This is a genomic window from Hyphomicrobium sp. CS1BSMeth3 (genome assembly GCF_900117415.1).
GTDB lineage: Bacteria > Pseudomonadota > Alphaproteobacteria > Rhizobiales > Hyphomicrobiaceae.
Map to the genome: position 1 here is coordinate 1,523,836 of NZ_FPEI01000006.1, position 229,065 is coordinate 1,752,900.

201 protein-coding genes, 2 tRNA genes and 1 pseudogene (2 of these 204 cut by a window edge) are annotated in these 229,065 nt (G+C 65.5%); 111 read left to right on the top strand and 93 right to left on the bottom strand.

Annotation, left to right across the window (positions count from 1 at the left end; translation table 11 throughout):
- On the top strand, positions 1-638 hold the 3' portion of the coding sequence (locus CS1BSM3_RS22195; protein WP_072391046.1) for a 2-methylaconitate cis-trans isomerase PrpF family protein. The gene continues 532 nt to the left of window position 1, outside the view; only the last 638 of its 1,170 coding nucleotides appear in the window; the start codon falls outside the window, past its left edge; its stop codon occupies positions 636-638.
- 12 nt (positions 639-650) lie between these two features.
- Here the strand turns inward: CS1BSM3_RS22195 and CS1BSM3_RS22200 are convergent, their stop codons facing one another.
- Positions 651-1,310: a hypothetical protein gene (locus CS1BSM3_RS22200; protein WP_072391049.1), complete on the bottom strand. Its 660-nt coding sequence runs from the start codon at positions 1,308-1,310 to the stop codon at positions 651-653.
- A 269-nt stretch (positions 1,311-1,579) separates the two neighbouring features.
- Between CS1BSM3_RS22200 and CS1BSM3_RS22205 the strand changes: the two genes are divergently transcribed.
- From CS1BSM3_RS22205 to CS1BSM3_RS22220, 4 genes are all read left to right on the top strand, one after another.
- On the top strand, positions 1,580-2,014 hold the full coding sequence (locus tag CS1BSM3_RS22205) for an Hsp20 family protein (RefSeq protein WP_072391052.1): 435 nt from the start codon (positions 1,580-1,582) through the stop codon (positions 2,012-2,014).
- Between the two features lie 135 nt (positions 2,015-2,149).
- On the top strand, positions 2,150-2,443 hold the full coding sequence (locus CS1BSM3_RS22210; RefSeq protein WP_244540588.1) for a BQ00720 family protein: 294 nt from the start codon (positions 2,150-2,152) through the stop codon (positions 2,441-2,443).
- Between the two features lie 164 nt (positions 2,444-2,607).
- Positions 2,608-3,864: an aconitase X gene (locus CS1BSM3_RS22215; RefSeq protein WP_072391055.1), complete on the top strand. Its 1,257-nt coding sequence runs from the start codon at positions 2,608-2,610 to the stop codon at positions 3,862-3,864.
- A complete protein-coding gene (locus tag CS1BSM3_RS22220) occupies positions 3,861-4,274 on the top strand; it encodes an aconitase X swivel domain-containing protein (RefSeq protein ID WP_072391058.1) in 414 nt (137 codons plus the stop codon). The genes CS1BSM3_RS22215 and CS1BSM3_RS22220 overlap by 4 nt, the downstream gene beginning before the upstream one ends.
- Positions 4,275-4,315: 41 nt before the next feature.
- On the opposite strand, the gene CS1BSM3_RS22225 is transcribed toward CS1BSM3_RS22220, so the two are convergent.
- Entirely contained in the window at positions 4,316-4,735 is a 420-nt protein-coding gene (locus CS1BSM3_RS22225; RefSeq protein WP_072391061.1) for a cupin domain-containing protein, read from the bottom strand.
- A 186-nt stretch (positions 4,736-4,921) separates the two neighbouring features.
- Between CS1BSM3_RS22225 and CS1BSM3_RS22230 the strand changes: the two genes are divergently transcribed.
- Both CS1BSM3_RS22230 and CS1BSM3_RS22235 read left to right on the top strand, forming a co-directional pair.
- Positions 4,922-5,884: a helix-turn-helix transcriptional regulator gene (locus tag CS1BSM3_RS22230; RefSeq protein ID WP_083528811.1), complete on the top strand. Its 963-nt coding sequence runs from the start codon at positions 4,922-4,924 to the stop codon at positions 5,882-5,884.
- Positions 5,885-6,038: 154 nt separating this feature from the next.
- Positions 6,039-6,593 carry an acyloxyacyl hydrolase gene (locus CS1BSM3_RS22235; protein WP_072391067.1) on the top strand — a complete coding sequence of 185 codons (555 nt, stop codon included), beginning with the start codon at positions 6,039-6,041 and terminating at the stop codon, positions 6,591-6,593.
- A 14-nt stretch (positions 6,594-6,607) separates the two neighbouring features.
- Here the strand turns inward: CS1BSM3_RS22235 and CS1BSM3_RS22240 are convergent, their stop codons facing one another.
- Together CS1BSM3_RS22240 and CS1BSM3_RS22245 are read right to left on the bottom strand one after the other, a co-directional pair.
- The gene (locus CS1BSM3_RS22240; protein ID WP_072391070.1) at positions 6,608-6,826 is read right to left on the bottom strand and encodes a hypothetical protein; all 219 of its coding nucleotides are present in this window, start codon (positions 6,824-6,826) and stop codon (positions 6,608-6,610) included.
- 108 nt (positions 6,827-6,934) lie between these two features.
- Positions 6,935-7,705: an AraC family transcriptional regulator gene (locus tag CS1BSM3_RS22245; RefSeq protein ID WP_072391073.1), complete on the bottom strand. Its 771-nt coding sequence runs from the start codon at positions 7,703-7,705 to the stop codon at positions 6,935-6,937.
- A 101-nt stretch (positions 7,706-7,806) separates the two neighbouring features.
- Between CS1BSM3_RS22245 and CS1BSM3_RS22250 the strand changes: the two genes are divergently transcribed.
- Both CS1BSM3_RS22250 and CS1BSM3_RS22255 read left to right on the top strand, forming a co-directional pair.
- Positions 7,807-8,577, top strand: coding sequence for a class I SAM-dependent methyltransferase (locus tag CS1BSM3_RS22250; RefSeq protein ID WP_072391075.1), 771 nt, complete (start codon positions 7,807-7,809; stop codon positions 8,575-8,577).
- A 139-nt stretch (positions 8,578-8,716) separates the two neighbouring features.
- Positions 8,717-9,967, top strand: a complete 1,251-nt coding sequence (locus CS1BSM3_RS22255; RefSeq protein WP_072391078.1) for an MFS transporter — start codon at positions 8,717-8,719, stop codon at positions 9,965-9,967.
- 499 nt (positions 9,968-10,466) lie between these two features.
- Here the strand turns inward: CS1BSM3_RS22255 and CS1BSM3_RS22260 are convergent, their stop codons facing one another.
- Entirely contained in the window at positions 10,467-11,102 is a 636-nt protein-coding gene (locus tag CS1BSM3_RS22260) for an alpha/beta family hydrolase (RefSeq protein ID WP_072391081.1), read from the bottom strand.
- Positions 11,103-11,226: 124 nt separating this feature from the next.
- Between CS1BSM3_RS22260 and CS1BSM3_RS22265 the strand changes: the two genes are divergently transcribed.
- From CS1BSM3_RS22265 to CS1BSM3_RS22275, 3 genes are all read left to right on the top strand, one after another.
- A complete protein-coding gene (locus tag CS1BSM3_RS22265) occupies positions 11,227-12,837 on the top strand; it encodes an ABC transporter substrate-binding protein (protein WP_072394312.1) in 1,611 nt (536 codons plus the stop codon).
- A 409-nt stretch (positions 12,838-13,246) separates the two neighbouring features.
- Entirely contained in the window at positions 13,247-14,215 is a 969-nt protein-coding gene (trxB, locus tag CS1BSM3_RS22270; protein WP_072391084.1) for a thioredoxin-disulfide reductase, read from the top strand.
- Positions 14,216-14,239: 24 nt separating this feature from the next.
- Positions 14,240-15,142 (top strand): LysR family transcriptional regulator, encoded by a 903-nt coding sequence (locus CS1BSM3_RS22275; RefSeq protein ID WP_348532913.1) that lies wholly within the window; start codon positions 14,240-14,242, stop codon positions 15,140-15,142.
- A gap of 327 nt (positions 15,143-15,469) precedes the next feature.
- Here the strand turns inward: CS1BSM3_RS22275 and CS1BSM3_RS22280 are convergent, their stop codons facing one another.
- From CS1BSM3_RS22280 to CS1BSM3_RS22305, 6 genes are all read right to left on the bottom strand, one after another.
- Positions 15,470-17,119, bottom strand: a complete 1,650-nt coding sequence (locus CS1BSM3_RS22280; RefSeq protein ID WP_072391090.1) for an ABC transporter ATP-binding protein — start codon at positions 17,117-17,119, stop codon at positions 15,470-15,472.
- Positions 17,116-18,285, bottom strand: coding sequence for an ABC transporter permease (locus CS1BSM3_RS22285; RefSeq protein WP_072394316.1), 1,170 nt, complete (start codon positions 18,283-18,285; stop codon positions 17,116-17,118). Before CS1BSM3_RS22285 ends, CS1BSM3_RS22280 begins: the two co-directional genes overlap by 4 nt.
- A 28-nt stretch (positions 18,286-18,313) precedes the next feature.
- Positions 18,314-19,429: a microcin C ABC transporter permease YejB gene (locus CS1BSM3_RS22290; protein WP_072391093.1), complete on the bottom strand. Its 1,116-nt coding sequence runs from the start codon at positions 19,427-19,429 to the stop codon at positions 18,314-18,316.
- Between the two features lie 31 nt (positions 19,430-19,460).
- Positions 19,461-21,296 carry an extracellular solute-binding protein gene (locus tag CS1BSM3_RS22295; protein ID WP_244540589.1) on the bottom strand — a complete coding sequence of 612 codons (1,836 nt, stop codon included), beginning with the start codon at positions 21,294-21,296 and terminating at the stop codon, positions 19,461-19,463.
- A gap of 51 nt (positions 21,297-21,347) precedes the next feature.
- A complete protein-coding gene (locus CS1BSM3_RS22300) occupies positions 21,348-23,249 on the bottom strand; it encodes an extracellular solute-binding protein (protein ID WP_072391096.1) in 1,902 nt (633 codons plus the stop codon).
- A gap of 192 nt (positions 23,250-23,441) precedes the next feature.
- On the bottom strand, positions 23,442-23,990 hold the full coding sequence (locus tag CS1BSM3_RS22305) for a c-type cytochrome (protein ID WP_072391099.1): 549 nt from the start codon (positions 23,988-23,990) through the stop codon (positions 23,442-23,444).
- 339 nt (positions 23,991-24,329) lie between these two features.
- Between CS1BSM3_RS22305 and CS1BSM3_RS22310 the strand changes: the two genes are divergently transcribed.
- The 3 genes from CS1BSM3_RS22310 to CS1BSM3_RS22320 are packed head-to-tail and all read left to right on the top strand — an operon-like array spanning position 24,330 to position 26,533.
- On the top strand, positions 24,330-25,067 hold the full coding sequence (locus CS1BSM3_RS22310; protein ID WP_072391102.1) for a 3-deoxy-manno-octulosonate cytidylyltransferase: 738 nt from the start codon (positions 24,330-24,332) through the stop codon (positions 25,065-25,067).
- A 39-nt stretch (positions 25,068-25,106) separates the two neighbouring features.
- The gene (locus CS1BSM3_RS22315; RefSeq protein ID WP_083528815.1) at positions 25,107-26,054 is read left to right on the top strand and encodes a prephenate dehydratase; all 948 of its coding nucleotides are present in this window, start codon (positions 25,107-25,109) and stop codon (positions 26,052-26,054) included.
- A gap of 23 nt (positions 26,055-26,077) precedes the next feature.
- A complete protein-coding gene (locus tag CS1BSM3_RS22320) occupies positions 26,078-26,533 on the top strand; it encodes a hypothetical protein (RefSeq protein WP_072391105.1) in 456 nt (151 codons plus the stop codon).
- Positions 26,534-26,641: 108 nt separating this feature from the next.
- Here the strand turns inward: CS1BSM3_RS22320 and CS1BSM3_RS22325 are convergent, their stop codons facing one another.
- The 4 genes from CS1BSM3_RS22325 to fabI are packed head-to-tail and all read right to left on the bottom strand — an operon-like array spanning position 26,642 to position 30,308.
- Positions 26,642-27,529 carry a C40 family peptidase gene (locus CS1BSM3_RS22325; RefSeq protein WP_072391108.1) on the bottom strand — a complete coding sequence of 296 codons (888 nt, stop codon included), beginning with the start codon at positions 27,527-27,529 and terminating at the stop codon, positions 26,642-26,644.
- 10 nt (positions 27,530-27,539) lie between these two features.
- A complete protein-coding gene (locus CS1BSM3_RS22330) occupies positions 27,540-28,964 on the bottom strand; it encodes a leucyl aminopeptidase family protein (RefSeq protein WP_348532914.1) in 1,425 nt (474 codons plus the stop codon).
- Positions 28,965-28,981: 17 nt separating this feature from the next.
- Positions 28,982-29,425 carry an alternative ribosome rescue aminoacyl-tRNA hydrolase ArfB gene (gene arfB, locus CS1BSM3_RS22335; protein WP_174263752.1) on the bottom strand — a complete coding sequence of 148 codons (444 nt, stop codon included), beginning with the start codon at positions 29,423-29,425 and terminating at the stop codon, positions 28,982-28,984.
- A gap of 34 nt (positions 29,426-29,459) precedes the next feature.
- Positions 29,460-30,308, bottom strand: a complete 849-nt coding sequence (fabI, locus tag CS1BSM3_RS22340) for an enoyl-ACP reductase FabI (protein ID WP_072391110.1) — start codon at positions 30,306-30,308, stop codon at positions 29,460-29,462.
- 254 nt (positions 30,309-30,562) lie between these two features.
- Between fabI and gstA the strand changes: the two genes are divergently transcribed.
- From gstA to CS1BSM3_RS22405, 13 genes are all read left to right on the top strand, one after another.
- Positions 30,563-31,168 (top strand): glutathione transferase GstA, encoded by a 606-nt coding sequence (gstA, locus tag CS1BSM3_RS22345; protein ID WP_072391113.1) that lies wholly within the window; start codon positions 30,563-30,565, stop codon positions 31,166-31,168.
- Between the two features lie 388 nt (positions 31,169-31,556).
- The gene (locus CS1BSM3_RS22350) at positions 31,557-32,891 is read left to right on the top strand and encodes a glycosyl transferase family protein (RefSeq protein ID WP_072391116.1); all 1,335 of its coding nucleotides are present in this window, start codon (positions 31,557-31,559) and stop codon (positions 32,889-32,891) included.
- 20 nt (positions 32,892-32,911) lie between these two features.
- Positions 32,912-34,036, top strand: coding sequence for a non-hydrolyzing UDP-N-acetylglucosamine 2-epimerase (gene wecB, locus CS1BSM3_RS22355; RefSeq protein WP_072391119.1), 1,125 nt, complete (start codon positions 32,912-32,914; stop codon positions 34,034-34,036).
- 25 nt (positions 34,037-34,061) lie between these two features.
- Positions 34,062-35,177 carry an HlyD family secretion protein gene (locus tag CS1BSM3_RS22360; RefSeq protein WP_072391122.1) on the top strand — a complete coding sequence of 372 codons (1,116 nt, stop codon included), beginning with the start codon at positions 34,062-34,064 and terminating at the stop codon, positions 35,175-35,177.
- 548 nt (positions 35,178-35,725) lie between these two features.
- Entirely contained in the window at positions 35,726-36,757 is a 1,032-nt protein-coding gene (locus CS1BSM3_RS22365) for a sulfate ABC transporter substrate-binding protein (protein ID WP_072391125.1), read from the top strand.
- A gap of 26 nt (positions 36,758-36,783) precedes the next feature.
- Positions 36,784-37,350: an RBBP9/YdeN family alpha/beta hydrolase gene (locus CS1BSM3_RS22370; protein WP_072391128.1), complete on the top strand. Its 567-nt coding sequence runs from the start codon at positions 36,784-36,786 to the stop codon at positions 37,348-37,350.
- A 141-nt stretch (positions 37,351-37,491) separates the two neighbouring features.
- Complete coding sequence (locus CS1BSM3_RS22375; RefSeq protein WP_072391131.1) at positions 37,492-38,502, top strand: sulfate ABC transporter substrate-binding protein; 1,011 nt, start codon at positions 37,492-37,494, stop codon at positions 38,500-38,502.
- On the top strand, positions 38,502-39,338 hold the full coding sequence (cysT, locus tag CS1BSM3_RS22380; protein ID WP_072391134.1) for a sulfate ABC transporter permease subunit CysT: 837 nt from the start codon (positions 38,502-38,504) through the stop codon (positions 39,336-39,338). Before CS1BSM3_RS22375 ends, cysT begins: the two co-directional genes overlap by 1 nt.
- A complete protein-coding gene (gene cysW, locus CS1BSM3_RS22385; protein ID WP_072391137.1) occupies positions 39,338-40,240 on the top strand; it encodes a sulfate ABC transporter permease subunit CysW in 903 nt (300 codons plus the stop codon). Before cysT ends, cysW begins: the two co-directional genes overlap by 1 nt.
- Complete coding sequence (locus CS1BSM3_RS22390; RefSeq protein ID WP_072391140.1) at positions 40,237-41,325, top strand: sulfate/molybdate ABC transporter ATP-binding protein; 1,089 nt, start codon at positions 40,237-40,239, stop codon at positions 41,323-41,325. Before cysW ends, CS1BSM3_RS22390 begins: the two co-directional genes overlap by 4 nt.
- Positions 41,326-41,574: 249 nt before the next feature.
- Positions 41,575-42,831, top strand: coding sequence for an MdtA/MuxA family multidrug efflux RND transporter periplasmic adaptor subunit (locus tag CS1BSM3_RS22395; protein ID WP_072394332.1), 1,257 nt, complete (start codon positions 41,575-41,577; stop codon positions 42,829-42,831).
- A 30-nt stretch (positions 42,832-42,861) separates the two neighbouring features.
- Complete coding sequence (locus CS1BSM3_RS22400) at positions 42,862-45,981, top strand: multidrug efflux RND transporter permease subunit (RefSeq protein ID WP_072391143.1); 3,120 nt, start codon at positions 42,862-42,864, stop codon at positions 45,979-45,981.
- Positions 45,978-49,259, top strand: coding sequence for an efflux RND transporter permease subunit (locus tag CS1BSM3_RS22405; RefSeq protein WP_072391146.1), 3,282 nt, complete (start codon positions 45,978-45,980; stop codon positions 49,257-49,259). Before CS1BSM3_RS22400 ends, CS1BSM3_RS22405 begins: the two co-directional genes overlap by 4 nt.
- Here the strand turns inward: CS1BSM3_RS22405 and CS1BSM3_RS22410 are convergent.
- The gene (locus tag CS1BSM3_RS22410) at positions 49,231-50,739 is read right to left on the bottom strand and encodes an efflux transporter outer membrane subunit (RefSeq protein ID WP_280174768.1); all 1,509 of its coding nucleotides are present in this window, start codon (positions 50,737-50,739) and stop codon (positions 49,231-49,233) included. The genes CS1BSM3_RS22405 and CS1BSM3_RS22410 overlap by 29 nt on opposite strands.
- 756 nt (positions 50,740-51,495) lie before the next feature.
- On the opposite strand from CS1BSM3_RS22410, the gene CS1BSM3_RS22415 reads away from it, so the two are divergent.
- The 5 genes from CS1BSM3_RS22415 to CS1BSM3_RS22435 all read left to right on the top strand — a co-directional run bounded on the left by CS1BSM3_RS22415 (position 51,496) and on the right by CS1BSM3_RS22435 (position 57,140).
- Complete coding sequence (locus CS1BSM3_RS22415) at positions 51,496-51,801, top strand: hypothetical protein (RefSeq protein ID WP_143149319.1); 306 nt, start codon at positions 51,496-51,498, stop codon at positions 51,799-51,801.
- 326 nt (positions 51,802-52,127) lie between these two features.
- The gene (locus tag CS1BSM3_RS22420) at positions 52,128-53,369 is read left to right on the top strand and encodes an imelysin family protein (RefSeq protein ID WP_244540645.1); all 1,242 of its coding nucleotides are present in this window, start codon (positions 52,128-52,130) and stop codon (positions 53,367-53,369) included.
- A 7-nt stretch (positions 53,370-53,376) separates the two neighbouring features.
- Entirely contained in the window at positions 53,377-54,900 is a 1,524-nt protein-coding gene (locus tag CS1BSM3_RS22425) for a di-heme oxidoreductase family protein (protein ID WP_072391151.1), read from the top strand.
- 10 nt (positions 54,901-54,910) lie between these two features.
- Entirely contained in the window at positions 54,911-56,029 is a 1,119-nt protein-coding gene (locus CS1BSM3_RS22430) for an imelysin family protein (RefSeq protein WP_072391154.1), read from the top strand.
- On the top strand, positions 56,019-57,140 hold the full coding sequence (locus CS1BSM3_RS22435) for a DUF1513 domain-containing protein (RefSeq protein ID WP_072391156.1): 1,122 nt from the start codon (positions 56,019-56,021) through the stop codon (positions 57,138-57,140). Before CS1BSM3_RS22430 ends, CS1BSM3_RS22435 begins: the two co-directional genes overlap by 11 nt.
- Positions 57,141-57,152: 12 nt before the next feature.
- Here CS1BSM3_RS22435 and CS1BSM3_RS22440 read toward each other — a convergent pair whose 3' ends face one another.
- The 4 genes from CS1BSM3_RS22440 to CS1BSM3_RS22455 all read right to left on the bottom strand — a co-directional run bounded on the left by CS1BSM3_RS22440 (position 57,153) and on the right by CS1BSM3_RS22455 (position 60,002).
- Positions 57,153-57,533, bottom strand: coding sequence for a VOC family protein (locus CS1BSM3_RS22440; RefSeq protein WP_072391159.1), 381 nt, complete (start codon positions 57,531-57,533; stop codon positions 57,153-57,155).
- An 88-nt stretch (positions 57,534-57,621) separates the two neighbouring features.
- Positions 57,622-59,217: a copper resistance CopC/CopD family protein gene (locus CS1BSM3_RS22445; protein WP_072391162.1), complete on the bottom strand. Its 1,596-nt coding sequence runs from the start codon at positions 59,215-59,217 to the stop codon at positions 57,622-57,624.
- A 74-nt stretch (positions 59,218-59,291) separates the two neighbouring features.
- A complete protein-coding gene (locus CS1BSM3_RS22450) occupies positions 59,292-59,840 on the bottom strand; it encodes a copper chaperone PCu(A)C (RefSeq protein WP_072391165.1) in 549 nt (182 codons plus the stop codon).
- An 86-nt stretch (positions 59,841-59,926) separates the two neighbouring features.
- Positions 59,927-60,002 (bottom strand) — tRNA-Lys (locus CS1BSM3_RS22455).
- Between the two features lie 259 nt (positions 60,003-60,261).
- Between CS1BSM3_RS22455 and CS1BSM3_RS22460 the strand changes: the two genes are divergently transcribed.
- Positions 60,262-60,753, top strand: a complete 492-nt coding sequence (locus CS1BSM3_RS22460; RefSeq protein ID WP_072391168.1) for a hypothetical protein — start codon at positions 60,262-60,264, stop codon at positions 60,751-60,753.
- A 21-nt stretch (positions 60,754-60,774) separates the two neighbouring features.
- On the opposite strand, the gene ilvN is transcribed toward CS1BSM3_RS22460, so the two are convergent.
- The 6 genes from ilvN to ruvX all read right to left on the bottom strand — a co-directional run bounded on the left by ilvN (position 60,775) and on the right by ruvX (position 66,378).
- The gene (ilvN, locus tag CS1BSM3_RS22465) at positions 60,775-61,323 is read right to left on the bottom strand and encodes an acetolactate synthase small subunit (RefSeq protein ID WP_072391170.1); all 549 of its coding nucleotides are present in this window, start codon (positions 61,321-61,323) and stop codon (positions 60,775-60,777) included.
- Between the two features lie 20 nt (positions 61,324-61,343).
- Positions 61,344-62,108 carry a glutathione S-transferase gene (locus CS1BSM3_RS22470; RefSeq protein WP_072391173.1) on the bottom strand — a complete coding sequence of 255 codons (765 nt, stop codon included), beginning with the start codon at positions 62,106-62,108 and terminating at the stop codon, positions 61,344-61,346.
- A 10-nt stretch (positions 62,109-62,118) separates the two neighbouring features.
- Positions 62,119-62,997: a transglutaminase domain-containing protein gene (locus CS1BSM3_RS22475; protein WP_072391176.1), complete on the bottom strand. Its 879-nt coding sequence runs from the start codon at positions 62,995-62,997 to the stop codon at positions 62,119-62,121.
- A gap of 60 nt (positions 62,998-63,057) precedes the next feature.
- The gene (locus tag CS1BSM3_RS22480) at positions 63,058-64,833 is read right to left on the bottom strand and encodes an acetolactate synthase 3 large subunit (RefSeq protein WP_072391179.1); all 1,776 of its coding nucleotides are present in this window, start codon (positions 64,831-64,833) and stop codon (positions 63,058-63,060) included.
- 169 nt (positions 64,834-65,002) lie between these two features.
- Positions 65,003-65,878: a tRNA (adenosine(37)-N6)-dimethylallyltransferase MiaA gene (gene miaA, locus CS1BSM3_RS22485; RefSeq protein ID WP_072391182.1), complete on the bottom strand. Its 876-nt coding sequence runs from the start codon at positions 65,876-65,878 to the stop codon at positions 65,003-65,005.
- A gap of 5 nt (positions 65,879-65,883) precedes the next feature.
- On the bottom strand, positions 65,884-66,378 hold the full coding sequence (ruvX, locus tag CS1BSM3_RS22490; protein WP_072391185.1) for a Holliday junction resolvase RuvX: 495 nt from the start codon (positions 66,376-66,378) through the stop codon (positions 65,884-65,886).
- Positions 66,379-66,590: 212 nt separating this feature from the next.
- Between ruvX and CS1BSM3_RS22495 the strand changes: the two genes are divergently transcribed.
- Both CS1BSM3_RS22495 and CS1BSM3_RS22500 read left to right on the top strand, forming a co-directional pair.
- Entirely contained in the window at positions 66,591-67,283 is a 693-nt protein-coding gene (locus CS1BSM3_RS22495) for a metal-dependent hydrolase (protein ID WP_072391188.1), read from the top strand.
- 85 nt (positions 67,284-67,368) lie between these two features.
- Positions 67,369-69,720 carry a fused MFS/spermidine synthase gene (locus tag CS1BSM3_RS22500; RefSeq protein WP_072391193.1) on the top strand — a complete coding sequence of 784 codons (2,352 nt, stop codon included), beginning with the start codon at positions 67,369-67,371 and terminating at the stop codon, positions 69,718-69,720.
- A 27-nt stretch (positions 69,721-69,747) separates the two neighbouring features.
- On the opposite strand, the gene pdxH is transcribed toward CS1BSM3_RS22500, so the two are convergent.
- The gene (pdxH, locus tag CS1BSM3_RS22505; RefSeq protein WP_072391196.1) at positions 69,748-70,395 is read right to left on the bottom strand and encodes a pyridoxamine 5'-phosphate oxidase; all 648 of its coding nucleotides are present in this window, start codon (positions 70,393-70,395) and stop codon (positions 69,748-69,750) included.
- 154 nt (positions 70,396-70,549) lie between these two features.
- Here pdxH and CS1BSM3_RS22510 point away from each other — a divergent pair, with 154 nt between their 5' ends.
- The 4 genes from CS1BSM3_RS22510 to CS1BSM3_RS22525 all read left to right on the top strand — a co-directional run bounded on the left by CS1BSM3_RS22510 (position 70,550) and on the right by CS1BSM3_RS22525 (position 75,011).
- Positions 70,550-71,029, top strand: a complete 480-nt coding sequence (locus tag CS1BSM3_RS22510; RefSeq protein WP_072391199.1) for a hypothetical protein — start codon at positions 70,550-70,552, stop codon at positions 71,027-71,029.
- 207 nt (positions 71,030-71,236) lie between these two features.
- Positions 71,237-72,136, top strand: a complete 900-nt coding sequence (locus CS1BSM3_RS22515; RefSeq protein WP_072391202.1) for a DMT family transporter — start codon at positions 71,237-71,239, stop codon at positions 72,134-72,136.
- Between the two features lie 209 nt (positions 72,137-72,345).
- Positions 72,346-73,686, top strand: a complete 1,341-nt coding sequence (locus CS1BSM3_RS22520; RefSeq protein ID WP_083528817.1) for a glucosaminidase domain-containing protein — start codon at positions 72,346-72,348, stop codon at positions 73,684-73,686.
- Between the two features lie 122 nt (positions 73,687-73,808).
- Positions 73,809-75,011, top strand: coding sequence for a glucosaminidase domain-containing protein (locus CS1BSM3_RS22525; protein WP_072391205.1), 1,203 nt, complete (start codon positions 73,809-73,811; stop codon positions 75,009-75,011).
- Positions 75,012-75,076: 65 nt separating this feature from the next.
- On the opposite strand, the gene CS1BSM3_RS22530 is transcribed toward CS1BSM3_RS22525, so the two are convergent.
- The 15 genes from CS1BSM3_RS22530 to CS1BSM3_RS22600 form a co-directional block, all read right to left on the bottom strand.
- Positions 75,077-76,327, bottom strand: coding sequence for an SPOR domain-containing protein (locus CS1BSM3_RS22530; RefSeq protein WP_072391207.1), 1,251 nt, complete (start codon positions 76,325-76,327; stop codon positions 75,077-75,079).
- A gap of 130 nt (positions 76,328-76,457) precedes the next feature.
- Positions 76,458-78,278, bottom strand: coding sequence for a glutamine--fructose-6-phosphate transaminase (isomerizing) (gene glmS / locus CS1BSM3_RS22535; protein ID WP_072391210.1), 1,821 nt, complete (start codon positions 78,276-78,278; stop codon positions 76,458-76,460).
- 300 nt (positions 78,279-78,578) lie between these two features.
- Positions 78,579-78,953: a nuclear transport factor 2 family protein gene (locus CS1BSM3_RS22540; protein WP_072391213.1), complete on the bottom strand. Its 375-nt coding sequence runs from the start codon at positions 78,951-78,953 to the stop codon at positions 78,579-78,581.
- A 27-nt stretch (positions 78,954-78,980) separates the two neighbouring features.
- The gene (locus CS1BSM3_RS22545; protein ID WP_072391215.1) at positions 78,981-79,871 is read right to left on the bottom strand and encodes an ABC transporter substrate-binding protein; all 891 of its coding nucleotides are present in this window, start codon (positions 79,869-79,871) and stop codon (positions 78,981-78,983) included.
- Positions 79,872-79,912: 41 nt separating this feature from the next.
- The gene (locus CS1BSM3_RS22550; RefSeq protein WP_072391218.1) at positions 79,913-80,620 is read right to left on the bottom strand and encodes a glutathione binding-like protein; all 708 of its coding nucleotides are present in this window, start codon (positions 80,618-80,620) and stop codon (positions 79,913-79,915) included.
- Positions 80,621-80,780: 160 nt separating this feature from the next.
- Positions 80,781-81,854 (bottom strand): dipeptidase, encoded by a 1,074-nt coding sequence (locus CS1BSM3_RS22555; protein ID WP_072391221.1) that lies wholly within the window; start codon positions 81,852-81,854, stop codon positions 80,781-80,783.
- A gap of 68 nt (positions 81,855-81,922) precedes the next feature.
- Positions 81,923-83,206, bottom strand: coding sequence for a hypothetical protein (locus tag CS1BSM3_RS22560; RefSeq protein ID WP_072391224.1), 1,284 nt, complete (start codon positions 83,204-83,206; stop codon positions 81,923-81,925).
- 128 nt (positions 83,207-83,334) lie between these two features.
- Complete coding sequence (locus CS1BSM3_RS22565) at positions 83,335-84,096, bottom strand: carboxymuconolactone decarboxylase family protein (protein WP_072391227.1); 762 nt, start codon at positions 84,094-84,096, stop codon at positions 83,335-83,337.
- A gap of 35 nt (positions 84,097-84,131) precedes the next feature.
- Complete coding sequence (locus CS1BSM3_RS22570; protein ID WP_072391230.1) at positions 84,132-84,479, bottom strand: hypothetical protein; 348 nt, start codon at positions 84,477-84,479, stop codon at positions 84,132-84,134.
- Positions 84,480-84,587: 108 nt separating this feature from the next.
- Positions 84,588-85,394: an alpha/beta hydrolase gene (locus CS1BSM3_RS22575; protein ID WP_072391233.1), complete on the bottom strand. Its 807-nt coding sequence runs from the start codon at positions 85,392-85,394 to the stop codon at positions 84,588-84,590.
- 13 nt (positions 85,395-85,407) lie between these two features.
- Entirely contained in the window at positions 85,408-86,223 is an 816-nt protein-coding gene (locus tag CS1BSM3_RS22580) for an enoyl-CoA hydratase/isomerase family protein (RefSeq protein WP_072391236.1), read from the bottom strand.
- A 95-nt stretch (positions 86,224-86,318) separates the two neighbouring features.
- Positions 86,319-87,203, bottom strand: a complete 885-nt coding sequence (locus CS1BSM3_RS22585) for a class I SAM-dependent methyltransferase (protein ID WP_174263753.1) — start codon at positions 87,201-87,203, stop codon at positions 86,319-86,321.
- A 127-nt stretch (positions 87,204-87,330) separates the two neighbouring features.
- Positions 87,331-88,611 carry a CaiB/BaiF CoA transferase family protein gene (locus CS1BSM3_RS22590; protein ID WP_210188820.1) on the bottom strand — a complete coding sequence of 427 codons (1,281 nt, stop codon included), beginning with the start codon at positions 88,609-88,611 and terminating at the stop codon, positions 87,331-87,333.
- Entirely contained in the window at positions 88,580-90,124 is a 1,545-nt protein-coding gene (gene trpE, locus CS1BSM3_RS22595; protein ID WP_072391242.1) for an anthranilate synthase component I, read from the bottom strand. Before trpE ends, CS1BSM3_RS22590 begins: the two co-directional genes overlap by 32 nt.
- A gap of 148 nt (positions 90,125-90,272) precedes the next feature.
- Positions 90,273-90,644 carry a hypothetical protein gene (locus CS1BSM3_RS22600; protein ID WP_072391245.1) on the bottom strand — a complete coding sequence of 124 codons (372 nt, stop codon included), beginning with the start codon at positions 90,642-90,644 and terminating at the stop codon, positions 90,273-90,275.
- A gap of 152 nt (positions 90,645-90,796) precedes the next feature.
- Here CS1BSM3_RS22600 and xth point away from each other — a divergent pair, with 152 nt between their 5' ends.
- Positions 90,797-91,579 (top strand): exodeoxyribonuclease III, encoded by a 783-nt coding sequence (xth, locus tag CS1BSM3_RS22605; protein ID WP_072391248.1) that lies wholly within the window; start codon positions 90,797-90,799, stop codon positions 91,577-91,579.
- A gap of 23 nt (positions 91,580-91,602) precedes the next feature.
- Here the strand turns inward: xth and CS1BSM3_RS28370 are convergent, their stop codons facing one another.
- Positions 91,603-92,646, bottom strand: a complete 1,044-nt coding sequence (locus CS1BSM3_RS28370) for a tetratricopeptide repeat protein (RefSeq protein WP_174263754.1) — start codon at positions 92,644-92,646, stop codon at positions 91,603-91,605.
- A gap of 326 nt (positions 92,647-92,972) precedes the next feature.
- Between CS1BSM3_RS28370 and CS1BSM3_RS22615 the strand changes: the two genes are divergently transcribed.
- The 7 genes from CS1BSM3_RS22615 to CS1BSM3_RS22645 all read left to right on the top strand — a co-directional run bounded on the left by CS1BSM3_RS22615 (position 92,973) and on the right by CS1BSM3_RS22645 (position 99,042).
- Entirely contained in the window at positions 92,973-93,299 is a 327-nt protein-coding gene (locus tag CS1BSM3_RS22615; RefSeq protein ID WP_072391254.1) for a YnfA family protein, read from the top strand.
- A gap of 186 nt (positions 93,300-93,485) precedes the next feature.
- On the top strand, positions 93,486-94,265 hold the full coding sequence (locus CS1BSM3_RS22620) for an amino acid ABC transporter ATP-binding protein (protein ID WP_072391257.1): 780 nt from the start codon (positions 93,486-93,488) through the stop codon (positions 94,263-94,265).
- A gap of 96 nt (positions 94,266-94,361) precedes the next feature.
- Positions 94,362-95,381 carry an amino acid ABC transporter substrate-binding protein gene (locus tag CS1BSM3_RS22625; protein WP_072391260.1) on the top strand — a complete coding sequence of 340 codons (1,020 nt, stop codon included), beginning with the start codon at positions 94,362-94,364 and terminating at the stop codon, positions 95,379-95,381.
- Positions 95,382-95,470: 89 nt separating this feature from the next.
- Complete coding sequence (locus tag CS1BSM3_RS22630) at positions 95,471-96,676, top strand: amino acid ABC transporter permease (RefSeq protein WP_072391263.1); 1,206 nt, start codon at positions 95,471-95,473, stop codon at positions 96,674-96,676.
- Positions 96,677-96,688: 12 nt separating this feature from the next.
- The gene (locus CS1BSM3_RS22635) at positions 96,689-97,792 is read left to right on the top strand and encodes an amino acid ABC transporter permease (protein WP_072391266.1); all 1,104 of its coding nucleotides are present in this window, start codon (positions 96,689-96,691) and stop codon (positions 97,790-97,792) included.
- A 22-nt stretch (positions 97,793-97,814) separates the two neighbouring features.
- On the top strand, positions 97,815-98,159 hold the full coding sequence (locus CS1BSM3_RS22640) for a YunG family protein (protein WP_072391269.1): 345 nt from the start codon (positions 97,815-97,817) through the stop codon (positions 98,157-98,159).
- Positions 98,160-98,319: 160 nt separating this feature from the next.
- The gene (locus CS1BSM3_RS22645) at positions 98,320-99,042 is read left to right on the top strand and encodes a sulfite exporter TauE/SafE family protein (protein WP_072391272.1); all 723 of its coding nucleotides are present in this window, start codon (positions 98,320-98,322) and stop codon (positions 99,040-99,042) included.
- A gap of 163 nt (positions 99,043-99,205) precedes the next feature.
- Here CS1BSM3_RS22645 and CS1BSM3_RS22650 read toward each other — a convergent pair whose 3' ends face one another.
- Complete coding sequence (locus CS1BSM3_RS22650) at positions 99,206-99,916, bottom strand: phosphatidylserine decarboxylase (protein ID WP_280174769.1); 711 nt, start codon at positions 99,914-99,916, stop codon at positions 99,206-99,208.
- A 261-nt stretch (positions 99,917-100,177) separates the two neighbouring features.
- Between CS1BSM3_RS22650 and CS1BSM3_RS22655 the strand changes: the two genes are divergently transcribed.
- From CS1BSM3_RS22655 to CS1BSM3_RS22670, 4 genes are all read left to right on the top strand, one after another.
- Complete coding sequence (locus tag CS1BSM3_RS22655) at positions 100,178-100,759, top strand: SH3 domain-containing protein (protein ID WP_244540590.1); 582 nt, start codon at positions 100,178-100,180, stop codon at positions 100,757-100,759.
- Between the two features lie 90 nt (positions 100,760-100,849).
- Positions 100,850-101,605 (top strand): SDR family oxidoreductase, encoded by a 756-nt coding sequence (locus CS1BSM3_RS22660; RefSeq protein WP_072391277.1) that lies wholly within the window; start codon positions 100,850-100,852, stop codon positions 101,603-101,605.
- A gap of 122 nt (positions 101,606-101,727) precedes the next feature.
- Positions 101,728-102,039 (top strand): hypothetical protein, encoded by a 312-nt coding sequence (locus CS1BSM3_RS22665; RefSeq protein ID WP_072391279.1) that lies wholly within the window; start codon positions 101,728-101,730, stop codon positions 102,037-102,039.
- Positions 102,040-102,139: 100 nt separating this feature from the next.
- Positions 102,140-103,021: an S-methyl-5'-thioadenosine phosphorylase gene (locus tag CS1BSM3_RS22670; RefSeq protein WP_072391281.1), complete on the top strand. Its 882-nt coding sequence runs from the start codon at positions 102,140-102,142 to the stop codon at positions 103,019-103,021.
- 53 nt (positions 103,022-103,074) lie between these two features.
- On the opposite strand, the gene CS1BSM3_RS22675 is transcribed toward CS1BSM3_RS22670, so the two are convergent.
- The 7 genes from CS1BSM3_RS22675 to CS1BSM3_RS22705 all read right to left on the bottom strand — a co-directional run bounded on the left by CS1BSM3_RS22675 (position 103,075) and on the right by CS1BSM3_RS22705 (position 108,790).
- Positions 103,075-103,320, bottom strand: a complete 246-nt coding sequence (locus tag CS1BSM3_RS22675) for an EF-hand domain-containing protein (RefSeq protein ID WP_143149320.1) — start codon at positions 103,318-103,320, stop codon at positions 103,075-103,077.
- A 404-nt stretch (positions 103,321-103,724) separates the two neighbouring features.
- Positions 103,725-104,012 carry an EF-hand domain-containing protein gene (locus tag CS1BSM3_RS22680; protein ID WP_072391284.1) on the bottom strand — a complete coding sequence of 96 codons (288 nt, stop codon included), beginning with the start codon at positions 104,010-104,012 and terminating at the stop codon, positions 103,725-103,727.
- A 124-nt stretch (positions 104,013-104,136) separates the two neighbouring features.
- Positions 104,137-104,517, bottom strand: a complete 381-nt coding sequence (locus CS1BSM3_RS22685; RefSeq protein WP_072394349.1) for a hypothetical protein — start codon at positions 104,515-104,517, stop codon at positions 104,137-104,139.
- 154 nt (positions 104,518-104,671) lie between these two features.
- A tRNA-Met gene (locus tag CS1BSM3_RS22690) sits at positions 104,672-104,748 on the bottom strand.
- Between the two features lie 158 nt (positions 104,749-104,906).
- A complete protein-coding gene (locus CS1BSM3_RS22695) occupies positions 104,907-105,587 on the bottom strand; it encodes a class I SAM-dependent methyltransferase (protein ID WP_244540591.1) in 681 nt (226 codons plus the stop codon).
- An 89-nt stretch (positions 105,588-105,676) separates the two neighbouring features.
- The gene (gene mnmA / locus CS1BSM3_RS22700; protein ID WP_083528822.1) at positions 105,677-106,915 is read right to left on the bottom strand and encodes a tRNA 2-thiouridine(34) synthase MnmA; all 1,239 of its coding nucleotides are present in this window, start codon (positions 106,913-106,915) and stop codon (positions 105,677-105,679) included.
- 180 nt (positions 106,916-107,095) lie between these two features.
- Complete coding sequence (locus CS1BSM3_RS22705) at positions 107,096-108,790, bottom strand: FAD-binding protein (protein ID WP_072391286.1); 1,695 nt, start codon at positions 108,788-108,790, stop codon at positions 107,096-107,098.
- A gap of 96 nt (positions 108,791-108,886) precedes the next feature.
- On the opposite strand from CS1BSM3_RS22705, the gene CS1BSM3_RS22710 reads away from it, so the two are divergent.
- A complete protein-coding gene (locus tag CS1BSM3_RS22710; RefSeq protein ID WP_072391288.1) occupies positions 108,887-109,831 on the top strand; it encodes a tyrosine recombinase XerC in 945 nt (314 codons plus the stop codon).
- A gap of 4 nt (positions 109,832-109,835) precedes the next feature.
- On the opposite strand, the gene CS1BSM3_RS22715 is transcribed toward CS1BSM3_RS22710, so the two are convergent.
- Positions 109,836-111,104, bottom strand: coding sequence for a CaiB/BaiF CoA transferase family protein (locus CS1BSM3_RS22715; protein ID WP_072391290.1), 1,269 nt, complete (start codon positions 111,102-111,104; stop codon positions 109,836-109,838).
- A 385-nt stretch (positions 111,105-111,489) separates the two neighbouring features.
- On the opposite strand from CS1BSM3_RS22715, the gene CS1BSM3_RS22720 reads away from it, so the two are divergent.
- From CS1BSM3_RS22720 to CS1BSM3_RS22735, 4 genes are read left to right on the top strand one after another with little or no spacing between them, the layout of a single operon-like run.
- On the top strand, positions 111,490-112,242 hold the full coding sequence (locus CS1BSM3_RS22720) for an electron transfer flavoprotein subunit beta/FixA family protein (protein WP_072391292.1): 753 nt from the start codon (positions 111,490-111,492) through the stop codon (positions 112,240-112,242).
- A complete protein-coding gene (locus CS1BSM3_RS22725) occupies positions 112,242-113,186 on the top strand; it encodes an electron transfer flavoprotein subunit alpha/FixB family protein (RefSeq protein ID WP_072391294.1) in 945 nt (314 codons plus the stop codon). Before CS1BSM3_RS22720 ends, CS1BSM3_RS22725 begins: the two co-directional genes overlap by 1 nt.
- 25 nt (positions 113,187-113,211) lie before the next feature.
- A complete protein-coding gene (locus CS1BSM3_RS22730; protein WP_072391296.1) occupies positions 113,212-114,135 on the top strand; it encodes a 3-hydroxybutyryl-CoA dehydrogenase in 924 nt (307 codons plus the stop codon).
- 43 nt (positions 114,136-114,178) lie between these two features.
- Positions 114,179-114,637, top strand: a complete 459-nt coding sequence (locus CS1BSM3_RS22735; RefSeq protein WP_072391299.1) for a GNAT family N-acetyltransferase — start codon at positions 114,179-114,181, stop codon at positions 114,635-114,637.
- Positions 114,638-114,653: 16 nt separating this feature from the next.
- On the opposite strand, the gene CS1BSM3_RS22740 is transcribed toward CS1BSM3_RS22735, so the two are convergent.
- Complete coding sequence (locus tag CS1BSM3_RS22740) at positions 114,654-115,448, bottom strand: class I SAM-dependent methyltransferase (RefSeq protein ID WP_072391302.1); 795 nt, start codon at positions 115,446-115,448, stop codon at positions 114,654-114,656.
- Between the two features lie 77 nt (positions 115,449-115,525).
- Positions 115,526-116,164, bottom strand: a complete 639-nt coding sequence (locus CS1BSM3_RS22745) for a VOC family protein (RefSeq protein ID WP_072391305.1) — start codon at positions 116,162-116,164, stop codon at positions 115,526-115,528.
- A gap of 241 nt (positions 116,165-116,405) precedes the next feature.
- Between CS1BSM3_RS22745 and rplU the strand changes: the two are divergent.
- From rplU to hisF, 6 genes and pseudogenes are all read left to right on the top strand, one after another.
- Positions 116,406-116,720 (top strand): annotated as a pseudogene (gene rplU / locus CS1BSM3_RS22750) (50S ribosomal protein L21); the annotation flags it as partial.
- A 72-nt stretch (positions 116,721-116,792) separates the two neighbouring features.
- A complete protein-coding gene (rpmA, locus tag CS1BSM3_RS22755; protein WP_072391312.1) occupies positions 116,793-117,065 on the top strand; it encodes a 50S ribosomal protein L27 in 273 nt (90 codons plus the stop codon).
- A 38-nt stretch (positions 117,066-117,103) separates the two neighbouring features.
- A complete protein-coding gene (locus CS1BSM3_RS22760) occupies positions 117,104-117,697 on the top strand; it encodes a GNAT family N-acetyltransferase (protein ID WP_072391315.1) in 594 nt (197 codons plus the stop codon).
- A 408-nt stretch (positions 117,698-118,105) separates the two neighbouring features.
- Entirely contained in the window at positions 118,106-118,852 is a 747-nt protein-coding gene (locus CS1BSM3_RS22765) for a Maf-like protein (RefSeq protein WP_072391318.1), read from the top strand.
- Positions 118,849-119,079: a DNA gyrase inhibitor YacG gene (gene yacG / locus CS1BSM3_RS22770; RefSeq protein ID WP_072391321.1), complete on the top strand. Its 231-nt coding sequence runs from the start codon at positions 118,849-118,851 to the stop codon at positions 119,077-119,079. The genes CS1BSM3_RS22765 and yacG overlap by 4 nt, the downstream gene beginning before the upstream one ends.
- Positions 119,080-119,162: 83 nt before the next feature.
- The gene (gene hisF / locus CS1BSM3_RS22775) at positions 119,163-119,939 is read left to right on the top strand and encodes an imidazole glycerol phosphate synthase subunit HisF (RefSeq protein WP_072391323.1); all 777 of its coding nucleotides are present in this window, start codon (positions 119,163-119,165) and stop codon (positions 119,937-119,939) included.
- A 120-nt stretch (positions 119,940-120,059) separates the two neighbouring features.
- Here hisF and CS1BSM3_RS22780 read toward each other — a convergent pair whose 3' ends face one another.
- Positions 120,060-121,142: a methyltransferase gene (locus tag CS1BSM3_RS22780; protein ID WP_083528823.1), complete on the bottom strand. Its 1,083-nt coding sequence runs from the start codon at positions 121,140-121,142 to the stop codon at positions 120,060-120,062.
- Positions 121,142-121,912, bottom strand: a complete 771-nt coding sequence (gene nth / locus CS1BSM3_RS22785) for an endonuclease III (RefSeq protein ID WP_072391329.1) — start codon at positions 121,910-121,912, stop codon at positions 121,142-121,144. Before nth ends, CS1BSM3_RS22780 begins: the two co-directional genes overlap by 1 nt.
- A gap of 51 nt (positions 121,913-121,963) precedes the next feature.
- On the opposite strand from nth, the gene CS1BSM3_RS22790 reads away from it, so the two are divergent.
- The 3 genes from CS1BSM3_RS22790 (at position 121,964) to CS1BSM3_RS22800 (ending at position 124,542) form a co-directional block, all read left to right on the top strand.
- Complete coding sequence (locus tag CS1BSM3_RS22790) at positions 121,964-122,452, top strand: DUF2244 domain-containing protein (RefSeq protein ID WP_072391332.1); 489 nt, start codon at positions 121,964-121,966, stop codon at positions 122,450-122,452.
- An 18-nt stretch (positions 122,453-122,470) separates the two neighbouring features.
- Positions 122,471-122,854 (top strand): VOC family protein, encoded by a 384-nt coding sequence (locus CS1BSM3_RS22795; protein WP_072391335.1) that lies wholly within the window; start codon positions 122,471-122,473, stop codon positions 122,852-122,854.
- A 155-nt stretch (positions 122,855-123,009) separates the two neighbouring features.
- Positions 123,010-124,542, top strand: a complete 1,533-nt coding sequence (locus tag CS1BSM3_RS22800; protein ID WP_072391338.1) for a helicase HerA-like domain-containing protein — start codon at positions 123,010-123,012, stop codon at positions 124,540-124,542.
- Between the two features lie 920 nt (positions 124,543-125,462).
- On the opposite strand, the gene CS1BSM3_RS22810 is transcribed toward CS1BSM3_RS22800, so the two are convergent.
- The gene (locus CS1BSM3_RS22810) at positions 125,463-126,542 is read right to left on the bottom strand and encodes an AAA family ATPase (protein WP_072391344.1); all 1,080 of its coding nucleotides are present in this window, start codon (positions 126,540-126,542) and stop codon (positions 125,463-125,465) included.
- 604 nt (positions 126,543-127,146) lie between these two features.
- On the opposite strand from CS1BSM3_RS22810, the gene rpmI reads away from it, so the two are divergent.
- The 5 genes from rpmI (at position 127,147) to CS1BSM3_RS22835 (ending at position 133,256) form a co-directional block, all read left to right on the top strand.
- Positions 127,147-127,347 (top strand): 50S ribosomal protein L35, encoded by a 201-nt coding sequence (rpmI, locus tag CS1BSM3_RS22815; RefSeq protein ID WP_072391347.1) that lies wholly within the window; start codon positions 127,147-127,149, stop codon positions 127,345-127,347.
- 85 nt (positions 127,348-127,432) lie between these two features.
- Positions 127,433-127,798, top strand: coding sequence for a 50S ribosomal protein L20 (rplT, locus tag CS1BSM3_RS22820; protein ID WP_072391350.1), 366 nt, complete (start codon positions 127,433-127,435; stop codon positions 127,796-127,798).
- A 28-nt stretch (positions 127,799-127,826) separates the two neighbouring features.
- Complete coding sequence (pheS, locus tag CS1BSM3_RS22825) at positions 127,827-128,909, top strand: phenylalanine--tRNA ligase subunit alpha (RefSeq protein WP_072391353.1); 1,083 nt, start codon at positions 127,827-127,829, stop codon at positions 128,907-128,909.
- Between the two features lie 740 nt (positions 128,910-129,649).
- Positions 129,650-131,128: a Do family serine endopeptidase gene (locus tag CS1BSM3_RS22830; RefSeq protein ID WP_072394356.1), complete on the top strand. Its 1,479-nt coding sequence runs from the start codon at positions 129,650-129,652 to the stop codon at positions 131,126-131,128.
- A 64-nt stretch (positions 131,129-131,192) separates the two neighbouring features.
- Entirely contained in the window at positions 131,193-133,256 is a 2,064-nt protein-coding gene (locus CS1BSM3_RS22835) for a PhoX family protein (protein WP_348532915.1), read from the top strand.
- A gap of 194 nt (positions 133,257-133,450) precedes the next feature.
- Here CS1BSM3_RS22835 and CS1BSM3_RS22840 read toward each other — a convergent pair whose 3' ends face one another.
- The gene (locus tag CS1BSM3_RS22840) at positions 133,451-134,980 is read right to left on the bottom strand and encodes a DHA2 family efflux MFS transporter permease subunit (RefSeq protein WP_072391356.1); all 1,530 of its coding nucleotides are present in this window, start codon (positions 134,978-134,980) and stop codon (positions 133,451-133,453) included.
- Between the two features lie 219 nt (positions 134,981-135,199).
- Here CS1BSM3_RS22840 and CS1BSM3_RS22845 point away from each other — a divergent pair, with 219 nt between their 5' ends.
- A complete protein-coding gene (locus tag CS1BSM3_RS22845; RefSeq protein ID WP_210188822.1) occupies positions 135,200-136,174 on the top strand; it encodes a 2-hydroxyacid dehydrogenase in 975 nt (324 codons plus the stop codon).
- A gap of 6 nt (positions 136,175-136,180) precedes the next feature.
- On the opposite strand, the gene CS1BSM3_RS22850 is transcribed toward CS1BSM3_RS22845, so the two are convergent.
- Complete coding sequence (locus CS1BSM3_RS22850) at positions 136,181-136,447, bottom strand: hypothetical protein (protein ID WP_072391359.1); 267 nt, start codon at positions 136,445-136,447, stop codon at positions 136,181-136,183.
- 602 nt (positions 136,448-137,049) lie between these two features.
- On the opposite strand from CS1BSM3_RS22850, the gene gltB reads away from it, so the two are divergent.
- From gltB to CS1BSM3_RS22890, 8 genes are read left to right on the top strand one after another with little or no spacing between them, the layout of a single operon-like run.
- Positions 137,050-141,810 (top strand): glutamate synthase large subunit, encoded by a 4,761-nt coding sequence (gene gltB / locus CS1BSM3_RS22855; protein WP_174263755.1) that lies wholly within the window; start codon positions 137,050-137,052, stop codon positions 141,808-141,810.
- A gap of 5 nt (positions 141,811-141,815) precedes the next feature.
- Entirely contained in the window at positions 141,816-142,397 is a 582-nt protein-coding gene (locus tag CS1BSM3_RS22860; protein ID WP_072391362.1) for a glutathione S-transferase family protein, read from the top strand.
- 39 nt (positions 142,398-142,436) lie between these two features.
- A complete protein-coding gene (locus CS1BSM3_RS22865; protein WP_072391364.1) occupies positions 142,437-143,882 on the top strand; it encodes a glutamate synthase subunit beta in 1,446 nt (481 codons plus the stop codon).
- An 11-nt stretch (positions 143,883-143,893) separates the two neighbouring features.
- A complete protein-coding gene (locus CS1BSM3_RS22870; RefSeq protein WP_072391367.1) occupies positions 143,894-144,403 on the top strand; it encodes a prolyl-tRNA synthetase associated domain-containing protein in 510 nt (169 codons plus the stop codon).
- A gap of 36 nt (positions 144,404-144,439) precedes the next feature.
- Complete coding sequence (gene trxA / locus CS1BSM3_RS22875; RefSeq protein ID WP_072391369.1) at positions 144,440-145,351, top strand: thioredoxin; 912 nt, start codon at positions 144,440-144,442, stop codon at positions 145,349-145,351.
- A gap of 48 nt (positions 145,352-145,399) precedes the next feature.
- A complete protein-coding gene (locus CS1BSM3_RS22880; protein WP_072391371.1) occupies positions 145,400-146,083 on the top strand; it encodes an LON peptidase substrate-binding domain-containing protein in 684 nt (227 codons plus the stop codon).
- A 22-nt stretch (positions 146,084-146,105) separates the two neighbouring features.
- Positions 146,106-146,312 (top strand): Trm112 family protein, encoded by a 207-nt coding sequence (locus tag CS1BSM3_RS22885; RefSeq protein ID WP_072391374.1) that lies wholly within the window; start codon positions 146,106-146,108, stop codon positions 146,310-146,312.
- A gap of 31 nt (positions 146,313-146,343) precedes the next feature.
- Entirely contained in the window at positions 146,344-147,834 is a 1,491-nt protein-coding gene (locus CS1BSM3_RS22890) for an aldehyde dehydrogenase family protein (protein WP_072394365.1), read from the top strand.
- Positions 147,835-148,245: 411 nt separating this feature from the next.
- Here the strand turns inward: CS1BSM3_RS22890 and CS1BSM3_RS22895 are convergent, their stop codons facing one another.
- Both CS1BSM3_RS22895 and CS1BSM3_RS22900 read right to left on the bottom strand, forming a co-directional pair.
- Complete coding sequence (locus CS1BSM3_RS22895; RefSeq protein ID WP_072391377.1) at positions 148,246-149,004, bottom strand: SDR family NAD(P)-dependent oxidoreductase; 759 nt, start codon at positions 149,002-149,004, stop codon at positions 148,246-148,248.
- A gap of 409 nt (positions 149,005-149,413) precedes the next feature.
- Entirely contained in the window at positions 149,414-149,692 is a 279-nt protein-coding gene (locus tag CS1BSM3_RS22900; protein WP_072391380.1) for a DUF1467 family protein, read from the bottom strand.
- A gap of 169 nt (positions 149,693-149,861) precedes the next feature.
- On the opposite strand from CS1BSM3_RS22900, the gene CS1BSM3_RS22905 reads away from it, so the two are divergent.
- A complete protein-coding gene (locus CS1BSM3_RS22905; RefSeq protein WP_083528826.1) occupies positions 149,862-150,257 on the top strand; it encodes a YbbN family protein in 396 nt (131 codons plus the stop codon).
- Positions 150,258-150,356: 99 nt separating this feature from the next.
- On the opposite strand, the gene CS1BSM3_RS22910 is transcribed toward CS1BSM3_RS22905, so the two are convergent.
- Positions 150,357-151,772 (bottom strand): TadE/TadG family type IV pilus assembly protein, encoded by a 1,416-nt coding sequence (locus CS1BSM3_RS22910; protein ID WP_072391383.1) that lies wholly within the window; start codon positions 151,770-151,772, stop codon positions 150,357-150,359.
- Between the two features lie 244 nt (positions 151,773-152,016).
- Positions 152,017-153,576: a pilus assembly protein gene (locus CS1BSM3_RS22915; protein WP_072391386.1), complete on the bottom strand. Its 1,560-nt coding sequence runs from the start codon at positions 153,574-153,576 to the stop codon at positions 152,017-152,019.
- Between the two features lie 280 nt (positions 153,577-153,856).
- Here CS1BSM3_RS22915 and CS1BSM3_RS28375 point away from each other — a divergent pair, with 280 nt between their 5' ends.
- The 3 genes from CS1BSM3_RS28375 (at position 153,857) to CS1BSM3_RS22930 (ending at position 156,126) form a co-directional block, all read left to right on the top strand.
- Positions 153,857-155,209 (top strand): tetratricopeptide repeat protein, encoded by a 1,353-nt coding sequence (locus CS1BSM3_RS28375; protein ID WP_072391389.1) that lies wholly within the window; start codon positions 153,857-153,859, stop codon positions 155,207-155,209.
- Positions 155,210-155,284: 75 nt separating this feature from the next.
- Positions 155,285-155,635, top strand: a complete 351-nt coding sequence (locus tag CS1BSM3_RS22925; RefSeq protein ID WP_072391392.1) for a DUF6152 family protein — start codon at positions 155,285-155,287, stop codon at positions 155,633-155,635.
- Positions 155,635-156,126 (top strand): DUF6644 family protein, encoded by a 492-nt coding sequence (locus CS1BSM3_RS22930; RefSeq protein WP_072391395.1) that lies wholly within the window; start codon positions 155,635-155,637, stop codon positions 156,124-156,126. The genes CS1BSM3_RS22925 and CS1BSM3_RS22930 overlap by 1 nt, the downstream gene beginning before the upstream one ends.
- Positions 156,127-156,145: 19 nt before the next feature.
- On the opposite strand, the gene CS1BSM3_RS22935 is transcribed toward CS1BSM3_RS22930, so the two are convergent.
- The 12 genes from CS1BSM3_RS22935 to CS1BSM3_RS27815 form a co-directional block, all read right to left on the bottom strand.
- The gene (locus CS1BSM3_RS22935) at positions 156,146-156,613 is read right to left on the bottom strand and encodes a GatB/YqeY domain-containing protein (protein WP_072394371.1); all 468 of its coding nucleotides are present in this window, start codon (positions 156,611-156,613) and stop codon (positions 156,146-156,148) included.
- Positions 156,614-156,772: 159 nt separating this feature from the next.
- The gene (locus CS1BSM3_RS22940) at positions 156,773-158,773 is read right to left on the bottom strand and encodes a DEAD/DEAH box helicase (RefSeq protein WP_083528983.1); all 2,001 of its coding nucleotides are present in this window, start codon (positions 158,771-158,773) and stop codon (positions 156,773-156,775) included.
- 294 nt (positions 158,774-159,067) lie between these two features.
- Entirely contained in the window at positions 159,068-159,937 is an 870-nt protein-coding gene (locus CS1BSM3_RS22945) for a TIGR01459 family HAD-type hydrolase (RefSeq protein WP_083528827.1), read from the bottom strand.
- Between the two features lie 292 nt (positions 159,938-160,229).
- A complete protein-coding gene (locus tag CS1BSM3_RS22950) occupies positions 160,230-162,053 on the bottom strand; it encodes an EAL domain-containing protein (RefSeq protein WP_072391401.1) in 1,824 nt (607 codons plus the stop codon).
- 113 nt (positions 162,054-162,166) lie between these two features.
- Entirely contained in the window at positions 162,167-164,008 is a 1,842-nt protein-coding gene (locus CS1BSM3_RS22955) for an ABC-F family ATP-binding cassette domain-containing protein (protein ID WP_072391404.1), read from the bottom strand.
- A 42-nt stretch (positions 164,009-164,050) separates the two neighbouring features.
- Entirely contained in the window at positions 164,051-164,635 is a 585-nt protein-coding gene (locus CS1BSM3_RS22960; RefSeq protein ID WP_072391407.1) for a hypothetical protein, read from the bottom strand.
- Positions 164,636-164,818: 183 nt separating this feature from the next.
- Positions 164,819-165,370, bottom strand: coding sequence for a ribosome maturation factor RimM (gene rimM / locus CS1BSM3_RS22965; RefSeq protein WP_072391410.1), 552 nt, complete (start codon positions 165,368-165,370; stop codon positions 164,819-164,821).
- Between the two features lie 18 nt (positions 165,371-165,388).
- Positions 165,389-165,760 carry a 30S ribosomal protein S16 gene (gene rpsP, locus CS1BSM3_RS22970; protein WP_072391412.1) on the bottom strand — a complete coding sequence of 124 codons (372 nt, stop codon included), beginning with the start codon at positions 165,758-165,760 and terminating at the stop codon, positions 165,389-165,391.
- Positions 165,761-165,812: 52 nt separating this feature from the next.
- Positions 165,813-166,319: a GNAT family N-acetyltransferase gene (locus CS1BSM3_RS22975; protein WP_072391415.1), complete on the bottom strand. Its 507-nt coding sequence runs from the start codon at positions 166,317-166,319 to the stop codon at positions 165,813-165,815.
- A 3-nt stretch (positions 166,320-166,322) separates the two neighbouring features.
- A complete protein-coding gene (ffh, locus tag CS1BSM3_RS22980; protein WP_072391418.1) occupies positions 166,323-167,906 on the bottom strand; it encodes a signal recognition particle protein in 1,584 nt (527 codons plus the stop codon).
- Between the two features lie 77 nt (positions 167,907-167,983).
- Positions 167,984-168,628 (bottom strand): glutathione S-transferase family protein, encoded by a 645-nt coding sequence (locus tag CS1BSM3_RS22985; protein ID WP_072391421.1) that lies wholly within the window; start codon positions 168,626-168,628, stop codon positions 167,984-167,986.
- Between the two features lie 347 nt (positions 168,629-168,975).
- On the bottom strand, positions 168,976-169,986 hold the full coding sequence (locus tag CS1BSM3_RS27815) for an alpha/beta hydrolase (protein WP_174263756.1): 1,011 nt from the start codon (positions 169,984-169,986) through the stop codon (positions 168,976-168,978).
- 893 nt (positions 169,987-170,879) lie between these two features.
- On the opposite strand from CS1BSM3_RS27815, the gene CS1BSM3_RS22995 reads away from it, so the two are divergent.
- Both CS1BSM3_RS22995 and CS1BSM3_RS23000 read left to right on the top strand, forming a co-directional pair.
- Positions 170,880-176,144, top strand: a complete 5,265-nt coding sequence (locus CS1BSM3_RS22995; protein WP_072391424.1) for an alpha-2-macroglobulin family protein — start codon at positions 170,880-170,882, stop codon at positions 176,142-176,144.
- A 150-nt stretch (positions 176,145-176,294) separates the two neighbouring features.
- Positions 176,295-176,891, top strand: a complete 597-nt coding sequence (locus CS1BSM3_RS23000) for a hypothetical protein (protein WP_072391427.1) — start codon at positions 176,295-176,297, stop codon at positions 176,889-176,891.
- Between the two features lie 105 nt (positions 176,892-176,996).
- On the opposite strand, the gene CS1BSM3_RS23005 is transcribed toward CS1BSM3_RS23000, so the two are convergent.
- Positions 176,997-178,697, bottom strand: coding sequence for a flavin-containing monooxygenase (locus CS1BSM3_RS23005; protein ID WP_280174770.1), 1,701 nt, complete (start codon positions 178,695-178,697; stop codon positions 176,997-176,999).
- A 293-nt stretch (positions 178,698-178,990) separates the two neighbouring features.
- On the opposite strand from CS1BSM3_RS23005, the gene CS1BSM3_RS23010 reads away from it, so the two are divergent.
- Entirely contained in the window at positions 178,991-179,467 is a 477-nt protein-coding gene (locus tag CS1BSM3_RS23010; protein ID WP_174263757.1) for a YbjN domain-containing protein, read from the top strand.
- A 74-nt stretch (positions 179,468-179,541) separates the two neighbouring features.
- On the opposite strand, the gene CS1BSM3_RS23015 is transcribed toward CS1BSM3_RS23010, so the two are convergent.
- A complete protein-coding gene (locus CS1BSM3_RS23015; protein ID WP_072391433.1) occupies positions 179,542-180,402 on the bottom strand; it encodes a MaoC/PaaZ C-terminal domain-containing protein in 861 nt (286 codons plus the stop codon).
- A gap of 105 nt (positions 180,403-180,507) precedes the next feature.
- Between CS1BSM3_RS23015 and CS1BSM3_RS23020 the strand changes: the two genes are divergently transcribed.
- Together CS1BSM3_RS23020 and CS1BSM3_RS23025 are read left to right on the top strand one after the other, a co-directional pair.
- Positions 180,508-182,175 (top strand): bifunctional aminoglycoside phosphotransferase/ATP-binding protein, encoded by a 1,668-nt coding sequence (locus CS1BSM3_RS23020; RefSeq protein WP_083528829.1) that lies wholly within the window; start codon positions 180,508-180,510, stop codon positions 182,173-182,175.
- On the top strand, positions 182,172-184,868 hold the full coding sequence (locus tag CS1BSM3_RS23025) for a bifunctional acetate--CoA ligase family protein/GNAT family N-acetyltransferase (protein WP_072391436.1): 2,697 nt from the start codon (positions 182,172-182,174) through the stop codon (positions 184,866-184,868). The genes CS1BSM3_RS23020 and CS1BSM3_RS23025 overlap by 4 nt, the downstream gene beginning before the upstream one ends.
- Positions 184,869-185,222: 354 nt before the next feature.
- On the opposite strand, the gene CS1BSM3_RS23030 is transcribed toward CS1BSM3_RS23025, so the two are convergent.
- Both CS1BSM3_RS23030 and CS1BSM3_RS23035 read right to left on the bottom strand, forming a co-directional pair.
- Positions 185,223-185,708, bottom strand: a complete 486-nt coding sequence (locus CS1BSM3_RS23030; protein ID WP_072391439.1) for a MaoC family dehydratase — start codon at positions 185,706-185,708, stop codon at positions 185,223-185,225.
- Between the two features lie 3 nt (positions 185,709-185,711).
- Positions 185,712-186,887 carry a CaiB/BaiF CoA transferase family protein gene (locus tag CS1BSM3_RS23035; RefSeq protein WP_072391442.1) on the bottom strand — a complete coding sequence of 392 codons (1,176 nt, stop codon included), beginning with the start codon at positions 186,885-186,887 and terminating at the stop codon, positions 185,712-185,714.
- Positions 186,888-187,079: 192 nt separating this feature from the next.
- On the opposite strand from CS1BSM3_RS23035, the gene CS1BSM3_RS23040 reads away from it, so the two are divergent.
- The 7 genes from CS1BSM3_RS23040 to CS1BSM3_RS23070 all read left to right on the top strand — a co-directional run bounded on the left by CS1BSM3_RS23040 (position 187,080) and on the right by CS1BSM3_RS23070 (position 194,524).
- Positions 187,080-187,973, top strand: a complete 894-nt coding sequence (locus CS1BSM3_RS23040; protein ID WP_072391445.1) for a DMT family transporter — start codon at positions 187,080-187,082, stop codon at positions 187,971-187,973.
- Between the two features lie 244 nt (positions 187,974-188,217).
- Positions 188,218-190,932, top strand: a complete 2,715-nt coding sequence (gyrA, locus tag CS1BSM3_RS23045; RefSeq protein ID WP_083528985.1) for a DNA gyrase subunit A — start codon at positions 188,218-188,220, stop codon at positions 190,930-190,932.
- A gap of 32 nt (positions 190,933-190,964) precedes the next feature.
- A complete protein-coding gene (locus CS1BSM3_RS23050; protein ID WP_083528830.1) occupies positions 190,965-191,726 on the top strand; it encodes an HpcH/HpaI aldolase family protein in 762 nt (253 codons plus the stop codon).
- Between the two features lie 85 nt (positions 191,727-191,811).
- Positions 191,812-192,744, top strand: a complete 933-nt coding sequence (locus CS1BSM3_RS23055) for a 3-hydroxyacyl-CoA dehydrogenase (RefSeq protein WP_072391451.1) — start codon at positions 191,812-191,814, stop codon at positions 192,742-192,744.
- A gap of 34 nt (positions 192,745-192,778) precedes the next feature.
- Positions 192,779-193,513 carry a tetratricopeptide repeat protein gene (locus tag CS1BSM3_RS23060; protein WP_072391454.1) on the top strand — a complete coding sequence of 245 codons (735 nt, stop codon included), beginning with the start codon at positions 192,779-192,781 and terminating at the stop codon, positions 193,511-193,513.
- Between the two features lie 175 nt (positions 193,514-193,688).
- Positions 193,689-194,036 carry an ArsR/SmtB family transcription factor gene (locus CS1BSM3_RS23065; RefSeq protein ID WP_072391457.1) on the top strand — a complete coding sequence of 116 codons (348 nt, stop codon included), beginning with the start codon at positions 193,689-193,691 and terminating at the stop codon, positions 194,034-194,036.
- Positions 194,033-194,524 carry an SRPBCC domain-containing protein gene (locus CS1BSM3_RS23070; protein WP_072391460.1) on the top strand — a complete coding sequence of 164 codons (492 nt, stop codon included), beginning with the start codon at positions 194,033-194,035 and terminating at the stop codon, positions 194,522-194,524. Before CS1BSM3_RS23065 ends, CS1BSM3_RS23070 begins: the two co-directional genes overlap by 4 nt.
- Before the next feature lie 24 nt (positions 194,525-194,548).
- Here the strand turns inward: CS1BSM3_RS23070 and CS1BSM3_RS23075 are convergent, their stop codons facing one another.
- The 5 genes from CS1BSM3_RS23075 to CS1BSM3_RS23095 are packed head-to-tail and all read right to left on the bottom strand — an operon-like array spanning position 194,549 to position 197,755.
- Positions 194,549-195,253, bottom strand: a complete 705-nt coding sequence (locus CS1BSM3_RS23075) for an aquaporin (protein WP_072391471.1) — start codon at positions 195,251-195,253, stop codon at positions 194,549-194,551.
- Between the two features lie 5 nt (positions 195,254-195,258).
- The gene (locus CS1BSM3_RS23080; RefSeq protein ID WP_072391474.1) at positions 195,259-195,780 is read right to left on the bottom strand and encodes an arsenate reductase ArsC; all 522 of its coding nucleotides are present in this window, start codon (positions 195,778-195,780) and stop codon (positions 195,259-195,261) included.
- Complete coding sequence (locus tag CS1BSM3_RS23085) at positions 195,777-196,133, bottom strand: ArsR/SmtB family transcription factor (RefSeq protein WP_072391477.1); 357 nt, start codon at positions 196,131-196,133, stop codon at positions 195,777-195,779. The genes CS1BSM3_RS23080 and CS1BSM3_RS23085 overlap by 4 nt, the downstream gene beginning before the upstream one ends.
- Positions 196,134-196,175: 42 nt before the next feature.
- Positions 196,176-197,027: an MBL fold metallo-hydrolase gene (locus CS1BSM3_RS23090; protein WP_072391480.1), complete on the bottom strand. Its 852-nt coding sequence runs from the start codon at positions 197,025-197,027 to the stop codon at positions 196,176-196,178.
- A 56-nt stretch (positions 197,028-197,083) separates the two neighbouring features.
- On the bottom strand, positions 197,084-197,755 hold the full coding sequence (locus CS1BSM3_RS23095) for an HAD family hydrolase (RefSeq protein WP_072391483.1): 672 nt from the start codon (positions 197,753-197,755) through the stop codon (positions 197,084-197,086).
- Positions 197,756-197,989: 234 nt separating this feature from the next.
- Here CS1BSM3_RS23095 and fabD point away from each other — a divergent pair, with 234 nt between their 5' ends.
- The 11 genes from fabD (at position 197,990) to trxA (CS1BSM3_RS23150) (ending at position 214,156) form a co-directional block, all read left to right on the top strand.
- On the top strand, positions 197,990-198,937 hold the full coding sequence (fabD, locus tag CS1BSM3_RS23100; RefSeq protein ID WP_072391486.1) for an ACP S-malonyltransferase: 948 nt from the start codon (positions 197,990-197,992) through the stop codon (positions 198,935-198,937).
- 11 nt (positions 198,938-198,948) lie between these two features.
- Positions 198,949-199,695, top strand: a complete 747-nt coding sequence (gene fabG / locus CS1BSM3_RS23105) for a 3-oxoacyl-[acyl-carrier-protein] reductase (RefSeq protein ID WP_072391489.1) — start codon at positions 198,949-198,951, stop codon at positions 199,693-199,695.
- Positions 199,696-199,960: 265 nt separating this feature from the next.
- Positions 199,961-200,206, top strand: coding sequence for an acyl carrier protein (locus CS1BSM3_RS23110; RefSeq protein ID WP_072391492.1), 246 nt, complete (start codon positions 199,961-199,963; stop codon positions 200,204-200,206).
- Positions 200,207-200,403: 197 nt separating this feature from the next.
- Complete coding sequence (fabF, locus tag CS1BSM3_RS23115) at positions 200,404-201,669, top strand: beta-ketoacyl-ACP synthase II (protein ID WP_072391495.1); 1,266 nt, start codon at positions 200,404-200,406, stop codon at positions 201,667-201,669.
- Between the two features lie 245 nt (positions 201,670-201,914).
- A complete protein-coding gene (gene mltG / locus CS1BSM3_RS23120; RefSeq protein WP_072391497.1) occupies positions 201,915-203,210 on the top strand; it encodes an endolytic transglycosylase MltG in 1,296 nt (431 codons plus the stop codon).
- A gap of 251 nt (positions 203,211-203,461) precedes the next feature.
- Complete coding sequence (locus CS1BSM3_RS23125; protein WP_174263758.1) at positions 203,462-204,382, top strand: MBL fold metallo-hydrolase; 921 nt, start codon at positions 203,462-203,464, stop codon at positions 204,380-204,382.
- Positions 204,383-204,459: 77 nt separating this feature from the next.
- Positions 204,460-206,220 (top strand): DUF262 domain-containing protein, encoded by a 1,761-nt coding sequence (locus CS1BSM3_RS23130; protein WP_072391500.1) that lies wholly within the window; start codon positions 204,460-204,462, stop codon positions 206,218-206,220.
- A 67-nt stretch (positions 206,221-206,287) separates the two neighbouring features.
- A complete protein-coding gene (locus CS1BSM3_RS23135) occupies positions 206,288-207,013 on the top strand; it encodes a nucleotidyltransferase family protein (protein ID WP_072391503.1) in 726 nt (241 codons plus the stop codon).
- Positions 207,003-210,167 carry a double-strand break repair protein AddB gene (gene addB / locus CS1BSM3_RS23140; RefSeq protein ID WP_072391506.1) on the top strand — a complete coding sequence of 1,055 codons (3,165 nt, stop codon included), beginning with the start codon at positions 207,003-207,005 and terminating at the stop codon, positions 210,165-210,167. Before CS1BSM3_RS23135 ends, addB begins: the two co-directional genes overlap by 11 nt.
- On the top strand, positions 210,164-213,724 hold the full coding sequence (gene addA / locus CS1BSM3_RS23145; protein WP_072391509.1) for a double-strand break repair helicase AddA: 3,561 nt from the start codon (positions 210,164-210,166) through the stop codon (positions 213,722-213,724). Before addB ends, addA begins: the two co-directional genes overlap by 4 nt.
- Positions 213,725-213,835: 111 nt before the next feature.
- A complete protein-coding gene (gene trxA, locus CS1BSM3_RS23150; protein WP_072391512.1) occupies positions 213,836-214,156 on the top strand; it encodes a thioredoxin in 321 nt (106 codons plus the stop codon).
- A 99-nt stretch (positions 214,157-214,255) separates the two neighbouring features.
- On the opposite strand, the gene CS1BSM3_RS23155 is transcribed toward trxA (CS1BSM3_RS23150), so the two are convergent.
- From CS1BSM3_RS23155 to CS1BSM3_RS23170, 4 genes are all read right to left on the bottom strand, one after another.
- Positions 214,256-215,071, bottom strand: coding sequence for a DUF1194 domain-containing protein (locus tag CS1BSM3_RS23155; protein WP_174263759.1), 816 nt, complete (start codon positions 215,069-215,071; stop codon positions 214,256-214,258).
- 132 nt (positions 215,072-215,203) lie between these two features.
- Complete coding sequence (locus CS1BSM3_RS23160) at positions 215,204-215,737, bottom strand: AraC family transcriptional regulator (protein WP_174263760.1); 534 nt, start codon at positions 215,735-215,737, stop codon at positions 215,204-215,206.
- A gap of 104 nt (positions 215,738-215,841) precedes the next feature.
- Positions 215,842-216,669: a nitroreductase family protein gene (locus CS1BSM3_RS23165; protein WP_072391521.1), complete on the bottom strand. Its 828-nt coding sequence runs from the start codon at positions 216,667-216,669 to the stop codon at positions 215,842-215,844.
- A 4-nt stretch (positions 216,670-216,673) separates the two neighbouring features.
- Positions 216,674-217,573, bottom strand: coding sequence for a uracil-DNA glycosylase (locus CS1BSM3_RS23170; protein WP_244540592.1), 900 nt, complete (start codon positions 217,571-217,573; stop codon positions 216,674-216,676).
- Positions 217,574-217,721: 148 nt separating this feature from the next.
- Between CS1BSM3_RS23170 and CS1BSM3_RS23175 the strand changes: the two genes are divergently transcribed.
- Positions 217,722-219,404, top strand: coding sequence for an electron transfer flavoprotein-ubiquinone oxidoreductase (locus CS1BSM3_RS23175; RefSeq protein WP_072391527.1), 1,683 nt, complete (start codon positions 217,722-217,724; stop codon positions 219,402-219,404).
- Positions 219,405-219,732: 328 nt separating this feature from the next.
- Here the strand turns inward: CS1BSM3_RS23175 and CS1BSM3_RS23180 are convergent, their stop codons facing one another.
- The 3 genes from CS1BSM3_RS23180 to bcsS all read right to left on the bottom strand — a co-directional run bounded on the left by CS1BSM3_RS23180 (position 219,733) and on the right by bcsS (position 222,363).
- On the bottom strand, positions 219,733-221,010 hold the full coding sequence (locus CS1BSM3_RS23180; protein ID WP_143149323.1) for a hypothetical protein: 1,278 nt from the start codon (positions 221,008-221,010) through the stop codon (positions 219,733-219,735).
- A gap of 136 nt (positions 221,011-221,146) precedes the next feature.
- Complete coding sequence (locus tag CS1BSM3_RS23185) at positions 221,147-221,452, bottom strand: FtsB family cell division protein (RefSeq protein ID WP_174263761.1); 306 nt, start codon at positions 221,450-221,452, stop codon at positions 221,147-221,149.
- A gap of 143 nt (positions 221,453-221,595) precedes the next feature.
- Complete coding sequence (bcsS, locus tag CS1BSM3_RS23190) at positions 221,596-222,363, bottom strand: cellulose biosynthesis protein BcsS (protein ID WP_072391536.1); 768 nt, start codon at positions 222,361-222,363, stop codon at positions 221,596-221,598.
- Positions 222,364-222,629: 266 nt separating this feature from the next.
- Between bcsS and trmB the strand changes: the two genes are divergently transcribed.
- Positions 222,630-223,334, top strand: coding sequence for a tRNA (guanosine(46)-N7)-methyltransferase TrmB (gene trmB / locus CS1BSM3_RS23195; RefSeq protein WP_072391539.1), 705 nt, complete (start codon positions 222,630-222,632; stop codon positions 223,332-223,334).
- A 380-nt stretch (positions 223,335-223,714) separates the two neighbouring features.
- On the opposite strand, the gene CS1BSM3_RS23200 is transcribed toward trmB, so the two are convergent.
- On the bottom strand, positions 223,715-225,250 hold the full coding sequence (locus CS1BSM3_RS23200; RefSeq protein WP_072391541.1) for a leucyl aminopeptidase: 1,536 nt from the start codon (positions 225,248-225,250) through the stop codon (positions 223,715-223,717).
- A 263-nt stretch (positions 225,251-225,513) separates the two neighbouring features.
- Here CS1BSM3_RS23200 and recQ point away from each other — a divergent pair, with 263 nt between their 5' ends.
- Complete coding sequence (gene recQ, locus CS1BSM3_RS23205; RefSeq protein WP_083528834.1) at positions 225,514-227,403, top strand: DNA helicase RecQ; 1,890 nt, start codon at positions 225,514-225,516, stop codon at positions 227,401-227,403.
- 107 nt (positions 227,404-227,510) lie between these two features.
- Complete coding sequence (locus CS1BSM3_RS23210; protein WP_072391544.1) at positions 227,511-228,104, top strand: DedA family protein; 594 nt, start codon at positions 227,511-227,513, stop codon at positions 228,102-228,104.
- 89 nt (positions 228,105-228,193) lie between these two features.
- Here CS1BSM3_RS23210 and CS1BSM3_RS23215 read toward each other — a convergent pair whose 3' ends face one another.
- On the bottom strand, positions 228,194-229,065 hold the 3' portion of the coding sequence (locus tag CS1BSM3_RS23215; RefSeq protein WP_072391547.1) for a TRAP transporter large permease. It continues 442 nt past the right edge of the window; the window shows 872 of its 1,314 coding nt (coding positions 443-1,314); its start codon lies beyond the right edge, outside the window — the gene reads right to left on this strand; it ends in the stop codon at positions 228,194-228,196.

The window sequence follows — 229,065 nt, forward strand, 5'->3', positions numbered from 1 at the left end:
AGCTGCTCCCGACGGGACGTCCCGTGGATGAGCTGAACGTTCCGGGTCTCGGGCCTATTGCAGCGAGCCTCGTCGATGCGGCCAATCCCTGTGTGTTCGTTGCCGCCGAGTCGCTCGGCTGCTCTGGGATGGAGATGCCCGAGGCCATCGATCGCAACAAGGAGCTGCTGGCCAAGCTCGAGGGTATACGCCGCGCAGCGTCCGTCGCCATGGGCATCGCGCGTGACCTCGACGAAGCCGCGCGCATCAAGAGCGTACCCAAGGTGGCCATGGTCACGCCCCCGCGCGAGGCGACCACGCTCGCGGGCGTGAAGCTCGGGCCTGCTGACATGGACATCACCGTGCGCATGATCTCGGTCGGCCAGCCGCACCGCGCCGTGGCCCTGACCTGCGCGCTCTGTCTTTCGGTCGCGGCGCGGCTCAAAGGCACGATCCCGGCGATCTGCGCCAAGGGCCTTGCGGCGGACGCCTCGGCGATCCGGATCGGACAGCCCTCGGGCATCACGCACGTCGATGCGAAGGTCACGCCGGCGGGCGCGGACGGCACGCCGGCTCATGCAGACTATGCCGCGGTCTACCGCACGGCACGGCGGCTCTTCGAGGGGCGCGTGCTCGTGCGCGGCGCTGCCGTGGTGTGAGGAAGGCCGGGCCTACTTGGCCCACTCGTCCTTCACCTCGTCGCACTTCGGGCCGATGAAGTCGTTGATGTCCTCGACCACTGTCGACTGCAGGACATTGAAGGTGTTGTCGGTCGCCGTCGCGGTCCACATGGCGCCCTTGACCAGCGTCGGCGCCTCGATAGCACCCCAGTTCAGCGCCGCCTTCGTCGCCTTGCCGTTCGCGAAGGTCACCTTCGGCGCAAAGGCGAAGCTGATCTTTGCCGGCCCGTCCTTCTCGCGCTCGATCTCGCAGTTCACCTGATGCTTGTCGAGCTCTGTGACATAGCTCGCCTCGGTCATGGCCTTGATGAGGTCGCCGCGCTTCAGCTTGATGTCGGCAACGCACTTCACCCGACCCCATGGCCAGGAAACCTTGGCCCGCTCGATCATCTTCTGGAGCTGCTCCTTGCGCCACGTCTTGAGGACGCTGCAGGAGATGTCGCCGCCCTCGGCCTTCTTCATGTGGAAGGCGGCGCAGATGGCAACCTTGCAGGCCTTGCGGCCCTCGCGCTCGGCGATCTCTTCGGGCGTCAGTTCCTCGAGCGCCGGCTTCCCTGCCTGCTGGGCGATCGCCGGTGCACCCATGGCCCCCACGCCGCCGACGCCGATCACCAGCGCCAGCCACACCGATCCGAGCTGAGACTTCCGCATTTTGTTATATCTCCGATATGCAGCACCCGCCTCCCCCGAGGCAGCCGGGGCGCATTTCTGGCCCCCGGCCAAGACTTTCTCATGGCAATGGATGACTGCTTGCGCGGCCGAATGGCCACACTCCGCGTTGCTTGAAGTCTGCGGCTATGATCCCATATGAGTGGAGCACGCCCAGGCGCCCGGGTGAACGGGGCCGAAGCGGAAGCCGGGCGCCTGACGGGCCGGCAACCGAGATGGGCGAGCGAGGTCGCTTCAAGAGAGGGGCTGCAATGCCACGGATGTCGCTGCTATCGAGCCCGCTGCTGCTCGGCTTCGACGAGATCGAGCGCCTGGTCGACCGGGTCGCGAAAGGCGGGGCCGACGGCTATCCCCCCTATAATATCGAACGAATTCCGAAGGATGAGGCCTCAGCCGAGACGCTGAGGATCACACTCGCGGTCGCCGGCTTCACCCGCGACCAGCTCGAGATCACGCTTGAGGACAACCAACTCACCATCCGCGGCAAGCAGGACGACGACAAGACGCGCGCGTACCTGCACCGTGGCATCGCGGCCCGCCAGTTCCAGCGCACGTTCGTGCTCGCGGAAGGCATCGAGGTCCGCAATGCCGACCTCAATAACGGGCTCCTGGCGATAGATCTTGTTCGCCACACGCCCGAGCGGCTAATTCGCCGCATCGAGATTGGACGGAAAACGTCCGGGTGAGTCGTTTCAGTTACAGATCATCCAGCCGAATCGTCGGAACATTCGGCTGCATGAGCGGACTGGCCCTGTCGGGACCTCCCGCAGGCGTCGGTCATGGAGGCCAGCCTGCGCCTCCGATACGTTAGGAGTACCGACATGGAACGTAGCAGCAAAAGCGGTCCCCGGCGCCGGTCGTCGAAGAAGATGACCGCACCGATCATGAGCGAAATCGATCTCGCCCGCCTTGGCGATGGCGTCGTGGCCTACATCCGCACGATGACCTCGGAAGAGGCCAAGGAGCGCTTCCCCTCGATCGACAATCTACCGCGCGGCCTGACGCTCTATGCCCTGCACGCGGCGGACGGTACGCCAATCGCGCTCACCGACACCCGGCAGGCCGCCATGAGCCACGCGCTCGGCGATGATTTGGAGATCGCGACGGTGCACTGAGCGCCGCCTGCGACCAGCTCGACTGAATTTCGGAACGGCGGAGCGGCAACGCTCCGCCGTTCTGCATATCCGCCTCCCGGACGCGCAGCGATTTCGAGACTTGTCGTCTCGCCCATCGGGCCGCATTGTCCGCCAGGATATAAACTCCGGGACGGAAATGCCGCATGAAGCTCGATGACCACCAGAAGGCCATGCTGGCCGGCGCCGAAGGGCGCGCACGCCAGTACGCCATGGAGCAGATCCTCAAGGTCGGCCGCTTTTTCGATGCCGAGGACTGTGTTCCTATTTCGCAGGTCCACCTGATGGCGGACCCCGAGGCGCTCGGCCCCTCGGGCGTCGATTTCCTCGAAAGCCTCGCCAAGCTGCCGCTCGCCGAGCGCCGCGTGCGCGTGCCGGCGATCACGGACCCGCGCGGCGTCGACTTCAATGCCTACAAGCGCCTCGGCCAGACGGAGACCATGGCCGATCTCGAGCGCCGCGCGACGGCCGCCTTCGAGGCGCTCGGCTTCATGATGACCAACACCTGCATCAACTATCAGTCGGTCATCCCGCCCGTGCTCGGCGAGCACATTGCCTTCGGCGACACCGGCTCGTCGATCTATGCCAACAGCGTGCTCGGCGCGCGCACGAACTTCGAGGGCGGCCCCTCCGCACTCGCCGCCGCGCTCACGGGCTACACGCCGCGCTACGGCTATCATCTCGACCGCCACCGCCGCGGCCACACGCATTTCGAGGTAACCACACGTCCCAAGGATCTTGCGGAGTGGGGCGCGCTCGGCGGCCTCGTCGGCCGCGCCATGCGCTCGTACTGGGAAGTGCCCGTGCTGAGCGGCATCAGCGGTCCCGTGACCTCCGACGAGATCAAGCAGTTCGGCGCCGCGCTCGCGAGCTTCGGCTCGACGCCGCTTTTTCATATGATCGGCATCACGCCCGAGGCACCGGATCTCAAGGCTGTGTTCGACGGCCCGGTCCCCAAAGCGACACCGCTCGGGCGCGCCGAGATCGATCGCCTCATGGCCTCCTACCGGCCGAAGGATGACAAGCTCGATGTGGTCGTGTTTGCCGCGCCCCAGCTCTCGCTCTTCGAAATGCGCACGCTTGCCGATCATCTCGACGGCCGCACGATCAACAAGGACGTGACGCTGATCGCGACCACCTCGCCGGACATCAAGGCCGCCGCCGACCGCATGGGGATCACCGCCTCCATCGAAGGCGCCGGTGGCATGGTCCTCTCGGGCGTCTGCTTCTATCAGATGTATGCGCGTGACATCGGCGAGGCCAATGGCTGGAAGCGGCTCATGTCGAACTCGGCAAAGCTCGTGAACATCCTCGGCGGCTATGGCTACGAGCCCATTCTCGACAGCATGTCCGCCTGTGTCGAAAGCGCCGTCGCCGGCCGCATTGTCGGAGCCTCCTCATGAGCACCACGACCCGCATCTACAAAGGTCACCCCGGCCCCGGCGTGAAGGTCTCGGGCGAAGCGCTCGTTGCGTCGGACAACTTCTCCGCCCGCTACGATCTCGATCTCGTCAAAGGCATTGTCTCGCGCCCCGCGCACAAGCTCGCGGGCCAGAGCTATGTCGGCAAGATCCTGATCCTCAACATCGCCAAGGGCGGCGTCGCCTCGGCCTGGATGCTGCGCGACATGGTCCAGAGCGGGCGTACGCCCAGGGCCCTGATCCTCAACTTCGCCAATCCCATCATGGCGCAGGGCGCAGCCTTCGCCGATCTCCCGCTCATCGACCGCTTCGACGTGGACATCACGCACGCCATCAAGAGCGGCGAGATGGTCATCGTCGATCCGCAAGCGGGGACGTTGACGGTCGGATAGCCTGCCGAGGCATCGGGTCGAGGCTCTGCTCGCGCCCCTGCTCACTTGGCGGGGGACGCGATCGGCTGCCCTTTTTCGACAACGTATGTGGCGAGCACCTTGGCACCTTCCGGGCCGGTCTTTGCATCGTGAACGGTGCGCGGGGGCACCTTGTAAGACTCACCGGCCTTGAGCATCCGCGGCGCCTCGCCGTCGATCAGCAGCTCGAAACCACCCTCGATCAGGTAGCCCGACTCCGGTCCGGGATGCGTATGACGCCCTATCGAGACGTTCGGCGCGATCTCGGCGATGCCGATCACGGTCTCATAGGCGGTGCCAGGTACGTCGAAGCGCTGCAGAGGAATGCGCTTGATGCCCTGCGTTTGGTTGGCGGCGGCCGGCAGACTTTGCTGCGCCGCAACCGGGTTCGTCCAGGCCAGCACTGAAAGTGCCGCGCAAATCGCGAACGTCGATCTAAGCATGATGCCCTCTCCTGCGACGGATGACGGCCAATTGTTCGCAGCTCCGTCCCGCTCCGTCTTGGACTCGGACGAAATCCCGCTATGCTTTGGGCGAACTGATCATTCGTGCGCGCGCCCCGCGATGGACAGCGCATCATCTCTGACGACGCAGTTTTCACGTCTCCGTACGATGGTTCGGGAGGGACGATGATGGACGGGGATGAACGCGACTACGCGTCTTTCCACTTCTCGACGCGTGAGCTTCCACATTCGAAGCGGCTGCCTGCGTTGCGCGATCTCTTCGATCAGTCGATCCGTCTCGACCTCGAGGCCGAGCCGGGCCATGCAGTTGAAATGGAAATGCACGTGGCGCCAGGTCTGCGCCGAGCCAAGATGCTGTCCTCTCTAACAGCGCGCGTGACGCGCCCGGCGCAAAGACTTGCCGATGGCGAGGACACGGTCTGCCTGATGATGAAGACCGGCGGGCATATGGCCCTCACGCAGGGCCGGCGAGAAGGTGTGCCTGAGATTGGTGATGGCGTGCTCCTTGTATATCGCGAGCCGGCGCTGCTGCAGTTCGTGGACACAACCTACGTCTCCATTCGCGTGCCGTTCAGCGCGATCGCACCGCTCGCGAACGTCGAATCGGCTGCCGCGCAATGCATTCGCGGAAATACGGAGGCGCTATCACTCTTGCGGTCCTACGTCGCGAACCTGCCCGAACGCATTGCCGATCCGCAGCTCGGCCGGCTCTCGGCAGCACACATCTACGACCTGATCGCCCTGGCCATCGGCACAACGGCTGAGGGTGGAGAGATCGCCAGCCGGCGGGGCGTTCGTGCCGCGCGGCTCGAAGCCATCAAGGCCGATCTGATCGGAAACGCCACGCTCAATCTCGATCAGCTTGCTGCGCGTCAGGGCATTTCGCCACGCTATGTCCAGATGCTGTTCGAGGAGGCCGGGACCACCTTTTCGGATTTTGTGCTTGAACGACGGCTCGAGGCGGCCCGCCGGATGCTGACAAGTCCGCGCTATTCGACTTGGTCGATCACCACCATCGCGCTCGAGGCGGGGTTTGGCGATCTTTCGCACTTCAACCGGCGCTTCAAGCAGCGTTACCGGATGACCCCAAGCGACATGCGAAGAGAGAGCGAAGCAGGACAGTCCTGAGCCCGGCTTCACCGGCCGACAGCAACTTGCAAGCCTCATTAAAAATGCAACAGGACGCCGGTCATTCAGGGCAAATCTTCGAAATCGCCGCTGAAACGCCACCGCCCCGGTGGTAAAAGTGATTCATTCAGAACCTCGAGAGCGCGGACGCCGCATGTCGCATCGGATTGTATTGCGCCTGCTCGCCTGCCTCGCCCTCGTGGGCGTGGGGCCCGGCGCGGTTCACGCCGAAGGGCTCGTCCGCGAGATCAGGGGCGGCGTCCTCGCACATGACGTCTCCAATCTGTGGAGCGGGTTCCGCACCGAGAACGACGCTGTCGCAATCAACATCGAGGCGCTCCTATCGCCCTCGTTCCGGCTGTTGGGTGGCACGATCAGGCCGGCCATCGGCGCCTCCATCGCCACCGAAGGCGGCACCAGCAACGCCTATCTCGATGCGCGATGGGAATTCGAGACGCCGACCGGAATATTCTTCTCGCTCGGCCTCGGAGGCACCGTTCACAACGGCGAGACGAAGCTGCTCGCCCCCAATCAGACTGATAAGGCGTTGGGCTCGCGCGTGCTGTTCCACATACCGGTGGAAATCGGCTACCGCTTCGACAGTCACAACAGCCTGTCGATCTATTTCGAGCATATGTCGAACGCGGGCACGCGGGACGAGAATGAAGGCCTCGACCGCCTGGGCGCCCGCTACGGCTACCGGTTCTGATCCGGCGATCGGTTTCAGCGTTCCTTTCGCCAGAACCCAAGCAGGAAGACGTCGCGTTCACGTCGGTTGGAGCCGGCCTGCTTCTGCACATCCTCCAGGTCGGCGCCGTAGCGCCTCATGAGCCGCACGCAAATGGCCCTGGCGATTGCGCCGAACGCGATGACGGACCCGAAGTAGATCACCGCGACCGTGAGAGCCCATAGAGGGTCGCCAGGCGGGGTTTTGGGCAACATGGAGTGCCTCCTGTCGCAACCGGACCATACCACGGGCTTTCCCTTGATGCTCTACATACTCAAGCCGCGCAGCGGACAGTCTCACACGTCGACTTTGGCCCGTGCGGATCAGCCGCTCGTATATCGGCTTGGGGGGACGCCGACGATGCGTCGGAACATGCTGGTGAAGGCGGCGGGGCTGCGATAGCCGAGATCCATCGCAACCGTCGTGACCGATGCTCCTAGAGCGAGCTGATCGATCGCCCGGAGCACGGTCGCCCTTCTTTGCCAGTCCAACAGGCTCAAGCCCGTCTCGGACCTGAACAGCCGCGTGAAGCTTCGCCGGCTCAGGGCGAGCTCGGAGGCCCACGCATCGAGCGACGCGCCGCCGGACGGCTCCTCCAGGAAGCGCGCGCATCTGGCGCCGAGTAATGGGTGTTTCGGAAAGGGTACCGTCAACGCTTGACGCTTGGCGATACGCAGCTCGTGCAGGATCAACGTAGCGACGGCTTCGCCGCGGCTCCCCGTGTCATAGTTGACCGGCAGATCGATGGCGGCGACGAGAAGTTGGCGTAGCAGCTCGGACACGTCGAGGATGCAGCACGAGGACGGCAGACCGCAATCAATCTGCGGATCCAGATAGGCGCTCCGTGTGTGCACCTCTCCGATCATGCGGAATCCATGGCTGACGCCCGCCGGAATCCATAGGGCTTGCTGCGGCGGAACCACCCATGCGCCGTGGTCGGTGATGACGGCCATCGTTCCGGTCACGGCATGCAGCAACTGCGATCGACGGTGCGTATGCTGCGGGTGCTCGTGACCAGACGCAAATGTATTGCCGACAGCCAGCAGCGGCCGAGCAACGCTTTCGTAGTCCTCAGCTCTGGCATGCCTAACCATGGCCCGCTCGCGATTGAGTTCGACCCGCCGGCGACAGACGGCTTCCCGCCCTCACGATAACAGTATCCGCACGTGCCGATCCACAGGTCGAGAGGGGCGGGATGACGGATCATCTGCAGCGGACACGAGAGGAGTTTGCAAGACAGGCAGATAGCTTTGCCTCATCTGCCGCCATCTCCGATGCGGCACAGGTCGCACGCTTGGTCGCGGCAGTGGGTGACCTCGCGGGCGGGCGCGTCCTCGACGTCGCGTGCGGCCCCGGCATCGTGGCACGAGCGCTCGCCGAAAAGGCGCGCGAGGTCGTCGCGTTCGATTTGACGCCGCAGATGATCGAGAAGGCGCGTGAGCGTTGCGCCAAGGCGGGGTTGTCGAATGTCGTCTTCGTGGAAGGCTCAGCCGCGCAATTGCCATTCACAGACGGCGCATTCGATGCCGTTGTGACCCGGCTCTCGTTTCACCATTTCATCGCCCCCGAGCGCGTGCTTGCCGAAATGATCCGGGTTCTACGCCCAGGAGGGGTATTGACCGTTGCCGATGTCGTCAGCTCCGAAAATCGCCCCAAGGCAGAGCTGCAAAATGCAATCGAGACCTTGCGCGATCCATCGCACGTTCGGATGTTGCCGGCCTCGGAATTGCTCGCGCTCTTTTCCCGCGATGACCTGGCGATCGAACTGCAGCAGACGTGGGACAAGGCGAGAGAGTTCGAGGAGTGGCTCGGCATTGTTGCTGCCCCCGAACGTGCGGCGCCTTTGCGGGTCATGGTGCGGGCGCTGGCTTTGGCTGGGCAGGACGCCGGGATCGGGTTGCGCATCGAGGATGGCGCGATCCGCCTGTTCCACCGCTGGCAACTTGTTTCTTGCAGAAAGCGCTGACCTTGCCAGTCGTCCGATCTTGCTCCTGTGCGGAAATTAGAAGGGTCCCACATCCCGCAGTCGGGACCGGAGTGACCTCTTATCCGCCTATTGCTACACTCCCCCCAACCACAACAAGCATAGCGCCGGGAGGCGCCCCATGACGCGCGCGCGCATTCATTTCCTCTTCCTGAATATCGGCCACTTCCTCGACCACCTGTTCACGCTGATTTTCGCGACGGTGGCAGCGCTCGCGCTGACACGGGAATGGGGCATGAGCTATGCCGAGCTCGTCCCCTACGCGACGCCCGGGTTCGTCGCCTTCGGTCTGTTCTCACTTCCCGCGGGCTGGCTCTCGGATCGCTGGAGCCGCTACGGCATGATGTCCGTCTTTTTCGTCGGCATCGGCCTCGCCTCGATCTTCACGGCCTTTGCGCACACGCCCTTCCAGATCATGCTGCTCCTCTTCTTCGTCGGCGTGCTGGCGGCGATCTACCATCCCGTCGGCCTCGCCATGGTCGTCGAAAGCGCCAAGGCCTCGGGCACCGGCCAGGCCATTGCCATCAACGGCGTGTGGGGCAACCTCGGCGTCGGCAGCGCGGCCCTCATCACCGGCTTCCTCATCGACAATGGTGGCTGGCGGGCAGCCTTCATCCTGCCGGGCGTGCTTTCCATGGCGATCGGCGTCGCCTACTTCCTCTTCTCGCGTCCCGACATGGCAGCCGAACAAGCCGAGAAGGCCGCCAAGCGTGCTGCTGCGAGCGCCAACGGCGCCAAGCCGGCCGCGAGCAGCGCAGGTGCGACTGACCTGCACCTTCGGCAGATCCTGCTGCGCCTCACCATCGTGATCTTCGTCGTGAGCGCGATCTCCAGCATCGTCTTCCAGTCGACCACCTTCGCGCTGCCCAAAGTGATGGACGAGCGCATGGGCGGCATCGCCGGTTCCGCGACCGTGGTGGGGTGGCTCGCCTTCGTCGTCTTCGCCGTGGCCTCCATGGCGCAGCTCGTCGTGGGACGCCTGCTCGACACACTTGGGCCGCGCACGGTCTTCATGGGCGTCGCCGCGATGCAGATTGTCTTCTTCAGTGTCATGCCGGGCCTCACGGACTGGACGGCCCTCGCGGTGGCGCTCGGCTTCATGCTCGGCGCCTTCGGACAGATCCCGATCAACGACTACATGATCGGCCGCATGGCGCGCTCGGAGATGCGCGGGTCGATCTATGGCGCGCGCTATGTCGTCTCGTTCGTGGCGCTTGCGGCGGCACTGCCGCTCATCGCCTGGGTGCACGGCACCTGGGGCTTCGACATGCTCTTTCGCATTCTCGCGATCGCGGCCGCCGTCATCTTCCTCTTCGTCTCGATGATCCCGCGGAAGCTCCCCGTCCCGGACGAGGTGCCGGTGAAAGCTTGATTTTTTGTCGGCCGCGGGCTGCTGGGAAGAGGTGCTGCCGCCTTCTTTCGTAGTGCTATGCCCGCGGCGGCCATAGCGACAGCGGTCATCTGGGGCGGCGGGCTGCTGGGAAGGGGTGCTGTGGTTTCCTGGTACGGCCTACCGGCCGGCGCGCAGTCGCGCGCTCATGACTGTTGTGCGCCGGTGCTCATTAATTGCGTCCCCTCGCCAGCGAGCGGACAGCGCTCGCGTGTGACGCCGTTCTTCCCCCTCTCCCCATTGTCTTCAATGGGGAGAGGGTCGGGGTGAGGGGCGGCGGCATACGCCGACGTTAGTAAGTGCCGCCGCCCCTCATCCTAACCTTCTCCCCGTCAGAACGGGGAGAAGGGACATGGCGGCGCCAGCGGCGAACTCCAAATTCATAAAAGACGGGGGTTCGGGGGTGTCCCCCGATTGGGGGGTGGGGCCAAGGCCCCACTCGCGCTGAAAGCGCGAACCGCCACGCACGCGACGTCGCGACCTACAGCGCCTTGAGGAACGCCGCGATGGCATCGGCGGCGGCTTCGAGATTGCCGCGCCGGGTTGTACCTGAGCCGCCGCGCGGGCCGAGGTCGTGATCGCCGTCGTGCGCCCAGTGAATGCGGATGGCGGGCGGGAGCGTGAGCGCCTCGACCTCCGCGCGCGTCCCGAAGGGATCGCGTTCGCCCTGGATGATCAGCGTCGGGCACGTGAGTGTTTCGAGGTGCGCAACACGCAGGCGCTCCGGCGTATTCGGCGGGTGAAAGGGATAGCCGAGGCAGACAAGGCCAGCGACCTCGCCCGTTTTGTGCAAATTTTCCGCAACGTGGCTCGCGACGCGACCGCCCATCGACTTGCCGCCGATCGCGAGCTTGCCCGAAGCACCCGCGGCCGCTGCTCGCGCAGCCACTGTCATCTCGCCGTCGAGCGTCTCTGCTTTAGGAGGAGGTCTGCGTTTTCCACCCTTGCGCCGCGCGGCCATGTAGGCGAACTCGAAGCGCGCGACGCGGATCCCTCGCATGGCCAGCATATCACTGATGAGCGTCATGAACGGGCTGTCCATGGGCGCGCCCGCGCCGTGGGCGAGCAGCAGCGTCGCGTCAGCGTCGTCCGGGCCTGTCCAGAGAAGCTCTGTCATCGGCACCCGTCATCCAAAAATTGCCGCAGTGATGGCGCTTCTGCCACGTGCACACAGCGCCGGTCACCAATTCGCCGGCGCCTCATTGACCCACGCGCGCCTGAGCGTCAAGATCGCGTGTGGCATGAAGCTGGGCTGCGGGATGGGCGCGATCGGCCGAACTGGAATTGCAGGCTGGATTTTGATTATCCTGGCCGGCGTGATGCTGTGCCTCGCTCCTGCTCGTGCCTCGCCCGAGGAGAAGCGCCGCCTCGTTCTCGGGACGGCCACGACCTATGGCACGTTCGACCCCCACGTGGTCGACGATCCCGGACAGAATATAATTCGCCTCAATTTCTACGACAGCCTGCTGCGCTGGGTCGGCTCCCCGCCGCACCTCCAGCTCTGGCTCGCTGCCCGCCACGAGATGTCGCCGGACGGGCAGATCCACACCTTCCATCTGCGCGACGACGCGAAATTCCATGATGGCAGTCCGGTCCGCGCGGCCGATGTCGCCTACTCCATGGAGCGACTGCTGGCGCTGAAGCAGGGTCCCTACGCGCTCTTCGCCGGCGTGATCGCGCCGGGTGGCACGCGGGCCGTCGGCGAGAGCACGGTGGTGTTCAATCTCACGCAGCCCATGCAGGGTTTCGCGACACTGCTTCCCGAGCTTGCGATCGTCAATCGCGCGCTCGTCGCCGCAAACGAGAAGAACAACGACTGGGGCCAGGAATGGCTGCAGCGCAACAGCGCCGGCTCGGGCTCGTACATTCCCTTCCGGCGTGACCGCGAAGGGGCCTTCATCGCCTCGCGCAATCTCGAGCACTTCATCCCCGACTGGGGCCCCAACGCCATCGACGAGTTCGAGGTCTATCCGGTTGCCGATGCGGCCGAGCGAATCGCCGCCCTGCTGAGGGGCGACCTCGGCGGCATTCTCGGACACCTGGCCATCGACCAGCTCACGAACCTGCGCAATACGCCGGGCTTCCAGGTCGTCGAGCAGCCGACGCTGCGCCTCGTACGCGGCGTCATTCACAACCGCCGTCCGCCGGGCAACAACATCGACTTCCGCCGCGTCCTGTCGCACGCCTTCGACTACGACGGACTGGTTCAGGGCCTCCTCGCCGGGACCATGGCCCGGAACGGCTCGCCGCTCCCCGATCTCATCTGGGGCGGGCCCAGCACGACGCGCGGCTATCGCTTCGATCTGGTGCGCGCGCGCGAGTACCTCGAGCGTGTGCCAGGTCCGCTCCCGGAGATCACCATCGGCGCCGTGGCCGGGCAGGTTCACGCCGAGATGGCGGCCGCCACCCTGAAGCAGGGCCTCGATCAGCTCGGGGTGAAGTCCCGCGTCGTCGCCGAGCCTGCAGAAGCCATCTTCGCGCGCTCGCACGACGAAAAGCAGATGTACGACGTGCTGTTCATGGCCGAGACGCGCCTGCCGCCCGATCCCGATCCGTGGATCGGCGCCCGTTTCGGCTGCAAGGCGATCGGGCGCACGAACTACAGCGGCTACTGCAATGAGGCGGTCGACGCCCTCGTCGCCGAGGCGCGCCGCACCACGGATCAAGGTGCCCGCTGGCGCAACTACAAGGCCGCTGCGACCCTGATCGAAGCCGACGCCGCTGAGCTCTGGATCGGCACGGCCGTGCGGTCCGGCGTCTTCAAAAGCGGCCTCTCCGGCCTGCTGTTCAGCCCTCTCAACGAAGGCCTGGACCTGCGCTGGACGTCCATGGACCGCCGCGTCGCGCAGTAGTAGGCCTCCCGGCCGGCCCTCGCTCCCGCCCCTGCCTTCAGGCTGCCGCATCAAGCCTTAAAGTTGTAACGCCAGCCGCTTCACGCGCTAGTGCCCCGATTCCGAAGTCCGCTCGACCTCGATGCTGGCATCCCGAGCGCACTCCGGAAGCAAAAGGGGCGCTAGAAACATAGACTTGCCCGTGTGATCCAGATCAAGAAATGCGCTTCGCACTGTGCCGCGAGATCTCGCGAATTTCTCGATCGCCACATTAGCCTTCGGCTAGGCTCGCCGATTTTTGACCACGCCGACTGGAATCCGGTTCGGAAGCTCCCCTGCCACACTTGAAGGGCTTGCCAACCTAGGCCATATGCGTTTAACGCATAGCTGAAAGACAACACGAAACTTGGAAGCGCCAGAAAGTGAGCCCATGACCAGCCCGCGCCACGCCAAAGTGATCATTCTCGGCTCAGGCCCGGCCGGCTACACGGCCGCAATCTATGCCGCACGAGCAATGCTCAAACCGCTGATCATCCAGGGCAATCAGCCCGGCGGGCAGCTCACCATCACGACCGATGTCGAGAATTATCCCGGGTTCGCCAAGGTCATCCAGGGCCCCTGGCTCATGGAGGAGATGCGGGCCCAGGCCGAGCACGTCGGCACCGAGGTGGTCATGGACCATGTGGTCAAGGTCACACTCTCGAAGCGCCCCTTCCTGCTCGAATGCGATTCGGGCGACAGCTACACCTGCGACGCGCTCATCATCTGCACAGGCGCCCAGGCGCGCTGGCTCGGGATGCCGAGCGAGGAGGCCTTCCAGGGCCATGGTGTCTCGGCCTGCGCCACCTGCGATGGCTTCTTCTATCGCGACAAGGAGGTGATCGTCGTCGGCGGTGGCAATACCGCGGTCGAGGAAGCGATCTTCCTCACGAACTTCGCGAAGAAGGTCACTGTCGTGCATCGCCGCGACAGCTTCCGCGCCGAGCGCATCCTCCAGGATCGCCTGTTCAAGAACCCCAAGATCGAAGTCCTCTGGGACACCGCGCTCGATGAGATCACCGGCGACACCGATCCGGTGAAGAGCGTCACCGGCGTGCGCCTGCGCAATGTGCGGACGGGCGCCCTCGTGAGCCGGCCCGTCGACGGCGTGTTCATCGCCATCGGCCACGCGCCGGCCACCGAACTCTTTGTCGGACAGCTACCCATGACCAAGGGCGGCTATCTAATCACGAAGCCAGATTCGACCGCCACCGACATCCCCGGCGTCTTTGCCGCCGGTGACGTCAAGGACGAGGTCTATCGCCAGGCGGTCACGGCCGCCGGCATGGGCTGCATGGCGGCACTCGAAGCCGAGCGGTTCCTCGCCCATGCGGGCGAGCACCTCGAAGCTGCTCAATAAACAATAGACGGAGGAAACGGTCGCGTGCCGGGGCATATGGACTGGGACAAGTTGCGCATTTTCCATTCGGCGGCCGAAGCTGGGAGCTTTACCCATGCCGGCGAGAGCCTGCGGATGAGCCAGTCGGCGGTCAGCCGGCAGGTCTCCGCGCTCGAGAAAGAGCTTGGCGTCTCGCTCTTTCATCGCCACGCGCGCGGCCTCGTGCTCACCGAGCAGGGCGAGATGCTCTTCCGCACCGCCAGCGAGGTGATGAACAAGCTGCAGACCGCCGAGTCGCTTCTCTCCGACTCGACGACGAAGCCGGCGGGTGACCTCCGCGTCACCGCGACGGTCGGCCTCGGCTCGGTCTGGATCACCCAGCGCCTGCGCGAGTTCCTCGAGCTCTATCCCGACATCCGCGTCGAGCTCATCCTCAACGACGAGCCGGTCGATCTCTCCATGCGCGTCGCGGACGTCGCCATCTGGGCGCGCGAGCCGGCGCAGGGCGACCTCATCCGCCGGCCGCTCTTCACGATGCAGACGCACTGCTACGCATCGAGCCAGTACATCCGCAAGTTCGGGACGCCGCAGAGCATTGCCGATCTCGACCGCCACCGGATCGTGTCGTTCGTCGGCAATCCGGCGCCGCATCTCTCACACATCAACATGCTCGAATCGCTCGGGCGCGAGGGCCGGGCCCCGCGAATCCCGGTGATGCGCGCGAGTGCCATACTGGCCCTGAAGTACGCAATCCGCTCTGGCATCGGCATTGGGATGATCCCGGATTACCTCACCCAGGAAGAAACGGACCTCGTGCCCGTCCTGCCGGACCTCGAGCTTCCGAAGCTGCCTGTGTACTTCGTCTACCCGGAAGAGCTGAAGACGGCGAAAAAGGTTCAGGTTTTCAGGGACTTCATGGTCGCGAAGGGTCGGCAGTGGAAGTACTGACCGGGAGGTCGTTCCGCACGCGGCGCTAGACATGCGCTTTCTGCATGGGCACCTGCTCCCGCACCGGATTGAACTGAAGTCCGATACCTCACATATACCTCTTTAGCTGTGACGGACAGCTACTGAAGGCAGTTCCCTCCCTTTGACGCCTTCAACCGTGTTGCTTAGGCGATACGGATCAAACTTCAGCCGGGCCTCGTGCCCGGCTTTTCTTTTATCAACGCTTCTTCAGTGACTTGACGCCCCGGCCCCGGTTTGAGCCGATCACGTATCGTCAGGTTAAGCACACCACGACCATTGCGCGTATGCATCGCCCCGACAGCGCGCTCAGGTTGCCAGCACTTCCTCGTGCGTGACCTCGAGATTGAGTGCCGCGGCCAGCAGGGCCTGCGTGTAGGACTCGCGGGGGCGCTCGAAGATCTCGGCGGTCCGCCCCTCCTCCACCACGACCCCATTTCGCAGCACGATCACGTAGTTGCTCAGCGCTCTGACGACACGCAGGTCGTGGCTGATGAAGAGGTACGAGAGGTCGCGTTTGCGCTGCAGGTCGCGCAGGAGGTCGACGATCTGGGCCTGCACGCTCATGTCGAGCGCGCTGGTCGGTTCGTCGAGCATCACGAAGCGCGGCTCCAGCACCATGGCGCGCGCGATGGCGATGCGCTGGCGCTGGCCGCCCGAGAACTCGTGCGGATATCGATCCTGCGCAGAAGGGTCGATACCGACCTCGGCCAGGGCCTGACTGACGCGCGCGCGGCGCTGATCGAAGGTCAATCCGGCGGCCTGGATGTGCAGCCCCTCCTCGACGATCTGGCTCACCGAGAGGCGCGGCGAGAGCGAGCCATAGGGGTCCTGGAAAACGATCTGCATCTCATGGCGCAGCGGGCGCATCTGCTTTGCGCCGAGCCCGTCGATCCGCTTGCCCATGTACACGACCGGGCCCTGCGAGCTGATCAGACGGAGGATCGCGAGCCCAAGCGACGTCTTGCCCGAGCCGGACTCGCCGACCACGCCGATCGTCTCGCCTGCCCGGAGCTTCAGCGAGACCCCGTCGACGGCGCGCACGTGGTCGACCGTGCGTCTCATCAGCCCGCGCTTGACCGGGAACCAGACCTTGAGATTGTCCGTCTCGACGACCACCGGTCCATGCGGATTGCCGGGCGGCGGCTCTCCCTTGGGCTCGGCGGCAAGCAGGTGGCGCGTGTAAGCGTGCTGCGGCGCCTCGAAGATCTGGCGGACGGTGCCGCGCTCGACGATCGCCCCCGCATTCATCACATACACGCGGTCCGCCATCTTCCGCACGATGCCGAGATCGTGCGTGATGAGCAGCATGGCCATGCCGAGCTCGCGCTGCAGCCGCTTGAGCAGCGCGAGGATCTGGGCCTGGATGGTGACATCGAGCGCCGTCGTCGGCTCGTCCGCGATCAGGAGATCCGGCTCGTTGGCAAGTGCCATGGCAATCATGACACGCTGGCGCTGGCCGCCCGAGAGCTGATGCGGGTAGGCGCCGAGACGCTTCTCCGCATCGCGGATGCCGACCTTGCGCAGGAGGTCGAGCGTGCGTGTCCTGGCCTCGGCTTCGCTCAGTCCCATGTGCAGGCGCAGAATCTCGCCAACCTGCTGCTCGATGGTGTGCAGCGGATTGAGCGAGGTCATCGGCTCCTGGAAAATGATCGAGATGCGGCCGCCGCGGATATGGCGCATGACCGGACCCGGAACCTTCAGCAGATCCTTGCCTTCGAAAAAGATCTCGCCTGTCGGGTGGTGCGCCGCCGGATAGGGCAGCAGGCGCATGATGGAAAGCGCGGAGACGCTCTTGCCCGATCCGGACTCGCCGACGAGCGCCACCGTCTCGCCCTTGCAGATCGTGAAGTCGATGCCGCGCACGGCAGCATGGCGCTTCTCGCCCGAGCGGAACTCGACCGAGAGATTGCGCACGGTGACGAGCGTCTGGGAGTGGACTTTGGCCTGCGCGCTCATTTGAAGGTCTTCCTCGGATCGAGCGCGTCGCGGACGGCCTCGCCGACGAAGATCAGCAGCGAAAGCGTGATCGCGATCGAGAAGAACCCGGCGAGCCCGAGCCACGGCGCCTGCAGATTGGCCTTGCCCTGAGAAAGGAGCTCCCCGAGCGAGGGCGAGCCCGGCGGCAGCCCGAGGCCGAGGAAGTCGAGCGCGGTGAGGGCCGTGATGGAGCCCGAAAGCTTGAAGGGCAGGAAGGTCAGCGTCGCCACCATCGCGTTCGGCAGCAGGTGCTTGAACATGATCTTGGCGTTCGAGAGACCGAGCGCGCGGGCCGCTGTGATGTACTCGAAATTGCGCCCGCGCAGGAACTCGGCGCGCACCACGCCGACGAGATAGACCCAGTGGAACAGCAGCAGGATGAAGAGCAGCGTCCAGAAGCCCGGCACGAGCACCGCAGAGATGATGATCAGCACATAGAGCGACGGGATCGACGACCACACCTCGAGAACGCGCTGGAAGACGAGATCCGTGCGCCCGCCGAAGTATCCCTGCACAGCACCCGCCGTCACGCCGATCGCCGCCGAGAGGATCGTGAGGATCAAGCCGAAGAGCACGGATATTCGGAAGCCGTAGATGACGCGCGCGACGACATCGCGCCCCTGGTCGTCCGTGCCGAGCCAGTTGCGGTTGCCGATGGCCTGGAAACGCGCCATCTGCGCGGCATCGGCCTCGCAGAACTCCGCGCTCGATGCCCATGGCGGCGGCGCCGGATAGCCGAGACACCGGCCCTCGGGGCCTTTGACGCGCGGGAAGTCCTTGTTGATCGAGTTGTAGGAGTAGCGGATCGGCGGCCAGAGGATCCAGCCGTTGCTCTGGATCTCATCGAGAATGACCGGATCCTTGTAATCGGTCACGGCCAGGAAGCCGCCGAACTTCTCCTCTGGATAGTCGATGAGAAATGGGAGGAGGATCTCGCCCTTGTAGCGCACGAGGATCGGACGATCGTTTGCGATGACCTCCGCAAACAGGCTGACGATGAAGAGGCTGAGAAAAACCCAGAGACTCCAGTAGCCGCGCCGATTGGCCTTGAAATTGCGCCAGCGCCGCTCGTTTATCGGGGAGAGACGGAGCCAGGGCGCGCGCGGCTCGGCATCGGCCCGCTCCACGACGGCCGGGCGTTCGATCGTATCATCGCGCCGTGCGTCCAAGGTCTCAGACCTCCCGCGATTCGAAGTCGATGCGCGGATCGACGAGCGTATAGACGAAATCCGATATGAGGTTCACGACCAGCCCCAGCAGCGAGAAGATGAAGAGCGTGGCGAACACCACCGGGTAGTCGCGATTGATGATCGACTCGAAGCTAAGGAGCCCGAGACCGTCGAGCGAGAAGATCGTCTCGATCAGCAGCGCGCCGCTGAAGAACGCGCCGATGAACGCCCCCGGGAAGCCGGCAATGATCAGCAGCATGGCGTTGCGGAAGACGTGACCGTAGAGCACCTGGCCCTCGGCAAGGCCCTTGGCGCGCGCCGTCATGACGTACTGCTTGCGGATCTCGTCGAGGAACGAGTTCTTGGTCAGGAACGCCATCGTCGTGAAAGCGCCGAGCGCCAGCGCAATCAGCGGCAGCGTCAGGTGCCAGAAATAGTCGACGATCTTGCCCCAGAGCGAGAAATGCACCCAGTTGTCGGACGTGAGGCCGCGCGAGGGAAACCACTGCACGAACGAGCCACCGGCAAAGAGGATCAGCAGCAGCACGGCAATCAGGAAGCCGGGGATGGCATAGCCGACGACGAGGAGGCCGGATGTCCAGGTGTCGAAGGGCTCCCCATCATGCACGGCCTTGCGAATGCCGAGCGGAATGGAAATGAGGTAGGTGAGCAGCATCATCCAGACGCCGAGCGAAACCGAGACGGGGAGCTTCTCCTTGATGAGCTGCAGCACGCTGATATCGCGGAAGTAGCTCTTGCCGAAATCGAACGTCAGATAGTTCTTCATCATCAGGAAGAAGCGCTCGTGCGCCGGCTTGTCGAAGCCGAACTGCTTCTCGAGCTGCTTGATGAACTCGGGATCGAGCCCCTGCGCGCCGCGATAGCGCGAGGAGCTTGCATCGGCGCCGCCGGCCTGCTGCGAGGCTCCTCCGGCCCCCATGCCGTCGCCGCCACCGCCGCCAATGCGAGAAGTTGCGGCGCTATCCGTGCCCGTGAGCTGCGCAATCACACGCTCCACGGGGCCGCCTGGAGCGAACTGGATGATCGTGAAGCTGATCAGCATGATCCCGAACAAGGTCGGGATCATCAGCAGAATGCGCTTCAGAAGATAGGCGCCCATGGGATCCGTACGCTTCCGCGAGTTCTAGCTGTCAGTTCGACTTCAGCTTCGCAGCTTTCTCGGCGTCATACCACCAGGTATCCGGCGCGCCGCGGCCAAACTTGGGCTTCTTCTCCGGGTAGGAGAACTTGTCCCAGTAGGCAATGTTGTGCGCAGCCTTGTACCACTGCGGCACCCAGTAGTGCCCGGCGCGCAGCACGCGGTCGATAGCGCGCGTCGCCGTGACCAGCTCCTCCCGGCTCTTCGCCGCGACGACCTTGTCGATCAAGGCATCGATCACCGGGTCCTTGATGCCGGCGAGATTCACGCTGCCCTCGACGTTCGCATTCTCGCTGCCCCAGTAGTTGCGCATCTCGATGCCCGGTGTCAGGCGCATGACGAAGCGCGAAGTGACGACATCGAAGTCGAAGGCCTTCACGCGACGCTGGTACTGCGCACTGTCGACGCGTCGGATGGTGGCGCCGACACCGATCGCCTGGAGGTTCTTGATGTAAGGCGCGATCACGCGCTCGAACGTATCCTCGAAGATCAGAAACTCGATCTGCAGCGGCTCACCATTCGGGCAGACGCGGATGCGATCCTTCATCTTGCAGCCCGCTTCGTCGAGGAGCCGCGCCGCCTCGCGCAACAGCCGGCGGTCCGATCCCGAGCCGTCCGAGACCGGCGAGTTGTAAGGCTCCTCGAACACGGCAGTGGGCAGCTTGTCCTTGAAGGGCTCGAGTAGCGCCAGCTCTGCAGGCGAAGGCTTGCCCACGGCCTTCATGTCCGAATTCTCGAAGTAGCTGTTCGTCCGCAGATACAGCCCATAAAACATGTTCTTGTTGGTGAATTCGAAGTCGAAGGCATAGTCGAGCGCCCTGCGCACGCGCGGGTCAGCGAACTTCGCGCGCCGCGTATTGAAGAAGAAGCCCTGTGCGCCGGAAGGGTTCTCGTCCGGAAGCGTCAGCTTCTTCATGCGGCCGTCCCGCATGGCCGGGACCTCGTAGCCCGTCGACCAGTCACGTGCGGTGAACTCCTCTCGGAAATCGTAGGTTCCGGCTTTGAAGCCTTCGAGCGCGGCCGTGCGATCGCGATAGTATTCGAAGCGAAGCTCGTCGAAGTTGTTCGCGCCGCGATTGACCGGAAGGTCCTTGCCCCAATAGTCGTCGCGACGCTTGTAGGTGATCTGGGCGCCGGGCCGGAAGTCGCTGATGAGATAGGGACCGGATCCGACGGGCGGCTCGAGCGTCGTCTGGTCGAACTCCTGCTTCGAGTAGTAGGCCTTCGAGAGCACGGGGAGGCCGGCGACCGTCGTCGGCAGATCGCGTTTGAGATCGCCCGTGAAGGTGAAGCGCACCGTATGCGAATCCAGCGCCTCGGCCTTGGTCACGTCGCGCATCATGATGCGGTAGCTCGGATGGCCCTTCGATTTCAGAATGTCGAAGGAGAAGACGACGTCTTCCGCCGTGACGGGCGAGCCATCGGAGAACTTTGCTTCGGGCCTCAGGCGGAACGTCACGGAATTGCCGTCCTTGGCAACTGCCACCTCCTTCGCGATAAGGCCGTACATGGCGTCCGGCTCGTCGCCTGAACGCTCCATCAGCGTATCGAAGAGCGCGCTCAGACCCGTTGCAGGGTCGCCCTTCAGGATGAAGGGATTGAAGCTGTCGAAGGAATTGAGGGGGCCGCCATAAGTCGAGAAGCGGCCACTCTTCGGTGCATCCGGATTGACGTAGTCGAAGTGTTTGAAGTCGGCTGGATACTTGAGGTCACCGAACGTGGAGAGCCCATGGCGGAACTCCTCGGCCGCGAGCCGCGACGGGCCGCCGAGCACGGCGAGCGCGGCAATGGCGGCGGCGAAGCACCTGAGATAGAGCCAACGCGTCATCAAATTCATCCTCTCATGATCCGGTCTTCGGCCGAAATATCATTGCGTCCGCTATCGTCGCCGTGCATCCGAGAGCCGGGCGGCGGCAGCCTGATCATGCCACCACACCTGCAGGAAGCGCGAGGTGGCCTGAACGTGGGTCGGCATCTTCGCCGGGCCGCCGAACATGTCCCACATGGCCACGCGTTCCTTTGGAACATACCACTGCGGAACGAGGTAATGGTTCCAAAGCAGAACCCGATCAAGTGCGCGTGATGCGGCCACGAGCTCCGCGCGATCCGTGGCAAAAATCAACTTCTCGATAAGCTGATCGACCGCGGTATTCTTGATCCCGATCAAGTTGCGACTGCCTTCGCTGTCGGCTGCCGCGGAACCCCAGTAGTCGCGCTGCTCGTTGCCCGGCGTCACCGACTGGCGGAAGCTCGCGACCACCATGTCGAAGTCGAACGTGTTGAGGCGCCGGCGATACTGGGCGCTGTCGACGATGCGGATCGACGTCTTGATGCCGAGCCGGCCGAGCGCCACCCCATAGGGCTGAATGATGCGCTCGAACTCGGGCGATACGATCAGGAACTCGACTGTGAAGGCCTCGCCCGCGGCATTGCGCAACTCGCCGTTCTGCTGCTTCCAGCCGGCGGCCGCGAGCAGCTTCGCCGCCTCCGCCATGTGGCGGCGCGCATCCTCGGGCCCGCGATTGAAGGGGTTCGCATAAGGTGTGGTGAACACCTCCTTCGGCACCTGCTCACGTACGCTTTCGAGCAATTCGAGCTCGCGCCCCGTCGGCAGGCCCTTGGCTTTCAGCTCGGAATTCTCGAAGTAGCTGCCGACCCGCGTGTACTGGTCGAAGAGGATGTTCTTGCTCGCCCACTCGAAGTCGAAAGCGAGATTGAAGGCGCGGCGCACGCGCGGATCCTTGAACTGCGGCCGGCGGATATTGAAGGCGAAGCCCTGCATGGGCGTGACGAGATCGTTCTGCCACTCCTCGCGCTTGACGAGGCCGCGGCGCAGCGCGTCGAAATCGTAGGCCGTGGCCCAGGATTTCGCGCTCGACTCGGACCAGAAATCGAGCTGCCCGGCCTTGAAGGCCTCAAAGGCGGGAACGGCATCGCGGAAATATTCGAAGCGCACCTCGTCGAAATTCCATTGGCCACGCGACACGGGCAGATCCCGTGCCCACCAGTCGGCGACGCGCTCATACGTGATGGATCGGCCGATGTCGGCCTGCTTGATGCGGTAAGGACCCGAGCCAAGCGGGATCTCCGTCGTGCCGCGGGCGATATCGCGCGGCTCCCCGTTCGCGTCCTTTCCTTCCCAGTAGTGCCGCGCGAGGACGGGCAGGCTGCCGACGATCACCGGCAGCTCGCGATTGCCTGTCACGGCGAACTCGAATGTCACCATCCGCTCGCCGGAAACCACGGCGCGCGTCACATCCTTGAAGTAGATCTGATAGCGCGGGCTCGATTTCTTGAGCGCCTCGAGGGAAAAGACGACGTCGTCGGGCGTGATCGGGCGGCCATCATGGAAGCGCGCCTCGGGTCTGATGCCGAAAGTCGCCGAGCTGAAGTCGGGCGCATGGGCGACCCATTCCGCAATGAGGCCGTACTCGGTCGCCGGCTCGTCGAGGCTCTCTGCCATCAGCGAGTCGTGGATCACATTGGACCAAACGGCCGCGAGGCCCTTCTGGGCGTACGGATTGAGCGAATCATACGTGCCGGTCGCGCGCATCCGCACGCGCCCGCCCTTCGGCGCATTGGGATCGACCCAGTCGAAATGCTTGAAGTCCGGCCCGTAGCGCACCGAGCCGAGGAGCGAGATGGCGTGCTCGCGAGGTGCGTTCGGATCGCAGAGCCCGGCTGATGGCAGCGCGACAATGCTCGCGGCTACAGCGAGCGCAGCGACGACAGCGCCGCCGACGCGGTCCCTCCGGGCCTCGTTCACCAGTATCCGCCCCATGCATCAGGCCTCATTGTACGCGCCGCGAGCGGACGGACACGCCGAGCCCGCCCAGCTTACACCGGACGGGCTATAGATGAGAAACCCGGGGCCTTCTGCCAAGTTAATATTCGTCCATCCACAACCGCAGCGCGCATCGGACGCCGGTATTGACGGCGTGCGCGCAAGATGATGGAGCGAGACCCGAGCAGCCTACTTCGGCAGCGCAGCCGGTGAATCCGACAGCGTGCGCAGATAGGCGAGCAGGTCGGCGAGCTCGGCGTTATCGCTTACGCCAGGGAACGCCATGCGGTTGTTGGGAATAGCCTGCCGCGGGTTGTGCAGGTAGGCCGCGAGATGGGCCCAATCCCACTTGCCGCCCTTGTCCTTGAGGGCCGGCGAGTAGTTGAAGCCCTCGTGCTTGCCAACGTCACGATCGACGACGCCGTAGAGGTTCGGACCCGTGCGGTTCGGCCCGCCCTTCTCGACCGTATGGCAGGAGACGCACTTCTTGAACGCATCCTTGCCGCCGTCGACGCTCGCCTTCGCCAGGAGAGGCTCGACTTCCTTCGCAAAGTCGAACACGGCCACGGCTGGCGCCGATGCGCCCGCCGGCCCGCCCTTCGGCATGGGCAGCGTGTAGCCCGCCTTCTCGACATGGCGCGGCTTGTCGACGATCTCGAGTAAGGTCCTGCCCCCAAAGATGAGCAGCAGCGCCGCCAGCGCGGCACCGGCAATTTTATTCAGCTCGAAAGCATTCATCTGAGTTGCGCTGCCCCATCATTCCCGGCCCGGCGGCCGGGGTCCGGCTCCCCCTAGTGCCCCGTTTTCGAAGTTCGCCGGACCTAGCCGCGAGCGCTGAGAGCGAACTTCGGAAGCAAAGGGGCACTAAGACCACAATCTTGCTAGTCTGATTCAGATCGATAAATTCGCACGATACCGCCCCGCGAGCGCAGGCGAATTTCTCGATCGTCACACTAGAACGGGCGCCAATATAGGCGTTCCCCCGATGCTTGCAACCTGAACGGCATCTGTTCTACGAGGAGAAGGCGAGACCAATTGTCACCCGCTTTCGGGCGACCACAACAGAGGCCAAGGCGCATGGGCGGCGCGCTGATCGTCATTCCATCCCGCATGGCCTCGACCAGGCTCCTCGGCAAGCCCCTCGCCGATATCCATGGCGTGCCCATGATCGTGCACGTATGGCGGCGCGCTATGGAGGCCGATCTTGGCCGCGTCGTCGTCGCTACGGACAGCGACGAGATCGCCGCCGCAATCCGTGCGGCCGGCGGCGAGGCACAGATGACGCGGCCCGACCACCAGAATGGAACGGACCGCATTTTCGAGGCCATCCAGAGCCTCGATCCCGCGCGCGAATTCCGCTCTATCGTCAATGTGCAGGGCGACCTGCCAACCATCGAGCCGCGCCTCATCCGCACCTGCCTCGATGTGCTCACGGCCGAGCCGGCGGCCGACATCGCTACCATCGCCTGCGAGATTGTGGTCGCGGAGGAGCGCACGAACCCCAACGTGGTCAAAGCCGTCGGCACCCCGATCGGGCCCAACCGCCTGCGGGCACTCTATTTTACGCGCGCGACGGCGCCGAGCGGAGAGGGGGCCCTCTACCACCACATCGGCATGTACGCCTATACCCGGGACGCACTGGAGCGGTTCGTCGCGCTCCCCCCGGCCCCGCTCGAACAACGTGAGCGTCTAGAACAGCTTAGGGCGCTCGAGGCGGGCATGCGCATTGACGTGGGCCTCGTTGACACCGTCCCCCTCGGTGTCGATACTCCGGCCGACCTCGAGCGGGCTCGCCGCCTGCTCGTTCCGGCCTGAACACCTCTTTTCTGGCTCATTCCCAGTCTGGCTCACATCATGTCGCCCAAGAAGTCCTCCACCCCGGCGGGCACGACGGCCCGGCGGTCGGCCCCATCTGATGCCGCCCCGCTCCAACGGATCTCCTATCAGGGCGAGCCCGGCGCCAACTCGCATCTAGCCTGCAACGAAGTATTCCCGGGTCAGGAGCCGCTGCCCTGCCCGACGTTCGAGGACGCGATCGGCGCCGTGAAGTCGGGTGAAGCCCGCTACGCCATGATCCCGATCGAGAACTCGCTCGCGGGGCGCGTCGCGGACATCCACCACCTGCTGCCGCAGTCGGGGCTCTATATTGTCGGCGAGCACTTCCTGCCGATCCGCTTCCAGCTCATGGGCCTCAAGGGCACAAAGCTCAGCGACATCACGGACGTCTACAGCCACGTGCACGCCCTCGGGCAGTGCCGCCGGATCATTCGCGAGCATGGCCTCAAGGCGCATATTGCCGGCGATACGGCCGGTGCCGCCCGTCAGGTCGCGGAATGGGGCGAGCGGTCACGCGCCGCACTCGCCCCCCGCATTGCCGCCGAAATCTACGGTCTTGATATCCTTGCCGAGGACGTCGAGGACGAGAAGCACAACACGACGCGCTTCGTGATCCTCTCGAACGAGCCGGAGGACGCGGAGCCCGGCAATGGCCTGGTGATGACGACTTTCATCTTCAATGTCCGCAACGTGCCGGCGGCGCTCTACAAGGCCATGGGGGGGTTTGCCACGAACGGCGTGAACATGACCAAGCTCGAGTCCTACCAGGTGAACGGCGAGTTCGTGGCGACCATGTTCTACGCCGACATCGAGGGGCACCCGACCGATCGCCCCGTGCGTCTCGCACTCGAGGAGCTTTCGTTCTTCTCGACGGAGCTACGTATTCTCGGCACGTATCCGGCGAGCCCGTACCGCATCGAGATCGCGCGCAAAGCGGCAGCACGCGCCGCCGTCAATCCGGGCTGAGCGGCATGGAGGGGGCGGGGCATATGCTGCCCGATGATGCCTTTCGCGCAAAGCGCGACCGCACGATCGCCGCGCTCCAGCAGTGGCAGCGCGCGCTCGCGGATTGCGCGCGCATCGAGGAAGAGGCGGCGGCGACCTTCTGGCGGCTTGCGGTGTCGCCCTTTGCTGCCGGTGCGTGTCCGTTCGAGGTCATTTTGCACCAGCGCCAGATCTGCGATCTCGCCATCGGCCCGGAGAGCTATGAAGGCCGCTCGAGCGATGAGCTCGACCGCCTGCCGGCCATGGCGGAGGCAATCGCGGCCGGGCGCGTGCTGACGCGCACCAAGTCGAGCGCGGTATCCGGCCTCGTGCTCTCCATCGAGACCGAGGTGCGTCTCGCAGATGGACCGTCGTGGAAGGCGGACCGCTGGCTCGTCTCCGGTATCAAGCCCGGCGCGATGCTCCGCAACGACCGCTGGTACCTACCGTATCGGCGGTAGCGGAGGGTCGGTGCGCTCGATAATCCCCCTCTCCCCATTGTCTTCAATGGGGAGAGGGTTGGGGTGAGGGGCGGGGACTTGCGCGACGTTAGCGTTTGCCGCTACCCCTCACCCTAACCCTCTCCCCGCAAGGGCGGGGAGAGGGGAATTGGGTCGACGCACACCGATGATCTCGCTGCCTGTCGCACGAATGCGCGCGACGGCCTCGGCGAGCGGCTCGACGACGACACGCATGTGATGGGCATTCGCGTGCAGCATGTGCGCAGCGTCGATCATGATGCCCACGTGGCCGCGCCAGAAGACGAGATCGCCGCGCCGCAGCGCATCGGTGTCGACCACGATTGCACTTCCTATCTCAGCCAGCAGCATGTCGCTATCGCGCGGCGCCGCAACGCCCGTCGCCTGCATGGCAACCTGCACGAGCCCCGAGCAATCGATCCCAGCGCGCGTACGCCCGCCCCAGAGATAAGGCGCACCGAGGAACTGCTCGGCGACGGCGACGAAATCCGCAGCGCGCGTGTCGATCGGCACGAGATGCTGCACGGGCACGAACGCCCCGATGGCGAGGGCGGCAAAACCGTTCTCCTCGCGCTCCACTTTGAGGCACGCCCCCATGGGGAGATCGACGAGCGGCGGTGATTTCAGCTCCGGCCGCGCGAGCGCCGGCGCCGCGAGAGCCGCTATGCGATGTGTCGGCACGTTGAGCTCACGCCCGATCGCGGCCGCCGGCGCATAGCCGACATAGCCGTCGCCTTCGCCTTGCAGCCAGGCCCAGCCCTCACGCTCCTCGAAGACGCGCACGCGCTCGCCGAAGATGAGCTGCGTCGTCAGCGCCTCGCTGGCATCCGGCGCGCCGAAAACCGGCGCGATCGCGACACGCACCTGCCCGGGCCAGCCGTCGACGAAGTTGCTCGATGTGACGCGGCCAGCAAGGCGCGCGTCGGCCAGATCCTCGCGAAAGGCATTGCGGCGCGGATCGAGCAGGCCCTGGCCCATGCGCGTGCTCTCAACTCCCGACCATGCGGCGAACAACCTCGAAGACGGCGCGCGCCGCCTGCGGCTCGCCGCCCTTGGGGCCGAGCACGCGCTGCGCGGGGCGCCAGCCGTAGATGTCGAAATGCGCGAACGTGCCCGCCTTCTTCACGAAGCGCTTGAGGAAGATCGCCGCGACGACCGCGCCCGCAAATCCACCCTCGGCGACGTTGTTCATATCGGCGACATTGCTGTCGAGCCAGGTCTCGTAGGGCGTCGTGAGCGGCAGGCGCCAGACCGGATCGGCGACCGCAGATCCCGCAGCAGCGATCACGCTCGCATGACCTTCGTCATCGCAGAAGTAGGGCGGCAGATCAGGGCCGAGGGCGACACGCGCCGCGCCCGTCAACGTCGCGAACGTGAAGAGATGATCGGGCGCCTCCTCGTCGGCGAGCGCCAGCGCATCAGCGAGCACGAGACGGCCCTCGGCATCAGTATTGCCGATCTCGACGGTCGTCCCCGCGCGCGAGCGAATGACGTCGCTCGGCCGGAAGGCGCTTCCCGATATGGCGTTCTCGGCCGCCGGGATCAGCACGCGCAGGCGCACATCGAGACCCGCGCTCATGATCATGTGCGCCAGCGCGAGCGCCGCCGCGGCGCCGCCCATGTCCTTCTTCATGAGCAGCATGCCGCTCGCCGGCTTGATGTCGAGACCGCCAGTGTCGAAGCAGATGCCCTTGCCGACGAGCGTGATCTTCAGCGCGTCGGCGCGGCCCCAGGTGAGGTCGATGAGGCGCGGCGCGCGCCCACTGCCGCGGCCGACCGCATGAATGAGCGGAAAATTCTTCTCGAGAAGATCATCGCCGATCACGGCCTCGACCATACCATCGTGCCGCACAGCAAGCGCGCGCACGGCAAGCTCGAGCTCGGCCGGCCCCATGTCGTTCGGTGGCGTATTGATGAGGTCGCGGCCGAGCCACACGCCCTCGACGGCTGCCATGGCGTGCTTGGCATCTGCCGTCTCCGGCATGACCAGCACCGGCCCCTTGCGCGTGCCGTTCGCCTTGTATCGGCGGAAGGCATAGGCGCCGAGGCCCCAGGCTATGGCCGCCATGGTGGGGTCGCAGGCGGCCGGATCGCCGAGGCGGTAGGTGCCGGATGCCAGCACGGGCGGCAGAGCGCCGAGGTTCGTTGCGGCGGCAACAGCGCGACTGGCGCCGTCCGGTGTCCCGATGCCGAGCACGACGCCCTCGATCGTCCCGCCCGCGCCGGGAAGGAGCACGTGCTTGCGCGCGGCACCATCGAAGCCATTGGCCTCGAGCCAGGCCATATGCTCGGGCGACAGATGTGCGAGCGCCGTCTTCCAGTTGTCCTGAGGCGCCAGCCAGATGGGCACGGCGCCTGCGCCCGCGTCCGTCGCGATCAGCACCTCGTCTGGCCGCCGATCTGAAATCATCATGTGGTCCCCGACTTCCCTCAATCGAACGATACGCGCTTCTGGCGCCCGCGCTTCACCTCGCCCCGCGCCTCCTTCGACTTGAGGCGGCGCTCGCGTGAGGCCTTGGTAGGTTTGGTCTTGATGCGCGGCTTGGGCGGCGTCGCGGCCTCGCGGATGAGCTCAGCCAGGCGCTCACGTGCTTCCGAGCGGTTCATTTCCTGCGTACGGAAGCGGTCGGCGCGGATGACGATGACGCCATCCTTGGTGAGGCGACGCCCCGCGAGCCGCTCCAGACGGCGGCGCACGGGCGGGGCGAGGCTCGGACTGCCGCGCACGTCGAACCTCAGCTCGACGGCGGTCGCGACCTTGTTGACGTTCTGTCCGCCGGGGCCCGAGGCACGGATGAAGCTTTCGCTCAGCTCGGCCTCGGGAATGAGAATACGGGCGTCGACGCGCAAGCCCTCGTGAAGCCCATCGCTCATCGCGCCCTGCCCATAAGCGTGCCGCGGGCTCTGATCAGCCCTCGCCCTTCACGACCGAGATGTCGGGCGCATCCTCGTTCTTCATGCCCTGGATGTGGTAGCCGGAGTCCACATGATGGATCTCTCCGGTGACGGCGCGGCCGAGGTCCGAAAGCAGGTAGAGAGCTGATCCGCCCACTTCCTCGATGGTCACATTGCGCCGCAGTGCCGAGTTGTACTCGTTCCAGCGCAGGATATAGCGGAAGTCGGCGATGCCGGAGGCGGCCAGGGTCTTGATCGGACCGGCGGAGATCGCATTGACGCGAATGCCCTGCTTGCCGAGATCGGCCGCAAGATAGCGCACGCTCGCCTCGAGGGCCGCCTTGGCGACACCCATGACATTATAATGTGGCATGACCTTCTCGGCGCCGTAATATGTCAGGGTGAGCAGCGAGCCACCGTCCGTCATGAGCTTCTCGGCCCGCTGCGCGAGCGCCGTGAAGGAGTAGCAGGAGATGAGCATGGACTGGACGAAGTTGCGCTCGCTCGTGTCGACGTAGCGCCCGTCGAGCTCGTTCTTGTCCGAGAAGGCGATGGCATGGACGAGGAAATCGAGCCGGCCCCACTGCGCTTTGAGCGCCTCGAAGACCGAATCCACGGAGGCGTAGTCGGTCACATCGCAGGGCAGCACGATCTTGGAGCCGAGCTCGGCGGCCAGCGGCTCGACGCGCTTCTTGAGCGCATCTCCTTGATAGGTAAACGCGAGTTCCGCCCCCTCGGCCGCGCAGGCCTTCGAGATCCCCCAGGCGATCGAGCGGCTGTTGGCCAGCCCCATGATGAGGCCCCTCTTGCCGGCCATCAGTCCTGTGGCCGAACGTACCGCCTCGCCACCTGCAGTTGCCATTTCTCCGTCGCCCCCGAAAATGCCGCTTCTACATGGGCCTAGCTAGCAGCCCGATTTACCTGGGCCAAGTTTCGAGTGATCCTACACAAAAGCACGCCCGGGTCCAGTGACCCGCGGTGCGGGTTGCTTATGCGCCTGCTCGAGTGGATCAATTCGCGGTGAGGGCAGTACGTTCCCTCGATGAAGGAGTATGGGTGTGCCTCTATCGGCACCAAACCTCCCTCGTCATGCTACAGACCATCAGGAGACTGCCTGTGAAGCTCTACTACGCCCCCGGTGTATGCTCGCTATCGCCTCACATCGTGCTCGAGGAGGCCGGGCTCCCGCACGAGCTGGTCAAGACCGACATCCGCGCCAAAACCACCGCCAGCGGTAGCGACTACCGTGACGTCAATCCGCTCGGCTACGTGCCGGCGCTGGCCCTCGACGATGGCACGCTCCTCACCGAAGGGCCGGCGATCGTGCAGTACATTGCCGACAAGGTGCCGGAGAAGAAGCTCGCCCCGCCAAATGGAACGCTCGAGCGCTACAAGTTGCAGTCCTGGCTGAACTTCGTCTCCAGCGAGCTGCACAAGGGCTTCTCGCCGCTTTTCAATCCGCAGATGCCGGACGGCGCCAAGGACCTCGCCAAGGAGCGCCTTGCCGCCCGCTTCGCCCATCTCGACAAGCACTTCGCCAAAAACGCCTACCTCATGGGCGACAGCTTCACCTGCCCGGATGCCTACTGCTTCACGGTCTTGCGCTGGACGGTGCCCACGAAGATCGACCTCGCGCCCTATCCGAACCTCCAAGCCTACATGAAGAGGGTCGAGGCGCGCCCCGCCGTCCAGGCCGCCATGAAGGCAGAAGGACTGAGCTGAGCCGCAAGCCCGAGCCAGAAAACCGGGCCGGGCTGCCGCGAGCTTGTCCACATCTAAATCTTCGAGCGAGGCGGCCCGGACGCGATCTGGAGCCGCCTCTCTTGTCCCAAATCGCACTTCTTTGCTCGTCGCCGCCCGCGGGCAGCGTGCCAATCTGGCACGTTTGCCCCGACGCGTCGGCCGGCGCCCTTCACTCGCAGTACCAGGCCGGAAGCGGCGGACGATGCGCACATTAACCACGCGTCTTCCGGACGCCCATTCTGTCGAGCACTTCCACGCGTTGAGGTTAAAGCCCGCGGCGGCTTGACACAGACAGCGCCGCTCGAAGGCACGCGGCACACGCGTTGCGATCCACGCTGCAGTCCCTTCACGCAGCCGGATCGAGCCCGTGTCAGACCTCCTCATCATCCTGCTCTTCGTGGTCAGCCTCCTGATCACCATCTCCTCGCTGGACGATGCGTTCATCGATGCCATGGCTCTCGGCATTGCGCGCTTTCGCCTGCCGCGCCCCCCTGCCGACGAAACTGTGATCCCGCGGACGGCCGTCTTCATTGCCAACTGGCATGAGGAGGACGTGCTCGGCCGGATGGTCGAAGGCAATCTCGCCCGCATCCATCTGCCTCAGGTCTCCCTCTATCTCGGCGTCTATCCGAACGACACGGGCACGCTCCGCGTCGCCGAGGAGATGGCGGCGAAGTATCCCGATCGCGTGCGCGTGATCGTGAACCGCCTGCCTGGCCCGACGTCCAAGGGCCAGATGCTGAACGAGATGTTTGCGCAGGTCTTCGGCGGCGAGGAGGAAGGCCCGGCGCTCGTCATTCTTCACGACAGCGAGGACATCATCGATCCGCGCACCTTCGAGGTCTATGCGGCCTACGCCGGCGATCATGACTTCATCCAGGTGCCGGTCTTCTCGCTCAATCGCGGCCAAGGCGCGATCGTCGCCTCGACCTACATGGACGAGTTCGCCGAGCGCCACACGCGCGAGATGATCGTCCGCGATGCCGTCGGCGCCGCCATTCCCTCGGCCGGCGTCGGCACGGGCCTCACACGCCGGCTCATCAAGCACTTCCTTGCGACGCGCGGCCAGGTGCTCATGTCCGGCACCGTCACCGAGGACTACATCCTCGGCATTGAGGCCAAGCGCGCCGGCTTCAAGTCAGCCTTTGCCGCGGTCTCCGCCAATGCCGACGAAGGTCTCGACTTCGTCGCGACGCGCGAGTTCTTCCCGCGGACGCTTGCGACCTCCATCAAGCAGAAGACACGCTGGGTCTACGGCATCAACTTCGAGGCCCTGCACAAGCTCGGCTGGCACGGCGATCTCTGGGATCACTACTTCTTCATCCGTGACCGCAAGGGCATGGTGACGAATTTCCTGCCGCCGATCTCGCTCATGATCTTCACGCTTCTGGCCTTTGGCGCGATCGACCTCGGCGAACTCTCCGACACCAGCATGACGATCCTCGCGACGTCCATGTGGGCTAACCTCGCCGCCCTCGTGATGCGCTACGTCGTGCGCGTCGCGGCGATCCACCAAGTGTACGGCACCTGCGACTGGGTCGGCGTCGCAGTGCGCTGGCCCGCCGGGCTCTACATCAACATGGTCGCCGTCTTCCGCGCCTGGAAGACCTACCTCGGCGAGTCGGAGCTCGCCACCCGCCCCATCGTCTGGTCGAAGACCACGCACGAGCTGCCTGACGATTTCACCACAGCCACCCGCTGAACCATCCCCGGAAAAGTGCCATGCGTATTCTCGTCGCCTTCGGAACCCGCCCCGAGATCATCAAGCTCGGCCCCGTCTGCAAAGCCCTCGAGCGGGCTGGTGCGGAGCTCGAGGTCTTCTGGTCCGGTCAGCACATCGAGCTCGCAGCCGGCTTGCTCGACCTCTTCAAGATCACCGTCACGCACAACGGCTCGGACATCATGGCGGAGCCCGGTCTCGCCGGGAAGTTCGGGCTGATGACCCATCAGATCGAGCGGCTGCTGCGCGCGAAGCACTACGACTGGATCGTTGTGCAGGGCGATACGGCCACCGCGGCAGCCGCCGCGTCCGCGGGCTTCATGAACCGCGTGCCCGTCGCGCACGTCGAGGCGGGCCTGCGCACGGGCGACATCAACTCGCCGTGGCCCGAGGAGTTCAACCGCCGCGTGATCGGCCTCGCCGCCGCGCTCCATTTTCCCCCAACGCCGCAGGCGCGCGACAACCTGCTCCGCGAAGGCGTCGCTGCGGGCGACATCGACATGGTCGGCAACACCGTCGTCGACGCGCTTCTTTACGCGCGCGCGACCATGCAGGCTGGCTATCAGCCGATCGATCCCGATGTGGCAGCACTTCCGACCGACAAGAAGCTGGTGCTGGCCACACTTCATCGCCGCGAGAACATCGGCGCGCCGCTCCGTCATGTGCTGCGCGCTCTGCGCACACTCGCCAATGATGGCGACAAGCTGATCGTTCTTCCCGTGCACATGAACCCCGCCGTACGCGCGGAAGTCATGAAGATGCTCGGCGATGTGGCAAACGTCCGGCTCGTGAGCCCGCTGCAGTATCCCGATTTCGTCCATCTGCTGAGCCGCGCCTGGACGGTCGTGACGGACTCGGGCGGCGTGCAGGAAGAAGCGCCGACCTTTGGTTTGCAGATTCTTATCACGCGCGAGAGCACCGAGCGGCCCGAGGTCGTCGAAGCCGGATTCGGCACGCTCGTCGGCTCGAGCTACCGCACCATTGTCTCTGGTGTTCGCCGGCTGACGGCAGGCGAGCGCCCGCAATTGCTGAGCGCAGCCAACCCATTCGGAAATGGCGATGCTTCCGAGCGCATCGCGGCACGACTGATGCACACGAACAATCATCATCATGGTCTTGCGGCTTGAGCCTGCCAGGACGGGAGAAAAAATCATGAGCACGGAACTCAAAGCCAGCCGCCTCGTTTGGACCAAGCTGCGCCGGATCCTCATCACGACAGCCATCGTCGGAGGCGTCGGAGGCTCGGCGATCTACGCACTGTCGGGGAGCAGCGTGCTCCTCAATGCGGACGGCCTCGCAACCCGGCGCAATGTCGCCGTGGCCTCGCCCTGGGAGAACGCGCGGGTCAGAGCGGTCTACGTCAACCCGGGTGACTGGGTCGATGCGGGCCAGAAGATCGCCGTCGTGGAGTCGGCGGCCATGTCCCGCTCCCTCGCCGATCTCGCCGCGGAGCAGGCACGCATCAGCAGCCGTCTCGCACAACTTGAAGCGCGCAAGGGGGTCGTGAAGGCGCTGCTGCCCATGGCTGAAGCGAACGCGACGCAGACCGAGGCCTTCCTTGAAGTGCTCCAGAAGGCGAGCGCCAATGGAAACGTCACGAGCAAGCCTCTGCAGGAGATGATGACGGCGCGCGTCCAGGCTGCCGATCGCCTGCTCTCGCTCAAGGCCGAGCAAGGCTCGCTCGAGCATGAGATCAAATCCAATCAGGATGCACTGGGCCAGGTCTCGGGTGCCTTCCAGGATCTCGAGCGCAACTATGGCGGCGGGATTCTCACCGCGCCGGCGAGCGGCTACGTCGGCAGCAGGGTTGCCGCGGTCGGCGAGGTGCTCGGCGGCGGCAAGGATGGCGTCGCCAGCATCTATACGGGCGCGAGCTACGTGCTGGCCTACATCCCTGAGGGCTATCTCTTCGATCTGGAGGAAGGACAGAGGGTCAACGTCAAAGGGCGCGGACAGGTCGTTGCCGGGCGCATCGAGAAGGTGCTCCCCGTGACCGAGGCCCTCCCGCCGGAATTCCAGATGCCGAACAAGGTACGTGGTCGCGGCCAGGCCGTCCGTGTCGCGCTGCCGGCTAGCAACCACTTCGCAGTCGACGAGAAAGTGCACCTGACGAGCTGCTATCTGAACAAGTGCGAGATGGGTCCCTCGCAGATCGTGCGCAAGGCCGTCCCCGACCTGCAGAAACTCGGCGCCAGGCTCGGCGGCTGGATCAAGGGACTGAAGGCCCTCGTGGTCAATCAGTCCGAAGCACCAAGCGCGAACGTATAAAAGGCGGGCGGGCACCGCCGAGCCGGGGGGTGTGCGGGCGGCTTCATTAGAAGCTGCCCGCACACGCATTTTGGGGGCCTCGATCACTGGTCGTTTTGAGCCCAAAGCCGGCACCGGCATTGCTGGTGTGGCCCCCACTCCTCATATGCATCGCAGAAACACTTCGTTTGAAATCGTCTGGTGCTCGATAGATTGGACATGTCGCTGTCCGTGGGATGCGACCGCGGTGATTTGGGCAAGAGACTTGCGCCGCGTCATCAAACGCTAAGGTTTCGCGGCTTTGTCCGCGAACTCCTTTGAAGGAGCTCTGGAATGAAGCAACCCTTTTGTGTGCCCGGCGCACCGGCAGTTGCGGCTCGTAGAAGCGGCTGTTGTCGCTGACGCCGCAGCGAGGATCGCCCCGCGCGGCCTCCTGCTCGAAGTAGCAACCTGTGTTCTGACCAGCAGGCAAATCCACGAGGCGGCACCGCGTCGCCCGGCTTGATCGCGCACGCCTGCTCACGACCGACGCCGCCACCTTTTCGTATCTGAAACTTTGGAGCTCGAAGATGACAACTGTACGCTTGACGCGCCGCGCGCTCGCCTCTGCGGGCGTGGCTGCCGGTATCGCCCTTGCGGCCACCGCCGGCGTAGCCTGGGCGCAGTCCGTGACATTGCTCAATGTGTCGTATGATCCGACGCGCGAGCTCTATCAGGACTTCAATGCCGCCTTCATCAAGCATTGGAAGGCGAAGACCGGCAAGGACGTCGCGATCAAGCAATCGCATGGCGGATCGGGCAAGCAGGGCCGCTCGGTGATCGACGGCCTCCCGGCCGACGTCGTGACCCTGGCGCTCGCCTACGACATCGACGCCATCCACGAAAGGGCAAAGCTCATTCCCGCCGATTGGCAGAAGCGCCTGCCGAACAACTCCTCACCGTATACCTCGACCATCGTGTTCCTTGTGCGCAAGGGCAACCCCAAGGGCATCAAGGACTGGGGCGACCTCGTGAAGGACGGCGTGCAGGTGGTGACGCCCAATCCCAAAACATCGGGCGGTGCGCGCTGGAACTATCTCGCGGCCTGGGCCTACGCGCTGAGGCAGCCCGGCGGCACGGAGGCGTCGGCCAAGGAGTTCGTGACCAAGCTCTTCAAGAACGTGCCCGTCCTCGATCCGGCGGCACGCGGCGCACTCACGACCTTTACCGAGCGCGGGATCGGAGACGTGTTCCTCTCCTGGGAGAACGAGGCCCATCTCGCCACCAAGGAGCTCGGGCCCGACAAGTACGACATCATCGTTCCGGTAAGCTCCATCCTGGCAGAGCCGCCGGTGACCATCGTCGACACGAACGTCGACAAGCAAGGGACCCGCGAAGTCGCCCAGGCCTATCTCGAGTATCTCTACTCGCCCGAAGGGCAGGACATCGCCGGAAAGCACTACTACCGTCCGCGTGATCCCAAGGCGGCCGAGAAGTACAAGGCTCAGCTCTCGCCGGTCCAGCTCTTCACCATCGATGAGGTATTCGGCGGCTGGCAGAAGGCGCAGAAGACGCACTTCAGCGATGGTGGGACCTTCGACCAGATCTACACCAAGCGCTGAGCAAAGGTCCGGCAAGGAGCACGCCTATGGCGACGCCGTTGATCATTCCCGGTCTTCACGGAAGCTGCGCGCAGCACTGGCAGACTTGGCTCGAGCATCGCCTGCCGACGGCCCGCCGCGTGCTTCAAGCCAACTGGGACAAGGCGGACCTCGGCCTGTGGACCGAGGTCCTCGAGAGGACGATCCTGCTGCAGTCCGGTCGCGTACTCCTGATCGCACACAGCTTTGGATGCCTCGTATCGGCGGCGGCTGCGGGCCGGCTGGCGCCGCGGATCGCCGGAGCGCTCCTCGTCGCACCGTGCGATACGCAGAACTTCGGCCTCGATGAACGCCGGATCGATGCCGCGCTGCCGTTTCCAAGCACGCTCGTCGCCAGCCGGAATGATCCCTGGATGAGCTTCTCGCGCGCCGAGATGTGGGCCGAACGATGGGGCAGCCGGATGGTGGACGCCGGTCATAGAGGCCACATCAATGTGGCATCAGGCCATGGTCCATGGCCCGAAGCTTTGCCTCTGATCGCGGAGCTTTCGGGCAATCCGGACGTTCTCGTGCTGAAGCGCCCTGATCGGCCGCCCTTGGATTGCGCCGTGTAATTCCCCGGCCGACCGCGCACCTGAACCCCCGTCGATAGCAGACGGGGGCATATGGATCGCACTTCTTCTTCGTTGTCGGAGAAGGCGCTCCCTTTCCATGCTTCCGCCCATAAGAACCGCACACCATCTGCGAGCCGTACCATGAGCATCAAAAACACACTTTCCTGGCTGGGATTCCTCCTCTCCTTCACCTTCCTGCTGGCGGTTGCTGCCCTCGCGCAGACAGCCATTCTGAACGTCTCCTACGACGTTGCGCGCGAGCTCTATAAGGACGTCAATCCCGCATTCGTGGCCTACGCGAAGGACAAGCTCGGCGAGAACGTCGTCGTCAATCAATCCCATGGCGGGTCGAGCCGTCAGGCGCTGTCCGTGATCGGCGGCCTCGAAGCCGACGTCATCACCATGAACCAGTCGCCCGACATCGACATCCTCGTCGAGCGCGGCGGCCTCGTCGACAAGGACTGGCGCAAGAAGTATCCGCATGACGCGACGCCCTACACGACGACGACCGTCTTCCTCGTACGCAAAGGCAATCCCAAGCAGATCAAGGACTGGAGCGATCTCGTCCGCCCTGGCCTGCAAGTGATCGTGCCGAACCCCAAGACCTCCGGCAATGGCCGCTATACCTACCTCGCCGCCTGGGGCTATGCCCTCATCAACGAGGGAAATGAGGACGCGGCGCGCACATTCGTCACCAGGCTCTTTGCCAATGTGCCCGTGCTGGATGGCGGCGGACGCGGCGCCACCACGACCTTCACGCAGCGCGACGTGGGCGATGCCCTGATCACCTTCGAGAACGAGGCGATCTCCATCCAGAAGGAGCTCGGCGCCGACAAGTTCGATGTCGTCTATCCCTCGCTCAGCATCGATGGCTCGGCACCCGTCGCCGTCGTCGACAAGAACGTCGATAAGAAGGGCACGCGCAAGATCGCCGAAGCCTATCTTCAGTTCCTGTTCTCGACGGACGGCCAGCGCATCATCGCCAGGCACAACTTCCGCCCGCGCGATCCGAGTGTCCTCGCCGAATACGCGGAACGCTTCCCGGCCATCAAGACTTTCTCCGTCGACGAGAAGCTCGGCGGCTGGGCCGAGGCGAACAAGAAGCACTTCGCCGACGGCGCCATCTACGACCAGATCGTGGTGAAGAAGTAATGGCTGCGGCGATCACACGGCGCGTGCTGCCGGGCTTCGGCCTGTCGCTCGGCTTCACGCTCGCGTATCTCTCGCTGATCGTGCTCGTTCCGCTGGCGGCGGTGTTCGTCAAGACGGCGACGCTGTCGTTCAGCGAGTTCTGGGCGATCGTATCGACGCCGCGGGTGGTCGCAACCTACAGGCTGAGCTTCGGTGCCTCGCTTCTGGCGGCAGCCATCAATGTCGTGTTCGGCGTGCTGCTCGCCTGGTCGCTCGTGCGCTACTCGTTTCCGGGGAAGAAGCTGATCGACGCGCTCGTCGATCTCCCCTTTGCCCTTCCGACGGCCGTCGCCGGCATCTCGCTCACCGCGCTCTATGCCAAGAACGGCTGGCTCGGCCAGTATCTCGAACCACTGGGGATCAAGGTTGCCTTTACGCCGCTCGGCGTTCTCGTGGCGCTCGTCTTCATCGGACTTCCCTTCGTCGTGCGCACCGTGCAGCCCGTGCTCGAGGATCTCGACGTCGAGTTCGAGGAAGCAGCGGCCTCGCTCGGCGCAACGCGCTGGCAGACCGTCTACCGTGTGGTGATCCCGACCCTGCTGCCGGCCATCCTGACAGGCTTCGCCCTCGCCTTCGCCCGCGCTGTCGGCGAATACGGCTCCGTCATCTTCATTGCCGGCAACTTGCCGATGGTCTCCGAGATCACGCCGCTCATCATCATCACCAAGCTCGAGCAGTACGACTATGTCGGCGCCACGGCCGTCGCCGCGGTGATGCTCGTCGCCTCGTTCATCCTCTTGCTGCTGATCAACGCCCTGCAGGCGTGGACGCGGCGCAGCGCCCGGAGGATCACCTGATGGCCGGCGTCGCACTCGCCGTTCCAGGACCGCAGCGTGCCCGCGCGCGCTACGAAACCAATCCGGCAATCCGCGAGTCGGGTGCCGTGCGGATACTGATCCTCACGATCTCGCTCCTCTTCTTCGCGACCTTCCTGCTGCTGCCGCTCATTGCCGTGTTCGTCGAAGCCCTGCGGCGCGGCTGGGCCGTCTACGTCGCAGCTCTCGTCGAGCCCGACGCGCTCTCCGCCATCCGGCTCACGCTGCTCACGGCGGCAGTTGCCGTCCCGCTCAATTTGATCTTCGGCCTCGCCGCTGCCTGGGCGATCGCGAAGTTCGAATTTCGCGGCAAGCAGTTCCTTACCACGCTCATCGACCTGCCGTTCTCGGTCTCGCCGGTCATTGCGGGTCTCATCTACGTGCTCGTCTTCGGCGCACAGGGTTGGTTCGGCCCCTGGCTTTCCGAGCACGGCATCAAGATCATCTTCGCTGTTCCAGGCATCATTCTCGCGACCATCTTCGTCACATTCCCCTTCGTCGCGCGCGAGCTGATCCCGCTCATGCAGGCCCAGGGAACGGAGGAGGAAGAGGCGGCGCTTACGCTCGGTGCGAGCGGCTGGCAGATGTTCTGGCGCGTCACGCTGCCGAACATCAAGTGGGCGCTGCTTTACGGCGTCATTCTCTGCAATGCACGCGCCATGGGTGAGTTCGGCGCGGTGTCCGTTGTCTCCGGCCACATTCGCGGCCTGACGAACACGATGCCTCTGCATGTGGAGATTCTTTACAACGAATATCAGTTTGCCGCCGCCTTCGCAGTTGCGTCGCTGCTTGCGCTGCTCGCCCTGGTAACGCTTGCGCTCAAAACCTACATCGAATGGCAGGTGACCCGTCAGACCTCCAGAAGAGAGGGAGAGCACCCTTGAGCATCGCTGTCCGTAACATTCGCAAGAAGTTCGGGACCTTCACGGCCCTGGACGACGTTTCCCTGGATTTTCCGACCGGCGAGCTGATCGCGCTTCTCGGTCCTTCGGGCTGTGGCAAGACCACGTTGCTGCGCATCATCGCGGGCCTCGAGTGGCCTGATGCGGGCCGGGTTCTTCTCGACGGCCAGGACGCTTCTCACCGGCATGTCCGCGAGCGGCAGGTTGGCTTCGTCTTCCAGCACTATGCGCTGTTCAGGCACCTCACCGTCTTCGAGAACGTCGCGTTCGGCCTCCGCGTCAAGCGCCGCGCCGAGCGCCCCTCGGAAGCGGCCATCCGCAAGCGCGTGCACGAGCTCCTGGACCTCGTCCAGCTCGGCTGGCTCGCCGACCGCTATCCCGCTCAGCTCTCCGGCGGCCAGCGCCAGCGCATTGCCCTGGCGCGCGCGCTCGCCGTCGAGCCGAAGGTGCTCCTCCTCGACGAGCCGTTCGGCGCGCTTGATGCCAAAGTCCGCAAGGAGCTGCGGCGCTGGCTGCGCCGACTTCATGAGGAACTGCACATCACGTCGATCTTCGTTACGCACGACCAGGATGAGGCGCTCGAAGTTGCCGATCGCATCGTGCTGATGAACAAGGGACGCGTCGAGCAGGAAGGGGCGACCAACGAGGTTTATGAGCGGCCGGCGACGGCCTTCGCCTACAGTTTCCTCGGTGCGGTCAACCAGCTTCCGGGCTCCGTGCAAGGACAGGGCATCAAGGTCGGCGACGACCTCATCCCGGCGAATACGAACAGCCTCGCCCTCGGCGATGCGGCGATCGCCTTCGCGCGCCCCTACGAGCTGAAGATATCGACGGACAGCACGAGCACGACCGGGCTTGCCGCGCGCGTGAACCGGGTCCTGCTGAACGGCGCAATCGCGCGCATCGAGCTAGTCGGCGAGACGGTACTGAACGGCTCCGGCCGCCCGCCGGAGCTGGAGGTCGAGCTCACGCGGGAGGAGCTGGCCCAGCTCGAGCTTTCCGTCGGCCAGCGCGTCCGGCTCGTGTCACAGAGCCTCAGAGCCTTCCCCTACGCCGCGGGGCAGTGAAGCTGGCACGCCGGCACGATTAAAATTTTAAGCTTCCTTCGCCCCTCTCAGCCCGGCCTGGGACGCTTCTTCCATATGCATTGGGCCTGATCGGGCCCAGTCGGAGCTGCCCGCCCGGGGAGCCCGCGCGGCCTTGCGCGCTCACGCCGCGGGCCAGCATGGCTGTTTCAAGAGCAAGAGGGTGCTGCGTTTATTGATCGTCCCGCGTAAATTGGACAGCAGCGCCCTGGTGTGCTCGAGGAAGCCACGATGGAGCAAATACTTCTCGACCCGAGAAAGCAGCCCGCAACGGAGCCGCCTCCTGCTCCTGTGAAGCGCGCTGCCTGGCCCCGCTATTTGATCGGCCTACTCGTCGTGCTGCTCGCCATTGGCGCCTGGCGCTACTGGACGCTTTCTCCCCAGCAGCAGAGCCGGCCATCCAGCGCGGCAGGTCCTGCAATCACCGTTCGAACGGGCCTCGTGACCCGGGGCGACATGCCGGTCTACCTCAATGCCCTCGGCACCGTGACCTCACTCGCCACGACGACCGTCAAGACCCAGATCAGCGGCAAGATCACCGAGATTGCCTTCAAGGAAGGCCAGATGGTCAAGGCGGGCGATTTCCTGATCCAGATCGATCCCAGTCCCTATCAGACCGCCCTCAATCAGGCCCAAGGCCAGCTCGCCCGCGATCAGGCCCAGCTCGAAGCGTCGCGGGTCGATCTCACGCGCTATGAAGGGCTCATGAAGCAGGACTCGATCGCACGCCAGCAGGTCGACACGCAGCGCGCGCTCGTCAAACAGAACGAAGGGACGGTGCGCGCCGACGAAGCCGCCGTGGCAATGGCGAAGATCAATCTCGACTACGCCCGCATTGTCTCGCCGATCACCGGTCGCGTCGGCTTGCGGCTTGTCGATATCGGGAACTACGTCCAGCCGAGCGACCAGGGGGGCTTGGTCGTCGTGACACAGACGGAACCGATTTCGGTCATCTTCTCCCTTCCGCAGGACACGATCCCCCAGTTCCTGCCCAAGCTTCGCAGCGGCGAGAAGCTGACCGTCGAAGTCTACAGCCGTGATGGCAGCAAAAAGCTCGCGACCGGCGCACTCGATACCGTGGACAATCAGATCGACACCACGACGGGCACGGTGAAGCTTCGCGCCATGTTCGCAAACGAGGACGAGCAGCTCTTTCCCAATCAGTTCGTCAACGTGAAGCTTATCGTCGACACGCTGCGCGACACGACCATCGTGCCTTCGGCTGCCGTGCTGCTCGGCGCGCCCGGCACGTATGCCTATGTGGTGAAGAGCGACAACACCGTGACCGTGCGGCCCATCAAGGTGGGCCCCGGCAATGATTCCCATACCGCCATCTTGTCCGGTTTGGAGCCCGGCGAGCAGGTCGTGATCGACGGTACCGACCGGCTCCGAGAGGGCACGGCGGTCAGGATCGCCGGCGAGGCGAGCGGCGCGAAAGCGAGCGAGAGCGGCGGCAATCAGCCACCGCGTAGCAAGCAGGCAAAGTAGACGCGAGGGCGGGAGGCAAATGCGCACCCAATGAACCCCTCTCGAATTTTCATCTTTCGACCGGTTGCCACCACGCTGCTCATGCTCGCGGTGCTGCTGTCGGGCATGATCGCCTACACGCAGCTCCCGGTATCGGCGCTCCCCCAGGTCGACTATCCCACAATCCAGGTCCAGACCTTCTATCCTGGCGCGAGCCCCGAGGTGATGTCGACGTCCATCACGGCGCCGCTCGAGCGCCAGTTCGGGCAGATGCCGGGCTTGAATCAGATGACGTCATCGAGCTCGGGTGGCGCGTCCGTCATCACCCTGCAGTTCGCTCTCAGCCTCTCACTCGACGTGGCCGAGCAGCAGGTCCAGGCCGCCATCAACGCGGCTTCCAACCTCCTGCCTGCGGATCTGCCGGCGCCGCCCGTCTATGCCAAGGTCAATCCGGCCGATGCAGCCGTGCTGACGCTCGCGCTGACCTCCAAGACGCGGCCGCTGACCAAGATCCAGGATCTCGCCCAGACGACGCTCGCCCAGAAAATCTCCCAGATCGCGGGCGTGGGCCTCGTCACGCTCACGGGAGGCCATCGGCCTTCGGTGCGTGTCCAAGCCGATCTCAGGGCGCTTTCTGCCTACGGCCTGCTGATCGACGACCTCCGCACGGTTCTCGGCAACGTCAACGTCAATGCGCCGAAAGGCAGCTTCGACGGGCCGTCCCGCGCCTTCACGATCAACGCCAACGATCAGATCGACAAGATCGAAACGCTCGCCAATACGATCATCGCGTACCGCAACGGTGCTCCCGTCCGCCTGTCCGATGTCGCAACAGTCGTCGAAGGCCCCGAGAACACTTTTCTCGCCGCCTGGGCCAATGACGTCCCGGCCATCATCATCAACATTCAGCGCCAGCCGGGTGCGAACGTCATCGAGGTCGTCGACCGGATCAAGCAACTGCTGCCGACCCTCGAAGCGGCGCTCCCCGCCGACGTCCAGCTCTCCGTGATCAGCGACCGCACGACGACCATCCGCGCCTCGGTCGCCGATGCGAAATTCGAGTTCGCCCTCGCCGTCGCGCTCGTCGTGATGGTCATATTCCTGTTCCTGCGCAGCGTGCCGGCCACCATCATTCCCAGTCTTTCCGTGCCCCTGTCGATCGTCGGCACGTTCGGCGTCATGTACCTGCTCGGCTTCAGCCTCGACAATCTGTCGATCATGGCGCTGACCATCGCGACCGGCTTCGTCGTCGATGACGCCATTGTCGTGATCGAGAACATCTCACGCTATATCGAGGACGGCGACAGCCCGCTCGAAGCCTCCCTCAAGGGATCCCAACAGATCGGCTTCACGATCATCTCGCTCACCGTTTCGCTGATCGCTGTTCTCATACCGCTGCTGTTCATGGGCGACGTCGTCGGCCGCCTCTTCCACGAGTTCGCGATCACCCTTGCGGTCTCCATTGTCGTATCAGCCATCGTCGCGCTGACGCTCGTCCCCATGATGTGCGCTCGGATCCTCAAGCCAATAGATCGCGAGCACGAACGCGCCTCGCGCGTAACGCAAGCCTTCGATGCCGTTATTCGCGGCTATGGCCGCTCGCTGAATTGGGTGCTCGACCGCCAGGGCCCGACCCTCATCGTCGCCGTCCTGACACTGGCGCTCACCGTCTATCTCTACGTCATCGTGCCCAAGGGCTTCTTCCCCGTGCAGGATACCGGCCTCGTTCAAGGCATTTCCCGCGCCGAGCAGAACATCTCCTATCAGGCAATGGCGGAAAAGCAGCAGGCCTTGGCCGCGATCATCCTCAAGCATCCGGACGTAACGGGCCTCTCGTCCTACATCGGCATCGACGGCTCTAATGCCACGCTCAATCAGGGGCGCTTCCTGATCAGCTTGAGGCCGGTCGACGAGCGGGCGAAATCGGGCGCGCAGATCCTCGAGGATATTCGCACTGCCGCGAGCGCAGTGCCCGGAGTCGAGCTGTTCCTGCAGCCCGTCCAGGATCTGACCATCGATGCAACAACGAGCCCGACGCCCTACCGCTTCGTCCTTCAGAATACGGACTCGAAGCTGCTCGACACGTGGGTTCCGCGCGTGGTCGCACGACTTGCCGATCTACCCGAGATCCGCAACGTATCAAGCGATCTCCTGAGTGACGGCGCCTCGGTCGACATCAACATCGACCGGGATTCCGCGGCGCGCTTCGGCATCACCGCCGCCACGATCGACAATGCGCTCTACGATGCATTCGGCCAGCGCATCGTATCGACCATATTCACGCAATCGAACCAGTACCGCGTCATCCTCGAGACGACGCCGACCCTCCAGAAGAGCCTCGACGCGCTCAACTCGCTCTATCTCCCCTCAGCGACGAGCAGCACGGGGCAAGTACCGCTCTCGGCAATCGCCACCGTCAGCACGCGACGGGCCTCACTGCTGATCAACCATCTGGCCCAGTTTCCAGCCGCGACGATCTCGTTCGACCTTGCGCCGAGGGTCTCGCTCGGCGCGGCAGTGAGTGCCATCCGAGCGGCAGAGCGTGACCTTGCGCTTCCGCGAAGCTTCATCACGCGCTTCCAGGGTACGGCGCTTGCCTTCGAAGGGGCGCTCGGCAACGAGTTGCTTCTCATCCTGGCGGCGATCGTCACGATGTATATCGTGCTCGGCGTGCTCTACGAGAGCTTCGTCCACCCGATCACGATCCTTTCGACCTTGCCATCGGCGGGCGTCGGCGCGCTGATCGCGCTCATCATCTCAGGGACCGAGTTCGACATCATCGCGCTCATCGGCATCATTCTGCTGATCGGCATCGTCAAGAAGAACGCGATCATGATGATCGACTTCGCGCTCAAGGCCGAGCGCGACGACGGTCTCGGTCCGCGCGCCGCGATCCATACGGCGTGCCTCCTGCGCTTCCGTCCGATCCTCATGACCACGATGGCGGCGATGTTTGCAGCCCTGCCGCTGATGCTTGCGGGCGGGTCCGGCGCGGAGCTCCGCCAGCCTCTCGGCATAGCCATCTTCGGCGGCCTCGTCGTCAGCCAGGTCCTGACGCTCTACACGACGCCGGTCATCTATCTCGCCTTCGACCGCCTGGCGCGGAAGATCGACTGGAAGACCGAGCCGGACGAGCGGCCGGCACCCGCGGGAGATCGAGGAGGCTCATGAACCTCTCGACGCCCTTCGTGAGACGGCCCGTGGCCACGACGCTGATCTCGATCGGCATCGCGATCGCGGGCATTCTCGCCTTTCCGAGACTGCCGGTCGCGCCCCTGCCGCAGGTCGATTTTCCGACGATCCTCGTCCAGGCGCAGATGCCCGGCGCAAGCCCCGAGACGATGGCGAGCAGCGTCGCGGGGCCTCTCGAGAACCGCCTCGGCAAGATTGCGGCCGTCTCCGAGATGACCTCGCAGAGCACGCTCGGCAATTCCCGCATCACGCTGCAGTTCAACATCGACCGCGATATCGACGGCGCGGCGCGGGACGTCCAGGCCGCGATCAATGCCGCGCGCGCTGATCTGCCGGCCAGCCTCCGATCGAACCCGACATACCGGAAGGTCAATCCGGCCGACTTTCCGATCATGGTCCTTTCGCTGACCTCCTCGACGCTCACCCAGGGCCAGCTCTACGACTCGGCGGCAAATATCGTTCAGCAGCGTCTTTCCCAGATCCAGGGCATCGGCAATGTGGATCTCGGCGGAAGCGCGCTCCCTGCCGTGCGCATCGAGCTGCAGCCATCCTCGCTCTACAAGTACGGCATCGGCTTCGAGGACGTGCGCGCAGCCGTTGCCGCCGCCAATGCCCGCAGTCCGAAAGGCGTGATCGAGGAGGGAAGCCGGCGCTATCAGATCGAAGCCAACGATCGAGCGAGTACGTCTCACGACTACCGGAACCTGATCATCGCCTATCGCAACAATGCGGCTGTGCGCCTCTCCGACGTCGCGCGCGTGACGGACTCGGTCGAGGACATCCGCAACCTCGGGATCGCTGACGGAAGGCCCGCCGTCATCGTGCTTCTCTACCGACAGCCCAACGCGAACATCATCGAGACCGTCGCCCGTGTGCGCGAAGAGTTGCCGAGTATCCAGGCCTCCTTGCCCGGAGACGTCGATCTCACCCCGATGATCGACCGCACCGCCACCATAAAGGCATCGCTGGCCGAAACCGAGAAGGCGCTCCTCCTCTCGATCCTCCTCGTCGTGCTCGTCGTGCTCGTGTTTCTACGCGAGCCGCGCGCCGCCATGATCCCGGCCACGGTCGTTCCCATCTCGCTGCTCGGCGCCGTCGGCGCGATGTATATCTTCGGCTACAGCCTCGACAATCTCTCGTTCATGGCGCTCATCATCGCCACCGGCTTCGTCGTGGACGATGCCATTGTCGTCGTCGAGAATGTCTCGCGGCACATCGAGAAGGGCGTGCCCCGCCTCGAAGCCGCAATCAAAGGCGCGGGCGAGGTCGGCTTTACGGTCGTCTCGATCAGCTTGTCGCTGATTGCCGTTTTTGTGCCCATACTTTTCATGGGCGGCATTGTCGGACGCATTTTCCGCGAGTTCGCCGTCGTCCTCGCGATCACCATCATGATCTCGCTCGTCATATCTCTCACGACGACGCCCATGATGTGCTCGCGCCTTCTCACCAGCCGCACGGACCGCAAGCCTGGTCGTCTGGCGGCGCTCTCGGATGCGGTATTCGAGAGGATACGCGCCGGCTATGCCCGCACGCTCGACGTCGCGCTGCGCCATCCCGCCCTCGTCATGCTGTCGCTCGCAGCGGTCATCGGGCTCAACGCCTATTTGTACGTTACCATCCCGAAGGGGCTCTTTCCGCTGACCGATACCGGGCGCATCAATGGGACCATCCAGGGCGATCAGTCCATCTCCTTCCAGCTCATGTCCCAGAAGCTCCGCCAGTTTGCCGATATCGTGCAGGCGGATCCCGCAGTCGCCCATGTCGCCGGCTTCACGGGCGGCCGCCAGACCAATGGCGGCTTCATGTTCATCGCCCTGAAGCCGCTCAACGAGCGCCGGGCCTCCGTCGACCAGGTCATTCAGCGCCTGCGCGCGAAGACATCGCAGATTGCGGGCGCCCGCCTCTACCTGCAGGCCGTGCAGGACCTCACGGTCGGCGGTCGCCAGTCAGGCGCGCTGTATCAGTTCACGCTTCAGAGCTGGGATGCACAGGAGTTGCAGACGTGGGCGGCGCGTCTCGTCGATGAGCTGCAGCGCACCAACGAGCTTGCCGATATCAACTCCGATCAGCAGATCGCCGGCCTCTCGCTCAACGTGGCCATCGATCGTCAGACGATTGCACGGTTCGGCATCACGCCGAGCGCGATCGACAATACGCTCTACGATGCGTTCGGCCAGCGCCAAGTCTCCACCATCTACAATCCGCTCAACCAGTATCATGTCGTGATGGAGGTTGCGCCCGAGTACGGCCAGGGGCCGAGCGCTCTCGACAACGTCTATGTCAGCACCCAGCCGTCGGGCGCGTCAGGAACCCAGCAGACCAATGCGCCATTCGGATCGGTCACGGCTCCATTGCCGCCCGGCCAGAGCACCGCGGCAGCGGCTGCAGCCAACGTGGCGCGCAATCAGGCGAGCAATGCCATTGCCAACACCGGACACGGATCCGTGTCGAGCGGCGCTGCAGTGAGCACGAGCCCGGAGGCCATGGTCCCGCTCACGGCGATCACCCGCTACGAGCCGGGCAAGACCGCCCTCTCGATCAATCACCACGGCGTGCTGCCGTCGACGACCATCTCATTCAACCTGAAGCCGGGACAGGCCTTGAGCGATGCCACGGTGATCATGGACCGCGCCATACAGCGCATCGGGATGCCGGCGACGGTTCAGGGTACATTCGCCGGCACGGCTGCGACGTTCGTCCAATCGCTGAAGACGCAGCCGGTGCTCATTCTCTTTGCCCTCATTGCCGTCTACATCGTGCTCGGCATTCTGTACGAAAGCACGATCCATCCTCTCACCATTCTCTCGACATTGCCGTCGGCCGGCGTCGGTGCGGTGACGGCGCTGATGCTCACGGGCACGCAGTTCACGGTCATCGCCCTGATCGGCGTCATGCTCCTGATCGGCATCGTGAAGAAGAACGCCATCCTGATGGTGGATTTCGCCATACAGGCCGAGCGGCAAGGCATGGAGACGCGCGAAGCCATACGACAGGCCTGCCTGCTGCGCCTCCGCCCCATCCTGATGACGACGTTCGCCGCGGCACTTGGCGCGCTGCCGCTCGCGCTGAGCTTCGGCGAGGGCGCGGAGCTGCGCCAGCCACTCGGCATCTCGATCGTCGGCGGCCTCCTCGCCAGCCAACTGCTCACGCTCTACACGACGCCGGTCGTCTACATCTATCTCGACCGCTTCCAGCTCTGGCTCGCGCGCAAGCGGGAGGCGCCGCAGATCAGAGGCACGCCGGCATTTCCGGACTGATATTGCCGCGGATCGCATCGCGAACACTGACGCAGGAGCGCCAGTGACGAAGCCCGTCGTGGGTGGGTAGCAGCTCGACGCTCCATCCGCCGCCGAGTGCCTGGATGAGGCTGACGGTGGCAAGGAAGCGGCTCTGGCGCACGGCGAGCGCCGCCTGCTCGTTGGTGAGCTGCGTGGCTTGGGCCGTCACGACCGTGGTGAACGACACCGTCCCCGCGCGATACTCGTTGAGTGCGATCGTGACGGCTTGCCGCGAGAGCTCTGCGGCATCGTCCTGGACCGTCTGCTGGCGCGCCAGAATTCGCTGGGAGGAGTAACCGTCCTCCACCTGCTGCAGAGCCGTGAGCACGGTCTGACGGTACGTCGCGATCGCCTGGTAGTATGTGGCTTCGGCCGCGGTGAGCTGGGCGCGGCGCAGACCACCATCAAAAACCGTCTCGGTGATGGTTGCTCCCACCTGCCAGACCTCGTTGGCAACAGAGATCGGGAATGCGCGCGAGCCTACCCATCCAAACAATCCGTTGAGCGTGACGTCGGGAAAATACGCGGCGACGGCGACGCCAATCAGCGCGCTCTGCCCCTGAATGCGCCGTTCGGCGGCGGCAATATCCGGTCTGCGCTCGAGCAGGTGAGCGGGAATGTCCGCCGGCACGGACGGAACGGTGCTCGCAAGCTCGCGCTCCGGAATGTCGAGCGCGGACGGCGGCACGCCCATGAGAACGGCGATGGCATGAGCGAACTGAGCGCGCTGCACCCCGACGGCGATGGCCTGCGCCTCGGTCGTCCTCACCTGCGTCTGGGCCGTGAGGACATCCGACCGGCCGACGGTCCCCAGCTTGTATTGATTCTCCGTGATGGTTTGGGTTCGCTTGAAGTTCGTGACCGATCGATCCAGGAGGCGCTTCAGTGAGTCGGCCGCACGCAGATTGAAATAAGCCGTCGCGAGCTGCGCCTGCATCATCAGCTTAATGTTTGCGACGTCGCCGGCGCTCCCCTGTGCGTTCGAGGCATTGCTCTCGATCATGCGCCGGACCTTGCCCCACACGTCGATATCCCAGGTGCCGGTCGTCTCGAGCGTCACGATCGTGCGCGTGACGCCGACACCGGTCGCCGTCGCCTTCGGCCCCTGATGCGAGCGCAGGGGGTTATAGGTGAGCCCTATGACGGGAAAGAGCGCCGCGCGGGCCTCCTTGACGAGCGCGACCGACTGGCGGAACGCCGCCTCCGCTACCGCGACGCTCTGGTTGCTGATCTCGACCTGACGAATGAGACGGTCCAACATGGGATCGCGGTAGATCCGCCACCAATCTCCGCGATCGTAGAGGTCGCGCGGCTTGGCCGGCTTCCAACCGGAAATCTCTTTGTACTTGGGAGGGACCGGCGCGGGTGGCGGAAAGTAGTCGGGACCAACGGCGCAGCCAGGCATTCCGAGCAAGGCCAGAAGTCCGAAGCCCGCGATACCGAAGCGGCAGCAGCGCACAATCCCCGGCTGGCTCGGAAGCGGTCGTTCTCCCGAGCACGCTCCCGAAAGACCTGCGCCGCGCAATTCGATGGTCGCCCCCGGATGGCCGTGGCTTGACGGACGATCAGTCTCACGATCACCGACAGATTCGGCCGATTGGATCAAGGCTTGGCGCCGGCGCTCGATCCGCGGGCTGCAACATCTCCTCCGCCTCGTATCCCGGCGGACACGACATCGGGGTTCTTGACCACTCTCGGAAGCAATGAAGCATCACGGCCGTTCACTCCTGCGAGAGCGTAAAACCGGCGGACGGCGGAATATCAGGGTTTTCGCTAGGCTCTCCTGGGGATAGTTGGTAGGTGCTGCCGGGAGCAACCGGCGAAATTGAACCGCAACCAAATGCGTTGCCGGCTCCGAGGTGCGAACCAGCACCGCGCTTCGTCAGATGCAGCCAACCCTCTGGCCGATCAGCATATCCGCCTCCTCTCGCCGGCATGATGGCCTGAAAGATCCTACGACTTTCGCCGTCCGGAAGAGCGCATGGATCATGTCCGCAGGAGGCCGCCCATTGTTGCCCGAACACGCTCGAGCCTTCGCCACTCGCGCGCAAGTTTGCGGGCGATTGTCATAAATTCTTGAACACTCCCTCGTTTGATTCCCGGCAAGTGCTCGTGGCATTTGGGATGTACCGTCGCCTTGCAGAGCGACAAGCCAAAGCTGACGGAGTTCCACTCGCAGCGCGTGCAGCTCAACAGCGGAAGAGGTCGCTCTGACATGACGGTATCGACGGTACTCCAGCATTCAAAGGTGGCCCTGGCCGTCATCGCTGTGGAAGCGGCTGCATCGGGGCGCACGCGGCGTTCCAACAGTGCCATGCCGCTCGAGGTGGCTCGTGAGCGCCTGCTGGAGGTTCTCAGGAGAGTTGAGGCAGGGCGCTATAAGCCAACGATGCACGATGCGCTGGCGGCATTGGATCTCGCTCAGCGAAAAGGCTCGGCTCTGGGCTTCACCTCGATCGAGCATCGCCTGCTCATGAATGTCGCCGCCGCGACGCTGAGGACGTGCAGCGCGCAGTACTAGGCCAGGCTGCTGAGCACAGGCAATTTCGCGGCGGCTCAACTGCATTCTCCCCAAGGCAAGTCATGATCCGCGCGCAGCATCTGCGCGTCGTGCGCGCCGGCGCCTCGAGCCCAGGGCCGTGGTTGACACTCGCGGCAGGGCCATCGATATTTGTGTACTTGCCTGGTCCAGTATCGACAGCGAGGAGCAGCGGTGGGCCTCGGCTGCCGCACGGATGCATCGCGGCGCGCTCATGATCGGCGTCCGTGCAGCTCGAAAGAATGGAGAGCCTCTTGAAGTCGATGAGCGTTGCCGCGAGGGCTATGATCGCCGCGGTCTGCCTGTGGATGTCGCCCGGAGCATCGACGATGGCAAGTGCCGCGACGGCGCGCGAGGTGATCAACACCTACGCCGACATCGCCCAGGCTGCCTACGAAGACTCTCTGGCATCGGCGCGGAAGCTCAAGGAGAGCATCGGCACGCTCGTCGCCAAACCCAGCACGGAGACGCTGGCGGCGGCCCGCGAAGCCTGGAAAGCAGCGCGCGTGCCCTATATGCAGACGGAGGCCTATCGTTTCGGCAACAAGATCGTCGACGAATGGGAAAGCAAGGTGAATGCGTGGCCGCTCGATGAGGGCCTGATCGACTATGTCGACAAGAGCTACGGCACGGCCTCAGACACCAATCCGCTGTATGCCGCCAATGTGATCGCCAATACCAAGTTGAAGATCGGCGGCCGGATGGTCGACACGAGCCGCATTACGAAGAAGCTGCTTTCCGAGACGCTTCATGAAGCCGAGAAGATCGAGGCCAATGTCGCCACCGGCTATCATGCCATCGAGTTTCTCCTCTGGGGGCAGGACCTCAACGGAACGGGCCCGGGCGCCGGCAATCGGCCTTACACCGACTACGCCAAGGGCAAGGCCTGCACGGGCGGCAACTGCGATCGTCGCGCGCGCTACCTGACCGTCGTCACGGACCTGCTCGTCGACGACCTCGCGTTCATGGCAGCCCAGTGGAAGCCAAAAGGAGCCGCGCGCGTTGCTCTCGAGAAGCCCGACAATGAGGCGTTGACGGCGATCTTCACGGGGCTCGCGAGCCTTTCCTATGGCGAGATGGCGGGCGAGCGCATGAAGCTCGGCCTTCTCCTCAACGATCCCGAGGAGGAGCATGACTGCTTCTCCGACAACACGCACAACTCGCACTACTACGATGTCGTCGGCATCGAGAACGTCTATCTCGGGCGCTACAAGCGCATCGACGGCAGCATGGTCTCCGGGCCGAGCGTGTCCGATCTCGTCAAGGCCAAGTCACCCGAGGTCGACGAGCGCGTGCGCAAGGCGCTCGGCGAGACGATCGCCCGCATGGGCGCACTCAAGCAGCGCGCCGAGACCGTCGAGGCCTACGACCAGATGATCGGCGAGGGAAATGCCGAGGGAAATGCCGTTGTCGAGGCCGCGCTCGGCGCGCTCATCGCCCAGACGAAGGAGTTCGAGCGCGCCATTGCAGCACTCGAGCTGACGTCAGTGAAGATTGAGGGCTCGGACAGTCTCGACGACCCGACCAAGGCGCTCTCGAAGAAGAAATAGTCGGATCATGCCTGCAGAGGACCGGCGCATTTCGAAATCGCCATGGGCGTGCGGCATCGTCGCGGGCCTCGTAGTTTTCGTTGCCGGCGCGGCATTCGGAGAGGGCCGCAAACCGCTTGCTCCCGCGTCCCTCGGCGGCAGCGGCACTGCCATTCTCGAGCCCGGTGAGGAAAATCCGGGCGGCGTGGCGACGACGACGGTCGGCATTACGACCGCCGATGCCTTCTCCCAGCTCTCGGCGAACATGCCCTTCGCGCGCGAGCTCGATTTCAAAATCGGCAACGGCATTTTCCGTCGGAACTGGGTGTCGGCGCCATCGTCGACGAAATCATCCGACGGACTTGGCCCGCTTTACAACGCGCGCGCTTGCCAGGCCTGCCACCTGAAGGACGGGCGCGGGCATCCGCCGCGCGGAACCGAGTTGGAAGATCGATCGATCTCCATACTTCTGCGGCTGTCCGTTCCGCCGGAGACGGAAGCGGATCGCGCCCTCATCGCCTCCGGGCGTGCGAGCGCCATCGGCGAGCCGACGTATGGCGGCCAGCTCCAGGAACTCGGAATTCAAGGCCATGCCGGCGAGGGTCGGATGGTCGTGACCTACGAGGAGATGCCTGTCAGGCTCGCCGATGGCGAGACCGTCAATCTGCGCAAGCCCACCTATCACATCGCCGATCTCGGCTACGGGCCGATGCATCCGCGCACGATGATCTCGCCGCGCCTGACGCCGCAGATGATCGGTCTCGGTCTGCTCGAAGCCATTCCCGAGGCCGATATCCTCGCCCGGGAAGATCCGGATGATAAGGATGGCGACGGCATCTCCGGTCGCGCCAATCGTGTTTGGTCGGTGGAGAATGGCGCGCTGATGCTTGGCCGGTTCGGCTGGAAAGCGGGCCAACCGACCGTGAAGCAGCAGGCCGCCGAGGCGTTCGCGGCCGACATCGGCATCGGCAGCCCGCTCGTGCCTCACGGCTATGGCGACTGCACGCCGGCGCAGAAGCTGTGCCGCGAGGCGCCGCACGGTGGTCGCGGAGCAAAGGGCAGCGGCGAAGAAATCAATGCCAAGCTGCTCGACCTCGTCGCCTTCTATGCCCGCAATCTGGCCGTGCCGGCGCGACGCACACCCGACGCGCCCGACGTGCTTCGCGGCAAGCAGATCTTCCACGACATCGGCTGTGCAAGCTGCCACGTCCCGTCCCACAAGACCGGCGAGCAGTCTCCCGACGAGCATCTGCGCGGACAGACGATCTGGCCTTACACCGATCTCCTTCTGCACGATATGGGCGATGGCCTCGCGGATGGACGGCCCGAGGGCCGGGCGGACGGACGCGAATGGCGCACGGCACCGCTCTGGGGCATCGGCTTGACCGAGATCGTCAATGGCCACACGTTCTTTCTACATGACGGTCGTGCGCGCAATCTGACGGAGGCTATACTCTGGCACGACGGCGAGGCCCGCAAGGCGCGCGATGCGTTCGCCAGTCTGACTGCCGAGGATCGGCGCCGGCTGATTGCCTTCGTCAACTCGCTTTAGGACAGATCCCATGCGCGTGATGGCGATGCTTGCGCTTGTTGGTGTCTCGATCGCGTCCGCGCTGCTCCCCACCACGGCGCGCGCTCAGAGCGCAGCACCGCCAGCGTTCGATCATGCCGGCCTCGCCCGACAGGCACTCGAACGCCATATCCTGCCGGGATACCAACATCTCGCCGCGGCGACGCGGAGCTTCGACGAAGCGGTGATGGCGTACTGTCGCGACACGACAGCCGCCTCCCGCAAGGGCGTCGATGCAGCCTTCGATGCCATGGTGAGCGCATGGGGCCGCGTGGAGCACATCGCATTCGGCCCGATGGCCCAGCATGAGCGTCTCGAGAAGTTCATGTTCTGGCCGGACCGGCGCGGCATTGGTGCGCGGCAGGTTGCCAATGCCCTGAGCAAGCGCGATCCCGATGTGCTGGATGTCGCGCGGCTCGCGACGAAGAGCGTCGCCATGCAGGGCCTGCCGGCGCTCGACACGTTGCTCTTCGCAAAGGATGAGGGCTCCGATCCCGAGGCGCGACGTCATCGTTGCGGCTTCGCCGCGGCCGTTGCCGCCAATCTCGCTCGAATTGCTCAGTCCGTGTCCGAGGAGTGGGCTGATCCCAATGGCTTCTCGAAGATCTGGCTCTTGCCAGGGCCGGACAATCGACAGTATCTGAAGCCCAGTGAAACGACCCTCGCGCTCGCCAAGTCATTCGATCAGGGTCTCGAAAAAGTGCGAGACCAGCGGCTCGCCGGCCCGCTCGCCCTCAACGCGCAGCGTCGAAGGCTGCCCGCACCGCTCTCGAACAGCGGGCGCAGCCTTCTTCTCGTCGTCGCCAACATCGAGGGTCTGCGTGAGCTCTATGCCGAAGGCGGTATCGAGCAGGCCATCATCGCAGCCAATGGCGACGAGCCCAATGCCGGCGGCGCCGCACTGGCCCGGCTCGTCGCCAATGAGCTGGCGACGGCGCACGAAAGCCTGACGCCTCTTGTCGGTGCCCGATCGCCCTTCGACGACAATCGCACTGCACAGCGCATCATCGCGATCGGATTTCCGCTCAAGAACGCGCGCATGACCGCGGCTTCGCTGCTGGCGACAGCGGCCGGCCTGCCCATAGGGTTCAACGCATCAGATGGCGATTGACCGGCGAGAGTTCCTCTTTGCATCGAGCGCCTTCGCCACCTTGGCGATGAGCCCCATCATTGCGCGTGCGGATCCCGCTTCGCTCTATGCCGCCGCGCGCCGCGGTTCGGATGGAGGATATTCCGCGGCCATCTTCTCGCCTGAGGGGAACGACGTGAACTCCGTCGCTCTTCCTGCTCGCGGGCACGACATCGCCGTCTGCCCGGTCACGCGCCGTTGCGTCGTGTTCGCGCGCCGCCCAGGGCACTTCGCCATCGCATTCCGCGCGGACAAGAGCGAGATGCCTCTCACCTTCGAGGCGCCCACGGACCGGCATTTCTACGGGCATGGCGTGTTCTCGCACGACGGCCGGCTGCTCTACACGACCGAGAATGATTTCGAGGCCGGACGCGGCGTCATCGGCATCTACGATGCCACAGACGGCTTCAAGCGGATCGGGGAGTTCGCCTCCCACGGCCTTGGGCCTCATGATATGGCCTTGCTCGGACAAGGGCGCGTTCTCGTCGTCGCCAATGGCGGGCTGAAGGAGCATCCTGATTTCGGTGGCGGGCGACGTGTGCTCAATCTCGAAGCCATCGAGACGTCGCTCGCTTACATCGACGTGACGACCGGCGATCTCCTCGAGCAGCACGCGATCCTGGCCGGCGGCGCGCTCTCGCTTCGCCATCTGGAGGTTGCTCGCGATGATACTGTCGTGCTCGGCGGGCAGATCGTGGATGGCGCGCCGGGAGCGGAAGGTCGCACGCAATCGCTGATCTACCGCCATCGCCGGCAGAAGCCGCTCACGGCCACAGTGCTCCCGGATGAAGCGGCGGCAGCGCTTTCGGGGTATGTCAGCTCGGTGAGCGTCGATCGCGATGGCCTGATCGCGGCCGCGACGTCGTCCAAGGCAGGCGGCGTGGTCATATTCGAAATTGCGACGGGGCGGATCCTCGCGATCAAGAGCCTCGAGGACGTCTCGGGTGTCGCGCGCGGCAAGAGCGGCGGCGACTTCCTCGTCACGAGCGGCATGGGCGCGATCGCGGACCTCACGCCCGTTTCAGGCCCAGCCGAGCTTACGGCCACATCCAACTGGAACTGGGACAATCACGCCGTGCGCATCGGTCGTTGAATCACGCGCGGACTATCCTGACACCTTGCCCGGCAGCGGCTCCATGAGCTCGATGCGGTTCCCGAACGGATCATCGACATAGACGCGCGTGTAGCCTTCCAGAGGCTCCTCGCTTCTCACGGCAAATCCAGCTCTTGCGAGGCGGTCCGACAGATCCTGCAGATCTTCCACAAGGAACGCCGGATGTGCCTTCTTGGCCGGGCGGAATTCGCCCTCCACGCCGAGATGCACCTTGAGAGGCCCCCGTTCGAACCAGCACCCACCGCGCTTCGCCAGGTTTGCGGGCTTGGTCGCTTCGGGTATCCCGAGCACACCCTCGTAAAAAGCACGTGCCTCGTCTTCGCGCCCAGCAGGCATCGCCAATTGAACGTGGTCGAGAGATACGACTGGCATGGAGATCACTCCTTTGCCGGGCCCATCAGGTGAGATGCTCCAACTCTTAGCAGAAGTTCTGCAATGCTTCATGCGCCGGCATCATGCCTCAAGGGCGGATGCTCAGCGCGCTCTTCAGCAGGATCGGCGCACTGCCCTTGACGCGGATATCGAGCTCGACTGACCACGAGCCCGCAATCGGGAGCTCCATACGTTCAATGCGCCACGTCCCATCGCCGCGCTTCAGAGCCGCTTGCTGAATTGCCGCGATGCTGGTCTCGGGCGGGCTGAGCGTGAGCGTGATCGCCTCGGCATCGAGCGGGCCGTATTCACCCGTCATGATCGTGATGATGGCCGAGGTCCGCCCTTTGCGTCCGGGAGAGAGCGTGAGCTCGGTCATGGCCGGCAGCGTGTGAATGTGCACCGATACGGGCTGCGCGGCCGCAATGGAAAGTGCGCGTGGCGGCGGCGTGAAGCGCCATCCGGCGACCACGGCCAGGATCAGCGCGACGCACGCGACCTCGAGGACAACGAAGCGCACCATCTTCAGCCGTGGATGCAGCAGCCCCTGCTCCACCGCAGGTGTCAGCCGCCAGCGGTTCACCGCCGCGAGGCCAAAGAGCGCGGCGACCAGCACAAGCTTTATCGACAGCAGCCATCCGTAGTTCGTTTCGATGAGGGCCTCGGGTGTATCGACCTGGACGACCGTAAGAGCAATGCCGCCTATGACGAGGACGAGCAGGACCCACGGAATACTGCGGGAAAAGCGACCGAGCATTGATTGAGCTTCGGCCGTGCCGCTGCCGAGCGCCGCGGCCAGCGGGACGAGTGCGCCGACCCAGTACGCAACACCGGTCGTGTGCGCGAACACCATCGATCTCATCAGCCACTGCGGCTCGGCGGCGGCGGCGTGACCACTCAGCGAGAGCGACAAGCCCGCGCCCATGAGCGCGATGATCGAAAGCAATCGGGCCATGACTGTCGGCACCACGAGCGCGATCAGAGAGAGTGCCATCGAGAGCGCCGCGACAAGCGCCGTATGCACGAGGGTCGTGCTGGCCCCTGCTTTCCAAAATGCGCCCTCGACAATGCGATGAACGGGAGCGCCCAGCGCGTCGAGACCCTGCAGGCCGATCGACAACAGCCCGCCCGCGATGCCCAGAGCAAGTGCGGCGACGACCACGGGGCGCCCGTCTCTCCGCGCGCTACCGAGCCATACCCATGCAAAGACCCCGCCTATGCCGATGAACAGGCCCAGGTAGAGCGCGATCTTGGCGGCGAGAATGGCCGCTCTCAGAGTCCAATCCGCCGCTGTCTCTATGCTGGGTGGCGTTGCACTCGGTGCTCCGATCGAGAACACGATCGTGCCCGCCATGGGATGCCCATCAGCGGAAACCACGCGCCAGGAAAGAATGTGCGTCCCTGCGGACAGATCGCCGGGCGCCGCAATGTCGAGTGCGCGCTCGCGAACGATCACCTGGTCGAGCGCACTGCGCGTGCCATCGGGCCGTATGAGCGCGACGACGAGCGGCGAAACATTCTCGTTGAAAGACAGCGACAGCTTGGCGGGTGGGCCTGATAGGACAGCCCCCTCTTCCGGTATGGAGGCAATCAGCGCAGCGTGCGCGCGCGCCGGATCGGATGCGCCGACGCACATGGCGAGCACAAGCAGCAGAGTGAGCCATAACTCACGAGCAGCTTGCATTCGCTGCACTCCGGCCCGGTCGGCTCACAATCTCGGTGCGCTGCGCCGCGACCACGCGCGCTCGATGGCACATGTCAGTGCTTGCTGCCGTGAGCCGGACCAGCGCTACTGGTTGCCTCCACCACGAACTCCACCTTCACCTTGCCGCCCCTCTCGAAGGCGAGGACGCCCGAGAACGTGTCGCCGACCTTGAGAGGCCGCTTCAGGTCCATGAACATGAGATGATAGGCGCTCGGCTTGAGGGCGACCGTCGCCCCTGCCGGGATCGGCAATCCCTTCGCCAGTGCACGCATCCTCATGACGCCTTGGGCGTCGACTGCTACCTCGTGGATCTCCGTCTTGCCGGCGACATCCGTGGAGGCTGCCACGAGCCGGTCCGCGACCTTGCCGGTATTCCGGATGGAGACATATCCGGCGCCGACCTTTGCACCTGCCGGTGTCGGTCGCGCCCAGGGATGATCGAGGTGCAGACTTCCCGCCTTGAAGTCATGGGCCTGCGCGGGAAGCATGGCGAGCAAGATCAGCGCTGCAGCCGCGGCGCAAAGGGCACTCGACGCGCGCAGTTTGCCGATCTGGCGGAGGACGACAGAGAAAACGGTAAGCAGCACAATCCGGGATGACATGACCTAGCTCCACAGGCTTGTCCCCCTCGAAGCATGGCTTCGCGGACGGCCTCTTAGCAAGCATAGAGCTAAGTCCTTGATTTTATTGGTGGGCGATGAAGGACTCGAACCTTCGACCCGCTGATTAAGAGTCAGCTGCTCTACCAACTGAGCTAATCGCCCCCAAACCTTGGCACACAGGGACCAGTCCGGCCCCTGCATCACCCGCCGAACGAACAAAACGCGGGACTGCCGTTGAAACAGCCTCGCTTCCGCCGCGATTCCGGCTATGGCTCTAATGCCAAAGAGTGCCGCGTTTTATACGCCGCGCGCCCCCTTGTCCAGCCCGCATCGCGGGGAGCCGAACGCCCGCGGCGCATTGTCGTCCAACGACACGTTTCTTGGCTGGCGATGGGGAGTTGCAGGAGGGAATTGGCCAGGAATGCGCACTCGGATCGTTGCAGCCTGCGCGCTCGCCCTGTTCGTCCTCGCCGGCTGCGCTGCCGCAATGCCGGGGTACGTCCCCGACAAGGGCCGCAACCGCATTGCCGAAGCCGCTGCCAAATCCAAGGGCGAGGCGGGCGTCACGACGGCGACCGACGGCAGCTACGTCCCCTCCGCAGCCGAGCGAGGCTACAACTGCCGCCGCCTGACGGGCATCATGCAGCTCAAGATCCAGCAGGTACGTGACAGCGAGGCCAATCCGTCGGGCGGTCTCATCTCATCGATGATGAGCAAATCCACGCCGCGACATACGGCAACAGGCGCGCCGAGCGCAGCCTACTCGCCGGAGCGCGCCCAGCTCGCCGCGCTCAACAATCTGATGGCCGAGAAGAACTGCGGCCGCTTCGACCTCGACGCGGCACTCAAGCCCGGAAATACGGACACGCCAGAGCCGGTCGGGGCGCCCAAAGGGAAGCCGAAACTGCGCTGAGCGCGACGGCACGCCTGAGCGTCAGAGCCCCTGCGACCCGCGCGCCATGGCCGCAATGCCCGTACGCGAGACCTCGACGAGACCCAGCTCGCGCATGATCGCAATGAACTGCTCGATCTTCGAGGACTTGCCCGTGATCTCGAAGACGAAGTGCTCCGTCGAGGTGTCGACGACGCTCGCGCGGAAGATTTCGGCGAGCCGCAGCGCTTCGATGCGCTTCTCGCCCTTGCCGGCCACCTTGACGAGCGCCAGCTCGCGCTCGATGGGCTGACCACTGGTCGTCAGGTCCGTCACGCTGTGCACGGGCACGAGGCGATCGAGCTGGTTCCTGATCTGCTGCAGCACCATCGGTGTCCCGGTCGTGACGACCGTGAAGCGCGAGAGGCGCCGCTCCTCATCGGTTTCGGAGACGGTGAGGCTTTCGATGTTGTAGCCGCGCCCGGAAAAGAGCGAGGCAATGCGCGCGAGCACGCCCGGTTCGTTGTCGACGAGAATCGAGAAGGTGTGCCGCTCTGTGGCGTCCTTGCGCTCCTCTAGGAAGTAGGCGGAGCCTGTGCCTTTTTCTGACATGGCGGAAGTCCTCAGTGCCCTCAGGCCTTAATGCGTGGGTGATCGGTGTGTCGTGCGCCCTCGTGGAAGGTCTCGACGGCTGTCCAGCCTTCCTCGTAGTGGTCGATGGTCCAGGGCTCCTGCAGGGCCGCGGTCCGCCACTTCACGAATGCGGGGTGCGCGAGGACGGCGTTCATGTAGCGCCGCGTCTCCGACGAGACGGGAACCTGGTAGGTATCGAGGCGCGTGACGACGGGCGCGTACATCGCATCGGCGGCGCAGAAATCGCCGAACAGGAAATCGCCACCTGCGGCGAACCGGCGCCGGCAGTCGGACCACATGCCTTCGAGTCGACGCACGTTGTCGGACACGTCCGAGGAAAGTTCTCTCGGTGCAAAACGCTTGCTGAGATTCATCGGGCACATCTGGCGAAGGGCCTGGAAGCCGGCGTGCATCTCGCTCGCGATGGCGCGCGCATGGGCGCGTGCGGCGGGCACTCGCGGCCAGACGCCCTTGTCCGGGAAACGCTCGTGCAGGAACTCCATGATCGCGAGACTCTCCCAGACCACATGATGGGAGCCACCGCAGGAGCCGGAGACGGCACTTCCGTCCGACGGCATATCCGCGGGCGGTACGATCAGAGCCGGCATCTTTCCTGTCGGCGAGACGTCGAGCATCCGTCCCTTGGAGTCCGGGAAGTACATCGGGATCACCGTTTCCTCGAACGAGATATCGAGGGCGGTCATCAGGATCCACGGCCGCAGCGACCAGGACGAGTAGAGCTTGTTGGCAAGATAGAGGTGCACAGTTTCGTTCCTAGTTTGCCGGGGCGCGCGCCGGTTCCCGCTCAACCGATCGTCTCTGCCAGGGTGGCATGCGAACGCCGTCCGCAATAGGCCGCAACTCGGGCCAATCGACCGAGGTGTCGCTGTCGATGACCAGGTCCGCCAGTCGATCACACGCCGACAGCGTCTCGACACTCAGAGATTTGCCCGCCTCATCCGCATCGCGCCACGTATCCCAGGCCGAAACCTGGCAATTGGCGAGTGCCAGAAGATCGCGATGCAGATTGACGTGGAGAAACCAGAGGCCGCCGGCATCTCCGTGGCCGAACTCCTCGGCATCGGCGACCTGCGAACGCGCGAGCCTCCAGGCCGCTGGAGCCGTCAGAAATGCACCATTCGGCAGCTTCGCGCAGTCGAACCCGATCCCGAGAGAGGCACGCTGCAGCCGGTCGATTTGCGCGTCGGCCATCGCCCATCTGCCCTCGTCGCCCTGCCAATACTCGCAGATCCAGTGATCGGCGTAGCGCCGCCCGGCGAAGTAGGTCGCGAAACCGCATCGGACGCGGGCTGGAATCCCACGGTGCCGCAGCGTGCTGCAGAGCAGCAGCGCAAAATCGCGGCAGGTGCCGAACGGGCGCCGCAACGGCGGGCGCTCCGTCACCAGCGGGCCATCGAAGAGCCGCGCAACCTCCGCCAGCCGCTCCGCGACGGGCTTGGTATCGCGCGGCAACGGCGTCTCCGGCGGAATGCCGTACTTCGCTGCCCACGACGTATGCACAATGAGGCCGGACAGCACATCGCACAGCGCCGGAAGCGCCGCAGGCAGCTCGTCGTAGAGACGAGCAAAGCCCGCGGGATCCGTCAGCGAGTCGTGCCTCGCATAGAATTGAAGTGCATCCGAAGTCATCATGACGTCCGCCGACGGCGTGTGCGCAAACTGGTCGCGAATTGCGGGCCTTCTCCGACCCGCCTACACCAGCACCTTGCCTTCCTTGCCGATGGCCTTGTCGATCTCCTCTGCCGAGACATCCTCACCGAGCAGCATCTGGTTGTGCGCCTTGCCCGAGGGGATCATCGGGAAGCAGTTGGCGAGCGCCGCGACACGGCAGTCGAAGATCACCGGCTTGTCCTTCACGGCCAGCATGGCCTTGATCGCGTCATCGAGGTCCGCGGGATGATCGCAGCGCATGCCGACGCCGCCGTAGGCCTCCGCGAGCTTGACGAAATCGGGGAGCGCCTCGGTGTAGCTCTCCGAGTAGCGGTTGCCGTGCAGGAGCTGCTGCCACTGGCGCACCATGCCCATGTACTGGTTGTTGAGGATGAAGATCTTGACGGGCAGGCGGTACTGCACGGCCGTCGACATCTCCTGGATGTTCATGAGGATCGAGGCATCGCCCGCGACATCGATGACGAGCGACTTCGGATGCGCGATCTGCGCGCCGATCGCAGCCGGCAGGCCATAGCCCATGGTGCCGAGGCCGCCGCTGGTCAGCCACCGGTTCGGCTCGTCGAACTTCAGGAACTGCGCCGCCCACATCTGATGCTGGCCGACCTCGGTCGAGATGTAGGTATCACGGTCCTTGATGTGCGCCTGCAGCCGCTCGAGCGCGTACTGCGGCATGATCACGTCGCTCGATGCCTTGTACTTGAGGCAGTTGACGGCGCGCCACTGGTCGATCTGCTTCCACCAGCCCTTGAGCGCGCTCTTCTCCGGCGACGAGGCGAGGCCGCGCCACGCGCGGATCATGTCCTCGAGCACGTACGCGCAATCGCCGACGATCGGCACATCGACCTTGATGTTCTTGTTGATCGAGGAAGGATCGATGTCGATGTGAACCTTGCGGCTGCCGGGCGAGAAGGCGTCCGTGCGTCCCGTGATGCGGTCGTCGAAGCGGGCGCCGATGTTGATCAGCAGGTCGCAGTCGTGCATGGCCATGTTGGCCTCGTACGTGCCGTGCATCCCGAGCATGCCGAGCCACTGCTTGTCGGAGGCCGGATAGGCGCCGAGGCCCATCAGCGTCGACGTGATGGGGAAGCCCGTCTGGCGGACGAGCTCGCGCAGGAGCTGGCTCGCCTTGGGACCCGAGTTGATGACGCCGCCGCCCGTGTAGAAGATGGGCTTCCTGGCGCTCGCCATCAGCTCCACCGCGCGCTGGATCAACGGCTGGTCGCCCTTGAGCTTGGGGCGGTAGCTCTTGTGTGCGATCGCCGTGTTCGACGGCGTGACGTAGGTGCCCGTCGCGAACTGCACGTCCTTGGGGATGTCGACGACGACCGGACCGGGGCGGCCGCTCTTGGCGATGTAGAAGGCCTCGTGCAGGACGCGCGCGAGGTCATTGACGTCCTTGACCAGCCAGTTGTGCTTGGTGCAGGGGCGCGTGATGCCGATCGTGTCGCACTCCTGGAAGGCGTCGTTGCCGATGAGATGCGTCGGCACCTGCCCCGTGAGGCAGACGACGGGGATCGAATCCATGAGCGCATCGGTCAGACCGGTGACGGCATTGGTCGCACCCGGCCCCGAGGTCACGAGCACGACACCGACCTTGCCGGTCGAGCGGGCATAGCCTTCCGCCGCGTGCACAGCCCCGCCCTCCTGGCGGACCAGCACGTGCTTGACCTTCTCCTGCTGGAAAATCTCGTCGTAGATCGGCAGCACGGCGCCACCGGGATAGCCGAAAACGAACTCGACGCCCTGGTCAGCCAGAACCTTGATCACCATCTCGGCGCCGGTCATCGTGCGTGCCATGGGATACCCCTTTTTCAACAGGAAGGCGCACTGCATCGGGACCGCGCCAGCCAACCGGCCGGCGCGCGCAAGCAGGCACACTTCGGATATGGGCGGTGTTTGATCTCAACCCACGACCGGGTCAAGCAATTTCCACTTATGTGGCGCAGATGGAGCTAAAATAGTCCGATTATTGCAGCGATGTAGATTTCCACGCAATCATATTACGTCGAAGCCAGATCTCCTGCCGTTTCACGTACTGGCGCGTCTCGAGCTTGCCGGCCTCGACTGCGGCATCCAATGTCATTTTCCCACGGAGGTAGGCGAGCAGCGGGCGCAGACCATGGGCCCGGGCGGCCGGAAGCTCCGGGTCGAGGTCGAGCGCCGCGATCGCCCGTGCCTCCTCCAGCGCCCCCGCGGCCATCATGGCGTCGAACCGGGTGTCCACCCGGCGCCGGACCTCCTCCCGGGAACGGCTGACGACATAGCACTCGGCTTCATGCTCGCGGATGAGGGGCGTCCCCGGGCGCCGCTGCCATTCGGCAAGCGACACGCTCGTGCTGTCGATAACCTCGAGCGCGCGCACAATGCGTTGCGTATCCCCCGGATCGAGCCGCACCGCCATCTCGGGATCGCGCACGGCGAGCACCTTGTGCAGCTCGGGAGCTGTGCGAACACCCGCCTCGCGCCGCCAATGGGCGCGGATCTCGGGCGCGACCGACGGGATCGGCGCAAGGCCTTCCAACAGCGCCTTGAAGTAGAGCCCAGTACCTCCGACGATGATCGGCCGGTAGCCGGCCCCCGCGCACCACGCCAGGGCCCCTGCCACGTCATCGAGCCAGCGCCCCACCGAGTAGGCATCGCGCACGCTGACGTGCCCGAAAAGGCGGTGCGGCGCGCGCGCTTCCTCCTCCGGCGTCGGTCGCGCGGTCAGAATGCGCAGCTCACGATAGACCTGCATGGAATCGGCATTGAGGACAGCGCCGCCGTATCGCTCAGCCATTTCGAGCGCCAGCGCTGACTTCCCCGAGGCTGTCGGCCCCGCGATCAGGATCGGTACGGGCATCGCGACTATTCCTCGGGCCGCGCCTTCTCGATGATGCGCATCCGATCCAGCGCCCCTTGAAGAATGAGCGTCGCGGCCATCTTGTCGATGACCTCGGCGCGGCGCTTGCGCGAGGCATCGGCCTCGATCAACAGGCGCTCGGCTTCGGCGGTCGTCAGGCGCTCATCCCACATGAGAATGGGCACACCGGCCAGCGGGCCGATCAGGCGAGCGAACGAGCGCGAGGCCTGCGCGCGAGGCCCCACCGATCCGTCGAGGCCGATCGGCAGACCAATCACGAGACCAGCAACCTTGTGCTCCCGCACGAGCGCGACGAGGCGCTCGGCATCGGCTTTGAACTTGGTGCGCCGGATGGTCTCGAGACCACTCGCGATCGTGCGGGAGAGATCCGAAAGCGCGAGCCCCAGTGTCTTCGTGCCGACGTCGATGCCGATCAGCCGCGCCGCGCGCGGCAGCGTTGCGGCAAAGGCTTCCACATCGAGAATCTCCGCACGCAGCATATCGGCTTTCACGCAAGCGTCAGCGGCGGGGGGTTTATCGCTTGTCATTCGGGCCTTATACCTGCACTTCAACCGGTGCGACAGGCCCTTGGCCATAGCCTCCAGGCCAGTGTCCCGATCGCGAAGTGCTGGCGGACTTCGCAATCACCACACGAGCCGGAACCCGACAAAGCGGCCCCCGATGGACCGCCCTCAAAGGAGTGAATGCCCCAATGAAGATCACCTGGTTCGGACATTCCTGCTTCCGCATCGAAACCGGCGGCAGTGTGCTGTTGATCGACCCGTTCCTGAAGGGCAATCCCACGTTCGAGAAATCCGGCATAGCCTGGGAAAAGGCCGTCGACGGCGTGACCCATGTGGCGATCACGCACGGCCATGACGACCACATCGGCGACGCCGCCGAGATCAGCAAGCGCAATGGCGCGCCGCTCTTCGCCAACTACGAGCTGGCGTTGCATATCGGCTCGAAGGGTGCGGAGAAACTCCAGCCGATGAATACGGGCGGCACCGTCGCCGTCGATGATTTCGAGCTGACGCTCGTCGATGCGCTGCATTCCTCCTCGAGCGGCGGCGTCTATCTCGGCAACCCCAATGGCATTGTCGTCACCGCCAAGGAAGGCAAGACCCTCTACCACATGGGTGATACCGAGATGTTCGGCGGCATGAGCCTGATCGCCGAGTTCCACAAGCCCGACATCGGCATCGTGCCGATCGGCGACCGGTTCACCATGGGTGGCAAGCGCGCCGCCTTCGCCTGCAAGAAATTCTTCTCGTTCAAGACGGTCCTGCCCTGCCACTACGGCACGTTCCCCGGGATGCTCGATCCCGATGCCTCGAAGTTCGTCGAGGCCATGAGCGGACACAACGTCAAGGCCCCGAAGGTCGGCGAGACCGTGACGGCCTGACGAAAGCCATCTATGTGAATCACCAACAAGCGGCGCGGGACGGCCAGGGGGCCGGTCGCGCCGCGAACTTTCGGAGCTGGTGACGATGCAGGACAAGGGTGTCGAGAACAGCGGTTCCGCGATCGCCGATGGGCCGTCGTCGTCACCCGCGCCGAGCTCCGCGGTGCCGGCAGCACTCGCCGGTCCGCCGACACTTTGGCTCTTCACGCTGACGACGTTCGTCTCAGCGCTGCTCCTGTTCTCGATCCAGCCCATGTTTGCGAAGATGGTGCTGCCGGTGCTCGGCGGCTCGCCGTCAGTGTGGGCCGTGGCGCTCTGCTTCTTCCAAGGCGCGCTGCTCGCCGGCTACTGCTACGCCCATCTCGTCATCCGCCTCATTGGCGCGCGCGCGAGCGGCTTCGTCCATCTGGCGGTGTGCCTGCTTGCCTTCGTCGTGCTCCCGATCGGCCTGCCGGCAGGATGGTCGGAGCCACCGACTGGCGAGCCTTACTTCTGGCAGCTCGGCCTCTTCACGGTGGCGGTCGGCTTGCCGTTCTTCGCCGTTGCCGCGAACGCACCGCTGCTGCAGGCCTGGTTCGCCGCTACGGGGCACCCGCACGGCCGCGATCCCTACTTTCTCTATGCCGCGAGCAATCTCGGCAGCCTCATTGCACTGCTGAGCTATCCCGTGCTACTCGAGCCGGCCTTCGGCCTCAAGGCGCTCAGCGGCATTTGGACGATCGGCTTCCTAGTGCTCGTCGCGCTGCTCGCCGTCTCTTATGCGGCCGTTCGACTGGGTAGCGCGCCGCAGGCCGCGACTGCCGCTGAGCCTTCCGCTGCCGATGCCGGGCCGCCGCCCACCTGGTCCGCGCGCCTCTCCTGGGTGGGGCTCGCTCTCGTGCCCTCGGCGCTGCTCACCGCATTCACCACCCATGTCTCGACGGACGTCGCCTCCGCACCGCTGATCTGGGTGCTGCCGCTCTCGCTCTATCTGCTGACGTTCGTCCTCGTGTTCCGCGAGCGCTCGCTCATTCCCATGCCGATCCTGCTCGCGGCACATCTGGCCTCCGTGATTTTCGCGCTGCTCGTGCTTTCGCAGACGGTCAGAGAAGGCTGGTTCCTGACCGCCGGCGCCGGCGTCGCAGTGTTTTTCACCTCGGCTATGGTCGCGCACCGCACGCTCTACGAAGCGCGCCCGAGCGCTGCCTATCTCACTGAGTTCTATCTGTGGATGTCGCTCGGCGGCGTGCTCGGCGGTCTCTTTGCAGCGCTGATTGCGCCGAAGATCTTCTCGGAGATCTTCGAGTATCCGCTGCTGCTCGCCCTCTCCATGGCCTGCCGCCCGCGTGCGCTCTCCCTCTCGCTCAAGGACCGCGACGAGCTACTGGTCATGTGGCTGCTGATCGCCACCGGCATCCTGGCCCTGATCTGGATCCCTTGGATGGGCACGACGTTCGGCATCGACTATGGCACGTACGGCATGACTGCCGTCCTGGTCGCTCTGTTCGCCATCGGCGTGCTGTTGTTCTGGAAATGGCCGCCGCGCCAGCTCGTCATGGCGCTCATGATGTTCGCGGCGATCGCCATGTATCCGTCGGGCGTCAAGCGTGGTGAGGCCGAGCGCAGCTACTTCGGCGTCTATCGGGTCGGCTCGGCGGGCGACTTCAACATCCTCATGCACGGCACAACGCTGCACGGTGCCCAGCGCGTGCGCGATGACAAGGGCGACGAGATCAACGAGCGCCCCGTCCCCGGGACGTACTACTACCCCAAGAGCCCGATGGCGCAGTCCGTGCGCATCATCAGCGAGGCGCTCGCGAAAACAGCACCTGCCGGCTCGGAAGCGCGCGGGCGCTATGGCGTGATCGGCCTGGGCGCGGGCTCGCTCTCCTGTCTCTCCAAACCGGGCGAGCAGTGGCGCTTCTTCGAGATCGATCCGCTGATGGTCTCGATCGCCACGAACCCGGAGAACTTCTCGTTCCTGTCGCGCTGCCAGCCCAATCCTGATGTGCAGCTCGGCGATGCCCGCCTGACCATGGCCAAGGAGCCCGACGGCAGCTTCGACCTCATTATCGTCGATGCCTTCTCGTCCGATGCCGTGCCGGTCCATCTGATGACCGCGGAGGCGCTGAGCCTATTCCTCTCCAAGATCAAGCCGACCGGCGCGTTCGTGCTGCATGTCTCGAACCGCTATCTCGATCTCGACGGTGTCGCCGCCGCGACCCTGCCGCTCGTGAAAGGCGCCAAGGGCGTGATCATCTCCGATGATGCGGCGGACGGCAGCTATGCCCAGACGAGCTCGACAGTCGTGGTCGTGGCCAAGAGCGACGAGGTTCTTGCGCCCTTCCGCGAGCTGGAGACGGTCATCGAGCTGGATCCGCGCGGTCTCAAGCCCTGGACGGACGACTTCTCCGACATCATCGGGCCGTTCCGCTCGAAGCTGAGCCTCAAGTACTGAGCGTCCTCTCCCCGCGGGGGGGCACCCTCACGGATAGAGGCGCTGCTTCTCCCAGGGCTTGCCGGGATCGGCACGGCGGAACACCAGCCGGTCGTGCAGCCGGAAGGGTCGGTCGTGCCAGAACTCGATCTCGAGCGGCACGATGCGGAAGCCCGACCAGTGCGGCGGGCGCGGAATCTCGCCGATCGGATAGCGCGCGGTCGTGGCCGCTACCGCCTTCTCGAGGGCGAAGCGGCTCTCGAGCGGCCGCGACTGGGCACTCGCCCAGGCCCCGAGCCGGCTGCCCCGTGCCCGCGTCGCGTAATAGGCGTCCGCCTCAGCGCCGCTCACGGCCGAGACGAGGCCGCGCACCCGCACCTGCCGCCTGAGGCTCTTCCAGTGGAAGCAAAGGGCCGCCTTGGACGTCGCCGCGAGCTCACGCCCCTTGGCGCTCTCCAGGTTCGTGTAGAAAACAAATCCGCGATGTGTTGCATCAGCGCCATCAACGCCCTTGAGCAGGACCATGCGGACATTGGGGAGGCCCTCGGGGTCGACGGTCGCGAGCGCCATGGCATTCGGATCGTTCGGCTCGCGCCCTTCGGCCTCGCCAAGCCATTGCGCGAACAGCGCAAATGGCTCGTCCGCGGCGGTGAAATCGCCGGCGGCCGCCGGGCTCTCCTTGTTGGTTTCGGACATCGCGCTCAGCCTATCCTGCCCACGACAGCGGGGCGAAATTTCCACAGTGAATGCGGCACGGACATCAACGCCGCCTTAACCAAGACACGTCAAGCTGCCACAGTCTTTCCGTTTGCACGGATCGCTTGCGTAACCTCTAGTCGAGTTCCGTACCATGCGTCCATTCCCAGGCCCGTTGGCCTTCGCGCTGGGGCTATTGTCGAGCGCCCTGCTCGGCAGCTTTCTATTCCTGGCCGCTCCCCTCGTTCACGCGACGGACAAAGCGCCGCCCAAGACGCCCGACGCGGCGACCTGCACCTGCCCCGAGACCGAGAACGCGAAGCCCTGGCCGCGGCCCAAGTTTGCCGACGCCATGCCGGCCGATGCCTTCCCGAGGCTCGATACGGGCGACGAGGTAGCTACCCTCGAAGCCCTGCACCTTGCTCTGAGCGAGCTTGGCGACGGATCCTCCTACGTCTGGCACCGGCGCAATGGCCGCCTCTCCGGCATCATCAGCCCGACGGTCTCCTTCAAGGATGCCGAGGGGCGCGTCTGCCGCCACATCACCATGAGCCTCAGTGCCGGCAAGCACTCGGCCCGCACGGAAGGCATTGCCTGCCGCATGGCCGACAGGTCCTGGCGTCTCGAAGGCTGAGCGCGCTCGGCACATCTGTCTGATCTGCATCTCGTCCCGCTGGCGCCTCAGGCCAGCGCTGCTATTCTCGTCTTCCGTCGGCCCGCTGAGTAGCCAATCACTGACCGGACTGATGCAGCACGCGCATGGCCGCCCGCGCCATAGCGAGAGGCAGGGCTGCGCCTCCTTGAAGCGGGCAGGGGCGGAAAAGAGCAAAGCGAGGCTGGCGTGTCGATCGGGCTGTGGGCGGTTTTCACCGTGGTGGCGGCATTTGGCCAAACGCTGCGCAATGCCATGCAGAAGGAGCTGACGGCGACGCTCGGCACGGTCGGGGCGACGCACGTGCGGTTCCTGTTCGGGCTGCCGTTCGCGCTCGTCTTTCTCGCGTGCGTGCTCGCTGCGACGGGCTATTCCTTCCCGGCGCTCAACAGCCGCATGATGGCCTGGACGATCCTCGGCGCCGGCGCCCAGATCGCGGCGACCGCTATGCTGCTCGCAGCCCTCAAGCAGAAGTCCTTCGTGGTGACGACGGCGCTCATCAAGATCGAGCCCGTGCACGTCGCCCTGTTCGGCCTCATCTTCCTCGGCGATGCCCTGAGCGTGCCGCTCATCGTCGCGATCCTCATTGCGTGCGCCGGCGTGCTGATCATGTCCTGGCCGAAGGATCAGGCTTCGGCCGTTGCCGACGGCGGATGGCAGCCGGCGCTGCTCGGGCTCGCGGCCGGCGCCGTCTTCGGCATCTCGGCCATCGGCTATCGCGGCGGCATCCTCGCCCTCGAGCATCCGAACTTCGTCGTGGCCGCGACAACGACACTCGCAATCGGCCTCATCATGCAGACGGCGGTGCTCACGGCCTATCTCTTCATCTTCGAGCGCGATCGCCTGATGGCCATCTTCCGCGCCTGGCGGCCGTCGGTCTTCGCCGGCTTCATGGGCGCCTTCGCCTCGCAGATGTGGTTCCTGGCCTTTGCCCTCGAGAGTGCTGCGAAAGTTCGCACGCTGGCGCTCGTCGAGATCTTCTTCGCCCAGCTCGTCGCGCGCAGCATGTTCAAACAGGGCCTCGCCTCGCGCGAAGGGCTCGGCATTGCCCTCGTGGTCATCGGCGTCATCATTCTGCTCAACGTCTGACCGGCGGGCGACCGCACTCTGGGAGTGCGCTGCCACATTTCCTCCCCGTACTGCCCCAACTCGTGCCGCAAACCTTGGACAATTTGGCTCTCGTGGTCAGCGTGAACCGGGGGGTAACGCTCCATTAATACTAAGCGCCTAATAAGCTTAACGGGAAACCGTAGGCGCAGTGTCGGGGGTTTGCGTCGCGTAGCCGAGTTGGGTGTAAGATGTTGTCGTTTCGTGCGTCTGTTGGCGTTCTCGCCACACTTTTGCTCCTGCCAGGCACGGGTGTTGCCGCAGAGAGCCTTCCTCCTATCAAGACGTCGTCATCGAACGTCGTGCCGGAGTGCGTCACGCCCGGCCGCCTGATGGCGTTCATCAAGGACCGCAATCCGCAGCTCAGTCCCGAGCTCCAGAAAATCGCGGTCGAGTACATGCGCCACGGCGAGGCCCTCGGCGTGCGCTGGGACTACGCCTTTTTCCAGATGGTCATCGAGACCGGCTATCTCACCTTCGAGCGTGAGAAGGGCCGGCGCGGCGACGTCAGGGCGAAACAGAACAATTTTGCCGGTCTCGGCGCGACGGGACGCGGCGTATCCGGCGAGGCCTTCCCGGATGTCTCGACGGGCGTCCTTGCCCACCTCCAGCACGTGCTGATGTACACCGGAGAGGCCATCGATGCGCCGGTCGCCGAGCGCACGCAGAAGGTCATCGAGTGGAAAGTGCTCGACACCTGGCGCGACGGCATCAAAGGCCCCATGACTTATGCTCATCTCGCGGAGAAGTGGGCGAACAACAAGGCCTACGGGTCGATGATCGCCAAGCACGCCGAGATCTTCGCCGAGCACTTCTGCAATACGCCGGATCCGGCACCCGAGCTTCTCGCCGAAGCCCGTCCGCAGCAGGATAAAGCACCGGCACGCACGGCAGCAGCCCAGACCGAAGAGCCCGCGCCGGCCGCGCAGCGTTCATCGACGCGCCCCGCCGTCTCGGGCCGCGAGCTTGCCCAGCGCGCCATGGAAGAGGCGCACGCCCGCGGCGAGACGCGCCGCAGCAGCCTCGGCGGCGCCGGTCTCGGCGCGCTCGCCACTGAAGGCGAGGCTCCTGCAGCGGCAGCGCCGGCCATCGAGACGGCCTCGCTCGGCGCCGGAGCCCGCGTCAATCCGCAACCGCCGCCGGCCAGCGCCCAGCAGAGCGAGCCGACATCGCCGCTCTCCCCGCTCATCCAGGCGGCATCCACGGTCGGGAGCATGCTCCGGAGCATGACACAGCCGCCGCCGGCACCGCCTGCGCCGCCCGCCGTCGCGCCGGTTGCTCCTGTCGCTCCGGTTGCCAAGACGACGTGCCGCGTGTGGACCGCAAGCTACGGCGGCGCCAAGGCCATCCTGATCAAGGCGCCGACGCCTGAAGGCGTGAGCTACACGGTGCTCGACGTGAACGAGGGTGCCGAGAAGCGCGAGGCCGCCGCCTACATCGCCGCCTATGCCAAGGGCGGTCATATCGAGAGCACTTTCACGAGCCAGATTCAGGCTCTGGAGAAAGCCTTCGAGCTCTGCCCGGAAGGCTGAGGCCAGGGCTGGGGGCCGAGGCGGACGAGAGATAAACGAGGGAGCGGTTGGAGGGGGAGCGGACGTCAGAAGCCGCGCAACCGTCCCGGACCGCACTTCGAAAGACGGGGGATAGTTTCAGAATGCGTGCGCACACACGCGCCTCGGTAGGGCAGCGAGCCCGGCTCGCTTTCCTGATCGGCTTCGCGGCCGCGCTTGCCACTACGGCGAGCCCGAAGGCCGAGGCCCAGACCCTGCCGGAAATCCGCACGCATGAGCGCAACCGCGTGCCGGCGTGCGTGACGCCCGAGCGGCTGATGCAATACCTCGAGCGGCGCAACCAGAGGCTGGCACCCCAGTTCAGGACGATCGCCCGCTACTACAAAGCCCACGGCGACCGCTACCGCGTGCGTTGGGACTATGCCTTCTATCAAATGCTGATCGAGACGAACTTCCTCACGTACCGCGCGCCAGGCGGCAAGTGGGGCGACGTCAAGCCGAGCCAGAACAATTTCGCCGGCATCGGCGCCACCGGCGGCGGCGTGCCCGGCGATCGCTATCCCGATGTGTCGACGGGCGTGCTCGCCCAGGTCCAGCATCTCGTCGCCTACTCGGGCGAGATCGTCGAGAACCCCGTCGCGCGGCGCACGCGCGACGTCCAGCAGAAGGTCGTCGAGCTTTCGCGTGCACTCGGCCGGCCGGTGACATGGCGCGATCTCGCGGGCCGCTGGGCCGTCGATCGCAAGTACGCCGGCACCATTGCCTCGGTTGCCGCGCGCTTCCATGAGCAGTTCTGCGACGGCGCCTCCGACATGCAGATCGCGGCGAACGACCGCGGCCCGACGGCGCGCCAGTCCCCGGCGAGCCGCGCGGCGGCGGCGCCTGCCCAGACATCTCAGAGGGCGCGCGCCCTGCCGAGCGGGCGCGGTATGCCCGCCGATGAAATTCTCGTCGTGAATGATGATGACGAGCCGACACGCGCCTCGAATGTCCGCACCGCGGCCGCGGCGCCTGCGCAGCAAGCCAGACTGCAAGTTGCCCCACCAGCGGCGCAGCCTCGTCCTCTGGTACAGGCACCGTCGCAGGCCGAGCGTCCGCGCGCCTGCAAAGTGTGGACCGCGAGCTATGGCGGCAGTCGCAATGTGCTCATCCAGACCATCGTCGGCGAGGAGCTGCATCTGACGGCGCTCCAGGTCCTCGACGGGCAGGAGGAGGAGCTTGCCCAGAGCTTCATCGAGACGCACGCCCTCGGCGGAACGCGCATCGGCGATGCTTTCCCGAACCGCGAGGCCGCGCTCATCCGCGCATTCGACCTCTGCCCGCAGGCCGCGCGCCTGCAGCGGTAGGGCTAAGCACTCTCACAAAAGAGCGCGCCGCGAGACTTGCACCTAATTTTGCTGGAGGGCGTGCCTCAGTTCGTCAGGACGAGGCAGTCGTAGCCCTTGGGCCGAAGCTGGTCGCAGAGCGCCTTCGGCTCCTTCGTGTCCGCATACGGCCCCAGGCGCACGCGGTAGAACGTGCCCATGCCGCCGAAGGCGGTCTCATCGACCTCGAGCCGCCGGTTGCCGACGGCACCCGGATGATCCTTGCGCACGCGGGCGGCCACCGCATCAGCCTCCTTGCGGCTGCGGACAGTCGCAATCAGGAGAAGGAAGTCGCCGCTTGTCACGGCGCTCGTCGTGATCGGTGAGGTATCCTTGCCGGCTTTCGTCACTGCCGGCTTTTCCGTTGTCTCCCACCGCTGAGGACGGGGGCGCCATTGGGAATTGCCACCGCCGTCACCGGACGGCGCAGACGACGCTGAGGGCATCCCGGTGAAAAGCCCGGAGAAGAATGAGCCGATGCCGCCGCCCGAGGACGTCTGCTTGGCGGGCGCGCTGCCCGATTGCTGCGGAGCGGATGGTGCCGCGCTTACCTGCTGGCGCGGCGGTTCTGCCGGACGCGGACGCTCCTTGGCGTCGACAGTGGTCGTGCTCTGCCAGCTCGAGGTCGCAGGACCCGACGCGGGTGCCGCCTCGGGCGCGCGCGCGACTGGCGTCGGCGCGGGTGCGGGCTCGGCGGCAGGCGCGACCGGCTTGAAGCTTCGCGTGAAGCCTGCCTCCGACAGATTGTCCCCCATGGTGCGTGGGGCTGATGCGGAGCGTGTCCGCACTGCCGTCTCAGGTGGCGCAGAGCTCGCTACAGGCGCGCTCGCCGGCCGCTGCTCAGCCGGGCTGCCATCGTTCGCTGCCGGAGCGGCGACGCCGACCTGACGCGAGACTTCACTGCGCGCATTGAGCGCCGCCGCGCGGTCCTTCTCGTTCAGTCCGTCCTTCAGCCAGACGGCGTTCGTGAGATCCGCGATGGCCTGAGCCGGACGGCCCTTCTTGCGATGGGCAAGGCCGCGCAGATAGAGCGCGCGCGCCATGTGCGTGTTCGAGAGACCACCGCCTGCGAGAACGCCATCGAGCGCCGTCATTGCGGCATCGGCATTGCCGGAATCAAGCGCCTTCGCTGCACCATCGAGCACGCGATCGGTGTCGTTGCTGACCGGCGCGCCCTTGGCTGCGGCCGCCTTCGGCGCCGCGCGCTGCGCTTCGGCACCATCGATCCCCCCGACGGTGCACGGCAATGCTACTGCCAGCGACAGCGCGATCCTTTGCAGGCTCGGGCGCAGGCTCATCACTTCTCCCCCGGGACCTCCTCTAGGTCCGATGATCGCGTAGGTCCGATTCACGCACCTTTTGATCTGTTAAATCAAAATCCCCCCGGCCCGGCAAATGTATGACGCGGCTTTTCCCCGTAGTCCGAGACTATTCCACTGTCACAGACTTGGCGAGATTGCGCGGCTGGTCCACGTCCGTGCCCATGAACGTCGCCGTGTGATAGGCGATGAGTTGCATAGGGAGCGCATAGACCAGCGGCGTAACGAAAGGATGGACGCTGGGCACGCTCAGGTGCGTTGCAACACGGCAGCCGACCTTCTCCGAGCTCGCGTCCGACACCAGCACGATCTGGCCGCCGCGCGCCGCCACCTCCTGCATATTCGAGACGGTCTTCTCGAACAGATCATCGTCCGGCGCCACGACGACGACCGGCACATTCTCGTCGATGAGCGCGATCGGCCCGTGCTTCATCTCGCCGGCGGCATAGCCCTCGGCGTGGATGTAGGAGATCTCCTTGAGCTTGAGCGCGCCTTCCATGGCAATTGGGAAGGCCGTGCCGCGGCCGAGGTAGAGGACGTCACGCGCCTTCGAAAGCCAGTGCGCGAGGTCCTCGTACGGCTGCTCCTCGCGCAGCAGGCCGACCATGTGGCGTGGCACCTCGGTCAATGCCTGGATGAGCTCACGCTCCTTCTCCGGCGTGATCGTTCCCTTGGCGCGGCCGATCGCGAGCGCGAAGCAGGCGAGTGTGGCGAGCTGGCAGGTAAAGGCCTTGGTCGAGGCAACGCCAATCTCGGGGCCGGCGAGCGTCGGCAGCACGGCATGGCTCTCGCGCGCAATGGTCGACGTGCGGACGTTGACCACGGAGAGAATGCGCTGGCCCTGCGCCTTGCAGTAGCGCAGCGTCGCGAGCGTATCCGCCGTCTCGCCCGACTGCGAAATGAAGAGCGCGACGCCGCCTGCGGGCATCGGCGCCTCGCGGTAGCGCATCTCCGAGGCCACATCGATCTCGACGGGCACGCGGGCGTAACGCTCGAGCCAGTACTTCGCGACGAGGCCGGCGAGATAGGCCGTGCCGCAGGCCGAGATCGTCACGCGCGGGACCTGGGCGAGATCGATGCCGAGATCGGGGAATGCGACTTTGCCGGCGACGAGATCGATGTAGTTCGTCAGCGTGTGGGAGATCACTTCGGGCTGCTCATGGATCTCCTTGAGCATGAAGTGCTTGTGGTTGCCCTTGTCGACGAGGAAGCCCGAGGCCGACGAGGTGATGGACTTGCGCTCGACCTTGCGGCCATTGCGATCGCGGAACTCGGCGCCGCCGCGGTGAAGAATGACCCAGTCGCCTTCTTCGAGATACGTGATCCGATCGGTGAAAGGCGCGAGCGCGATGGCGTCCGAGCCGAGGTACATCTCGCCTTCGCCATGGCCGACCGCGAGCGGGCTGCCTTCACGCGCCCCGATCATGAGGTCGTCGTAGCCCGCAAAGATGATGGCGAGCGCAAAGGCACCCTTGAGCTGCCCCAGCGCCTTGCCCGTTGCCGTGACCGGATCGGCGCCGCGGCGCATCTCCGCCGTGATGAGGTGTGCGACGACCTCGGTGTCCGTCTCGGAGCTGAAGGTCACGCCCTCGCGGGCGAGCGTCTCCTTGATCTCGCGGAAGTTCTCGATGATGCCGTTGTGCACGACCGAGACCTTGTCGGTCATGTGCGGATGGGCGTTCTGCTCGTTCGGCGCGCCGTGCGTTGCCCAGCGCGTGTGGCCGATGCCGGCGCGGCCCTTCAGCGGCTGGCGCGACAGGCGCTCGGCGAGGTTGCGCAGCTTGCCCTCGGCCCGCCGGCGATCCAGGTGGCCGTTCTCGACGGTCGCGACGCCAGCGGAGTCATACCCGCGATATTCGAGCCGGCGCAGCGCGTCGACCAGCTCATTTGCAACGGGCTTCTCGCCCAGAATTCCAACGATGCCGCACATACGGTCATATCCCCGCGAATCGGCCGATCCAGTGTTGTAGCTGAGCTACAGGCAAGTCGGCCATCCGTACAATTCACGTTCGGTTACCATGCTTTTCTCGCAAAACCCGGGCCAATTCACGGGCCGCAAGCGAAGCCGGTTGACGCAGGGTTAATGCGTCAACGTTGCCCGCGCGCCGGAAAGGCTGCAGCAATGTCGGGTACTTAGCTTCAGGGGGGTTGATTTAGGGGCGCGCCGGGCCATGGCCGGGGCGGGATCGTGCAGCGAGGTACGACGGCCGGCCCCGCTGCACGATAAGTCCTACTCGCGCACGTCCGTGCGGAAGGTCTTCGAGACGATGCGCCAGCCGCCGTTGAGCTTCAGCAGCGAGAGATAGTCGGTGAAGTAGCGCGGGTGGATGGAGCACTCGAGCTTCACGAAGGCCGTCTCGGGGCCGGACATGTCGATCGAGACAATGCGGTCCGTGCGCTTCAAGCCCTTCGACTGCGCCGAAGGCCGGCTCTTGACCATCTCGAGCCACTTCTCGCGCGGCAGGTCGGAAACACCGCCCTCGTGCATGGAGTAGAGGTGGCTGCCCTCATGGAAGGCCTTGCCGAGCTTTGCCGTGTCGCCCTCATGGAGGCCGTCGAGATAGGTCCAGATTACCTTCTCGATGGCTTCGATCTCTGTCGCCATGGTCCGTTCTCCTAATGCTTGGCCAAATCAGGTCGTTGCCGGCGGCGCGGCGCACACCTGCTCGTAACGGTAGCGCTCCTTGAGCGTACCGAAGTGCTCGAACACGTCGAGCGCCACCTCGAAAGCCGGCCGCGTGATCTCCACGTGCGGCGTCCAGCAACCGAGCTTCTGATAGGAGGCGATGCAGCGCGCGAGCACGTCCTCGTCGATCTTCGGGAAGAAGGGCTTCTCCGCGCGTGCGATCTCGGCGGCCGGCGTCGCCAGCATGTACTTCCGCGTTTTGGCATAGGCACGCGTGAATGCCTTGGCCGTGTCCGTCGCGAGCCACGCGCGCGTCGCGGCAAGACTCGAGAAGGCGACCGGGCCGATCTTGGGCCCAACCTCGGCGACGATGTGGCCGACGCCGTCCGCTTCGAGCTGCTGCGGGAACGGCCCCTGCTGCTGAATGTAACGGCCCTGGCCAGCACGGAAGGCCTTGTCCATGTCGCCCGCGCCGCCCGGCGTGATCGCCTTCACCTTGGCGAAGTCGATGCCGGCCTTGTGGCAGGCATACTTGAACATAGCGAGCGGCTGGCCGCTCCCGAACAGCACGACCTCAGCGCCTTCGAGCTTCTTCCAGTTGAAGCTCGGATCGGGCTCGCGCGCGGTGATGAAGAAACCGTCCATCTCGTTGATCTGCGCGAAATGGACGGCGACGGGCGTCTCGCCCTTGGCGAGCGATGTGAAGGCCTGGCTCGGCGCGGTCTGGATGACCTGAGCCTTGCCTTCCTCGAGCGACTTGATCGCCGACACGCCCGGTGGCGCAACGGACCACGAGGCATCGAGGCCTTCCTCCTTGAGGAAGCCGCCCGACATCGTCGAGATCAGCGGCGAATAGAATGCCGAGAACAGCGTGAACTCGATATGGATTTTTTCCACCTTGCTCGTTTCTCCCAGTTTCGTGTTGTCGTTGTGCGCGCCTACTTGCGCGCACGCTGGCCGAAGAGAATTTTCTGCGCTTCCTTGTCCTGGCCGAGGCTGTAGGTCGGCGACCTCAGATCCGCGCCCGCCGCGACACCCCGCGCCACCGCCGGCCGTGCATTCATGCGATCGAGCCACTTCGCGATGTTCGGAAACTCCGCGATGTCCTGGCCCTGGGTCTCGTAGCGGCGCACCCAGGGAAAGCTCATCATGTCGGCGATCGTGTACTCACCGCAGATGTAGTCGCGACCCTCGAGCTGCTTGTTGAGCACACCATAGAGGCGGTTCACCTCGTCGGTATAGCGATTGATGCCGTAGGGCACCTTCTCGGGCGCGTAATTGCGGAAATGATTGGCCTGCCCAGCCATGGGCCCGAGACCGGCCATCTGCCAGAAGACCCACTCGTCGACGGCAACGCGCTTGCGCTCGTCCGCGGGATAGAACTTTCCGGTCTTGCGGCCGAGATACTGCAGAATTGCGCCGGACTCGAAGACCGAGATGGGCTTTCCGCCGGGTCCATCGGGATCGACGATCGCGGGCATCCGGTTGTTCGGCGCGATCTTCAGGAAATCAGGCTTGAACTGCTCGCCCTTGCCGATGTTGACCGGGATGAGCTTGTAGGCGAGCCCGCACTCCTCCAGCATGATCGTGATCTTGATGCCGTTGGGTGTGGGCCAGAAATAGACGTCGATCGGCGCAGTGCTCATGATCGCGTTTCCCCTTTGATGCTCGAGCCTGGCTCGCGCGAAAAATCGGCAGCCGGCGTCGCCAGCCCTGAACATAGCAAGGGGGAGGTCCCAATGGTCAAGCTACGCGGGCCAATGCGCGATCAGCCCTGCGTGATCCGCACTCTGCCGAAGCGCGTCTTCAGGCCTTTGCGGCTTCCATGGCCTGGCGCAGAACGCGAGCGTAATTGCCGATTGCAATCTTGCGCACGCGCTCGGCCGAGAGCTTGCGCTCGAGATGGCGCACGACGCGGCGCAGATCGCCGTAGCTCGACACGGGCGCATTTCCGAGCGAGTTCATGTCCGTCCCGAAGGCGACGTGATCATCGCCGAGCCAGCCGGCCATCTCGATGATGCGGTCGCCATAGGATTCGACCGTCGCGCCGACGTCCGAGCGCAGCGCCCAGAGCCCGACCACGCCGCCCTTGGCCGCGATCTGCTTGGCCTGGTCCATATCGAGCTGGCGCATCTGCCACATGGAGCGCGCCTTGCCGGCGCTCGCGCCTCTGGCCACGGAGCTGTGCGACCACACGAGCGGCACCTTGGCAACGGCGAGCGCATGATCGACGGCCGCACGCGTGCAGTGGGCGAGATCGACGAGAATGCCGAGCCGATTGCACTCCTCGACGACCTTGCGGCCGAAATCCGTAAGCCCGCCGTGCTTCGGCGCTTCGGTCTGGAAGTCGCCAATCGTGTTGCGCACGAAATGCACGAGCTGAATGTGCCGGACACCGGCGTCGTAGGCGGCCTTGAGCCCGTCGATACCGTCATCGAGGAAGCTCGCGCCCTCGATGGAGAGAACGACGTGCGGCTCGCCCTTGAGCGCCAGATCCAGATCGGCCGGCGTCCTCGCGATCTTGATCTTCTGTTGCTCGGCGTGCTTGCGGGCGCGCGCAAGCTCTTCCGTGAACCACTTCGTAGCGGCTCCCGACTTTGGCGCACCGTGCTGGCGCAGGCCCTGTGCCGTCGGCCGGATCCAGGGCTGGTCACCAACGATCGACCACGACACGAGCGAGGCATTGCCCTCGCCCATGAGCTTGCCGAGCGGACGCACGGACGCCGGCTGGCGGCTGATCGAGAAGAAGAGGTGGGCGTGCATGTCGCCGATCGGGATCGCGCTGCTGTCGCCGGCGCGCAGGCCCACGACGGGTGCTGCTACCGCCGCAGCGGCGCCAAACATGAGCGTGCGACGGTCCACCTGAAAGCGAGCCGGCATGTGCAGATATCCAGTCAAGGTATGAGGCATCGCGGGCGATCACGACAGCGATCGCCTGCGCAGAACCATCACTCGAACATCACCGTTGCCACGTAGTCCATGGTCCGATTGCGGTTGGTCCGCGGCAGCATGGTGTTGATGAGGTAGGAGGTCGGCGAGTAGTTGTCCGGCACCGCCGACCTGAAGGCCGCGCTGGCGACCAATGTTTGTGCGCGCCGCCATCCGCCCGCCGCCGCGTTCCTGTAGTAGTCCTTCAGCGGCATGAAGCGCGGCGCCATGGTCTTGGCGATCGTCTGATGACCGGACGACATCCGTGCCGTGGCCTTCGGATCCTCGACAAAGATCGAGTCCACGAGCGCATCGCGCTTCTCGGCCGGCAGCTTCAGCGCGTCGATGACCATCAGCGGCCCCTCGCCGAGGCCGATCTTGGCCCTGCTCGTGCGGGTCGACATGTAGGTGCCCGTCGCAGGCAGCGGCTCCATGATCGGCGAGACGCAGGACGGGATACGGCTCGTCTTGAAGCTGTCGCCCGTCTTGGCGGGATCGCAGTTCCTGAGCGCGAGCACCGACCACACGAACTCCGAGCAGAACATGCTCGTCTGCCCGGACGGGTTCTGCCCGAGACCGAGGCGCGCCAGGTGTTGCACGAAGTCGAGCGGGCGGCCCGAACGATACTTCGGCGCGTTGTAATCGTCGTTGAAGCTGATCTGCGTCGGATAGATCTTCCGCGCCTGCTGGTTGATGCGCGTCGCCCAGGCCAGGATCGCGGCACGTTGCGCATCCGTCAGACCGCGCGGGCGGATGATGTGGATGTACTTGAGCGTGCGATAGTGCTCGCTGTCGAAGTTGCCGCCGTAGTTCCCGCCGAGATACTCGGCATTCAGTGGAATATCGAGCTGGCGCGCGACACCGTTCTGCACGTAGGCAATGCCGGTGTGGCTGACGCCCATCTGGATGTTCGGGTAGGCGCCACCGCCACCCCACTCGGGCCGGAAGGTGAGAATGATGTCGCCCGTCTGGATGAGACCGCTCTTGGCCATGCGCTGGCCGAAACCTGCCCGCTTTGCCACGATCAGGCGCAGGCCGACGTCACCCTGCGCGCCCTTGGCATCGGGATGCTTGAACTCGACCAGGCGATCGGTCGTGTTGATGCTCTTCGGGAGCGTGAGGCGCGCGCTCGCGGGGACGGCAAGATAGACCGGCATATCGAGCCGGCGCGCCATGTCCTGATTGGTCTTCTCGTTGTACGTGAATTCCGCGGCCCAGAGCGGCGCGGCCGTGATTGCGAGACCGGCCGCGGCCGTGACGGCAGCGGCGCGCAAGAGGAGCGCGGCGAATGGCTTCCCGGACATATTATCCCTCCCTGCGTTAACCCTGCTCCCTCTAGCATCTTTGAGGCAGCGGCCAAACGACGAGGCGCGCGCTTTCCACGTCGCCGCGAACGTGTGGCGCGAAGGGCACGGAATCCGGGTGCGGAGTGCTACTTGAGCGTGTCGCTCAGCAGCGCGAGGCCGTTGAGCGCGCGGGGAAATCCGCTGTAGGGGCCGGTCTGGATGATGGCCTCGACGACCTCTTCCTTCTTGAGGCCGATATTGAGGGCCGAGGCGCCGAACTTCTTGAGCTGACCTTCGAGGCCCAGTGCCGTGAAGGCCGCGATCGCAACGAGCATCCGCTGGCGATGATCGAGGCCCGGCCGGCCCCAGAGCTCGCCATAACCATAGCGGATTGCAGACGGGTAGAGCGCGCCGGTCACCTTGTTGTCCGGCGCGGCATAGCCCTGGCCGGCGCGATCGCCGTGCAGCTTGGCCATGACCTCGCTGCCGCTCTGATCGAGTGCCTCGTTGCTGTCATTGCGCGGCGGCTCCGGCGGGACACGCACGCCACGCGCTGCGAACACCTCGTGTGCGGCGCGGGCCGCGCTCTCCGTCGTGATGAAGCCGCCGTAGAGGCCCGCCTGCATGAAGACTTCGAGGATGGTGCGCGCGGCGAGGCCGAGATCCAGTGCCGACGCCACGTGCTGGCGGAGCTGTGCCGTATGCGGGCCGAGCCCGAGTACGGCGAGCGTGCAGATCATGCGATCGGCGCGGGCGAGGTTCGGCCGGTCCCAGATTCCGCCGAATGCGACCTCGCTGATGAAATCATCGAAGTTCGGCAGCACCTCATGAGCGTCCGTCCGCTGAAGGCCAAGCTCCTTGCGCACTTCGGCGCCGCGGCGGCGCAGCTCACGTCGTCCATCAGGCATCGAACGGACCTCCCTATCGGTCGCAACGGCAGATCTCAGAAATTGACGTTCTGGATTACCCAGCCGCCGCCGGCCGCGATCAGCCCCGCGATGACGATGTACGGCAGCATGGTGATGAGCACGCCCAACAGCGCAACGAAGGCAAGCAGAACTTTCTCTGCGGCGCTCCAGAGAGATATCACCGCCTTGTAGAGCACGTACACGATGGCGACAATGACGAGGGCGAGGACGACAATCTTCCAAGCCGGCAGGCTTTGCCAGTTCGACTGGAGGATCTGAACGATCTGGCCAAACGACCATGTCCAGACGAGCTGAATGAAGCGGAAGATCGCCGCAATACCCTGCTGCAGAAACTGCACGAGCTGATTGATCGCCTGGTTCATGGCTGGTTCCCCCGATCGGCGCCCGTTGCTTTATACGCTCCTGTCGGCAGGAGGGTTGCTGCCGATCTGCCACATCCTGTCGATGCGTGGCGGCAAAGTCACGCCGCCTCAGCGCCTGAGCGCGAGGATCCAGTCCCGGACGACATCGACGGCTCCATATTTGTCGAGGTCGATATGGCGGCCCTCGGGAAAGACGACGATCTTCTTCGGCTCGCGTGCGAGCGCGTACATCCGCTGTCCCATCTCGAGCGGGATCACCTGATCGCGCGTCCCGTGCAGGATGAGCAGCGGCGCGTTGATCGAAGCAATGTGTTTGTCGCTCTCGTAGCGATCCACCATCAGCCAGTTCAATGGCAGGATCGGATAGGCCTTGGCACCAACCTCGACGATCGACGTATAGGGCGCATCGAGAATGACGCCGGCCACGGGAACGGCTGCGGCTGTCTGCACGGCGACGCCCGAGCCGAGCGACTCGCCATAGAGGAAAATGTCCGCCGGCTTGAGGCCCTGCTTGATGAGATAGTCATAAGCGAGGCGCGCATCCGCGATGTTGTGCGTTTCGGTGGGACTGCCCGTGCTGCCGCTGTAGCCGCGATAGGACATCACGAAGATGCCGAAACCGGCATTCTGATAGCGCCCAAAGCGCATGGCGCGGTTCGCGAGCCCACCACCATTGCCGTGGAAATAGAGGATCGTCGGGCGGCCGGCGGGTGCCGGCGCGTACCAGGCAATAACGCGCTCGCCATCGGGCGTCGGGAGCTCGACCTCGCGGAAACCTTCGAGGCCCGTATCCGCGGGCGCAACACGCGACGCATTGGGAAAGTATGTGAATTTGCGCTGCGCCACATAGGCGATGCCGACGATCGCCAGATAGGCGCCCATCACGTAGAGGAGGATCTTGATCACGCTCGACATGCGTCCATCCCGATCAGCGGCCGCGGAAGTGCGCGCGCCGCCGCTCGAGAAATGCGGCGATGCCTTCCTTGCTGTCCTCGCTCGTCGTCGTCAGCACGAATTGGTCGAGATCCATATGGCTTGCAAGATCATCGAGCGCGCCGGAGAGGCGGTTGACCGTCATCTTCGTCATCTTCACGGGAAGTGGTGGCTCGGCAGCCAGACGTCCAGCGAGCGCCATTGCCGCAGTGAGCGCACTCCCATCCTCGGCCAGATGCTCGACGAGGCCCCACTCATAGGCCTGCTCGGCATAAATGCGCTCGGAGGCGAGCATGACCGCCTGCTTGGTGCGCGCCGGTCCCATGAGTTGCAGCATCCGTGGGATCGAGCCCCAGCTCATGTTCAGGCCGAGGTCGACCTCGGGAATGCGGAAGTGCGCGCCGCGCGCTGAAACGCGAAAATCGAGCGAAACGGCGAGCGCCACACCGCCACCAATGCAGAAACCTTCGATGGCGGCGATGGTCACCTGCTCCATCTCGTACCACGCGCGACACATGCGCGGGCCAATGGAGATCGAGCGCCGCAGCGCGCCGAGCCCGTCTTCCGCAACAGCCTTGCGCTCGTTGTCCTTGAGATCGAAGCCCGCCGAGAAGGCCCGCGTATTCCCCGCGAGCACGACGACCGACGTCTCGATGTCATCCTCGAAGGAACGGGCCGCATCGCGAAGCTGCCGCATGGCCTCCGGCGAGAGCGCATTGATGCTGTCGCCGCGGTCGAAGCGCACGAGCGCCACGCGGCCATCCGGCCCGAGACCGCGCTCGATTGTCACGAAGCTGTCAAGATCCGCCATGACGTATTCCCTCTTCGCATCGAGCGAGTACGGGACACGAGACGGCGGCCTCAATCAAGCTGAATTCGGCGCGCGAGGCTTTATCGGATGTCGCCTCAGGCCTCCGGCTTGCGATAGTTGAATACCGTCTCCGGCCATGCGCGGGCGGGGGGGCGGTTCTCGATCAAACCGGCGCCCCGCAGCCAGCGTTTCATGATGTCCTCCGTCGGATAGACCGGGAAGCCAGTGCTCGGATTGGATATGGTTCCGGTCAGGCGCCGTCCGACGCCCATATAGCTCAGGGTGTCGACAATCGTTCGCGTGTAGCCGACGGCAGATCTCAACGATCCTTTGAGCATCGGCTTGGCACAATCGTACGTGAATGCGCCGAGGGTCCCACCGACGATCTGGAGCTCGCCGCCCGGCCTCAGAATGCGTGCCATTTCCCGGATTGCAGCCCGCACATCCGTATATTGGAGCACCGAGACGCACAGAACGAGATCGCACGAATTGGACTCGAGCGGGATTTCCTCGGCCCGTCCCCAGCGCAGGTTCAAGGGCTCGACGCCCTCCCGCTCTGCCAGGATCGCGCTCATCTGATGATAGACGCGGCATGGTTCGACGCCGATGACCGAGCCCGCGGTGCGGCGGATGTCGTAGAGATTGGAACCATAGCCGCAGCCGATCTCCGTCACCGACTTGCCGCTGTAGTAGGCTTGCGAGTGATATGCGATCTGCCCCTCGAGCGGCAGTTTGCGGTTTCTCTGCTGCCAGAATTGATACTCGCGGAGCGAGTCCGCCAGCAGCCGGCCTTCCGGCTTGAAAGTGTGCGTCTCGGGCTTGAGCCATCCGAGACCCACGGCGGCGTCCCTGGCCTCTGAAAGCTCCGGGCCGACCGGGCGTCCGAGCGCCATTCTGAAAGCAAGATCGATGAGCTGTTCGGAGCCCGGCGCCAGCAGCGCCCGACGGGTTGCTGTATATGTCGCGTCGGATAATTGCATTGGATCCCCGTGCCAATATGCATTGAATATCACAGGGACGGTCTTACCTCGCCAATGCGACCACTCAAAAAGAAAGCAAACCGACTGGTTAGCGCGAACGCAGCAAGCGTCGAGCGCCTCTCGGCCTTCAGCGCACGACCTTGAGAATGCCGCGTGCCTCGAGATCGGCAATCTCGGCCTCATCATAGCCGGCCGCGCTCAGCACTTCCGGCCCATCGGCTCCGAGAAAACCCGCATGGCGGCGGAATTCCGTCGGCGTCTCGGAAAAGCCGAGCGGGCTGGCGATCGTGCGCACGGTGCCCTCTGTCGGGTGCTCGCGCATCGTGAAGAAGCCCGTTGCATTGAGATGGGGATCCTCGAGCACGCCGTCGAGATCATTGACCGGCATGGCCGGAATGTCATGGGCATCACAGAAGGCGAGCCATTCGGCGGTCGTGCGGCTCGGCGCAAGATCGTTCACGATCTGCTGGACGACGGGCTGGTGGTTCGCGCGCGCCGCGACCGTCGCAAGGCGGGGATCACTGCGCAGATCCTCGCGGCCGAGGTTCGTGCAGAAGGCATTCCAGTGCTTGTCGGTGACGATGAGCATGCACACGTAACCGTCCTTGGAGCGCGAGGGACGGCGCTGCGGGCTCAGGAGGCGCGCATAGCCGATCTGGCCGCGCGGCGGATCGTACGTCGCATCGTAAAGGTGCTCGGTGAGCCAGAAGGACGTGATGGTCTCCAGCATGGGCACTTCGACGAGCTGCCCCTGCCCCGTGCGCGTGCGATGCACGAGTGCCCCGAGGATGGCCATGGCCAGATGCAGGCCCGTGGTCTTGTCGACAATGAGGCTCGGCATGAAGCGCGGCTCGCCGCCGGACGCACGCGCCGTCAGCATGGCCGCGCCGCTCGCGCCCTGCACGAGATCGTCATAGGCGGGTTTGGCGCCATAGGGCCCCGAGCGCTTGTAGCCGAGGCAGTAGGCATAAACGATCGAGGGATTGGCGGCGCGGATGTCCTCATAGCCGAGGCCGAGCCGCTCGATGGCCTGTGGGCGGTTGTTGTGCACGAAGACATCGGCGTTCGCCGCGAGACGCCTCACGATCTCGACGGCCTCGGGGCGCTTGAGGTCCAGGCAGACGGACTTCTTGTTGCGGTTGGCGGCGAGGAAGATCGGCCCCATGCCCTTGGTCGGCGGCGTGCCCGGATTGCGCATGATGTCGCCTTCGGGCGGCTCGATCTTGATGACATCGGCACCCATGTCGGCGAGGTGCAGCGTCGCGAAGGGGCCGGAGACGACAGCGGTCAGGTCGACGATACGAATGCCATCGAGCGGGCCGGGCATGGAGCGTTTGTCCTCGTGCGTGGGGGATGCGTAGGTCGTCCGGCGCGGCTCAGCGGTTGCCGCGCCGCGCAGCTTCGGCAAAGCGCACGGCCTCGTCGGCGGCGCGGAAGAGCGCACGGGCTTTGTAGACGCATTCCATCTGCTCGGCCTCGGGATTGCTGTCGGCGACGACGCCGGCACCGGCCTGAACATACATGCGCCCGTCCTTGACGATCGCCGTACGCAGCACAATGCATGTGTCCATGTTGCCGTCGGCGGCGAAGTAGCCGACGCAGCCCGCGTACGGGCCGCGCTTCTCCTTCTCCAGCTCGTCGATGATCTCCATGGCGCGCACCTTGGGTGCGCCCGAAAGTGTGCCCGCGGGAAAGCCCGCCATCAGCGCGTCGATGGCATCGTGCCGGGGATCGAGCTCGCCGTGCACGGTCGATGAAAGATGCATGACCTGGCTGTAGCGCTCGACGTCGAAGCTCGACGCGACCGAGACCGAGCCGATCTTCGCGACGCGGCCGACATCATTGCGGCCGAGATCGAGCAGCATGAGGTGCTCGGCGCGCTCCTTGGGATCATTGACGAGCTCGCGCTCCAGCGCCGCATCTGCTTCCGGCGTCGCGCCGCGCGGGCGTGTGCCGGCGAGCGGACGGATGGTGACACGGCCATCGCGCACACGCACGAGGATCTCGGGCGATGAGCCGACGAGCGCGAAATCGCCGAGATCCAGATGAAAGAGGAACGGCGAGGGGTTCGTGCGCCTGAGCGCCCGGTAGAGAGCGAAGGGCGGTAGCGTGAACGGCGCCGAGAAACGCTGCGAGACGACGATCTGGAAGGCGTCGCCAGCGGCGATGTACTCCTTGCAGCGATCGACCATGGCCCTGTACTCGGCCGGCGTCGTGTTCGAAACGGGCTCGGGTGCCTCGAGGGGATCAAAGCCGGCAAGCGCGTGGTGCGGGAGCGGCGCGTCGAGACCAGCGATCACATTGCTGAGGCGTTTGCGCGCGGCCTCGTAGGCCTTGGCCGGATCGATGCCCTTCTCCGGGCGGACGGGCGTGACCAGCGTCATCTCGTCCTTCACGGCATCGAAGATGACCATCACCGTCGGGCGGACCAGAATGGCATCAGGCACACCGAGCCGGTCGGGCGGGACGTTCGGCAGGTGCTCGACGAGCCGCACGTTGTCGTAGCCGACATAGCCGAAAACACCCGCAGCCATGGGCGGAAGCTCCGGCGGCGTATCGATGCGCGAACTCTCGAGCAGCGCGCGAAGCGAGGCGAGCGTCGGCCCCTTCTCCGTTTCGAATGTGGCGGGCGTCTCGCGCGGCGAGCGGTTGATCTCGGCGCGGTCGCCAAAGGCGCGCCAGACGATGTCCGGCTCGAGCCCGATGATCGAGTAGCGCCCGCGCACCTCGCCGCCCTCGACGGACTCGAGCAGGAAGCTCAGCGGCCGGCCATCGGAAAGCTTGAGCATGGCCGAGACCGGCGTCTCGAGATCCGCGACGAGGCGTGCCCAAACGACCTGCGCGCGGCCCTGCCGGTAGGTGGCCGAAAAGGGGTCGAAGGTCGGCGCGACCTCGACGAGAGAGGCAGGGGCGGGCGGCATCTAGGTCTTTCCCCGGTGGTGATGACAGTCGGGGGCAACCTAGTAGGAGAACGATCCCGAGGGAAGCACTAGCACGACCGTCACGGCCGAACGCCGCACTGCAGGCGCTGCATGGGCGTCGACGGCCGGTAAAGCCTTGTTTCGGCGGTCAGAGGTAGGTCGGCGGCGCGAAATGATACCAGCCGAAGATGAGGGCCAGGAGCGCGATCGGCAGCGTGGCACTGCTGATGGCGATCAGGCGCCGGCCAAGCTTGAGGGCGAGCCACGCCCCGGCAATGCCCGCCGTCGGCATGAGCCAGAGCATCACGAACGGATACTCGAAGAGATCCTCGAACGTCGTCCCGCGGCGGACCGGCATCCATGTCGCCCACGCGATCGGCTCGACGATGTAGAGCGAGACCGCAGTCCACGCAAACAGCACGGTCATGGCGATGACCGCGTTCGTCAGCATCAGGCAGGTCATGGCGGCCGATGCCGGGATGGGTGCGCGGGCTTCGTCGCCGTAGTATGAAATCGTCACGTGCGGCCTCGATGTCGTCGAAAACCAGAACGGGCACGTTGCCACCTGGGCAGATCGCCATTCTATCCCTGCACGGTAAATGGAAGGTTACGCCGGCCGAAGGCCCGTTCATCCTTCTGACCGACCTGTCGAGTGGAGGCACCGGAAGAAAAATGCGGATCGCGACCTGGAACATCAACGGCGTCAAGGCGCGCATGGAGGGCCTGCTGACATGGCTCCGCGAGACCGAGCCCGATGTCGTGGTCCTGCAGGAAATCAAGAGCGTGACGGAGGCCTTTCCGGCCGACCGCATTGCCGATGCCGGCTATCAGTGCGTGGTCCACGGCCAGAAGGGCTTCAACGGCGTGGCCTTGCTCTCGCGCCTGCCCATCGAGGACGTCGTCACGGGCCTGCCGGGCGAGCCCGATACGGGACAGGCGCGCTATATCGAAGCCCTCGTGACGGGCGACGCCGGCATCTGCCGTGTTGGCGGCCTTTATCTGCCGAACGGCAATCCGATCGGGACCGAGAAATTCTCCTACAAGCTCGCCTGGATGGCCGCTTTCGAGAGCTATGTGCGCGGGCGCCTTACCCTCGAGGAGCCACTGGTGCTCGCCGGCGACTACAATGTCATTCCGATGCCGGCCGATGCGCGCCGCCCCGAAGCCTGGCGCAACGACGCGCTTTTCCAGCCCGAATCGCGCTCGGCATTCCGCCGCCTCATCGGCCTCGGCCTCATGGATGGCATCCGGGCCTGCCATCCCGGACCCGGCGCCTACACCTTCTGGGACTATCAGGCGGGTGCCTGGCAGAAGGACGACGGCATTCGCATCGACCATCTTCTGCTGTCGCCGCAAGCCGCCGATCGCCTGCGCGCGGCCGGCATCGATCGTTTCACACGCGGCTGGGAAAAGCCTTCCGACCACGTTCCGGCCTGGGTGGAGCTCGCGGCCTGACCTGCCTTTGGCTCGCGCGGCCCTCAGCGGCCGCGTGCGCCCACGTCGCGGACGCCATTGGGGTCTGCGCGCGGCTGAGCGGGGCTCGCGGTCAGCGCACCTTCGGCCGGCATCTGGAGATTGCCCGGACCTCTGAGCTCCTCGAGCAGCGGCACGGGCTTGCCATCGGCGCAGGTGCGCGTCGGAACGAAGCCGATCTCCGCCTGATCCTGGTCCAACTTGCGCGACGCACGGCCTCCAAAGCCGAAGAACTGCCCCCAGCGCTGGACGAGCGGACGCGCCTCGTTGCGGCGAGGCTCATTCATGCCGCAGTAGATGTTCTGATAGATCTCGTCGATCCAAAGGTAGTCGGTCGGTGCCGCACCTTTGGCGGCGAGCTCGGCCAGTGCCAGCGCCCGCGTCTCGTCCTTGGTGACGATCGTCCCGCGCCAATACTGGTCTGCGAGGAAAGCCTGCGCGCCGGCGTGCCCCCCCTGGACCAGGGTGGAAAGGAAGTGCAAGGCGAGCGCCGGATCCTTGCGGCCGCCTTCGCCGCTGATCAACATCTTCGCCAGGACGAACTGCGCGTCGCGATTGCCGAAGAACTTGGCCGCGTGCTCGATATAGCGCAGCGCCATGGCCGGATTGGCCGGCATCTTCAGCTCCGGCACGCCGCGGTTCAGGTACTCGCCGAACGACAGCAGCGCCTTGGAGACATAAGGCGCGCGGGGGTCGTCGTCGGGATCGATATTGGCGTTATTGACGACGATCTGGCGCAGAAGGCGGAAGGCCTCGCCATGATCCGTATGCGCGCCGGCGTTGTCGGAGAGGATGGCGGCAAGCAGATATTGCGCGAGGAACTCGCCGCTGTTGGCCGCGAAGCGCAGCGCCGGAATGGCAAACTCGACGTAGCCGCCGCGATAGGCATTGATGCCCTGCTCGAGTGCGGCATCGGGCGAGACGAACGTCACGCCGGCATCCTTGGCCGCCGTCGGCCCGGCACCCGGGGGGGCCAGGAGGACTGCAAGCGCAAGCGCAGCCGCGCTCGCCCACGCTTTAGCCCGACGAGAGGTCAGCTCTGCCGACAACTTCAACCTTTCCGCCAGCGGGCCTCGACGCAAATGGGCCGTCCCCAACTGGTCCGCATACTTACGCAGCACCCTGCACTGAAGCGTATGCGCGGACGGGCCTTACGACGCGCCGCGTGCGGATACTGCCGGCCAGCTTGGCCCTGACGCCACGCGTTCCTGTTCGGGTTTCAGGGCAATATGATTCCGAGTGGCCGATGGTGACCCTGCAGGGCATTTGTGGCTCTATGGTGGCGTAGGATGGCCATATCGTTGCGCGGACGCCACACTTGGTTAACGATCCGGTAACGATTTGATTCGGGGACATTTTTACAGGTGGGCACCGCATGAGGACACTGGCCATTTATGTCGGCGCGGCGGCGGCCGAGATCGCGGGCTGTTTTGCGCTCTGGGCGGTCGTCCGAAACGGGGCCTCGGCGCTGTGGCTCGCGCCGGGCGTCCTCTCGCTCGTGCTGTTCGGCTGGCTGCTGACCAAGGTCGATGTCGACTTCGCCGGACGCGCCTATGCCGTGTACGGCGGCATCTATATTGCCGCCTCGCTCGTGTGGCTGTGGAGCGTCGAAGGGCGGACGCCGGATCGGTGGGATCTCATCGGCGCAGGCGTGGCGATCGCGGGCGCGCTGATTATTCTATACATGCCCCGCTCTGCCTGAAGCTTCAGTCGTTACTCAGCGCAAAAGCTCCGCTGCCTGAAATATAGGCCGATATGTCATAAGAACTAGCGCCGGCATGAAGTTGCCACCTGCCTATTCTTCCGTCATACTTTCATCACGAACAGACCCCGGGCGGCATTCCGTTCACAGGCTGATCCGGTGCAAACAATGGCGTAGGGAGTGGCCATGGCTGATACCAGCCGGCAACAGCTTCGTCGTGCTCATGGCGCAGCCGGTGCGATCGTTTTGAGCGGCGTACACAAGTGGTATGGTGAGTTTCATGTCCTGCGGGACATCAATCTCACCGTGAAGGATGGCGAGAAGATCGTCATCTGCGGCCCATCGGGCTCCGGCAAATCAACGCTCATCCGCTGCATCAATCGCCTTGAAGAGCACCAGCAAGGCCAGATTGTTGTCGACGGCATCGAGCTCACGAGCGACTTGAGGAACATCGACAAGATCCGTGCCGAGGTCGGCATGGTCTTCCAGTCCTTCAACCTCTTCCCGCATCTCACCGTCCTCGACAATCTCTGCCTCGCGCCCGTCTGGGTGAAGAAAAAATCACGTGCCGAGGCCGAGAAGACGGCGCGCATGTATCTCGAGCGCGTCAAGATCCCGGAGCAGGCCCTCAAGTATCCCGGCCAGCTCTCGGGTGGTCAGCAGCAGCGCGTCGCGATTGCCCGCGCGCTCTGCATGAACCCCAACATCATGCTCTTCGACGAGCCGACCTCGGCCCTCGATCCCGAGATGATCAAGGAAGTGCTCGACGTCATGATCGAGCTCGCGAACTCGGGCATGACCATGATGTGCGTCACGCACGAGATGGCGTTCGCCCGCTCGGTCGCGGATCGCGTGATCTTCATGGATCGCGGCGAGATCGTGGAGATGGCGCCGCCCGGGGAGTTCTTCAGCAATCCGAAGTCGGACCGCACGAAGCACTTCCTCAGCCAGATCCTCAACCACTGATACGGCTCTCCCGGATCGTGTCCGTGCCGACGGCCACCCGGTCCTTTCCGGATTTCGGCAACCCACAGCAGCTACGACGAGGAAAAGGAAAAACAGATGAAGCCAGCGACCAAGCTACTCGCCGCCGCCGCCGCCGTGCTCGTCGGCACTGCGGGCGCCGCCAGCGCCCAGACACTCGACAAGGTCAAGAAGCAGGGGAACCTCTCGTGCGGCGTGAACGTCGGCCTCGCCGGCTTCTCGGCACCCGACGACAAGGGCAACTGGACGGGCCTCGACGCCGACTACTGTCGGGCTGTTGCCGCAGCCGTGCTCGGCGATGCAACGAAGGTGCGCTTCGTGCCGACCACCGCCAAGGAGCGTTTCACGGCGCTGCAGTCGGGCGAGATCGATGTGCTCATCCGCAACACCACCTGGACCCTGGGTCGCGACAGCTCGCTGGGCCTGAGCTTCGTCGGCACCAACTACTATGACGGCCAGGGCATGATGGTGAAGAAGTCGCTCGGCGTGAAAAGCGCGACGGAGCTGAGCGGCGCCACGGTGTGCGTGCAGACCGGCACCACGACCGAGCTCAACCTCGCCGACTACTTCCGTGTGAACAAGCTCGACTACAAACCCGTCGTCTTCGAGAAGGCGGACGAGACGCTCACCGCCTATCAGGCCGGCCGCTGCGACGTCTACACGACGGACGCCTCGGGTCTCTATGCCCAGCGCCTCCAGTTGCAGAACCCCGACGAGCACATCGTGCTCCCAGAGATCATCTCGAAGGAGCCGCTCGGCCCGTCCGTTCGCCAGGGCGACAGCCAGTGGTTCACGATCGTGCGGTGGGTGCACTTCGCGCTGCTCAACGCCGAAGAGGCGGGCATCACCAAGGCCAACGTCGATCAGATGCTGAACTCGACGAACCCCGATATCCGCCGCATCCTCGGCAAGGAGGGTGAGTTCGGCAAGGGCATCGGCCTCGGCAGCGACTGGGCCTACCAGATCATCAAGCAGGTCGGAAACTACGGCGAGATCTTCGACAAGAACGTCGGCGCCGGCTCGCGCATCAACATCGCGCGCGGCCAGAACAACCTCTGGTCCAAGGGTGGTCTGCAGTACGCCCCGCCGATCCGCTGACGCGCGGAATTGAATGAGCTGGTGCGTGCGGCGAACTCCAAAGGTCCGCACGCACCAAGTCTTTCCGATCGGCGAGGAGCTCAGCGGTCATGACGGCAACCACGAACAGGCCGGCGCCTGGACCGATCACGCCACCGGCCAAGCCGAACCTGCTCTACCGGCCGGAGTTCCGCCAAGCCGTCTATCAGGTCCTCCTCGTCGTCTGCCTGCTCTTCGCCTTCTGGACGATCGCCAACAACGTCGCCGACAACCTCGCCCGCCAGAACATCGCCTCGGGCTTCGGCTTCTGGAACCGGACGTCCGGCTTCGACATCTCGCAGTCGCTGATCCCCTACTCCAACCAATCGACCTATGGGCAGGCCTTCTGGGCCGGGCTGCTCAATACCCTGCTGGTCGCCGTAATCGGCATCGTGTTCGCGACCGTGCTCGGCTTCCTCGTCGGCATCGGTCGTCTCTCGTCGAACTGGCTGATCGCGCGGATCTGCGGCGCCTACGTCGAGCTTCTGCGCAATGTGCCGCTGCTGCTGCAGCTCTTCTTCTGGTACTTCGCGGTCCTGAAGAACCTTCCCGGCCCGCGCCAGAGCATCGCACTCCCCTTCGGCGCCTCGCTCAATGTCCGCGGCCTCTATCTTCCCGCACCAGTCCCCGAGCCCGGCTTCGGTGCTGTGCTGACGGCTCTCGGCATCGGCATCGTGCTCTCGATCGCCGTCGCAATTTGGGCACGGCGACGGCAACGCGCGACGGGTGAACGCTTCCCCGTGCTCTGGACCACGCTCGCGCTCGTCCTGCTCCTGCCAGGCGCCGTCTATATCGCGCTCGGCCAGCCCCTGAGCTTCCAGTATCCGGTCCTGCGCGGCTTCAACTTCCAAGGCGGCATCGCGGTGCTGCCCGAGCTGATGGCGCTCCTGGTCGGCCTCTCCACGTACACGGCAAGCTTCATCGCCGAGATCGTGCGCGCGGGCATCGCGGGCGTGCCGCGCGGCCAACGCGAGGCGGCCAACGCGCTCGGCCTCTCGAGCGGCCTCACCATGCGCCTCGTCATTCTCCCGCAGGCGCTGCGCATCATCATCCCGCCGCTGACCAGCCAGTACCTGAACCTGACGAAGAACTCCTCGCTCGCGGTGGCGATCGGCTACCCGGACTTTGTCAGTGTCTTCACCGGCACGGTGCTCAACCAGACCGGCCAGGCCGTCGAGGTGATCCTGCTCACCATGCTCGTCTTCCTGACGATCAGCCTGATCACGTCGGCCTTCATGAACTGGTTCAACAAGCACATCGCGCTCGTCGAGAGATAGGGGAGACGCACCATGACGAGCACAACCGCAGAAATGCGCCCGCCCCGCAGTGAAGTCGGCGTCATCGGCTGGCTGCGCAAGAACCTTTTCTCGAGCCCGACGAACGCGCTCCTCACCGTCATCGGCATCTGGCTCATCTGGACGGTGGTGAGCAATGTCGTCGACTGGGCCTTGCTGCACGCCACCTGGGAAGGCGAGGACGGCAAGGCCTGCTCGCGCGAGGGCGCGGGCGCCTGCTGGCCCTTCATCCAGGCCAAGTTCAGCCAGTTCATGTATGGCCGCTACCCGGAACCACAGCGCTGGCGCGTCGACCTGACGTACGTGCTCGCCGTCATCGGCCTCGTGCCGCTGATGATCCCGCGCTTTCCGGGCAAGCTCGTCAACACGCTCTACATGATCGTGATCTTCCCCATAGCGGCTTTCCTGCTGCTGTCCGGCGGCTACTTCGGTCTTCCCTACATTCCGACCGAGCTCTGGGGCGGGCTTCTGGTGACGCTCGTCGTCGCGAGCGTCGGCATTGCGGGCGCCTTCCCGCTCGGCATCATGCTGGCGCTCGGCCGGCGATCGCGCATGCCGATCGTGCGATGGGTCTCCGTCGGCTTCATCGAGCTCGTCCGCGGCGTGCCGCTCATCACCGTCCTCTTCATGGCCTCGGTGATGCTGCCGCTGTTCCTTCCCGAGGGCATGACCATCGACAAGCTGCTGCGCGCGCTGATCATGGTGGCGCTGTTTGCGGCGGCCTATCTCGCCGAGGTCATTCGCGGCGGCCTGCAGGCCATCCCGCGCGGACAGTTCGAGGCGGCCGATGCGCTCGGCCTCACCTACGCGCAGAAAATGGGCCTCATCGTGCTGCCGCAAGCGCTGAAGCTCGTCATTCCGGGCATCGTCAATACCTTCATCGGCCTCTTCAAGGACACGAGCCTCGTCCTCATCATCGGCATCTTCGATCTGCTCGGCATCGTGCAGCTCAATCAAACCGATTCGAAGTGGTTCTCCCACGCGACGGCCATGACGGGGTACGTCTTCGCCGGCCTTATTTTCTGGATCTTCTGCTTCGGCATGTCCCGCTACTCGCTCTTCATCGAGCGGCGGCTCGCCGCGAGCGACCGGCGGTAGGGCTTCGGCAAAGAGGGCCGGCATGAATTTCGATCCCGAACGGGTTGCCCTGGCCCTGGCAAAATCATGGTCTCTCCATAGCGCGCGCCAGTGGACGAAGGAGAACCCAGCCGCCGGTCAGTGCAATGTCACCGCCCTGCTCATGCAGGAGCTCTTCGGCGGTGAGCTGCTGAAAACGCGGCTGCCGGAGGGCGACCACTTCTACAATCGGATCGACGGACGCCGTTACGACTTCACAGCGAGCCAGTTTGGCCAGCCGATCGCCTACGCCGACGTACCGGCCTCTCGCACCGAGGCCGAGCAGGGCGCATCAGCCGCCGAGCTTGAAGCGCTGAGGGCGGCCTTCCACCGGCACAGCTCATCCTGAGAATGAGCGCGTCGGGGCACCCCGGCCGTCCACCGGCTTGCGACTGGACCCACAGGCGGACTCGGCGTAGCTTCGCGCGCCGCCTGATGCGGCATCCGCCCCTCACGCCCGCCGCACGGCCGCGCATCTCGCGTGCCCCCCTGCCTCGCCGAGCCCCCGCATGATCTGGCTGCTCATACTCGTGTTCGGGCTGATCGGCGGCGTCATCGGCGGCGTGGTCGGCTTCGGCGCCTCGATCCTCATGATGCCGGTGCTCGTCTTCGGCTTCGGCCCCAAGGAAGCCGTGCCGATCATGGCCATCGCCAGCGTGCTCGCGAACTGGATGCGCGTCGCGATCTGGTGGCGCGAGGTGGACTGGCGCGCCAACGCGGCCTACTGCGCGACCGCCATCCCTGCAGCAGCGCTCGGCGCACGCACGCTCATCGCCCTTGATGCCCGCATGGTCGAGGTCGCGCTCGGCATCTTCCTCATCGCCGTCGTTCCAGTGCGGCGCTGGCTCATGGCACGCGGCTTCTCGGTCAATATGTGGGGCCTCGCGCTCGTCGGTGCGTGCATCGGTTTTCTCACGGGCCTCGTCGCCTCCACGGGCCCGCTCAATACGCCCTTCTTCCTCGCCTATGGCCTGACGAAGGGCGCCTACATTTCCACCGAGGCCGTCGGCTCGGGTGCCGTGAGCTTCGTCAAATCGCTCGTCTTCCGCACGTATGGCGTGCTGCCATGGGAGACGATCGCGCGCGGACTTCTGGTCGGGGCGTCGCTCATGGTCGGCTCGTGGTTCGCGAAGGCCATCGTCATGCGCATGGACGCACGCCACTACGCCGGCATTCTCGAAGCCATGATGGTGCTCGCCGGACTGACCATGATCTACGCGGCTTTATCTTAGTGCCGCGGGCTGCCGGAATTATTCATCCCTTCTCCCCGTGTAGAACGGGGAGAAGGGACATGGCGGCGCTCGCCGCGACCTCCAAGTCATAAAAAGAAGGGGGGTCCGGGGTCTCCCCGGTTGGGGCCAGGGGCGAAAGCCCCGTCGCGCCGCAGGCGCGATCTCAACCCAACCGCGCCTCGCGCTCGGCCTCGCTCGACGCAAGATCCGCGAGCACGGTCTCGCCCGCGACGGCGCGCTGTCCGACCGCGACCAGTGCCGTCTTGCCCTCGGGCAGATAGACATCGGCGCGGCTGCCGAAGCGGATCAACCCGAAGCGCTCGCCGACAGCAACCGTGTCACCCTCGTCCTTGAAGGTGACGATACGGCGCGCGATGAGGCCGGCGATCTGGACGACTCCGATCTCCTCACCCGAACCCGTCGTGATCACGAGTGCGCGGCGCTCGTTGTCGGCGCTCGCCTTGTCAAGGGCGGCGTTGACGAAGGCGCCCGGCACATAGACCGAGCGGCTGATGCGCCCTGCGACCGGCGCGCGATTGATGTGCACGTCGAAAACATTGAGGAAGATCGAGATGCGCTGACGCTCGCTGATGCCGAAGCCGAGCTCGGGCGGCGGCACGACGCGCTCGATCGCCGAAATGCGGCCATCGGCCGGTGCGATTACGAGGCCCTCGCGCAGCGGCGTGACGCGATCGGGATCACGGAAGAAGTAGGCGATCCACGCCGAGATGACGACGAGCAGCCAGCCGAGCGGCGGCCACACCATGAGAAACAGCAACGCGAGAGCGACACCGATGGCCAGGAACTTCCAGCCGTCCCGATGGACGGGCACGAACATGGACATGATGGTCGAGGGGAGACTGTGACCGGCCACGGAGCACCTTGAGCAGATAGAATGACGCACGTCCCCGAGGGACCGGGCGATGACGCGATTGGGCGTGTTCGAGGCAGAGTGGTAACCGCGACCGTCCCTGACCGCAACCCGCGATCGTTCAGCGTTCGGACAACGATCCGGCCGATTTCATAAATATGTTATAAGCCGAGCCTCGATGCGGCGTCGCCCGAGCGATGAGAATCGCTTAGGCACGGGCGCAAAGCAGGGTCGGGGACGCAGCGGGAAGCACGAGGAAAAGGCTTGGCGACCATTCCATCCCGTCACGGCGCGCACACTGGCCGCCGCGCCACGGCGTGGGTGCTGGCGCTGGCCGCCGTCGCTTTGTCGGGCACCGTGCTCCTGGCACAGGCGCCGCAGCCACTCGGCGTCAGCCAGACCGGATTGCCGCTGCCGCGCTTCGTGAGCCTCAAGGCCGACCGCGTGCAGGTGCGCCAGGGCCCGGGGACGGATCACAAGATTCTGTGGGTGTTCAACCGCGTCGGCCTGCCCGTCGAGGTGATCCAGGAGCACGAGAACTGGCGCCAGATCCGCGACCAGGACGGCGCTGTCGGCTGGGTGGCCAACAACCTGCTCTCGGCCCGGCGGACAGGCGTGGTGCTCGCGTGGGCCACAGGCGAGGCACGAACGGGCACGGCCAAGCCCGTACCGCTCTTTCGAGATGACTCGACGTCCGCCGGCACAGTCGCGCTGCTCGAGCCGGGCGTCATATGCGGCATCCGCCGATGCGATGGGCGCTGGTGCCAGATCTCGGTTGGTGACTTCCGCGGCTACGTCGAGCAGAGCAAGCTCTGGGGCGTCTACCAGGGCGAGACCGTCCAGTAGCGCCACGGCGGCGACTCCGTTCCGTCGCGGCGGATCAGGCTCTAAGCTGAGCCCAACAAGAAGCCATTACCAATCCACTGGGAGGACGACATGACCGGGCGCTTGAACGGCAAGACTGCCTTTTGCACTGCCTCGGGCGCCGGCATCGGCTGCGCCACGGCGCTCGCCTTTGCGCGCGAGGGCGCCCGCGTGATCGCGACCGACATCGATCCAGCCGCACTCGACGCGCTGAAGCGCGACGGCGTTGCCGCGACATACCGGCTCGATGTGCGCGACACGGCCGCGGTCAACGCGCTCGCCAAGGAGATCGGCGCCATCGACATCCTGTTCAATGCCGCGGGCTTTGTCGCGCACGGCACTGTGCTCGAGTGCTCCGAAGGCGACTGGGATTTCTCCTTCGACCTCAACGTCAAGTCCATGCACCGCACGATCTCGGCCTTCCTGCCCGGGATGCTCGGAAAGGGCGGCGGATCGATCGTGAATATCGCCTCGGCAGCCGGCGCGCCGCGCGGCGTCATCAACCGCTACGTCTATGGCGCCACCAAAGCGGCCGTGATCGGGCTCACCAAGTCCGTCGCGGCGGACTTCATCCGCAAGGGCGTCCGCTGCAATGCCATCTGCCCGGGCACTGTGCAGTCGCCATCGCTCGATGCGCGCATCGCGGCACAGTCGCAGGCGCTCGGCAAGCCGACTGCCGAGGTGCGCCAGATGTTCATCGACCGCCAGCCCATGGGCCGGCTCGGCACGGCCGAGGAAGTGGCCGCGATCGCCGTCTATCTCGCCGGCGACGAAGCCGCGTTCACCACGGGCCAGGCTTTTCTGGTCGACGGTGGCTTCACGCTTTGATCATCCTGCCCCTGTTGCCGAGCTGCATCGGTGCTCTCCGCCAGCTACGGGTATAGTGCGCGAATCGGGTGCTGGGAGGCACTGCGCAGCGGCCCGATCACTCTGACAGGGGAAAGACGGATATGAGCACTGTTCGTTGTGGGATCGCCGCGGCGGCGATGGCAGCCGCGTTGTCGCTCGGCATGGCTTCTGTGGCTTCGGCCCAGTGCCTGAACAAGGGTGGGCAGGGCACGAACACCACCGAGGATGGCGCGAAGTTCCAGGCATGGGAAGCCGTGCTGCAGGCAACCGATTGGGGTAGCTGGGCCCAGTTCATGGCCGCTGGCCAGAAGGTCGGCACGGCACCGGGCTACAAGGTGAGCAAGGTTCGCTTCAAGTGCACGAAGGGCGGGCTTGGCTCGGAGTGCAAGGCTTTCGCGACGCTCTGCAAATAGCTTAGGCTGGCGGCGGGCCGACAGCCTGTCGCGCGGCGTTTTTTCCTGCGGCGGCTCTCGGGCCGCCGCATTTCTTTTTTGTGACCGACAAGGGGCCGCGATGACGAAGACAGTGCTGGGCTTTATCGGCGGCAGCGGCCACTACGATCTGCCCGATCTCAAAAACCCGCATTGGGAGATCGTCGCGAGCCCGTGGGGCGTCGCATCCGACGCGATCCTCTTCGCCGAGGTCGACGGCCTGCCTGTGCGGTTCCTCCCGCGCCATGGGCGCGGCCATCGCGTCCCGCCGACCGAGATCAACTACCGCGCCAATATCGATTGCCTCAAGCGCGCCGGTGTCACCGACCTGATTTCGATTTCCGCGTGCGGCTCGCTCAAGCAGGAATATGCGCCAGGCCACTTCGTGCTCGTCGATCAGTTCATCGACCGCACGTTCGCGCGCGAGAAATCTTTCTTCGGAACGGGCTGCGTCGCCCACGTGTCGGTCGCCGATCCGGTGAGCCCGCTACTCGCCGACGAGATCGAGAAGGCGGCGCGCGCGGAAGACATCGCGATCACGCGCGGCGGCACCTATCTCGCCATGGAAGGGCCGCAGTTCTCGACGCGCGCTGAATCGAACCTCTATCGCTCCTGGGGCTGTGACGTCATCGGCATGACGAACATGCCCGAGGCCAAACTCGCACGCGAGGCCGAGATCTGCTACGCGACGCTCGCCATGGTCACCGACTACGACTGCTGGCACGATGATTATCGCGAGGTCGATGTGGCGGAAATCCTGAAGGTGCTCATGGAGAACGTGAGCAAGGCCCAGCGCATCATCGCACGTCTCTGCCACACGTTTCCGCGCGAGCACCCAGCCTGCCCGATCGGCTCGGATCGCGCCCTCGAGACAGCCATCGTCACGCCTCCCGCCGCGCGCGATCCGGCGCTCGTGGCGAAGCTCGATGCGGTTGCAGGTCGTTTGCTGCACCGAGCCGAGTGAAGCGCCTTGCCTCAACGACTGAGCCATTGAGGCAAGGCAGATCGATCGTCGGCTTAGCCGCCCTTCGGCACTTGAGCCAAGCACGCCGTCATGAACTCGCTTTCGCTGATGGGCCCCGTGAGCGCGAGCTGCGTCGGGATCACATCCTTCGCATTCTCGATTTCAGCCGCACTGAGCGTGCCGTCACTATTGGCATCGGCGGCTCTGAAGTTCTTCAAGCAGTCGGCGCGATTGGTCTCCTGACCGGCAGGTTTCGATTCATTTCCCGGTGCGACCGTTTGCGCCAGTGCCGGGCTCATGAAAAGACCAAGCACGACCGCAGCTAAAGCGTCGGACCTCAAATGCGACCCACGGTTCGGGGCGGGCTCAGAGTCGCATTTGAGGTCCAAAGACGCTTTAGACTCAATGCTTCTAAAGCAACTTTGGACTTGAAATTCGCTCCCTGCCCCGCCTCGAGGTGAGGCGAATTTCAAGTCCGTTGCTTTAGTGTAAGCTTCTGCATTGCGATCTCCTCGTGATTACCACTGTATGTTGGCTAACCACTCGGAGCGGTGGATGTTCCCCGCAGATCAATTTCGAGATGTTGAAAGTGATTTGTGCACTTGCAGTGCGCGCCACGCCGTTCGGCAGGCTTGCGCCGCCTCAACCGAGTTTCTCGGTTGAGGCAAGCGTGGCAGTGCCGGTCGTGTGATTAAGACAGGGTTCAACCGCCCCTAGGAACTACGGCCATGCAGGCGTCCAGGAACTCCTGGAAACCAATAGGACCTGATAGTCCAAGATCTGTCGGGATGACTGCCCTTGCCGAGGCGAGCTCGTCGCCACTCAGCACGCCGTCACCGTTGCGATCTGCCAATCTGAAATTCGCTATGCACTCCGCTTGGTTGTCCTCCTCACCCGTCGGCTTTGTCTCATTTCCCGGCGTGCCGATCTGGGCAAACGCCGGGCTCATGCAAAGAGTGAGTAACACCGTCGCAACCATAAGCTTCCGCATCTGAGCCTCCACTTGGTTTGGTGCACTGCCAGAACGCAAACCACGTGGGCGACTCAAACGTTGCAGGGCTCACACTAAGGTGATCCTGCGTTAGAACCTCGCGATCGGGATATGGGCTCGGCGCTCAACCTGGAAATTGGATGAGGATGCGCATCTTGAGCAGCCAGGGGAAATAGCGCTGCAGCACCTCGCCGATCGACCAAAGGACGATCATCAGCACGACAAGCGCGGGGAGCGCCGCGAACACCGCCTTCATGAAGAACGCGATGAGGCTCTTGAGCGGCACGTCGATGCGCGTCACGGTGACGCCGTCGCGGGGCGACGACCGCGCCGAATGATCGCGCGTGGCCGCTGCAGGGTCGCTGGCTGCGGCCATTGCCGCCTTGAGCGACGAGGGAAAGCGCTGCCCGTTCGCTTCGCGCTCTCGCGCATCGCGCTCATCCCGAGCGCGTCTGAGCGTGCGCGGCAGGTCGTCGTCCAGCGTCGAAAAATGAGGCTCGGGCATGCCCATCGGACTCCGTAGGGCGAACTGGAAAGTGCTCCTCGCGCGCGGCGATGTACGCGACGCATTGCGCGGAGGCAGGAGATGATTAACGGGCCAATGGGGCTAGATTTGGGTCCGGCTGCGCAAAAGTCCGGCACGAGCATTGCGGTAGGTTTGGTAGCGGGAGGCGGACTCGAACCGCCGACCTAAGGATTATGAGACCTTCGCTCTAACCACCTGAGCTATCCCGCCATAACCGGCGCCCTCGTATAAGGACGCCCCCTCAGTACTGTCAATAGAAGCTGACCAACTTCGCTGATCGAAATCGCGTCTACAGCGCGAACGAGGCCGCAGGCCCTGTACCCACTCGGGGCCGCTGCCAAACTCCGTCTTTTCTCGCCCTGGAAAGCTTACTCGGCCGCGGCCTGCACGACTTCGCGCATCTTCTCGAAGCGCAGCATCGTGAAGAGGCCCCAGGGGCGCAGCGCGCGGCGCCCGACGAGCTTCAGGTTGTCGCAGACCATGACGCGGTCGACGTCGAAGACCGGACGCCAGCCGAGCTTGTCGGCGAACGGCGCCATGCGGCGCTCGACCCAGCCGCGCACGCCCTCTTCCTGGCTGAAGTGGTTGATCAGGATCACCTCGCCGCCGACCTTGCAGACGCGCGCAAGCTCGCGCATGACCTTCTCCGGGTCCGGCACGACGGTCATGACGTACATGGCGACGACCGTATCGAACGCACCCGTCTGGAACGTGAGCTCGCTCGCATCCATCTCATAGAGGCCGGTGACGTTGCCGAGGCCCTCTTCGGCGACCTTCTCGCGTGCCTTGTCGAGCATCTCGGGCGAAAGGTCGATGCCGACGAGCTCCAGATGGCGCCCATAGTCGGGGAGCGACAGGCCGGTGCCTACGCCGACCTCGAGCACCTTGCCGTGGCGCTGATTGATGATCTCGACGGCGTGGCGGCGGCCTTCTGTCGTAAAACGGCCGAACGTATTGTCATACACGGGGGCCCAGCGCCGATAAGCGGTCTTGATGGAAGCCTCGTCCATCTGGGCTGCGGCCGTGCGCCCCGCGGTACTATTCTGCATCACCGACGTTCCTTGCCGATTTTCCGAACGCAACATCGACGTCAATCCTCGTCAATGCACCTAAAAGCGAACCGAGAGTCCGCCGCCCTTCAATTACCGGGCCCGGCCGCAATGGCCGTGCGTGTACCCGCGCTGGTCTCCGCTGTCCGCAGTGCGGCACCGAAGTCCGCCTTATCGATGTCGGCTGATGTCGAAGCAATCCAGCCGCCACCGAGCACGCGCGCCGCTGTTTCGGAAGAATAGAAGACGCACGCTTGCCCCGGAGCCACCCCGAATTCTCCGTCGTCCAGAACAACCGTTGCCGCACGTCCCTCGAGCGAGAGATGCGCAGACATCGGATCTTGAGATGAACGCACGCGTACGCTGACACGTTCCCGCATGGCGCCCCCGCCATCGACCGGCTGATCGCCGAGCCAGTTGACGTCTTTAAGCATAATCGTGCGCACACGCAAGCAGTCTCGCGGACCGACGACGACCTCTGCGCGGCTCGCATCGAGCCGAACGACGTACAGGGGCTCGCGGCCCGTCACCCCGAGCCCGCGGCGCTGGCCGACGGTGAACCCCATGATACCGTCGTGACGGCCGAGCACGCGCCCGTCTACATGAACGACGTTTCCAGGCGTTGCCGCCTCAGGCCTCAGCCTTTCGATGACATCGCTGTAGCGGCCATGCGGCACGAAGCAAATGTCCTGGCTGTCGGCCTTTTCGGCGACCGGCAAAGCGAACGCGCGGGCGAGTTCGCGCACCTCCGACTTCAGCAGGGCGCCAAGAGGGAAGCGCAGGAAGGCCAGCTCGTCGCGCGTCGTGGCAAAGAGGAAGTAGCTCTGGTCGCGGCTGAGATCGGCCGGCCGATAGAGCGTGGGCTGGCCGTCGACGAACCGCCAGTCGACGTAGTGCCCCGTGATCAGAGCTGCAGCGCCGATCTCGCGCGCCGTATCGAGAAGGCCGGAGAACTTGATGTTCTGGTTGCACGACACGCACGGGATCGGCGTCTCGCCGGCGAGGTAACTCTCGGCAAACGGCGCGATGACCGCATCGCGGAAGCGGCGCTCGTAATCGAGCACGTAGTGCGCAATGCCGAGGTGCTCGGCGACGCGGCGGGCGTCGTGAATGTCCTGACCGGCGCAGCAGGCGCCCTTGCGCCCGGTGGCCGCACCATGATCGTAGAGCTGCAGCGTAATGCCGACGACGTCGTAGCCGGCTGCCTTGGCGAGCGCTGCGGCGAGCGAGCTGTCCACGCCCCCCGACATCGCCACGACGACGCGTGCGCCATCGGCGACGCCGTGAAGGCGCCCGAGGCGAGCCGGATCGAGGTTGGCGACAGACATCGGTGAACCGTTCGGATGCCGCAGGACAATTCCGCGGCGGACGCAGCAGGCCTTATACAGCAGGGGCCGCGCGAGAGTGTTGATTTCCGCGCCGCAACATACGTCGTCCGGCCCAGAACAGCAAGGTCGCGCGCCGATTGGCGAAAATGTGGCGGTTGCCAATAAGTTAAGGGCCGGGGATCAATCTTTTCCCACCAGATGCCGCCCGGCGATGTAGCCGAAGGTCAGGGCAGGGCCGATGGTGATGCCCGCGCCTGGGTACGTGCCGCCCATGACGCTCGCCATGTCATTGCCGGCGGCATAGAGCCCAGCGATCGGCTGGCCATCCTTGTCGAGCACCCGCGCAGAGGCATCGGTCCTGAGCCCTGCGAACGTGCCGATGTCGCCGGGGATGAGGCGGACGGCGTAGTAGGGCGGCCGGTCGAGCGGGGCCACGCAGGGGTTCGGAGCGTGGCCAGGCGCGCCATTGAAGCGCTGATAGGCATCCGTGCCGCGGCCGAACTCGCTGTCCTCGCCGCGTCGCGCGCCATCGTTGTACGAGCGGATGGTTGCAGCCAGGCCGGCCGGGTCGATGCCGAGCCGCGCGGCCAGCTCTTCCGGCGTCGCGCCGCTGATGATGTAGCCGCTATCCAGATAGGGCGTGAGGCGCGCAGGGCGAGGCGGCGCCGCACCGAGGCCCCAGCGCCGAATGGCCGTATGGTCGCAGATGTTCCAGCATTCGGTTTGCCGATCGCCGCGGCAGGCCTCGATCATGGCCGGCACGAACACGTGGTACGACTTGGCTTCGTTGACGAAGCGCTTCCCGCGCCGGTCGACAGCGATGTAGCCGGGCTTGCCACGGTCAATGAAATGCGGATAGGGCAGCTTCGTGCCGTCAGGCTGCGGCAGATACGAGACCGGCGTCCACGCGGCCGCGTGGTGCACATCCTCGTGGAAGGCCGCGCCAGCACCCGTCGCGATCCTGATACCATCGCCGCTGTTCGTCGCCGGCGGCAGTGACTGATGCGCGCGGCCGTCCGCGACATGCGCATAGAGCCGCGCCTTGAGTGCCGTATCACCGGCAAATCCACCGCACGCCAGCACCACGCCACGCCGCGCGCGGATCTCCACGTCGCGCCCATCCCTGCGGACGATCGCGCCGGCAATGCGCCCGCCTTCGTGCACCAGTGAGACCAGCGGTGCCTCGAGCCAGAGCGGAATGCCCTTCCCTTGCGCCGCCAATGCGAGCGCCGCGATGAGGCCGTTGCCATTCGTGAGCCGCGTGCCGCGCTTCCAGCCGAGGCGATCGCGGCCATAGCGCGCGAACATCCGCAGGGCATGCCACGCCGATTTTGGCACGCGCAGCATGTTGTAGAGGTGCGGCAGATCCGTGCGCCCGACCATCATGCCGCCGAGCAGCATCATGGACTCAAGCGGCGGGCGAAGCTGATCGAAGCGCTTGCCGAGCTGGCGCCCGTCGAACACATCGGGCGCGAGCGAACGCCCGCCATTCGAGCCGCCGGGCAGCTCCGGCTCGTAGTCCGCCCAGGTCGGCACGAGGCCATAGCGCACGGGCGTATTCGCCTCGAGAAAGGCCAGCATCTCCGGTCCGGTCGCGAGGAAAGCCTCGGCGCGCGCACGATCGAGGCGGTTGCCGGCAATGCTCTCGAGATAGCGCAGCGCCTTTGCCGGGCCGTCCTCGATCCCGGCAGCCTTGGCCTGCGCGCTGCCAGGTATCCAGATCACGCCGGCCGAGTAGCAGGTCGTGCCGCCGAAGAGCGGCTCTTTCTCGACCATGAGCACGTCGAGCCCATGATGGCGGGCCGTGATCGCGGCCGAGAACGCCCCCGCGCCCGAGCCCGCGACGAGCACGTCGCACGCGACCTGATCCTTCACGAATTCCTCCCTCGGCTCTTTGCTTTTAAGCTTTTGTTAACCGAACCAGCCGAGCGCTGGATAGCACAAGTCGCGGACCGGCTGGAGCGCGCCCCTATGCAGGAGAGCGACAAGCTCACGATCGCAGACGACCTCGACGCGGCGCTTACCCGCTGGCGCGAGCACCTCGTCGCGCGCGCCGCCAGCGCGAATACCATCGAGGCCTACGAGCGCGACTGGCGTCAGCTCTGCCGCTGGCTCGCCCATCGCCTTGGCCGCGCGCCGACGCTCGACGACATCCGTGATCTCGAACCGCTGACCTTCCGCGCCTTCCTCGCGCAACGTCGGCGCCTCGGCGTCGAGAACCGCTCGCTCGCGCGCACGATGTCTTCCTTCCGCCAGTTCTTCCGCTGGCTCGAGGCAAGCCAGGACCTGAAAAACCACGCCATTCTCAAGGTCGGAACACCGCGCGTCGCGCGCGGCCTGCCGCGTCCGCTCACGGTTTCCAAGGCCGCGGATGTTGTCGCCGCGGACATGGCCGCCGATCTCGACTGGATCCATGCCCGCGATCTCGCCGTGCTGCTGCTGCTTTACGGTGCGGGTCTGCGCATTTCCGAGGCCTTGGGTCTGACGCTCGCCGATGCGCCGACGCCCGGCCGCGACGCTCTCCGCATTACGGGCAAGGGCGGCAAGGAGCGTCTCGTCCCGATCCTGCCGGCCATTCAGCAGGCGGTCGCGCGCTATCTGGAGCTCTGTCCCTTCGACCTCGAGAGAGACGAGCCGATGTTCCGCGGCGCCAAGGGCAAGCCGCTTTCGCCGCGCATCATCCAGCTTCAGATGGAGCGCCTGCGCGGTGCGCTCGGCCTACCCGAGACGGCAACACCGCATGCGCTGCGCCACTCCTTCGCGACGCATCTGCTCTCGGCGGGCGCCGATCTGCGGCAGATCCAAGAGCTGCTCGGCCACGCCTCGCTTTCGACGACACAGGTCTACACCGAGGTCGACCGCGAGCGTCTGCTGAAGGTCTACGACCTCGCGCATCCCCGGGCGCGCTCCGCCTGAAGTCTCAGACGACGGCGCGCGCGGCCTTCAGCTTCGCGATCTCGCCTTCGTCGAAACCGAACTCGGCAAGCACCTTCGCTGTGTGCTCACCCGTCATCGGCGCGCGCGTGCGCACGCCACCGGGCGTCTCGGAGAGCTTCACGGCCGTGCCCGCCACCTTGAACGTGCGATCGCTCACGCCCGGAAGCTCCACCTCGGCAAGCATGTTGCGCGCGCCGATGTGCGGATCGTCGAAAATCTCGTCGAAACTGCGCACGGGACCGAACGGGATCTTGCCGCCGAGCACTGCGGTGATCTCCGCCTTGGTGCGCGCCGAGGTCCAGTCCGTCACGAGGCCTTCGACTTCCGCGCGCCGGTCGAGACGGTCGCGCGTCAGACGATAGCGCGCATCCTCGGCCAACTCCGGCCGGCCGATCGTCTTCACGAGCAGGCGCCAGAACTCGTCGTGCGGGCAGCCGATCGCCACCCAGCCGTCCTTCGCCGGAAACAGGCCGTACGGGCAGAGCAGCGGATGGCTGTTCCCTTCCGGCCCCGGAGACTTGCCCTCGTAGGAATACTGGAAGACCGGCCGCTCGCAGGCCGCGAGCACGCCATCGACCATGGCCACATCGACGAACTGGCCACGCCCTGTCGCTCGCGCACGATGCAGTGCCGCCAGGATGCCGAAGGCACACTGCATGGCCGGGATGAGATCGCCGACGCCAGGGCCTATTTTCGTCGGCGGCCCACCCGGCGTCGGCGAGGTGATCGCGATGATGCCGCCCATGGCCTGCGCGACGATGTCGTAGGCCGGCCATTCGGCGTAGGGACTGCGCCCCGAGCGCGGATCGCCGAAGCCGCGGATGGTGCCATAGACGAGGCGCGGGTTGATCTCCGCGAGCGTCTCATAGCCGAGCCCGAGCCGCTCCATGACACCCGCGCGGAAGTTCTCGACCAGGATGTCGGCCTTCGCGACGAGGCGCTTCAGGATCCCACGTCCGGCCTCGGACTTGAGATCGATGACGATCGACTCCTTGTTCCGGTTCGTCGAGCCGAAGTAGCCGCCATAGCCGCCTTCCGGCACGCCCACCTGACCCGGCATGAAGGGGCCGAAGAGCCGCGTCGCATCCCCGCCCGGCGGCTCGATCTTGATGACGCGGGCTCCCTGGTCGGCGAGCATCATCGTGACGAACGGCCCCGCCAGCATCTGCGTCAGGTCGAGCACGACGACGTCGCCGAGCGCGCCTGTAGCCTCCTGCCTGCTGCCGTCATCTGCCGCCGCCGCGCCAGCCATGCGATGCTCCTTGGAAGTTGGTGAAGATGTCCGAACGGGCGCCGCCCATTCTCAGAGGGACACTAGGGGGCACGCAGCCTTTTGCGCAATGTTCAGGGCGCCCGCAACGGTGCAGCGCGCCGCCCGCGCAGCGCATGGCAGGATCTGCCTAATTACACGACAAACTGTCGCACGATTGACTTGTAAATTGACACGACCTAGTCTTATTTCGCATCTGCGAGAGGCCGAAATCACCCGGCTTTTGTGCGGACATTCGCAGGCCTCCCGGCCGATTGGCGAAACCGCATTGAACCACTGCGCAATCGGATCGGCACGCCCCGGCAGGTGTGCCTCCGTTATGCCGTTTCGGAGCCGATTTTCCTGAGGTCTGGGGAGCGCTGTATCAATGAAAGTGCTGGTGCCCGTTAAGCGGGTCGTCGACTATAACGTGAAGATCAGGGTCAAGGCCGACGGATCGGGCGTCGAGCTCGCCAACGTCAAGATGTCGATGAACCCGTTCGACGAGATCGCGGTCGAAGAAGCGATCCGCCTCAAGGAAAAGGGTGCCGTCACCGAAATCGTCGCTGTCTCCGTCGGGCCGGCCAAGGCCCAGGAGACCATCCGCACCGCCCTCGCCATGGGCGCGGACCGCGGCATCCTGGTCGAGACCGGCGAGGAGCCCGTCGAGCCGCTCGCTGTCGCCAAGCTGCTGAAGGCCATTGTCGCAGCCGAGCAGCCCGGCCTCGTCATTCTCGGCAAGCAGGCCATCGACGACGACTGCAACCAGACGGGCCAGATGCTCGCCGCCCTCCTCGGCTGGCCGCAGGGCACGTTCGCCTCGAAACTCGCGATCGACGGCAGCACGCTGCACGTCACACGTGAGGTCGATGGCGGTCTCGAGAGCATCAAGCTCAACATGCCGGCCATCGTGACGACGGACCTGCGCCTCAACGAGCCGCGCTATGCCTCGCTGCCGAACATCATGAAGGCGAAGAAGAAGCCGCTCGACACGAAGAAGCCTGCCGATCTCGGGGTCGATGTCGCCCCGCGCCTCAAGGTGCTGAAGACGACCGAGCCGCCGGGCCGCAAGGCCGGTGTGAAGGTCGGGAGCGCGGCCGAGCTGGTCGCCAAGCTCAAGGATGAGGCGGGGGTACTCTGATGGCTGTTCTTCTTGTTGCCGATCATAACAACACCGCGCTCGGAAGCTCGACCGCCAAGGCCATGAGCGCCGCCAAGGCACTCGGCGGCGATGTGCACGTGCTCGTCGCGGGCAGCAACTGCGGTGCAGTTGCCGAAGCCGCGGCGAAGCTCGATGGCGCAGCGAAGGTGCTCGTCGCGGATGCGCCGCAGTTCGCGAACCAGCTCGCCGAGGAAATGTCGGCGCTGATCGTGCCGCTGATGGCCAACTACGACGCCGTGCTCGCGCCGGCGACGGCTTCGGGCAAGAACGTGCTGCCGCGCGTTGCAGCTCTCCTCGACGTCATGCAGCTCTCGGATGTCACCAAGGTCGTATCGGCCGACACGTTCGAGCGTCCGATCTACGCCGGCAACGCCATCCAGACCGTGCAGTCCAGCGAGGCGAAGAAGGTCATCACCGTCCGCACGGCATCCTTCCAGGCTGTCGGCGAAGGCGGCTCGGCATCGATCGAGAAGATCGCGGCGCCGGGGGCCGTCGGCATCTCGACCTTCGACAAAGCCGAGCTTTCCAAGTCCGACCGCCCCGAGCTCACCTCGGCGCGCATCGTCATCTCCGGCGGGCGCGGCATGCAGTCCGGCGAGAACTTCAAGAAGTACATCGAGCCCGTCGCCGACAAGCTCGGCGCGGCCATGGGCGCTTCGCGCGCCGCGGTCGATGCTGGCTTCGTGCCGAACGACTTCCAGGTCGGCCAGACTGGCAAGGTCGTTGCACCGGAGCTCTACGTCGCGGTCGGCATCTCGGGTGCCATTCAGCATCTCGCCGGCATGAAGGACAGCAAGATCATCGTGGCGATCAACAAGGACGCGGAAGCGCCGATCTTCCAGGTGGCCGACTACGGTCTCGTGGCGGACCTCTTTACGGCGCTCCCCGAGCTCGAAGCCGAGCTCACGAAAATCGGCCGCTGATCTGACACGCGAAGGAACGGGCGACATGGACACTGCCGTGAAAACGAAAAAGGCTACCGCCACGCCGCCCGTCACCTTCGTCAAGAAGGTCGGCATCATCGGTGCCGGCCAGATGGGCAACGGGATCGCACACGTCGTCGCCCTCGCGGGCTACAACGTCGTCGTCAACGACTTGAAGAAGGAAGCCTTCGAGAAGGCGCTCGGCACCATCGAGCGCAATCTCGCGCGGCAAGTGAGCCGCGGCCTCGTCACCGAGGGAGACATGAAGGCGACGCTCAAGCGCATCAGCTTTGCGCCGAGCTTCAAGGATCTCGGCGACGCCGATCTCGTCGTCGAGGCCGCAACCGAGGACGAGAGCGTCAAGCGCAAGATCTTCGCCGAGCTCTGTCCGCATCTCAAGAAGGAGGCCATGCTCGCGAGCAATACCTCCTCGATCTCGATCACGCGCCTCGGCGCCTCCACGGACCGTCCCGAGCGATTTATCGGGATGCACTTCATGAACCCGGTGCCGGTCATGCAGCTCGTCGAGCTGATCCGCGGCATCGCCACCGAAGACGAGACATTTTCGCGCGCGCGCCAGTTCGCGGAGAGCCTCGGCAAGACGATCGCGGTCTCGGAAGATTTCCCGGCCTTCATCGTCAACCGCATTCTGCTGCCGATGATCAACGAGGCCATCTACACGCTCTACGAGGGCGTCGGCGGCGTCGAAGCCATAGACAAGGCCATGCGACTCGGCGCCAACCATCCCATGGGGCCGCTCGAGCTCGCCGACTTCATCGGCCTCGACACCTGCCTCTCGGTCATGCAGGTGCTCTACGAGGGCCTCGCCGACACGAAGTACCGCCCCTGCCCGCTGCTCGTGAAGTACGTCGAAGCAGGCTGGCTCGGCCGCAAGACCCAGCGCGGCTTCTACGACTACCGCGGCGAGCATCCCGTCCCCACTCGCTGATCGCTGCAGCTCCGAAGATATCTCTGCGAACACGAGGCCGCCGATGGCTGAGCTGATCGTCCGCGCCGTTCGTCCGGAGGATTATGAGCAGTGGCTTCCGCTGTGGGACGGCTACAACGCCTTCTACGAGCGGGTGGGACCGACGGCGCTGGCGCCCGAGATCACACGTGCCACCTGGCGGCGCTTCTTCGACGCCTATGAGCCCCTGTATGCGCTGGTGGCTGAGTTGGACGGGCGCCTGCTGGGCCTCACGCACTATCTGTTCCATCGGACGACGACGGCCATCGCCCCGCTCTGTTACCTCAACGACCTCTTCACGGCCGAGGCTGCGCGCGGCAAGGGCGTCGGTCGCGCACTGATCGAGGCCGTGTACGAGGAAGCGCGACGGGCGGGCTGCCCGCGCGTCTACTGGCTGACGCACGAGACGAACGCGACCGCGCGCACGCTCTACGACAAGCTCGCGCTCAATCGCGGTTTCATCGTCTACGGGAAGGTTGTCTGAGCGGCGAACGGGACCGCTATGGCGCGGCCGGCTTCCTCACGCGCATATGCAGGAAGATGGGGGCAACGCGCGTATCGGCGACCTCCGGCTCGGCTTGAGCCGTCTCGATGTCCGCGCGCGGCTCGGCGAATTTCTCGATAATCAATCCGGCCGCCACGACGAAGTCGACCCACGCACTCAGCGTCCTGTGAAAGCGCGGCACGCGGAAGGGAGCTACTCTTTCGCGCTCATCGGCGGGCACGCTCCCGAACCACCAGCTCTCCACTTCACCATCCGTACCATCGAAATAGCGGGCGACCTCGACGGCGCGCGGCTGCCCGTCGGCATCGCGCAGGTTGCGGCGGTGCGGCGGCACAAAGCAGGGATGGAGAATGGAGAACTGGAAGAAACCGCCCGGCCGCAGGACGCGCGCCACCTCGCGAAAGGCGAGGTGCTGGTCGGGCATATCCATGAGCGCCATGAACGACGTCGCGAAGTCGAACGAGGCATCGGCAAAGGGCAGCGCCATGCCATCGCCGACCTGAAAATCGATGCCCAGGGGCTCCGCGGCCTCTCGCGCCTGCGCGTGCTGGATGAAGGTCGGTGCGATGTCGACTGCACACATGCGGGCGCCACGCTCCGCGAGCTTGCGGGTATTGGACCCTTCACCGCATCCGACATCCAAGCCGGCTAGGCCCTCGATCGGCGGCAGGATGGAGAGGAATGCCGGCGTGTTCAGCGCGTCGCGATAGACGTCGTATCCCGCGCGGCTGTGTCTCGTCCACGTATCGGCATTGGCCTCCCAATGCGCGGCGACTTCAGCTCGGTCCATCGCAGTTTCTCCGGCTCAGATGCGGGCATCTCGGTGGCGGCCGGCTCCGCGCTCTCCCTCGCGGGCGGCCGCACGTCTCAGGTCAGTTCCTTCAGCCCCATCGGCGTTTCGATCTGCGCGCGATAACGAAGCTTCGGCCCGCGCGTGATCTCAGGCGCGCGATCGATATCGAGTTCTCGGTAAAGCGCTGCGATGGCGTCTGGGTCCGGGTGCGCGAGCGAAAAGGATCGCAGCCGCGCGCCGAGGTCCGCGATTGTCGCCATCGAGCGGGGCTTTCCGCGCCTGTCGATGATGGAGGGCGCCGACCCATCGAGTGGCAGAGAGCCATCTTCAGGGATGGCGAAATCGAACGTCGAATTGATCGCCGGAAGTGGGACCTTCTCACCGAATATGCCGCCGCGGCCTGCAATGACAGCGTCGATGGCGTCCGTCCGCGCGACCCAGACGCGCAGGCGCCGCCCCTCCTCCCAATCGGCCCTGACCTTCCTCTGGTCATCCAGGCCGAACCAGCGCCGCCGGCTCGGCCCATCGGCCTCGGGGTCGAGCGCCACGATCTCCAGATAGACCATATCGCCGAGCTGGATGAGGTGGTTGTACGTGCCCATGTAGCTGTGGCGCTGCCCGAAGGGAACGTCGAGATCGAGGCAGGCCCGGACGTGCGCCACGCCCTCCGCCAAGGTCGGCGCGATGACGGTGAGATGATCCAGTTTCAGCATGGGCCTTTGATGCCGTGGAATGAGCGTCGATGCACTTTTAAAGTGCCGTGACACCTTTAAGTTGACAGTACGAGCGACGTCCAACATAAGACAGGCTTCGCGCGGGGCCGTCCGGCCGCCGTGCTCATGCGCTGTTTGAGGCCTGCCCACTGGTCCCCGCCGGGATCGAAGCTGGGCATCCAAAGTGATCCGGGCACGGCCGGATCCGCCGAAAGACGCGGATAACACAAGGAAGACAAAGATGTACGCAGTCATCAAGACCGGCGGCAAGCAGTACCGTGTGGCGGCCGACGACGTCCTCACCGTCGAGAAGCTCGCCGGTGAGCCGGGTGCCAAGATCGAATTCGGCGAAGTCCTCATGGTCGGCGGCAACGACGCCGGCGTGAAGATTGGCGCGCCTCTCGTCTCGGGTGCCCTCGTCAAGGCCGAGGTCGTCGAGCAGGGCCGCGGCCCGAAGGTCATCGCCTTCAAGAAGCGCCGCCGCAAGAACTCGCGCCGCAAGCGCGGCCATCGTCAGGAGCTGACGACCGTCAAGATCACCGAGATCATCGGCGCCTGAGCGCGCAGCCTCCGCCCTTCGGCGGAGCGCGGGACGCGATCGGCGCAATACAGCGAGGAGACTTAAGTCATGGCACAGAAAAAAGCAGGCGGCTCGTCCCGCAACGGCCGCGATACCGCCGGCCGGCGGCTCGGCGTGAAGAAGTTCGGCGGAGAGAAGGTCATCTCCGGCAACATCATCTGCCGCCAGCGTGGCACGAAGTGGCACCCCGGCACCGGCGTCGGCATGGGGACGGACCACACGATCTTCGCCGTCGTCGACGGCACCGTCGAGTTCGCTACCAAACGCAACAAGCGGATTTACATCTCGGTCCGGCCTGAGAAGGTCGAGGCCGCGGAGTAGACCCGCGCCCGGGATCACGCTCCCCAAGCGGTTCGGCCATGGCGCAGACGCCCGTGCTCAACACCGCGCGATTGACGCTCCGGCCCTTCCGGCTCGGTGATGCGAGCCGCTTCGTCGCTCTTGCGGGCAACCTTGCCGTTGCCCGCATGACGAGCGACATCCCGCACCCTCTGCACATCTGGCAGTGTCGGCGCTGGCTGCGGCAGGCGCGCGGCGAGGTGCGCTTTGCCATCGAGCACGAGGGGCAGCTCATCGGTGGCGTCGGTTACTTTTGTCAACGCACGCGCGTCGGTGAGCTCGGCTTCTGGCTCGGCCAGGACTACTGGGGACAGGGCTTCGCGACCGAGGCCTCACGCGCGGTCGTGACCTATGCCTTCACCGCCGGCAATCTCGAAGCGCTCACCTCGGCGAACTTCATCGACAATCCGGCCTCGGCGCGCATTCTCACGAAGCTCGGCTTCACGGCGAACGGCCGAATGCGCACCCAGAGCGTCGCGCGCGGGCACGAGATCGATTGCACCACGTGGCGGCTCGAGCGCGAGGCCGCGCAGGTGATCTACCGCCTGCCGCCGCAGACGGCCGTCGCTGCCGGCGCATGGATGCGGCTCTTCGCGCGGATATCTGGGCGTTAGATTTTAGTGCCGCGGGCTGCTGGGAAGAGGTGCTGCCGCCTCCAGTCGTAGTGCTATGCCCGCGGCGGCCATGCAGAGAGCGCTCGCGTGCGGCACCGCTTCCCCTTCTCCCCGTGCTTACGGGGAGAAGGTCGGGATGAGGGGCGGGAACTTGCGCGACGTCAGCGTATGCCGCCGCCCCTCACCCTAGCCCTCTCCCCGCTAGAGCGGTGAGAGGGGATGATAGTGCGCCCTCGACTCGCTCCAAGTCGGTAAAAGACGGGGGTTCGGGGGTGTCCCCCGAGCGGGTTACAGGGCATGCGGCCCTGTTCGCGCTGAAAGCGCGATCCCGCACCATCAAACGCCCCCCGCTTGATTTCATCGGCCTGCCGTGGCCATGGTGTCCGGCAACCGCGGAATCTCCCGAAGATGGCGACTACAAAATCAGGGCTCTTCTCTCTGCTCGGCGGCACCCTCGCTCCACAGCGCGAGACGTTGCGTCGCCAGCGAGCGCGCAACAAGCCACAGGGCCGGCGCGCCGATCTCAAGCCGCGCCTCGTGCTGGCGAGCGCTAGTCCGCGCCGCCTCATGCTGCTCTCGCAAGTCGGCATCGAACCCGACGCGCTGCGCCCGGCCTCGATCGACGAAACGCCGCGCAAGGGCGAGATGCCGCGCACGCTCGTGACGCGCCTTTCCCGCGCCAAGGCCGAAGCGGCGCGCGATCTCGTTGCCAATGATGTCGACCTCGCCGACGCCCACATTCTCGCAGCCGACACAGTCGTCGCCGTGGGCCGCCGCATTCTGGTCAAGCCCAAGGATATCGAAGAGGCGCTCGGCTGCCTGAAGCTCCTTTCCGGGCGCGCGCACCGCGTGCTGACCGGCCTCTGCCTGATCACACCCGATGACCGCGTGAAGCTCAAGGTTGTCGATACGCGCGTGCGGTTCCGCCGCCTCTCGACAGAGGACATCCAGAGCTACATCGCCTCGCGCGAATGGCGCGGCAAGGCCGGCGGCTATGCCATCCAGGGCCTTGCCGGTTGCTTCGTGCAGAAGATCGTCGGCTCCTACACCAACGTCGTCGGCCTGCCGCTCACGGAAGTGACGACGCTTCTGACGGGCGAAGGCTTCCCGCTCCACTTCAACTGGCTCAAAGCCGGCGAGCGCGAGACCGAATGAACGAGCGCACACCCAAAGGCGGGCGCTGTCCGATCTGCGGTGCCCCGATCGATCCGGCACTTCGGCCCTTCTGCTCGAAGCGGTGCGCCGACATCGACCTCGCGCGCTGGATGTCGGAGACGTATGTCGTGCCGGGCGGCGGTGCCGATGCCGACGAGGATGGCGACGAGGCAGAAGCGACGCGCGGCGAGCGCGAGGGCGGCGCGCCGCCCGATAAACTGCACTAGCTTTAGACCGCCGGCTTCTGGAAAGAGATGCTCCGCCGCCAGCATGGTGCTATGCCAGCGGGGCGCAATTGCACGAGACCACCATGCTCAAGACCCGCATCATCCCCTGTCTCGACGTCAAGGACGGCCGCGTCGTCAAAGGCGTGAACTTCGTCGACCTGATCGACGCCGGCGATCCCGTCGAGGCGGCCGCGGCCTATGACGCCGCCGGCGCGGATGAGCTCTGCTTTCTCGACATCACCGCGAGCTCGGACAATCGCGAGACCATCTTCGACATTGTCGAGCGCACGGCGGAGCGCTGCTTCATGCCGCTCACGGTCGGCGGGGGCGTGCGCACGGTGGACGACATTCGCCGCCTGCTCACGGCGGGCGCCGACAAGGTCTCGATCAACACCGCAGCCGTGAACCGGCGCGAATTCGTTGCCGAGGGCGCGGATAAATTCGGCGCGCAGTGCATTGTGGTCGCGATCGACGCGAAGAAGGTCTCGGGCGCGGGCGAGGCGGATCGCTGGGAGATTTTCACGCACGGCGGGCGCAAGCCGACCGGTATTGATGCCGTCGCGTATGCGCGCGAGGTCGTGGCGCTCGGTGCCGGCGAGATCCTGCTCACGTCCATGGACCGCGACGGCACGAAGGCAGGCTTCGACATCGCGCTCACGCGCGCGATCTCGGATGCCGTGACCGTGCCGGTCATCGCATCCGGCGGCGTCGGCACGCTCGATCATCTCGTGGACGGCGTGAAGCAGGGGCACGCGAGCGCGGTGCTCGCGGCGTCGATCTTCCATTTCGGCACGTACACGATCGGCCAGGCCAAGCAGCACATGGCCGCGGCCGGCATCAGCGTGCGGCTCGACGGCTAAAGCGTCGAACCTTAAATGCGACCCACGCCTGGGCTGATCTCAAAGTCGCATTTAAGGTTCAAAGACGCTTTAGAGTCATAGTTTTCTAAAGCAACTTTGGACTTGAAATTCACTCCCCGCCTAGCGCCGAGTTGAGGTGAATTTCAAGTCCGTTGCTTTAGCGCGGGCGACATTCCCCGCAATGCCGCGGATGATCTGAAAGCGCCGGTCCTGGGCGACAACCACCGCCTCCTTGAAGGCCGCTTCAAACCACGGCAGGGCGCGAATGCGGCTCTGAATGACGATCTGCAAAATGCCATCCGTCTTCAGCCGAGCCGGCGCGTCCGCGATCAGGCGCTGCAAAAAGGCAAGGCTCTCCTCGACGCCATCATGGATCGGCGGATTCGAGAGAATCGCGTCGTAGCGCGCACGCGGCGCGGCGGCGAGGCCATCACCGCAGATGATCGTAGTGCCGGCGACATTCTCCCGCGCCGCCGCGATCGCAACCGCATCACTGTCGACGAGATCGACCGCCGCGTCGACAAAGCGCTCGTGCACGGCGGCGCCGATATTGCCGTTGCCACAAGCCATATCGAGCACGGCGGCGCCACTGGCGAGCGCGGGCAGATGCTCGAGCAGCATTGCCGTCCCGGCATCGAGCTCTCCCGCCGCGAATACACCCGGATAGCTGATCCAGGGCCGCGCGCGGCCGTTCAGCGTGATCTCGTGAACCTCGCGCCACGCATCGAGTGACGCGCGCAACCCGGGAATGTCCGCGCGCCGTCTCCCGGCTAGCACGCGCGAATGCCGCCGCGTATCGACCGTCACGATGCTTTCGGCAACATCCTCCAGCGCCTTCGCCGCAGACTTCACGCCCTCTGCATTCGCGCCGAACAGCACTATCGCACCGCCGGGCGCTACCACGCTCGCCGCTGCGTGCAGCGCCATGGCGAGCGCGCGCCGATCCTTGCCGAGGCGCACGAACGCGGCTGTGCAATCCGCCACCTGCGGCCACGCCGACGCCGTATCACCGCGCGAAGCAGACCGCCGCCACACCTGCGGCTCGGCCCCGCGCGCGTGCAGCGCGGCAGCAAGCTGGCCCGAACTTTCGTCCACGACGAGCGGGCGGGCACCGGCATCCAGCGCATCGAGCGCCTGCATCACCACCGACGTCGGCGCGTCGGCCGGACCACGAACGAGCGGGCGCGGAGACTGAGCCATCATCAGACCGGGGCCGGCGGTGTCACGGGCAGAATGCGGTCCGGCGCCGTGCAGAGGTCACTCACGATGCACGCCTCGCAGCGCGGGCGCTGTGCCTTGCACACGTAGCGTCCATGCAGGATCAGCCAGTGATGCGCGTGCTGGAGGTATTCCTTCGGAATGCGCTGCATGAGCCCCTCCTCGACGGCGAGTGGCGTCTTGCCCGGTGCAATGCCGAGCCGGTTCGAGACGCGGAAGACGTGTGTGTCCACCGCCATGGTCGGCTCACCGAAAGCGATGTTCAGCACGACGTTCGCGGTCTTGCGGCCGACACCCGGCAGGGCCTCGAGCGCTTCGCGATCGTGCGGCACCTTGCCGCCATGCCCGGCAATGAGCCGCTCGCTCAGCGCGATCACGTTCTTCGCCTTGTTGCGGTAGAGGCCGATGGTCTTGATATACTCGCGCACGCGCTCCTCGCCGAGCGCCACCATCTTCCCGGGCGTATCCGCGATCTTGAAGAGCGGCCGCGTCGCCTTGTTCACGCCCGCATCCGTCGCCTGGGCCGAGAGCACCACCGCCACCAGCAGCGTATAGGCGTTCGTGTGCTCCAGCTCGCCCTCGGGATGGGGATTGGCGGCCGCAAAGCGACGAAAGATCTCGGCGACCGTCGCAGCGTCGACGCGCCCGTTGCGCCGACGCGGCAAGGAACGCGTGCCCTCGCCCGCGGGTTTTGCGGACGAGGCCTGCTTGGTATGGCTGGACTTCGCCGCCGACGACTTTGCAGAGCGGGCCATTGAGGATTAGGCTCCCGTGTTCCGGGGATTTCGGTAGTGGACCGAGCGGTGATGGACGAGAATCCTGCCCAAGCGCAAGAGGGTCGCGGTTTCCGCGCGGTGCTGATGCCGCACCGCTCGCTCTCGCCGCGCGGCTTCTTGTTCCTGATGACCTTCATCGGCGGCGTGAGCTTCGTCGCCGGCATGAGCTTCCTCGCCATGGGGGCCTGGCCGGTCATGGGCTTCTTCGGCCTCGACGCCCTGCTGGTCTATGGCGCCTTCAAGATCAACTATCGCGCCGCCCGTCGCATCGAGGTGGTCGAGATCACCCGCGAGGACCTGAAGCTGATCCGCGTCCAGCCGAACGGCCAGCGCGAGGAAATCGCGCTCAATCCGTACTGGGCGCGCCCACACCTCGCCGAGCGCCCGGACGGCGCCAACCGCCTCTATCTGCGCTCGCACGGGCGCGCCTACGCCGTCGGCAGCTTCCTCACGGACGATGAGCGGCGCGACCTCGCCGATGCCCTTGGCCGGGCCCTCGCGGACGTGCGCGGGCGCTGAGATCATGGACCCGGACGCATGATCGACCATCTTTCCATTGCCGTCCGCGATCTCGAGAAAAGCGCAGCCTTCTACGCCGCCGCGCTCGCGCCGCTGGAGCTCGCCCGCCTCGTCGAGCGGCCGACCCAGGTGGGCTTCGGCAAACGCTATCCCGAGCTCTGGCTGAACGCACGGCCCGCCATGGCGCCCATCGCGGCCGATATCGGCGCCCACATCGCGCTCCGGGCGCCGAGCCCGGAGGCCGTCTCGGCCTTCCACGCGGCCGCGCTCTCGGCCGGCGGCATCTGCGACGGCCCTCCCGGCGATCGCAAGGCCGCCATGACCACCTACTTCGGCGCTTTTGTCCGCGATCCGGACGGCAACCGCATCGAGGCAGTACACTTTCCTCGCCCGGCGGCTTAATCCGTCACACGAATCCGCTCAATTCACACGCCGGATGCGCCCTGCCTTTTCGCCCGCGTTGCATTGCCAAAAAGCCCGTGCAATCACGGTGTGGGCCGTAAGCGGGGGGCGAATCAGCCAGGGAAACCGCGCGGCAGGGGTTGGGAGATAGCGGCATGACGAGCGCTGAAGCCAAGCTTGAGGAAGGGCTGATCTTCATCGGCCAGAGCGATGCCGAGGAAGGTGGCGGGGCCGAGTGCCTGGAGCTGAAGCTCGCCAACCGCCACGGCCTCATCACGGGCGCGACCGGCACCGGCAAGACCGTGACGCTGCAGGTGCTCGCAGAAGGCTTCTCCGCCGCAGGCGTCCCCGTGTTCGCCGCCGACATCAAGGGCGACCTCTCCGGCGTCTCCATGCAGGGCGAGCCCAAGCCCTTCCTGACCAAGCGCGCGGAAGAGATCGGCCTCGAGGACTACACGAACACCGCCTTTCCCGTCGTCTTCTGGGACATCTTCGCCCAGCAGGGCCACCCGGTGCGCGCGACCGTGCAGGACATGGGACCGCTGCTGCTCTCGCGCCTCCTCGAGCTCAACGAGGTGCAGGAGGGCGTGCTCAACATCATGTTCCGCGTCGCCGCCGACGAGAAGCTGCCGCTGCTCGACCTGAAGGACCTGCGCGCCATGGTCGCCGAGGTCGCGGGCCGCGCCAAGGAGATGACGACGAAGTACGGCAATGTCGCGCCGACGTCGGCGGGTGCCATTCAGCGCCGCCTGCTCGTGCTGGAGGAGCAGGGCGCCAACCACTTCTTCGGCGAGCCCGCTCTCGATATCAAGGACTTCATCCGCACGACCAATGACGGCCGCGGCGTCATCAATCTGCTCGCCGCCGAAAAGCTCATGAACACGCCGCGTCTCTACGCGACGTTCCTGCTCTGGATGCTGGCGCGCCTCTTCGACACGCTCCCCGAGGTCGGCGACCCGGACAAGCCCAAGCTCGTCTTCTTCTTCGACGAGGCGCACCTGCTCTTCAACGACGCGCCCAAGGCCCTGCTGGAGCAGATCGAGCGCGTGACGCGCCTCATCCGCTCGAAGGGCGTCGGCGTCTACTACGTTACGCAGAACCCGCGCGACGTGCCGAACGCCGTCTCCGCCCAGCTCGGCAACCGCGTGCAGCACGCGCTGCGCGCCTTCACGCCCGTCGAGCAGAAGGGCATCCGCGCCGCCGCCGAGACGTTCAGGCCCAATCCCGCGCTCGACGTCGAGCGCGTCATTCAGGAGCTGAAGGTCGGCGAGGCGCTGGTCTCGGTGCTGCACAACAAGGGCGAGCCCTCCATGGTGCAGCGGACCATGGTCCGCCCGCCCTCGGGCCGCATCGGACCGGTCACGCCGCAGGAGCGCCAGAAGCTTATCGACGCGAGCCCCATTCAGGGGAAGTACGAGGACCTGATCGACCGCGAGAGCGCCCACGAGCTACTGCAGAAGAAGGCCGAGGCCGAGGCCGCCGAGGAGGAGAAGGCCCAGGAGGCCGAGGCCGGTGGCTGGGGCGGCGGCATCACGAAGACGATTTTCGGGCGCGGCCCGCGCGGCGGCATGTCCGTCGGCGAGCAGATCACGCGCGACGTCGGCCGCTCGATCATGCGCTCACTCGTCACCCAGGTGAAGAACGCGATCATCAAGTCGATCTTCGGCGGTGGGGGGAGGAGGAGGTAGGGGGTGGCCTACGGGGATACGATCACGCGCGCGGCGCGTCAGAAAAACATCGCCCTTTCATCCCCGAAGCGCTCTCCTAAGGGCCCGCCCCAGATATGGCTCAATCCGGGGATCAGCACGCGCAGCAAGCGCCGTCTTAAACTGATCTAATGTTCCACGGTAGCCATGACGAGCTTGAGCACGCGTGTAGGCCAGATGGATGAGATAGTCCTTCCCCGAGATCATCTGATGGGAAGTGATACTATTCCGAGTTGCATTTGTCTTTACCATCACAAGCGCTGCTAAAAATGCTTCACGTCCACTGTGGGCCACGATAGCTTGAATAAGGCTCACCATTCGAACCAGTACGCGCTCGCCCACAACCTCCAGACCACGCCTGTTGTCACATAGTCGATGCACCGAATACGCCACGGTTTGCAGGCCTGTCGCCAGGGCGTGCGATACTGCATAAATTATAAAAAGGCTTGATAACGAGCGACAAGACGCATCAATCCACTGCGGAAAACTCCAATCGTTCCGAATATCCTCCTCTCTTCTGTTGGAGTCAGCCTCAGCGCAGAGCGCCACAATCGCATCTTCGCTCAGCAGCAGATTCTCAACGCAATAACAGCGCAACCTGTATAGATTCCTTAACTGCGGCCGCCTGCGGCCAACCACAAATTCAAAATCTCCATCAATAATATATAGCCGCCTCCTGCCATCGGCAGCTTGATCCGTCCTACATAGATCTATGACATCCCGCCTGCTCCCCACCTGATTCACACTGCGAAGTCTCACATCGCCGCCGAGTATCCGTCGGAGAAGAAATAAATGCATATTATGGCATGTACTATCCTCAACGTATATTTCGATATCATTGCTATGACGCTTAAGGAAGGCCACGGCACGGAAAGCATTCCTCGAATATCTAATCATGCCGGTCACCTTAGCTCCACTTTGCCTGCCTCCTTCATGTCTCGGCACGCAAACAGCCTATTAAGGATGATCGACGGGGAATGGGTAGCCATAATAAACTGGACCGAGGGATTAGCCTCCAACACACTCTCCACAAACAATTCCTGCCACTCAATATGCAGCGACAGCTCTGGTTCATCGATGATGAAGACGTTAGCCTGCTGCGCGAGCGGATTAAAATAAAGGTGAGTCAGCAGCACAAATATTTGAGCCTCGCCTGAGGAGAGAGACGAAATTGAGCGCGCGCCTGGGACATCCTCAACTCGGAAGTTAAGATTACCTGCGCCATCAAAGAACAGCTCCTTATTGCTGTCCTTAAGAAATCTATTAACTGAGGCGATATACTTATTCATAACGCTGGAAGCGTCGGCGCCTTCTGCGTTATGGCGCTCCACAATATCGATCATCTCGGATATCTTTTGGAGCTGAGGCAGGTTTGAAGACCATTGGACCAGGGCGCCGAAGGCAGGATCGCTAGGCCTCGTAGGGTCCATTATATCCGAAAGTTCCTTGCCTTTCGGGATTTGCTTGGCCCATCCTTCCATAAGCGTTAGGAAAGGAGTTAGGCGACTTTCGATGTCACTCTCCTTCACCTCTAATAGTTCTGGTATTTTTGCCGCGGCCTTCCTGAGTTCGACTATCGTTTGTAAGTCCGACCGCCTTGGCACCTCAATCGGCCCATAATCGCGCTGCGCAACGGAAATTAGGTTCAGAACAAGAAGACGTCGGTATCTATCGCTAATCTGCTTGAGCTGATTTTGCAGGCGCTGATACCTGCTCTCCACGAGAGCCACTGCTGCCGCAATACTGGCACCTAGCGAGACACTAAAGATATTTCTCTCCCGCCTCCTGCGAATCGCATACCTGATCGACGCTTCGTCAGGAGTGGAGGCACGCCGGTCCAAGTCCAAAAACATGGGAGTCGGAAGAGTTGATATTAAAGCCAGAACAGGGTGGTTCGACGTAGAGACGAGTAACGCTCTATAATAATCCAGCTCTTTTTCCTGCCCCCTATAATAATCCTCCGGGTCTGGCTCAAAACGCACAAAGCTATATTTTTCCTTTATGCCAACCGCCGAGATTATGATTGCGCGCTCGTTTTTTTTCCGCTCTTATCGTAATATTCCGGCCCTCGTGCTCTATATGCAATGACATCTCTCGGAATTGAATGTTGGCGAGCATCTGAAGAGAAGGGCTAATGAGCGCCACAATCGAATGAACGGCCGACGATTTACCACTTCCGTTGTTACCAGTCAGGAAAGTGAGATCCGGCGCGAACTCAATCCCAATTGTAAGGTAGCCGTGTATGCCACTCGCCCTAAATCGGTGAATTTTCATGACGGCTCCATATAGGGATCGGACGCACGATTTGTCCGCGACTAAAACTATCCGCTGGTTAGGTGAATAGCCAGCGTGTGCCGCAATCGCAGCACACCACCCTTGTGGATGGCACATGCGGTGCGAGTGGTGGGCGCAAACTCTAGCCCCCTCCCCCTCCCTTGCCTTCCTGCCCCCGCTCCCCTATAACCCCGCTCGTTCGAGCCGCCCGGCGGGGCATGCCGTGGCGGCTTTCGATGCTTTGCATCACCGCCTGCATTTCGCGGGCTCGCACGGAGAAATCCGTGTAAAATCAAGAATATGGAGAGCCAAATGCCCAAGATGAAGACCAAGAGCGGCGCCAAAAAGCGCTTCAAGATCACGGGTACGGGCAAGGTTGTTGCCGCGGCCCAGGGCAAGCGTCACGGCATGATCAAGCGGACGGCCAAGTTCATCCGCTCTGCGCGCGGCACCATGACCCTCAACGACAGCGACGCCGGCATCGTCAAGAAGTACATGCCTTATCATCGCTGACGCGATGGGGCCCAATCATAGCTGAGCGGCGTCGCCGATCAGCCCCGCTGTCATCTGAAGATTTTGAAGCTCTAGGAGAATTCCCATGGCCCGCGTCAAGCGTGGCGTGACCGCTCACGCAAAGCACAAGAAAGTCCTGGACGCCGCCAAAGGCTATTACGGCCGGCGCAAGAATACGATCCGCATGGCCAAGCAGGCCGTCGAGAAGGCCCTGCAGTACGGCTATCGCGATAGGAAGCGCAAGAAGCGCACGTTCCGCGCGCTCTGGATCCAGCGCATCAATGCCGCCGCCCGCGAGCACGGCATGACCTACGGCAACTTCATCCATGGCCTGTCGGTCGCCGGCATCCTGGTGGACCGCAAGGTGCTGGCCGATGTCGCGGTGAAGGACCCGGCGGGCTTCAGGGCGCTCGTCGAGCAGGCCAGCGCGGCTGTCGCGAAGGCGGCCTAAGTCGTCCTCCGACCCGACGAGGCCGACCATGACCGCCACCAGTGCGCCCGCTGACCTCAATGCCCTCGAAGCCGAGCTGATCGGCGAGATCGATCGCGCCGAAAATCTCGGCGCCATCGAGCAGGTGCGCATCGGCGCGCTCGGCAAAAAGGGGCGCGTCTCCGAGCTCATGAGCCAGCTCGGCAAGCTCGCGCCCGAGGACCGGAAGGCCTTCGGCGCGGCGGTCAACCAGCTCAAGACCACCGTCACTAATGCCCTCGAGAGCCGCAAGTCGGTCCTCGAGGAGGCAGCCCTTTCCGCGCGCCTCGCCAATGAGCGCGCGGACGTCACGCTGCCGGTGCGTCTCGGCCCCCAGGCCGAGGGCCGCATTCACCCGGTGAGCCAGGTCTGGGACGAGGTCACGGAAATCTTCGCCGACATGGGCTTTGCCGTCGCCGAAGGCCCAGATATCGAGACGGACGACCTCAACTTCACCAAGCTCAACATCCCGCCCGAGCATCCCGCGCGCCAGGAGCACGACACGTTCTACCTGAGCCCGCGCGCCGACGGCTCGCGCATGGTTCTGCGCACGCATACGAGCCCCGTGCAGATCCGCACGATGCTGAGCCAGAGGCCGCCGATCCGCATCATCGCGCCGGGCCGCGTCTATCGCTCCGACAGCGACCAGACGCACACGCCGATGTTCCACCAGATCGAGGGTCTCGTCATCGACGAGGAGACGCACCTCGGGCATCTCAAGTGGTGCCTCGAGGAGTTCTGCAAGGCCTTCTTCGAGGTGGACGAAGTGAAGATGCGCTTCCGCGCCTCGCACTTCCCCTTCACCGAGCCGTCCATGGAAGTGGACGTCGATGCGGCCGCGATCGGCAAGCCCGGCCGCTGGCTCGAGATCCTCGGCTCGGGCATGGTGCATCCGAACGTGATCCGCGCCTGCGGCCTCGATCCGGAGAAGTATCAGGGCTTTGCCTTCGGCATGGGCCTCGACCGCATCACCATGCTGAAGTACGGCATCCCGGACCTGCGCGACATGTTCTCGGCGGATATGCGCTGGCTCCGCCACTTCGGCTTCCTGCCCTTCGACGTGCCGACGCTCGCAGGCGGCGTTTCGAGCTGAGCGGGATCGCGCCTCCGGCGCGAGCGGGGCCATGCCTCTGGCATGCCTCCGGCATGACCCCCGCGCCCCATCGGGAGGGACACCCTCCCAAACCCACCCGTCTTTTATGGACTTGGAGCGAGCATCTCGCACCACGATGTCCCTTCTCCCCGTCCTATACGGGGAGAAGGCTAGGATGAGGGGCGGCGGCATACGCGGAGGTCAGCGCAAGCTCCCGCCCCTCACCCCGCGAAGAGCGGGGAGAGGGGGAAGCGGGTGCCACACGCGAGCGCTGTCCGCATGGCCGCCACGGGCATAGCACCACGGAAGGAGGCGATAGCACCTCTTCCCAGCAGCCCGTGGCACTAAACAAAGACGGGGGTTCGGGGGTGTCCCCCGATCGGGGTGCGGGGTCATGCCAGAGGCATGCGGCCCCGCTCGCGCCAACGGCGCGATTTGCCGTCCCGGCGACCGAACCATCACCCTGACCACCGCCTGCGCACCCCTTGCCGGCAGCCCGCGGCAAAACAAACGTTGCCCCCAAGTTGACGCAAGTGCGTGCCCAGATGGCGCGGAACCGCCATCCGGACGGGGATCAACGTGCTTGTGATGCATCAGCAGCAGGCGCGGGCGTTGACAGGTCCCGGATCCGCCTGGATGGATAATTCCGACATCAGGCGACGGCCCGCGCCTCCGCGCGGCCGGCGAATTTTGTCCGTGCGATCAATTGCGAGGCGAGAATGACCATGCCGGCCACGTCGATGACTGAGGCAAAGCGCCCCTCCTTGCGGCGGATGGCCCTGCGCCGGCTGTCCATCGGGCTCCTCGGCGCGCTGGTCATGACGGCCGCGACACCCACCCTGGAGGCGACCGCGCGGAGCGGCCCGCAGTCGGTGGCCCCACTCGCCGAGCGCCTGATCGATGCGGTGGTGAACATCTCCACGAGCCAGAGCGTGAAGGGCAAGCAGAGCGGTGTGCCGCTTCCCTCGGTGCCCAAGGGCTCGCCCTTCGAGCAGTTCTTCGAGGATTTTTTCGACCGGCGCGGCAAGCCGGACGATCAGCGCAAGGTGTCCTCGCTCGGCTCGGGCTTCATCATCGACGGCAAAGAAGGCCTGATCGTCACGAACAACCACGTGATCGAAGGCGCCGACGAGATCGTCATCAATTTCCACGACGGCTCGAAGCTCAAGGTCGATCGCGTCATCGGCAAGGACACCAAGACGGACCTCGCGCTGCTCAAGGTGACGCCGAAGAAGCCACTGCCCGAAGTTGCTTTCGGCAGCTCGAATGACCTCAAGGTCGGCGACTGGGTGATGGCGATCGGCAATCCCTTCGGCCTCGGCGGCTCGGTCACCGTCGGCATCGTCTCGGCCAAGCAGCGCGACATCAGCTCCGGCCCCTACGACGAGTACCTGCAGACGGACGCCTCCATCAACAAGGGCAACTCGGGCGGTCCGCTCTTCAACATGGACGGCCAGGTGGTCGGCGTGAACACCGCAATCATCTCGCCGACGGGCGGCTCGGTCGGCATCAGCTTTGCGGTACCCTCGGATGCGGCAATATCGGTCGTCGATCAGCTCCGCCAGTTCGGCGAGACACGGCGCGGCTGGCTCGGCGTGCGCATCAAGAGCATCACGGAGGATGTCGCCGAGACACTCGGTCTCAAGGAGAATGCCGGCGCGCTCATCTCGTCCGTCACAGCCGACAGTCCGGCGCAGAAGGCCGGCATTGAGGCGGGTGATGTCGTCGTGCGCTTCGACGGCCGCGAGGTCACGACGACGCGTGGCCTGCCGCGCCTCGTCTCGCAGACGCCGATCGGCAAGACGGTGGATGTCGAGGTCCTGCGCAAGGGCGCGCGGCGCACGCTCAAGGTGACGGTTGCGCGGCTCATGGAGGAGGAGGCCGCGGCTCAGAAGCCGGGTGGCGAGAACACGCCGCAGAGCGGGCGGCTGATCGGCCTCGGCTTGGCCCCGCTCGATGAGGATCTGCGCAAGCAGTTCGGCCTCGATGCCAAGACCAAGGGCGTCATTGTGACCGAGGTCGATCCGCAGAGCCCGGCGGCCAAGCGCGGCATCAAGGTCGGCGACGTGATCGTCGAGGCGGGCCAGGACGCCGTGGCATCGGTGGCTGATGTCGCAGCGGGCATCGAGAAGATCCGCAAGGCCGGCCGCAAGGCGGTGCTGCTCAGGGTCGAGGACGCCAAAGGCGAGCTGCGTTTCGTCGCCGTGCCCATCGAGTAGTTGGCGCACGCGATCACTTTCCCCCTTTCCCATTGCCTTCAAGGGCGAGTGGGGAACTTTTCAAATGTCACAAATCCCGCGCCAAGATGCAGGCATGATGATGGGTGGCCTGATGGCGAGGGACGACACCATGCACGACGACAGCCAATACGAGAGCAAGTCGCAAGCCTGCGAAGCGGCGGACGACATCCCCAAAAATCCCGATACCGGGCACAGCATCGGCGCCGTCATCGCCCGCCGCTATAGCCGCCGCGACATGCTCAAGGGCAGCCTCGGCGTAACGGCCGCGACCGCACTGTTCGGCGCAGATGCGCTCATTGCCGGCCGCGCGCGTGCAGAAGCGCTCACATCCGCCGCCTTCAAGGAGATCGCCGGCGGCGTCGATGAGCGCCATCATGTCGCCGAGGGCTACACGGCCGACGCGTTGCTCCGCTGGGGCGATCCGCTCTTTCCAGATATGGCGCCCTTCGATCCGCGCAAGCTCACAGCCGAAGAGCAGGCGCGCCGCTTCGGCTACAACAACGACTACGTCGCCTTCTTCCCGATCGGCAATGCGGGGGACCGCGGCCTCCTCTGCGTCAATCACGAGTACGTCGATCCCGAGGCCATGTTCCCGGGCATCAAGCGCGTCTCGCGTACGAACTTCTCGGAAATCACCGAAGCCCACGTCGCCGTCGAGATGGCCGCCCATGGCGTCACGGTCGCCGAGATCGTGCGCGAGGGCGAACGCTGGCGGCCCGTGCTGGAGAGCAAATCAAACCGGCGCATTACATCTTCCACGCCCATGACGTTCGACGGGCCCGCCGCCGGTCATGCGCGTCTCAAGACGAGTGCCGACCCGAGCGGCCTTCGCGTTCTCGGCACGCTCAACAACTGCGCCGGCGGACACACGCCCTGGGGCACGTACCTCACGGCCGAGGAGAATTTTCACGGCTACTTCTGGACGGACGCGCCCAAGGACAAGCCGACGGACGCCGGCTCGGAGGCGAAGAGCTACGCGCGCAACCGCATTCCGAGCAACTGGTATAGCTGGGGCCGCTACAATCCGCGCTTCAACATCGACAAGGAGCAGAACGAGCCGAACCGCTTCGGCTGGATCGTCGAGATCGACCCGAGCGATCCCACGTCCACGCCCGTCAAGCACACCGCGCTCGGCCGCTTCAGCCACGAAGGCGCCGAATGCCTCATCAACAAGGACGGTCGCGTGGTCCTCTACTCCGGCGATGATGCGCGCTTCGAGTACGTCTATCGCTTCGTCAGCCGCGATCGCTATCGCGAGGGCGATCGCGCACACAACATGCGCCTCTTCTCGGAGGGCACGCTCTCCGTCGCGCGCTACAACGACGATGGCACGACCGACTGGCTGCCGCTCGTCTTCGGCGAAGGCCCGCTGACGCCGGAGAACGGCTTTCATTCCCAGGCCGACGTCGTGATCGACGCGCGCATTGCGTCGGATCTCCTCAAGGCCACGCCCATGGACCGGCCCGAGGACGTCGAGCCCAACCGGCGCACCGGCAAAGTCTATGTCATGCTGACGAACAACGATCGGCGCAAAGCGGACCAGAAGAATGCCGCCAATCCGCGCGCCGAAAACGACTTCGGCCATATCATCGAGATGACCCCGCCCGATAACGACCATGCCGCTGCGCGCTTCGCTTGGGATCTGCTCCTCGCGTGCGGCGATCCGACCGTGGCGGAGGTCGGCGCACGCTGGAATCCGGCGACGACGGCCGACGGCTGGTTCTCTTCCCCGGACAACTGCGCTTTCGATGCCGACGGGCGCCTCTGGGTGAGCACCGACCAGGGCTCGAGCTGGCCCAAAACCGGCAAGGCCGATGGCCTCTATGCCATCGACACCGAAGGCGCGGAACGCGGCCGCTCGCGGCTCTTCTTCCGTGGCCCGATCGGCGCGGAAATCTGCGGGCCGACCTTCACGCCCGACGGCGAGACACTCTTCCTCGCCGTGCAGCACCCGGGCACCGACGGCGCGCGTGCCTGGAAGCCCTTCGGGCGCCCCTCGACCTTCGACGATCCCTCGACGCGCTGGCCGGACTTCGATCCGAACATGCCGCCGCGTCCCACTGTGCTTGCCATTCGCCGCAAAGGCGGCGGCCGCATCGCAAGCTGAGGGCGACGGTCGCTCCGCGACGGGGCTTTCGCCCCGCCCCCCAATCCGGGGGAGGGACACCCTCCCGACCCCCCCCGCCTGTACGGACTCAGCGTGCGCCGCGAGTGCACCAGGTCCCTTCTCCCCGTCCTTACGGGGCGAAGGTTAGGATGAGGGGCGGCGCCACTTCCCAGCAGCCCGCGGCAAACAAAAATTCAACCCGCCGGCTTCCTCGCATTCCGCAACAGCAGCGCCAGCGGGAATGACGCCGCGGCAGCAGCAGTGAAAAGCCCGAATGCATTGAGGTGCGCGATCATGGCGGCTTGCCGCGAGATCTCGCCCGAGAGACGCGCTAGCGAGCTCGGGCTCGACATGTCGAACGGCCCTGCAGCCCACGGCAGTGCCAGCGTGCGGTTGTATGGCGAGATCAGCTCGGAGAGCACGGCGTAATTCGTGCCCGTGGAGCGTACGACCTCGGCAACGCAAATGGATATGAACAGGCTCGCGCCGATATTGCGCAGGAGATGGAACATCGCCGTCGCCTCGGGCATGCGCTCGCGCGGGATATTGGCGAACGTCACGAGCGACAAGGCAACGACGATGATGCCGGCCGAAAGACCTTGAGTGATACCGTTCATCGCCAGCTCGAACGGCGTCACATTGAGATCGATGCGCATGAGCCAGAGCCCGGCAATGAACTGAAGGACGAAGCCGGCGCCGACGCTGACGCGCGGGTCGAGCCGCGACAGAAAGATCACCGCAAAGAAGCCGAGAAGCCCGCCGATCCCGCGCGCGCCGACGACCTGCCCGACGAGCACATCCGGATAGCCCATGTAGATGCGCATGAGCGGCGGCAGCAGCACCATGGGCACGAAGTTCAACATGCCGAAGATGGCGATGAGCGCGAGCCCGAGGCTGTAGTTGCGGTCGAGCAGGAGGCGCAGATCGAGGAAGGGCCGCCGCGACGTGAGGCTGTGCGCGAGAAAGAGATAGAACGCGACAACTGAGATGAAGAGCGTGACGCGGATCTCCATCGACTCGAGCCAGTCGAGCCGCTGGCCGCGCGAGAGCGCGAGTTGCAGGCCGCCGAGCGCCACGGAGAGCAGGATGAAGCCGATCCAGCTCAGATACACCGGCCCCCGCCCGCGATCCGCAGGCAATGTCGCCGAGAGCCCGAGCGTCGCCGCAACGCCGACCGGAATAAGCAGGAAGAAGGCCCAGCGCCAGTTGAGGATCTCAGCGAGATAGCCGCCGATGGTCGGCCCGATGATCGGTCCGAGGACGACGCCCATGCCGTACACGCCGAGCACCATGCGATGCTGCCGCGGAGGGAAGGTGTCGAGCAGGATGGTCTGTGCGAGCGGCACGCACGGCGCGCCGGCCGCTCCCTGCGCGATGCGCCAGAGGATCATCTCCTCCAGAGACGTCGCAAAACCGCAGAGTGCCGTCGAGACCGTGAAGATCCCCGTCGACCAAATCATCACGGTGCTGCGGCCGAAGCGTGCCGTGAGCCAGCCCGTCATGGGCATGGCAATGGCGGTCGCCAGGATGTTGAATGTCATGGTCCAGGAGACTTCGTCCGGCGTTGCGGAGAAGCTCCCCTGCATCTGCGGCAGCACCGTCGAGGCGACGAGGATCGAGCTGAAGTAGAGCGCCACCGACAGCATTGCCGAGATGAGAATGAGGATGCGCCGGGACGCCCCCATCTCCGGCTCGGCCGCGGGCCTGTCGGTTGTATCGGTCATGCTGATCGCCGTGAGCCGCCGGTCCGCGCTCGGATCTATCCGTAGGCCGCCCGGCACTCGGGCACAACGGCCCCCAGAGCGGGCCGCCCTGCACCGGGCGCGCTCCATCCCCTCACGGCGGGAGCTTGTCCGGACAGCGAAGCGGGAGGATAGTGGGCACCTTCCACCACCCGGAGCCGTTCGGCTCCCAATCAATCCAACACCGAGGAGCGCCCTGCCATGTCGACCACCCCGCCGCGGATCGTGCTCGTTCCCCCCTCTGCCAAAACCGGGGAGCTCGCCCAGTCGCTTGCGCCCTCAGGCTTCGAGCTGGTCCTGGCGCCGGATTCGGGCCCCGAGCTGATGCGCGCGGTGGAGAGCGCCCAGTTCATGGTCTGCTACCCGAATGTGAAGATGGAGGCGCCCTTCTATCGCACCGCCACCAACCTCAAGCTCGTGCAGCTCCTGAGTGCCGGCTATGACGCGGTGGACATCGAGGCGGCCCGGGCAGCCGGCGTGCCGGTCTGCAATAACGGCGGCGCCAACGCGATCTCGGTCGCCGAGCACGCGATCATGCTCATGCTCACGGTCTCGCGGCGCGTAATCTGGCAGCACGCGAGCGTGCGCGGCGGACGCTGGCGCGGCAATGGTCCGGCACCGGCCATGTACGAGCTCTATGACAAGACGCTTGGCATTGTCGGCCTCGGCACGATCGGCAAGAAGGTGGCCCGTCTCGCGCGCGCCTTCGGCATGAAGGTCGTCTATTTCGACATCCGCCGCCTCACCGAGGACGAGGAGGACGCGATCGGCGTCAAATTCCGCCTGCTCAAGGAGCTGCTGCGGACCAGCGACTTCGTCTCGCTCAACGTACCGCTCAACGCCTCGACGCGTCACCTCATCGGCGCCGAGGAGCTGGCGCTCATGAAACCGACGGCGATCCTCGTGAACACGAGCCGCGGCCCGGTCATCGACGAGCCGGCGCTAACGAAGGTGCTGAGCGCGGGCAAGATCTTCGGCGCCGGCCTCGACGTGTTCGACCAGGAGCCGCCGCCAGCGAACAATCCGCTCCTTCAGCTCGACAACGTGGTGCTGACTGCCCACTTCGCCGGGCCGACCTCCGACAACCACATTGCCCGCTTCCGCAATGCCTTCGACAACATCCAGCGCGTAGCGCGCGGCGAGCCGCCGCTCTGGGTGGTGCAGGAGCTTCGCTAGAAAGCGTCAGCGCGGGCCATCATCCCCGCGCCCGACCGTCAGCATGATCGCGGTGCCGGCCGAAAGGCCGGCGAACGTGGTCATCATGCCGCCGAAGAGCAGCAGGGTCGGAATCCAGGGCTCGCTGCTCGAAGCTACCAGATGGCCGAGAGGCGAGCCCTCCATTGCGAGGGCGGCGGCCGCCACGAGCGCACCGATGCCCGCCCCCATCAGCCAGCCGATGAGGATGAGCCGCACGACCCTCGGGAACCTTTGGCGTACCTGTCCCGCCATGGCGAACTCCTGTGCGGTGCTCCCAGTTGAGCGACCTCGGCCAACTTGGCCTGGCTGAGGCCCCAAAAATCAAGGCTCGGCGCCGGGATTCAAAGTTAACTCCGGCCGCGCTGTCTCGATCCATGCCCGACTTCCTGGGTGCGGCATTTTTGTTGCGGCGCCCAAATTTTGGCATTCCCAAGGTGGACTAGGTCAGCTATCCTGTCCTTTGTGTGGATCGTCCGCTCAAACCGCCCGGCGCGCGCCTGAACCCAAGGCGCCATTTTCGGGGGGCGTGGTTCACTCTCGTGGGGCAGGCAGCAAGTCGTCGACCAGGACCCTTCGCCCGCCGTGTAGCATATCCGAACCGGAGATATGCCACGGTCGGCGTGAAGCGATGACCCGACCGCCTGATTCACCCACTTCAACGCGGGATGGCCGTCTGCGGCCACACGGCGCCGCTTGGCGTGCCTGCGATCTGGAAATGGGGCGCGCAAAACCCGCACAAGATGGGGCGGCGCGCTCTCAGGCACATGATATTCGGACGACTTGGGGTATCACCGACCATGGCACACGCGACTCTCGAAAACGGCGCCGCGCAATCCGGAATTGACTCGAGTGTCATGGATTGGGCAAAGCCGCGCGCCCAGGGTCTTTTCGATCCGAAACGAGAGTCCGATGCTTGCGGCGTCGGCTTCATCGTCGATCTCAAGAACCGCGCCAGCCATTCGATCGTCGAGGACGCCCTCGCCATTCTCGAGAACCTCGAGCACCGCGGTGCCGAAGGCGCCGAAGCGGGCGCCGGCGATGGTGCCGGCATTCTCATCCAGATCCCGCACGCCTTCCTGAAGGAGGAGTGCGCAAAGCTCGGCATCAAGCTGCCGGAGCCCGGCCTCTATGGCGTCGGCCACATGTTCATGCCGCAGGACGAGCGTATGCGCACGCACTGCGAGAAGATCTGGGCGCGCCTCATCCGCGAGGAAGGCCTCGAGTTCCTCGGCTGGCGCACCGTGCCCGTCGACAACTCGCGCCTGCCGGCCCTCGTTCGCGCGGCCGAGCCGGTGCACCGCCAGCTCTTCGTCGGCCGCCCCAAGGGTATGACCGACCCGGACGAGTTCGAGCGCAAGCTCTACCTCATACGCAAGGTCGTCTCGAACGCGCTCTTCAAGTCCTTCAAGGAGCGCGACGTCGGCCACTACACGGTGAGCCTGTCGAGCCGCACGCTCGTCTACAAGGGCATGTTCCTGTCGTGGCAGGTCAAGACCTACTACAAGGACCTCTCGGACCCGCGCGTCATCTCGGCGCTCGCCCTCGTGCACCAGCGCTTCTCGACGAACACCTTTCCCTCGTGGAAACTCGCGCATCCCTATCGCATGGTCGCCCACAACGGCGAGATCAACACGCTGCGCGGCAACGTGAACTGGATGGCGGCCCGCCAGGCTTCCGTCTCCTCGCCGCTCTTCGGTGACGACATCACCAAGCTCTGGCCCATTTCCTACGAGGGCCAGTCCGACACGGCGTGCTTCGACAATGCCCTCGAGTTCCTCGTCATGGGCGGCTACAGCCTTGCCCATGCTGCGATGATGCTCATCCCGGAAGCCTGGGCCGGCCATGAGAGCATGGATGCCGAGCGCAAGGCTTTCTACGAGTACCACGCCTGTATGATCGAGCCGTGGGATGGCCCGGCCGCCATGACCTTCACGGACGGCCGCCAGATCGGCGCGACGCTCGATCGCAACGGCCTGCGGCCTGCGCGCTATCTCGTCACCAAGGACGATCGCGTGATCATGTCCTCGGAGTCGGGCGTGCTTCCCATTGCCGAGGAAAACATCGCGAAGAAGTGGCGCCTTCAGCCCGGCAAGATGCTGCTGATCGACCTCGCCGAAGGCCGCATCATCTCGGATGACGAGCTGAAGCGCGAGCTAGCCGCGAAGAATCCCTACGAGCAGTGGCTCAAGCGCACGCAGATCCAGGTCTCGGACCTGCCGCTGCCGAAGAAGTCGCCGCGCAAGAAGAGCAACGTCAGCCTGCTCGATCTGCAGCAGGCCTTCGGTTACACGCAGGAGAGCTTGAAGTTCCTCATGGCCCCGATGGTCCAGACGGGCCAGGAGGCCGTCGGCTCCATGGGCACGGACACGCCGATCTCGGCGCTGTCGTCGAAGCCCAAGCTGCTGCACACCTACTTCAAGCAGAACTTCGCGCAGGTGACGAACCCGCCGATCGACCCGATCCGCGAAGAAGTCGTCATGAGCCTCGTCTCGTTCATCGGGCCGCGGCCGAACCTGCTCGACCTCGAGGGCACCTCGCGCCACAAGCGTCTCGAGGTCTATCAGCCCATCCTCACCAATGAGGATCTGGAGCGCATTCGCGCCATCGGCGAGGTCGCAGACAACCAGTTCTCGTCGATCACCATCGACATCACCTACGCCGCGGAAGCCGGTGCTGCCGGCATGGCGACGGCGCTCGATGTGGTGTGCGCGGAGGCGGAGGAGGCCGTCCGTTCCAGCGACTACAACATCATCATCCTCTCGGACCGCGCGACCGGCCCGGATCGCATTCCGGTCCCGTCGCTGCTCGCGACCTCGGCCGTGCACCACCATCTCATCCGGCAGGGCCTGCGCACATCGGTCGGCCTCGTCGTCGAGACGGGCGAGGCGTACGAGGTGCACCAGTTCGCGACGCTTGCGGGCTATGGCGCCGAGGCGATCAATCCCTATCTCGCCTTCGAGACCGTCGAGCAGCTCGCGCCCGAGCTCGATGCCGGCCTCGACAGCAAGGAAGCGCACAAGCGCTACATCAAGGCCATCGACAAGGCGCTGCTGAAGGTCATGTCCAAGATGGGCATCTCGACCTATCAGTCCTACTGCGGCGCGCAGATCTTCGACGCGGTCGGCCTCAAGTCGAGCTTCGTCAAGAAGTACTTCACCGGCACGCACACACAGGTCGAGGGCGTCGGGCTCTTCCAGATCGCACGCGAGACGGCCGAGCGTCACCGCCAGGCCTTCGGCGATGTGCCTTATCTCGAGAACATGCTCGATGTCGGTGGCGAGTACGCCTACCGCACGCGCGGCGAGTCGCACTCGTGGCGGCCGAGCGTCGTCGCGGACCTGCAGCACGCCGTGCGCTCGACGCCGAACGAGGACGCCATGGCGGGCAAGATCCCGCAGAAGTGGCGCGACTACGCAGCTCAGATCAACGACCAGTCCGAGCAGCTCATGACCATGCGTGGCCTCTTCCGCATCAAGAGCGCGGAGGAGATGAAGCGCAAGCCCGTGCCGATCGAGGAAGTCGAGCCTGCGGCGCAGATCGTGAAGCGCTTCGCGACCGGCGCCATGAGCTTCGGCTCGATCAGCCGCGAGGCGCACACCACGCTCGCGATCGCGATGAACCGCATTGGCGGCAAGTCGAACACGGGCGAGGGCGGCGAGGAATCCGACCGCTACGTGCCGCTGCCGAACGGCGACAGCATGCGCTCGGCCATCAAGCAGGTGGCGTCTGGCCGCTTCGGCGTGACGACGGAATACCTCGTGAACTCCGATCTCATGCAGATCAAGATGGCGCAGGGCGCCAAGCCCGGCGAGGGCGGCCAGCTCCCCGGCCACAAGGTCGATCAGGTCATCGCCAAGGTGCGCCACTCGACGCCGGGCGTCGGCCTCATCTCACCGCCGCCGCACCACGACATCTACTCGATCGAGGATCTGGCGCAGCTCATCTATGACCTGAAGAACGTCAACCCGCGGGCGGATGTTTCGGTCAAGCTCGTCTCCGAGGTTGGCGTGGGCACGGTCGCGGCGGGCGTCGCCAAGGCGCGCGCCGATCACGTGACCATCTCGGGCTTCGAGGGTGGCACGGGCGCCTCGCCGCTCACGTCGATCAAGCACGCCGGCAGCCCCTGGGAGATCGGTCTTGCCGAGACGCACCAGACGCTCGTCATGAACCGTCTGCGCGGGCGCATTGCCGTGCAGGTTGACGGCGGCATCCGCACGGGCCGCGACGTCGTGATCGGCGCGCTGCTCGGCGCCGACGAGTTCGGCTTTGCCACCGCACCGCTCATCGCGGCCGGCTGCATCATGATGAGGAAGTGCCACCTCAACACCTGCCCGGTCGGCGTCGCGACGCAGGACCCGGAGCTCAGGAAGCGCTTCAAGGGCCAGCCCGAGCACGTCGTGAACTTCTTCTTCTTCATTGCGGAAGAAGTGCGCGAGATCATGGCCACGCTCGGCTTCCGCTCGTTCAGCGAGATGGTCGGCCAGTCCGACTGCCTCGACAAGGAGAAGGCCATCGGCCACTGGAAGGCGCGCGGTCTCGATTTCGAGAAGCTCTTCCACAAGCCGGTCGTGCCGGCCAGCGTCGCGATCCACAATTGCGAGCGCCAGAACCACGGTCTCGAGAAAGTGCTCGACCGCAAGTTCATCGAGGCGGCAAAGCCGACCATCGAGACGAAGAAGCCCATCAAGGCCGAGTTCGCGATCTCGAACCGCGACCGCGCAGCCGGCGCCATGCTTTCGGGCGAAGTCGCTCGCGCTCATGGTCATGCCGGTCTCGCCGAGGACTCGATCTGGATCTCGCTCAAGGGCATTGCCGGCCAGAGCTTCGGCGCCTGGGTCGCGCGCGGCGTCACGCTCGATCTCACGGGCGAGGCCAACGACTACGTCGGCAAGGGCCTCTCGGGCGGCAAGCTGATCGTCCGCCCCGATCCCAAGTCCGGCATCGTGCCCGAGGAGAGCATGATCGTCGGCAACACGGTGCTCTATGGCGCGATCACCGGCGAGTGCTACTTCCGCGGCATCGCGGGCGAGCGCTTCGCGGTCCGCAACTCCGGCGCTTATGCCGTTGTCGAGGGCACGGGCGATCACTGCTGCGAGTACATGACCGGCGGCGTTGTCGTCGTCCTCGGGTCGACGGGCCGCAATTTCGCAGCCGGCATGTCGGGCGGCGTCGCGTATGTCCTCGATGAGGCGGGCGACTTCGAGACGCGCTGCAATCTCTCCATGGTCGACCTCGAGCCGGTCGCCGCGGAGGAGGAAGTCATGAGCCGCCTCGCCAATCAGAGCGGCGATCTCGCGAGCCACGGCCTCGTCGATGTCATGCAGAACATGACGGCGCAGGATGCCGAGCGCCTGCACGCGCTCATCACGCGCCACGCGCACTACACGAACTCGGCCAAGGCCAAGGAGATCCTCGCCGACTGGCCGACGTGGAGCGCCAAGTTCCGCAAGGTGATGCCGATCGAGTACCGCCGCGCGCTGAGCGAGATGACCAAGCTCCAGGAGGCCGACACGACCGGTCTCGGCGTCATCGAGATCGGCGTGCCCAAAGGCGCCGCCAAGCCCAAGGCCAAAGCCAACGGGAATGGCAAAGCCAAGGCCAAGCCGGCGGAGTAGACGTCATGCAGATCTACGGTGACGTCATCTCAGGCAACTGCCTGAAGGTGAAGTGGACGGCCGACGCTGTCGGACGGCCCTACACCTGGGTGCCGATCGACATCATGAAGGGCGAGTCCCGCAACGCCGCCTATCTCGCGAAGTTTCCGCAGGGGCAGGTGCCGGCGGTGGAGTTCGACGACGGGCGCACGCTCGCGCAGTCGAACGCGATCATCCGCTACCTGGCACGCGGCTCGCACCTCCTGCCCGACGACGGCTTCGCGCAGGCCAAGATCGATGAATGGCTCTTCTGGGAACAGTACAGCCACGAGCCCTATGTCGCGGTCTGCCGCTTTCACATGAAGTACCTCGGCCGCTCGAAGGCCGAGCGCGATGCGTGGCGCGTCGAGCGCGGCGAGAAGGCCCTCGATCTCATCGAGCAGCAGCTCTCAGGGTCCGACTTCCTCGCCGGTGCTGGCCTCACGATCGCCGATGTCGCCGTCGTCGCCTACACGCGCATGGCCGATGAAGGCGGCTTCGATCTGGCCGAGCGTCCAGGTATCCGAAAATGGATCGCGCGCTGTGAAAGCAGCTTGCGCATCCACTAGAACAATCTCCGATACACGCCGATCCGAGAGGCGACTGAAATGGGTAAGATTACGGGCTTCATGGAGTTTGACCGCGCCGACCGCGGCTATCGTCCGGTCGAGGAGCGGCTGAAGCACTATCGCGAGTTCGTCGAGCCGCTTCCTGAGAAGGACGTGAAGACGCAGGCCGCGCGCTGCATGGACTGCGGCATTCCTTATTGCCACAATGGCTGCCCGGTCAATAATCAGATCCCCGACTGGAATGACCTCGTCTATCAGGGCCAGTGGTCTACGGCGTCGCTCAATCTCCACTCGACGAACAACTTCCCCGAGGTCACGGGCCGCGTCTGCCCGGCGCCGTGCGAAGCCTCGTGCACGCTCAACATCGAGGACGTGCCGGTCACCATCAAGACCATCGAGTACTCGATCGCCGAGCGCGCGTTCGCCGACAACGGCAACAAGTGGGTGCCACAGCCCCCCGACAAGAAAACGGGAAAGCGTGTGGCCGTGATCGGCTCCGGCCCGGCAGGCCTCGCTGCGGCCCAGCAGCTCGCGCGCGCCGGCCACGAGGTCCACGTCTATGAGAAGAACGCCTTTCCCGGCGGCCTGCTGCGCTATGGCATTCCCGACTTCAAGCTCGAGAAGGTCGTCGTCGAGCGCCGCGTGAAGCAGATGGAAGCCGAGGGCGTGACCTTCCATTGCAATACCCACGTCGGCAAGGACGTGACCGTTGCGTCCCTCAAGAAGTCGCATGATGCCGTGCTGCTCACGGGCGGCTCGGAGAAGCCCTTCGACTTCTTCGCCAAGGCGTCGGGCCGCGAGCTCGACGGCATTCACTTCGCCATGGATTTCCTGCCCCAACAGAACCGCCGCGTGTCCGGCGAGACGATCGCCAAGGGCACGAAGGAAATCAGTGCCAAGGACAAGCACGTCATCGTCATCGGCGGCGGCGACACCGGCTCCGACTGTATCGGCACGTCCTTCCGCCAGGGTGCGAAGTCCGTGACCCAGCTCGAGATCATGCCGCAGCCGCCGAAGATGGAGAACAAGGCGCTCTCCTGGCCGCACTGGCCGCTCAAGCTGCGCATCTCCTCGAGCCAGGCCGAAGGCGCCGCGGTCGAATACTCGATCTCGACCACCGGCTTCTCGGGCGAGGGCGGCAAGATCAAGAAGCTCCACTACACGCGCGTCGACAGCAAGCTGCAGCCGGTCCCCGGCTCGGAGGGCGCGCTCGACGCCGATCTCGTGCTGCTCGCCATGGGCTTCTCCGGTCCGACGGAAGATGACGTCGTCAAGGAGATGGACCTCCCCGTGGTCGCGCGCGGCCGCTTCAAGGGTCTCGAGGCCAACGAGCGTGACTATCGCATCCGCGGACGTGACAAGCTCTTCGTCGCCGGCGACATGCGCCGCGGCCAGAGCCTCGTCGTGTGGGCGATCCGCGAGGGCCGGCAGGCCGCCGCCTCGATCGATCGCGTCCTCATGGGCCGCACGGACCTGCCGCGCTGAGTGAGAGTCCTATGCCGGCAACCCGGGAAATCCTTTTCGCGCGTCTGGCCGAGCTCGGCATCCAGACCGTGACCGTCGAGCACGAGGCGGTCTTCACGGTCGCCGAGAGCTCGCATCTCGAGCGCAATCTCGAGGGCGGACATACCAAGAACCTCTTCCTGAAGGACGCCAAGGGCCAGTTGTTTCTCGTCGTCGCCGAGAGCCACACGCCCGTCGACCTGAAGTCCCTGCACAAGAGGATCGGCGCCGCGCGGCTGAGCTTCGGCAAACCCGAGCTGCTCATGGAAGTGCTCGGCGTGCCGGCCGGGTCGGTCACGGCTTTGGCCCTCATTAACGATGATCAGAAGCGCGTGAGCGTGGTGGTGGACGAACGCCTCATGGGCTATGAAAGGATCAACTGCCACCCGCTGGTCAACACGGCGACGACGAGCATCGCGCGCGACGATCTTCTGCGTTTCATGCGTGCCACTGGACACGAACCTCTCGTCGTCGCGATCGATGCACCCAGCGAGGCCGGCTGACAATTTGCGAAAGCTCGCTTCTCGGGAGTTGAAGGTATGGAATTCGGCCAGAAGGCCCCTGGGGCGGCCGGCCCCGGCGGAGACGTGATCAAAGACACGACGACCGCGGGCTTCATGAAGGACGTCATCGAGGCGTCACGGGCGCAGCCCGTCATCGTGGATTTCTGGGCCCCGTGGTGCGGCCCCTGCAAGCAGCTCACCCCCATCCTCGAGAAGGTTGTACGGGCCGCTGGCGGCAAGGTGCACCTCGTCAAGATCAATATCGACGAGCATCCCGCCATTGCCCAGCAGCTCCGCGTGCAGTCCATCCCGACGGTCTATGCCTTCCTCGATGGCCGCCCCGTCGATGGCTTTGCCGGCGCGCAGCCCGAGAGCCAGATCAAGGCTTTCGTCGACCGCCTCGTCGGCGATGCCGGCGCCGCCGACCTCGAGCACGCCATTGCCGAAGGCGAGAAGGCCTTCGAGGAGGGTGACCTCCAGACGGCAGCCGAGATCTTTGCCGCCGTGCTCCAGGAGGAGCCCGACAACATCAAGGCGCTCGCCGGCCTCGCGCGCTGCTATCTCAAAACCGGCGACCTCGAGCGCGCCGAGCAGACGCTCGAGCTCGCGCCGCCCGACAAGCGCGACGCCGCGCCGCTCGCGAGCGTGCGCGCGGCCCTCGGTCTTGCCAAGCGCGGCCAGGAGAGCGGCAACCTCGGTGAGCTGAAAACCAAGGTCGAGGCCAACCCGGCCGATCATCAGGCGCGCATCGATCTCGCGACCGCGCTCGCCGCCAACGGCGAGAAGGAGGAGGCGGTGAGCCATCTGCTCGAAAGCTTCCGCCGCGATCGCAAATGGAATGACGAAGCCGCGAGGAAGCAGCTCGTCGAGCTGTTCGAGGCCTGGGGCCCCAAGGACCCAGCGACGCTCGACGGCCGGCGCCGCCTGTCGTCGCTGCTGTTCTCGTGACGTGAAGGCCGCTCCGCAGGTGCGGCAGGCCACTGGAGTACGTTACGCGTGAAGTTTCTGGAGCAATACCGTTCGCCATCGGACCTGCCGTCGCGCATCCCGGTATTTCCGCTGCTCGGCGCCATCACGCTCCCGCGTACGACATTGCCGCTCAACGTCTTCGAGCCCCGTTACCTCGCCATGGTGGATGACGTGCTCCGCGGCGAGCGGATCATCGGCATCATTCAGCCGACGGGCGATGGCGGCACGACCGGCTCGCCGACGTCGCGCAGCGCGCCATTGCAGGCCGTCGGCTGCGCGGCGCGGCTCTCGGCCTTCCAGGAGCAATCCGACGGCCGCCTCCTGATCACGCTTACCGGGATCTGCCGGTTCGATGTCGTCGGCGATGTCACAACGCGCGAGCTCTACCGCACGCTCGACGTCGCCTATGAGCGCTTTGCCGATGATCTCGTCGCCTCGCTCGGCGCCGAGGAAGTCCCGCGCTCCGAACTTCTCTCCGTGCTGCAGCGTTATCTCGACGCGCGCCACCTCAAGCCCGACTGGGAAGCCATCGAGCAGTCCGAGAACGAAGATCTCGTGAACGGCCTTGCCATCGCCGGCCCCTTTGCGCCGCCGGAGAAGCAGGCCCTGCTGGAAGCCGCAACGCTCGCCGATCGCGCCGCGGCCCTCATCGCCCTCGCGGAGATGGATCTTGCCGGGTCCGCGGCCAAGCCCGGCTCGCGCCTTCAGTAGTCGATCGAGTAGGAATGCCGGCATGAACGAACGCCGCAAAGAGCCAGCCGCCGCATCGGAGCGCACGGCACCGCGTTTCCTCGAGCTGCTGGTCTGTCCCGTGACCAAGACCTCGCTCGAGTACGACGAGAAGAACCAGGAGCTGATCAGTCGCGCGGCCCGCCTCGCCTACCCGATCAAGAGCGGCGTGCCGTACCTACTGCCTTCCGAAGCCCGAACGCTCGATTGAGCGCAACCCGATACGAATGGAGGATCCCGCCATGGCAGTCACAAGCAAGCCCAGCACGAGCACCAGCCTCCGCCATGAGACCATGCTGATCGACGGCGCCTGGACCGACGGCAACGCCCGCGAAGCCATCACCGTCCTCAATCCGGGCAACCGCAAGCCGATCGCGAGCGTTCCGCGCGGCACCGCCGAGGACATCGACACCGCCGTCAAGGCCGCGACGGCAGCATTCCCGGCGTGGATGCGCGTGCCGCCTCGTGATCGCGGCCGCATTCTCACGCGCATTGCCGATGTGATCGAAGCCCGCGTCGAGGAGCTCGCGAAGATCATCGCCGAGGAGACCGGCAACGCCATCAAGACGCAGGCGCGCCCGGAGGCGAAGGGGACCGCCGAGATCTTCCGCTACTTCGGCGGTCTCGCGAGCGAGCTGAAGGGTGAAACGATCCCCTTCGGCGAGCACGTGCTGAGCTACACGCGCCGCGAGCCGATCGGCGTCGTCGGCGCCATCATCCCGTGGAACGCGCCCGTGCTCCTCGGCTCGCTCAAGATCGCGCCCGCGCTCTGCGCCGGCAACACGCTGGTCCTCAAGGCGGCTGAGGACGCGCCGCTCGGCATTCTCTGGGTTGCGCGCATCTGCCAGGAGTTCCTGCCCAAGGGCGTGCTGAACGTCATCACCGGCTACGGCCCCGAGGCGGGCGCCGCGCTCTCGGCACATCCGGGCGTGCGCAAGCTGTCGTTCACCGGCTCGACGGAAGTGGGCAAGCTCGTCATGAAGGCGGCATCGGAGCGCATTGTGCCGGTGTCGCTCGAGCTCGGCGGCAAGAGCCCGTCGATCGTCTATCCCGATGCGAACGAGGACTGGGTCGTCGACGGCATCATCGCGGCCATGCGCTTCACGCGCCAGAGCCAGTCGTGCACGGCCGGCTCGCGCCTCTTCCTGCACGCCGACATCTTCGACGATTTCCTGAACAAGCTCGCCGCGAAAGCCTCGAAGCTCAAGATCGGCAATCCGCTCGACGAAGAGACGGACATGGGCGCGATCATCAACGAGAAGCAGTTCCGCAAGGTCTGCGGCTATGTCGAGGATGGCCTGAAGCAGCCCGGTGCGACGCTGCGCTTCGGCGGCCTGCCGCCCAAGGACGGCCCGCTTTCAGAGGGCTTCTTCGCCATTCCGACGCTCTTCGCGCATGATGCCAACGATTGGCGCCTTGCGAAGGAAGAGATCTTCGGCCCCGTGCTCGTCGCGATCAAATGGACGGACGAGCAGGAAGCCATCCGCATGGCCAACCAGACGCACTACGGCCTCGCCGGCTACGTCTGGACGAAGGACATCGGCCGCGCGCTGCGCACGGCCCACGCGATCGAAGCGGGCTGGGTGCAGATCAATCAGGGTCTCGGCCAGTCGCCGGGTCACTCCTACGGCGGCGTCAAGCAGAGCGGCATCGGCCGCGAGTTCTCGCTCGAAGGCATGCTCGACAGCTTCACGATCAAGAAGAACGTCACGATCAACCTCGCGACGCCTTGATTTTGTTTGCCGCGGGCTGCTGGGAAGAGGTGCTTCGCAACCTTTCCGCAGTGCTATGCCCGCGGCGGTGGTTGGTTTTAGTGCCGCGAGCTGCTGGGAAGGGGTGCTTCGCCTCCTCCCGTCGTGCCATGCCCGCGGCGGCCGTGCGGACAGCGCTTGCGTGTGGTGCCCACTTCCCCTTCTCCCCGTCCTTACGGGGAGAAGGTCGGGATGAGGGGCGGCACACCTGCCAACGTTGGCGTATGCCGCTGCCCCTCACCCTAACCCTCTCCCCGCAAGCGGGGAGAGGGAACTACGGAGCGCTCGCGGCAAACTCCAAGTCCAAAAAAGGCGGGGGTGCGGGGGTGTCCCCCGCGCGGGTCGTAGGGCCTGCGGCCCTACTCGCGCCGAAGGCGCGACCGGGGGGCCGCATCAAACATGCTGCCCACCATTGATGTGCAGCTCGGCACCGTTCACGTAGCTCGATTGGTCCGTGCAGAGGAAATAGATCGCCTTTGCGACTTCCTCCGGCTCGCCGAGACGGCGCATCGGTATCTGCTCGTTCACGATGCGCTCGGTGCCCGGCGAGAGGATCGACGTATCGATCTCGCCCGGTGAGATCGCATTCACGCGCACGCCGCGCGGACCAAAGTCCGTCGCCATCTCGCGTGTCAAACCTGCAAGCGCCGACTTCGATGTCGCATAGGCCGCGCCCGCAAATGGATGCACGCGACTTCCTGCAATCGACGTCACGTTGACGACCGCGCCCTTTGCGCGCTCCAACTCGGCGAGCAATCCGCGCGCGAGCAGCACCGGCGCGAAGAAGTTCACCTGAAACACATGCTGCCAATCATCGAGCGGTGTATCGAGCGTGCCGAGGCGCGCACCACCCGCACCCTTCGGACTGATGCCGGCATTGTTCACGAGTGCATTGAGATACCCGCGCTGGTCCGCGAGGCGGCTGCGCATCTCGGCGATCGCGCGCGCGGTATCCGCAGGATCGGCGAGGTCGACCTGGATGTGATCCTCGGGTCCCATTTCCCAGGGGCAGTTCTCCGGAAAGGGATGACGCGAGCAGGTGATCACCCGCCAGCCCGCGGACGCAAAGCGCTTGACCGTGGCGTGGCCGATGCCACGCGAGGCCCCCGTCAGGATCAGTGTCTTTCGGTCGGCAGGGCTGCTGATGGGCATCGGGCTCCTCTCGCGACAGGGCGCGCGGCTGGTGGCCCCAGTTCGGCCATGTTCTACCTATCGCACGAACGGATGCTGCGGCGCAAAAGGCGAACAAAATCCGGCTACTTGGGCTGTTGATGGCAGGCGCAATCAAGGGCTGACAAGACGTCGCAGATGGGCTAGTGTCACATCCGCGTACGAAAAAGGGCCGTGAGACCACGTCTGGGGTCTTCGCATTGCCCAAGTCTAGGGAGCAGGCGGCGCACCTACGATCCCGGGACAGAGGATCGAGGACGCCAAGTGTGCGGTCCCCGTGGCCGCGAGTGGGAATGGCTAGCAATAGAGCGGTTCTTCAATCCGCTTGGTTCTCGGACTTCAGGAAAGCAGGGCCCTTCGCCTTGCTTTTTTTGTGTCCGAGATTCCGACTTCAGCGCACGCCCGGCGGGGCCACTGGATCGGGGAAATAGGCGCCGACGTCGATAAGGCCGCCCGCAAGAACCGCATAGACCAGAGCGAATACCGCCCCGGCCACCACCGTCGTGATGGCGAACGTGCGCAGCAAACGCGGCGCTACAGGCGCGCTCTCTGGCGTTCCGGGGACGATCTCGCCCACCTCGCCCTGCGTGCGCACGCCAAACGGCAGCACGGCAAACAGCACCGTCCACCAGATGATGAAGTAGAGCGCCAGCCCCAGCGTCAGGCTCATCGCCGTTCCTGCTTGCTTCCCGGATGGGTCTCAGTACGACGCCCGACGCCCCCCTCCAAGACATAATTAACGCACCCCCATGCGGCCGATCGGCCGAGCGGGCGCCACTGGCCCCGTTCCTGCATTTCACACTTCGCTAACTTCGTTGATCGTCCCCGGGGCCACTGCCGTGATCCGCCCGCTTGCCTCTCTACTGCTGAGTGCCGCCATTCTCGTGCCCGTGGGCGCCCCGCGCCCCGCTGGTGCGGCGACCGAGGTCACGCCCGACCCCGCGCCGGCCGTCGAGCTCATCGTGCTCGAGGCCCGCGGCTGTCCCATGTGCCAGCTCTTTCGGGACGAAATTGCCCCGCTCTATCGCGCCAGCGCCCGGGCGCGCCAGGCGCCGTTGCGCTTCGTCGATATAGCCCACACGGATATCGACACCCTCGGCCTCGCGGCACCCGTCGAGATCATCCCGACCGTGATCGTGATGCGCGACGGCGTGGAGATCGACCGCCTCGTCGGCTACACGGGCCCTGAGATCTTCATGCGGGCAGTCAGGCTCATGCTCGGCGAGAGCCCGTAGCTCCTCTTCTTCCTTTTCCCAAAAAGGAACAGGGCACCCCGAGAGGTGCCCTGTGTCTTGTTCCGAGGCGATCGCGACCGCCCCTGTCGGGGCTGGTCCTCAGCGCGAGAGGATCGGCGCCGCGATCGAGGTGGCGATATGCCGGAAGGCGTTGCGCAGCTCGTCGCCCGTGGTCGTGTTGTAGAACATGTGCGGCTCACTGGCGCAGCCACGGAGCGTGTCCACAGCCGCACCCGCACTGCCGAGACCAAAGCCCACCGTATAGACCGTGATGCCAGCGGCCTTCATGGCCGTGCACAGCGAGCGGGCCTGCGTCGTCGAGGTGCCGTTCGGCGACTTGCAGTTGGCGCCGCTGTTGCCCGTGTCACTGTCCGGGATGGTCGCACCGGCCGTCGTGGGCGTGGTGCTGTTGCAGTACTGATAGTTGTACTCACCGTCCGTCATCAGCACCGCGACCTTCTTGAGCAGCGGCTGGCCCTTCTCGCCGACCTGCTGGGTCATCGAATAGGGCTGCGGCTTGCTGGCGGCGGGCAGAACGCTGGCCCAGTTCGGCGACAGCAGGTACCAGGCCCAGGCCGTGCCGAGATGACCGGCTGTATTGCCGCTGGCCGCGAAGCTATTGATCACGGTCTTCAGCGAGTCCTTGTTGCTCGTCATCGGGACGATTGGCGCGGAAGGCACGCAAGCCGTATTGCTTCCAGTCTGATAGGCGCGAGGTATCGCATTGGTGCCCGTCGGCGCCACGTCGGTGAACGCGTTGGTCCCCGTGCGCTCGGACAAGCAGTACGTGCTGGTGCGATAGCGGGTCGACGTGCTGCCGCTCTTGAGCTTGAACGTCAGGCTGGACGTGGGATTGTAGGCAACCGACGAGCCGAGCGAACCCGCGTTGATCGCCGAGGAGAACGGCGCCAGGGCGACACGCGACGTGTACTCGCTCTGGTCGGACCAGATGACGATATCGATCAGATCCTTCGCGGCGGCCTTGAGATCCTCGATCTTCGAGCCAGCCATGGAGCCCGTGACGTCGAGCATCAGCGAGACTTCGAGGTTCGTGCCGGCATTGCCGCCACCGGCGATGAGAGCCTGGCCGCGCGTCTCGATCGTGATCGTGGGATGGTTGACGAAGCTCAGGAACGGCGTCTTGACCACGGTCTCACCGACCATGGTGAAAGTCGCAGCCACCATGTCCGGCGTGAACGAAATCACGCGCGAGGGATTGTAGGGCTTGTTCGAGTCGAACTGGGTGTACGCCTTCTGCTCGGCAAGCTGCAAATCGTTGTTGAGCTGCCAGACGCGGGCCGCCGCCAGCACGGAGCTGTCGACCGCCGCCTGCAACCGGGCGCGCGCCAACATCGCGCGGCCGTAGTCCACGGCGCTGCCGACGATCGTGAAGATGATGAAAACCGTCAGGCCGAACATGATGGCCACGGAGCCGCGGTGATCTCTTCCGAGCCCGCGCGTCCGCGCCGATGCCCGCCGCAGCCAAGCAGCCCGCCAATTTACAAACGCGAACATGACGCAAACCTCATACAGGACCCCGCCCGTACGATGACAAATAGATCTGCGCCGTTGATTTTCTCTTAATTAGATCCCTGACAATTCCATGCAATTTTCTCTTTTATTCAAGTTGCATCATTTAAGTAAATAAATTGCAGCCCTGCAATTAGCAATTTGTTTGCCATGAACGCCATGCGCCATCGGAATCAGAAAGGGGCACCCCATGGGTGCCCCTTTCAATGTAACGCCGGTGTGCCTGAGGTCACTGCGAGACGTAGAGCGAGGCAATGGACGTGGCAATGTGCCGGAAGGCGCTCCTCAGCTCGGTGCCTGTCTGGGTATTGTAGAAGAGCTTGCCAGGCTTGCTGAAGTGACCGTCATCGGACGCGCACGCCCTGAGCAGATCGACCTGCGCACCGCTCGCACCGAGTCCGAAGCCCACGGTGTAGACGATGATGCCGGCCTTCTTCATTGCCGTGCACAGCGACTGCGCCTGGGCGCTCGAGCTGCCGAGTGCCGACGTGCAGTTACCTTTCTCGCTGTTGCCGGGTCCCGCATTGCGATCGGGGATGGAGGCGCCGGTCACCTTCGAGCCGCCGTCGCAGAACTGCATGTTGTATTCACCGTCCGTCATCAGCACGGCGAACTTCCTGACGCTGCCCGTATGCGACGATGCGGGGCAACTCTCCCAGCTCGTGCAGCTCGAGGGCAGCGAGGGATAGGCCGCCGGACGGCCGTCGGCATGTACGTTCGAGGCAATGCCCGACCACCACCTCGGCGAGAGCATGTACCACGCCCATGCGGTGCCGAGATTGCCGCCCGTGTAGCCGTCGGCCTTCAGGCTGTCGATCAGCGCATTCAGGGCCTGCTTGTTGTTCGAAAGCGGCATGACCTCGGCTGTCGGCTGGCAATTGCTCACGCTGGCGCTCGAGTAGTAGACGACGGGGAGACGCGCGTTGCCGGTCGGCGTCGCATCCGTATAGGAATCGCTACCCTGGCGCTCGGATACGCAATAGGCATAGGGATCGACCTTGTCCTTCGTATCCTTCGGCCGGTACCAGTCGCGGCTTTTGCCGTCACGGAAAGCGAACGAAACCTTGTCGGCAGGGCTATAAGCAATGGCCTTGCCGAGCTGCTTGCCCGCGTTCACCGCATGCGAGAAGGGGACGACGGCAACGCGCGAGGTGTGCTCTCTCTGATCATCCCACACGAGAATCTTGATGAGGTCCTTGGCCGCCTCTCTCAGATCCGCGATCTTGCTGCCGGCCATCGAGCCTGTGATGTCGAGCATCATCGCGACTTCGATGCTGTAGCCGTCATTGCCGCCACCGCCACCGCCGCGACACCCGACGCAGAACTTCGCCTGCGCACGCGTTGCAATCCGCAGCGGCTGGCCGTCGAGCATGAGGCTCAGGAACGGCGCCTTGACTTCGGCCGTCGCCTCGACAGTCAGCGTGTTGTTCTGCATGTCGGGCTCGAGCTTGGTGAGCTTCGCATCGACGCCCTCGGGCTTCATGGCGTCGAAGTGCGCAATCGCCTTTTTCTGGGCGAGCGTCATGTCCTGTTCGAGCTGCCAGACGCGTGCGGCAGCGAGCACTGTGCTGTCGATGGTCGCCTGCAAGCGGTCACGCGCCAGGAGGGCCCGCCCATAGTCGACAGCGCTACCCACGACGGAAACGACGACAAATACGGAGAGGCCGAACATGATCGCGACCGAACCGCGTCGATCGCGCGCCAACCGCGCAATCACGTCGGTCGAGAAAATCCGCCGCGGCGATCTGCTGGTCGGCAGGCCAAAATCAGATTTCCGGAACCCGAGCACACGCAATCTCCTGACAAACTGAACGCATATGTCGGAGCTATAGGCAGGAGGTGTGGATGGGCCATTAACACATTAATGCCAGAGCCGCTCATTTAGAGAATAAATATTCTTTCAGTAAAATAATACCAAAAATCCGATCATTTCTCCTAACCTGATATTCACCATCCAAGACGCCCCGCCGGCCGAAGTGCCGAACGCCGCCCCTGCGCGTTCCTAGTTGGCCTTGCCGGCCGACCGCTTTACCTTCTCTGGGCGAACGATTGCCCGCGCGAGGAGGCCCATGACCCACTCCGACCTGCATGACCTGCGTCTCACGACCGCCAGCGCCGCAGCGGCTGAGGCTTTCAATACGACCGTGCTCGGCTACCTCCGCTACCGCACGGACGTCAGTGCAAACCTCAAGGCAACGCTCGACGCCGACCCGGACTTTGCCCTCGCCCACGTCATGAAGGGCTACCTCATGATGCTCTCCTTCAAGGAGGCGAATGTCCCGATGGCCGTGGCGGCGCTCAAGACTGCCGACGGGCTCATTGGCGGGACCACGCCCCGTGAGCAGGCGCATGCGGCCGGGCTTCGTGCCTGGACGGAGGGTGACCTCGACCGCACGCTCGCCATCTGGGAACAGATCCTCGACGAGTACCCCCACGACATCCTTGCCTTGCGCCTGCACCACTTCAATGCCTTCTGGCTCGGCCGCCCCGGCGCCATGGCGCGCGAGGTCGAGAAGGCCCTGCCGCGCTACAGCCGTGATCTTGCGGGCTGGGGCACGCTGCTCGCCTGCCGCTGTTTCGCGCACGAGGAGCTGGGCAATTACACGCTCGCCGAGGCGGCGGGCCGCGACGCCATCGATGTCGACAAGGGCGACCTCTGGGCCGCCCACGCCGTGGCGCATATCCTCGAGATGCAGGGCCGTTGTGCGGAGGGCATCGACTGGCTTGCCGGCCTCGAGCCCCACTGGGAGGGCGCCAACAACCTGAAGCATCACCTGTGGTGGCACCGCGGGCTCTATCATTTCGAGCGCGGCGAGTTCGACGCCGTGCTTAGCCTGTACGATCGCCACTTCCGCAATCTCGCGTCCCCCATCACGGAAGCGCAGCCCGATCTCTACATCGACGTCCAGAATGCGGCCTCCATGCTCTTCCGCCTCGAGCGCCTGGGCGTCGACGTCGGCAGCCGGTGGAATGAGATTGCCGACAAGGCCGAGACGCGCATCGGCGACTGTCTCTCGCCCTTCACATTGCCGCACTGGATGATGGCACTCGCGGCAACACGCCGTTTCGAGGCGGGTGGGCGAATGCTCGAAGCCATGCGCAAGTATGCGACGACTGCCGGCACGCTCAATGCGCGCCTCGTTGCGGACTATGCCCTTCCGATCAGCGAAGCCGTCCTGCTGAGAGCCAAAGGCGAGCCCGCGGCCGCAGTCCGCATCATGCGCCCGTCTATCGGCGGCATGTACCGTCTCGGCGGCAGCCACGCGCAGCAGGATGTGCTGGAGCAGCTCTTCCTCGACTGTGCCGTCGCCGCCGGATCGAACGACGACGTCGCACTCATCCTCGCGCGTGTGGCCGGTCGTCATCCCGTGCCGCCGGAACGGCGCATGGGCTACAAGCACGCCGCGCACACGCTCTCGTGAGCGCCTGCGCCGGCTAACATGCCCCGTGATCGCGTGTAAAATGAGCTGATGGAAGGCTGCTCGAGGAGACTAACGATGCTCAAGCGTCTCGCGCTCGCCGCAGGTCTGCTGGCTCTGTGGCCCGCGCTGCTCCATGCCCATCACGGCTGGGGCAGCTACGATGCCAAGAACCCCATCACCGTCACCGGCAAGATCCTCACGTCCGTCTACGAGAACCCGCACGCGACGATCACCGTGCAGGGCGCCGACAAGGTCTGGACCGTGACGCTCGCGCCCACCTCGCGTATGCGCAATCGCGGCGCGCTCCCGGAGCTCGTGGCCGTCGGCACCGAAATCTCGGCCTACGGCTATCCCTCGACGGTCGACCCTGGCGAGATGCGCGCCGAGCGGATCACCGCCGGCGGCAAGACCATCGAGATGCGCTGATGAATGCCGCGGCGCCGGGTTTTCTCGTTGCGCTCGAGAGTTCGGAGCTCGGCGCGCTCATCCGCCAATCCGCATGGATCTATCCCACCGCCAACATCACCCACGTCGTCGCGATCGTGCTCTTCGCCGGCGCGATCGCGGTGATGGATGTGCGGCTCATGGGCGGCATGGCGGGCTCCGATCCGGCGCGTGTCGTACGCGGCGCGCGCCGCGCCGCCGTCCTCGCGCTCATCATCGTGCTCTTGTCGGGCGCGGTCCTCTTCACGGCAGAGGCGAGCCATGTCGCGCTCAACGGCATCTTCCAACTGAAGATGGCCCTCATCGCGTTCGGGATCGTGCACGCATTCTTCGTCGGCAACCGTGCGGTCAGGGCCCTCGATGCGCTCGGCCCACAAGCGCCGATGCCGGCATTTGCCCGCTTCGCCGGCGCCCTCTCCATGCTGACATGGCTCGGCGTCGTCGGCCTCGGCCGCTACATTGCGTACAATTGAGTGGTGATGGTGGCGCGGCTCAGAGCAGCTCTTTGACGAGCGTGCTCGCCTTGGCAAAGTCCATCTGGCCGCGATAGCGCTCGCGCAGCACGGCCATCACGCGGCCCATGTCCTTGACGCTCGCCGCGCCAGTCTCCGCGATCACGTTCTTGATGGCGCTCTTCGTCTCATCGTCATCGAGTTGGCGCGGGAGAAACTCGGAGATGACCGTGATCTCCTCCGCCTCTTTCTGCGCGAGCTCGAGGCGACCGGCTTCCTCGTAGATGCGGATGCTCTCGCGGCGCTGCTTGATCATGGTGGCAAGAAGCTGCGCGATCTCGGCGTCGCTGATGCGGCACGTCTGAGCGCCCGCATCGCCGCTCTTGCTGAGGATCGCGAGGTCGCGGTCCTTGATCGCGGCCAGGATCAAACGGATCGTGCCGAGGCGGGCTTTGTCCTGCGCCCGCATGGCAGCTTTCATGGCGGCGTTCAGCTCATCGCGCATCAGTGTGCTCCCGGGCTTTGGCCAACACGCAGCGCAGGCACGCGCGGGACGACCCAGCTTGGTGCGCGCCGCCACGAGTGGCGGCACGATTATCGACCTTTTAGCTCGTCGCGGCCAGATACTCTTACGTGACCACATGACACTGCTCGTTGAAGCCTCTTGCTAACGCTCCGCACGCGGCGCGGCGCGGCCACGACCCTGGCCACCATCGCGCTGGCGATCTCTGTTGCGCTTGTGCGGGGGGCGTGCCGGGGAGCGATCTCGGCGCGTCTCCTCGTCATGAACGCCGCTGCCACGTGTCCAGTTGCGCCAGGGCTGCGGCGCATCCTTGCCAGGCGCGGGGTTCCGCTGCGCATCGCCCGCATGGCGGGTGTCGGCATTCCTCTGCGGACGGCCATTGCCGTTCGACCGTTCACCGTGACGCCCGCCGTCACGCGCTGCACCGCCGGCATGGCGGCCCTCCCCGCTCCGCGATGCATGACCATTTCCGTGCGGCCGGTCACCATGGCGTGGGTGGCTGCGCGGCGCGTCGCCGGTGCGTCGGGCATCTCTGTCACGCGGCGCATGGCCATGACCGTTCGGACGCTCGCCGTGACGTGCGCCATTGCGCGGCTCATCTCCCGCACGACGCGCATCCCTGTCGCGCGGCGCATGTCCGTGGCCGTTCGGACGCTCACCGTGGCGCGCGCCGTCATGCGGTGCGTCACCGCCGCGGCGGGCATCTCCGTGGCGCGATGCATGTCCGTGCTGCCGGTCGGCGTGGCGCGCACCATCGCGCGGTGCGTCGCCGTCTCTGTTCGGCCGGTCACCATGGCGCGGGCCATTGCGCCCGCCGTGAGGGGCGCCGCTGCGCCTGGGCGCACCCGTACGCTCCTCTCGATGCGGCCGGGCCTCATGCCGGGAGCGTTCCCTACGCGGTGCTCCGTCACGCGGCGCCCTGTCGCGAGGCGGGCGTGATGCGCCGTTGTGGCGTGCCCCCTCCTCCTCCGCAGGCTCGCCTGGCGCTTCGCTTATTGCTGGCCCCTCGATGAAGCCGGCCGCGCTGACGACGCTCAGCCGTGTGCCCGTGAGCCGCTCGATATCGCGGAGGTACTCGCGCTCGTCCGGCGCACAGAGCGCAATGGCCACGCCCTCGGCGCCGGCGCGCGCCGTGCGGCCAATGCGGTGCACGTAGCTCTCGGGAATATTCGGCAGCTCGTAGTTGATGACGTGCGTGATCTCGTCGATGTCGATACCGCGCGCCGCAATGTCGGTCGCCACCAGGACGCGGGTAAAGCCCTTGCGGAAACTGTCGAGCGCCGACTGGCGCTGGCCCTGGCTCTTGTTGCCATGGATGGCGTGCACGCCAATGCCGATGTGCTCGATGGCCTTGGAAACGCGGTCAGCACCACGCTTCGTGCGCGTGAACACGATCACGCGCCGCATGGCGGGATCCTGCAGCAAGCGGGCAAGAGCCTCGCGCTTCGCGCCCGCCGAAATGAAAATGACCTTCTGGTCGATGCGGTCGACAGTCTTGCCGGCGCGCGCGATCTCGACGCGGACCGGATCCTTGAGCATGTCGGCGGCGAGCTGCGCGATGTCCTGCGGCATGGTCGCCGAGAAGAGGAGCGTGTGGCGCTCCGCCGGCACGAGCTTGAGAATGCGCCGCACGTCGCGCACGAAGCCCATATCGAGCATCCGGTCCGCTTCATCGAGGATGAAGGTACGGATCTTGTCCAGGCGCAGGTGGCGCTGGTCGATGAGATCGAGCAGACGGCCCGGCGTCGCGACGAGAATGTCGACGCCGCGCGCGATCGCCGTCACCTGAGGCCGCTGGCCGACGCCGCCGAAGATCACCGTGTGCGAGATCCGCACATGGCGGCCGTAGGCATGGATGCTCTCGCCGATCTGAATGGCGAGCTCGCGCGTCGGCGCAAGAATCAGCGCGCGCGGTGCGCCCGGCTGCGGGCGCCCGCCTTCGGCAGTAAGGCGATGCAGCAGCGGCAGCACGAATGCCGCCGTCTTGCCGGTGCCCGTCTCGGCGAGACCGAGCAGATCGCGGCCTTCGAGCAGGGCGGGAATGGACTTCGCCTGGATGGGCGTCGGGTGGGTGTACTCTGCGTCGCTCAATGCACGCAGCAAGGGCTCGGCGAGGCCGAGCTCGGCAAAATTCGGAGTGGTCACGAAGTCTATGGCTTTCTGCGCCGGCCGCCGGGGCACGAAGCCAATCCGGCCGGTTTCCTAGGGCGCTGTTGGCCCTGGGCTGCGCACCGCAGCTAAGGCCGGATTATGCGATGAACATCCCGGAGAGAACACTGTACGCTTCGCCGGCAATCTCTTACGGGAGCCACGTGCGAAGCAGCAGAGCGCTTGGCGCGCTCGCGGGACGACACGCGTCATATGGGTGATTTGCCCGCCGGGGTCAATCGATTTCGCAAGTGCAGCAATTATGCCGCAGAATTGAAAAATCCGCTGAATTTACCAGGCGAGGGCCTCGAGCGCGGCGATCGGCGGAGCGGCGTGTCCGGCAAAGAGCCGGGCCAGAATGGCCTCGTCGAGTGCGTCCGCGCCGGCAACGTGCAGTGCGCTCGCGATAAACACGGACCTGAGGCCGGCTGCGGCGGCCCCCGCAATGTCGGTCTTGATGCCATCGCCGATCGCCAGGATACGGGCCGTCTCGAGCGGACCTCCGCGCACTTCGCCGATCAGCTCACGGGCGCGCGCATAGATCGGCGGATGCGGCTTGCCGGCATAGGCGACCTCGCCGCCGAGTGCCTCGTAGGCGGCCGCGAGCGCGCCCGCGCAGTGCACGAGACGATTGCCGCGCTCGACCACCAGATCAGGGTTCACACAGATCATCGGCTGATGGCGCGCCCGCATGGCGGCCAGCAGATCGCGGTAGTCGTCGGGGGTCTCGTGGTCGTCCTCGATAAGGCCGGTGCACACGACGACCGCGGCATCCTTCAGCGGCGCAAAATCCACATCGAGGCCGGCGAACGTGCCGAGATAGCGATCCGGCCCGAGGTGATGCACAGGCTTGCCGGTCCAGGCCGAAATGAGCGCGCGCGTGACGTCGCCGGATGTCACGATGGCATCATAGGCCGAACGCGGCACGCCGAGCTCGTCGAGATGCGCCGTCACTTCCTCGCCCGTCGATGGCGCATTGCTGACGAGCACAATTGTGCCGCCGCCCGCACGGAACTTCACGCAAGCCTCTCCCGCAGCCGGATAGGCGTGCGCGCCATCGTGGAAGACGCCCCACACATCGCTGATCCAGGCATCGGACGCGCCGGCGAGCGGCGCGATCGAGCGCAGCAAGGGTATGTGCGGGCCAGCCTTGTTCTGCATCCCGCCTCCGCGATGGATGATGTGTGGATCGAGAGTTTTCGCCGGGACAGCACGAGCTCGAACGCGCCGCGGGCCGCCACAGCCTTAGCCGGGCGGCCCGCGCGGTTCAAGTTGCAGCACGCACGCGATCTAGCGTGATGATCGAGAAATTCGTCAGATCTCGCGGCGCGGTATGGAGCGAATTTCTCGATCTGAATCACACTAGCAAGTTTATGATTCTAGTGTCCCTTTTGATTCCGAAGTTCGCTCGGGACGCCAGCATCGAGGCTAAGCGAACTTCGGAATCGGGACACTAGGCGGCGCTGGACTGGCGTGCCGATCGGTCCTGGCGGATGGCGCGCGGTCCGCCGAAAAGCCGGCCCTGCCCGAGCAGCGCACCGAAGCCCAGTACCTTGACCAGCTCGCGTTCCTCGCCAATGCGGCTGACGATGAGCGTGAAACCGAGGCCCGAGAGATGCCGGCAGAGATCGGCCGCCGGCACGAAGCCGTGCGGTGCTGGCAGGCCCTGCAGGAAGACCTGGGCATCGAGGCGCACGAACTCGAAACCGCGATCCGCCAGCTCCTCGAAGTCCATATCGAGGTCGACGACGTCGACCAGTGCGTAGCGCAATCCGGCGTCGGCAAGCGCCGTCAGCGCCGCCCAGTGAGCTGGACCGAACGCGCGCACTTCCGATTGCGCAATCGACATCACCAGCCGTGCGCCGAGCGTCATGTCGGGCGCCAGGGCACCACTCAACGCCGCATGGAAACCGCCATCGCGCAGCGACTCGCCGGACGCAACCGAGAACAGGTCGGCATAGGCGCCGCGCGCCGCAAACTCTCCGGCGAGCCGTACGGTCTCGCTGAACGTCAGAGCCTCGATGCGCGGCACGAGCCCAGTACCGGCCAGGACACCGACCAGAGCCTGCGGGTCGAAGATCTCGCCGTCTTCGCTGCGCAGGCGCACCGACACCTCGAAATGACGCGCCTTGCGGTCGTCGAGACCCAGGATCGGCTCGAGGCAGAGATCGATGCGAGATGCATCGATGGCGTCCTCGAGTTCTTCGTACAGGCCCGGTGGTACGGCAAGTGGCGCGCTCGGTGCCACACTCCTTGCAGCCGGAGCCGCCAGGCTCTCCCGCATGTCGCCGGCCATGTCACGGAGCGCGCCGACCTGATCCTCGACGAATTCGAGAGCCGGTGCGGCCGGAGCAGGAGGCGACGCCAGCGGCATGGACGCAGCCGGCGCAACGGGCGCACGCGGCGCCTCCAGTTTGGCTGGCGGCCCGTTGATCTGATCGGCGAGCCCCTTGATGAGGGACTGCATGATCGCGATGTCCTGCGCGCGCGGATCCTCCGCTTGGGACACCTCGCGCTGCGCCTCCACGGCGGGCAAAAATCCCGCCGGCTTCTCCGATGCGAGCGCGGCCAATCCCTGAGCACGCGGACGCGCCGGAAGCGGCGGCGGCGCGCGCATTCCCGCGGGGCTCGGCGCCGGCTTCTTTGCCTGGGGCGGGGCGGCAGCAGGCGCTTGACGTGAGGCGGCTGGCCCTGTTGTCGGCTTCGGAGCGACAGGCGGCGGCGCCGTCACGGGCTTGGCTTTCGCGAGGTCGCCCGCCCGCGGCACGGGCTTGGCATCGTCGCGCGCACCTTTGGCTGCGTTCGCGCCCAGTGCGGGCTCGCTCTTCGGCGGCTCGACCTTGGGCGCCTCCGGCAGCCGTGAGCGTGGAGCTTCGGGCAGAGGCCCGCGCTCCATGATGCGCGGCGGCGGGCGGTCCATCGGCGGCCCCGCCATGCGCGGCAGCTCACGCTGTGCCTCCACGGGACGCCGCGCACCGACGAGACGGCGCAGGGCCTCGTTCTCGTCCGCAAGGTGCGCCAGCTCACCGCTGAGGTCCGCCGCTTCCTGACCGCGACGCACGAGCGCGTGCACGACCAGCAAGCACCAGTAAGTGGTGAGCGCGATGATGATCGCGGGCAGCAGCCCAAAGCCGAAGCTCGTGCGCAGCGCCATGCCCAGCGCCGCAATCACGATCATCATCGAAATGTGAACAGTAACCTCGCGCAACCAGCCACTCGAGCCGGTCTCTGCCGGTTCTTCGAGAGCGTCGGCGTCGTAAGCTGCGGTATGTGTCATCCCCGCACGCCGCCTCCAGTGATTCGACCTGCTGAGAGTGTTCTCGTAGAGCCTCTGATTCGCAATCCGCGAGGGCCGTGCTGTCACCAGAAAAAGGCCTAAAAATCGGCAGTTCAGCGCTTTGTCGTCGCGCGGTGGTGCGCGATCTCATCACGTAGCAGCTCGAGTTCGAGCCACGCGTGCTCCGCCTCGGCGAGCTCGGCCTCGGCGCGCGCGAGGCGGGTCGTCGATTCGTTGAAGGCTGCGGGGTCACGCGCAAAGAGATTCGGATCCGCCAGACGGCGTCCGAGCGCGGCAATCTCGCTCTCGAGCGCCGCGATCTGCTTGGGCAGGGCTTCCAGCGCTTGTGTCTGCTTGTAGCTGAGCTTGCGCTGCGGGGCAGGCGAAGCGGCCGTCTCCTGTGATGGCTGCTCGGTTGTATCCGCCGTGCGCGGTGCAGCGCGCTGTTTCGCCTGCGGCTCCTGGCTGCCGCCGCGCTGCACGAGCATGTCGGAATAGCCGCCCGCATACTCGATCCAACGCCCATCCCCCTCGGCGGCCAGCACGCTCGTCGCCACGCGATCGAGAAAATCGCGATCATGGCTGACGAGGAGCACCGTGCCGGCGTAGTCGGCGAGCAGCTCCTGCAGGAGGTCGAGCGTTTCGAGATCGAGATCGTTGGTCGGCTCGTCGAGCACCAGCATGTTGGACGGCCGCGCGAGCGCGCGCGCAAGCATGAGCCGTCCGCGCTCGCCGCCCGAGAGGACGCTCAGCGGCGTGCGCGCCTGCTCCGGCGCGAAGAGGAAGTCCTTCATGTAACCAATGACATGACGCGCGGCGCCATTGACGATCACCTGATCGCCGCGCCCCCCGGTCAGCGCATCGGCGAGTGTCCAGTCCGGCTTCAATTGCTCGCGGCGCTGATCGAGCGTGACCATTTCGAGGTTCGTGCCGAGCTTGATCGTGCCGCTGTCGGGCGCGAGGGCGCCGGTCAGCATCGCAAGAAGCGTCGTCTTGCCGGCGCCGTTCGGTCCGATGATTCCGAGCCGGTCGCCGCGCGCGATGCGCAGCGAGAGATCGCGCACGATCGGGCGGTCGTCGAAACTCTTGGAGATGTTCTCGGCCTCGATCACCAGCTTGCCCGAGGTGCCACCCTCGCTCACGGCAAAGCGCACATTGCCCACAGGGCCACGTGCATCTTTGCGCTCGGCGCGCAGCTTGCGCAGCTCGGCAACGCGGCGCACGTTGCGCTTCCTCCGCGCGGTCACGCCGCCGTGCATCCAGCTCTCCTCGCGTGCGATCTTGCGATCGAGCTTGTGGCGATCGAGCTCCTCCTGCTCGATGACCTCGTCGCGCCACCCCTCGAAGGCGGCAAAGCCCTTGTCGAGGCGCCGGGCGATGCCGCGGTCGATCCAGACGGTCGTGCGCGTCAGGGTCTCGAGAAAGCGCCGGTCATGGCTGATGAGAACGATGGCTGCTCGCTGGCTCCCGAGCTCCTTTTCGAGCCATTCGATGGCCGGAAGATCGAGATGGTTGGTGGGCTCATCGAGCAGCAGCACATCCGGGCTCGCAGCGAGCGCGCGGGCGATGGCAGCACGCCGCGCCTCGCCGCCCGAGATTTGCGCCGGGTCCTCGCTGCCGCTGAGGCCGAGTATTTCAAGCGCCGATTGCGCGAGATAGGCGCCCTCCCCCTCGGCGAGGCCCGCTTCGACATAGGCCGCGACACTCTCGAAGCCGGAGAGGTCCGCCTCCTGGGGCAGGTAGGCGACGCGCGCGCCGGGATGCACGAAGCGCTCGCCCTGATCCGGCACAACCAGCCCTGCTGCAATTTTGAGCAGCGTCGACTTGCCGGAGCCATTGCGGCCGACGAGGCCGATGCGGTCGCCAGCGCGCACGGAGAGGTCGGCGCCGGAGAGCAGCGCGGTCGTACCGAAGGTCAGGTGGATGCCGGAAAGGCGGATGAGCTCGATGGCCATGCCGCGTATCTATCCCGGCATGCCCCGTCGCAACAACCCGTCTCAGCGTCGCCGTGCGGCTTCGCTGGCCGTGATCTCGGGAAGGCCGATGCGGGCGATCATGGACGCAGGGCTGACCGCCGGCTCCAGGCGGTCGAGGGCGATGACGACATCGCGTCGCGCATCGGGATGCACCAGAACCAGCTCGTGATGGAGACCGGAGACGGTCGTACGAATGCGATGGGCAACACCCTCGTACCGGTCGAGCGGCTCGCGGAACGTGCGCGAGGAGAAAAGGCCCTTTTCCGCAACACGCACGATATTGCCGTCGATCTCGACAAAGCCCTCGCGGCCAAGGTCGGCCAGCAGGCGCCTCACCGGGACGAGAAGCAGCGCCGAGAGCAAAAGGAGGCCCGCAACGATCTGAAGCGTCGCCATGGGCTTGGCGAGTGCCAGACTCACAGTCTCCGGCTCACTGATCGCCTGGGTGGTGACGAGAAACATGCCGCCGAAGAGCGCCAGGATCGTTGCGCCGGCAGCCGTCAGCCCGAGCATGGTGCTCCAGCGCGCGTTGGAGCGCTCGATGCGCACCAGGCAATCGTCATCATTGGACGCCTTCGCAAGGAAATCTTCAGCGTGCGCTAGCATGGCAGTCGTCCCGGCACTTTGTTCAGTCAGCAGAGCATTAAATTCGGCCACTTAACGCCCGGCTAAACAATTCGTTCCGTTCGCAACTATCCCGGGCGCAGGCGCGAACTCCGGCCCGGCCGAGAAAACCAGAACGACAGGTTAGGGCGATAAGCTGGATTTACCCTTGTGGGGGCCCGTCATTTAACCTTGTGGAGGCCCGTCCTCGTCGGAGGGCTCCGGCAAGCTGACCACGATCCTGCCTGCGGCCACGTCGACCTTGGGCACGAAGCGATCATTGAAGGGTATGTGCTCGGTACGTCGCGAGGCCGCAAGAGCGACCTCGATCAAATCACCGGCACCGAAGTTGTGAACGGCCACGACGCGGCCGATCTCGGCACCATCGGGGGCGACGGCAGCGAGCCCGATCAGGTCGGCGTGATAGAACTCGTCTTCACCGGCCGCCGGGAGCTGCGCGCGATCGATGTAGAGGTCGATCCCAGCCAGAGCCTCGGCAGCATTGCGATCGCTGATGCCGGCAATTCGCGCAACGACCCCCTTGGCCGTCACGCGCAGCACGCGAAGCTCGAGCGTGCGATTGGCCGCCGGCGCGGCGAGCGGCCCATAGGCACCGATCGCCGCCGGATCGTCGGCATAGGAGCGCACGAGCACCTCGCCGCGCACGCCATGTGCGGCAACGATCCGGCCAAGCAGAATGCGCCCGTCCCGATCCTCGTCGCCTGGCCTGCCCGGCATCGTGCGTGCGCCTTATGCTTACGCGGCCGCGTCGCCGCTGCTCTCGGCGGCCTTCGCCGCCGCTTCAGCAGCAGCCGCCTCGCGCTCGAGACGCTTCTTGCCGGGCTTGGCCTTCTCGGGGTTGTTGCGCGGCGTGCGCTTCATGAGGCCGGCCGCATCGAGGAAGCGGGCCACGCGATCGGTCGGCTGGGCGCCGACGGAGAGCCAATGCTTCGCGCGGTCGAGGTCGAGCTTCACGCGGTCGGCGTGGTCCTTCGGCAGCATGGGATTGTGCGTGCCGATCTGCTCGATGTAGCGGCCGTCGCGCGGCGCGCTGCTCTCTGCAACGACGATATAGTAGTACGGGCGCTTCTTGGCGCCACCGCGCGAGAGGCGGATCTTCACGGACATGACTTTTCTCCTAGGTCCATTCTGGTCATTCAGTCTTCTGACAACGTCAACTTCAGGTCACATTCGCCGGGTGCCGCCAGACGTCGACGACAGCACCCCGCATCTCGATTGATCCATCCTGCTTCGCACCGAGGCGCTCCGCGACCCCGCGGGACGGCGCATTTTCCGGCGCGATGTAGCTCACGATCGTCGGCCAGCCGAGCTCGCCATAGGCGTAGGCTCGTGCCCGCGCAGCAGCTTCGGTTGCATAGCCGCGCCCGCGGAAGGCCGGCAGCAGTCCCCACATGAGCTCGCGATGCTGCCAGCCCTCCGGCTCCCAGAGGCCGCTGTAGCCCGCGAGCACGCCGCTCGCCTTTTCCTCGATCACCCAATTGCCGAAGCCGCGCAGCGCCCAGTGCCCGATGAACATCGCGATGCGCCGCCACGTATCCTCGCGCGTGAGCGGGCCGCCGATGAAGCGCGTCTCGGCGCCGTCCGCCATGAACGTGGCGAACGTGTCGAGGTCGTCGCCGCGCCATGAGCGGAGCCGCAGGCGCTCGGTTTCGAGGACGGGCGCCATGGGCTACTTCTTCTTTCCCGGAAGGCCCGGCAGGCCCGTGAAGCGCGGTCCGCCGCCGCCCAATCCCGGCAATCCGGGAAGACGCGGCACGGGCTTCGTGCCAAGCCCCGGCAATGCCGGCGCCGGACCGCCTGCGCCGAGCTGCTCGCGCACTTCCTTCGGCAACTGCTCGAGTGCCTTGGGATCGAGGCGCGCAAGCTCGGCCTGCATTTTCTCGACCTCGGCCGCATTGGGCACGGCGCCGCCGCCGAGCCCGAAGGCACCGGCCATGCGCTGCATCATGCCCTTGTTCTTGCCCATCATCTTCATCATGTCCGCCATCTGGCGGTGCATCTTGAGGAGACGATTGATCTCGTCGGGCCGCGTACCGGAGCCGGCCGCGATACGGCGCTTGCGCTTGCCGTCGAGGATCTTCGGATGGCGGCGCTCGTAGGGCGTCATGGAGGAGATGATCGCGCCCTGGCGCTTGATCATCTTGTCGTCGAAGCTCGAGGCGGCCATCTGCTGCTTGATCTTGCCCATGCCGGGCATCATGCCCATGAGCCCGCCCATGCCGCCGAGCTTCTGCATCTGCTTCAACTGTTCGGCGAGGTCCTCGAGATCGAACTCACCTTTGCGCATCTTCTGCGCAATGGCCTGAGCCTTCTCGGCGTCGATCGTCTGCGCGGCCTTCTCGACGAGGCTGATGACATCGCCCATACCGAGAATGCGGCCGGCAATGCGCTGCGGATGGAAATCCTCGAGCGCATCCCAGCGCTCGCCGACACCGATCAGCTTGATGGGCTTCCCGGTCACCGCGCGCATGGAGAGCGCCGCGCCACCGCGGCCGTCGCCATCGACACGCGTCAGCACGATGCCGGTGATGCCGACGCGCTCGTTGAAGCTCTTCGCGAGGTTCACCGCATCCTGGCCGGTCAGGCTGTCGGCGACGAGCAGCGTCTCGTGCGGCTGCGCGATGTCGCGCACGTCCGCCGATTCCTGCATCAGCTCCTCGTCGATGTGGATACGGCCCGCCGTATCGAGCAGCACAACGTCATAGCCGCCGAGCTTTGCCGCTTCGATGGCGCGCGCGGCAATCTGCTTCGGCGTCTGGCCAGCGATGATCGGCAGCGTCGCCACACCCGTCTGCTCGCCGAGCACACGGAGCTGCTCCTGTGCTGCGGGCCTCCGCGTATCGAGCGAGGCCATCAGGACCTTCTTCTTGTCGCGGTCCGTGAGGCGCTTGGCGATCTTGGCGCAGGTCGTCGTCTTGCCCGAGCCCTGCAGGCCGACGAGCATGATCGGCACCGGCGGTGTGGCGGCGAGATCGATCGGCTGGGAGTCGGAGCCCAGCATCTCGACGAGCTCGTCGTGGACGATCTTGACGACCATCTGGCCGGGCGTGACCGATTTGATCACGTTGGCGCCGACAGCCTTGGCCTTCACCTTGTCCGTGAAGGAGCGCACCACATCGAGGGCAACGTCGGCCTCGAGGAGCGCCCGGCGCACCTCGCGCATGGCTTCGCTGACGTCACTCTCGGTCAGCGCACCGCGCCGGGTGAGCCTGTCGAGGACGCCGGAAAGCCGGTCGGACAGCGATTGGAACATGGCCTCTCAGTTCTCTCTCGGGAAAGGCGCCGCCGCTGCAGCCTTCCTCAGATGCTGTGCGCGCACGCGCTCCGTGCTCATGCGCCGGGCACCATCATGGACTTGAAGTCGACCATCACGTGCGCCTGGTAGGCCGGACGCTGCGTGAGCTTCTTGTACCAGACCTCGACATTGGCGAGCGGCGGTCGCTCGATGGGCAGGTTGAAGTACCGGTACATCTGCGTCCCGACCGCGATGTCGGCGATCGTGAGCTGGTCTCCCATAATATAGGGACGCTGCGTGAGCTGGCGATTGAGGATCGCAAGTTTCTCGCCGATGCGCCGCGCCGAGGCCTCGACCAGCTCGTCGTCGCGCTCGGAAGCCGGCGTACGCACGAGCTGGATGAAGCACGTAGAGATGATGTCGGGATAGAGCGTCGACAGCGCCCAGTCCATCCAGGCATCGGCCTTGGCGAAGGTCTGCTCGTCGGCGGGCGAGAGCGTGCCGCGGCCATAGCGCTGCGCCAGATGGCGCACGATCGCGTTCGACTCCCAGAGCACGAAACCGTGGTCGTCGATGGTCGGCACGCGGCGGTTGGGGTTGAGCTGGACGTACTCGGGCGTGTCGAGCTTGCCGAACTCGCCGCCGTAGTCGAAGCGCTGGTGTGCGAGGCCGAGCTCGCCCACGGCCCACATGACCTTCTGGACATTCACCGACGACTTGCGTCCCCAGACTTTCAGCATCGCCACACTACCCTTGCCGCTGTGCCAATCCGCACCCCGCCGACCGCACCCGCGTAGTCCAAACGCAAACGCGCCCGTGAGCGAACCCTCGCTGACGGACGTTGACCGCATCTGCCTCCGCCACCAGTCCCTGGACGGGGCCGCGGCACGTGCAAACCGGTGGCTCTGGTATCCAGGGCCTGCTTGCGATGGCGCCTTCATGAGGGAAAGGGGGGCAAGTGTCAACCTCGAGGGCGGCCATAGAATAGGCTTGCCACCCCCGCAAACCCTGTTTGGGCCGTACCCAAACCATCGATCTTCCCTGGCGTCCCCGGCACGATGCCCCCTCCCCGAGGGGACGACCGGCCTTACTGCTTGAACCTCCAGTATCCGCCGCCAGGATCCTTGATCTGCTCGATCCCGAAGCGGTTCAATACGGGGACACCACGGATCAGATAGTAAATGTCTGATATGATCGACCGGTTCTCCGCGTAGTAGCGGTGCCCCCAGAAGGACGTATCCACCGGGCCGGCATCGATCGTGGAGATGCCCTCGGCCACGAACGGCGACGGTGAGGTCGTACCCAGCCGCGGGAAGGCACGGCCCGGCCCGCGGCCGATTTTCGACAGATCGAGGGCCTTGTCGCGATCCGACGCGTACAAAGTAACGTTCATTCCGGCGGCCTTGATGGCCGGGAAAATGCGGTCCTTGAAGATGTCGCGATCGATATCGGGCGCCGCCAGGATGAGCTGGCGATAGCGAGCCGAGATCTCGCGCGGCGCATTGGTGGTGAGACCGGCAACAGCGGCCGCAAGTCCTCGCGTTCCCATGCTGTGACCGATGAGGAAGATCTCTTCGGCTCCGGACCTCTCCGCTATGTCACGCAGAAACTGACGCAGGTTGTCGGTGCTCCACTCGATACTGTCCGCATCCAGTCCGTAGGCGCTCTCGCTCCCAACCGACGGCCAGCTATAGATGATGGCCAGGCCAGGGAAATTGAGGTCATACTTCATCTGTGCGGCGCGCCGCGTTGCCTCGTGGAAGTCGTTGGCATAGCCGTGCACAAACACGAAGGCCTGTCGCTCGCTCAGCCGACCGCTCTCTGCTCGAAGCTGGCCGAAGAAGTCATCGCTCCCCATGCTGGTAATGCTGGCGACGACGATGTGCTTGGCGGGGTTCGGCGAGAACTCGAATTTCAACACGCTGGGCGTTTCCAGGCGCCCGACCGCATGAGCTCGTGGAACGGTGACGTCGCTGTAGCCATAGCTCACGGCCGCGCGCTCGTGACCGTAGTAGGTCCGGGGATCCGAGGACGCCGTGCGGTTGCGATCAGTGCCGAAATAGACGCGGACAGTGGCTGCGACATCCGAAGTAGGCACAGCAGCGTCGTATCGCCGTGCCCTCCCCCCTCCCCAGATCTGGCTGGGGCCGCGAGTCATGCGATCGTATTCTTCACGCAAACTGGGAGGCCAAGCCACGGGCACATCGATGGCCTGCGGCTCCTTGGCGGCTTTCTTGGCCAGCTTCTTTTTGGCCGCTTTTCGCGACCCCTGACTTGCTCCTGGAGCCGACGACTTCGCTTGCGCTTTGCGGCGGTCCGTCTTGCGTGCGTAGCTTTGCCGGCGGTCGCTCGGCAATGTCGCCGAGCGAGATCTGGTGGCTGGCGGCTGCCGTGTAGCCGCGGGCGCATCCTTCACCGATGTCTCGATCGGCGCGTTCCACCGCTCCCAGGAGCAGCCTGTCAGCGTCACGGCAAAAAGCATCGCCGCCAAGACCGGCAATATGGAGGATAGGCTTGTCAAAGAAGCGCAACTACGCCGGTCCGACCGCCGGCACGCGAACGTACGCCGAAACGCACACACAGACATTGTCCCCGCCCCAGGAGAATGATCAGAAGTATGCAGCGATATTGGCGTGGCCACTGCGGACCGCCAAGTATGCTTGGGCCGCCGGATCGAAATCGACGATCCAGGGGTGCAATTGCACCACAGCTAGAGCCCCAACGCGCCCTGTCCGCATGGCCGCCGCGGGCATAGCACCACGGCGGAGGGCGATAGCACGTCTTCCCAGCAGCCCGCGGCACAAAAAATTAAGCCCAAACTTGCCGGAATTTGCCGGGCCGCTGCCGCCCGCCGACCCTGCTTTCCGCCCCGGTGTGGATCGATGCTCCGGGTGCCATTAATTGGTCAACGACCGGCGCTGAACTCGGTTCTGCCAGCCCAAGCAGAACCTGTCGGCCGGCCCCATTCCTCGCGCCCCGGGATTCGCCTCGATGTTCTTCACCCGCCCGATCGCCTTCGTGCTCGGCCTCCTGCTCTTCTTGAGCCTGCCGGCCCTCGCCCAGCAGCCGCAACCGCTCTTCTCGCACCCCGTCGTCAGCAAGGACGCGGAACGCTACGAGAGCTACCTCAAGGGGGCCTTCAAACCGGGCAAGCAGACAGCGCGCCAGCTTCGTGAGGCGGGCCTGAAGGTCCTTGCCGACGGGGGCGACGCCCGCGTCGCCGCGCGCCACCTCGCGACAGCAGTCGTGACCGACGCGAAGGATACGGCGGCCTGGACAGGCCTTGCCAAGGCGCTCCTCGCCATGACGCCGGACCCGGCGCGCCCTGCCGAGCGCTACTCCATTCCCGTGAACGCCTCAGGCGCCGCCTATCGCGCACTGGAGAGCGCGACAAGCGACCAGCAGCGCGCGGAAGCCCTCGCAGCTCTCGGCGAGGCCCTGAAGGCGCGCTCCATGTGGCGCCCGGCCATTGAAGCGCTCGCCGCGAGCGTGCGCCTCGTCGATACCGACGAGGTCAAAGACATGCTCGAAGCGCTGCGCGCCGAGCACGGCTTCCGCGTCGTCGACTACAAAACCGAGTCCGACGCCGTCGAGCCACGCCTCTGCATCAATTTCTCCGAGCGCCTGCCGAGCGCGGTCGGCGACCTCCAGAAATTCGTCGCCATTGACGGACGCGAGCCGCAGAACGTGACGGTCGAGGGCCAGCAGCTCTGCATTGACGGCCTCGAGCACGGCAAGCGCTACGAGGTGCAGCTCCGTGCGGGCCTTCCCTCGACAGTGGGCGAGAACCTCTCCAAAGCCTCCGAGATCGCCGTCTACGTGCGCGACCGCGCGCCGTCCGTGCGCTTCACGGGCCGCGCCTACGTGCTGCCGAACCGCGGCCAGCAGGGCATTCCGCTCGTCTCGGTCAATGCCAGCAAGGCCGCGATCGAGATCCTGCGCATCGGCGACCGCGCGCTTGCCGGCGCCACCACGCTCGACGGATTCCTCAAGCAGGTGCAGACCTACGAGCTCGAAACCATTCGCGACAGGAGCGGCCAGCGCGTGTGGCAGGGTGAGCTCGACATCGCGAGCCGCCTCAATGAGGACGTGACAACGGCCATCCCCGTCAGCGAAGCCATCCCCGATCTCGCGCCCGGCGTCTATCTGATCATTGCCTCCGCCGTCGATGCCAAGCGCGGCGAGTACCAGGTGCCCGCGACGCAGTGGTTCATCGTTTCCGATCTCGGCCTGACGGCCCTTTCCGGTGACGACGGCCTGCACGCTTTCGTGCGCGCGCTCGGCGCAGCCTCACCCGTCGGCGACATCGCGGTACGCCTCGTCGCGCGCAACAACGAGGTGCTGGCGACCGGTCGCACGGACGCGCGCGGCTACGTGCGCTTCGATGCCGGCCTCATGCGCGGCACGGGTGGCCTTGCTCCCGCGCTCCTCGTCGCCGAAGGCAACAAGGACTACGCCTTCCTCGATCTCGCGACAGCCGCGTTCGACCTCACCGACCGCGGCGTGAAGGGCCGCGAGCAGCCCGGTCCTCTCGACGGCTATGTCTATGCGGACCGCGGCGTGTATCGCCCCGGCGAGCCCGTGTACCTCGTCGCCCTGCTGCGCGATCGCACGGGTGCTGCCTCCGATACGCCGGCGACCCTGATCCTCTCGCGGCCCGATGGCGTCGAGCATCGCCGCATTGTCCTCAATGACGCACAGCTTGGCGGGCGCGCTGCGACGCTCGCGCTTCCCCCGACCGCGATGACGGGAACGTGGCGTGCCCGCCTCCATACAGACGTGAAGGGCAAGGCCCTCGCGCAGACTTCCTTCCTAGTCGAGGATTTCGTGCCGGAGCGCCTGTCGCTCACGCTCGAGCCGCAGAGCAAGGCCATTGCCATCGAGGAGACGGCGTCGATCGCAATCAACGGCCGCTATCTCTATGGCCCGCCGGCCGCCGGCCTCGCCATGGAAGGCGACATCAACGTGCGCCTTGCAACGGGCGACCTCCCCGGGCTTCCGGGCTACAAGTTCGGCCTTGCCGGCGAGCAGGTCATGCCCGTGCGCCAGCCGCTCGAAAGCCTGCCGCAGACTGGCGCCGACGGCCGCGGCCTGATCGGCGTGCGCCTGCCCGCTATCCCCAAGACGGCAAAGCCACTCGAAGCCGAGATCATGGTTCGCCTGCGCGAGCCGAGCGGCCGCACCATCGAGCGCAGCGTCCGCCTGCCGGTCGACACGCGCGCGGCCCGAGTCGGCATCAAGCCGCTCTTCTCGGGCGGCCAGGTCGGCGAAGGCGAGACGGCCCGCTTCGAGAGCGTGCTCGTCGATGCCGAGGGCAAGCCGAAGGCGGGCGCCGCGCTGAAGTGGGAGATCGTGCAGCTCAATCAGCGCTGGCAGTGGTACAGCCGCGATGGCCAGTGGAACTACGAAGCCATCACGACGACGAAGCGCATCGCAAATGGCACCGCGACCAGCGACGCCACCACGCCCGCGCGCATCGAGGCGCCTTCACTCGACTGGGGCCGCTATCGCATCGAGGTGACGAGCGCGGATCCGAAAGCGCCGGGCGTCGCGAGCATCCTCTTCAATGTCGGCTGGCACGCGAGCGAGGACGCCGAGAGCCCCGAGGTGCTCGACGTCGTGCTCGACAAGCCTACGTACAAAGCAGGCGACACCGCACGTGTCCGCATCAACGCGCGCGCGGCCGGCAAGGTGCGCCTCGCCGTGCTCTCGAGCGGTCTCCTCACCATGCAGGATGCCGACGTCCCGGCCGGCGGCGGCGAGATCGCCCTGCCCGTCGACGCCAAATGGATGCCAGGCGCCTACGTCACGGCCATGTTCTATCGCGCCATGGATGAAGGTGCGAAGCGTATGCCGAGCCGCGCCATCGGCGTGCGCTGGCTCGCACTCGACACGGCGAGCGAGACGCTGAAGCTGACGCTCAACGCGCCGGCCAAGATCAAGCCCGCGAGCACGCTCACGGTGCCGGTCAAGATCGAAGGCCTGAAGGCCGGCGAGGCTGCGCGCCTCACGGTTGCGGCCGTCGATATCGGCATTCTGAACCTCACGCGCTTCGAGGCGCCCGCGCCCGAGCGTCACTTCCATGCCCAGCGTCGTCTCGGCGTCGAGATCCGCGACTTCTATGGCCGCCTGATCGACGGCATGCGCGCGACGCGCGGCTCGCTGCGCTCGGGTGGTGACGGCGAAGGTGGTGGCGGCATGTCCATGCGCGGCAGCCCGCCCGTCGAGAAGCCGCTCGCGCTCTTCTCGGGTATCGTCGAGGTGAAGGCCGATGGCACGGCGGAGGCGAAATTCGATCTGCCGGACTTCAATGGCACGGTTCGCCTCATGGCCGTCGCCTGGAGCGCCGGCAAGGTTGGCTCGACGGGTTCGGATGTCCTCGTGCGTGATGCGCTTGCGCTCACAGTCACGGCGCCGCGCTTCCTCAGTCTCGGTGACGAAGCCAGCATCGCCATCGACGTGCACAACATCGAGGGGCCCGACACCGGCTACCAGCTCACGGCCGAGCAGGAGAATCCGCAGGGTCTTGCGACCTCGCTCGCCCAGCGCAATCCGCGCCTCGCGCCGAACCAGCGCAGTGCGGAGCGCATCGCCATCAAGCCGGCGAGCCTCGGTCGTCACGTCTATAACGTGCGCGTCAGCGGACCTGACGGCATCGAGGTGCGCCGTCGTGTGGCGCTGGAAGTCATGCCGCCGGCCAACGACATCCGCCGCACGGTCGTCGCAAACCTTGCAGCCAAGGGCGGGCGCCTGAGCCTCTCGTCGGATCTGCTCGCGGATCTCATCCCGTCGAGCGCACGCCTTGCGCTCAATGTCGGCCCCTCTGCCGGCATGGACGTGCCGGGCCTCCTCGCCTCGCTCGACCGCTATCCTTACGGATGCGCCGAACAGACGACGAGCCGCGCGCTGCCGCTGCTCTATGTCAACGATGTCGCGAAGCGCATCGGCCTCGCCGAGGAAAGGCAGCTCAAGGAGCGCGTGGAGAAAGCCGTCGCGCGCGTTCTCGAAATGCAGGATGCGTCCGGCGCCTTCGGCATCTGGGGACCGGGCGAGCCCGATCTCTGGCTCACGGGCTACGTCACGGACTTCCTGACGCGCGCAAAGGAGCTTGGCTATACCGTGCCCGAGCGGCAGCTCACGCAGGCGCTCGACCGGCTCGCCAACTTCATCTCGTATGCCCAGGACTTCGAGAAGGGCGGAGAGGCGCGCGCCTATGCGCTCTACGTCCTCGCCCGTAATGGCCGCGCGCCCGTCGGGGAGCTGCGCTACTACGCCGACACGCGCCTCGAGCGTTTCTCGTCGGCGCTCGCGCAGGCCCAGATCGGTGCAGCACTCGCCATGACCGGCGACAAGCCCCGCGCCGAACGTGCCTTCCGTGCCGCCCTCGCCCGCATGGGCGATGACGCTGCCGACAACGGCCGCGCCGACTATGGCTCGCGCCTGCGCGATGGTGCGGCCGTGCTGACGCTCGTCTCGGAGACGCGTACGCTCGTCAGCGAGGCACCGCAGCTCGCCCGCGTCATCGAGCGGGCGCAGGCCACGCGCACGTATACATCGACGCAGGAGCAGGCCTGGATGCTGCTCGCGGCTCGCGCACTCAGCGATGCCGCAGCCGGGACGCGCCTCACCGTCAATGGCACGGTCCACAGCGGCGAGCTGACGCGCTCGCTCGCAGCATCGGATCTCGGCCAGGGTGGTCTCGCCGTCGTCAACAGCGGCGAGGCGCCGGTCTCCGCCGTCGTCTCGGTCACGGGATCGGCGCTCACGGCCGAGCCCGCTGTCTCGAAGGGCTTCACGATCTCGCGCAGCTATCACACGCTCGATGGCACACCCATCGCGGCAAATGATGCGCAGATGGCCGTCAAGCAGAACGATCGCGTCGTGGTGGTCCTGAAGATGGAAGGCCAGCACACGGGCGGCCGCGTGCTGCTCGTCGATCGTCTGCCGGCGGGCTTCGAGATCGAGAACCCGCGTCTCGTCGACAGCGGCGATACGAAGAGCCTCGCGTGGGTCGGTGCATCCGGCAAGCCCGCGCACACCGAGTTCCGCGATGACCGCTTCGTCGCTGCCTTCAACTACTTCGAGGGCGAGGACCGCAGCACCGGAACCAAGCCCGCCGCGACGGTGGCGTACATCGTGCGCGCCGTCACGCCGGGCCGCTACGTGCACCCCGCCGCTTCAGTCGAGGACATGTACCGGCCCGACCTCCACGCACGCACTGGCGCGGGCACGCTCGAGGTGGCGCCAGCCCAATAAAGGGAACAGATCATCCGCTCGCGCGTTTAAGGCAGCGATGAGGATAATCGCGGCAAGGTTAACCTTGCCGGGGTGGGTTACAGTGTGTGTTCCTGCGCCGCACATATGCGCGGCATTGTCCTCACCGCCAACGTGCGAAGGAGACACCCAATGTCGTTAAGACGTGTGGGCGCAGGCGCAGCTTTTCTTGTTGCCGGCGCATTTTTCACAAGCGCTCAAGCCGCCCCAGTCACGGGCGGTGTTGGGACGAAGGCCCTGATCGACCCTCATGCCATGGTCGAGAAAACCCAGGTCATCGTCTTCGGCGGGCGGCGCTGGTGCTACTACTGGGATGCCTGGAATGGCCCCGGCTGGTATTGGTGCGGCTACGGCTGGCGACGCGGTTTCGGTTGGGGCGGTGGCCCGGGCTGGCACGGATGGCGCCATCAGAGCCGCGCCTGGCAACGTCGCAATCCTGGATGGGACCGTGGCGGCGACCGACGCCGTGTCAACCGCGGCCCCTCGGAGCGTCGCAGCTTTGATGGTGGCCGCCGTGGTGGCGGACGTGAGGGTATGAGCGGTCGCGGCGGTGGCCGTGACGGCATGAGCCGAGGCGGTGGTCGCGGTGGTGATGGCGGTCGCGGTGCCTCGAGCGGTCGCGGTGGCGGCGGTGCCATGAGCGGAGGCGGCGGTCGCGGCGGTGGTGGCGGCGGCGGTGGACGCGGCGGCGGAGGCGGCGGTGGTGATGGTGGCGGCCGCGGCCGCTGATCAGCCAGCGCAGGCTCTTAGCCTATGAGCAAGACGACCGCTTCGGTTCATCCGGAGCGGTCGTTGATCATTCTGCGATCGTGAAAGCGAGAAGCGGCCGAACGCCTATTCCGCCGCGACGGCACGCTCATCGCCTCGCGTGAGAACGAAGCCCTCGTAGCCCTTGGCGGCGACGTCGTCGCACTCCTGGCGATAGACGCCGACACCGCCGATATACGGCATGAACATGCGCGGCTTGCCCGGCACGTTGGCCCCCATGTACCAGGAGGCAGCCTTCACATAGAGCGTGCGGTGCCCCGCCTCGTTCACGTGCTGGCCCCAGCTTACCTCCGCATCGGCCCTCGGCTCGATCGTCTCGATGCCGTTGGCGCGCATGTGCGCCAGCGCATCGACAAGCCAGTCCACGTGCTGCTCGATGGAAACGATCATGTTGCTCAGCACCGACGGACTGCCCGGCCCGGTGATCATGAAGAGGTTCGGCAATTCCGCGCACATGAGCCCGAGGTAGGTCTGCGGACCGGCCGCCCACTTCTCGCGGAGCTCCACGCCATCGCGCCCGCGAATGTCGATGCTCATCAGCGTGCCGGTCATCGCGTCGAAGCCGGTCGCATAGACGATCGCGTCGAACGCCTGCTCGCCCGCGGTCGTGCGCACGCCTTTGGGCGTGATCGCTTCGATCGGCGTCTTGCGCAGATCGACCAGCTTCACGTTCGGCCGGTTGTAGGTTTCGAAGTAGTCCGTATCGATGCAGATACGCTTGGTTCCGATCGGGTAGTCGTGCGGGCAGAGCGCCTCTGCCGTCTCGGGGTCCTTCACCGTCTCGCGGATCTTCGAGCGTACGAACTCCGCGGCGGTATCGTTGGAGGCCTCGTTGGTGATGAGATCGTTGAAGGCCGCCATGAAGGCTGTACCGCCCACGGCCCAGCGCTCTTCGTAGATGCGCTGGCGCTCGTCCGGCGAGACATCCATGGCGGAGACATTGTTGAGACCCCAGGTCTCGTTCTCGACGCCATAGAGAATGCCCGTGCGCATGGTGCGTGCCTTGGCGCGACGCCTCTCATAGTCCGACTTCCACGGTCCCTCGTAATCCGGCGTCATGGGGCCATTGCGCGAGGGGATCGAGTAGTTCGGTGTGCGCTGAAAGACGGTGAGATGCGCTGCCTGCTCCGCGATGACCGGGATGGCCTGGATGGCCGACGAGCCGGTGCCGATCACGGCGACTTTCAGCCCGCTAAAATCCACCCCTTCGTGCGGCCAGTAGCCGGTGTGGTAGGTCGCGCCCTGATAGGAATCCCGTCCTGTGATCTCGGGGAGCTTCGCGGTCGAAAGGCAGCCCGTCGCCATCACGCAGAACTGCGCGGAGAACTGTTCGCCTCGGTCCGTGCTGATCGTCCAGCGCCGCGTCTGCTCGTCGAAGTGCGCCGCTGTCACCCGCGTCTCGAGCTGGATGTCGCGCCTGAGATCAAAGCGGTCGGCGACGTGGTTGGCATAGGCGAGAATCTCGGGCTGGCCGGCGAAACGCTCGCTCCACGACCACGTCTGCTGCAGCTCCTTCGAGAAGGAGAACGAGTACTGCATGCTCTCGACGTCGCAGCGCGCGCCCGGATAGCGGTTCCAGTACCAGGTTCCGCCGACGTCGCTCGCCACATCGAGAACGCGCGCGGAGAGGCCGAGCGCCCGCAGGCGGTGCAGCATGTACATGCCGCCAAAACCGGCACCGACGATGATGACGTCGTAGCTCGCCGCGAGGCCAGCGGCCCTGTCAGGTTGTGCTGGCCTGCCCTGCTGTGTTCCCGTGCCCGACACGTTCGGCTCCTTCCCTACTGTCGCCCCACTTATTGACGCGCATTGCTGCGCATACGGAGTCTCCGTCTCAGGTGACCGTGCGGGCACGGTAAAGTCAATATGCTGCTATGGCGGAGAGCCATGCGGGCGGCCGCCGGCCGGATAAGGACCGGATGAGAAGGAGCTGAGGAGCTTCGGCAACGCCTTGTTCGCGAAGCGACATAAGTCGCAATTACCCCTCCGACCTCGTCTTGATCGTGTCAGCCTCAGGGTGGTTAGATGCCCCCCGGATGCGATTCTCCGGAGGTTCATCCATGCATTTCCTCGTCCTACTGCTCGCCCTCGTCTTCGCGATCGGTCCCGCCGCTGCCCAGTCCTCATGCACCAACATCGTGGACGGCTCCGATCCGTCCCGGATTTTCCATCTCGCGCGCGGCTACGGCTCGGCGGAGATCGGCACCGACAATCGGGGCGATCCCAAGATCGACGGCCGCATGCATGGCGTGCGCTACCAGATCTACTTCTACGGCTGCACGAGCGGGGAAAAGTGCAACTCCGTCCAGTTCCGCGCCGGCTTCACGCAGAACCAGAAGCAGACGATCGAGCGCATGAACGAGTGGAATACCACCAAGCGCTTCGGCAAGGCGGCCATCGACAAGGATGGCGACGCGACGATCGAATTGAACATCAACCTGCGGGGTGGCGTCTGCAATGCCAACTTCGACGAGACCATCAGCTGGTGGTCGACCGTGCTCCGCGAGTTCCTCGACTTCATCAAGTTCAAGGTCTAGCGCGCCCTGACCTAGGCGCGCAGCTACCTGAAAAAGAACGAGTGCCCGGGGAGAGCCCCGGGCACGAATTCATTTTAAGCCGCGATCCGTGCAAGACCGTTGTTGAGGATCACGACATCACGCTCGACACAGCGCGAGCGGAAGGAAATTTCCGCGCCGTTGCGCCAGATCTCCGTGCGGATGGTCTCGCCGGGATAGATGGGCGAGGAAAAACGCACCTGCATGTGCTTGATGCGACTCGCATCACCACCACAGGCGAGCTTGGCGAGCGCGCGCCCCGCAACACCGAATGAGCACAGACCGTGCAGGATCGGCGCGCGGAAGCCGGCGACTGCCGCGACCTTCGGGTCGGCATGGAGCGGGTTCATGTCGCCCGACAGCCGGTAGATGAGCGCCTGGCGCGGCAGCGTCGGAATGTCGAGCGTGGCATCGGGTGCCTTCTCGGGCAGCGTGTGCACGGCCGGCGTCGGCCCCGAGGGGCCGCCAAAGCCGCCGTCGCCGCGCAGGAAGCTCGTCGAGACGAGCGTTGCAATGTGCGTGCCGCTCTCCTTTGCGATGATGTCGCGCTCGGAGATCAGCAGCGCGCCGCGATCCTTGCCCTTGTCGATGAGGCCGGTGATGCGCGTGCGGCCGATGAACGTGCCCGAGGTCGGCACAGGCGCATGAATGGTGATCGCCTGCTCACCGTGGACGACCTTGCGCCAGTCGACGCCCGTGCCGCTGTCCTTGAGCCAGAAGCCCTGGTAGCCGAGCACCGTGACCATGGTCGGCAGGGCCACCAGATCGTCCTCGTACACGTAGCGCAGCTCGCTCTCGTCGAGCGGATCGCTCCCGGCGCCGACACCCAGCGCGTACAGCATCGTGTCGCGCTTGGTGAACGTCTGGATGACGTCCTCGAACTTCCAGTTGCGCAGCTTCTCCGCGTCCATGGCCATTGACGGCTTCCTCCAGAAATTGGGCGCCTGCTCCGCGGCCAGACTGCCATGTCGGCGCGCGGCGGGTCAAACCAGGTTCGCAATCCCGGGGTTTGATGCCTATCAATGCGACTCGACTTCAAAACCTTCACTGGTCAAAAAGGTCGGGCACGCGCCGCCGAGACGAAAAGGAGCCACCCCATCGGACCGGACAGCCGAGGAGGAAGCCCGCCGAGCGAAGCAGAGATCACGGGCTTCCTGGCCAATGCTGCTTCTTATCCGATCCGGCCCGAGCGCGTGGACGTGATCGAGACCCATGCCGCGCGCATTTTTCTCGCGGGCGAGGATGCCTTCAAGGTCAAGAAGCACGTGCACCTCCCCTATCTCGACTTCACGACGCTGGCGCAGCGGCAAGCGGCCCTCGCGCGCGAGCTGGAGATCAATCGAACGGCAGCACCCGACATCTATCTCGGCCTCGAGCGCATTACGCGCACACACGATGGCAATCTGGTCTTCGGCGGCGATGGCGAGACGGTCGAGATCGTCCTGCACATGCGCCGCTTCGCGCAAAGCGATCTTCTGAGCCACGTCGCGGATCAGGGCCGCATTGATCAGGCCATGGCAAAGGCCATGGCCGACGTTGTCTTCGCCGCGCACGAAGCGGCGACCGTTGCAACGAGCGGCGACGGCATCGCGCGCTATGATCAGATCATCTCGGACGTCGCCGAGGCGTGCGCGCGCTGCGGTGATCCAGTGATCGGCGCGCAACGCGCGGAGTTCGAAGCCCTCGCGCGCGCCCATCTCGATCGTGTGCGCAATCTGCTCGCCGAACGTGCGCGCGCAGGCTTCCGGCGGCGCTGCCACGGTGATCTGCATCTCGGCAATTTGGTCCTGTGGAAGGGGCGGCCCACGCCGTTCGACGCCCTCGAGTTCGACGAGGCCCTGGCGACGATCGACATTCTCTACGATCTCGCCTTCCTGCTCATGGATCTCGAGCATCGCGGCCTGCGCGCACGCGCCAACAATGTGCTCAATCGCTATCTCTGGCGCGCCGACGAGAAAAATCTCGAAGGCCTCGCGGCGCTGCCGCTGTTCCTTGCCGTACGCGCGGGCGTCCGCACCATGGTCGATCTGCATCGGATTGTAGGGGCTGACCGCGCGTTGCCCGACGTGCTCGATGACGCGCGCCGCTATCTGGTGCAGGCCGTCCAGTATCTCGCGCCGGCGCAGCCATGCCTCGTCGCGGTCGGCGGGCTTTCGGGCAGTGGAAAGTCGACGCTCGCCGCTGCCATCGCGCCCCACATCGGCCTCGGGCCAGGAGCCGTCCACTTGCGCAGCGACCTCGAGCGCAAACGGCTTCATGGGATCGGCGAAACCGATCGCCTCCCGGACGACGCCTACACACAGACTGTCACCGAGCAGGTCTATGCCTCTTTGAACGAGAAGGCGGCGCGGGTCCTCGCGACAGGCTATTCGGTGGTGGTCGATGCCGTTCATGCGTCGCCGCAAGAGCGAGCGGCGATCGCGCGCGTCGCCGAGGCCGCGCGCGTGCCGTTCGTCGGCCTCTGGCTCGATGCACCCGGCCAAATACTCAAGAGCCGCGTCACCGCGCGCACGGGCGATGCGTCGGATGCTACGGCCGATGTCGTCGCGCGCCAGCTCCACTATGAGCTCGGCGATATCACCTGGCATCGGCTCGATGCCGGCGGCGTGTTCGAGGCGTTGTGCCGGAAAGCGGCCGCCCTCATTCCCTTGCTCAGCGCCCCTCAGGCACAGGAGCCTTCGACAACATGACGATGCGCAATCTGGATGCGTTGATGGAGCCGCGCTCCGTCGCGCTGATCGGGTCGAGCCCGCGCCCGGGCTCGATCGGCAACACCGTCACACGCAATCTTCTGAGTGGCGGCTTCAAAGGCGATATCTATCTCGTCAATCCGAAGCACGCGGCAATCGAGGGCCACGCCTGCCATGCGAGCATCGGCGGCCTGCCCTCAGCGCCCGATGTCGCCGTCATCGCGACCCCGCCCGCGACCATACCCGGCATCGTCGCCGAGCTCGCTGCGCGCGGCACCCGCGCCGCGATCGTCATCACCGCCGGCCTCAGCGAGGCACAGAAGATCGCGACACTCGAGGCCGGGCGCGAGAAGCTCTTCCGCGTGCTGGGGCCGAACAACATCGGGCTCATGCTGCCGCATCTCGGCTTCAATGCGAGCTTCTCGCACATCGCGCCGGCGGCGGGCGAGCTTGCACTGCTCTCGCAATCGGGCGCGTTGGTAACCGCCATCGTCGACTGGGCGGCCGAGCGCAAAATCGGCTTCTCGCACGTCGTCTCGCTCGGCGACATGAGCGATGTCGATTTCGGCGACATGCTCGACTATCTCGCGGGCGACACGCGCAGCAAAGCCATCCTCCTCTACATGGAGGCGGTCACCAACGCGCAGAAGTTCATGTCGGCTGCCCGGCGCGCCGCGCGCGTCAAACCGGTGGTCGTGGTCAAATCCGGGCGTCATGCAGCGGCCGCCGCCGCGGCAGCCTCGCACACAGGCCGGCTTGCCGGCGCTGACAATGCCTACGAGGCCGCCTTCCGCCGCGCGGGCCTGCTGCGCGTGACCGACCTCGACGAGCTTTTCGAGGCCGCGGAGGCGCTAACGCGCGTTCCGCGTCTCGCGAGCGAGCAGCTCATGATCCTCACGAACGGCGGCGGTGCCGGCGTGCTCGCCGCGGATCGTCTCGCCGACTTCGACGGCGACTTGGCCAAGCTGTCGGATGCTACGCGCGCAAAGCTCTCCGCCGTGCTGCCGGCGAACTGGTCCAAGGCCAATCCCGTCGATGTGATCGGCGATGCCAGCCCCGAGCGCTATGACGCCGCCTTCCAGATCCTGCTCGAGGATCCCGATCCCTCGGCACTCCTCGTCATCAATTGCCCGACGGCGCTCGCCTCCAGTACCGACATTGCAGAGCGCATCGTCGATACGCTCGCAAAGCGCCGCGCAGCCGGCAAGATCAACAAGCCCGTACTCACGAACTGGCTCGGCAATCCCGCCGCCGAGGAGGCCCGCCGCCTCTTCTCGGCTGCGCGCATCGCCACCTACGAGACACCCTCTGCTGCCGCGCGCGGCTTCATGCAGCTCGTGCGCTACACGCGGGCCCAGAACGAGCTCATGCGGGCGCCGCCGGCCATGGATCCCGAGGTGAGGATCGATCGAGCCAAGGCCCGCGAGATCATCGAGCGCGCACTTCGCGAAGGCACCAGGATGCTCAGCGAGGCCGACGGCAAGGCGCTCATGGCCGCCTATGGAATACCCGTCGTGCCGACATCGGTCGCTGAGAATCCGGAGGAGGTCCGCAGGGTTGCCGAGCAGATTGTCGCCACCGGCAGCACGGTCGTCGTCAAGATCCTCTCGCCCGATGTCATTCACAAATCGGATGTCGGCGGCGTGCGCCTCAACATTGCAGCACCGCAAGATGCCGCGCGCGAGGCCGAGCGCATGCTGGAGCGCGTCCGCGCCGCCGTGCCGAACGCGCGATCCCTGCGCTTCACGGTCTCGCCGATGATCCGCCGCCCGGGTGCGCACGAGCTCATTCTCGGCATGAGCGTGGATCAGACTTTCGGCCCGCTCATCATGTTCGGTGCGGGTGGCGTTTCAGTCGAAGCCGTCGCGGACACTGCACTTGCGCTGCCGCCACTCGATCTCGGCCTTGCTGATCATCTCATGCGCCAGACGCACATCGACCGGCTGCTGCACGGCTATCGCGACCGCCCACCCGCCGATCGCGCCGGCATCGCGGCGGCACTTGTCCGCCTTTCCGAGCTGATTGCCGAGAACCCCGAGATCCGTGAGCTGGACATCAACCCGCTGCTCGCCGACGCCGATGGCGTGATCGCACTCGACGCGCGCGTGGCACTCAAGTCCGAGACGGACGAGCCGCGCGTCCCCATGGCCATTGCGCCCTATCCCGCCGATTGGGAGAAGGCGATCACGCTCGGCGACCTCGACGGCATCCTGCTGCGCCCGATCAAGCCCGAGGACGAGGCGCTCTACGAAGAGTTCATGGCTCACGTGACGGACTATGATCGCCGCCTGCGTTTTATGGCGCCGATGAAATCGCTCTCCTTCGGGTTCCTCGCCCGCCTCACGCAGATCGACTACGCCCGCGAGATGGCGTTCGTCGCGCTCGACCGTCAGAGCGGGGCGCTGCTCGGTGTCGCGCGCTACACGGCCGATCCCGATCTCGCGCGGGCAGAGTACGCCGTGCTCGTGCGCTCGGACCTCAAGGGCCGCGGTCTCGGCTGGGCGCTCATGAGCCATCTCATCGCACACGCCCGCGCGCGCGGCATCGGTGTGCTGCATGGCGATGTGCTCACCGAGAACACGACCATGCTCAACATGTGCGCGGATCTCGGCTTCGAGATCAAAGCCGTGCCGGATGATCCGACCATGCGTGAGGTCGTGCTCCCGCTCGGCGCGGAGCCGCCATCGACGTAGCGCGTTCGCGCCTGCGGATGCGAACGGGGCTGCTCTCTCTTTGATGCGGGCTGCTGACAAGGCCAACCGCGAACGCACCTGCATCCCCTCTCCCCGCTTGCGGGGAGAGGGTTAGGGTGAGGGGCGGCGACATACGCTAACGTCGCGCAAGTTCCCGCCCCTCACCCCAGCCCTCTCCCCATTGAAGACAATGGGGAGAGGGGGAAGTAGGGCGCAACACGCGAGCGCTGTCCGCTCGCGGGCGAGGGGACGCGATTGGCACCGGCGCACAGTAGTCATGAGCGCGCGACTGCGCGCCGGCCGGTAGGTCGTACCAGGAAGCCACAGCACCTCTTCCCGGCAGCCCGCGGCAAATCAAATAACCCGCTTGCGGATGAGGTAGCGCTGCATGCCGTCCATGACGAGCACGCCGTCCTGATTGTGGATGGTCGAGGCGAGGCCGAGAACGCCGGTCGTACGCTGAGGCTTCAGCTCCGCGACGGTGAGCAGCGGATAGAGCGTGTCGCCCGCATAGACCGGGGCAAGAAAGCGCGAGGACTGCTCGATGAAGGCGCGCAGGCTCTCCTGCACGAGGAACGGAAACACGCCGGCTCCCGCAGCGGACTGAATGAGCACCTGCATCCCGTGCGCGAGCAGGTCACGATGGCCGTGCGCCTTGCAGTACGGCCGGTCGTAGTGAATGGGATGATTGTCGCCGGAGGCGGCCTGGAAGGCGGCGAACTGCCCATCCGTCACGGTGCGCGAGGGAATGTAGAAGGTCTCGCCGATCGCGAAATCCTCGAAATAGCGCTGCGGGCCGAAGTTCTTCGATGCGAGATGGTGATGCTCTTCCGGCGTCATGTTTCAGTGTTCCTCGCCGCCCTGGCGCGCCAGATGGGACGCGAGCAGCCTGTCGATGGCCTTGCTTCCCATGCCGACCTCGGTAAGGAGCGCCCGCGTGTGCTGGCCGACCGTCGGGACCGATGCATCGTAGCGGCGCTGCCCTGGGAGATGCGGCAGCGGCACCTTCCCGCCATCCGCGAGCACATAGTAGGGCGCAGCCTCCACGGCCTGCACATGCGGATCAGTAAGCCAGTCGCTATAGGTATTGATGCCGCTCGCGAGCGCGCCCTCCTTCTCGAAGAGGCCCACCCATTCCGCCGTCGTACGGGCCGTCAGGGCTTCATCCAGGATCGCGCGCAAGGCCGCCACGTTCTCCTTGCGGCCCGCGACCGTCGTAAAGCGTGCGTCGGTGATGACATCCGCGCGAGAAATCGCGCGGCATATTCCCTCGAACTGCGCCTGATTGACGAGCGTGATGGCGATCCACCCGTCCTTCGTGCGGTAGTTCCCCGCCGGAGGATTGAGGAGGCCCGGCGGCCGGCCCACAAAGCCGTACTCGAGAATGTTCGGCGCCTGCACATGAGCCGCCGCCTGCATGAGCGAGATATCGATGTGCCTCGCGCCGCTGCCCTTGGCCTTTCCCCAAAGCGCCATGCTCGCCGCCTGGAAGGCATAGAGGCCGGTGAACGCATCGATGAACGGGACGTCGACTTTGACGGGCGCCCCTTCGCGCGAACGCGCCGCACTCATGAACCCCGAGACGGCCTGCCCGATCGTGTCGACCATGGGGCGCTCGCGGTTGGGGCCGCGCTGGCCCCAGCCGGAAACCGAGACGTAGATGATGTCGGGATTGCGCGCCTTGAGCGCCTCGAAGCCGAGGCCGAGGCGCTCGAAAACGCCCGGCCGCGCGCTCTCGATGGCGACCTCGGCGCATTCGGCGAGCTTCAGCGCGACATCCCGGCCCTCGGGCTTGCGAAGATCGATCGCGAGGCTTTCCTTGCCGCGGTTGTAGGCGATAGCCTGCGAGGACATGCCGTCGATGCGCGTGCCGAGATGGCGCATCCAATCCCCTTCCGGCGGCTCGATCTTGATCACGCGCGCACCGTGCTCGGCGAAATAGCCGCCGCACGAAGGGCCGGCAATGCCCTGGCTCATGTCGAGCACGGTGATGGCAGAGAGCGGGCCGGTTCGGGTCATGAGCTTACTCGCGCGACTGGAGGTGCGCGCGTACTCTAGGGCCGTGGCCCCGCTTTGCAAGGCTCGCCTCCGTACCTGCGCCGCCGTCGGAGGGGCCGGGAGTGACTTGCGCGCCGTTCAGGCTATAAAGCCCGTCACCGGCATTGCCGCGCTTCCGCGACCCCTTTCTCGCCGATCGTTTCAAGGTTGCCCATGCGCCGCATTCATGCCGATCTCCTGCTCATTCTGGCCGCGGTCATCTGGGGCGTCGCCTTCGTCTTCCAGAAGACGGCCATGGCGCACGTCGGGCCGCTGCTGTTCGTCGCCGCGCGCTCGACGGTTGCCATGCTGGCGCTGACGCCGCTCGCAATCCGCGAGGGCCGCGAGGCACCGGACCAGTTCCCGCGCGGTCTCCTGAGCATTGCGGCGCTCGCGGGGCTCGCCTTCTTCCTCGGCGCGGCCCTTCAGCAGGTCGGGATCGTCACCGCGACGGCGACAAATGCCGGCTTCCTGACGGCGCTCTACGTCGTCATCACGCCTTTCCTCGTCTGGATCGTGATGCGTCGCGCGCCCGCCTGGATCGTGTGGCCGGCCGTAGTCATGTCATTCGTCGGCGTATGGCTGCTCGGGGGCGGCACGATCGGCAGCTTTGCCCATGGCGATCTGCTCGTGGCCATCTCGGCCTTCTTCTGGGCGGCGCACGTGGTGATTGTCGCGCAGGCGACACGCCACGCCCGGCCGGTGACGTTCAGCGCCATCCAGTTCGCGGTCGTCGCCGTGCTCGGACTGACCGGCGCGCTTCTCTCCGAACCGATCTCGCTGACCGCGCTCGCTGCCGCCTGGCGCGAGATCGCCTACGTCGGCCTCCTCTCGAGCGCGCTGACCTTTACGCTGCTCGCCATTGCCATGAAGTACACCCCGCCGACCGAGGCAGCGATCATCGTTTCGAGCGAAACGCTGTTTGCAGCACTTGCCGCCTATATGCTCCTCGGCGAGCGCCTGTCCCTTGCCGGATGGTGCGGCGCGGGGCTTATTCTCATGGCGGTTCTGCTTGTTCAAACCGGCCCTACGATCGAACAGCTTTTGCAGCGTCTACGGGCTAAATAAACCATTGATAGTCATTACATTTAGATGCGCGGATTTGGCCCTGAAGCAGGCGCTTTCGCGCCATTGCCGCAGGGCGCCGGCGTGCTATACCTCAGCGCAAATTCGGCGTTGCGTGCATCCGATTCGGTGGATCGGAGCGTGTTTTATGCGCCCATTCTCGGCCTACAGCAGGTGAGCGAACGTGGCTGACCAGGACAAGACTAGTGACGGCGGCGGCCAGGACTCGAGCGACATCCGCCCGGTCATGATTTCCGACGAGATGCGGCGCAGCTATCTCGACTACGCCATGAGCGTGATCGTGTCGCGCGCCCTTCCCGACGTGCGCGACGGCCTCAAGCCCGTGCATCGCCGCATTCTCTACGGCATGAGCGAGCTCGGGCTCGACTGGAACAAGAAGTACGTAAAGTCGGCCAAGGTGGTCGGCGAGGTGATGGGTAACTATCACCCGCACGGTGACAGCGCGATCTACGACGCCCTCGTGCGCCTGACGCAGGAATTCTCGATGAGCGTGCCGCTCGTCGACGGGCAGGGCAACTTCGGCTCGGTGGACGGCGATCCACCCGCGGCCATGCGCTACACCGAGTGCCGTCTGCAGAAGGTCACGCAGCATATTCTCGACGATCTCGACAAGGATACCGTCGAGTATCAGGAAAACTACGACGGCAGCCGCGAAGAGCCGTCGGTCATGCCGGCGAAGTTCCCGAACCTGCTCGTCAACGGCGCCGGCGGCATCGCGGTCGGCATGGCGACGAACATTCCGCCACATAATCTCGGCGAGGTCATCGACGCGGCCATCGCGCATCTCGACAATCCCGACATCTCCATCGACGAGCTCGTGCAGATCGTGCCGGGGCCGGACTTCCCGACGGGTGGCCTCATTCTCGGCCAGGCTGGCGCCATGGCCGCCTACCACCGCGGACGCGGCTCGATCATCATGCGCGCACGCGTCGAGGTCGAGGAGCTGCGCCGCGACCGCGAAGCGTTGATCGTCACGGCAATCCCCTACCAGGTCAACAAGCGTGTCCTCATCGAGAAGATCGCCGAGCTCGTGCGCGACAAGCGCATCGAGGGCATCTCGAACATCTGGGACGAGTCGAGCCGCGAGGGCATGCGCATCGTCATCGAGCTGAAGCGCGATGCGGTGGCCGATGTCGTGCTCAACCAGCTCTGGCGCTACTCCGACCTGCAGACGACCTTCGGCGCGAACATGATCGCGCTCAACGGTGGCCGCCCCGAGCAGCTCAATCTCAAGGACATGATCCAGGCCTTCAACGCCTTCCGCGAGGAAGTCGTGAGCCGCCGGACCAAGTTCCTGCTCGCCAAGGCGCGCAATCGCGCCCACATCCTCGTCGGTTTGGCGATCGCTGTCGCCAACATCGACGATGTCGTGAACCTGATCCGCCGCGCGCCGAGCCCGGCCGTCGCCAAAGAGCAGCTCATGGAGCGCGACTGGCCCGCGAAGGACATCGCGCCGCTCGTCGAGCTGATCGCCGATCCGCGCCATCGCGTGTCGGACGTAGGTACAGTCAAGCTCTCCGACGAGCAGGCAACGGCCATCCTCGAGCTGCGCCTTGCCCGCCTGACGGCGCTCGGGCGCGACGAGATCGGCAACGACCTCGCGAAGCTCGCCGAGGAGATCAAGGACTATCTCTCGATCCTCGCGTCGCGTGCGCGCATCATCGACATCATCAAGGGCGAGCTCACTGCAATTCGCGACGAGTTCGCCGTGCCGCGCCGCACCGAGATCGTCCCCATGGAGGGCGACCTCGAGGACGAGGATCTCATCCAGCGCGAGGACTGCGTCGTCACCGTCTCGCTCAAGGGCTACGTCAAGCGCGTGCCGCTCGCGACCTACCGCGCGCAGCGCCGCGGCGGCAAGGGCCGCTCCGGCATGACGACCCGCGACGAGGATATCGTCACGCAGCTCTTCATTGCCTCGACGCACACGCCGCTGCTGTTCTTCTCCTCACGCGGCATGTGCTACCGCATGAAAGTCTGGCGGCTTCCTGCCGCAACACCGCAGGGCACGGGCAAGGCACTCATCAACCTTCTGCCGCTCGAGCAGGGCGAGGTCATCACGACCATCCTGCCGCTCCCCGAGGATGCGAGCACCTGGGCCGATCGCGAGCTGATGTTCGCGACGCGCTCCGGCAATGTCCGTCGCAACAGCCTCGCGGATTTCGAGAACATCAATCGCAACGGCAAGATCGCCATGAAGCTCGACGAAGGCGACCAGATCGTCGACGTCGCGCTCTGCGCCCCGAGCGACGACGTGTTGCTCACGACGGCCGTCGGCCAGTGCATTCGCTTCCCCGCCGATGACGTGCGCCTCTTCAAGGGCCGCGACTCGACGGGCGTGCGCGGCATCCGGCTCGATGATGAGGACCGGGTCATCTCCATGGCCATCCTCGCTCACGTGGAGGCAACGCCGGCCGAGCGCGCGGCCTACCTCAAGCAGGCGAGCGCCGTGCGCCGTGCCACGGGCGAAGGCGCGGAGAATGGCGCCGAGGAAGCTGCGCCGGACGCCGAGGTCGAGGAAGCCACCAGCGAGGAGCTGACGCCCGAGCGCTATGCTGAGCTCGGCGCGCGCGAGCAGTTCGTGCTCACCGTTTCCAATCGCGGCTTCGGCAAGCGCACGTCGTCCTACGAGTACCGGGTCAGCGGCCGCGGCGGCAAAGGCATTCTCGCCATGGTCGTCAACGACCGCAACGGACCGCTCGTCGCGTCCTTCCCGGTCGAGCACAGTGACCAGATCATGCTCGTCACCGACGGCGGCCAGCTCATTCGCTGCCCGGTCGATGATGTGCGCGTTGCCGGCCGCAACACGCAGGGCGTGCGCATTTTCCGCACGGACGAGGACGAGACCGTCGCCTCCGTCGAGCGCATCCCGGATGACGGCACGAATGGCGAGAACGGAGAGAACGGCGACGGCGGCGAGGACGGCGCGCCGGCCGCATAAACGGACAGCCGCAGCGACAGGAGCGCGCCCTCATGCGTACGAACCAGATGAAGGCGCGGCTCCAGGCGGGCAAGCCCGCGCTCGGCTGCTCGATCATGATCCCCTCGCCGCAGATGGTCGAGATGGCGGCGCACGCCGGTTTCGACTGGGTGCTCATCGACATGGAGCACGGCACGATCGGCCTCGAGACTGCCGAGCTCATGATCATGGCCGCGGAAGCGCGCGGCATCACGCCCATCGTGCGCCCGCGCAATAATTCGAGCGCGGAAATCACCTCCGTCATGGACCGCGGCGCCGCCGGCGTGCAGGTGCCCCACATTAATACGGCCGACGATGCGCGGCGCGCGCTGGCCGCCGTGAAGTTCGGTCCCGGTGACAACCGCGGCCTCGCCGCCGGCACGCGCCCCGACAGCTACGGCCTCGCCAAGGCCATGCCGGACTTCGTGCGTGAGGCGAACTCGCAGAGCCTCACGTGCATCCAGCTCGAGCACGCCAAAGCCATCGAGAATGTCGACGCGCTGCTCGCCGTCGACGACATCGACGTCTACTTCATCGGCCCGTCCGACCTCTCGCAGTCCATGGGACACCCCGGAAATCCCAAGGCGCCGCCCGTCAAGGAGGCCATCGAGAAGACGCTCGCGCGCATCGTCGCCGCCGGAAAGACGCCCGGGATGCCCGCGACGACGGACAATCTCGAGCAGGTCATCGCCAGCGGCTGCCGCTATATCTACACGCACCTGCCCAAGCTCTTTGGCGCGGGCGCGGGGGCGTTTCTTGCCAAGGGGCGCGGGTAGCTGGTCGCGCTTTCATCGCGACACTTGCTGAGCGCCGACGCATTTGCTTCCCTCGTCCCAATGATGGACGCAGGGAGAAACGACGATGCCGACAATCGGACTGGTGGGTGTTGGGCTGATCGGCCGCGCATGGGCGAACGTCTTCGCGCGCGCGGGCTGGGACGTGGTCATGTGGGATGCGAACCCGGAGGCGACGGCAGCAGCGCCGCGTCTCGTCGCGGAGTCGCTCCATGATCTCGCGCAGCACGGCTTCGTCGCGGATCCCGACAAGGCAGCCGCGCGCCTTCGCACGGTGGCGACGCTCGAAGATGCCGTGAAGGGCGTCGATCTGGTGCAGGAGTCCGGGCCTGAGCGGCTCGAGGACAAGCAGGCCATCTGGGTGCGGCTCGATGCGGCGGCGGCACCGGAGACCGTGCTTGCGTCCTCCACATCCGCAATTGTCGCTTCGCTTTTCACAGAGAACCTCGCGGGGCGAGGCCGCTGCCTCGTCGCGCATCCGGTGAACCCGCCGCATCTCGTGCCGATCGTGGAGCTCTGTGGCGCGCCGTGGACGACGAAGGAGACCGTCGCAAAGGCGCGCGGCTTCTATCAGAGCGTCGGACAGGTGCCGATCGAGGTGAAGAAGGAGATCGACGGCTTCATTCTGAACCGCCTGCAGATCGCGCTGCTGACGGAGGCCTTCCGCCTCGTCGACGAGGGCTATGTCACGCCGCAGGATCTCGACCACACGATCGCGGACGGGCTCGGCCTGCGCTGGTCCTTCATGGGACCGTTCGAGACGATCGAGCTCAATGCGCCCAAGGGCACGGCCGACTACTGCGAGCGCTACGGCGACTGGTTCCGCCGCTACATGAAGGACCTGCCGAAACCGTCTGTCTGGGAAGAAGCGAGCTGGCGCCGTGTCGCGGAGGCTTGGGGGCCGGCGCTGTCATCCGAGAAGATCGCCGAGAAGTCACTCTGGCGGAACGAGCGGCTGGCGGCTCTCGCCGCCCACAAGAAGGCCCAAAAGTCCTACTAAGGGACGGCAGATTGACAGTCCACGGGGGGTCGTGATGCCGATCATAGGTCTGCTGCATCTCTTGATTGCCATCGGGTTCGTGGTTCACGCGAACAAGACGGGGCGCCCACACTACTGGATGTTCATTCTCCTGTTCGTGCCCTTTGCCGGATCGATCGCCTACATTCTCTTCGAGCTGCTTCCGGAACTCGCTGATAGTCGCCGCTCTCGAAAGGTGGTTGCGGATCTGCGCACTGTTGTGGATCCGCATCGCGACTATCGCCAGCTCGGCGAGCGCGCGATGCTTTCCGGGACTGTCGAGACCAAGTGCAAATTTGCCGAGGAGTGCGAGCGCAAGGGCATGTGGGAGGAGGCCGTCGACCTCTATCGGGAGGTCGCGCAAGGCATCTATGCCGAAGATGCCGAAATACTTCGGCGTCTGGCGCGCGCGGAGCTCGGGGCTGGCGATGCGAAGGCGGCGATGGCGACCCTGGACCGGCTGCGTGCCGCACACCCCGACTATCAAAACCAGGACGCACATCTCACGTACGCTCGCGCGCTCGAGAAGGACGGACGCCTGCAGGATGCTGCCACTGAGTACGAGGCGCTCTCGGGCTATTTCGTCGGCATGGAAGCGCGCACGCGGTATGCGTTGCTCTTGCAGAAGCTGGGCGAGCCCATCGAGGCGCGGAAGCTGCTGAGCGAAGTCGTCCGCGCCAGCAAAGCGCCGGGCGTCGTTCTCTCGCCGGACGACCGCGAGTGGGTCAAGGTCGCACAAAGAAACGCCTGAGGCGCCGCTACGCCTCAGAGAGCGGCGCCCGGGCCGCAGAAGGTCACCGACAAGTCGAGGTGGAGGAACGAGTGGCTTGTAGCGACCGCTGCTCGCACGAGGCCTTCGCGCCATTTTGGCCCCTGCCCCGCCGCAGGCCTGCAAGCCTCGCTCGCCCGGCTTGACAGGTGACTAAATGGTCACCTATAGTCCAATCGTGACAGACGACGACCTCGTATTCAAAGCGCTTGCTGATCCGACGCGTCGTATCCTCCTGGACCTGCTCTTTCAGCGCGATGGCCGCACGCTGAAAGATCTCGAATCCGGGCTGGAAATGACCCGCTTCGGCGTCATGAAGCATTTGAAAATTCTGGAGGATGCCGGTCTCGTCGTCACACGCCGGTCAGGCCGCGAGAAACTCCATTTTCTCAATCCGGTCCCAATTCGGATGATCCATGACCGGTGGATCGACAAATATCGCGAACGGGAAGTCTCGGCGCTCATCGCGCTGAAGGCCGAACTGGAGGAAAAGGATCGATCATGACGGACAAAACCAAGGTGGTGCAGGTCTACAAGATCGTCATCAAAGCGAGCGCTCAGGCCATCTGGGACGCGATCACCAAGCCCGAATGGACCGACCGATACGCGTACGGCGGTCGCGCTTCGTATGAGCTCAAGAAAGGTGGCAAGTATCATCATGCCGCCAGCGCGGAAATGAAGTCCTTCGGCCTTCCTGACCACATCATCGTCGGCGAGGTCATCGAGAGCGATCCGCCGCGCAAGCTCGTGCAGACGTGGCACCCGCAGTTTTCGGCCGAAATGATCGCTGAGCCGCCCTCACGCCTCACCTACGAGATTTTCGAGAGCCCGAGCGGTGTCTGCACCGTCGTGATGACGCATGACGTGACGGATGCACCGCTGGTCGCCGGCATGGTCCCTGGGAACAACAATCCGGTGGAGAGTGGTGGTGGCGGCTGGCCGTGGGTGCTCAGCGATCTCAAGACGCTGCTCGAAACCGGCAAGCGCATGTGAGAACAGCGCATCGGCAGCAGCCGCTTAGACAGTGGCTGCCGCTCCTGGCTCGGGCACTTTCCGATGCTGCTCCGCCAGCAGCCACCTGCAAACGTAGAGCGCCATGACGGCGCCGACCATCTGAGCGGCAACAAAAGGCGGCACGTCCGCCGGGCGTATACCGGCAAACGTGTCGGAAAGAGCGCGGGCGATCGTCACCGCAGGATTGGCGAACGAGGTCGATGCCGTGAACCAGTAAGCCGCGGTGATGTAAAGACCGACGGAAGTTGCGACAGAGACGCGGCTCGCGCGCAGTGTCAGCAGAATGGTTGCCACCAATCCGAAAGCCGCCAACCATTCGGCGAACCACTGTGCCGGCCCGGTGCGCACGTTCGTGGCGATCTGCAGCAGGCTCTGCTCGAACATGACATGGGCAGAAAGAACGCCGACAAGGCCACCCGCGATCTGCGCGATGACATAGCGGACCGCTTCGGACGCCCGGATCTCCCTTCTGAGCGCGAAGACCGCAGTAACGGCAGGATTGAAGTGAGCACCCGAGATCGGCCCGAGCATGGTGATGAGCACCACGAGGATGGCGCCCGTCGCGATCGTGTTGGCGAGCAGTGCAAGCGCCACGTTTCCTGCAGCGAGTCGAGCCCCCATGATGCCGGAGCCGATAACGGTCGCGAGCAGGAAAGCCGTCCCGAAAAACTCAGCGCCGAGACGCTGCGCTAGAGAGGGAGAAGACATCAGAGCTAAACCTCTTCGCGTGCAGACGCGCCTTTCGTGCGCCCGATGTCGTCCAGACGCTGCTGCAACGAGAGGCGGTCGAGTGACGTGATCGGCAGGCTCGCGAAGATGCTGCAGCGCTGATGCAGCATACGATGCGTATCGCTGAAGGCGAGGCGCCTCTCGGCTTCCGTCCCTTCGACACGCGACGGATCGGCAAGGCCCCAGTGCGCCGACATCGGCTGACCGGGCCACACTGGGCAGACCTCGTCGGCCGCATCGTCGCAAACCGTGATCACGAAATCGAGTTTCGGCGCGCCTGACTGAGCGAATTCCTCCCAGGACTTCGACCGCAGGCCGCTCGGGTCGTAGTTGAGCTGGCGCGCGAGGTCGAGAGCATAGGGATGCACACGGCCGCTAGGATGGCTGCCGGCGCTGTAGGCCCTGAACTTGCCGGAGCCGACGCGGTTCATCACGCATTCCGCAATGATCGACCGAGCGGAATTGTGCGTGCACAGGAAGAGCACATTGAAAGGCCGATCAATCATCTCAGTGCTCCCTTCTTGACGCTGCAAACCGTCGATGCGGCAACGAACGCCTCGCCGCAGAACTCAGGCCGACCCTGGCAGCAATCCTCGGTCAGATACGTCAGCAACCTGCGCATGCCCTCGACATCGACGGCATAGCGGATGAAGCGGCCGTGGCGGCTCGCACGCAGGAGGCCGGCGCGGTCGAGCTCCTTCAGGTGAAAGGACAGGTTCGTGGCACTGATGCCGACCTTCTCGGCGATGTCGCCCGCCGTTAAGCCGGACGGACCCTGCTTCACGAGCAGCCGAAAGACACGTAGCCGGTGCTCGTGCGCAAGCGCCGCCAGCGCTGCAACTATGCCTGCGTCGTCCATACAAACATTATTTCAATATTCCTTGAAATATTCAAGTGAGAGTTACACGACGAGCTTGAAGGCCTCGCCATCGCGCACGACATGGCCCGCAGTCGGGCCCGCAAAGTGCGTGCCGATCATGAGCACGGGCTCGCCGGCAAGCTCAGCGAGAATGCGCCGGCGCGTCGCTTCGCCGGCCTTCTTGTCATAGTCGGCGGACGAGGCCCACTCCGGGTGCGCAAACTGACAGGGATGGTGCGCGAAATCGCCGGTGATCATGGCGCGCTTGCCCTTGGAGCTGATCAGCACGCTCGCGTGCCCCGGCGAGTGGCCCGTGCTCGGCATGAGGCGGATCTCGGGGCAGATCTGGTGGTCGAGCTCGACGAGATCGGCGAGGCCCAGATCGAAAATGGGCTTCACGCTGTCGGCAATGACGGGATGCTGGTCGGGCCGCGCTGTCTGCGTGGTCCAGTGCTCGTACTCGATGCGGCCGAAGAGATAGCGCGCCTTCGGGAAGGTCGGCACCCATTTGCCGTCCACGAGCCGCGTGTTCCAGCCCACATGATCCACATGCAGGTGCGTGCAGAGCACCGTGTCGATCGTCTCTGGCGCAAAGCCTGCGGCCGTGAGGTCCTCGAGGAAAGGGCCGCTGCGGTCATTCCACGTCGGAATGCGGCGGTCCTTCTTGTCATTGCCAAGGCAGGTATCGACGATGATGCGCCGGCCCGGTGCCTCAACCAACAGCGCGTGGATGCTCATCTTGAGGCGGCCGTTCTCGTCGGCGAAGTGCGGAATGAGCCACGAGATGGGACGGATAGCTTCGGGCGTCGCGTCCGGCAGGATGAAACGGCTGCCGCCTGTCGTCTCGATCTCGACGATCTTCGTGACGGTCACGTCGCCGATCTGCCATTTCATGCGCGCTTCCCCTGGAGTGTTTGCCGGAGCTTAGCCCGGCGCCACCGCAGATGCACCTAGAGGCGCACCGAGAGAAAGTCCGCGACCTCGGGCCAGGTATCGAACACCTGCTCGGCACCCGCATCGCGCAACCGCTCGGCATGTCCTGCCCGAATATGCGCCCCCGCACACAAGCCCACCACGCACATACCCGCAGCCACGCCGGCCCGGACGCCATTCGGACTGTCCTCGACAACGAGGCAATGCTCCGGCGCCACGCCGATCCTGTCGGCCGCATAGAGGAAAATATCCGGATGGGGCTTGCCGCGCTCGACGAGATCGGCGCCGAAGACGGCGCCAGGAAAATGGGGCTCGAATGCCAGAACATCCAAGCAGAGCTGAAGCCGCTCGGCCGAGCTCGATGACGCAATGCAGCGCGGGAGCGCCGCGAACTTCGTGATGAAGTCCAGCGCGCCAGGCACGGGCTGCAGCGCATCGCGAAAGCGCGCGAGCGTCGCAAGCTTCAGCGCATCGAGAAAGTCCTGCGGCAAGCGCTGCCTGGTGCCTGCCTCGACCGCGGCCACCACTTCGCCCCAGCGTTTGCCCATGTAGCGCGCAATCGAGTCATCGAGCGTCGTCGGCAGCCCGAGCGATGATACGGCCTCCGCGAGCACGACGTTTGCCAGCACCTCGCTGTCGGCGATCACGCCGTCGAAGTCATAGATGACACCCTTAATCACCCTGGCCATAGCGCGTTCCCCCCGACCAACGTATCGCGAATGCGCCCGCTCCCGGCTTCGCGGCCGCGCATCCTATCCGCGTGACGCTCTCTTGACACCGCCTCGTCAGCCATGCCTTAAGGCCCCGGTGCGCAGAGCGCGCCCAGAAGCTCGCCAAACGGCGCCGGCGCGTTTTCACTTTATGTTCCGGTCTTGCCGGCCTCGGCCGCAGACCGGCGCCAACCCCAACCAGCGGACCCGAGCATGTCGAGAGCCTTTGTCTTTCCCGGCCAGGGCAGTCAGACCGTAGGTATGGCCAAGGAGCTTGCCGCCAACTTCCCGGCAGCGCGCGCGCTGCTCGACGAGGTGGACGAGGCGCTCGGCCAGAAGCTCTCTGCGCTCATGTTCGAGGGCCCGATCGAGACCCTGACGCTCACCGAGAACGCCCAGCCGGCACTCATGGCCGCATCCATGGCCGTCATGCGCGTGCTCGAGCGCGAGAAGGGTTTCGTGCTCATGGACCGCGTGAAATACGTCGCGGGCCATTCGCTCGGCGAGTATTCGGCGCTGGCGGCCGCGGGCGCGCTGTCGGTGGCCGATGCAGCGCGGCTCCTCAAGCTGCGCGGCCAGTCCATGCAGAAGGCCGTCCCGGTCGGCGTGGGTGCCATGTCGGCGCTGCTCGGTGTCGGCCTCGATGTCGCGCGCAAAATTGCGGCGGATGCCGCCCAGGGCGATGTCTGCGACGTCGCCAACGATAACGAGCCGACGCAGGTCGTGCTCTCGGGCCACAAGACAGCCATCGATCGCGTTCCCGAGGTCGGCAAGGCGCACGGCCTGCGCCGCGCGATCCCGCTTCCGGTTTCCGCGCCCTTCCATTGCAGCCTGCTGAAGCCCGCCGCCGATGCCATGGCCGAGGCCCTCGCCAAGGTCGATGTGAAGGCCCCGGTCGTTCCCGTCGTCGCCAACGTGCTCGCGGCGCCGATCAGTGATCCGGCCGAGATCCGCCAGCGCCTCGTCGAGCAGGTCACGGGCACCGTGCGCTGGCGCGAATGCGTGCTCGCCATGGCCGCTGCCGGCGTCACGGAGCTTTATGAAATCGGCACGGGCAAGGTCCTGAGCGGCCTCGCCGGCCGCATCGACAAATCTCTGAAGGCAACGCCGGTCGGCACGCCAGCCGATATCGAGGCGGTCGCCGCGCAACTGCTGAGTTGAGGGATACGATCATGTTCAATCTGACGGGCAAGACAGCGCTGGTGACCGGCGCGACGGGCGGCATCGGCGGCGCCATTGCCGAGGCGCTGCACGCCCAGGGCGCGACCGTGGTCCTTTCCGGCCGCCAGGCCGACAAGCTCGAGGCGCTGAAGGCCAAGCTCGGCGAGCGCGCGCTGGTTCAGCCCTGCGACCTCGCCAACAAGGAGCAGGTCGGGAAGCTGATCGATGACGCCATCAAGCTCGTCGGCGGCCGCCTGGACATTCTGGTCAACAACGCCGGCCTCACGCGCGACAATCTCTTCATGGTGATGAAGGACGAGCAGTGGGACGAGGTGATCGCAGTCAACCTCACCTCGACCTTCATGCTCATGCGGGCCGCGGCCCGGCATATGATGCGCTCACGGACGGGCTATGGCCGGATCATCAACATTTCATCCGTGTCCGGCATCATCGGCAATCCCGGCCAGGGCAACTATGCCGCCTCCAAGGCCGGCATGATCGGCATGACCAAATCGCTCGCGCGCGAGGTCGCCTCGCGTGGGGTTACGGCCAACTGCATTGCTCCGGGCTTCATCGAGACCGCCATGACTGCAGCACTGAACGAGAAGCAGATTGGCACCATCAAAGAGGCCATCCCGGCACAGAGCTTTGGCAAGCCCGAGGATATCGCGGCTGCGGCCGTTTACCTTGCCAGCGAAGAGGCTCGTTACATGACCGGACAAACCCTCCATATCAACGGCGGCATGGTCATGATCTGAACGTCCGTCCAGGCGTGCACAATGCCGCGTCGGGGGCTCGTCAGGGCAGCTAGCCAAGGGATTTGTTGTGTGTTAACGAGCCGAAAATTCGAGCCATTGGCGCTGGAGTTTGCATCGATTTCAAGCAACCTGTAGTGGGGAATCCCACGTCAGGGACGAATCGGTCGTAGCAAGTAACCGCCGCTGCCCCGTGGCAGCAGCATGAACAGGGTCGTCGGGGCCGCGTCGCGGTTCCCTGAGGTGACAGAGCGCGAGGGAAGTAGATATGAGCGACGTCGCAGAGCGCGTTAAGAAGATTGTCGTCGAGAACCTTGGCGTCGAAGGCGACAAGGTCGTCGAGACGGCGAGCTTCATCGACGATCTCGGTGCCGACAGCCTCGACATCGTCGAGCTGGTCATGGCGTTCGAGGAGGAGTTCGGCTGCGAGATTCCGGACGATGCCGCCGAGCAGATCCAGACCGTCGGCGACGCCGTGAAGTTTCTCGAGAAGAGCGCCGCCAGCACCGCCTGAGCGGGCTGCCGGCCTCGAGATGACTGATCGAGCTGCGTGCGCCGTCGGGGGGAACCGAGCCGGTGCCGCAGCTTTATCGGATCTCAAGAGTAACGTTGCGTATTTTGGGGGATGCCGCGGCACGCGCCGCCGGCATGCAACGGCAGGGGTGGTAACGCGAGGCGACCTTCCTGCCGGATAACCTGGACAGGTGTGGGATGAAGCGAGTCGTCGTCACGGGGCTCGGCCTCGTTACTCCTCTCGGATGCGGCGTCGAACATACGTGGTCGCGCCTGCTCGAAGGACGCAGCGGCGCGCGTCGCATCGCCGAGTTCGAGGTCGCGGATCTCGCAGCTCAGATCGCGGCCTTCGTTCCGCGCGGCGACGGCTCTGCCGGCACCTTCAATCCCGATCAGTGGATGGAGCCCAAGGAGCAGCGCAAGGTCGACGACTTCATCATCTATGCGATGGCGGCGGCCGATCAGGCGATTGCCGACTCCGGTTATGCAGCAAAGACAAAAGATCAGCAGGAGCGCACCGGCGTTCTGATCGGCTCCGGCATCGGCGGCCTCAATGGCATTGCCGAGACCTCGCTGTTGCTCAAGGAAAAGGGCCCGCGGCGCGTGAGCCCGTTCTTCATTCCGGGCCGCCTGATCAATCTCGCCTCGGGCTATGTCTCCATCAAACATGGCCTCAAGGGCCCGAACCACGCGGTCGTCACCGCCTGCTCGACGGGCGCGCACGCGATCGGCGATGCCGCACGGCTGATCGCGCTCGGCGATGCCGACGTGATGGTGGCGGGTGGTGCCGAGAGCCCGATCTGCCGCATTGCCATTGCCGGCTTCGCCGCCTGCCGCGCGCTCTCGACGAGCTTCAATGACGAGCCGACTAAGGCCTCGCGTCCTTACGACAAGGACCGCGACGGCTTCGTCATGGGTGAGGGCGCCGGCATCGTCGTGCTGGAGAGCCTCGAGCACGCCAAGGCACGCGGCGCACGCATCTACGCCGAGATCATCGGCTATGGCCTCTCGGGCGATGCCTACCACATCACGGCACCGGCCGAGGACGGCGATGGCGCCTATCGCTGCATGCGCGCCGCCCTCAACCGCGCCGGCATCACGGCCGACCAGATCGACTACGTGAACGCGCACGGCACCTCGACGCCCATGGGCGACGAGATCGAGCTCGGCGCCGTCGAGCGCCTCTTCGGCAACAGCGCCGGCAGCCTCGCCATGTCCTCCACGAAATCCGCAATCGGCCACCTGCTCGGCGCCGCCGGCTCGGTCGAGGCGATCTTCTCCGTCCTCGCCATGCGCGACAATATTGCCCCACCGACGCTCAACCTCGACAATCCCTCGGTTTCGACCCCGATCGACCTCGTTCCGCACACGCCGAAGAAGAAGCCGATCAATACCGTGCTTTCGAACTCGTTCGGCTTTGGCGGGACGAACGCCTCGCTCGTCATGAGGCGGCTCGACTCGTAGGTTTCCTTTTCCTTCGTCGGCGGCCCCGCGCAACCGACGAGCCGTATGCGATGCTGCACCTGTTGCATTCGTGTCCGCTCCGACCACTGTCGGCTCGATCATGCTCTCGCCTTCAGAATTGTGGCCTGCTTTGGCCATAATTCAGGATAGCTTTGAGGGACTGAGTACCTCGCCCTGAATGCCTGTCCCCAGCAATGGCAGCGGCCTGACGGCGCCGGTTCGCGCAGGAGAGAAGCAACCAGAGCATGAGGCAGGCCCTGCCAACTCTCGATACGACCCGCAAGCGCCTGAATGCCCTGCCGCGCAGCCCTGCGGAGGCGCTCGAGCCCGGCCGCGCGCCGCGGCCGCCCCGGCGCATTCGCGAGCGGCGCGAGGCGCGCCGCATGAACGGCTTCCTGCGCTTCATCAGCGGCATCATCACGTTCTGCTTCCTCGGCATGACGGTCGTCGCGGTCATCGCGCTCCTGCTGCGCACCAACTTCGATGCGCCCGGCCCGCTCACGCACTCGGCCGTCACCGTGATCCCGCGCGGCGAGGGTGTGCAGGAGATCGCCGCGCGCCTCGAGCGCGAGGGCATCGTGTCCGACCGCCGTCTCTTCGTCGCCCAGTATCTCTCGCAATCGCTCCACATCCGCCTCACCGGCGGCAAGGAGATCTCGCTCCAGGCTGGCGAGTTCGAGTTCCGCAAGCAAGCGAGCATGAAGGACGTGCTGGAGACGTTGGCGCAGGGCAAAGCCGTACTCTACCGGCTCTCGGTCCCCGAGGGCCTGACCAGCCAGCAGATCGTTGCCCGCCTCATGGCAGAAGAAAATCTCTCCGGCGAGATCACCGAGGTGCCGCCCGAAGGCTCGCTGCTTCCCGACACCTACCGCTTCTCGCGCGGCATGGCGCGCAGCGACATCCTCGAGCGCATGAAGGCCGACCAGAAGCGCTTTCTTGCCACCATCTGGGACAAGCGGCAGTCGGATCTGCCGTTCAAGACCATCGAGCAGGCCATCGTGCTCGCCTCGATCGTGGAGAAGGAAACCGGTCGGGCGGACGAACGCGAGCGCATTGCCGGCGTATTCGTGAACCGCCTCAAACGCGGCATGCGCCTGCAGTCCGATCCGACGATCATCTACGGCATTGCCGGTGGCCAGGGGACGCTCGGCCGCCCGATCACGCGCTCCGACATCGACACGCCGACACCGTACAACACCTATGCGATCACCGGCCTGCCACCGGGCCCCATTGCAAATCCCGGTCGCGCAGCTCTCGAGGCGACGCTCAATCCGGCCAAGACCAAGGACCTCTACTTCGTCGCCGACGGCACTGGTGGCCACAACTTCTCGGAGACCCTGCGCGACCACAACGCTGCCGTGCAGGTGTGGCGCCAGGTCGAGCGGGACATACGAGCACGGCAAGCAGCGGCGGCCAACCCGGCACCCGCGGCCCAAGCGGACAGCGATCCGAGCCCGACCTCGGCCCCTGCGGCGGCATCGGGCAACGCCGGGCGCGCGCCGTCCGACGTGCCGCTCCCGCAACGCAAGCCGAAACGCTGACGGCACATCGACGATCACAATTCCGACAGGGAACACTGTGTTTCTCAAGCGGGCGGGGACGTCACGGTTCTGATACGCTATTGTCACATCTGCCCTTGCGCGAGACGCGCAGGCGGTGCCGAAATGTGATGCGGATCGGCACCGCAAGCGAGACGGAGGACGGGCCAGGGCTGGTTCGGCGCGCGGCATCACTGCCGCGCGAGAGGGAGGCGAGAATGCGAGTTTGTTCCCACCCCACGCGGCGAGAGATCATGGCTGGGAGCCTGGCCGCTGCGCTCGCCACGTCTGTGGCCGGCGTGCCTTCGATCGCGCACGCGGCCGGCGGGGACGGCGTTCACAAGCTCGCGCTCGGCGATCTCCAGATCACCATCCTGTCCGACGGCGTTCTCAATGTCCCAACGCGGCTCCTCAATCGTGACATGAACTCGGCGACGATCGAGGCCGCGCTCGGTGAAGCGGGATCCGCGTCGGGGCAAGTGCAGTATGGCGTCAATATCGTGCTCGTCCGTTCGGGTTCCGAGCTCGTTCTCATCGACGCCGGTGCGGGCGGCACCTGGGAGCCGACGGCGGGCAAGCTCGCCGATCGTCTCGCGACTGCCGGCATCGACCCGGGCACCATCACCAAGGTCGTGATCACGCACGGCCATCCCGATCATCTCTGGGGCCTTGTCGACGAATTCGACGACAGTCCCCGATTTGCCAACGCTCAGCACATCATGCCGGCACCCGAGCTCGACTACTGGCGCAAAGTGAGCGTCGAGACCTTGCCCGAGCGGACGCAGGGCGTCGCCGCCGGGGCCAAGCGCGTCATCGCCACTGTCGGCGAGCGGCTCGCCGCTGCCGCGCCCGATGCCGAAATTCTGCCCGGCATCGCCTTTCTAGCGACGCCCGGCCATACGCCTGGACATTGCTCCGTTCGTATTTCGGGCGGCGCGCACGGCCTTATTGTCACTGCTGATACGCTTTTTCACCCGCACGTTTCTTTTGCTTATCCTGAATGGCAGCCGGCCGCCGACATGGATGGCGCGCAGGCTGTCGCCAGCCGGCGCCGCCTTCTCGACATGGCGGCCGCGGATGGGCTCCAGCTCGCCTCCTATCACCTCCCCTTTCCTGGTCTCGGGCGCGTGGAGCGGCGCGGTGCCGCGTACCGCTGGTTGAGTGCGCGCGCCTAGCGCGGCCCGCACTCCGCCAGCCCATTTCCGACACTCTGCATTCCCGCCGGCTGAATTGAGCAAAGTAATTGACCCCCATGACGTATGGACTTGATGCCCACGCAACGACCCTCGGCAAACTGCTCGGACCGCCGCACCTCTTCGACGTTCCAGCTTTCCAGCGTGCCTATTCCTGGACCACGGAAGAGGCCGGCCAGCTCATCGAGGATCTCCTTCTCGCCCTTGGCGAAGGCGACGCGCAGGCCTCGACCAGCGGCTACTTCCTCGGCCCCATTCTGCTGCTCGATGGCAGTTCGCCCAATGCGCAGGCTGGTGGCGCGCGCAGCTTCCAGATCATCGACGGCCAGCAGCGCCTCGCCACACTGACGGTGCTCGCCTGCGTGCTGCGCGACCTCGTGCGGCGCGACGGACATGCCCTGCCCGAGCTCGACCGCATGATCGGCGGCGGCAGCGAAGCGGGCGCCCCAACGCGATGCCGCCTCCAGATGCGCGGGTCGGCCCAGCACACGATGGCGACCTGCATCCAAGCCCCCGGGACTACCCTGGTCGAAGCCGCGCGCGAAAATCTCAGCGAGAGCGAGGCGCTCCTGCTCGCCGTGCGTGATCAATTCGTCGAGGCACTCGCCGATCGCGACACGGCAACACTCATGCGGCTCGCCGCTTTCCTTCACGACGCGTGCAGCGTCGTCGTCATCACCTCACGCGACGTCGACCGCGCCCATCGCACGTTCGCGGCGCTCAACAATCGCGGACGGCCTCTCGAGCGTTGCGACATCATCAACGCCGAGCTCATGGACAGCGTGACCGGCGACGAGCTCGCGCGCCTGCAACGCGATTGGGAAACCCTCGGCACGCGTCTCGGCGCGAGCCTCGAAATGCTCTTCAGCCACGTCAGGGCCGCCGTCGGCGACGTCCGCGCGCCCGTCATCGCCGAAATCCGCCGGCTTGCGACAGCCGCGGGGGGCGGCGCAAAGTTCATCGATACGGTCCTCATGCCGTTCGGCCATGCACTCGCCGACATCCAGGCGGCAGACCATCGCGGCAGCCCGGAGAGCGCCGAGATCAACCGCCGTCTGCGGCATCTTTCCTGGCTCCCGAGCACGGAATGGCTTCCGCCCCTGCTGCTGTGGTGGACCCGCCACCACGACGATGCTCACGCGCTCGCCGCCTTCCTCGCCCGGATCGACCGGCTGGGCTTCGGCATGCGCGTCCTGGGCCTCGGGGCCGACAAGCGCCAGTCGCGCATGCAGCAGCTCAGGACCACGATCGAGAGAGGCCACGCCCTGACGCTCGTCGGCGGCCCGCTCGATTTTTCCAGCGAGGAAATGCGGAACATCCGCCACAACCTGCGCGATCTGCATCGGCGCAGCCAGCTCACCTGCAAGCTCGTGCTCATGCGGCTCGAGAGCGAGCTTGCGGGCGATCCCGGCGCGCTGGATAGCGAGGGCCTCACGGTCGAGCACATTCTGCCGCAGAAGCCCGCGCGCACCAGCATGTGGCGCAACTGGTTCGCCGATCCCGAGGAGCGCGAGGCCTGCACGGGCTCGCTCGGCAACCTCGTCCTCGTCCCGCGCGCCCTCAACGAGCGGGCGCGCAACCAGGATTTCGAGCGCAAGCACGCGATCTTCTTCGCCGAGAACGCTCCGCCCCTCCCTCGCCTCACCGCGGAACTGCGCGACGTCAAAACGTGGAACGCGACGCAGATCCGCGCGCGCGAGGAACGCCTGCTGGCAATTCTCGATGCGATGTGGCACCTGAACGGTGCCGCTGGCGAGTCGGGAATGACAGCGGAAAGGGTGGGACTGCGCCGCCGCAAGAAAGCCCAGGCCGCCGAATAGCTGTCACGTGGCGCGGGAAGCAGGCTCAAGCCACGCGGTGCCCGCAAACGGGAGTGCTGTCGCCGCGATGGGGGTCACCCTGCAAACTGCCATGGTTCTCGCTGCCGGGCTCGGCACGCGCATGCGGCCGCTCAGCGAGAACGTGCCGAAACCGCTCGTGCCGGTCGCCGGCAAGCCCTTGATCGACCACGTTCTCGATCGACTTGCAGCAGCAGGCATCCGCCGCGCCGTCGTCAACGTGCATCACCTTGCCGATCAGCTCGTCGCGCATCTCGAAGCGCGGGCCTCTCCAGCGACGACGATCTCCGACGAGCGCGATCGCCTGCTCGATTCGGGCGGTGGCGTGCTGAAGGCGTTGCCGCTCCTCGGCCCCGGGTCCTTCCTGATCCACAATTGCGATGCGATCTGGACGGAGGGCGCGACCTCGAATCTGGCTAAACTGGCGGCCGCTTGGGACGAGGACGCCATGGACTGCCTGATGCTGCTCGCACCTGCCGAGACGAGCCTTGGCTATCACGGACGCGGCGACTTCGCGCTCGACGCGGCAGGACGCCTGCGCCGCCCCGAGCCACAGGAGCGCGTGCCCTTCGTCTTTGCCGGCGTTTCAGTTGCTCATCCACGCCTTTTCGATGGCGCGCCGGACGGACCCTTCTCGCTCAACCGGCCATGGGACGGGGCGATCGCGCGCGGACGCGCATTCGGCGTCGTCCTCGAGGGCCGCTGGATGCATGTCGGCGATCCTGCCGCGGTCACGGCCGCCGAAGGCTGGATCAACAGCCAGCATGAGCGCTGACACGAGGGAAGCGGGCACCGGTGCGGCCGCCCGCGTGTGGAGCATCAGCACGGGCCGGTCTTTTCTCGAGACGCTCGCGCGCGCCATCCTTTCCGGCGATCTCCCGCAGCCGGGCGGCGTGCCTCCCGACCGGCTCGCGCTTGCCGGCATGACCATCCTGCTGCCGACGCATCGCGCCGTGCGCGCCCTCCAGGAGGCCTTCCTGCGCGCTGCGAACGGCCGCGCTCTCCTGCTACCGCGCCTCGTGCCCATTGCCGAGACCGACGAGGACCAGGGCCTCATCACGAGCATGGCGGGCGCACAGAGCCCGCTCGCTGGCGAGTTCGTCCTTGGACCGGCCGTGGCCCCGCTCGAGCGCCAGCTCGCGCTCACGCACCTCGTGCTCGCCTGGTCCCAGCAGTTGCGTGATGCAGGCCAGAGCCCCGAAGGCATCTTGGCGCCGCTGGCCGCAGCCGGCGCGACCACACCTGCTCAGGCCGCGCATCTTGCCGCAGACCTCGCGCAGCTCATGGACATGATCGAGACAGAGGAGAAGTCACTCCACGGCCTCGCCACGCTGGTGCCCGAGGAGTACTCCGCGCACTGGCAGCAGACCATCACGTTTCTCGAGATCGTGACGAAGTTCTGGCCCGCGCATCTCGCCGAGCGCGGCCTGCTTTCTGGCGCGGCCCGGCGCAATCAGCTCATTCGCGCCGAAGCCGAACGACTGCGCCGCGCGCCGCCCGCCGAGCCTGTGATCGTCGCGGGTGTCACGGGCTCGGTGCCGGCAACGGTCGCGCTCATCCGCGCCGTCGCGCAGTTGCCGGCGGGCGCGATCGTGATCCCGGGCCTCGACCGCACGCTCGACGAGACGAGTTGGCGGGCGCTCGACCATCATCCTGAGCACCCGCAGCACGATCTCTACCGCCTGCTCGGCGCGTTGGAAGTTCCGCGCGAAGCCGTCCGCGAGGTCGCCGGCAAACCGGCGCCGGCGCGTGCCGCTGTCCGCACGGCCTTTCTCAGCGAGGTCATGCGCCCCGCGGGCGCGACCGAACTTTGGAAGGACTACGTCGCGCGCGCCGATCGGACCGAGCTCGGCGCCGCCCTCGACGGCATCAGCCGCATTGATGCGCCGAACTCGGCCGATGAAGCCGAAGTCATCGCGCTCATGATGCGCGAAGCGCTCGAGACGCCGGGGCGCACGGCCGCACTCGTCTCGCCGGATCGCCTGCTCGCGCGCCGCGTCGCGATCCGTCTCCAGAGCTGGGGCATCACGGTCGATGACTCGGCCGGCCGCCCGCTCGCGAAGACACCCCATGGCGCCTTTCTCGATCTCATTGCCCAGGCTGTCGCGACGCGCTTTGCGCCGGCGACCGTGATGGCTCTACTCAAGCATCCGCTGACACGCCTCGGGCTGCCCGTGCGCGACGTGCGCCGCGCCGCGCGCTTCGTGGAGCTCGCAGCGCTGCGCACCATCTACTTCGGCGACGGGCTCGACGGTATCGAGGCGAGCCTCGAGCGCGCCCAGCGCGAGACGGGCGACGGCAGCCGGCGCGAGCGCGCCGTCCGCCGCCTTTGGGATGCGGACTGGGTTGCTGCGCGTGAGCTGCTGCAGCGCTTCAGGACGGCCATGGCACCGCTGATGACGCTCGCCGCGGAGAGCGCCGCACGAGAGCTCCACGTGCTCGCTGCAGCCCACCGCGCGACGGCCGATGCACTCGCCGCCCCCGGTGATGAAACATCTCCCTCGCGTCTCTGGCAGGACGAGGACGGCGAGGAAGCGGACCGCCTCCTTGCGGCACTCGACGATCAAAATCTATGGGCGCCGAGCATCCCGCCTGCCGACTATGCCGAGTTCTATCGCGCACTCGCGGGCAATGTGACCGTGCGTCCGCGCGTCGCCGTACACCCGCGACTGTCGATCTGGGGCCCTTATGAAGCGCGCTTGCAGCAGCCTGATCTCGTCATTCTCGGCGCGCTCAACGAAGGCACGTGGCCGGCTGCGGCCGATCCTGGCGCCTGGCTCAACAGGCCCATGCGCGCAAGCCTCGGCCTGCCATCGCCGGAGGTAGCGATCGGGCGCGCAGCGCTCGACGTCACCGGCCTCATCGGCGCACGCGAGGTCGTGCTCACGCGCGCCAATCGCGTGGACGGGGCGCCGACGGTCCCCTCACGCTGGCTCATGCGCATTGAGGCCTTGCTCGGCGGCATGGGCCTTGGCGATGTACTGAAGCCCAAGCGGCCCTGGCTCGGCTGGGCGCGCGCGCGCGATGCCCGCATTGGCAAGGCCGAGCCGGTCCGGGCGCCCGAACCGCGCCCCGCACTCGCACTGCGGCCGCGCACGCTCAGTGCCTCGGCCATCGAACTCTGGATCAAGAATCCTTACGGCCTCTATGCCCGCCACATTCTGGCGCTCGAAGCCCTGAGCCCGCTTGGCGTCGCACCGGGCCCACGCGAGAAAGGCATCATCATTCACGAGGCGCTCTCGCGCTTCACGAAGCGCTTCTCTGCGAAGCTGCCGGACGACATTGCCGGCGAGCTGATGCGCGAGGCGGAAGCCGTGTTCAAGGAGTATGCCGCACATCCGCGCGTCGCGGCTTTCTGGCTGCCGCGCATCGCGCGCTTTGCCGAATGGTTTGCCGCAACGGAGCCCGCACGCCGCGATGGCGTCACGGGCATCGCGACGGAAGTTGCCGGCAGCCGCGTGCTCGAAGCACCGGGCGGGCCCTTCACGCTCACCGCGCGCGCCGACCGCATCGATCGCTCGTCCAGCGGTCTCATCATCACGGACTACAAGACCGGCACGCCGCCGAAGGACAAGGACGTCACGGACGGCACGGCGCCGCAGCTTCCTCTCGAAGCGGCCATCGCGCGCGCAAAAGGTTTCGCGGGCCTCGATACGGATACGATCGTCGCATTGCGCTACATCCGCGCGACGGGCGGCACGCCCGCCGGCAAAGAGCAGACCGTCAAGAGCGACGACGTTCACGCGCTCGCGGATTTCTGCATCGATCAGCTCGGCCAGCTCGTCCGCGCCTACGACAATCCGCAGCAGCCCTATAGAGCCGTGCGCCGCGCGCGCTTCGACTACCGCTACGACGACTTCGCGCATCTCGCGCGTGTCGCGGAGTGGAGCGGCGGCGACAACGGCGACGAGGGGGAGGCCGAGGAATGAGCCGCCCCGATCTCAAGTCGCTCCTCGCCGAGACCACGGCCGCACAGAACCGCGCAGCCAATCCGAGGGCCTCGGCCTGGGTGAGCGCCAATGCCGGCACGGGCAAGACGCACGTGCTCACCTCGCGCGTGCTGCGCCTGCTGCTGGATGGCACGAAGCCTCAGCACATACTCTGCCTCACGTTCACGAAGGCTGCCGCGACGGAGATGTCGACGCGCGTCTTCAAGCGCCTTGCCGAATGGGCGAGCGCGCCCGACGAGAAGTTGCAGAGAGCGCTCGATGAGCTGCTCGGCCGCTCACCCAACGCCGACGAGATCGAGCAGGCGCGCCAGCTTTTCGCGCTCGCCATCGAAACGCCCGGCGGTCTCAAAGTGCAGACCATCCATGCCTTCTGCGAGCGATTGCTCCAGCGCTTTCCGCTCGAAGCGAGCGTGCCGCCGGGCTTCACGGTCCTCGATGACGCGCACGCACGCACGCTCCTGCGCGAGGCAACCGACGCGACGCTCAGGAGAGCCTCGGAGGCACGTGGCGATCGTCAGCTCAATGCCGCGCTGCAGACGATCGTGGCGCACGCTGCCGACGATCGCTTCGATCAGATGCTCGGCGCGATGATCGCCAAGCGCGAGTGGCTCGATGCCGCGCGGCCGGATCTGTCCTCCGGCATAGCATCGTTCGCGGATGCCGAAGCGCGCTATCGAAGCGTCCTCGGTATTCGCAACGGCATCTCGCTCGAGCATGTGCTCGCCGCGATTGCGGCCCTCCTGCCGGATGACATTTGCGGTCGCACGATCACCGCGTTGAGCGGCGGCAGTGCCAATGACGTAAAGGCCGCAGACCGCCTCAAGGGTGCAGCCAATGGCGCGGATGACGCCGCGGCCGCAGCAGCCCTCGGCGCGTTCTTCCTCACGAGCGAGGGCGAGCCGCGCAAGTCGCTCATGACCAAGAAGACGGCCGCGCAGCACCCCGATCTCGACGCAGCACTCATCAAGGCACAGAACCGCTTCATCGCGCTCGACGAAGAACGCCGCGCACTGGAGACGCTCGAAATCTCGCTCGCGCTTCTCCGTCTCGCCGATGACGTTCGCACGGGCTATGCCACAGAGAAGGCGCGACGCGCCGCGCTCGACTACGACGATCTCATCACGAAAGCCGCCGCCCTCCTGAGCGGGGACACCGGCGGCGTTCCGCAGTGGGTGCACTTCAAGCTCGATGGCGGCCTCAGCCACATTCTCGTCGACGAGGCGCAGGACACGAGCCCCATGCAGTGGCGCGTCGTTGCCGGTCTCGCCGCGGATTTCTTCAGCGATTCCGCCGGCCACGGTGATGGCGTGCGCACGGTCTTCGCCGTCGGCGACGAGAAGCAGTCGATCTACGGCTTCCAGGGCGCGGCGCCGCACATGCTGGCCGAGGTCGGCAAACGCTTTGCCGAGGACGCGCGCGCGGTCGAACATCCCTGGCACAATGTGCCGCTAACACTTTCCTTCCGCTCGGCGCCGCCCGTGCTCGCCGCCGTGGATGCCGTCTTCGCTGATCCTGCGCACACCCCGGGCCTCATTTTCTCGGGCGACGCGATACGCCATCAGCCGCACCGCGAAGGCCACGCCGGCCTCGTCGAGATCTGGGAGCCGGAAGCGCCGACCGAGGCCGTCGATACAGACGCCTTTATGCCGCTCGATGAGCGCCCGGCCGCCTCGCCGGCGACGCGGCTCGCAGGACGCATTGCCGATCAGATCAGGCATTGGCTCGATACGGGCGAGCGCCTCGAGAGCCAGGATCGGCCGATCGAAGCGGGCGACATCCTCATTCTCGTGCGCCGTCGCGGGCTCCTCGCACCGGCGTTGATCGCAGCACTCAAGCAGCACGGCATTCCCGTCTCGGGCGCCGACCGTATGGCGCTGGAGCAGCAGATTGCCATCCAGGATCTCATGGCCGTCGCCGCCGTCGTCCTGCTGCCGGAGGACGATCTGGCCCTCGCGTCCGTACTGAAGAGCCCGCTGATCGGCCTCGGCGATGATGATCTCTTGCGCTTTGCCCCCCAGCGTAAAGGCTCGCTCTGGAGTGCGCTGCTCGCGGCAGCGGATGCGGGCGACGCGCGCCTCGCGGCAGCCGCCGAGATCATCAAGCAGTGGCGGCGCAGCGCCGACTTCCGCCCGCCCTTCGAGTTCTACGCCGAGCTGCTCGACGGCAGCGAAGGGGGACGCGCCAAGCTGATCGCGCGCCTCGGCCCTGAAGCCGCCGATGCGATCGACGAGTTCATGAACCTCGCGCTGCGTTATGACGAGGCCGAACCTCCCTCTTTGCAAGGATTTCTCGATCTGCTCGGGCAAAGCCGGCGCGAGATCAAGCGCGACCTGGAGCATGGCGGCAATCAGGTGCGCGTCATGACCGTGCACGGCGCCAAGGGGCTCGAAGCACCGGTCGTGTTCCTGCCGGACACATGCAGCACGGACACGGGCGCGGCTCGCGGCGGCATTGTCGAGCTCACGGATGCCATCAGCCGCGCAGGCGGCGCCAAGCCGGTCGTGTGGCCGGCCACAAAAGGATCCTTGCGCGTTGCAGCCATTGCCGACGCGCGAAACCAGGCCAGGTCGGCGGACGCCGAGGAGCGCAACCGCCTGCTCTATGTCGCGCTGACGCGCGCGCGCGATCGCCTCTATGTCTGCGGCTACGACGGCAAGAAGGCGAGGCCGGCGGACTGCTGGTACGAGCTCATCCGTGCCGGCCTCGCAGATCGCCTCGTCGAGTTGCGCGACGAAGAAGGGCGCACGATCTTGCGCATTGCCGCGCCGCAGCAGGTGCCACCCACGGCCCGCAAGAGCGAGCCGGGCCTCGATGCAGCCCCCGAGCCGCTCCCTGATTGGGCGCATCGCCGGGCACCGCGCGAGCCGGCACTTGCGATCCCCATTGCACCGTCACGGCTCGCGCCGCTCGACATCGACACGGACGGCGAGCCCGTCGAGCCGCCAGCCGCGCCGGCAGCTCGCTCCGCGCGCTCCGCCGGATCCGGTGCCATTGGTGGTGAGAACCGCTTCCTGCGCGGCACGCTCACGCACGCGCTCCTACAGTATCTGCCGACCTGCCCACCGCACGGCTGGTCGTGCGCCGCGCAATCCTTCCTGGAAATCCGGGGCCACGCACTTCCTGCACGCGTACGCGCGAGCATCATCAAGGAGACGCTTGCCGTTCTGCAGGCGCCGAATTTTGCCGCCGTATTCGGCCCGCGCTCGCGCGCCGAGGTGGCCATCGTCGCCGAGATCCCGCCGCCGGACGGCAAAGGCACGCCGCTCCGCATTGCCGGCCAGATTGACCGCCTCGTGGAGACGGACGGCGAGATTCTCATCGTGGACTACAAGACCAACCGGCCGCCTCCGCGAGATCTCGGCGAGGTGCCGACCGCCTACATTCATCAGCTCGCTGCCTATCGCATGGCTGTCCAGCGCATCTTCGGCGCCACAAAAATCCGCGCTGCTCTCCTATGGACAGACGGGCCGCAACTGATGGAGATTTCGGAGGGCATTCTTGAACGGGCACAAAGCGGCCTCTTCACGCCGAATTGAGGCCAACTTGACGCAGGACGATGCGATGCCTACCTAACGGCCAACGCGGCGATTCCGCCGCATCCCTCCCGTGCAGGCCTGCACGCGCTCATCCCTGAGGAGATCGCTGAAATGACTGCGTTCGTTACCGACGCAAACTTTGAAGACGAGGTCATCAAGTCAGCTGAGCCGGTCGTCGTCGATTTCTTCGCTGAGTGGTGCGGCCCGTGCAAGGCGATGGCGCCGGCACTCGATCAGGTTGCGCAGGAAATGGCGGGGAAAGTGAAAGTGGTGAAGGTCGATGTCGACCGCAACCCGCAGATCACCCAGCGCTACCGCATCCAGGCGATGCCGACGCTGCTCGTGTTCAAGGACGGCAAGGTCGCGGCTCAGCAGGTTGGCGCCCTCGTGCAGAAGCGCAAGCTCGAAGATTGGATCAACGCCTCGATCTGATCCGCCGAGCGACCATTCGAAATTAAAAAAAGCCCCGCGCCAGGCCGGCGCGGGGTTTTGCATTTCAGGAAGCTCGCGGGGCGGTAGCGCGCTCGGCCACTACTCGCGGAAGCGGCCGTCGATGTACATGCGCCAGAGCTTCTCACCGATCATGCAGTCGCTCCGCTCCTCGGGCACCGACATCTGCGTGGGGATGAGGCGAGGCTCCGCGGCATCCTCCGGCGAGAGATCGGCGATCTCCAGAATGAGCTTGCGGCGAATGGCGGGCGCGAACTCCGAGCGCGCGCGCACGGGAATGACGAAGCTACCGAACCCGCCGATCACACAGTCCGTGTAATACTTGTCGAGATTGTTGATATCGAAGAAGCCGGAGCGCTGGTTCGGCTTGAGGATGATCGGCAGGCCGTTGATGACGACCCCCTCCTTGACGGCCTTGTCGCGGGCTACCTCGACCGGTCCACCGGAGTTATTGGGCCCATCCCCGGACACATCGATGACCTTGCGTTTACCGACGAACCCCTGGGTGCCGAACTGGCGCGCCGAGAAGTCGATGGCCCCCGAAAGCGAGGTCATGCGCTCGCGCGAAATGGGCATTTTTTCGAGCCTGCTGGCGAACGTCTCGAGGGCTTCGGGACTGTCGATCAGCGTCCATGGCATGACGATCTGCTGGATGAGCTGTCCCGCCCACTCGACGTACATGAGGGCAATGCGCCCCTCGCCGCCGCTGCTGATCGCCTTCCATACTTCGGGGTCGCGCAGCGCGCTGATATAGCCCTCGCGCTGGAGCTGCTGCTCATCGAGGTCCATGGACCAGGAAACGTCCACCGCGAGCACGAGCTCGAGGTCCACAGCCTGCTGGGCTCGCGATGGCGCAGCCGTCCCAAAGGTCACCACCGCAGCGAGCAAGGCGACCATGCATGTCCGATATGCCCACATCGGACTATCGCATCATGAGGTCTGTTCACTGGCAAATCACGAATCGTTTTACGCACATGCACCAGATCACGCGGATGGCGTAGCGGTGCCTCGCGATCGCGCGCGACGCCCTCAGCTATCCAGCTCGAGTTCCTCGTCGCGGACGTGAAGGAGCTTGCGGGGATCGGGCTCGGTGCGGATCGGTACGCAGAGTTGGGTCAGCCATTCGTCCCGCGGCGTCTTGGCCGGATCATTGAGATAGATCTCCATGAGCGGTCGGGACGTGTCGATGCGCAGGTTCTCGGCCTCGGCCCACTGCGAGCACATGTAGCGAAAGCCATCGCTGATCTGATCGTAGCAGCCCTGGAGACAGCCCTGGGCATAGGCTCCCCCTGGCGTCACCTTGCGCACGATCCCGCATTCGGGGGCAGCGCTCAGGCCCGGCACGAGCTCGACGCAGGCGTCGTATCGGAGCGCCATCGGATCGGTCGAGCGCGCGTGGTCATGGATAACGCCGAAAGCGCGCGGCCCGAACTTGCGCAGATCTCGCGCATCGAGCCAGCCGAGTATCGCCCCCCAGGCCTCCTTCACCGACCGCTCGTACGGGCCAATAGCCCGATAGTGCAGCACCGGCGTGGGCCGCAAATACACAAATCGAATACGCACAATAGCCTCCACGGTGCGCGCGATCGGCGACGGACCCCAGCCCCACGCGCACGAATAGTTTTAGTACGAATTGATTTAATGCCGTTTAAATCAGTACGGAGACTTCATTTCAATTTGAAGCCCCGGGCATTAACGAACTGGCCGAAGTCCGCCCGCTCGGGCTCGGCGTACTGGCGGGCCTTATCCTCGGACCAACCATAAGATTCGCTCGTCCCGAAGCGGGCGACGTTGCGCTGCTGGCGGTAAGGAAAGACGCCGTTGCGGCGGCGGTCGTACGCCGAGATAATTTCGCGGGTGCTCTCGTTGTAGCGGTCACGATGAAGCGTGGCCGCCAAAGGCAGCCGCAAGCTGATGTACGACGGCCCCTGCGGCCAGCCGAAACCGAGCCCGGCAACCGGAAATACATGGTCGGGCAGGCCAAGCAGGTCGCTCACCTCCTGGGCATGGTTGCGGATCACACTCACTGGGCAGCAGCCGAGCCCTGCCACCTCGGCCGCCAGCACGAACGACGAGAGGACGATGCCTCCATCCACGGAGGCATTGAAAAAGGCATCCAGATGGTCGTTGGCAAACGGGATGCCTGTCCAGTTGTGGACCTGCCGCTGGCGGCGATTGTTGCCGAGGACGACGAGGAAGTGCGGCGCCTTCGGGATCCAGTCCTGATCGGCCAGCAGGGTATTGATGCGGTTCCTGATGGCAACGTCCTCTATGATCAGGATATCGCGCTGCTGGAGATCGCTTTTCGAGGGCGCGGCAAGCGCCAGCGCCGCAAGCGTGTCGATGAGCTCGCGCGGCACCGGCTCATCGCGAAAGCGCCGGCACACGCCGCGCGAGGCAAGGCCGCGCAGGAACTCCGAGGCCTCGAGCCGTGGATCCACCGAATGGGGGAAGTCGCCGTAACGGTGGTCGAGCGCTTCCTTGATGCTTCTCATGTGGTCATTTCCCCCGAGATCCGAGCAGTCGTTCCTGAATGGCCAGCAGGTCGCGCCACGCGAGCCGCTTGCCGATCGGCGTGCGCAGCAGGTAGGCCGGATGCAGCGTCGGCATGGCCGGCACCTTGCGTCCCGCAACCTCCAGCTCCCGCCAGCGTCCCCGTGCGCGCATGATGCCGCCTTCGATACCGAGCAGCGCCGTCGCCGCCGGCCCGCCGAGCGTCATGATGACGTCCGGAGCGACAAGCTCGATCTGACGCTCGAGAAAGGGGCGGCAAACCTGCACTTCCTGCGGTGTCGGCGTGCGATTGCCGGGCGGGCGCCAGTACACGACGTTGGTGATGTGCACGTCGTCCTCGCCGAGGCCGATCGCGGCAAGCATCTTGTCGAGGAGCTGGCCGGCACGGCCGACGAAGGGCTTCCCCGCCAGATCCTCTTCGCGCCCCGGGGCCTCGCCGACGATCATCAGGCGCGCATCCGGGCGCCCGCGATAGAAGCAGAGCGACTTCGCCGTGGCCTTGAGCGCACAGCCGTCGAAGCGCTCCAGCACGGCGCGCAACGCGTCGAGCGTCGCCGCCCCGCGCGCCGCCTGACGGGCCGAGAGGGCCGCAGCATCGGGCGGCGCGGTTGGAAAGCGGCGCGGCGCGGCGTCTCCGGCAGGAGACGCATCGAAGCGGCCCGGCGCCGGCGCTGACCTTTGGACGGCAGGGGCAGGGCGCGGCGAGGCAGCCGGCGGCTCGGCCTTCTGAGGCTCCACTTTCTGCAGTGCAAAAGCCTGGCCCGGCACTGCTCCCTCACGGGCGAGCCAGTCGGTGCCGCTCTCGTCGAGCGCACCGTCCACCCCCATCTCGCGCCACCACGCGAGCAGGGTCGCCATGCCAGGCCAGTCCTCCGCATCGATCATGGCCGGCACCATAGCGCCTAGGCCCCGCCTTGGCATCCCGCGCAGTGCGCATCCCCCTGCAAGGCGTGCTTGGTGCTTGACCATGATTGCGCCCCCGACCTATCGAACAGCGGACGAACACTGGAACGGATCGAAGGAAGAGCTGACGATGACCGACGAGCAGAGCGAGCTGCCGCCGCGCGAAGGCATGGAGTTCGACGTGGTGGTGGTGGGCGCAGGCCCGGCAGGTCTCGCAACGGCCATCCGCCTCCGCCAGCTCGCCGCCGAGCACGGGCAGGAGGTCTCCGTCGTCGTGCTCGAGAAGGGCTCGGAGGTAGGCGCGCACATCCTCTCGGGCGCGGTGATCGATCCCGTGGGCCTCAGCACCCTGATCCCGGACTGGAAGGAGAAGGGCGCGCCGCTCCACACGCAGGTCACGGAAGACCGCTTCATCTATCTCGGCCCGGCCGGCGAGATACGGCTGCCGAACTTGGGCATGCCGCCGCTGATGAACAACCACGGCAATTACATCGGCAGCCTCGGTAATCTCTGCCGCTGGCTCGGCGAGCAGGCCGCGGAGCTCGGCGTCGAGGTCTATCCGGGCTTTGCCGCCTCCGAAGTGCTCTACGACGAGGAGAACCGCGTCGTCGGTGTCGCCACCGGCGACATGGGCATCGGCCGCGACGGCAAGCCGACCGACAACTTCACGCGCGGCATGGAGCTGCGCGGCAAGTACACCGTCATCGCCGAGGGCGCGCGCGGCTCCCTCGCCAAGCAGCTCATTGCCCGCTTTGCCCTCGACGGCGACAGCGAGCCGCAGAAGTACGGCATCGGCCTCAAGGAGCTGTGGGAGGTTGCCCCCGAGAAGCACCAGCCGGGCCTCGTCCAGCACACCCTCGGCTGGCCGCTCGACGACGCGACCGGCGGCGGCTCGTTCCTCTATCACTACGGCGAGAACCTGGTGGCCGTCGGCTTCGTCGTCCACCTCAACTACCAGAACCCCTATCTCGCGCCCTTCGAGGAGTTCCAGCGCTTCAAGACGCACCCCGCGATCCGAGACGTGTTCGCAGGCGGCAAGCGCATTGCCTATGGCGCGCGCGCGATCACCGAAGGCGGCTGGCAGTCCATTCCGAAGCTGACGTTCCCCGGCGGCGTGCTCGTCGGCTGCTCGGCGGGCTTCGTGAACGTGCCCCGCATCAAGGGCTCGCACAACGCGATCCTCTCCGGCATCCACGCGGCCGAGGCCGCTTTCGAGGCGATCGTCGCGGGTCGCGCGCACGATCAGCTCACCACCTACGAGCGGGCCGTGCGCACTGGCCCCATTGCCAGGGACCTGAAGCCCGTCCGCAATGCGAAGCCGCTGCTTTCGCGCTTCGGCACGCGCATCGGCACGTTCCTCTCCGGCGCCGACATGTGGTTCAACACGATCATTCCCGGCATCGGTCTCGGCTACACGCTGAAGCACCGCAAACCCGACTACGCGACGCTGAAGCGCGCCTCGCAGGCGCAAAAGATCGAATACCCGCGCCCCGACGGCGTGCTGACCTTCGATCGGCTCACGAGCGTGTCGTTCTCCGCGACCAATCACGAGGAAAACCAGCCGATCCATTTGACGCTCAAGGATCCCTCGATCCCGATCGCGCACAATCTTCCCGAATACGCCGAGCCCGCGCAGCGCTACTGCCCGGCCGGCGTGTACGAGGTCGTCGAGGAAGCGGACGGCAAGAAGCGCTTCCAGATCAATGCGCAGAACTGCGTGCACTGCAAGACGTGCGACATCAAGGATCCGGCCCAGAACATCAACTGGGTGGTGCCCGAGGGCGGCGGCGGTCCGAACTATCCTGGGATGTAGTTTTTTCTGTTTGCCGCGGGCTGCCGGGAAGGGGTGCTGTCGCATTCTTCCGTCGTGCTATGCCCGCGGCGGAGGGCGCTCGCGTGTGACGCCCACTTCTCCTTCTCCCCGTGCTTACGCGGAGAAGGTTGGGATGAGGGGCGGGAACTTGCGCAACGTCAGCGTATGTCGCCGCCCCTCACCCTAGCCCTCTCCCCGCAAGAGCGGGGAGAGGGGATGCGGGGGCGCGCTTGCAGCCCGCTCCAAGTTCATAAAAGACGGGGGTTCCGGGGGGTGTCCCCCGGTCGGGGTGTGGGGCTGAAGCCCCACTCGCGCCGCAGGCGCGACCTCAACCGCTCGCCGACCCGAGGCAGGCCTTCGGGCAGCGCGGCGCGCGGCCGAGCAGGTGGCCGAGCGCGCGACCGTTTGCCGACGAGCAGATGTGGCGCAGGAAGGCCTGATCGTCGACCGCATAGCGCGGCACCTTGCAGGACTTCTCGATGGTGCGCTCGGCATCCGACCAGAGTGTCGTGACGAGATGCTTGACGTCCGGCCGGTGCAGGCCGGCCCAGGTGCGCGGATCTTCCTTCTCGGCGAGCGCGACGTACGCCATGAGGAAGCTCATCATGGCCGACATGCCGTCGCGGTGACCGAGATAGCTGTCGCGCGGCGCCATGGTCTGGGTCTGGATGGCCGTATTCAAGTCATGGATGTACGAGTTGAACTCGTCGACGAGATACGTGAAGTCATCCGCCGATGACGCGCCGCCCGGCAGCAGATAGGTCCGCACGAAATCGTCGGACTGCTTGAACTGCCCCGCGATGCGGCCCGGCTTGGCGAACTTCTCCAGGGCCGGAATGCGAGCGATCTGGCCGCCGTCGATGAGCGGAAATGCATCGAGCTGCTCGGTGAGCATGTGCACGGCCTCGTGCACGGCGGTGGTCAGCCCACGCTGGCGCTCGTCACAGAGGATCCAAGTGGTGAACATCCGCTTGTCGTCGAGCCGCTCGTAAATGCGATAGCCGGACGCCGAATAGCGCTTGAGCTGCTCGAGGGCTTCCTCGCGGCAGTGCGCATTACGTGCCTGGCCGCCGGCAATGCCGCCCTCTCCGTTCTCAGCGCGCCAAGTGCCGCTGTCAGTGCTCGTCACGACCATCGGGATCACGACATTGCGCGGACCGGGGCGCGTCGGCGCTGCGTCCGCAGGTGTCGAGCTGACGGGAACGAGGTTGGCGTCTTCCGGCGCGGGCGCGCCCTGTTCGATGGTCACCGAGGCGACCTGCTGGCGAACCTCGGGCTCTGCCGGATGCGGCGCGACGCTCGCGAGGATCGACGGCGGCGGCGTTGCGAGGCTCGGCGGCTCGACGAGCTGGGCGACGCGGCGCTTGATTTCTGCAGGCGTATAAGGGCCGAGCGCCGGATGCGCGCGAATGCGCCGCGCGGACTCGGCAAAACGGTCCGTACGTGTCGGCGTCGCAGCGGCAACGGCGGTCGCGCTTTCGCGCGCCCCGAGCTTGGAGGGGCGATCCTGGACGCCCTCCAGGGCCGTATCCTTGCAGCCGGCCGCGAGCGCTGCGGCGAGCAGCGTTGCGCACACCGACACCGGCACGATCATACGCCTGAACATTGATGATCCCCCGTGTGCGATACGGAAGTGTTGTATGTCTGTTGGTCCACCGCATGGCCGAAAGGCGGCGATCCGGCGGCAGCTTCCCTATTCCGGCAGCAGTCACGAGACGCCGCCGGCCCCTCAGCAACGTCCCTCAACGGCGGACACCGGACCGCTCGATCAGGATACGGTCCGTGCGCGCGGCAAAGCCGAGATGGCGACGTGCCAGCTCGTCGACGTAGTCGAGATCGATGCCTGGTCCCTCGAGCAGCGCGAGCTCGCGCTCCAAAGCGGAGCGCACGGTCTCGAGCGCTCCGATCTCCCGCTCCAGCATCGTGGAGCGCTCGATCAGACGCGATTTTGTCTCGAGACCGTGCCTGCCTTTGATCGTGTGATAGCCGAAGTAGAGCGTCAGCCCACCGCAGAGAAGCAACACCGACACCTGCCGCTTGCTGACCATCAAGGCCACCATACTTATCGATACCAACGTGGCCCGGATCGACGCGAAACCGGATCGCGGCCACGGAGGATCACTCTAGGGGGACAGCGTTAAGTTGAGGTAAAGCGCTGGCCCAATCCGCGGCGATCGAGAAGACGGGGCAATCAGAAGCGGAGGAGCGCGTTGAGCGTGGCGTAGAAGTCCGTCGCCTCGCGGTTATCCAGGATGCCCCCCGAGAGCGAGACCTCGCCCGAGGCCCATTCGTACCGCGCGAAACCGCCGTAGCGGACGAGATCGTCCCGCCCCGGCTCGAATTCGCGCGCGGCCGACCAGTATCCGACCTCCGGTCCGGCCGAGATTTCGGGCGTGAGGCGGTAGCCGAGGCGCCCACGCGCCGTGATCGCATCGAGGCGGCTGGTCCAGCCCGCGTCGAGCTGGCCGAAAAAACTCGGCGTGAAATTGTACCAGCTCTCGACGAGCACCCGTGCGGCCGTGAATGAGCCGGGCGAGCCCTCGTCGTAGCCATCGATCAGGCGCCGCTCGTTGGCGTATGCGGCGCCGGCAAAGACTTTCAGCGTCAACGGGCCGAGGCCGGCCTGATAGCCGAGCAGGAGGTCGGCGAAGGAGCCCGTGCGCTTGCGTTGCACGCTTTGCTCGCCGAGCCCCGGGATCCAGATCGTCTGGCGACGCGCGTATTCCCAGTACCCGGCTCCCGCGCGCAAACGCCAGCCGTCCTCGCGAATGCTCTTCGGGACATCGGACAGCCAGGCCGCCAGGGCAACCGTGGTGTTCGTGTAGGCCGACCAGACATGGCCGCCGATCTCGCCGCCGCCGGCGACCTCGACGGTCGGAGGATCTTCGGCGCGCGCCGGCATCACGGCGAAGGCCGCGGCCGCCAGACAGCAGCCAGCCCACAGCAACGCACGCGGCATCAACGCTGCCGCACCCTCTCGGAGCCCACGCAGCACCACACACGCCCCCGCCGCCATTGCGGCACGCGTTCCGCGCGACCACGCCACATCAATTTTGCAGAACGCCGTTTACCAAATTGAAATAGGAATACAGTCCGCGTCAATCGAAAAATGGTGGACACGGACAAATTGGCTCGTAGCTGCCCGTAGCAATTGCGTAATTCGGCCACTGACCACTCGGCCGCAAGCGCGCGCACGCGCGCCCGAATTCATGCTATGGCGCGCCGATGATCGACGATGAAGCTGCACCCCATGACCTCGAACTGCGCTCGTTCGGCCGCCGGCGCGGACGCAAGCTGAGCGCACGGCAGGAACGCCTGCTGGCCGAGCTCGCGCCGCGCGTGCGGCCGGATCTCGCGCATCCGGCCCCCGCCGATGTGGCGACGCTATTCGGCGCCCCCGTGCAGCAGGTCTGGCTGGAGATCGGCTTTGGCGGGGCCGAGCATCTGGCCTGGCAGGCGCGCCATCACCCGCACGTCGGCATCATCGGCTGCGAGCCCTTCGAGGAAGGCGTGGTCAAGGCCCTCACGCTGATCGAGGACGAGAAGCTCGCGAATATCCTCGTCCATGCTGATGACGTACGGCCGCTCCTGCGTTGGTTGCCGGCTGGATCGCTCGATCGCGCGTTCGTGCTCTTTCCCGATCCCTGGCCGAAGGCGCGTCACCGCAAGCGCCGCCTCGTCGGGACGCCGCTGCTGGATCAGCTCGCGCGCGCCATGAAGCCCGGCGGGGAGCTACGCCTCGGGACGGACATCGGCGACTACGCGCGCACGATGCTGGCAGCTCTCATGCGCCATCCGCAGTTCCGTTGGACGGCCACGCGCGCCGCCGATTGGCGCTATCGCCCGGAGGACTGGCCGCAGACGCGCTATGAAGCCAAGGCACTCCGCGAAGGCCGTCGCTGCACGTATTTGCGCTTCGTGCGCGTTTGAGACGCGTGGGACGTCGCGCTTTCAGCGCGAACAGGGCTGCCGCACTGAAGCCCGCATCGTGCCGAAGGCGCATGTCTCCGACACGACGGACACCCCCGCCCCCGTCCTTTATTGATTTGGAGCTAGCCGCGAGCGCGCCATCATCCCCTCTCCCCGCTCTTGCGGGGAGAGGGTTAGGGTGAGGGGCGGCGGCAAACGCCAACGTCAACGAGCGGGCCGCCCCTCACCCCGACCCTCTCCCCATTGAAGACAATGGGGAGAGGGGGAAGAGCGGTGCCACACGCGAGCGCTGCCCGCATGGCCCCCGCGGGCATGGCACCACGACAGAAGGCGTGAGCACCCCTGCCCGGCAGCCCGCGGCAAACAAAAAGACAGCGCCGCTACTTCTCCGCCTTCTCGTAGTTGTCGGCGATCATGCGGTCGAGGAGACGCACGCCCCAGCCCGAAGCCCAACCCTGGTTGAGCTCGTCCTTCACGGAATCCATCGCCGTGCCGGCGATATCGAGATGCGCCCAGGGCGTGTCCTTGACGAAGCGCTGGATGAACTGCGCGGCGGTGATCGCGCCGCCGAGCCGCCCGCCGATGTTCTTCATGTCGGCGTTCTTGCTGTCGAGGAGCTTGTCGTAGGCCTTGCCGAGCGGCATCCGCCAGACCTTCTCGCCGGTCGCAAGACCTGCCTCGGCAATTTCGGCGGCGAGCTTGTCGTCATTCGAGAAGAGGCCGGCGTGCTCCTTGCCGAGCGCGACCATAATGGCGCCGGTGAGCGTCGCGAGATCGACCATGAGACGCGGCTTGAAGCGCTCCTGCGCGTACCACACGACATCCGCGAGCACGAGGCGGCCTTCGGCGTCGGTGTTCAACACCTCGATGGTCTGGCCCGACATGGACTTCACGATATCGCCCGGCCGCTGGGCCGCGCCCGACACCATGTTCTCGACGAGACCGATAATGCCGATGGCATTCACGGCAGCCTTGCGCGCGGCAAGCGCCCGCATGAGCCCGACGACGCAGGCCGCGCCGCCCATATCGCCCTTCATGTCCTCCATGCCCGCCGCCGGCTTCATGGAAAGACCGCCACTGTCGAAGACCACGCCCTTGCCGATGATGCACACCGGCTTCGTGCGCTTGGACTTGGCGCCGGCCCATTGCATGACGACGACGCGCGCTGGCCGCGTGCTGCCCTGGGCGACGCCGAGCAGCGCGCCCATGCCGAGCTTCTCGAGCGCATCCGGATCCAGCACCTCGACCTCGACGCCGAGCGATGACAGCTCCTGCGCGCGATCAGCGAACTCGACGGGGCCGAGCGCATTGGCCGGCTCGTTGACGAGATCGCGCGCGGCAAACACGCCGTCTGCCACGGCGAGCTTGTCGGCGAAGGCCTTCTCAGCGCCGCGCGGATCCTTGCAGTGGATGTAGAGGAGGCTCGGCTTGTCCTCGGGCTCAGGCTCGCCATTGTTGTTCTCGCGCGCCGGCCGTGTGCGGTACTTGCGGAAGTTGTAGCTCCTGAGCAGCGCGCCATAGGCAAGCAGCGCCGCGAGCTCGTCGGCTGAAGGCGCGCCTTTGTCCGGCGCTTCCGCGATGAGGCTCGCCGTCGGCGTCTTGCGCGCGTGGATCGCGGCATAGGCCGTGGCACCGGCGCGCATCCAGTCGAGCTCGCCAGCCCCCTCGGTTTGGGCCGTGCCCACGAGATGCAAGCGGCTCATCTCCAGCCGCTCGGGCGAGAGGATCTCGATGCTGCTCTTTGCTTTGCCCTTGAAATCCGCAGCCTTGGCCGCGCGCACCACCGCCCCCTGTGATTTCTGATCCAGGGCCTTCAGCGCCGGCGGCAAATGCAGATCCTGCCCGACGAGGGCGGCGACGACAGCGCTCGCCGGCGCATCGAGGGCGACAAAGCGGATCTCGGGACGTTGGGACATCGAGGGAACTCTCCTGATCGCGAGCGGCCGGGCCGGGCAAATGACTGCTATAGGAGGCTCGCGCCGTTCTCCGCAAGTTTAACGGGCCGGAGGCGCCCCCCGCATGCATGGCGCGCGGGCCCGCACTGGAGAGCCGCAGGGCGCATTTGGGCAACCCTTGGCCGCCAATCCACGTCCCATGCCGGGGCTGGCGTTGGCAGGGGGCCAGAATCGCCCTCATGGTGCCTGTAGCGCCAACTTCACGACGCCGCCGGACCCCGCTCATGCCCATATTCGCCCTCCAGTCGCCGCCAGCACCCTCATGGGATGCTGACGAGGCCTTCGGACGGGCCCAGGCCATCCTCGAGACGACCTTCGGCTATCGCGCCTTTCGCTCGCACCAGGAGAGCGCGATTCGCGCCCTGCTCGAGGGCCGCGATGCCTTCGTGCTCATGCCGACCGGCGGCGGAAAGTCGCTCTGCTACCAGATCCCGGCGCTCGTGCGGCCAGGCCTCGGCGTCGTCGTCTCGCCGCTCATCGCGCTCATGCAGGACCAGGTCGACGCGCTGAAGTCGCTCGGCGTGAACGCGGCCTTCCTCAATTCCTCGCTTTCCTGGCCCGAGCAGATCGAGATCGAGAAGGCTGCGCGCGCCGGCGTGCTCGACCTCCTTTACGTCGCCCCCGAGCGCCTCGTGCAGCCGCGCCTGCTGGAACTGCTCTCGTCGACCGAGATCGCGCTCTTCGCCATCGACGAAGCGCATTGCGTCTCGCAGTGGGGCCACGACTTCCGCCCCGAGTATCGCCAGCTCCGCATTCTGGCCGAGCGTTTTCCCGGCGTGCCGCGCATCGCGCTCACCGCGACGGCCGACGAGAAGACGCGCGCCGAGATCGTGCGCGAGCTCGCCCTGGAAAAATCCGAGAAGCTCGTCGCGAGCTTCGATCGCCCGAACATCCGCTACCGCATTGCCGAGACGGGCAGCATGGGGGCGCGCGAGCGGCTCTGGCGCTTCATTGCCGAGGAGCACGCGGGCGATGCCGGCATCGTCTACTGCCTGAGCCGCAAGCAGGTCGAGGAAACGGCGGACTGGCTGACCTCCAAGGGCCGCACCGCGCTCGCCTATCACGCAGGGCTGGCACCGGAAGTGCGCCGCGCCGTGCAGCAGCGCTTTCTCGCCGAGGATGGCCTGGTCGTCGTCGCGACGATCGCCTTCGGCATGGGCATCGACAAACCGGACGTGCGCTTCGTCGCGCATCTGAGCCTGCCGAAGTCCATCGAGGCCTACTATCAGGAGACGGGACGCGCCGGGCGCGACGGTGAGCCGGCCGATGCCTGGATGGCCTACGGCCTCGGCGATATCATCACCCAGCGCCAATGGATCGCGCAGTCCGAGGCCGGCGAGCAGCACAAGGCCGTGCAGCGCATCAAGCTCGATGCGCTGATCGCGCTCGCCGAAGCCGCGAGCTGCCGCCGTCAGCTTCTGCTCGCCTACTTCAGCGAGCAGCGTGCCGAGCCCTGCGGAAACTGTGACAACTGCCTCGAGCCGCCGGACTGCATGGACGGCACCGTGCTCGCGCAGAAGGCGCTCTCGGCGGTCTACCGCACGGACCAGCGCTTCGGCGTCGGCTATCTCGTCGATGTGCTGACGGGCAAAGTGGACGAGCGCATCGTGCGCAATCACCACGACAAGCTTTCCGTCTTCGGCATCGGCCGCGATGTGGAGGCCACCCAGTGGCGGAGCGTCATTCGCCAGCTCGTGGCGGCCGGCCATCTCGTCGCCGACGACGAGGGCCACGGCACGCTGGCCCTCGGCGAGAGCGCACGCACCGTGCTCCGTGGCGAAGCGCCTTTCATGGTGCGCAAGCAATCCGCCAGCTCGCGGTCGCGCGGCGAGGGACGCAAGCGGGCTTCGCGCCGCAATGCCGTCGTGCCCGGCCTCCAGGAGCACGAGGTGGAGCTTTACCGGTCACTACGAGAGGTGCGGGGGCAGCTTGCCCGCGAGGCGAACGTACCGCCGTACATCGTCTGCCACGACCGCTCGCTGCTCGACATGGTGCGCCTCAAGCCCCGCACGCGCGACGAGCTCAAGCTCGTGCACGGCATGGGCGACGCCCGCGTCACGCGCTATGGGGCGGCATTTCTGGCCGCGGTCGGCGGCACCGGCGAGGGCCGCTAACTGTGTCCTAGACGGCACACGATCTCCTATTGGCACCAGCCCGCAGCGATGCTAGCCGACACCTGGGTCGTCAGACGTCGAGCGACGGCCGTCATTCATGGTGTCCAATGGTGCTCTTTCCGACCGACCTCGCCTCGTTCCTCGAGCTGATCCGCCAGAACGGCGATGCCATCTACACGCTGATGTTTGCCTACGCGACCTCGCACAGTCTGCTGCTGGCGATGTTCGCGGGATATGTCGCGCATTCGGGCGCGCTCAATCTCGTGACGCTGATCGTCGTCTGCTGGATCGGCAGCTTCGCCGGAGACGTGGTCCGCTTCTGGGTGGGACGGCGATACGGAACACGCTGGCTCGGCTCCTTTCCGAAGCTGGAGCGCGCCATCCAGACCGCCGCGCAACTGGCGGCCCGGCATCATATGTGGATGATCCTCGTCCACCGCTACCCGAACGGCATTCGTGGTGTCGCCGGCTTCGCCTATGGCGTGTCGCCGCTTCCCTGGCCGAGCTTCCTCGTCATGAATTTCATCGCGGCCGGCATCTGGTCCGTCGCGGTCGTCTCCGCGGGCTATGCCTTCGGTCAGGTCTCGGAGAAATTCATGAGCCAAGCGTCGTCCGGCCTCGGCGCGGTCATGCTGGTCGCTTTCCTCGGGCTTTCCTGGGTTCTAAGCCGGCGCCTCGAACGCGCTCTCGAGCGCACCTGAGAAGACAGCAAGGCTGCACCTTGCCTGGGAAAGCACGAAAGCCGCCCGAGAGGCGGCTTTCGCTGTCTGGGAAGCAGCTTCGCTGTGCCCTATCGAAGCATCTTGTAGGGGAGCCAGGTGATGAGCTCCGGGAAGATCATCATCAGGACCAGCGCCAGGAATTGCAGGGCGATAAAGGGTATGACCGCCTTGTAGATGTCGAGCATCGACACCCCCTTCGGCGCCACACTGCGCATGTAGAAGAGGTTGAAGCCGAAGGGCGGCGTGAGGAAGGCCATCTCCATGTTCACGACGAACAGGACGCCGAACCACACGGGATCGAAGCCCAACTGCACGATGATCGGGAAGAAGAGCGGCACTGTCAGCAGCATGATGCCGATCGGATCCAGGAAGCAGCCCATGATGATCCAGATGATCTGCATTCCAAGGATGGTGCCCCACTTCCCGCCGGGGACATAGGAGAGTGCATCCCTGACGAGCTGGTCCGCGCCGACGGCGGCATAGAGTGCCGTGAACATGGACGCCGCGAACACGATCCACATGACCATGGAGGTCAGGCGCAAGGTGATGAGCGAGGATTCCTTGAGCGCCGTCCACGTCAGCTTGCCATAGGCAAGCGCACACAGGATCGACCCCGCGGCACCAATGCCGGCCGCTTCGCTCGGTGTCGCGACACCGCCGACGATGGAGCCGAGCACCAGCGCCACCAGCATGATGGGCAGGATCACCGCCTTGAGCGCGGCAATCTTCTCCGGCCAGGTCGCACGCTCCGCGACAGGCAGAGCAGGCCCCATCTCCGGCCAGATTGCGCAGGCAACGAGGATGTAGACGATGAAGAGCACGACGATCACGAGACCGGCCGTGATGCCGCCGAGGAAGAGCATGCCGACCGAGACGTTGGCATAGAGCCCAAGGACGATCATCAGAACGCTTGGCGGGATCAGCACGCCAAGCGCACCGC

Coding starts and splice junctions, on each gene's coding strand:
- cysT (WP_072391134.1), top strand. CDS start 38,502: ATGGCTGCGGCGATCACACGGCGCGTGCTGCCGGGCTTCGGCCTGTCG.
- CS1BSM3_RS22495 (WP_072391188.1), top strand. CDS start 66,591: ATGAAGATCACCTGGTTCGGACATTCCTGCTTCCGCATCGAAACCGGC.
- CS1BSM3_RS23070 (WP_072391460.1), top strand. CDS start 194,033: ATGACGGACAAAACCAAGGTGGTGCAGGTCTACAAGATCGTCATCAAA.
- CS1BSM3_RS23015 (WP_072391433.1), bottom strand. CDS start 180,402: ATGGCCATGGACGCGGAGAAGCTGCGCAACTGGAAGTTCGAGGACGTC.
- CS1BSM3_RS23125 (WP_174263758.1), top strand. CDS start 203,462: ATGGCTGGGAGCCTGGCCGCTGCGCTCGCCACGTCTGTGGCCGGCGTG.
- wecB (WP_072391119.1), top strand. CDS start 32,912: ATGCGTATTCTCGTCGCCTTCGGAACCCGCCCCGAGATCATCAAGCTC.
- CS1BSM3_RS22450 (WP_072391165.1), bottom strand. CDS start 59,840: ATGTCATCCCGGATTGTGCTGCTTACCGTTTTCTCTGTCGTCCTCCGC.
- CS1BSM3_RS23135 (WP_072391503.1), top strand. CDS start 206,288: ATGGGGGTCACCCTGCAAACTGCCATGGTTCTCGCTGCCGGGCTCGGC.
- CS1BSM3_RS22320 (WP_072391105.1), top strand. CDS start 26,078: ATGCTGCCCGATGATGCCTTTCGCGCAAAGCGCGACCGCACGATCGCC.
- CS1BSM3_RS22300 (WP_072391096.1), bottom strand. CDS start 23,249: ATGGGGCGGATACTGGTGAACGAGGCCCGGAGGGACCGCGTCGGCGGC.
- CS1BSM3_RS23095 (WP_072391483.1), bottom strand. CDS start 197,755: ATGGCCAGGGTGATTAAGGGTGTCATCTATGACTTCGACGGCGTGATC.
- glmS (WP_072391210.1), bottom strand. CDS start 78,278: ATGTGCGGCATCGTTGGAATTCTGGGCGAGAAGCCCGTTGCAAATGAG.
- CS1BSM3_RS22870 (WP_072391367.1), top strand. CDS start 143,894: ATGCCGGCAACCCGGGAAATCCTTTTCGCGCGTCTGGCCGAGCTCGGC.
- CS1BSM3_RS22745 (WP_072391305.1), bottom strand. CDS start 116,164: ATGCTGAAACTGGATCATCTCACCGTCATCGCGCCGACCTTGGCGGAG.
- CS1BSM3_RS23060 (WP_072391454.1), top strand. CDS start 192,779: ATGCCGATCATAGGTCTGCTGCATCTCTTGATTGCCATCGGGTTCGTG.
- xth (WP_072391248.1), top strand. CDS start 90,797: ATGCGGATCGCGACCTGGAACATCAACGGCGTCAAGGCGCGCATGGAG.
- trpE (WP_072391242.1), bottom strand. CDS start 90,124: ATGCCGCCCGCCCCTGCCTCTCTCGTCGAGGTCGCGCCGACCTTCGAC.
- recQ (WP_083528834.1), top strand. CDS start 225,514: ATGCCCATATTCGCCCTCCAGTCGCCGCCAGCACCCTCATGGGATGCT.
- CS1BSM3_RS23175 (WP_072391527.1), top strand. CDS start 217,722: ATGACCGACGAGCAGAGCGAGCTGCCGCCGCGCGAAGGCATGGAGTTC.
- cysW (WP_072391137.1), top strand. CDS start 39,338: ATGGCCGGCGTCGCACTCGCCGTTCCAGGACCGCAGCGTGCCCGCGCG.
- CS1BSM3_RS22625 (WP_072391260.1), top strand. CDS start 94,362: ATGAAGCCAGCGACCAAGCTACTCGCCGCCGCCGCCGCCGTGCTCGTC.
- CS1BSM3_RS22215 (WP_072391055.1), top strand. CDS start 2,608: ATGAAGCTCGATGACCACCAGAAGGCCATGCTGGCCGGCGCCGAAGGG.
- CS1BSM3_RS22865 (WP_072391364.1), top strand. CDS start 142,437: ATGGGTAAGATTACGGGCTTCATGGAGTTTGACCGCGCCGACCGCGGC.
- CS1BSM3_RS23180 (WP_143149323.1), bottom strand. CDS start 221,010: ATGTTCAGGCGTATGATCGTGCCGGTGTCGGTGTGCGCAACGCTGCTC.
- CS1BSM3_RS22925 (WP_072391392.1), top strand. CDS start 155,285: ATGCTCAAGCGTCTCGCGCTCGCCGCAGGTCTGCTGGCTCTGTGGCCC.
- CS1BSM3_RS23020 (WP_083528829.1), top strand. CDS start 180,508: ATGCGACTCGACTTCAAAACCTTCACTGGTCAAAAAGGTCGGGCACGC.
- CS1BSM3_RS23090 (WP_072391480.1), bottom strand. CDS start 197,027: ATGAAATGGCAGATCGGCGACGTGACCGTCACGAAGATCGTCGAGATC.
- CS1BSM3_RS22510 (WP_072391199.1), top strand. CDS start 70,550: ATGCGTCCATTCCCAGGCCCGTTGGCCTTCGCGCTGGGGCTATTGTCG.
- nth (WP_072391329.1), bottom strand. CDS start 121,912: ATGGCCCGCTCTGCAAAGTCGTCGGCGGCGAAGTCCAGCCATACCAAG.
- CS1BSM3_RS22460 (WP_072391168.1), top strand. CDS start 60,262: ATGCGCACTCGGATCGTTGCAGCCTGCGCGCTCGCCCTGTTCGTCCTC.
- fabF (WP_072391495.1), top strand. CDS start 200,404: ATGAAGCGAGTCGTCGTCACGGGGCTCGGCCTCGTTACTCCTCTCGGA.
- CS1BSM3_RS22265 (WP_072394312.1), top strand. CDS start 11,227: ATGAAGCTGGGCTGCGGGATGGGCGCGATCGGCCGAACTGGAATTGCA.
- CS1BSM3_RS23200 (WP_072391541.1), bottom strand. CDS start 225,250: ATGTCCCAACGTCCCGAGATCCGCTTTGTCGCCCTCGATGCGCCGGCG.
- rimM (WP_072391410.1), bottom strand. CDS start 165,370: ATGCCGGGCAGGCCAGGCGACGAGGATCGGGACGGGCGCATTCTGCTT.
- CS1BSM3_RS22310 (WP_072391102.1), top strand. CDS start 24,330: ATGGGCGGCGCGCTGATCGTCATTCCATCCCGCATGGCCTCGACCAGG.
- CS1BSM3_RS22765 (WP_072391318.1), top strand. CDS start 118,106: ATGGCGACTACAAAATCAGGGCTCTTCTCTCTGCTCGGCGGCACCCTC.
- CS1BSM3_RS23110 (WP_072391492.1), top strand. CDS start 199,961: ATGAGCGACGTCGCAGAGCGCGTTAAGAAGATTGTCGTCGAGAACCTT.
- mltG (WP_072391497.1), top strand. CDS start 201,915: ATGAGGCAGGCCCTGCCAACTCTCGATACGACCCGCAAGCGCCTGAAT.
- CS1BSM3_RS22630 (WP_072391263.1), top strand. CDS start 95,471: ATGACGGCAACCACGAACAGGCCGGCGCCTGGACCGATCACGCCACCG.
- CS1BSM3_RS22885 (WP_072391374.1), top strand. CDS start 146,106: ATGAACGAACGCCGCAAAGAGCCAGCCGCCGCATCGGAGCGCACGGCA.
- CS1BSM3_RS22520 (WP_083528817.1), top strand. CDS start 72,346: ATGTTGTCGTTTCGTGCGTCTGTTGGCGTTCTCGCCACACTTTTGCTC.
- CS1BSM3_RS22205 (WP_072391052.1), top strand. CDS start 1,580: ATGCCACGGATGTCGCTGCTATCGAGCCCGCTGCTGCTCGGCTTCGAC.
- CS1BSM3_RS22445 (WP_072391162.1), bottom strand. CDS start 59,217: ATGCAAGCTGCTCGTGAGTTATGGCTCACTCTGCTGCTTGTGCTCGCC.
- CS1BSM3_RS22725 (WP_072391294.1), top strand. CDS start 112,242: ATGGCTGTTCTTCTTGTTGCCGATCATAACAACACCGCGCTCGGAAGC.
- CS1BSM3_RS22735 (WP_072391299.1), top strand. CDS start 114,179: ATGGCTGAGCTGATCGTCCGCGCCGTTCGTCCGGAGGATTATGAGCAG.
- CS1BSM3_RS22715 (WP_072391290.1), bottom strand. CDS start 111,104: ATGGCTGGCGCGGCGGCGGCAGATGACGGCAGCAGGCAGGAGGCTACA.
- ilvN (WP_072391170.1), bottom strand. CDS start 61,323: ATGTCAGAAAAAGGCACAGGCTCCGCCTACTTCCTAGAGGAGCGCAAG.
- CS1BSM3_RS22945 (WP_083528827.1), bottom strand. CDS start 159,937: ATGCAGAACAAGGCTGGCCCGCACATACCCTTGCTGCGCTCGATCGCG.
- CS1BSM3_RS22530 (WP_072391207.1), bottom strand. CDS start 76,327: ATGAGCCTGCGCCCGAGCCTGCAAAGGATCGCGCTGTCGCTGGCAGTA.
- CS1BSM3_RS23170 (WP_244540592.1), bottom strand. CDS start 217,573: ATGATCGATGCGGAGGACTGGCCTGGCATGGCGACCCTGCTCGCGTGG.
- CS1BSM3_RS22200 (WP_072391049.1), bottom strand. CDS start 1,310: ATGCGGAAGTCTCAGCTCGGATCGGTGTGGCTGGCGCTGGTGATCGGC.
- CS1BSM3_RS22930 (WP_072391395.1), top strand. CDS start 155,635: ATGAATGCCGCGGCGCCGGGTTTTCTCGTTGCGCTCGAGAGTTCGGAG.
- CS1BSM3_RS22225 (WP_072391061.1), bottom strand. CDS start 4,735: ATGCTTAGATCGACGTTCGCGATTTGCGCGGCACTTTCAGTGCTGGCC.
- CS1BSM3_RS23050 (WP_083528830.1), top strand. CDS start 190,965: ATGCGTACGAACCAGATGAAGGCGCGGCTCCAGGCGGGCAAGCCCGCG.
- CS1BSM3_RS22760 (WP_072391315.1), top strand. CDS start 117,104: ATGGCGCAGACGCCCGTGCTCAACACCGCGCGATTGACGCTCCGGCCC.
- trmB (WP_072391539.1), top strand. CDS start 222,630: ATGATCGACGATGAAGCTGCACCCCATGACCTCGAACTGCGCTCGTTC.
- CS1BSM3_RS22575 (WP_072391233.1), bottom strand. CDS start 85,394: ATGTCGAGCGTGATCAAGATCCTCCTCTACGTGATGGGCGCCTATCTG.
- CS1BSM3_RS22245 (WP_072391073.1), bottom strand. CDS start 7,705: ATGGTTAGGCATGCCAGAGCTGAGGACTACGAAAGCGTTGCTCGGCCG.
- CS1BSM3_RS23040 (WP_072391445.1), top strand. CDS start 187,080: ATGCGCCGCATTCATGCCGATCTCCTGCTCATTCTGGCCGCGGTCATC.
- CS1BSM3_RS22240 (WP_072391070.1), bottom strand. CDS start 6,826: ATGTTGCCCAAAACCCCGCCTGGCGACCCTCTATGGGCTCTCACGGTC.
- CS1BSM3_RS22975 (WP_072391415.1), bottom strand. CDS start 166,319: ATGGCGCCCGTCCTCGAAACCGAGCGCCTGCGGCTCCGCTCATGGCGC.
- CS1BSM3_RS22440 (WP_072391159.1), bottom strand. CDS start 57,533: ATGCCAGTCGTATCTCTCGACCACGTTCAATTGGCGATGCCTGCTGGG.
- CS1BSM3_RS23000 (WP_072391427.1), top strand. CDS start 176,295: ATGTCGTTAAGACGTGTGGGCGCAGGCGCAGCTTTTCTTGTTGCCGGC.
- CS1BSM3_RS23210 (WP_072391544.1), top strand. CDS start 227,511: ATGGTGCTCTTTCCGACCGACCTCGCCTCGTTCCTCGAGCTGATCCGC.
- fabG (WP_072391489.1), top strand. CDS start 198,949: ATGTTCAATCTGACGGGCAAGACAGCGCTGGTGACCGGCGCGACGGGC.
- CS1BSM3_RS23025 (WP_072391436.1), top strand. CDS start 182,172: ATGACGATGCGCAATCTGGATGCGTTGATGGAGCCGCGCTCCGTCGCG.
- pdxH (WP_072391196.1), bottom strand. CDS start 70,395: ATGTCCGAAACCAACAAGGAGAGCCCGGCGGCCGCCGGCGATTTCACC.
- CS1BSM3_RS22405 (WP_072391146.1), top strand. CDS start 45,978: ATGAACCTCTCGACGCCCTTCGTGAGACGGCCCGTGGCCACGACGCTG.
- CS1BSM3_RS23030 (WP_072391439.1), bottom strand. CDS start 185,708: ATGACGCCGGAAGAGCATCACCATCTCGCATCGAAGAACTTCGGCCCG.
- CS1BSM3_RS22620 (WP_072391257.1), top strand. CDS start 93,486: ATGGCTGATACCAGCCGGCAACAGCTTCGTCGTGCTCATGGCGCAGCC.
- CS1BSM3_RS23085 (WP_072391477.1), bottom strand. CDS start 196,133: ATGGACGACGCAGGCATAGTTGCAGCGCTGGCGGCGCTTGCGCACGAG.
- CS1BSM3_RS28375 (WP_072391389.1), top strand. CDS start 153,857: ATGACCCACTCCGACCTGCATGACCTGCGTCTCACGACCGCCAGCGCC.
- rpmA (WP_072391312.1), top strand. CDS start 116,793: ATGGCACAGAAAAAAGCAGGCGGCTCGTCCCGCAACGGCCGCGATACC.
- mnmA (WP_083528822.1), bottom strand. CDS start 106,915: ATGTCTGTCGCCAACCTCGATCCGGCTCGCCTCGGGCGCCTTCACGGC.
- CS1BSM3_RS22835 (WP_348532915.1), top strand. CDS start 131,193: ATGTCACAAATCCCGCGCCAAGATGCAGGCATGATGATGGGTGGCCTG.
- ffh (WP_072391418.1), bottom strand. CDS start 167,906: ATGTTCCAATCGCTGTCCGACCGGCTTTCCGGCGTCCTCGACAGGCTC.
- rpmI (WP_072391347.1), top strand. CDS start 127,147: ATGCCCAAGATGAAGACCAAGAGCGGCGCCAAAAAGCGCTTCAAGATC.
- CS1BSM3_RS22570 (WP_072391230.1), bottom strand. CDS start 84,479: ATGAACCAGGCGATCAATCAGCTCGTGCAGTTTCTGCAGCAGGGTATT.
- gyrA (WP_083528985.1), top strand. CDS start 188,218: ATGATTTCCGACGAGATGCGGCGCAGCTATCTCGACTACGCCATGAGC.
- CS1BSM3_RS22375 (WP_072391131.1), top strand. CDS start 37,492: ATGAGCATCAAAAACACACTTTCCTGGCTGGGATTCCTCCTCTCCTTC.
- pheS (WP_072391353.1), top strand. CDS start 127,827: ATGACCGCCACCAGTGCGCCCGCTGACCTCAATGCCCTCGAAGCCGAG.
- CS1BSM3_RS22685 (WP_072394349.1), bottom strand. CDS start 104,517: ATGCCCGAGCCTCATTTTTCGACGCTGGACGACGACCTGCCGCGCACG.
- CS1BSM3_RS23010 (WP_174263757.1), top strand. CDS start 178,991: ATGCATTTCCTCGTCCTACTGCTCGCCCTCGTCTTCGCGATCGGTCCC.
- CS1BSM3_RS22565 (WP_072391227.1), bottom strand. CDS start 84,096: ATGCCTGATGGACGACGTGAGCTGCGCCGCCGCGGCGCCGAAGTGCGC.
- miaA (WP_072391182.1), bottom strand. CDS start 65,878: ATGCCCGTACCGATCCTGATCGCGGGGCCGACAGCCTCGGGGAAGTCA.
- CS1BSM3_RS22955 (WP_072391404.1), bottom strand. CDS start 164,008: ATGGCCATCGAGCTCATCCGCCTTTCCGGCATCCACCTGACCTTCGGT.
- CS1BSM3_RS22860 (WP_072391362.1), top strand. CDS start 141,816: ATGCAGATCTACGGTGACGTCATCTCAGGCAACTGCCTGAAGGTGAAG.
- CS1BSM3_RS22555 (WP_072391221.1), bottom strand. CDS start 81,854: ATGCCGGCTCGCTTTCAGGTGGACCGTCGCACGCTCATGTTTGGCGCC.
- CS1BSM3_RS22475 (WP_072391176.1), bottom strand. CDS start 62,997: ATGATGACTTCGGATGCACTTCAATTCTATGCGAGGCACGACTCGCTG.
- CS1BSM3_RS22680 (WP_072391284.1), bottom strand. CDS start 104,012: ATGCGGAAGCTTATGGTTGCGACGGTGTTACTCACTCTTTGCATGAGC.
- CS1BSM3_RS23165 (WP_072391521.1), bottom strand. CDS start 216,669: ATGAGAAGCATCAAGGAAGCGCTCGACCACCGTTACGGCGACTTCCCC.
- CS1BSM3_RS22960 (WP_072391407.1), bottom strand. CDS start 164,635: ATGCTAGCGCACGCTGAAGATTTCCTTGCGAAGGCGTCCAATGATGAC.
- CS1BSM3_RS22435 (WP_072391156.1), top strand. CDS start 56,019: ATGGCGATTGACCGGCGAGAGTTCCTCTTTGCATCGAGCGCCTTCGCC.
- bcsS (WP_072391536.1), bottom strand. CDS start 222,363: ATGCCGCGTGCGTTGCTGTGGGCTGGCTGCTGTCTGGCGGCCGCGGCC.
- CS1BSM3_RS22635 (WP_072391266.1), top strand. CDS start 96,689: ATGACGAGCACAACCGCAGAAATGCGCCCGCCCCGCAGTGAAGTCGGC.
- CS1BSM3_RS22645 (WP_072391272.1), top strand. CDS start 98,320: ATGATCTGGCTGCTCATACTCGTGTTCGGGCTGATCGGCGGCGTCATC.
- CS1BSM3_RS22675 (WP_143149320.1), bottom strand. CDS start 103,320: ATGAGCCCGGCACTGGCGCAAACGGTCGCACCGGGAAATGAATCGAAA.
- CS1BSM3_RS22615 (WP_072391254.1), top strand. CDS start 92,973: ATGAGGACACTGGCCATTTATGTCGGCGCGGCGGCGGCCGAGATCGCG.
- CS1BSM3_RS22360 (WP_072391122.1), top strand. CDS start 34,062: ATGAGCACGGAACTCAAAGCCAGCCGCCTCGTTTGGACCAAGCTGCGC.
- CS1BSM3_RS23155 (WP_174263759.1), bottom strand. CDS start 215,071: ATGGTCGCCTTGCTCGCTGCGGTGGTGACCTTTGGGACGGCTGCGCCA.
- CS1BSM3_RS22315 (WP_083528815.1), top strand. CDS start 25,107: ATGTCGCCCAAGAAGTCCTCCACCCCGGCGGGCACGACGGCCCGGCGG.
- CS1BSM3_RS22730 (WP_072391296.1), top strand. CDS start 113,212: ATGGACACTGCCGTGAAAACGAAAAAGGCTACCGCCACGCCGCCCGTC.
- CS1BSM3_RS22995 (WP_072391424.1), top strand. CDS start 170,880: ATGTTCTTCACCCGCCCGATCGCCTTCGTGCTCGGCCTCCTGCTCTTC.
- CS1BSM3_RS22740 (WP_072391302.1), bottom strand. CDS start 115,448: ATGGACCGAGCTGAAGTCGCCGCGCATTGGGAGGCCAATGCCGATACG.
- rpsP (WP_072391412.1), bottom strand. CDS start 165,760: ATGTCCGTGAAGATCCGCCTCTCGCGCGGTGGCGCCAAGAAGCGCCCG.
- CS1BSM3_RS22695 (WP_244540591.1), bottom strand. CDS start 105,587: ATGCAGAATAGTACCGCGGGGCGCACGGCCGCAGCCCAGATGGACGAG.
- CS1BSM3_RS22580 (WP_072391236.1), bottom strand. CDS start 86,223: ATGGCGGATCTTGACAGCTTCGTGACAATCGAGCGCGGTCTCGGGCCG.
- arfB (WP_174263752.1), bottom strand. CDS start 29,425: ATGAGCGATGGGCTTCACGAGGGCTTGCGCGTCGACGCCCGTATTCTC.
- CS1BSM3_RS22900 (WP_072391380.1), bottom strand. CDS start 149,692: ATGAGCCTGACGCTGGGGCTGGCGCTCTACTTCATCATCTGGTGGACG.
- CS1BSM3_RS22330 (WP_348532914.1), bottom strand. CDS start 28,964: ATGATGATTTCAGATCGGCGGCCAGACGAGGTGCTGATCGCGACGGAC.
- fabD (WP_072391486.1), top strand. CDS start 197,990: ATGTCGAGAGCCTTTGTCTTTCCCGGCCAGGGCAGTCAGACCGTAGGT.
- CS1BSM3_RS22890 (WP_072394365.1), top strand. CDS start 146,344: ATGGCAGTCACAAGCAAGCCCAGCACGAGCACCAGCCTCCGCCATGAG.
- CS1BSM3_RS22910 (WP_072391383.1), bottom strand. CDS start 151,772: ATGTTCGCGTTTGTAAATTGGCGGGCTGCTTGGCTGCGGCGGGCATCG.
- yacG (WP_072391321.1), top strand. CDS start 118,849: ATGAACGAGCGCACACCCAAAGGCGGGCGCTGTCCGATCTGCGGTGCC.
- CS1BSM3_RS22220 (WP_072391058.1), top strand. CDS start 3,861: ATGAGCACCACGACCCGCATCTACAAAGGTCACCCCGGCCCCGGCGTG.
- CS1BSM3_RS23065 (WP_072391457.1), top strand. CDS start 193,689: ATGGTCACCTATAGTCCAATCGTGACAGACGACGACCTCGTATTCAAA.
- CS1BSM3_RS22800 (WP_072391338.1), top strand. CDS start 123,010: ATGACGAGCGCTGAAGCCAAGCTTGAGGAAGGGCTGATCTTCATCGGC.
- trxA (WP_072391369.1), top strand. CDS start 144,440: ATGGAATTCGGCCAGAAGGCCCCTGGGGCGGCCGGCCCCGGCGGAGAC.
- CS1BSM3_RS23075 (WP_072391471.1), bottom strand. CDS start 195,253: ATGTCTTCTCCCTCTCTAGCGCAGCGTCTCGGCGCTGAGTTTTTCGGG.
- CS1BSM3_RS22255 (WP_072391078.1), top strand. CDS start 8,717: ATGACGCGCGCGCGCATTCATTTCCTCTTCCTGAATATCGGCCACTTC.
- CS1BSM3_RS23130 (WP_072391500.1), top strand. CDS start 204,460: ATGACGTATGGACTTGATGCCCACGCAACGACCCTCGGCAAACTGCTC.
- CS1BSM3_RS23185 (WP_174263761.1), bottom strand. CDS start 221,452: ATGGTCAGCAAGCGGCAGGTGTCGGTGTTGCTTCTCTGCGGTGGGCTG.
- CS1BSM3_RS22280 (WP_072391090.1), bottom strand. CDS start 17,119: ATGAGCGCGCAGGCCAAAGTCCACTCCCAGACGCTCGTCACCGTGCGC.
- hisF (WP_072391323.1), top strand. CDS start 119,163: ATGCTCAAGACCCGCATCATCCCCTGTCTCGACGTCAAGGACGGCCGC.
- CS1BSM3_RS22290 (WP_072391093.1), bottom strand. CDS start 19,429: ATGGGCGCCTATCTTCTGAAGCGCATTCTGCTGATGATCCCGACCTTG.
- CS1BSM3_RS22540 (WP_072391213.1), bottom strand. CDS start 78,953: ATGGCGACAGAGATCGAAGCCATCGAGAAGGTAATCTGGACCTATCTC.
- CS1BSM3_RS22710 (WP_072391288.1), top strand. CDS start 108,887: ATGCAGGAGAGCGACAAGCTCACGATCGCAGACGACCTCGACGCGGCG.
- CS1BSM3_RS22720 (WP_072391292.1), top strand. CDS start 111,490: ATGAAAGTGCTGGTGCCCGTTAAGCGGGTCGTCGACTATAACGTGAAG.
- CS1BSM3_RS22365 (WP_072391125.1), top strand. CDS start 35,726: ATGACAACTGTACGCTTGACGCGCCGCGCGCTCGCCTCTGCGGGCGTG.
- CS1BSM3_RS22660 (WP_072391277.1), top strand. CDS start 100,850: ATGACCGGGCGCTTGAACGGCAAGACTGCCTTTTGCACTGCCTCGGGC.
- CS1BSM3_RS22845 (WP_210188822.1), top strand. CDS start 135,200: ATGTCGACCACCCCGCCGCGGATCGTGCTCGTTCCCCCCTCTGCCAAA.
- CS1BSM3_RS22830 (WP_072394356.1), top strand. CDS start 129,650: ATGACTGAGGCAAAGCGCCCCTCCTTGCGGCGGATGGCCCTGCGCCGG.
- trxB (WP_072391084.1), top strand. CDS start 13,247: ATGACCAGCCCGCGCCACGCCAAAGTGATCATTCTCGGCTCAGGCCCG.
- CS1BSM3_RS22985 (WP_072391421.1), bottom strand. CDS start 168,628: ATGCTGAAAGTCTGGGGACGCAAGTCGTCGGTGAATGTCCAGAAGGTC.
- CS1BSM3_RS22230 (WP_083528811.1), top strand. CDS start 4,922: ATGATGGACGGGGATGAACGCGACTACGCGTCTTTCCACTTCTCGACG.
- CS1BSM3_RS22425 (WP_072391151.1), top strand. CDS start 53,377: ATGCCTGCAGAGGACCGGCGCATTTCGAAATCGCCATGGGCGTGCGGC.
- CS1BSM3_RS22850 (WP_072391359.1), bottom strand. CDS start 136,447: ATGGCGGGACAGGTACGCCAAAGGTTCCCGAGGGTCGTGCGGCTCATC.
- CS1BSM3_RS22665 (WP_072391279.1), top strand. CDS start 101,728: ATGAGCACTGTTCGTTGTGGGATCGCCGCGGCGGCGATGGCAGCCGCG.
- CS1BSM3_RS22480 (WP_072391179.1), bottom strand. CDS start 64,833: ATGGCACGCACGATGACCGGCGCCGAGATGGTGATCAAGGTTCTGGCT.
- CS1BSM3_RS22395 (WP_072394332.1), top strand. CDS start 41,575: ATGGAGCAAATACTTCTCGACCCGAGAAAGCAGCCCGCAACGGAGCCG.
- CS1BSM3_RS22795 (WP_072391335.1), top strand. CDS start 122,471: ATGATCGACCATCTTTCCATTGCCGTCCGCGATCTCGAGAAAAGCGCA.
- CS1BSM3_RS22210 (WP_244540588.1), top strand. CDS start 2,150: ATGGAACGTAGCAGCAAAAGCGGTCCCCGGCGCCGGTCGTCGAAGAAG.
- CS1BSM3_RS22640 (WP_072391269.1), top strand. CDS start 97,815: ATGAATTTCGATCCCGAACGGGTTGCCCTGGCCCTGGCAAAATCATGG.
- rplT (WP_072391350.1), top strand. CDS start 127,433: ATGGCCCGCGTCAAGCGTGGCGTGACCGCTCACGCAAAGCACAAGAAA.
- CS1BSM3_RS22235 (WP_072391067.1), top strand. CDS start 6,039: ATGTCGCATCGGATTGTATTGCGCCTGCTCGCCTGCCTCGCCCTCGTG.
- CS1BSM3_RS22525 (WP_072391205.1), top strand. CDS start 73,809: ATGCGTGCGCACACACGCGCCTCGGTAGGGCAGCGAGCCCGGCTCGCT.
- CS1BSM3_RS22670 (WP_072391281.1), top strand. CDS start 102,140: ATGACGAAGACAGTGCTGGGCTTTATCGGCGGCAGCGGCCACTACGAT.
- CS1BSM3_RS22560 (WP_072391224.1), bottom strand. CDS start 83,206: ATGTCCGGGAAGCCATTCGCCGCGCTCCTCTTGCGCGCCGCTGCCGTC.
- CS1BSM3_RS22295 (WP_244540589.1), bottom strand. CDS start 21,296: ATGACGCGTTGGCTCTATCTCAGGTGCTTCGCCGCCGCCATTGCCGCG.
- CS1BSM3_RS22305 (WP_072391099.1), bottom strand. CDS start 23,990: ATGAATGCTTTCGAGCTGAATAAAATTGCCGGTGCCGCGCTGGCGGCG.
- CS1BSM3_RS22500 (WP_072391193.1), top strand. CDS start 67,369: ATGCAGGACAAGGGTGTCGAGAACAGCGGTTCCGCGATCGCCGATGGG.
- addA (WP_072391509.1), top strand. CDS start 210,164: ATGAGCCGCCCCGATCTCAAGTCGCTCCTCGCCGAGACCACGGCCGCA.
- CS1BSM3_RS22250 (WP_072391075.1), top strand. CDS start 7,807: ATGACGGATCATCTGCAGCGGACACGAGAGGAGTTTGCAAGACAGGCA.
- CS1BSM3_RS22790 (WP_072391332.1), top strand. CDS start 121,964: ATGGACGAGAATCCTGCCCAAGCGCAAGAGGGTCGCGGTTTCCGCGCG.
- CS1BSM3_RS22430 (WP_072391154.1), top strand. CDS start 54,911: ATGCGCGTGATGGCGATGCTTGCGCTTGTTGGTGTCTCGATCGCGTCC.
- CS1BSM3_RS22895 (WP_072391377.1), bottom strand. CDS start 149,004: ATGCCCATCAGCAGCCCTGCCGACCGAAAGACACTGATCCTGACGGGG.
- fabI (WP_072391110.1), bottom strand. CDS start 30,308: ATGGCAACTGCAGGTGGCGAGGCGGTACGTTCGGCCACAGGACTGATG.
- gltB (WP_174263755.1), top strand. CDS start 137,050: ATGGATTGGGCAAAGCCGCGCGCCCAGGGTCTTTTCGATCCGAAACGA.
- CS1BSM3_RS22260 (WP_072391081.1), bottom strand. CDS start 11,102: ATGACAGAGCTTCTCTGGACAGGCCCGGACGACGCTGACGCGACGCTG.
- CS1BSM3_RS23080 (WP_072391474.1), bottom strand. CDS start 195,780: ATGATTGATCGGCCTTTCAATGTGCTCTTCCTGTGCACGCACAATTCC.
- addB (WP_072391506.1), top strand. CDS start 207,003: ATGAGCGCTGACACGAGGGAAGCGGGCACCGGTGCGGCCGCCCGCGTG.
- CS1BSM3_RS22550 (WP_072391218.1), bottom strand. CDS start 80,620: ATGAGCACTGCGCCGATCGACGTCTATTTCTGGCCCACACCCAACGGC.
- CS1BSM3_RS22400 (WP_072391143.1), top strand. CDS start 42,862: ATGAACCCCTCTCGAATTTTCATCTTTCGACCGGTTGCCACCACGCTG.
- CS1BSM3_RS22780 (WP_083528823.1), bottom strand. CDS start 121,142: ATGATGGCTCAGTCTCCGCGCCCGCTCGTTCGTGGTCCGGCCGACGCG.
- trxA (WP_072391512.1), top strand. CDS start 213,836: ATGACTGCGTTCGTTACCGACGCAAACTTTGAAGACGAGGTCATCAAG.
- CS1BSM3_RS22370 (WP_072391128.1), top strand. CDS start 36,784: ATGGCGACGCCGTTGATCATTCCCGGTCTTCACGGAAGCTGCGCGCAG.
- ruvX (WP_072391185.1), bottom strand. CDS start 66,378: ATGCTGCGTGCGGAGATTCTCGATGTGGAAGCCTTTGCCGCAACGCTG.
- CS1BSM3_RS22325 (WP_072391108.1), bottom strand. CDS start 27,529: ATGGGCCAGGGCCTGCTCGATCCGCGCCGCAATGCCTTTCGCGAGGAT.
- CS1BSM3_RS23035 (WP_072391442.1), bottom strand. CDS start 186,887: ATGACCCGAACCGGCCCGCTCTCTGCCATCACCGTGCTCGACATGAGC.
- CS1BSM3_RS22950 (WP_072391401.1), bottom strand. CDS start 162,053: ATGACACATACCGCAGCTTACGACGCCGACGCTCTCGAAGAACCGGCA.
- CS1BSM3_RS22420 (WP_244540645.1), top strand. CDS start 52,128: ATGTCGCCCGGAGCATCGACGATGGCAAGTGCCGCGACGGCGCGCGAG.
- CS1BSM3_RS22415 (WP_143149319.1), top strand. CDS start 51,496: ATGACGGTATCGACGGTACTCCAGCATTCAAAGGTGGCCCTGGCCGTC.
- CS1BSM3_RS22585 (WP_174263753.1), bottom strand. CDS start 87,203: ATGCAATTATCCGACGCGACATATACAGCAACCCGTCGGGCGCTGCTG.
- CS1BSM3_RS22840 (WP_072391356.1), bottom strand. CDS start 134,980: ATGACCGATACAACCGACAGGCCCGCGGCCGAGCCGGAGATGGGGGCG.
- CS1BSM3_RS23055 (WP_072391451.1), top strand. CDS start 191,812: ATGCCGACAATCGGACTGGTGGGTGTTGGGCTGATCGGCCGCGCATGG.